This window comes from Scandinavium sp. M-37, from assembly GCF_043558715.1.
GTDB lineage: Bacteria > Pseudomonadota > Gammaproteobacteria > Enterobacterales > Enterobacteriaceae > Scandinavium > Scandinavium vulneris_A.
The window spans coordinates 1-195,635 of record NZ_JBIGIN010000005.1; the positions used below are offsets into that span (position 1 = coordinate 1).

A 195,635-nucleotide genomic window follows, 5' to 3' on the forward strand; every position below is an offset into this window, starting at 1 on the left:
GTTCCATTTAAAAAGGGTCCATGATAAGCATGAACCCTTTTTACACCAGCCACCGGATCGGTCAACCGATCCTTAAACGATCGGCATTAGGAAATTTCCCGGCCTTTTTTATGCTTTTGGCTCTGGCTTGCCGCCGAAGCGAACCGTCAACCCGCGCAGGAAATAGCGTAAGAATTGATCGCCACATTCGCGATAATTTTTATGGTCCGGGGCACGCATCATGGCGGTGATTTCCGGCATGGAAACGCGGAACTGCTGCTGGGTCATGATAGCCAGAATATCGTCCGTTTTCAGGGAAAACGCGATCCGCAGTTTTTTCAGCACCAGGTTATTGTTCATCCGGCGATCGACAACCAGCGCCGGGGCGGATTCATCTTTTCCGCGCTTGTCGTAGATAAGTCCGTTGAGCAACAGCGACAGCATAATGTCCGGGCAGCGCTGAAAACCGGCGTCGTCTTCTTTACGCACCCATGCGTCGATAAGTTCAGGGGTGGCAACGGCTTCCGCCAGCGCCCACAGGCGCACCAGTCCGGCGTTGTTGGTTTTCAGGGTGTAGCGCAGGCTACGGATGATATCGTTACTGATCATGGCGTCTTAACTTGTTATTAGGCAAAGGCGAAGTGTACCAGTTTTACAACCCTAACGCCTCTTTCAGGGTCTTAAGGTAGCGGCGGCTCACCGGCACGGTTTGCCCGGCCCGCAGTATTAACTCCGCCTGACCGTTCTCCTCGAGGCGGATCTCTTTCAAATGCGACAGGTTCACCAGATACTGACGATGGCAGCGCAGCAGAGGCGTGCGGCTTTCAAGGGTGCGCAGCGTCAGTTCGGTATAGCCCTCTTTGCCCTCCCCGTCGGTGACAAAGACGCCGCTCATTCGGCTACTGACGAACGCCACGTCCTCCATTTGCAGCAGCCAGATCCGGCTGTGCCCGGTGCAGGGTATGAATTTCAGTCCCTGCTGGCTTTCACCAAACACCGACAAATCCTGTTGGTTACGGCTCACCTCCTGACGTAACCGCCCAAGGGTTTTATCCAGTCGGCTCTCCTCGATAGGCTTGAGCAGATAATCAAACGCGTGTTCCTCAAACGCCTTCACCGCATACTCATCAAAAGCGGTGAGGAACACCACCCACGGGCGATGTTCCGGGTCGAGCATGCCGATCATCTCCAGGCCACTGATGCGCGGCATCTGGATATCGAGAAACACCACATCGGGTCGCAGACGATGCACCGCGCCAATGCCTTCCACCGCGTTATCACATTCGCCCACGATGTCGATGTCAGTCTGCTTCTCCAGCAGAATGCGCAGATTCTCCCGCGCCAACGGTTCATCATCGACAATCAACACCTTCAGCATACGGTCTCCTCCACGGGCAGTCGCAGGGTTATACGGGTAAAGTTTTCAGGCTCGCAGGTGACGGTTATCCCGCACTCATCGCCAAAGCGCGCCCGGAGTCGTTTATCCACCAGGTTCATTCCCAGGCCGCTGGACTCTGCGTTGGGTTGATACAGCCCGGCATTATCTTCAATATCCAGCTGCAACCAGCGCTGATGCAGGCTGGCCTGAATGGTGATTTCGCCAATCCCCAGATGCTGCGAGGTGCCGTGCTTAATGGCATTTTCAACGATCGGCTGTAGCGTAAAGGCGGGCAACTGATGATGCGCCAGCGCCGACGGCACGTTGAGATGAACCTGCAATCGCGCCTGAAAACGGGCTTTTTCAATTTGCAGATACGCATTCACGTGCTCAATTTCATCCGCCAGGGTGACGATTTCAGACGGGCGCTTGAGATTTTTACGAAAGAAGGTCGACAGATACTGCACCAGCTGTCCGGCCTGTTCACTGTCGCGGCGAATCACCGCCTTAAGGGTATTCAGGGCGTTAAACAGGAAATGCGGATTGACCTGGGCGTGCAGAAGCTTGATTTCCGATTGCGTCAGCAGGGCTTTCTGCCGTTCATATTGTCCGGCGAGGATCTGCGCCGACAGCAGCTGAGCGATCCCCTCCCCCAACGTGCGGTTTATGGAGCTGAACAGGCGGTTTTTGGCTTCATAAAGTTTAATGGTGCCTATCACCCGCTGATTTTCGCCGCGCAACGGGATAACCAGCGTCGATCCGAGTTTGCAGTTGGGATGAATCGAACAGCGGTACGGCACTTCGTTCCCGTCGGCGTACACCACTTCCCCGCTGTCGATAGCTTTTTGGGTATAGCGCGAGGAGATAGGTTTGCCGGGCAGATGGTGATCGTCGCCGATCCCGGTGAAGGCCAGCAGCTTATCGCGATCGGTGATGGCAACCGCGCCGATATCCAGCTCCTGAATCAAAACTTGCGCCACCCGCATACTGTTTTCTTCATTAAAGCCCTGGCGCAAAATACCCTCCGTCGAGGCGGCTACCTTCAGCGCGGTGGCAGAAAACGCCGAGGTGTATTTCTCAAACATCGCCCGCTTGTCGAGCAAAATGCGCATAAACAGCGCCGCACCGACGGTATTGGTCACCATCATCGGGGCGGCAATGCTTTGCACCAGATGCAGCGCGTCATTAAAGGGTCGGGCGATCAGCAGGATGATCAGCATTTGCACGATTTCGGCGACAAAGGTAATCGCCCCCGCGGTGAACGGGTTAAAGACTTTATCGCTGCGCCCACGCCGCACCAGCACCAGATGCACCAGCCCGCCGAGCAGACCTTCAACAATGGTTGACACCATGCAGCTCAGGGCGGTCATGCCGCCCATCGAATAACGATGTAATCCGCCGGTTAAACCGACCAGACCACCGACCACCGGGCCGCCGAGCAGGCCCCCCATCACCGCACCTATCGCCCGGGTATTGGCAATCGAGTCTTCGATGTGCAGCCCAAAATAGGTGCCCATAATGCAAAAAATAGAGAAGGTGACGTAGCACAGCAACTTATGCGGCAGACGAACCGTGACCTGCATTAAGGGAATGAACAGGCGCGTTTTGCTCATCAACCAGGCGATAACCAGAAACACACACATCTGCTGAAGCAGCAGCAACACCAGATTAAATTCGTACATACCCTTAGACCGCCTGACCCATGAAAGCGCGTAACATACACGTTGCATCCAGGACTTTCCTTGACGCCTCAGGCAAAACGCGCAATTACCTGCGAGCGATCACACTTTTTCGCGCCTGGATAAGGATTTCCTGAACAAAAAACGAACGAATTTTCCGGATTCGTCTAACACCGTCTACAGTTATGATGGGGATACGCGAGCTGAGGTGATAGATGGCGCTTTACACGATAGGTGAAGTGGCTCTGCTTTGTGATATGAATCCGGTGACCCTCCGTGCCTGGCAGCGGCGTTATGGCCTGCTCAAACCCCAACGAACCGATGGCGGGCATCGGCTGTTTAACGATGATGACATCGACCGCATTCGCGAGATCAAACGCTGGATAGACACCGGCGTGCAGGTCAGCAAAGTGAAAACGCTACTCAGTGAAGGCACGCCCGAACAGCAAAGCGGCTGGCGCGAACATCAGGAAACATTGCTGCGCTTTCTGCAAGGCGGGCATCTCAATCGGCTCCGGCTGTGGATCAAAGAGCGCGGGCGCGATTACCCGGCGCAAACTCTGGTCACCCATCTGTTTATCCCACTTCGACTGCGGCTGCAAAGCTCTCAGCCCACGCTGCAGGCGCTGCTCAGCGTGCTCGACGGGCTACTTATCAATTACATTTCAGTGTGCATGGCCTCGGCGCGGAAACGTCAGGGCCGCGATGCGCTGGTGATCGGCTGGAACATTACTGATACCACCCGGCTGTGGCTTGAGGGCTGGGTAGCCTGTGAACAGGGATGGCGCGTGGACGTGCTGGCCCATTCCCTGCACCAGCTGCGCCCGGAGCTGTTTGACGGCCAGACGCTGCTGGTGTGGTGCGGCGATAGCTCCACCGTCGGCCAGCAGGAACAGCTGCAGCAGTGGCGTGACCAGGGGCTAAACGTGCTGCGGCTGGGTAATTAAGGGTTCATTAACAAGCGTGCTTCATCATATAATCCCCGGGTTAACATAAGGAGCACATGATGAAACCTGCCAAACTGGCTGTAATCACCCTCTTCGTTCTGATGGCCATTGGCGGTATTGGCGGCGTTATGCTGGCCGGTTACTCCTTTATCGTACGCGGTGGTGTCGGCTGAGTAGCCGCGCCAGACGCTCAAATGCCTGGTCAACCAGAATAGCTGCCAGCGCCACCAGCACCGCCCCCTGAATCACATAAGCCGTATTGAACCCGCTCAGGCCGATGATGATTGGCGTGCCGAGCGTATTGGCCCCTACCGTTGACGCAATGGTCGCAGTACCAATATTGACGATCGCCGAAGTGCGGATCCCGGCGACCATCACCGGCGCTGCCAGCGGCAGTTCAACCTTCAGCAACCGCTGCCAGCCGTTCATTCCCATTCCCTGCGCCACGCTGACCACGCTCGATGGAACCGAGGCCAGCCCGGCCAGCGTGCCCTGTAAAACAGGCAGTACGCCGTAGAGGATAAGGGCAATGATGGCCGGTTCGCGACCAAAACCCATCACCGGCACCGCAATGGCCAGCACCGCCACCGGCGGGAAGGTTTGTCCCATCGCGGCAATAGTTTCCACCAGCGAGCGGAATTCACGCCCCGCCGGGCGCGTGACCGCTATCCCTGCCCCGACGCCAATCACCGTTGCCGTCAGGCTGGAGATGCCCACCAGCCAGAAATGCGCCAGCGTCAGCGACCAGAAACTCTGCTGTTGATACAGAGGCCGCGGCAGTTCGGGAAACAGTGCGCCAAACAGCGGCCCGCTGTAAGGCATCAGCGTCAACAGCGCAATAAACAGCAAACACAGCCACAGGAGCGGATCACGGACGGCTTTCACCGGCATCCTCCCCACGCAGTAAATCAGCGAAATGTAACGTCCCGCACGGCATGCCTTCATCATTGACCACCGGCAACGCATCGCGACGACGAGCGACAAACAGCGACAACGCCTCGCGCAGTGACATTGACGCCCGCAGCGGTTCCCCATCAATCTGTTCATCGGTACGGACGTAATCCCCAACGCCCCGCAGCGACAACAGTCGCACTCCGAGCTCGCTGCGGCCAAAGAACTCGCGCACAAAATCGTTTTCCGGTGCGGTCAGCATCGACAGCGGCGTGCCCTGCTGCACGACCTCACCGTTGTCCATCAGCACCAGATGATCGGCCAGACGCAATGCTTCGTCGATATCGTGGGTCACCAGCACGATAGTGCGGCCCAGCAGTTGATGAATCCGGCGCATCTCCTGCTGTAACGCCCCTCGGGTCACCGGGTCGAGCGCGCCAAAAGGCTCATCCATTAACAGCACTTCGGGATTCGCCGCCAGCGCCCGCGCCACACCCACGCGCTGCTGCTGCCCACCGGACAACTGATGCGGCAGGCGATCGCGTAGAGAGACATCCAGCCCGAGTAGCGCCATCAGTTCGTCAATACGATCGTTAATCCGCGCCCGGTTCCATTTTTGCAGCTGCGGCACGGTGGCGATGTTTTGCGCCACCGTCCAGTGCGGGAACAGGCCGATAGACTGGATCGCGTATCCCATCCGACGGCGCAGCGCCAGCACCGGCTGCTGGCGAATATCTTCCCCGGCAAATCGGATAGTGCCGCGGTCATGTTCTTCCAGACGGTTAATCATCTTCAGGGTGGTGGATTTACCGGAACCCGACGTGCCAATCAGCACTGAAAACGCCCCCTCTTTGAGGTTCAGATCGAGGTTTTTGACCGCCGCTTTGCCATCAAAGATTTTGCTGACCTGTTGAAATTCAATCATGGGCTTCTCCCCCCAGTAAGGCTATCCACAGGCTGAACAGCGCATCCACAACCACTGCCAGGGCAATCACCGGGATAACGCCAAGCAGCACTAAATCCAGTGCGCTGCTGAGCAGGCCCTGAAACACCAGTGCACCAAAACCACCTGCACCAATCAGCGCTGCAACCACCGCCATGCCGACCGTTTGCACCGTCACTACCCGTAGACTGCGGAGCAGTACCGGCAGCGCCAGCGGCAACTGAACTTTCCAGAAGCGCTGGACGCGGCTCATGCCCATCGCCGATGCGCTTTCCAGCACATCGGCCGCGACCTGCTGCATGCCCGCCACTACGCCGCGCACCAGCGGCAACAGCGCGTACAGCACCAGCGCAATCAGCGCCGGCGTCAGGCCCGTGCCGCCAATGCCCCAGGACGACAGCCATGGGAAATGTTTGACCAGCCCGGCAAGTGGGGCGATCAGCAGGCCGAACAGCGCCACCGACGGAATGGTCTGGATAATATTGAGCACCGTAAAGACCCGCGTTTGCCGCGCCTGATGACGCCAGCACCACAGCCCCAACGGAACGCCAATCAGCAGGCCCGGCAGCAAAGTGCCAAACAGCAGGATCAGGTGCTGTTGTAGAGCGCTGTCAAATACGTCCTGGCGGTTGAAATACTCCTTTAGCAGCGACAGTGAATCCAGCTCGCCGGACCACAGCAGCGCCACCGGTAAAATCCAGATTTGCGCGTTGAGCAGCCAGCGCCACAGCGATTGCGGGGTCAGGCGGCGAATCGCCTCGCTACAGATGAGCAACGTCACCGCCAGCCACAGCCACAATCCGCTGCCGGGTGAGGTGCGCGCCAGCGGGCTGCCGGTTTCAGCCAGGAAAGAGGCGGCTTTCCCGCTGCTCCACAGCAAAAGGATAAACAGCGCCTGGGCTAAAATGAGGGTGAGTGCCACCGCCCCGCGCCCCGGGAGCAGGCTAAGCCCCACGAAGACCAGCGGAATGATGAGCAGTAAGGCCGGAGAAAAGTCCCAGATTTGCCACAGCTGGCGGCTTTCGCCCGACACCAACCGGTTGGCGGCATAATTAACAAACGGCAGAGCGGCGGCTGCCAGTGCAATTAGCACCAGCAGCAGCAGAACCCGGTTATGACAGGATATTCGCACGTACTTACTTCACCAGTCCCTGTTGTTTCAGCCAGTCAGCGGCCACTTTCTTCGCATCCAGCCCTTCTACCGCAATGCTGGCATTCAGTTTTTGCAGCGTCTTTTCATCGAGCTTTTCAAATACCGGCTTCAGCCATTCAGGAATTTGCGGATAAGCTTTCAGCACCGCTTCACGGATAACCGGAGCGGGGGCATAAATCGGCTGAACGCCTTTCGGATCGGTCAGGGTCTGCAAGCCGAGCGCCGCCACCGGACCGTCGGTGCCATACGCCATCGCCGCATTCACGCCCGACGTTTGCTGCGCCGCCGCTTTGATGGTTACCGCCGTGTCGCCACCCGCCAGGGACAAGAGCTGACTCTGGTCGAGTTTGAAATCGTAGGCCTTTTCAAAGGCCGGTAACGCATCCGGACGTTCAATAAACTCCGCCGACGCCGCCAGTTTGAAGGTGCCGCCTTTTTTCATATATGCGCCCAGGTCAGCCAGCGAGGTGAGTTTATTCTTCTCGGCCAAATCCTGACGTATGGCGATAGTCCAGGTGTTGTTCGCCGGAGCCGGGGTCAGCCAGATAAGCTTGTTCTGTTCGCCGTCGAGCTTTTTCACTTTCTCGTAGCCCTGGGCGGCATTTTTCCACGCCGGATCGTTTTCATCCTTAAAGAAGAACGCCCCGTTGCCGGTGTATTCAGGATAGATATCCAGTTCGCCAGAAGTAATCGCCCCGCGCACCACCGGCGTGGTGCCGAGCTGCACTTTGTTCACGGTTTTCACGCCGTGGCTGTCCAGTACCTGCAAAATAATGTTACCCAGCAGCGCCCCTTCGGTATCAATCTTCGAGCCCACCTTGACAGGTTCAGCCGCATGTAACGGCAGGCTGAGCGCGGCCAAAAGCGAAACGCCCGTTATCCACATCTTCTTAGTGATCATTCTCTTTTCCTCTTAAGCCTGCGTTTACAGGAGGTTAGAGAAAGCGTAGACCTGAATCAACGATTTATCATGAAAATAAGTCATTTCCTGAAATGATGCTAAGGCCTGACAGAAAGCGCATTACGCAACCGTTTTTTTGACAATTTATTAATGGCTTTCTTTTCTTTTATAGAAAAACATTAATTTTTTGCAGTGATACGTAAAGTCACCCACAAACCAGGCATAAAATGATATAAAACCCTAAGTTATGGGGCCTTCGCAAATTAAGATGTTAAGAATCATCTCATAGCCATAAAATGCACAACAACCTCTCTTAAAACTTACCTTAACTATAAAGGAGTAATACGCACTTCGGGCACTGATGCGACCCAAGTTTGCATATTGTACTGACAGACGGATCCGTAATATGAAATTCCTTTTTAATAAACAAGTTATATTCGATTCTGACACTGGATTGCTTGCGGCACACGATCAACAGGATGATCCGGTTCAAATCTCAAATCCTACAAAAAGATTATTAGTCCTCCTTCTGCAACATCAGGGAGAAGTAGTAAACCGAGAAATTATATTCAAAAAAGTCTGGGACGACTTTGGGATGGTATCAAGTAATAACAATCTAAATCATTGCATTAGTAAATTACGACGAATACTACGTAATTTAGGTATGGAGGAAGAAATAATCACCACCGTACCTAAAATGGGTTTTATGTTCCAGCAAGAAATAGAGGTGGAGCAATGCCCTGATCCCGTTGGTATTTTAGAGGACGAACTCGGCATGGCCTTAGAGTCTGCGACAAATACCTCCGCCCCGTCGATGGCCACCAGCAGGCAGTCCGGACCCTCTTTTCCCCGACCCGTTCAGGCCTATTGCTGGATTTCAGTCGCGGTTGCCACCCTCACCCTGTTGGCCTCAACCTGGTTCTGGTACATCAACCGTCCTCTGGACCGAAAGGAAGTATTTATTGGCGAAGCCGGAACCTGTAGCGTGTTGATTTCTGATAATTTACTGCACTCGAATGACGCGCCGAGCTTTAAAGAGGGCGTGCTGAGATATGCCCGTAATCTGAAACCGCACTGCACCAGCGATCAATATCTGCTGGTGATAAAAAGCCGCTCCTTTAAAACCTGGAGCCAGGATTTGTCACGCCTGTACATTATGCGCTGCGGTAATTTACGGGATAGCAAAGCGGAGGTGTGCTGGAGTCTGAGTGAACCGGTTCAATCCTCTCATAGCTAACTGAACCTGTTCCTTACCGCCATTTGCCCGATGTTCTCATCGGGCTTTTTTATTTCCGCGCCAAAATAATTGATCAAGATCAACTTATGAAATAAGCCTACCGACTCTATTTTTGATATAACAATCCCCCTCTCGCCAGTACCCCTACTTTTTACCTGCCATTAGGCGGTCACCTTCTACATTTTTTTAACATACCTAAATACAAACGCAGGATGATCCTCCACCCCATACTTTAATGCGCCCATTAATCAGCATTAAAAACTTAATAACAACCCGTTAATAGTTAATGATTACACATCGAGGGAATTATCTTAGGATTTTTCTCACATGATACCGGACGGTGTTAAGGGCGCATTCCCGCTGCTTAGCCAGGCAAGGTAGCCATGAGTCATCGCTTTATTGTCCCTGCGGGACAGTCTCAACTGGACATACAGGAAACACATCATGTTGAAAAAACGTTATCTCACTATTCTGACTGGCGCTCTGCTGGTATCCGCTAATGCCATGGCCCTGTCTGATAACACCATCAGCTTCCAGGGTGAAGTGACCGATGAAACGTGTTCGGTGGCCATCAACGGTAACCAGACCTCGCCGGTGGTATTACTGCCTACCGTCAGCAGCGCCGACCTGGCCGCCAGCGGTGACACTGCAGGCCCGGTGACGTTCGATATCGGTCTGACCGGCTGCACTGGCGACGCTGCCAATGAGACCAAAATCTCGACGGTCTTCGTCGGCAATCAGGTCACCACCAACGGCAACCTCGGTAATACCGGCACCGCTGGCAACGTCGAAGTGCAGCTGCTCGACACCACCGGGACTGAAATCAATCTCACCGATGGCTTCACCGGCGTAGGCGACCTGAAACTGGCTGCCGGGGCAACGGATGCCAGCGCCTCCTACACCGCGCAGTACTACGCCTCCGGCAAAGCCACCGCAGGTACTGTGGAAGCCACGCTGCAATACGCCGTTTCTTACCAGTAAGTTTGATTTGTCTCCGGGTGTCGCTCAGCGCCCGGAGACGTTTCGCCTCAGGGAGTTGTTGAGATGATGAAGGACCCTCTTCGCTACGCACGCCGCACGCTGCTCGCGGCCCTGTTTTTTGCGACCGCGATGAGCTGTCAGGCCAGCGTGACCATCATGGGTAGCCGTATTATCTATGCCTCCACGGCATCGTCCGTCGATGTGCAGCTTAAAAACAGCGACAGTTTCCCTTACGTGGTACAGACCTGGTTCGATGCTGGCGACGTGAACGCCCGACCGCAGGACAGCAACGCCGTGCCGTTTATCGCCACCCCGCCTATTTTCCGTATCCAGCCGAAAGCCGGTCAGGTGGTGCGCATCGTCTTTAGCAAATCCAAAGCCCTGCCGCAGGATCGGGAATCGGTGTACTGGTTTAACGCCCTGCAGTTCCCGCCCAGCAATCTCGGCGGCGATCGCCCGCAAAACAAAATGCTGGTGGTGCTGCGTACCCGCATCAAGCTGTTTTACCGCCCCGCCAGCCTCGGCGTGCCGGGTGCGCTGCTCAAAAAACTGCAAATTAAAGCGGTAAGAGACGCGAAAAAAGGCGCGGGGGTGGAAATCACCAACCCGACGCCGTGGTTTGCCTCGGTCAGCAACCTCAGTACGCGCGTGAACGGCGTCAGCCAAAACCTGACCGCCGATATGGTGGCCCCGTTTGCCAGCCAGACATTTTGGTTCACGGGTAAAGCCAGCGCACCGCAGGGCAATGGGAGTGTGAAAGTCACGCTGGTCAACGATCAGGGCGCACGGATGAGTGAAAGTTATGATGTTGTCTGGCGCTAATTTCAGGCCCAAAAGCCTCTCGGTCCTGATCGGCCTGCTGACCGCACACCCCGCCTGGGGGGACGAGTTTTACTTCGATCCGGCACTGTTTCAGGGGTCTGCCTACGGGGAGAATATTGGCCAGTTCAACCAGCAGCACATCGCTGCGGGCAGTTATCTGGTCGATATCTGGGTCAACGGTGAGCAGGTCAAAACCGGCGAAAAAATCACCTTCAGCGCACCGGAAAACGGCGGTGAACCGGCCCCGTGCCTGCCCGCGTCGGTGATGAAGGCGGCACAGTTGAAAGCCTTGCCTGAGGGGGAAAGTGACGACGCATGTCGCCCGCTGGCAGACTGGGCACCCGGTGCAAGCTGGGCGTTTGAATCCTCAACCTTACGCCTGCAGCTAGCGATCCCAATGGATGCCCTGACGCGCACCCCGCGCGGTTATATCGCGCCTTCCGAATGGGACAGCGGCGCACTGGCGCTGTTTTTACGCCATAACACCAGTTACACGGTGACGGAAAATACCGACAGCGATTACCGCTACCAGTATCTGTGGAGCGGGATTAATACGGGCACTAACCTCGGCCTGTGGCAGGTTCGCCATCAGGGTAATCTGCGCTACGTCGACAGCAGCCAGACCGGCAGCGCCTATCGCTACAATGCCGTACGCACCTGGGTTCAGCGGCCGATTACGACGCTTAACAGTGTGATGACCGTGGGCGACAGCTACACCGATTCCAGCCTGTTTGGTAGCCTGTCGTTTAACGGCGTGAAGCTGGCAACCGACGAACGCATGTGGCCGCAGGGCAAGCGCGGCTATGCGCCGGAAGTGCGCGGCGTGGCGGCGAGCAGTGCGCACGTGATAATCCGCCAGTTAGGTAAAGTCATCTACGAAACCAACGTCCCGCCGGGCGCGTTTGTCATTGATGACCTGTACAACACCCGCAACCAGGGCGACCTGACCGTTGACGTGGTCGAAGCCAGCGGCAAAATTTCCTCGTTTATCGTGCCCTACTCTGCGGTACCGGATTCGGTGCGCCCGGGCAACTGGCACTACTCGCTGGCGCTGGGTCGCGTGCGGCAGTATTACAGCGTCAACAACGATTTCTTCGAAGGCACCCTGCAACGTGGGGTCAGCAATAGCGTCACGGTTAACCTCGGCTCGCGGATAGCGGAAGACTATCAGGCGTGGCTGGCGGGCGGCGTGTGGGCGACCGGCGTCGGGGCGTTTGGCATGAACGCCACCTGGTCCAACGCCCGGGTGCAAAACGATGAACGTCAGCAGGGCTGGCGCGCCGAGCTGAGTTACAGCAAAACCTTTACCTCTGGCACCAACCTGGTGCTGGCGGCGTACCGCTATTCCACCCAGGGTTTCCGCGAATTGCAGGACGTGCTCGGCGTGCGTCGCGAACAGGCGACCGGCACCGATTATTACTCCGATAGCCTGCAACAGCGTAACCGACTGTCGGCCACCGTCAGCCAGCCGTTAGCCGACTATGGCACCTTAAACCTGAGTGCCAGCAGCGCGGATTACTACGGCAATAAATCCCGGGTAACCCAGTTGCAGCTGGGCTACAGCAACCAGTGGAACCGTATCAGCTACGGGGTGAATGTCGCTCGCCAGCGCACCAGCTGGCAAAACACCCGGTTCTACAACGGCGTGGATGATCCGCCGGACAGCAGCAGCCAGCAGCAGTACACCGAAACCACGGTATCCCTGAACGTCTCGGTGCCGTTTGACTGGGGCACCAGCCGCTCCTCTGTTGCGATGAACTACAACCAGTCGAGCCAGAGCCGTTCGTCCACCTTGTCGATGAGCGGTTCCGCCGGAGAGCACAACGATTTCTCGTGGTCGATGTACGGCGGCTACGAGCGTTATCGCAATGGGGCCAGCGGCAGTTCAAGCACCTTTGGCGGCAGCGCGCAGGAAAATACCCGTATTGGGTCAGTGCGCGCCAGCTATGACCAGGGCGAAAACTACCGACAGAGTTCGCTCGGTGCTTCCGGCACGATGGTGTTACACCCCGGTGGGCTGACCTTCGGGCCGTATGCCAGTGAAACCTTTGCGCTCATCCATGCCGAAGGCGCTCAGGGCGCAGTGGTGCAGAACGGCCAGGGGGCGGTGATCGACCGCTCGGGTTACGCCATCATGCCGTCGCTGTCGCCGTACCGCAGCAACAACATCAGCCTCGACACCCGCACCATGACCAGCGATGCGGAACTGACCGGCGGCAGCCAGCGCGTGGTGCCTTACGCCGGGGCCATTGCCCAGGTGAACTTCGCCACCCTGAAAGGCAAAGCGGTGCTGATTAATCTCAAAGCCAGCGATGGCCGCGTGCCGCCGATGGGGGCCGACGTGCTCGACGGCGAGGGGACGGTTATCGGCATGGTCGGTCAGGGCGGGCAGATTTACGCCCGCATTGCCGAGACATCGGGCTCGCTGCGGGTACGTTGGGGGACCGGTAGAGCCCAGGCCTGCTACGTTCGCTATCAGCTGAACCTCGACAGCGAGGCCGATATCATCCATTTGAATAAAATCTGTGAGAAGGAATAACGGTATGCGTTTCCGCGCCCGATCGTTTCTGTTTATCGTCGGCCTGCTGCTCAGCGCCTCGCCGTGGGCCAACTGCATCAAAGTCACCAGCACCTCGTCGCTGTCAGCGGCGGCGATTGCGGCAGGTTATACCGCCGCCAGCTGGACCGGGGCGTGTGATACCTGCTCCGGTAATATCGGCCTGCCTGCCACCATCAGCCTGAACAGCGGGAGCAACTTTCAGCCCTCCGGCACCCTGCTGGCGAGCGCGGTGGGCAATTTCCTGACCAGTGCCACCAATAAAGCCTATTCCAGCAACCAGATCCTGTACCGCTGCCAGCTGGCGGATGCGGGCAGTTTGTTCGAAATGTACGCCACCAACGGCGATAACGCCTACACCGGGAAGTACACCACCAATGAAGTGGACGGGGCTTACTACGACGTGGCGAAAAACGTGGCGGTGCGCATCACCAACCTCAGCTCCGGGGAGTATTACAGCCGCTACTGGAAACAGCGCCAGCTTACGGCCGACAGCTGGTATCAGGACGGGACCTACATCTACATTCCCGCCAGCGCGTTCAGCAACGTGCTGTACGAGATGTATAAAATCAGCTCCACCAGCTATTACGTCAGCGCCGCCAATATGTACAAAGACGCCTACACCCAACCGCGCGGCTATATCGCCTTTAAGGGGCCAGGGCTGGATACCAACGCCCTGACCGCCGGGATGGATAGCCTTTCCTATTTCTACGGCTGGTACGGTAACTGGCCCGGAGCGTGGAGCACCTGGAATAACGTGACCTACGTGCGCGGGGCGCTGTGTGAGGTAAAAGATTACCCGTCGGTGGTGCTGTTACCGACCATCAGTAGCGCCGCCCTGCAATCGGGCGGCAGCAGTCAGGCCCCGTTCACCGTTAGCCTGCAGTGCGAATCCGGCGCGAGATCGAGCACCAGTGCATCAACCCTCAGTTCGGCCAACGTCGCCATGGGCTTTCTGGTCAATCAACCCACGGCGGTGGCTGCCGCCAAAACGCTGGGGCTGGTCACCTCCGGCGGGGGATTAACCTGGCTGCTGGATAACCACTATGGCACCAGCGGCGTGGCCTCCGGCGTCGGGATCCGCATCTATAACCGCACCGGCTCGGCGCTCAATTTGCTGCCGGACAGGGCCACTACCGGCACCGGCAACGCGCGCGGCTGGTATGCATACCAGGATCTGACCTCGCTGGTTTCTTCCGATACGGTCAATACATGGAGCGGCGATTTTACCGCCTCACTCGAGGCGCTCAATGGGCAAACAGTCACGGCAGGTACGGTTAATGCGCAGTTACAGGTGGTGGTCAGTTTTCAGTAAAGCGTGTGTGGGGCTGGCTTTCTCCATCGCCACGGCCAGTGCGGCGGTGAATATCGACCGCACAAGGCTCATCTTTGCCTCAGCGGATCAGGTGCAGTCGCTGAACCTGTCCAATGACAGCGCAACGCCGATGCTTATTCAGGCGTGGACCGATAACGGCGACCCCAACGCCTCCCCGGACACCAGCCATACCCCACTGGTGGTGATGCCGCCGGTGTTCAGGATGCTGCCCGGCGAGCTGCGGTCGCTGCGGCTGATGCTCAGTTCGCGCCAGAAGCTGGCGGCCGACAGGGAGAGTCAATTCTGGCTGAATATCTATCAAATTCCGCCCAATACGCGCCCGGCAGATAACGGAACTCGCAAAGTGATTCTGCCGCTGCGTCTGCGCCTGAAGGTGTTTATTCGCCCGGCAGGCCTCGCTGCCCCGCAGGAGCGCGACGAACAACAGCTGCGCTTTATCCTCAACGGCAGCACGTTACGCATTGAAAACCCTACACCGTGGTTTATGAGCCTGAGCGTGCAGCCCGGTCGGCAGAAAGCGATTAGTGGGCTGATGGTGGCCCCCAAGGCAATGCTTGAGGTGCCGCTGAACGCCGCATTGAATGCAGGGGAAAAGGTGAGCTACGAAGTGATTACCGATTCGGGCAACACGCGCAGTTACCGCGTTTCGCCACAAATTGGAAAACAGGGAAAACAGGAATAACAAAAAGAGTGTGAAAAGCACGATTTCGCCCCTTACCGTCCCGTGCGGTAAGGGGCATTTTTTTATTACTGCAGTTCGAACTCGCCCTGCTTCACGCGGGCGGAATCGACGCCGATAAAGACGTTGAATTTGCCAGGCTCTGCGGCATATTTCATCTGCTGGTTCCAGAACTTCAGTGCGTCCACGTCAATCGGGAAGCTGACGGTCTGGGTTTCGCCCGGCTTAAGCGTCACTTTCTTAAAGCCACGCAGCTGTTTCACTGGACGGCTCATCGACGCGGTCACATCCTGGACGTACATCTGCATCACGGTCGCACCTTCACGCTTGCCGGTGTTGGTCACGTCTACGCTGGCGGTGACGCTGCCGTCGGCCTTCATGGTTGGAGAAGACATTTTCACGTCGGAGACGTTAAAGGTGGTGTAGCTCAGACCATAACCAAACGGATACAGCGGGCCGTTGGCTTCATCGAAGTAACGGGAGGTGTACTTATTTGGCTTGTCGGCGTTATACGGCCGACCGGTGTTGAGGTGGCTGTAATAGGTCGGGATCTGCCCTACGGAACGTGGGAAGGACATCGGCAGCTTACCGGACGGGTTGTAGTCCCCGAACAGCACATCGGCGATGGCGTTCCCGCCTTCAGTCCCGGCAAACCAGGTTTCCAGAATGGCATCAGCCTGCTGATCTTCCTGCACCAACGTTAACGGACGACCATTCATCAGCACCAGCACCAGCGGTTTTCCGGTGGCTTTCAGCGCGGCAATCAAATCTTTTTGGCTCTGCGGAAGGCTGATTTCGGTGCGGCTGGAGGCTTCATGCGCCATGCCCTGCGCTTCACCGACGACCGCCACGACCACGTCAGATTGCTTCGCCGCCGCAACCGCTTCATCAATCATCGCCTGCGGAGAACGGGTGTCGACTTTCACCGCTTCTTCATACTGATTGAGGAAGTCGACGATGCCTTTATCGTTGGTGACATTGGCGCCTTTGGCGTAAATCACTTTGGCGCTATCGCCGACGGCGGATTTGATCCCGTCCAGCACCGGCACCGACTGATCGGCCACGCCAGCGGCAGACCAACTGCCCATCACATCACGTTTGCTGTCTGCCAGCGGCCCAACCACTGCCAGGGTGCCGGATTTTTTCAGCGGCAGCGTCTCCAGACGGTTTTTCAGCAGTACCAGGCTTTCGCGCGCCACCTGGCGGGCATCCTGACGGTGCAAACGGCTTTCGGCATTGGTGTCCTGCGGGTCGGACTCTTTCGGCCCCAGGTGGCTGTACGGATCGTTAAACAGCCCCATGTCATATTTAACGTTCAGCACGTGGCGGGTGGCATCGTCGACCTCCGCCATCGTCACTTTGCCGCTCTTGATCAGGTCCGGCAGATATTTGCTGTAGTACTCGTCGCTCATGCTCATGTCGATCCCCGCCTTCAGCGCAACGCGAACAGCGTCAGCCGGATCGGCGGCGGTACCGTGTTTGATGAGCTCTTTGATTGCCCCGTGATCGGAAATGGTGATCCCTTTGAAGCCCCACTCTTTACGCAGAACATCTTTCAGCAGCCACGAGTCGGAGGTCGCAGGAGTGCCGTTCAGAGAGTTCAGCGCCACCATCACCCCGCCGCTACCCGCATCCAGCCCGGCTTTGTAAGGCGGCATATAGTCGTTGAACAGACGCTGCGGGCTCATATCGACGGTGTTGTACTCTTTCCCACCCTCGACGGCGCCATAGGCGGCGTAGTGTTTGACGCTGGTCATCACCGAATAACGGTCCGCTGGGCTTTTGCCCTGCATCGCTTCAACCATGGTTTTACCCATCATCGAAGTTAAGTAAGTGTCTTCGCCGAACCCTTCGGAGCCACGACCCCAGCGCGGATCGCGTGAGACGTCAACCATCGGCGCCCAGGTCATGTTCAGGCCATCGTCGGCGGCTTCATAAGCAGAAATACGCCCTACCGTGCGCACCGCATCGAGGTTGAAGGAAGAGGCAAGGCCCAGGCTAATCGGGAAGACGGTGCGCTGGCCATGAATCACGTCGTAGGCAAAGAAGAGAGGAATTTTCAGGCGGCTGAGTTGCATGACCTGATCCTGCATGGCGCGAATATCCTGGCGGGTCACGGTGTTAAAAATCGCCCCAACCTGCCCGGCTTTGATCATGTCACGAATGGCTTCTTTTGGGTTATCAGGGCCGACGCTAATCAGACGCAGCTGGCCGATTTTCTCATCAACGGTCATTTTCTTCAGCAGACTGGTCACAAACGCATCGCGCGCCTGCGGCGTCAGCGGATGGTTGCCGAACATTTCGTCAGCCAGCGCGGGTTGCAGCGCAAGGCTTACGGCGACGCCTACAGAACAAAGCCATTTCATCTTCTCTTCTCTCTCTTCAGTCCGGGTATCTTGGAAAAGTCTGCCAAAAAACAGCAGTTTGCCCAGTATGTCGCTATTAAGCAAAGGTTATGCTCTGAATTTTAACTGAATTCCTGCACAAAATTGTCATACAAAGCGCTATCCTTGAGGCACGCTAAAATCCCCTCATCGCACTTTACTCATCACAAGGAGTGAGAAAATGTCTTCAACTACAACGATTGATAATCACGCATTTCTCTCTGAACTGACCCGCCTTGTCGGCCATTCGCACCTGCTGACCGACCCGGCTAAAACCGCCCGTTATCGCAAGGGCTTCCGCTCCGGGCACGGTGACGCCCTTGCCGTGGTATTCCCCGGCTCGCTGCTGGAACTGTGGCGGGTGCTGAGCGCCTGCGTGCAGGCCGACAAAATCATTTTGATGCAGGCGGCCAATACCGGCCTGACCGAAGGCTCCACCCCGAGCGGCAACGATTACGATAGGCAGATTGTGATTATCAGCACGCTGCGCCTCGATAAACTGCACCTGATCGACAACGGCAAGCAGGTGCTGGCGTATCCGGGGACCACGCTCTATTCGCTGGAAAAAGCGCTGAAGCCGCTCGGGCGCGAACCGCACTCGGTGATCGGCTCATCGTGCATTGGCGCGTCGGTGATCGGCGGGATCTGCAATAACTCCGGCGGCTCGCTGGTGCAACGTGGCCCGGCTTATACCGAAATGTCGCTGTTTGCCCGCATTAACGAAGACGGCAAACTGCAGCTGGTGAACCATCTCGGGATTGATTTGGGTGAAACGCCGGAGCAAATCCTCAGCAAGCTTGATGACGATCGCCTGAAAGACAGCGACGTGCGACACGACGGCCGCCATGCCCACGATCACGACTACGTCACCCGCGTACGCGACGTCGATGCCGATACCCCGGCGCGCTATAACGCCGACCCGGAGCGTCTGTTTGAATCCTCCGGCTGCGCCGGGAAGCTGGCGGTGTTCGCCGCCCGACTCGATACCTTTGAAGCGGAAAAACGCCAGCAGGTGTTTTACATCGGCACCAATCAACCGGCGGTGCTGACCGAAATCCGCCGTCATATGCTGGCCAACTTTGCCAACCTGCCGGTGGCCGGGGAGTATATGCACCGTGACATTTACGACATCGCGGAGCAGTACGGGAAAGACACCTTCCTGATGATCGACAAACTCGGCACCGATAAAATGCCGTTCTTCTTCAACGCCAAAGGCCGGGCCGATGCGATGCTGGAGAAGGTGCCGCTGTTTAAGCCGCACTTTACCGACCGCTTTATGCAGAAGCTGGGGCACGTCTTCCCGGCGCATCTGCCGGAACGGATGAAAAATTACCGTAACCAGTACGAACACCATTTAATGCTGAAAATGGCAGGCGAGGGTATCGACGAAGCGCAGACCTGGCTGACTGACTATTTCAAAACCGCCGAAGGTGCATTCTTTGCCTGTACGCCAGAAGAAGGCAGCAAGGCATTTCTGCATCGCTTCGCAGCGGCGGGCGCGGCCATTCGTTATCAGGCGGTCCATGCCGACGAAGTGGAAGACATTCTGGCCCTGGATATTGCCCTGCGCCGCAATGACACCGAATGGTTCGAACAGCTGCCGCCGGAGATAGACAGTCAGCTGGTGCACAAGCTCTATTACGGCCACTTTATGTGCCACGTTTTCCATCAGGATTATATTGTGAAGAAAGGCGTGGATGCTCACGCCCTGAAGGATCAGATGCTGGCCCTGCTACGCGAGCGCGGCGCGCAATATCCTGCCGAACACAACGTCGGCCATCTTTATGAAGCTGCCGACAGCTTAAAACAGTTTTATCGTGAAAATGATCCTACAAACAGCATGAACCCCGGGATTGGCAAGACCAGTAAGCAGAAATATTGGGGCGAGAGCCGCGCGCCGGAAGATGCTGCACGCGTAACTGAAGCCGAAGCCCCCCTAAAATAAGTGGGTAGTAGTGTATTGCCGCTTAACTCCGATTACAGTAGGCCAAAGGGCCAGAGAAACGTTTCTCTGGCCGGGCAGGTTTGAGGAGTTATCGGCATGTCAGTGGCAGATGTTCTATACGGCACAGAAGTGGAAATACGTGAGGCCAGCCCGGACGACGCGCATGCGATTGCCGCCCTTTACGCCTGGCATGTGTTAAACGGCCGCGCCTCTTTCGAAGAAATCCCCCCCACCGTCGACGAGATGCGCGACCGGATGCACGCTATCAGCGAACAGGGCCTGCCCTGGCTAGTGGCGCTGTATCGCGGGATTATCGTCGGCTACTGCTATGCCAGCCACTATCGCCCTCGCCCGGCCTATCGTTATACCCTCGAAGAATCCATATATGTCGATGCCAGCATGACCGGGCGCGGCGTGGGCAGCACCTTGCTCACCCGGCTGATTGAACTCTGCGAGCAGGGTCCGTGGCGGCAAATGGTGGCGGTTGTGGGTGATGGCAATAGTAATTCCGGTTCGCTGCGGCTGCATAAAAAACATGGGTTTGAGGTGGCCGGACAGCTGCGAAGCGTCGGCTATAAGATGGGTGACTGGCGTGATACGTTGATTATGCAGCGCCCACTCAACGATGGTGACTGGACGCTGCCGGAATAGTCTGTCTCGCCCGGTAGCACTAACGCTTGCCGGGCAACAACATCTCTCAATCGGCCTGGGCGAGCTGCTGCGAGGCGCTGTGGATCGCGCTATCCATCTGCAATTCTTTCTGCTTCTTATAGGCCAACGCGGCTGGCGGCGCCGGCATCACTTTGCCAGTTTCAATCCAGGTTCGCAGGCGGCTGGCGTCGGCGAAATGGGTATATTTACCGAACGCATCCATCACCACCATCGCCACCGGACGATTGTTCATCACCGTGCGCATCACCAGACAATGACCCGCCGCATTGGTAAAGCCAGTTTTGGTCAGCTGGATATTCCAGTTCTCGCGGTACACCAGATGGTTGGTATTACGGAACGGCAGGGTGTAATTCGGATTGCTGAACGTCGCCATGTCTTCTTTGGTGGTGCTCAACTGACCAATCAGCGGGTACTGTTTAGTGGCGATCAGCATTTTGGTGAGGTCACGCGCGGTAGACACGTTATGAATCGACAGCCCCGTCGGTTCGACGTAGTGGGTATGCGTCATGCCGAGCGATTTGGCCTTGGCATTCATGGCGCGAATAAATGCGTCATAGCCACCGGGATAATGATGCGCGAGGCTTGCTGCGGCGCGGTTCTCGGAGGACATCAGCGCCAGCAGCAGCATGTTTTTGCGGCTAATCTGGCTGTTGAGGCGCACGCGTGAATAAATCCCTTTCATCTCTGGCGTCTGGCTGATATCCACGCTCAGCATCTCATCCAGCGGCAGGTGGGCATCCAGCACCACCATGGCGGTCATCAGCTTGGTTATCGACGCAATTGGGCGCACCAGATCCGGTTCGCTGGCGTAAATCACTTTATTGGTATTCAAATCGACGATCATCGCGCTGCCGGAAGCAATGTCCGGCTGGGAAGCAACGGTCGTCGCGGCAGTTTTGGCACTCGCCTGAGGCGCAAAAGGCACTGCCAGCATCAGCGCAAGGCTGAGCAGAGAAACTCGAAATTTAGGCATCGTGAAAGGTCTGGTAATTATTTACGCAAGTTATGAATCGGGGGCATTTATGTTTACAGTCACAAATGCGAGCCGTTGCATCATACCGCGTGAGAGGTTTCTGGTGCCATAGGATAATCATGAATAAATGCTGCATAACGGGCGTTACAATCATCAACGCCCGTTATGAGTTAGCTTAGAATAACCGATAGCCATAACCCCATAAGATCACCGTCAGCGCCAGCAGCACTTCGAGCACCAGGACGCCTATCGCCAGGGTCGAGCTGGCAAAACTCATCCCCTCTTCACGGTTAATCCCGAGGAAGGTGGGAATACCGATGTACAGCAGGTAGCCGGTATAACAGAGCGCCACCGCGCCCACCAACACGCACAGCCACACCAACGGATACAGCGCCACGATGCCGCTGAGAAAAATCGGCGTGGCCACGTAGCCTGCAAACACCATACAGCGCTTGAGCGATGGCCTTTCGGGGTAATTGCGCGCCATCCACCAGATGACCCGGCCCATAACCGCCACCCCGCCCAACATCAGGGCATAAAACAGTACCGCCAGGGCAAAACCGGTGAACAGCGACAGTTTAACGGTGGTGCCATCGCCAAAGTCCCAGCCGATTTGGGTGGTGCCGATAAAGGCGCAGACCACCGGCACCGCGGCCATCGCCAGGACATGATGGGTGTAGTGATGCGAGACGGTTTCATTCTCGCTCTGAATAACATGCATTTCACGATCGGGATGGGAAAACAGTCCCCAGACATGATTCATAAAGCCTCCTCTTCACGGCTTCGTACGGCACCGTGTAAGTATAATCCACGCTGGAGATTATATTTTGTACAGCACAAAAATAGCCCGGCACCGTTTCGCCCGTGGCCTGGCGATTGTCCTTCAGGGGTGTATGCTTAAAGCACGTGTTATTTCAGGGAGACCATAAAAACCTGTATGGATATCAATAATCTGATTAGCCAGTATGGCTACGCCGCGCTGATTGTCGGCTCAGTGGCAGAAGGTGAAACGGTCACATTGCTTGGCGGGGTGGCGGCGCATCAGGGACTGCTGCGTTTCTGGCTGGTGGTGGCCTCGGTGGCGCTCGGCGGAATGATTGGCGATCAGGTGCTGTACCTGCTCGGACGGCGCTTCGGTGGCCGCTTGCTCAAACGCTTTTCACGTCATCAAAAGAAAATTCGTAAAGCCCAGCGCTTGATTCAGGAACGTCCCTGGCTGTTCGTGATCGGCAGTCGCTTTATGTATGGTTTTCGCATCATCGGCCCAATATTGATCGGCGCCAGCCGACTGTCGCCGAAAATCTTCCTGCCGTTGAATATTGTTGGGGCGATAGTATGGGCGCTGCTGTTCACCACCCTCGGCTATCTCGGCGGGGAAGTGATCGGCCCGTGGCTCCATCATCTCGATCAGCATCTGAAACACTGGGCATGGCTGATTGTCGTGGTGATGGCGGTCGTTGCGGTGCGGGTGTGGTTCTGGCATCGGGATCGTAAATCTGCTGAATCAGAAGAGTAAGGCGCAGCCAGTCTGCGCCCTCGCCGTCAGGCCTGTTGTTCGTTCAGAAATTGCGGATTCACCAGCGTAAATCCCCCATCGACGATTAGCGATTGTCCGGTAACGTAGGACGCCTCATCTGAGCTCAGCCACGCCACCAGCCCGGCAATCTCCTCTGTTTTCCCCGGCCTTGCCATCGGTATGTTGGGCATTGAGCCGGGCTTTACCTCGTCATCCTGCATATTATTCATTGCCGTGGCGATGGCCCCCGGTGCCACCGAGTTCACCAGAATGTTGTGCTTCACCAGCTCAAGGGCCAGCGATTTGGTCAGCCCACCGAGGGCGTGCTTAGCGGCGGTGTAGGCACTGGCCTGTGGCAGCGGCGTGTGTTCATGCACCGAGGTGATGTTGATGATCCGCCCACCGTCGCCCTGCGCAATCATATGCCTCGCCGCAATCTGCGAGCACAGCAACGCCCCTTCGACGTCTACACAAAACGTTTCCCGCCAGTCTTCCAGCGTCACATCAAGAATCGAAGATTTAGTCATGCGTCCGGCGTTATTGACCAGTACGTCAATGCGCCCCAGCCGTTGGATCAGCATATCCAGCGCCTGTGCGCCCTGCGGGAGATGGCTTAGATCGAGCTGAATGGCCTGCGCCTGACAGCCAAGGGACGTGAGTTCCTGCACGGTTTGCCGGGCGCCCTGTTCATCAGAGTGCCACGTCACCCCGAGTGAAAAACCTTTCTGCGCTAACTGAAGCGCACACTGCTTACCAATTCCGGAATCGGATGCGGTAACGACCGCAACTTTTGTTGTCATGGGAACCTCCTGGCGTTGACCCAGGAGGTAAGTATAGGAAAGTCAGCGTGCGTGGGATTATTTTCCGGTGTAGTGGTAACCGCCGCCGAGCGCGGAGGTGAGTTGAATGCTGGCATCAACCCACTGGCCCTGCAGACGCAGCGAGTCTATCTGCTCCTGCAACGACGGCAGTTTCGCCATGCTTACGCGCGAGCCAGAGAGGATCCCCGCCGCCAGACGCGCCTGAGCCTGCTGTACCATGCGGTCAGCATCTTTGATCACCTGCTGCTGCTGCTGGTTTTTCTCCATCAGCGTTTCTACCTGGCTGGCGGTTTTTGCCACCTGGTTAACCGCATCGACCACCGCTTTGTTGTAGTTTGCGACGGACAAATCACGCTGCGCATCGGCAATATCCAGATTCGCATTCAGACGACCGCTGTCAAAAATCGGCAGCGTCAGACCGGCAGTGATGCCCATCTGGTTGGCAGAATGACGGAACAGGTCGCTTAAGTGCAGCGCGTCCTGTTGCAGGAAGGCCATCAGGTTGATGTCCGGATAGAATGCCGCTTTCGCCGCATCGACTTCGCTCATTGAGGACTGGATATACCAGTTGGCTTCCTGTAAATCAGGGCGACGGGCTAACAGTTCGTAGCCTAATGACGCAGGCATCTGGGTTTTCACCGCCGGGAGCGCCACCGGATGCAGCGACATTGAACTGCCCTGGCTATTGGTCAGCGCCATCAGTCGGGCTTCAATTTCCTTCATGTTGCCCGCGACCTGCGTCAGGTTCTGATCGGTTTTGCTGACGTTAATATCGTTCTCCGCTCCTTCCACAGAGGAGGTGATACCGCGTGAATAGAGCGCTTTATCGACGGAGATAATGTTGTTCTGTTCGTTTTTAATCTGCTCAAGCACTTGCTTGATAGCGGCTTCGGTCTGCCACTGCCAGTAAAGGCGCGCCACGCTGCTCGCCAGCACCTGACGCGTCTGCGCCAGTTCGGCGGAACGGGCTTTCACCATCCCGATACGCGACTGCACCAGGGCCCGGTTCTTGCCCCACAGGTCAAGATCCCAGCCTGCGGTCAGGCCCAGCGTGCCGTTGGTGTACCACGGGCCGCCGCCTTCTTCGGTCGCAAACGGACCCATCAGGCCTTCAGCCGACATTTTCTGGCGCTCAACGTCAGCCCCGAAGTTTACTTCCGGGCCAAGCTGCGACTGTGCCATTTGCGCCTGCGCTTCTGCCAGTCTGATGCGCTGCTGCGCCACCTGCATATCAGGGGCATTGCTCAACGCGCTGGTGATGAGATTATTCAGCTGAGGATCATGATAATCCTGCCACCAGTTACTCTGCGGCCAGCCATTTTGCAGGGCCACCGGAAGGGTATTATCAACATGGGAAGCCGGTAATTGCTGTTTTAAAGGCCCGTCAGTATCGTGTGACGGCGCGCAGCCAACCAACACGGCAGCCAGCGGCAAACTGAGCATTGCAGCGACAATAGCAGTACGTTTCATATTGGAATTCTGTTTTTTTGAGAGGACGCGCATTTTATTATGAAAATGCAGAAGGTGTTTAGGAAAGCGTGGCAACAATGAAAAAGCCTTCGCCAGACCTATCCCGCCATGCTTCTTCATAATAGCTGCATAAATTATAGTTGGGGCGGAAGTCTTTATCACAGGAGAGTGTATGACGCAGAATATTTACGACGACCCGCAATTTTTTGCCGGGTATGCCACCCTCGACCGCTCGGTTAAAGGCCTGGACGGCGCACCCGAATGGCCCACCTTACAACAGATGCTGCCCGCAATTGAGGGTAAGGCAATAATTGATTTAGGCTGTGGCTACGGCTGGTTTTGCCGCTGGGCGCAGCAGCATGGGGCCGCACACGTGCTGGGGCTCGACGTGTCTGAAAAGATGCTGGCCCGCGCACGTGAAATGACCGAGGCGCCCGGAATTGATTATCAGCGAGCCGACCTCGAAACCCTGACGCTTGCCGCTGACAGCCTCGACCTCGCCTACAGCTCGCTGGCGCTGCATTATCTGCATAATATCGACGGGCTGTTCCGGACGCTGTTTCAGGCGCTGAAACCCGGTGGCAAACTGGTGTTTTCCGCCGAGCATCCGATTTACACCGCGGCGCTCAAACAGGGTTGGTTCATCGAACATGACGGGCAAAAAACCTGGCCGGTGGCGAATTATCAGTTGGAAGGTGAACGCCTCAGCAACTGGTTTGCCGATGGCGTGAAGAAACAGCACCGCAAGCTGGCGACCTGGATTAACGCGCTTATCGCCGCAGGCTTTGTCATTGAACAACTTGATGAATGGGGCCCGAGCGCCGAGCAAATCGCCGCTAATCCGGGATTGGCGGAAGAGAAAGAGCGTCCGATGCTCTTCCTGCTGAGCGCGCGTAAGCCGGGGTAATATCAGGCCTGACGCTGGGCGTACTGTTCAATCGCATCGGCGATGGAACCCGAGTCCTGTAAGGTGCGGATAGTTGTGAACAGCGTGGTGGCTTCTACGTATTCTTTGCGCAGGTAGCCGAGCCACTGTTTGATCCGCGCCACGTGATACAACCCGGTATCGCCCTGCTTTTCGAGCCGGCTGTATTTGCGCAGCAGTTCGGTGACTTCAGGCCACGGCATTCGCGGTTCATTGTATTTTACCACCCGGCTGAGGTTTGGAATATTGAGCGCCCCACGGCCAATCATCACCGAATCACAGCCGGTGGCGGCCATGCAGTCCTGGGCGCTTTGCCAGTCCCAGATTTCCCCGTTAGCAATGACCGGAATGTTCAGCCGACGGCGGATGTCGCCAATCGCCTGCCAGTTGATCCGATCGGCCTTGTAGCCATCGTCTTTGGTGCGGCCGTGAACCACCAGCTCGGTGGCTCCTGCCTGCTGGACGGCATCGGCGATTTCAAACTGCCTGTCGCTGCTGTCCCAGCCGAGACGCACTTTGACCGTCACCGGCAGATGCGCGGGCACCGCTTCACGCATCGCTTTCGCACCGCGATAGATAAGGTCCGGGTCTTTTAACAGCGTCGCCCCACCGCCGCTGCCGTTGACCACTTTCGACGGACAGCCACAGTTGAGATCCACCCCCCACGAACCCAACTCCACCGCACGGGCTGCGTTTTCGGCCAGCCATTGCGGATGCTGCCCCAATAACTGCACGCGCACTAGCGTGCCAGAGGCCGTTCGGCTGTGGTTTAACAGTTCAGGACACAGGCGATGGAAGGATTTCACCGGCAGCAGTTGGTCCACCACCCGCAGAAATTCGGTGATGCACAGATCGTAATCATTCACCTCGGTCAGAAGGCCACGCACCAGTGAATCAAGCACGCCTTCCATCGGCGCCAGCAGAACACGCATATCAGTATCCGGAGAAAAAAGAGGCGCTATGGTAAACCAGCTCAAATGAACATAACAACTCTGATGTTTTCTTCTGAAACAAGCCTATTTATTATCCGATTCAGCGCATTTTTTCATTAACATACCCACGTAACTCGGGTTTCGTAGACACTCCTTTGCCTCATTAAAGAGGTCGCCTGGCGCCTCGGTAAACCTACTAACAGCCTTTATGGCAGGGTTAAGCATTACCAACGACTTGAACCACAATGCAAACAGGATGCGGCTACCGTAGCTTATGCAACATCTTCTCTCGTACATGTTGCATTCTTCTTGGTTTGTTCATAACATTAAATTGTTCATGAATCATGAACAAAACTCAGGTGTGAACAAATGAAAGAAGTACAACTACTGTCTGAGGCTATCGAGAATCTTCCTAAAGGTTTTCAGTTAGAGTTTGAACTTAGTATTGGACGCGGAATATTTTCACATGATGGGCTGGGAAAACTGTCCGGACCGAACGGAGAAATTGTTAATTTCGCGTTGGCGGTGAAGATCATTCATCGCAAAGAGACACTGATGGCGGTTGGTCAAAATCAAGTTCGCTTCCCTACGGATGTCCCTGCATTGCTGGTATGCAATCGGCTTACCCCGTCGCTGGCTGAGTATTGCATTGCTAATCAAATTAATTTCATCGACACGGCTGGTAATGCCCACATCCAGACTCCGGGGTTCTATCTTTTCGTTGAAGGTCGATATGAAAAGAAACCTGTTGTTGCTAGCCGTCGTTTCGCTGAAGGAGTGATGAAACTCCTTTTTGTGCTGTTAACTTGTCCGGAATCCCTAAACGAAACTTATCGTAGTCTGGCTGAGAAATCGGGTATATCTCTGGGGATGGTGAGCAAAGCGTTTACTTATCTTGAGGCACAGCGTTATTTTCGCAAGTCGCAGAAAGGGCGGCGTCTGATGAATGAAGACGAGTTACTGGCACTTTGGCTAAAGGATTATGCTACCTCCCTGCGGCCGAAACTGGATAGCCTCTGGTCAACTGCACCAGAAGAGTGGGATGACATAGTGCTCGAACCTTCAGAGTATTGGGGAGGGGAAGTGGCCGCTGCAAAATTAAGTGACGGATATCTGATACCAGAACGCGGTCTGCTATTTACATCACGCCCGCTGTTGCTAAGGCGACAACAACTGAAGCTAAGAGCTGGACCGGGCAAGAAGTTTCAATTGGTCTCCAGTTTTTGGGGGATAAATTTTAAGCTGAATCGTAAAGCAGAAGCGATGCTATGTGTGGCTGAGTTACTGGCGAGCGATGAAGACAGAAATCGGGAGGCGGCAAAGATAATCAATGACAAATATCTTCACGTTAACGAATCCAATCTCTTCAGTTACTGAAATGCTGCTGAGCAGGATCAACAAGATTTGTACGGCGCAGGAGATACCATTTTTTATTGCGGGCGCAACGGCGCGTGAAATCCTGCTCCATCATGTTCACGGCAGAAGTATTGGCCGCCGAACTCGTGACATTGATATTGCCGTTTTCGTTGATGGCTGGCCCATGTTTAATGCGTTAAAAAATACCTTTATTGCCGAAGGTGCGCAGGAGGTTAAGGATAATGCCCATCGATTGATTGCAGAAGGAACTGAACTGGATATTATTCCTTTTGGTGATATCGCCGAGGCGAATCACATAGCTTGGCCACCAGATCGTAAAATCATCATGGCTGTGGACGGTTTTAGTGACGCATTTTCCCATACCGTGATTGTGCAACTGGGTAATGCCGAAAAGCTGCCGTTTTGTTCACTGCCAGGGTTAGCATTGTTAAAGCTATTTGCCTGGCGCGACCGTGGACATGGTAATGCCAAAGACGCGACCGATCTTTATAAAATTATTCGTGAATATGGCGCGATTGAAGATGAACGAATTTATGAGCAGTCTGTTGAAGGTGAACGGCTTGGCTGGGATTCTATACGTATGGGGGCTAGTCTTCTGGGTAGTGATATTGCAGCGATCGGCGAACCCTCATCGCTGGCTGAGCTAAAGCGCTTTGACACAGAACGCCTTACTGATGTTATTTTTAGGCAGTCTGGTGTGGACGACGTAGCAGAGATTGAACTGGTAATGGATGACTTCTGGAATGGTATAACAAGCGGTAACTGAAGATACAGTTTACGTATTTCTGTCGCTTTGTTTCTATAAGAAAATATGCAATCGTTTTGATAAAAAACGATTTTCTGACATGCCGCACGAATGTTTATATACATTAGTTAAACATTTTCTCCGTCATGCTCAATCTCCTCCTGAGCATGGCGGGTCAAGATCGGTTTGAAGCCCTTATAAACTACACTGACTACCAACGATTTATTGTGCATTTGGGTGCCCGGCGCAGGGTGCCCAAAAGGAATGCTTTGTATGCTCAGAATTCATGATGTGATCGGTAGCACATTTCAGGGTTTAATTGTATGATGAATGCGTTTCATCAAGGGCTATGACCATGAGCAAAACACTGAATATCATCTGGCAATACCTGCGTGCTTTCGTGCTGATTTACGCCTGTCTGTACGCCGGGATCTTTATCGCGTCGCTGTTACCCATCACCATCCCCGGCAGCATTATTGGGATGCTGATTCTGTTCGTCCTGCTGGCGCTGCAAATTCTCCCGGCTAAGTGGGTGAATCCTGGCTGTTACGTCCTGATCCGCTATATGGCGCTGCTGTTTGTGCCAATTGGCGTGGGGGTGATGCAATACGTTGACGTGCTGCGCGCCCAGTTTGGCCCGGTGGTGGTGTCGTGCGCCATCAGCACCCTGGTGGTCTTCCTGGTGGTGAGCTGGAGCTCCCATCTGGTGCATGGCGAACGCAAAGTGATCGGTCAGAAGGGAGCGGATAACGAATGATGCATTATATCTGGTGGTCTTTGCCATTAACCCTCGCCGTATTCTTTGCCGCCCGTAAGCTTGCGGCCCGCTTCAAAATGGCGCTGTTGAACCCGCTGTTGGTGGCGATGGTGGTGATCATCCCCTTCCTGCTGCTGACCGGCATTCCTTACGACCACTATTTCAAGGGGAGTGAAATCCTCAACGATTTGCTGCAGCCCGCCGTGGTGGCACTGGCTTACCCGCTGTATGAACAGCTGCATCAGATTCGTGCCCGCTGGAAATCGATTATCACCATTTGCTTTATCGGCAGCGTAGTCGCGATGGTCACCGGCACGACCGTCGCGCTATTGATGGGGGCGACACCTGAAATCGCCGCCTCGGTATTACCGAAATCCGTGACTACGCCGATTGCGATGGCGGTTGGCGGCAGCATCGGTGGCATTCCGGCGATCAGCGCGGTGTGCGTGATTTTTGTCGGTATTCTTGGCGCGGTGTTTGGCCATACCCTGTTAAATCTGATGCGTATTAATACCAAAGCGGCGCGTGGTCTGGCGATGGGCACCGCCTCGCACGCCTTAGGCACCGCCCGCTGTGCCGAACTGGATTATCAGGAAGGCGCGTTCAGTTCGCTGGCGCTGGTTATCTGCGGGATTATCACCTCCCTGGTGGCACCGTTCCTGTTTCCGGTGATATTGGCCGTAGTCGGATAACGCGATGCATCACACAAATTTCAGTCAATTTTCATGAGTTGCATAAAAAGTCAGATCTATGTCACACATTAGCCCTTAACAGGTCCGTACACTGTCATCCCTTAACCTGTAAGAGGCCATTGCCATGCATCCACGTTTTCAATCTGCTTTCCCGCAACTCAGTGCGGAACTGCAATCAGCCCTCGCTCCGGTGCTCGCTGATGTGCATTTTCCCGCAATGTTGAGCGCCGGGCAGGTCTCCACGCTGAAATCAGCCACGGGACTGGACGAAGACGCGCTGGCTTTCGCGCTGTTACCGCTGGCTGCCGCCTGCGCCCGGGCCGACCTGTCACACTTTAACGTTGGCGCTATCGCCCGTGGAGTGAGCGGCACTTGGTATTTCGGCGGCAATATGGAATTTATCGGCGCAACCATGCAGCAAACCGTTCATGCCGAACAAAGCGCCATCAGCCACGCCTGGCTGCGCGGTGAAAAAGCGCTGAAAGCCATTACCGTGAACTACACCCCCTGCGGCCACTGCCGCCAGTTCATGAATGAACTCAACAGCGGGCTTGAACTGCAAATCAACCTGCCGGGCCGCGAACCGCATACGCTGAAAGACTATCTGCCTGACGCGTTTGGCCCGAAAGATTTGGACATCAAAACGCTGCTGATGGATGCCCAGGATCACGGCTATGCGCTGGAAGGTGATGCCCTGACGCAGGCAGCAATTAAGGCCGCAAACCGCTGTCACGCCCCGTACAGCCAGTCGCCGTCCGGTGTAGCGCTGGAATTACGCGACGGCACGATTTTCGTTGGCAGCTATGCCGAGAACGCGGCGTTTAACCCGTCGTTACCACCGTTGCAGGGCGCGCTGAACCTGCTGAGCCTCAACGGCTATGACTATCCGGATATTCAACGCGCGATGTTGGCTGAACGTGCTGATGCGCCGCTCATCCAATGGGATGCCACTGCGGCAACCCTGAAAGCGCTGGGCTGTCAGAACATCGACCGCACGCTGCTGGCCTAATCTCACGGTGCGGGCTTCATGGCCCGCGCTGATGAAAATCCCCCCAATTAAACTACTGTTTCTTGCTCTTCCCCCGCGGGTAAAGTAGCCTGAGTCACTATTCATCCACCACTGAGTCAAGTCCATGTTAAAGCGCGTGTTATACAGCCTGTTAGTCCTGGTAGGCCTGCTGCTGTTGACCGTACTGGGTCTCGACCGCTGGATGAGCTGGAAAACGGCCCCGTATATCTATGATGAACTGCAGGATTTGCCCTATCGCCAGGTCGGAGTGGTGCTCGGCACCGCCAAGTATTACCGCACCGGGGTTATCAATCAGTATTATCGCTACCGTATTCAGGGCGCGCTGAACGCCTATAACAGCGGCAAAGTGAATTACCTGCTGCTGAGCGGCGACAACGCGCTGCAAAGCTATAACGAACCGATGACCATGCGCAAAGACTTGATAGCCGGTGGCGTTGATCCGGCGGATATCGTGCTCGATTACGCCGGGTTCCGCACCCTGGACTCCATCGTGCGCACGCGCAAAGTGTTCGACACCAACGATTTCATCATCATCACCCAGCGCTTCCACTGCGAGCGCGCGCTGTTTATCGCCCTGCATATGGGCATTCAGGCGCAGTGTTACGCCGTCCCCTCACCAAAAGATATGTGGAGTGTGCGCGTGCGTGAATTCGGCGCGCGTTTCGGGGCGCTGGCTGACCTGTACCTCTTCAAACGTGAACCGCGTTTCTTAGGCCCGCTGGTGCCGATCCCGTCCCCGTATCAGGTCCCGGACGATGCCCAGGGTTATCCGGCCGTACTTCCGGACCAGCTGCTGGAATTGCAGACCTCCTCTCCTCACTGAGCCGGACATAAAAAAACCCGCCATTCTCATGGCGGGTTTTTATCGCTACTACGCTAAAGATTACTTCTTACGGGCATACTTCAGGGAATCAAGCGCCACGGCGAAGATGATGATCGCACCCTTGATAATGTACTGCCAGTACGGGTTCACCCCGATGTAGGTCAGGCCGTAGTTGATAACGGTGAAGATGATCACCCCGGTTACCACGCCGATAACGGTGCCGACACCGCCACTGAATGACACCCCGCCCACCACGCAGGCAGCAATCGCATCCAGTTCATACATAAAGCCGAGGTTGTTGGTGGCAGAACCGATACGGCCCGCTTCCAGCAACCCGCCGAAGGCATAGAACACACCGGACAGGGCGTAAATCATCAGCAGGTTCAGCGCCACGTTCACACCGGAAACGCGTGCCGCTTCAGGGTTACCGCCGATAGCGAAGATGTTTTTACCGAAGCGGGTTTTGTTCCACAGCACCCAGACAAACACCGTCGCGATTAACGCGTAGAAGGTGATGTAGGAGAGACGGAAACTGCCGAGCGCGATAAACCCTTGGGTAAACGTCGAGAAGTGTGAGTCGAAGCCAGACACCGGTGACGCGCCCACGAAGTCGTAGTACAGGGAGTTAATCCCGTAAACGATGATCATCGTGCCCAGGGTGGTGATAAACGGCGTCACGTTCAGATAAGCAATGATCACCCCGTTCACCAGGCCAATTACCGCGCCGATAGCGCAGACGATCAGCAGTACCAGCGGAATAGGCAGCGTTGCGAGATCAGGGAATACTTTGTTGGCATTGTCCACCGACTGCAACAGCGTCGCGGCAATCACCGCGGCCAGGCCGACCTGGCGACCAGCGGACAGGTCAGTACCCTGAGTCACAATCAGCCCGGCAACGCCGAGGGCGATAATAATACGCACCGAAGACTGGGTCAGGATGTTACTCAAGTTCAGCAGACTTAAGAACGTCGGGTCCTGGAAAATAATAATAGCCAGTAATACTAAAAGAACGACGTAAATACCGCCCTCTTTCAGGTAAGTGAGAAAACTTTTTTTATTTAACGCACTCATGAGGAGCCCCTGATCTTAAAGGTGCAATGACGCAAGACGTAAAATTTCGTTCTGCGTAGTAGTTTTAGTGTCAACAATGCCGGCAACCAGACCATTACTCATGACCAGAATACGGTCAGTAATACCCAGCAGTTCAGGCATTTCAGAAGAGATAATGATTATCCCTTTCTCTTTTTTGGCAAGCTCCGCAATCAGCTGATAAATTTCAAACTTGGCACCTACGTCAATACCGCGCGTCGGTTCATCAAGCATTAAAATTTCCGGCTGGGTTAATAACCAGCGCCCGATAATAACCTTTTGCTGGTTACCGCCTGACAGCGAACCAATTTGCGTCCGATGTCCTGGGGTTTTCACGCGCATTGAGTCAATCACCCATTGGGTATCACTCTTCATGCGCGAATTATCCAACAGCCCCACTTTGCCACGGTATTTCTTCATATTCGAAATCAGCGAGTTAAAGCCGATATCGAGATAGGCATAAATCCCGGTGGAGCGACGCTCTTCAGTCACCAACGCAAAACCGTGGTTAATGGCTTCGTTCGCGCTGTGGTTATTAATCTTCTTACCGTGCAGGGTAATTGTGCCGCCTGACTTTTCGCGAATGCCGAACAGGGTCTCCACGATATCGGTACGCTTAGCGCCCACCAGCCCTGCGATCCCAAGAATTTCCCCTTTACGCAAATCAAAGGAAACGTCACGAATCGACGGCTGACGCAGCGAGGTCAGGTTACGCACTTCCAGAATGGTTTCACCCGGCGTGTTGTGTTTATCCGGGAAGCGCTGATTAAGGGAACGGCCGACCATCATGGCGATGATCTTGTCCATATCCAGCCCTTCCAGCGGCTGAGTGGCAATCCACTGTCCGTCACGCAGGATGGTAATTTCATCACACAATTGGAAGATTTCTTCCATCTTATGCGAGATATACACAATACCGCAGCCACGTTCTTTCAGCTTGCGGATAATTTTAAACAGATGATTGACCTCTTTCTCCGTTAAGGAAGACGTCGGTTCATCCATGATCACAATTTTGGCGTCATAAGAGAACGCTTTGGCAATTTCGATCATCTGCATTTGCGATACCGATAACGTACCCACGCGGGCGCGAGGATCGATATCAATATCCAGTTCATCGAAAATGTCTTTGGTGTCGCGATACATTTTTTCCTGATCGACAAACACCCCTTTGGTCGGATAACGGCCCAACCACATGTTATCCATTACCGAACGCTGGAGAACCAGGTTTAATTCCTGGTGAACCATCGAAATACCGTTTTCCAGTGCTTCTTTGGCGGAATGGAAATCTATCTCTTTACCCTGAAAAATAATGCTACCGGAATCTTTTTGATAGATCCCAAACAAACATTTTAATAATGTCGATTTGCCAGCCCCGTTCTCTCCCATCAGTGCGTGAATGGAATGAGGACGGACTTTCAAATTAACATTATCGAGCGCTTTGACGCCGGGGAATGACTTGTTGATATTGCTCATTTCCAACAAGAATTCACCTGACGATTCTGTTTTATTGCTGACCATAGTTAACCCTGGCTGCGCGAATGTTTTCCCGTGCTGACTATCCAGCACGGGAGATATACACTTAAATAAAATTATTTACCGATGAACTGTGCCAGGTTGTCTTTATCTACACCAACGTATGGAACACGAACCACTTTGTTTTCGATTTTCCAGTCAGTGCCAGCAGCCGCTTCTTTGCCATCAGCCAGGTTTTTAGCCAGATCGAAAGTCGCTTTCGCCTGGTTGTTCGCATCGTTCAGCACGGTACCGGCCATCGCACCGGATTTCACCAGCGCCAGCGCTTCTGGCAGGGCATCGACACCAAATACCGGAATGCTTGATTTGTTGTGTGCTTTCAGCGCTTCTACCGCACCCATTGCCATCGCATCGTTGTTGGCGATAACCACTTCGATTTTGTTGGCGTTAGGACCGGACAGCCATGCGTCCATTTTGTCTTTCGCCTGAGCGGTATCCCACATTGCGGTATCGAGCTGCAGCTGCTGAGTTTTCAGGCCTTTGGTGTTCAGCTCTTTGATAACGTAGGTGGTACGCGCTTCAGCATCCGGGTGGCCCGGCTCGCCTTTCAGCAGCACGAACTGGATCTGACCATCTTTGTTCAGGTCCCAATTTGGGTTTGCCGCCCAGTGTTTAGCAATCAGGTCGCCCTGGATAACGCCAGACTCTTTAGAGTCAGTACCGACGTAGAAGGCTTTGTCATAGCTGTCCAGCGCTTTGCGGGACGGCTCTTTGTTGAAGAACACCACCGGCACGTTCTGACCACGTGCTTTCTCGATAACGGTGCCTGCCGCAGCCGGGTCAACGAGGTTGATGGCCAGCGCTTTCACGCCTTTCGCCAGCAGGACGTCGATCTGGTCGTTCTGTTTTGACTGGTCGTTCTGAGAGTCGTTCATCAGCAGCTGTACGTCCGGGGCTGATTTACCGTCTTTCTCAATCGCTTTGCGCACCACAGACATGAAGTTATCGTCGTATTTGTAGATGGTGACGCCGATACGAGTATCAGCTGCGTGAGCAGCAGCGCCGAACAACATGCAAGACATCACAGCGGACAGGGTTAACACCTTCTTATTCATGGTATCTCCGGTTATTTTTTTTGCAGGGTAGCTTTATGTCGGCAGGCACAACGTTATGGAATTGTTACTGACCGCCGAAGTTAAATTTATCCAAAACCATCTTCCGTGTTCGGTAACGCTCCAGACGTGCGTTTAATTGATTGTTTAGCGCTTTATTGCACTACTAAAAGTGATTAATCACCGTTACATAGTGTTTCAGCCTTACAAACGCTGACATCATAGACAGGCGAATGTTAAGATACTGTGAATTTACTCACAAATTGAAAGCGGTTACATCACGCGACATTATAAGTTAGTGATCGCCCCCACAGATTGCTTTAGCGCCACCGAATGACGACGTACTAAGGTTGGCATAAAACAGTGGGTTGCGGTGCTGTCGAGGTTGCCTGCCGCGCCCATTAACGCCAGTTCCGTCGCCAGTTTTGCCATGGAGACTATCGGGTAGCGTACGGTGGTTAACTGCGGATCGGTGTAACGGGCAATCGGGATATCATCAAAGCCAATCAACGACAGATGCTGCGGGACCGCAATCCCGTTATCTTTCAACGCGGTCAGCGCCCCGGCGGCCATGTTATCGTTGTAGGCAAACACCGCCGTCAGCCCCTGATTACGCCCCAGCAGCTCCACCATCGCCGCTTCGCCCCCCTGTAAATCCGGTGAGCCGGTGCCAATCCATGCTTCGGGCGCAGCAATGCCCTGCTCGCTTAACGCACGCAGCCAGCCTTCCTGACGCAGTTGGTTATCCTCAATTCGATGACTGGACGCCAGATAGCCGACGCGAGTATGCCCCTGATTGAGCAGCATTCGCGTGGCCATCATCGCCCCGCTGACGTTATCCAGCCCGACGCAGCGGTATTCATAGCCAGGAACAATGCGATTGATCAGCACCATACCGGGGATCTGGTGCATAAACTCGCTGAGTTCGGCATCGCTCAATGCTTTGGAATGCACAATCAACGCATTGCAGCGCTGGCGGATCAGCACTTCAATAGCGTTGCGCTCCTTTTCAGCCTCGTGATAACTGTTGCCGATCAGCACGTTTTTTTGAAACTGCTGAGCAACGGTATCGACGGCCTTCACCAGTGCGCCAAAGAACGCATCCGACACGTCCATCACCACTACGCCAATGGTATCGCTAACCTGTGTTGCCAACGCCTGAGCATTGGCATTGGGCCGATAGCCCAGCTCCGCTACGGCGCTCATCACCCGTTCCCGGGTTTCAGGGCTGACGAGCGGGCTGTTATTGAGCACGCGGGAAATGGTCGCGACGGAAACACCCGCATGGCGGGCCACATCACGAATGGTGATCATAACCACCGTCCTGTCGAAAATGGCAGCAACTCACAGTCACCCCCTGTGTTGAGCAAGGTGGCTATTCTGGCAGCGACATGACAAGGACTACGTGAAGAAGGTCACACCGATGAAAACGGTTACATCCGTTTTGTTAATGATTGTGATCCAGATCGTTATCTGGATGTTTTAGAAATGGATACCCCTGCGGCCCGTGCGGTTAACTGTCGCCATAACCATTCCACCGGCCCCTGACGGCAGTAGCGCAGCCAGATGACGGAAAAGAGGATATTCACCAGCCAAATGGCTGGCACCCAGGCGAGCAAGGTCAGCCGGTCGAATTTCATGAACAAATCGAACCGGTAGAACAACGTGGTGCAGATGAGGGTTTGCAGCAGATAGTTGGACAGCGCCATACGCCCGACGCAGGAAATAGCCCCCACCAGACGGGAGGAACAAATTTGTGGCCAGAAGCCGTACGCCAGCGCGGCGTAGCCGATAGTCTGGAACGGGGCGCTCAGTTCACGCGGGGCCTGTAACAGGAACGCACACCAGCGGTAGGCCCACGCCAGCTGCCATTGCGCGATCACCGCAGGCAGGTTGATCAACAGACCCATGATTATCAGTAACGCGCCGACCCGGCGATAATGCGTCAGGCTGAACTGGCCTTTCAGCCAGCCGCTGCGCATCAGCGCCGCACCCATGAGCATCATGCCTGCCAGCTGCCAGCCGTACTGCGCCCCAAGTGCCAGCAGGCTATCAGACAGCATATCCGCGCGATTGCTGACCGCTTCAATGCCGCCTTTCAGCTTCCAGTAATGTTCATACTGAAGATTGGCGACATCCGGTATCCAGGAACGGTTCGGCGCATCACCGGAGATCAGCCCTAAAAGCAGCAGCACCGCGATGCCTATCACATACAGCACCACCCCGGTATTGAACATCGACTTTGCGCTGTGCGCTTCCCGTACCATACGCCAGCACACCAGCCCGACCAGGGCGTACGCCAGCAGGATGTCGCCATCCCAAAGCAGCAAACCGTGGGCAAAGCCGAGTAACGCCAGGAGAGAAAGTCGGGATTGGATCCAGCGCTTACCGCGCGGCAACAGCAGTTGCAGGCCCGCGCCAAACAGCAGAGCAAACAGCGTCAGGAATTTGACCTGCGCAAACAGGTCGAGAACTGCCCACGTCCAGGCATCGCGGCGGGTGATCTCCCCGTACCAGGCGGGGTTAAGATAGGCCGCCTTCGGTAAACCAAAGGCAGCGATATTCAGCAGCAGGATCCCCAGAATGGCAACGCCGCGAACAAAATCCAGCGTGACGTTTCGCTCCATGAGTACCCGCTTGACGATCAGTTGTGGTGACGAACGGCGCGCAGGAACTCCTGGCGAGTGTTCTGGCTGGATTTAAACAGGCCGCCCAGCGACGTGGTGGTGGTGGCGCTGGTCGCGTCACGAATACCGCGCGCTTTCACACAGTAATGCACCGCATCAATTGACACTGCCACGTTATTGGTTCCGAGCAGGGTTTGCAGCGCGGTGAGGATCTGCTGCGTCAGACGTTCCTGAACCTGTGGACGCTGGGCAAAGAACTGCACGATGCGGTTAATTTTCGACAGGCCAATCACCGACTCTTTCGGGATATAGGCCACGGTGGCTTTGCCATCGATGGTCACGAAGTGGTGTTCGCAGGTGCTGGTCAGGGTGATGTCGCGCACGGTCACCATTTCATCCACCTTCATTTTATTCTCAATGACGGTGATTTTTGGGAAGTTGGCGTAATCAAGACCGGAGAAGATTTCGTCGACGTACATCTTGGCGATGCGGTGCGGCGTTTCGGTCAGGCTGTCATCGCTGAGATCGAGATTGAGCAGCTGCATAATTTCGCTCATATGACCGGAAATAAGACGCTTGCGCGTTTCATTGTCCATATTAACCGGCGGACGCAGCGGCGTTTCGAGACCACGCGCTAACAGCGCCTCATGAACCAGGGCGGCTTCTTTACTCAATGATGACATTCTTGTTCTCCTGCAGGTGTGGCGACCTTTGCACTCTGAGGGCAAAGTGAGCACTCATTGTGCGTGAGGCCGCGCACAGAATCCAGTATTCACGGCGATAATTATTGAAATTGGCTTAACCTTTCTTGCTGTGGACGCCAGACCAGCGCCCCGCCCACCAACAGCGCGATGGCGGCCACGCCAAGCGCCGGTTCGAGACGCTGGGTAAGCCAGGTCGACAGCGCAGAAGTCATTGGCCCGACCAATTGACCGACGGCATACCCGGTGGTCAGCAAACCGGCCATGTAACGGGTATGCTGTGGGGCGAGCTCGCGCCCATACAGTAAGGACAGCTGAACCGCGCAGAGGAAACCGCCTCCGACCAGCAACGCTCCGATAACCAGCCCGCTCATACCCGGCACCAGCCACGCCGCCAACACCCCTGCGCCCTGTAACCACAGCACTATCGCCAGTCGTTGATAGCTATGACCGACCCCGCGAAGCAAAATGCTCACACCAATACCGACCACCGCTGCCGCGCCAAAGACCGGCCACAGGAACTGGGCAAACAGGCTGTCGGGAAAACGCGCGGCGGCCATTTGCGACAGAAAGGTGGCAGGCAAAATGTAGCCAAATCCCGCCAGGCTGTAACTCCAGACCAGACGTTTCAAATTGGGGGTTAAGGTCAGCGGTTCAGGTTTGACGCCCGGTCGATGGAAATCACCAGGTCGTGGCAGCCAGCGGGAAACAAACGCTACCAACACCAGCGCCAGCAGGCCATACAGCAGCCAACCACGCCCGGCGCTTAACTGCTGCGAATGGATGTATACCGCCAGCAAACCGCTCAGCGCAATGCCCGCCCCCGGCCCGGCAAATACCGCCGCACTCAGCCCCGGTCGGCCAGCGTGCGCCAGGCGTTCGTTAGTCCATGCCGCAGTGAGTACCATCGCCCACCCGCTCATGGCCCCAATCACTAAGCGCAACAGGCCGTGCAGCCAGGCGCTATCGGCCCACGCGGAGAGAAAGGTCAGGATAACCGCGCCGAGGACTCCGGCGTACAACCGCCCTTCAACCCCGCGATGGGCGCGCATCGCGTCCCACGCCCCGAGCAAATAGCCGAGATAATTCATCGCCGCCACCAGCCCGGCGCTGGTCAGCGTGAGCTGTCCGTCAGCAATCATTAACGGCACCTGAGGCGTAAAGGCAAAGCGCCCTATCCCCATCGCCACCACCAGCATGACAAAGCCGCTCAGCGCGGTACGTAGCGCCATTTTCGTCTCACATGTTAATGTAAAGTTACGTTTATGATGCAGCATGTAACTCCAATGCGGAAGTGAAAGTTACTCATCGCTGCGCATGATGTGTATGATGAAACAGAACATTTTCAATCACTCATCCGGGAGCCTGGCATGGAACTGCTCGAAGAGCACCGCTGTTTTGACGGCTGGCAGCAACGCTGGCGACACGACTCCACTACCCTGAACTGCGCCATGACGTTCAGCATTTTTCTGCCACCGCCGCGCGATAATACGCCACCGCCGGTGGTGTACTGGTTATCGGGCCTGACCTGTACCGACGAGAATTTCGCTACCAAAGCCGGGGCGCAGCGCGTAGCCGCCGAACTGGGGATCGTGCTGGTGATGCCAGACACCAGCCCGCGCGGGGATGACGTCGCCGACGACGATAATTACGATCTCGGGAAAGGGGCGGGCTTTTATCTCAACGCCACCCAGGCACCGTGGGCGACGCATTACCGCATGTATGATTATCTGCGTGATGAACTGCCGGCGCTGGTGCAGGCCCAGTTTAACGTCGCCGAGCGCAGCGCGATTTGCGGCCACTCGATGGGCGGCCACGGCGCGTTAATTCTGGCGCTGAAAAATCCGGGGAAATATACCAGCGTGTCGGCTTTCGCGCCGATCGTGAACCCAACCCGCGTACCCTGGGGGCAGAAAGCGTTTAGCGCCTATCTCGGCGATGACAAAGCGACGTGGGAAGCGTGGGACAGCTGTGCGCTGATGCTGAAAAGCGATCCGGCCAGCGCTATCCCAACCTTGATCGATCAGGGCGATACCGATCAGTTTCTGGCCGATCAGCTCCAGCCTGCGGTGCTGGCTGAAGCCGCCCGTCAGAGCCAGTGGCCGCTGACCCTGCGGATTCAATCCGGGTTTGATCACAGCTACTGGTTTATCGCCTCTTTTATTGAGGATCATCTGCGCTTCCATGCGCAGCATTTGGTGAAGTAACGCCCGTCTGTTGCCCGGTGGCGCAACGCTTACCGGGCCAACAAAGGCTGAAAGCCGGGCAAACACAGTGCTGCCCGGCGGTTTGCCATCAGAAACGGTAATCCACCGCCACAAAGTAGCGTCGGCCGTCTTCGTTATAGCTGTAATCGTCGCGGCTGAGATCTTTATCCAGCAGGTTCATCACCCCGGCACGCAGCTTGACGTTCTTCGTCGCCTGCCACCCGCCACCGGTATTCCAGATAACATACCCGCCCGGCGTTGGGCCGTTGGCAGCAATCGCGCGTTTCTCACCGCTGTAGTTCGCCTGCATGTAGAACGACCAGTCTTCGGTTGCCTGCCAGTCCACCACGCCATTAGCGGTGTGGAACGGCAGCTCAGACAGCGGTTTATTGCCACCGTCGCTGATATCACGCCCGTCGTTATAGGTGTAGTTCAGCGTCACTTTCCAGTCTTCCGCCAGCGGGAATTTCAGCTCGGTTTCCAGGCCGCGAATACGCGCCTTGTTGACGTTGTAATAGCTGAAAATCGGCTTGCCGTCGGGATTGAGTCCAACGAAGTTCGGGTAGTCTTTGGCCTGATTGACGTTGGCGGTACGGCTGACGCTGATCCGGTCGTCGACGTCATTCTGGAAGGCGGTGATGCTGCCCTGCACGCCTTCCAGCCAGCCCTCTTCCCCGGCGTAATAAATGCCGAGCTCATAGCTTTCACTGGTTTCGGGTTTCAGATCCGGGCTACCGACAATTTGGCAGGATCCGCGACAAGAGTTAGTCGTCCAGTCCGGGCTCAGTTGCAGCAATGAAGGCGCTTTGAAGGCGTTCGCCCAGCCGCCTTTGACGGTCACGGTGTCGGTCGCGGAGTAGACCAGATACGCACGCGGGCTCCAGTGATCGCCATAGGTTTGGTGCTCATCCATACGCACGCCGGTGGTCAGCGCCAGCGGTTCAAAGATGCGCCATTCGTCTTCAATAAACAGCGCGTACTGGCTGGCAGACGTGCTACCACTGCCCTTTAGGTTGACCGGATCTTCGAGTTTATCGTGCCGCCATTCACCGCCGACGGTGATCAGCTGATTAATCGCCCCCAGTGGCAGGACGTATTTGCCATCGATGGAGTTGCTTTCAGAGGTAATCACCCCGGCCTGCTCTGGATTTTTGTTATCGACTTTTTCACCGTAGAACTTCAGCTCGCTGTTGCCAAGATCCCAGCGCCCATTGTGGCTTAAGGAGTAGTTCTGGCGCTCGAGGCGGTTTTTATCCAGCGAATCAGAATCGCGGTCCTGACGGTCGAAACCGTAGCCTGCGGTGAAGTCGTGATTATCGTTCGGCGTCCAGGCGAACTCTACGTTGCCATCGCGGCTGGTGTAGCCTTCGATGCGCGGTGATTCCCCGGTGCTGGAGGTAGATGACTTTTGCTGCTCATCTTTTTCACGTTTGGACAGATTCCCGTAGGCCTTCATGCCCAGTACGCCATCAATCAACGGACCGCTGGTGAAGAACTGGCCGTTGTAGGTATCGCCGCGATCGCGATGTTCCTGAAAGGTGGAATCAGCAGTCAGTGAACCGTGCCATTTCTGGCCGATTTTTTTAGTGATGATGTTTACCACTCCGCCCAGCGCATCGGACCCGTACAGGGAAGACATCGGCCCGCGCACCACTTCAATACGTTCGATGGCATCCACCGGGATCCAGTTGAGGTCAAAATCGTTATGACGGAATACCGCGTTACGGGAGTTGACGCGCTTACCGTCCACCAGAATCAGGGTGTAGCTGCTGTCGAGCCCACGCAGGCTGACGCCCTTGCGGTTATCACCTTCGTTGGTGAGCTGCACGCCCGGCACGTCCTGTAATACATCTTTCAGATTCTGCACCGGACGGCGCTGAAGATCCTGTTGGGTAATCACGCTGATGCTGGCGGGTGCGTCTTTGACGCTCTGTTCCGTCGAGGCGGCGGTCACCACCATCGTTTCTGCATCACTGGCGGCGATAACCGGCAGCGCCAGCGTAAATGCGGATGCGCACAATCCGCCCCGAACAAGAGGATTTAACCTGAACATTTCCAATCTCCATGAGGTGAAACAACAACCAAATAAAAAAAGTGCAGATGTGGCTGGTCACCCTGGTCCGTGACGTCCTCGGACAAGATGCGGGGGAGTGGCTTCATCCTGAAAGTGCGAAGATGATAAAGAGAATGATAACAATTATCAATTCAATTGTGAGGAATTATGTCTGAAGGGTATTCTGAACGGTAGAATGCGGTCAAAAAAAAACCCTCCGACGGGAGGGTTTCAGAAGAACATTGCTTATTGCTTAAAGCGTTCCGGGAAGTGCATTTCGCTGTAACGTACGAAGCGAGTGCCTTTCGACAGCTTATAGCCGAACCAGATAACCAGGAACAGCGGGATACCGATGTAGGTTGCCGCCACACCGCCCCAGTCGATGGTGTCTTTCAGGAAGGCTTCGTAGTTCTGGCCGAGCGTGATTATCAGACACAGAACAAACGCGAAGATTGGCCCTACCGGGAAGAAGCCCGAACGGTACGGCAGATTGTTCAGATCAAGCCCCTGCATCACGTAACCACGACGGAAACGGTAGTGGCTGATAGCAATCCCCAACCAGGCGATAAACCCGGTCATACCGGAGGTATTCAGCAGCCACAGGTAAACGGTCTGGTTACCAAACATCGAGGTCAGGAAGCACAGCCCCGCGACCACCGTGGTCGCATACAGCGCGTTACGCGGTACGCCACCTTTGGACAGCTTAGAGAAAATACGTGGCGCTTTACCGTCACAGGCCAGGGTGTAGAGCATACGCGTTGAGGCATACATGCCGGAGTTACCCGCCGACAGAACCGCCGTCAGGATGACCGCATTCATCACCGCCGCCGCAGACAGCAGGCCAGCGTGCTGGAACACCAGGGTGAACGGGCTGACGGAAATGTCTTTCACGTCGTTACGCAGCAGGCTCGGATCGGTATAAGGGATGATCAGGCTGATAATCAGGATAGCAAACACATAGAACAGCAGGATACGCCAGAACACCTGACGCACCGCGCGGGGAATGTTCTTCTCGGGATCTTCAGATTCACCCGCCGCAATACCGATAAGTTCGGTGCCCTGGAAGGAAAAGCCGACAATCATCGCCACGCCAATCATCGCCGCAAAGCCCCCGGCGAACGGTGCATCGCCCGTCGTCCAGTTGCTCCAACCCACCGGCTGCGCGCCTTTGAAGATGCCGAGGATCATCATCACGCCGACGATGATAAAGATAATGACGGTGGTGACTTTAATCAGCGAGAACCAGTATTCCGCTTCACCAAAACCCTTCACCGAGATCCAGTTCAACAGGAACATAATGCCCATGAACAACGCACTCCAGATCCAGCCTGGGGTGTCCGGGAACCAGTAGTTCATCACCAGCTGCGCGGCGACGAGGTCAACGGCGATAGTCACCGCCCAGTTGTACCAGTAGTTCCAGCCCAGCGCGAAGCCGAAGCCTTCTTCAACATAGTTCTGGCCGTAGGTCGCAAACGAGCCCGACACCGGCATAAACGCCGCCAGTTCGCCGAGGCTTGTCATCAGGAAGTACACCATCAGACCGATAAGAATATAAGAAAGCAGTGCGCCGCCTGGGCCCGCCTGCGAAATGGTTGCCCCTGAGGCAACAAACAACCCTGTACCGATTGAACCGCCAATCGCGATCATCGTCAGGTGACGCGCCTTAAGTTCGCGACGGAGCGCGGGCGCTTCTGTGGTTTTAGTTTCGGAAACCATAGGAAAATGCTGTCCTTCCAAAAAATGAGGCGCGATTGTAGCAGACGATCTGCGTTCCTTCCGGTGGAAATGCGCAGTTATAAGAGAGCTTCATGATGACGCGCAAATTATAAGTAAAGCCCTTATCTCGCCGCTTCGCCAGGTGGGTCAAATCTCGCAATAACGTAAGAAACGCGACAGCGCATTGGAGAGATGTTTCTGCCGGTGATGAATGCGCCACAGCATGCGTGTCAGGCGCGGGAGCGGAACCTGCAGCTCCACCAGCGTACCGCTGTCGAGCTGTTCGGCAATCACCCGCCGCGACAAACAGCTTATGCCTAAGCCGTGACGCACCGCGTGCTTGATGGCCTCGGAGTTGCCCAACTCCATGCCCATATGAAATTCGGGCAGATGCGACAGCAGAAGGTAATCGACGATTTCACGCGTGCCCGACCCCCGCTCACGCAGGATCCACGGCGCTTCGGCGAGACGGGCCAGCGTGACGTCCCCGGTCAGCAGGGGCGATCCCGGCGCGGCAAACACCACCAGCTCATCTTCCAGCCACGGCTCGGCGATAATTTCTGCGGCATGACACGGGCCTTCGATAAGCCCGATATCCACGCGAAAATCGCTCACCGCGTTGATAACGTCCTGACTATTGCCAACGCTCAGCTCCAGCGGCAGCGCCGGGAAATCCCGACGATAGCGGGCAATGATTTCCGGCAAAATGTAGTTCCCGATGGTGCTGCTGGCGAACACGCGAATGTGGCCATTGTCTTCGCGAAACAGCTGTTCGATTTCGGTGGCCTGTTCGAGGGTGGCGAGCGCACGCGGATACAGCAGGCGACCGTGTTCATTCACCACCAGCCGTTTACCGACCCGGTCGAAAAGCTGAACCCCCAACTGCCCTTCCAGATCGGTCAGGGCCGCGCTAACCGCCGATTGCGACAGTGACAGCATTTGCGAGGCCTGGGTCGTTGAGCCGCTTTTCAGCACTTCGGCAAACACTTCCAGCTGGCGCAAGGTGATGTGCATAGAAGACTCTTACTTATCGGTTATTCAGATTGATTATAAATATATAATCAATTTTAATTTTAAGCCACAGCGGCGTAACCTTTAACCCAGATAAAGGAGAAGGTTATGACAGCATTCACCCTCAACAGACACCGACATTCATTGGGACATTTTGTCCCAGGCCTGGCGCTCACCGCCCTGATTACCGGCGTGGCGCTGTGGACTGGCAGCATTCCGGCCATTGCAGGCGCTGGATTTAGCGCGTTAACGATGGCTATCCTGCTCGGCATGGTGCTTGGCAATACGGTTTACCCCAAAATCTGGCAGCGCTGCGACGGCGGCGTTTTGTTCGCCAAACAGCATCTGCTGCGTCTGGGCATCATTCTGTATGGCTTCCGCCTGACGTTTTCGCAAATTGCTGACGTCGGCTTCAGCGGAATTGCGATTGACGTCCTGACGCTCACCAGTACCTTTTTGTTGGCAGCATTCCTCGGACAGAAAGTATTTGGTCTGGATAAACACACCAGCTGGCTGATTGGTGCGGGGAGCAGCATTTGTGGCGCGGCGGCGGTTCTGGCTACCGAACCAGTGCTGAAAGCCGAATCCAGCAAAGTCACCGTGGCGGTAGCCACTGTAGTTATCTTCGGTACGATTGCGATTTTCCTCTACCCGGCGATGTACCCGGTGCTGGCCCACTGGTTCAGCCCGGAGACCTACGGCATTTATATTGGCTCCACGATGCATGAGGTGGCGCAGGTTGTGGCCGCCGGGCATGCCATTAGCCCGGAAGCGGAAAACGCGGCGGTCATTGCCAAAATGCTGCGCGTGATGATGCTGGCACCGTTCCTGCTGATTCTGGCAGCGCGTGTGAAACAGCTGGCCCCCGCGGGCAGTGGTGAAAAGAGCAAAATCACCATTCCGTGGTTCGCTATCCTGTTCATCGTGGTGGCTATCTTCAACTCCTTCCACCTGCTGCCGAAAGCGGTCGTGGATATGTTGGTCACCCTGGATACCGTACTGCTGGCAATGGCGATGGCCGCTCTGGGCTTAACGACTCACGTTAGCGCCCTGAAAAAAGCAGGTGCTAAACCCCTGCTGATGGCACTGGTATTGTTCGCCTGGCTTATCGTCGGCGGCGGCATGATTAACGTAGCCGTTCATGCCCTGATGGCATAAAGCACTGTATCACCCTCCTGTTAACCCGCTATGATTAGCACTTGCTAAGCACTTCCCCCGGCGGGTTTAACAGGAGTTTTTCTTATATGAAATACATCGGAGCACACGTCAGCGCCTCCGGCGGTGTCGCCAATGCCGCCATCCGCGCGGCTGAACTTGAAGCCACTGCATTTGCCCTGTTCACCAAGAACCAGCGCCAGTGGCGCGCGGCCCCGCTGACCAGCGACGTCATTGACGATTTCAAAGCCGCCTGCGAAAAATACCATTTCTCCCCGGCGCAAATCCTGCCGCACGACAGCTACCTGATTAACCTCGGCCATCCGGTGGCTGACGCCCTGGAAAAATCCCGCGAAGCGTTTGTGGATGAACTCACCCGCTGCCAACAGTTGGGGCTGACGCTGCTGAATTTCCATCCTGGCAGCCATCTGATGCAAATCCCGGTCGACGATTGTCTGGCTCGCATTGCCGAATCCATCAACATCGCGCTTTCCCAGACTGAAGGTGTAACGGCGGTGATTGAAAACACCGCCGGTCAGGGCAGCAATCTCGGCTTCGAGTTTGAGCATCTGGCAGCAATTATTGATGGCGTGGAAGACAAATCGCGCGTGGGTGTATGTATCGATACCTGTCACGCATTTGCAGCGGGCTACGACCTGCGCAGTGCGGAGGAGTGTGAAAAAACCTTCGCCGAATTTGAGCGCATCGTAGGCTTTAATTACCTGCGCGGAATGCACCTGAATGACGCCAAAAGCGCCTTCGGCAGCCGCGTTGACCGCCACCACAGCTTAGGTGAAGGGAATATCGGACACGATGCATTCCGCTGGATCATGCAGGACAGCCGCTTCGACGGGATCCCGATGGTACTGGAAACCGTGAATCCAGATATCTGGGCTGAAGAAATCGCCTGGTTGAAAGCGCAGCAGACCGAAGAGGCTGCGGCATAAACGACAAAAGGGCCGACAATGTCGGCCCTTTTCTTTTAACCACTTACCGTTACGCAGCTTTCGCCACAGCTTCCGCTTCCGGGCGCTTCAGCACCGCGTAAGACAGACCTGCCACCAGCGTACCGACCACAATCGCCAACAGGTAGCCAAGCACCGGGGTGATTGCGCCAGGGATCAGCAGCACAAACAGACCGCCGTGTGGTGCCATCAGTTTCGCGCCCACCGCCATCGAGATGGCACCGGTGATCGCGCCGCCGACGATACAGCAAGGCAGAACACGCATTGGGTCACGCGCCGCAAACGGGATAGCGCCTTCGGTGATGAAGCACAGACCGAGCACCAGCGCGGCTTTCCCACCTTCCTGCTGCGCTTTGTCAAACTTACGACGCGCCACAAGGGTCGCCAGACCGAGTGCCAGCGGTGGCACCATACCTGCCGCCATAATCGCTGCCATTGGGGCATAAGTTTGCGTACTCAGCAGACCGACGCCAAAGGCATACGCCGCTTTGTTCACCGGGCCGCCCATGTCGGTACACATCATACCGCCGAGGATCGCACCCAGCAGAACCGCGTTGGCGGTGCCCATGGTTTGCAGCCAGTGGGTCAGACCTTCCAGAATACCCGCGACCGGTTTACCAATCAGGTAAATCATCCCCAGACCGACAACCAGGCTTGAGAGCAGTGGGATAATCAGAATTGGCTTCAGCGCTTCCATGCTTGGCGGCAGCTTCAGTTTGGTACTGATCATCTTCGCCACGTAACCGGCAAGGAAACCAGCAATGATACCGCCGATAAAGCCAGAACCGGTGCTGACTGCCAGCATACCGCCGATCAGACCCGGCGTCAGACCCGGACGGTCAGCAATCGAGAAGGCGATGTAACCCGCCAGCACGGGCACCATCAGGGCGAATGCGGAACCGCCACCGATTTGCATCAGCGCCGCCGCCAGCGTGCCTTCTTCTTTAAAGGCCGTGATACCGAAGGCGAAAGACAGAGCGATACACAGACCGCCCGCCACCACCATCGGCAGCATGTACGACACGCCGGTCAGCAGGTGGCTGTACGCTCCGCCGCCTTTTTTCTTGCCTTCCTGAGCCGTCTGTACGTTGCCTGACGGCTGGTATGTCTGGGCTTCCACTACCGCTTTATCCAGTTCCTGCGCGGTTTTCTTCAGCGCCAGACCGGTAGAAGTGCGGTACATCGGTTTACCCGCAAATTTCGCCAGGTCTACTTCGATGTCTGCCGCGACGATAACCAGGTCCGCTTCAGCCACTTCTTCCGGGGTGATGGCATTGCCAGCACCGACGGAACCGCGGGTTTCAACCTTCACCCACCAGCCGCGTTTTTTGGCTTCGGTTTCAATGGCTTCAGCCGCCATAAAGGTGTGCGCCACCCCGGTTGGACACGCGGTAACGGCCACGATGCGTTTGGCACCGCTTTTCGCTACCGGTGCAATTGACGCAGGGGTCACGTACGGTGCCGCGTGCGATTTGGCTTCACCGAGGAACAGTTCCGGATGCGCCACCGCACGATTCACATCGCCGAGGTAAACCTGTTTGCCGTTCAGCGCGCTGTCAGCGGGCAGCGCAGTGCCAAGAACGATCACCAGTTCAGCGTCGTTCGGGTTGTCGATAATCTCTAGACGGGCTTTTGCAGCCGCCGCGCCCAGCAGGGTTTTCGCCATATAGGCGCGTGCCTGTCCGAGCCCGGAGTCGATAATCAGCAGCGTTTTCATTATGCCTCTCCTGCTGTCAATTGAAGGGTTGTAAGTCAACGCGCGCCATCATCGCGGCCAACTGGGTACGATCGGTAATGCCTACGTTACTCTGACTAACGGCCAGTGCGGCGACGGCGGTTGCCAGGCGTAAGGTATGTTCACTGGATTCACGCATCAGCAGGCCATAAATCAGGCCGCCAACCATCGAATCCCCGGCGCCAACGGTGCTGACCACTTCAACTGACGGTGGTTTTGCAATCCATTCGCCGGATGCGTTGACCCACAATGCGCCTTCGGCACCCAGTGAAATCACCACATGAGCAATGCCCTGTTCGCGCAGTGCGTGCGCGGCTTCAATCACGTCTTTCATTTCTGGCAGCTTGCGACCGGCCCAGATTTCCAGCTCGCGACGGTTCGGTTTCACCAGCCACGGTGCAGCTTTCAGACCCGCCACCAGCGCTTCACGGCTGCTGTCGAAAATGATGCACGGACACTGGCTGCGCAGACGCGTCATCCAGTCGGTGAACGCTTCCGGGCTGACGCCCGCTGGCAGACTGCCGCTGACGCAGACCATATCGAACTGGCCCAGCCAGGAGAGAGAATCGTTGACGAAACGTTCCCAATCGCCTGCGGTGACATCGAAACCGGAAAAGTTAAAGTCAGTCACTTCGCCGTCTTTTTCCGTCAGTTTGACGTTGATACGGGTTCGGCCCTGCACTACCTGGAAACGGTTGGCGATGCCCAGCTCGCTGAACAGCTGCTGGAAACCATCCTGATTGTCTTTCCCCAGGAAGCCGCCGACGGTCACATCGATGCCAAGATCTTTCAGCACCTTGGCCACGTTAATGCCTTTACCCGCCGCATGCAGACCGGTGGTACGCACCAGGTTCACTTCGCCGCGTTCAACTTCCGGGGTAAACCCGACGAGATCATAGGCCGGATTGAGGGTGATGGTGGCAACACGTCTGCTCATTACGCGCCCTCCCCAAGACCGGAAGCGATAGCTTCACCAATCGCGTTGAGCGCAACCTGCGCGTCTTCGCCCTGGGCGGTGAAGCGCAGGCGATGGCCTTTCTTCACGCCGAGTGCCACCACTTTCATCAGGCTACGGCCATTGGCCGGTTTCCCGCTACCGTCGAGGTTAGTAACGGTAATTTCACTGTTAAATTGTTTGATAGTGTTCACCAGCATGGTGCCTGGACGGGCATGCAGTCCATGCTCGTTACGGACCACAAACTCCGCGCTCAGCACGTCGGCTGCAGGCGCATCGTCGCTGGTCAGCAACGCTAATAGTGTTGCCGCATCGGCGTTAAGCAAAGTTTCAGCTTTGTTATCAAGCAGCAGTGCGCTCAGACGGCGCAGTACCGCAGTTGGCTGTTCGTCGGCCATCGCGACGGTCAGCAGCATAGCCACTGACTGGTCTTCAACGCTAAACGGCGTCGCGGCCCGGCTCACGGCTACGGCACTTTTCAGGTTGCCTTCAGCACTGTCATTCAGCCAGATCCCCTGACCCAGGTTTAGCGGCTTGTCGTTAATGACATGCGCCACAAACGCCGCATCGACCGCAGCGGCTTCTTTCAGACGTCCGGCGTTAAGCGCTTGCAGCGTCACTAAATCACTTGCCGCAACGTCGAGCGTCAGGGTGTCGTTATCCAGTTTCAGCGCATCACTCTGTTTTTCGCCCATCAGCAGTGCACGCAGCTCTTCCGCAGTCGTCGCGGTTTTCAGCTGTTCAGCCACCGCGTCGTCGCTCAGCACGTGCGTCAGCTGACGCAGCAGACCAAGGTGTTCATCGGAGCTGGCGGCAATACCGATCGCGACGTACGCCGTCTGACCTTCGCCCCAGGTCACGCCCTGCGGGAACTGATACACCTGAACGCCGGTCTTCAGCACCTGATCGCGGGTGTCTGTGGTGCCATGAGGGATGGCGATACCGTTGCCAAGAAACGTAGAGGTCTGCTGCTCGCGAGCCAGCATACCGTCGACGTAGCCGTTGGCCACGTTGCCCGCGCTAACCAGCGCAGACGCGACCTGACGAATCGCCTCTTCTTTATTCCCGGCCTGCTGACCGGGATGAATATCCTGAGTTGATAACTGGAACATGGTTCTCCTCTCTCGCTGAATTGAATCGTTTCAGCCATTATGAGAAAAAATACGCCACCCTGCTTCCCGTAGGATGAATAGATGACGCTGAAACGTTTCAATCAGTCTGGGTCAGCCCTGTATAATGCGCAAGAAATGTTTATTTTTGGATGTCAGAATTTAGAGCTACTGCACATTTCGTTATCAATCACACCCATTTTGCTGACGCGATAATGGCCTTCAGCCGCTGCGTTCAGCACTTTTCAGCTGGAGTGATTCTTATTATGAAATGCCATTTTGATTTTTTGTGCAGAACTTGATACATCCACTGTTTATTTTCTGATAGCCAGCGTAAAATCCGGCCTCTTCCTGATATCTGATAACCCAACATGTCTAACACTACCGTTGTAGCCCCGAGGCGGGGATTTGATCTGACCTCATCCGCCTTCCTGCTGGTCGCCTTCCTGACAGGTATTGCTGGCGCGTTACAGACCCCGACGCTCAGCCTGTTCCTGACTAACGAAGTCCATGTCCGCCCGGCGATGGTCGGCTTCTTCTTTACCGGTAGCGCGGTTATCGGCATTCTGGTGAGCCAGTTTCTCGCCGGTCGTTCAGACCGCCAGGGCGATCGTAAATCGCTGATCGTCTTCTGCTGTTTGTTAGGCATGATGGCCTGCGTGCTGTTTGCCTGGAACCGCAATTATTTCATTCTGCTGTTTGTCGGCGTCTTCCTGAGCAGCTTTGGCTCGACTTCCAACCCCCAGATGTTTGCCCTTGCCCGTGAACACGCCGATAAAACCGGCCGTGAAGCAGTGATGTTCAGCTCGATTCTACGTGCCCAGGTCTCTCTGGCGTGGGTCATTGGCCCGCCGGTGGCCTATGCGTTAGCGATGGGTTTTGGCTTTACGACCATGTATCTTTCCGCCGCCGTGGCGTATGTCATCTGCGGGGTAATTGTGTGGTTTTTCCTGCCGAGTATGCGCAAAGTGCGCCCGGCCGCAGGCACGCGTATAGAAGCCCCGCGCACTAACCGCCGAGACGCGCTGCTGCTGTTCGGCATCTGTACGCTGATGTGGGGCACTAACAGCCTGTACATTATTAATATGCCGCTGTTCATTATTGATGAACTGCATCTGCCGGAAAAACTCGCCGGGGTGATGATGGGTACCGCCGCCGGGCTGGAAATCCCCACCATGCTGATTGCCGGTTATTATGCGAAGCGTTTTGGTAAGCGTTTTCTGATGCGTATAGCGGTGGTCGCGGGAATACTGTTTTACGTCGGCATGTTGACCGTTCACTCCCCTGCACTGCTGCTGGCGATGCAACTGCTGAATGCGATTTACATCGGTATTCTCGCCGGAATTGGGATGCTCTATTTTCAGGATTTGATGCCCGGTCAGGCGGGAGCCGCGACCACGCTGTACAGCAACACCACGCGCGTGGGCTGGATAATCGCCGGTTCAATGGCGGGCGTGGTGGCAGAAATCTGGAGCTATCACGCGGTATTCTGGATTGCGCTGGCAATGTGCATCACCACCACCTTTGGGCTGTGGCGGATTAAAGATGTTTAAGGGGTCGTGAGGGCTTCGAGATTGATGAGATAGGTCATGGCCTGCTGTGACGAGGTACCGCACATCTCGGTCGAAGGCTGGAGTCCGGCGCACACTTTCGGGCGTAGCGGCGAGCCAAAGAGTTTGCAACGCAGTCGCTCGTCGAGCTGAATGCAAGGCGTGTTAGCAGGCTTGCCGTGGGGCATTCCCGGGATTGGGCTGGAAATCGAAGGCGCGGTACAACAGGCGCCACAGTCCGGTCGGCAATCCATCTTTCACTCTCACATTTATCTGGAAAGGCACCTTATCACCTTTTCACAAAACCAGCGAATTCCCCTTGCCTGAAAGCCCCGGCACGAGTACTTTTACGCGATATTTTAGACTTCCCAGAAACAGGATTATTGCAATGCCAAGAGCGAATGAAATCAAAAAAGGTATGGTGCTGAATTACAACGGCAAACTGCTGATTGTTAAGAATATTGATATTCAGTCACCCAGCGCCCGTGGCGCAGCAACGTTGTACAAAATGCGCTTCGCCGATGTGCGTACCGGTATGAAGGTGGAAGAGCGTTTTAAAGGTGACGATATTGTCGATACCGTGAGCCTGACCCGCCGTTTCGTGGACTTCTCGTACATCGATGGCAACGAATACGTGTTCATGGATAAAGAAGACTACACGCCGTACATCTTCACCAAAGATCAGATTGAAGAAGAGATCCAGTTCATTCCTGAAGGCGGGATGCCGGATATGCAGGTTCTGCTGTGGGATACCCAGCTGCTGGCGCTTGAGCTGCCGCAGACTGTGGATTTGGAAATCGTGGAAACGGCACCGGGCATTAAAGGCGCATCCGCCAGCTCGCGTACCAAGCCTGCCACTCTGACCACCGGCCTGGTCATTCAGGTGCCAGAATACCTGACCACCGGTGAGAAAATCCGCATTCATATCGAAGAATGCCGCTACATGGGCCGTGCTGATTAATTCTTAGTCAGAGCGCCCGGCGGCGTTGCACTTGCCGGGCCTACGGTTCAGATTCCGTAGGCCCGATAAGCGTCAGCGCCATCGGGCAAACCATTGATATTGTGACTCGCGATTACAGCAGTTCAGGATATTTGGTCATTTTCAGCGCCAGCTCAACGCCGCGCACTTCCGCCATCCCTTTCAGACGACCAATCGCCGAATAGCCCGGGTTGGTTTTCTTCTTCAGATCGTCCAGCATCTGATGCCCGTGGTCCGGACGGAATGGAATCGGACGCAGGTCACCCGTCTTCTTACGGCGAGACTCTTCAGACAGAATCGCGTCAACCACCGCTACCATATTCACGTCACCGTGCAGATGGGAACCTTCGTGGAAGGTTTTTGGATTGCCTTCCCGACAGGTCGCGCGCAGGTGGGTGAAGTGAATGCGATCGCCGAAGGTTTCAATCATTTTCACCAGGTCGTTATCCGCACGAACGCCATAAGAACCGGTACACATGGTGAAGCCGTTGTTGATGCTGTCGACGGTTTCTTTCAGCCACTGCATATCTTCAATGGTCGAAACGATACGCGGCAGGCCGAGGATAGGACGCGGAGGATCGTCCGGGTGAACTGCCAGGCGCACGCCGACTTCTTCCGCCACCGGTACGATAGCGCGCAGGAACACCGCCATGTTTTCACGCAGCGTATCTTTGCTGATGTGATCATATTCAGCCAGACGCTGACGGAACTGGTCAAGGGTGTAACCCTCTTCCGCGCCCGGTAAACCAGCAATAATGTTGCGGGTCAGCTTTTCAATTTCAGCCGCGCTCATCGCCTTGAAATAATCCTGCGCCTGCTGCTGCTCTTCCGCGCTGTAATCCGCTTCAGCACCCGGACGCTTGAGGATATGCATTTCAAATGCGGCGAAGGCAATCTGGTCGAAACGCAGGGCTTTTGAGCCGTCTGGCAGCTGATACTCAAGGTCAGTACGCGTCCAGTCGAGGATCGGCATGAAGTTGTAGCAGACGGTATCAATCCCGCAGGCCGCCAGATTACGGATGCTCTGCTGGTAGTTAGCAATCCAGGTGTTGCAATCGCCGGACTGGGTTTTAATCTCTTCGTGGACCGGGATACTTTCCACCACGGACCAGGTTAGCCCTTTTTCCGCGAGCAGCGCCTGACGCGCTTTAATTTCGTCTACCGGCCAAACCTGACCGTTAGGAATGTGGTGCAGCGCAGTGACTACGCCGGTGGCGCCAGCCTGGCGCACATCATCAAGAGAAACCGGATCTTTCGGTCCGTACCAACGCCAGGTTTGTTCCATTGTCACACCCTCTTAAGTTGTTATACCAATAATGGAATGGCTAATGACGACTACCATACATGTTTCTGCAAAAGCGTCAAATTCCGCCCCGGCATTGATTGATCCAGCTCACATTCCCCGGATAAATACGGCACACCAATTCAATTTGCTGTCATATAACTTTACACTGCTCATTGTTAATTAATGGTTAAGCAGGTGTTTATATAATGAAGACGATCGCCACCGCCACGCTGCCCGACAACGTGCAACTGCCTCAGTATGACCGACAACAGCTTCGTTCGCGGATTGTCCATTTCGGCTTTGGGGCGTTTCATCGGGCCCACCAGGCACTGCTGACGGACCGGGTACTGAATGCCAAAGGCGGTGACTGGGGTCTGTGCGAAATCAGTCTGTTCAGCGGCGATGTGTTGATGAGCCAGCTGCGCGCCCAGAACCATCTGTTTACGGTGCTGGAGAAAGGTGCGGACGGTAACCAGCCGATTATCATCGGGGCGGTGAATGAATGCCTGAATGCAAAACTCGATTCACTGGCGGCGATCATTGAGAAATTCTGCGAGCCGCAGGTGGCGATTGTCTCTCTCACCATCACCGAGAAAGGCTACTGCATTGACCCGGCGACCGGTCGGCTGGATGTCACACAGCCGCGGATCGTTCACGATCTTGAAAACCCTTCTGAACCACATTCCGCGCCGGGGATACTGGTGGAAGCCTTACACCGCCGCCGCGAGCGCGGGCTGCCGCCGTTTACCGTCCTCTCCTGCGATAACATTCCTGACAACGGCCACGTCGTGAAAAATGCGGTACTGGGGATGGCCAACAAACGTTCGCCCGAACTGGCGCAGTGGATTGCTGAACAGGTGAGTTTCCCGGGCACCATGGTCGACCGCATCGTTCCGGCGGCGACCGAGGAATCGCTGGCAGAAATTGCCGCAGCAACCGGGGTCGACGATCCGTGCGCCATCAGCTGCGAGCCGTTCATTCAGTGGGTAGTAGAAGACAACTTCGTGGCGGGCCGTCCGGAGTGGGAAATCGCCGGCGTACAAATGGTAAGTGACGTGCTGCCATGGGAACAAATGAAGCTGCGGATGCTGAACGGCAGCCATTCGTTCCTGGCTTATCTCGGTTATCTGGCCGGGTACGAACACATTAGCGATTGCATGCAGGACAGCGATTTCCGTCGCGCAGCACATCGTCTGATGATGCAGGAGCAGGCCCCGACGCTACGTATCACCGGGGTTGATCTTAACGCCTATGCCGATAGCCTGATCACGCGTTTCACTAACCCGGCGCTGAAACACCGCACCTGGCAAATCGCAATGGACGGCAGTCAGAAACTGCCTCAGCGCATGCTGGAAGGTATCCGTGTTCATCTGGAGCGCGAGAGCGACTGGTCGTTGCTGGCGCTCGGCGTTGCAGGCTGGATGCGTTATGTCAGCGGCAGAGACGAGCGAGGCAATCACATTGACGTCCGCGATCCGCTGGCCGATAAAATACAGACTCTTGTGGCGTCCAGCAGCGACGCTGAGCGCGTGACGGCCCTGCTGACACTGAGCGAAATTTTCGGCAGCGATCTGGCGCAGAACCCGCGTTTCGTCAGCAAGATTCAGCACGCCTGGCAGCAATTGAGCGATCACGGGGCGCGTCAGGCAATCATTTCCGCCCTGAATCTTTAGCACTTCCTGCTCTTTAGCGGACAGATGCCTTGTCTGTCCGCCTCAACACTTCTCTTTTCCACCATTTTTCGCCAGGATATAACGTACCTGTTACATTATTACAGTCGCTATTCTGGAGCCCACGTGACGCTAACAAACCTGATTACCGGCTTTCTCGGCAGCGGTAAAACAACATCCATTCTCCACTTACTGGCGAATAAACCGGCTGATGAAAAGTGGGCTGTGCTGATCAATGAGTTTGGTGAAGTCGGAATTGACGGCGCATTGCTGGCCGACAGCGGCGCGCTGCTGAAAGAAATCCCCGGTGGTTGTATGTGCTGCGTGAATGGTTTGCCGATGCAGGTGGGGCTCAATACCCTACTTCGCCAGGGCAAACCGGACCGTCTGCTGATCGAACCGACGGGCCTGGGCCATCCCAAACAAATTCTCGATATCCTAACCGCGCCAGTATACGAGCCGTGGATCGACCTGCGCGCCACGCTTTGTGTCCTGGATCCTCGCCAGTTGCTTGATGAGAAAGTGATCAGCAATGATAACTTTCGTGACCAGCTCGCGGCGGCTGACGTTATCGTGACCAATAAAAACGACCGTGCTACCCCGGAAAGCCAGCGGGCGTTTACCGCCTGGTGGAACGCCTATGGCGGCGAGCGACAGTGTGTCGACACCGCTCAGGGGGTTATCGACGGCGTGCTGTTAGATTTACCCCGGCGTAATCTGGCCCCGCTGCCGGTGAGTGCCGCACACGCACACAGTCATCCGTCCAATAAAGGTCTGGCGGCCTTGAGCCTGCCTGAGCATCAGCGCTGGCGTCGCAGCATCAACAGCGGTCAGGGCTACCAGGCCTGCGGTTGGATTTTTGATGCAGACACGCAGTTTGACACCATCGGCCTGCTGGAATGGGCGCGTCTGGCCCCGGTTTCACGGGTGAAAGGCGTGATGCGCATTGCGGAAGGTTTAGTTCGTATTAACCGCCAGAACGCCGACCTGCACATCGAGACTCAGTCCGTCGCTCCGCCCGATAGCCGCATCGAACTGATTCATGACGGTGATACCGACTGGAATGCGCTGCAGTCCTCGCTGTTGAAGCTTCGTTTAAACTAACCTCGGTATGTTGCCGACGTTAATCAGATTCAAAGAATATGTGATGAAAACTCGAATTTCTGGAATTTTACTGCTCAACATCGCTGGTCTGGCTCTCTTTTTAAGTTGGTTCTTGCCTGCTAATCATGGCTTTTGGTCCTCGCTGGACTCTGGCATTTTCCACTTCTTTAATCAGGGCCTGGCTGAGAGTCGCGCCTACGTATGGTTCCTGGCGATCACCAACAACCGCGCCTTTGACGGCTGCTCGCTGCTGGCGATGGGTAGCCTGATGCTCTATTTCTGGTTAAAGGAACAGCCTCAGGGACGTCGTCGAATTGTCATTATCGGGCTGGTGATGCTGCTGGCCGCGGTGATTGTGAACCAGCTTGCCCAACATTTAATGCCGGTCAAACGCGCCAGCCCGTCGCTATCTTTCCCTGATGTTTATCGGGTCAGCGATCTGCTGCATATTTCGACCAAAGACGCCTCAAAAGACAGTTTCCCTGGCGATCACGGAATGATGCTGCTGATATTTGCCACCTTTATGTGGCGATATTTTGGTCTAAAAGCATTTGCCATTGCCCTGCTTATTGTTGTGGTTTTTGCCTTCCCGCGGGTAATGATCGGCGCGCATTGGTTCACGGATATCGCAATAGGTTCGCTAACTGCAGTGCTGATTGGCATGCCGTGGATCCTCTTAACCCCGCTGAGTGATAAGACGATCGCCCTATTTGATCGCCATCTTCCGCAGGCATTCAACAAAAAATAAACAAGTTCCTAACCTAAATTAATCATACTCATCAGGGATCGTTTTCGATCCCTGATGATTTTCTGATGATGGAATATTCATTTTGGTGATGTATCAGCCCTCAGAATCTGCTTGAGAATGAGATAATTGCCTATTTAACGCGCACTTTTACCCCTATTTTTGCCCATCGCTGATTCCCCTCTTTGAACATCACAATTTCTTATAAAAAATCCCGGAAAAGCGCTAGCCAGCCCGGTTTCGATAGGGTAATCTCAATCTCGTTTTGCCCTTCCAGAGATAAATTATTCGGTTGGTGAATAAATTTGTGCGTCACTGCACATTTCTGAACATCACGAATTGTCTCATTGGCGGCAGGTATTTAGTCTCGTCACGGTTGGCATTTTTATAACGGTTTTTATCGTTAAGGACTTCAAGGGAAAATAAACAACATGGTCAAATCTCAACCATTTTTGAGATACATCCTGCGGGCAATACCCGCAGTCGCAGTAGCAGTTCTGCTTTCTGCATGTAGTACAACGAACACCGCAAATAATATGCATTCTGAGACGCATGCTGTGGGTAACGAAGATCCTTCGTCACTGCAAGCCTCTCAGGATGAATTTGAAACCATGGTGCGTAATCTTGATGTTAAGACACGCCTGATGGATCAGTATGCCAGCTGGAAAGGCGTACGTTATCGCCTCGGTGGTGATACGAAACGTGGCATTGATTGCTCCGCATTCGTACAACGCACCTTCCGCGAGCAGTTTGGAATGGATTTGCCTCGCTCAACTTACGAGCAGCAGGAAATGGGTAAGTCGATTAAGCGCACGCAACTGCGTACCGGTGATTTAGTCCTGTTCCGCGCCGGGTCGACGGGTCGCCATGTCGGTATCTACATTGGCAATAACCAGTTTGTTCATGCTTCCACCAGCAGTGGTGTGACGATTTCCAACATGGATGAACCATACTGGAACAAGCGCTACAACGAAGCGCGACGTGTTCTGAGCCGTTCCTGATGTTCCTCTTGCTGTTGGTTTTCCCTTGGCTGACAGCAAGAATTAAAAAAAGCACTGCTGAGCAGTGCTTTTTTTTTCTGCATTATCGCCCGAGCCTGCCAGGAAGGCTAAATAGGCTATGCTGGAATGACGCAGCCCTGCGTTCCAAGGCATTGAATTATTGTTTCAAATATCATGGATAAAGACAGCTATGTTCACGCGCTACTTCTCGCTTGGTCGCAAGATCCTCTTCTCCAGCCTGTTGCTGGGAGTGGCGGTCGCCCTGCTGGCGGGCAGTGCTCAAATGATGATGTTCCATCATAAGCGTGCCGAACAGTTCGATATCATCATTCATGATTTGCAAAAATACCTGAATGGCTATTTTGGCGATTTACTCAACACCGTCGATAAACTGCAGCCTTTAACCGTCAGCCGCTGTGCGGACGTAACCCCTGAACTGACCTCCCGGGCCGCCTTTAGTATCAACGTCCGGGCGTTTCTGTTGGTCGACAACGGTAATGCGACGTGCTCATCCGCCACCGGTGAAATGAACGTCCCGATGAAACAGCTGGTGCCGCAGTTGGATGTCAGCCAGGCACTGGACATTGCCATACTGCCCGGTACGCCAATGCTGCCGCAACGGCCCGCATTTGCCCTGTGGGTGCGCAGCCCGCTGCTTGAGAACCGCGGGGTCTTTACCTCGATCAACGCCAGCCTGATGCCGTGGATCCTCTATTCCTCGCGCCAGAATCAGTTCAGCGGCATTGCATTGATTGCCAAAGGCACTGCGATTTCAACCTTCAGTCCAGAACCACAGCTGGCCAGCCAGATCAAAGGCAAACCAATTCGCTCTGCCAAAATCGACGGTGTGCCGATGACGGTGAACGTCTACGGTGAAGTCTGGTCCACGGTGAATCTGCAATTCTCCCTCCTGATGGGCGTGATGTGTGGCCTGCTCTCTGGCCTGCTCTGTTACTACGTTCTTAGCGTCCGTCTGCGCCCGGGCAAAGAAATTACCACCGCCATCAAGCGCAATCAGTTCTCGGTGGTGTACCAGCCGGTGGTTGACGCTGAAACCCTGCAAATCCGTGGCGTGGAAGCATTAATGCGCTGGAAGCACCCGAGCGCCGGGGACATTCCGCCAGATGCGTTCATCAACTTCGCCGAAGCACAGCAGTTGATTGTGCCGCTGACCCGTCATCTGTTTGAGCTTATCGCCAAAGACGCGCCGGTATTGCAAACGCTACTGCCGCCGGGGGCAAAACTCGGGATCAACATCGCACCTGCCCATCTGCTGGCCGACAGTTTCCAACAGGATCTGCGGGATCTCAGCGCCATGCTGCCGCCAAACTACTTCCAGCTGGTGCTGGAAATTACCGAGCGCGACATGCTGAACCAGCACCTGGCGATGAAACTGTTTGAGTGGCTGCATCACGAAGGCTATGAAATTGCCATTGATGACTTCGGCACCGGACACAGCGCGCTGATTTATCTGGAGCGTTTCTCTTTCGACTACCTGAAAATCGACAGAGGTTTCGTTAACGCTATTGGCACTGAAACCGTGACCTCTCCGGTACTGGATGCGGTGCTGACGCTCGCCCGTAAAATGAGCCTGGTCACCGTGGCTGAAGGCGTTGAAACCCAGGAGCAGGCCAACTGGTTGCGCCAGCATGGGGTTAATTTCCTGCAAGGCTACTGGATAAGTCGTCCGCTGACGCTGGAAAAGCTGGTCGAGGCCCACGCCAAACCCGAGAATTATTTCACAACCACCTGAACGTCACTTATCATTCAACAAGATGAGTGATTTGTCCGAAGATGACCGCAGAAGGAACAGACATCGGTGATTGTTGTGCGCATGGGTTTAATGATGCTGGCGCTGTTGACCCTGACGGCGCAGGCTGAAAACATCAAAGAGAGCTCCGCGTTTGCCGTCATTGGCGAACCGAAGTACGCCTTCAACTTTACCCACTACGACTACGTAAACCCGGCGGCCCCAAAAGGCGGCGCGGTCACGTTGTCGGCCCTGGGCACCTTCGACAACTTCAACCGTTTTGCGCTGCGTGGTAATGCTGCCGCGCGCACCGAATCGCTGTATGACGCGCTCTTTACCACTTCCGACGACGAGCCCGGCAGCTACTATCCGCTGATAGCCGATATGGCTCGCTATGCCGATGATTTCTCCTGGGCAGAGGTGACGATTAATCCGCGCGCCCGTTTTCATGATGGCAGTCACGTCAGTGCAGAAGATGTCGCCTTCACGTTTCATAAATTCATGACCGAAGGGGTGCCGCAGTTTCGTCTGATCTACAAAGGCACCACCATCAAAGCCATCGCCCCGCTGACCGTACGCATTGAACTGGCGAAGCCGAGCAAAGAAGATATGCTCAGCCTGTTCACGCTGCCGGTAATGCCTCAGAAATTCTGGCGTAATCACAAGCTCAGCGACCCGCTCTCTACCCCACCGCTGGCCAACGGCCCCTATAAAATCACCACCTGGCGGATGGGCCAGTATGTGGTCTACTCCCGGGTGAAAGATTACTGGGCCGCCGATTTACCGGTGAATCGCGGGCGCTGGAATTTCGACACAATTCGCTACGACTACTACCTCGATGATAACGTTGCCTTCGAAGCCTTCAAGGCTGGCGCTTTTGATTTCCGAACTGAAAGCAGCCCGAAAAACTGGGCCACGCGCTACATTGGCAAAAACTTCAATACCCATTACATCGTCAAAGAAGAAGAGAAAAATGAATCCGCACAGGACACCCGCTGGCTGACGTTCAATATTCAACGCCCGGTGTTTGCCGACCGAAAAGTGCGGGAGGCTATCGGCCTGGCCTTTGATTTCGAATGGATGAATAAGGCGTTGTTCTACGGGGCATATAGCCGGACCAACAGCTATTTCCAGAATACCGAGTATGCCGCACGGGGTTATCCCGATGCGGATGAACTGGTGCTGCTGGCCCCAATGAAAAAGGATTTGCCGCCGGAGGTATTCACCTCCATTTATGCGCCGCCTCAGTCCAACGGCAACGGTTTTGACAGAGAAAATCTACTGAAGGCCGATAAGCTGCTCACCGACGCAGGCTGGGTGCTCAAAGGCCAACAGCGCATCAACGCCAAAACCGGTAAGCCGCTGCAATTTGAGCTGCTGCTGCCCTCGGCAGGGAATAACCAATGGGTTATGCCATTCCAGCACAATTTACAGCGCCTCGGCGTGACCATGGATATTCGCCAGGTTGATATGTCGCAGGTCACCAACCGGATGCGCACCCGCGATTACGACATGATGCCGCGTCTGTGGCGGGCGATGCCGTGGCCGAGCGGCAGCGATTTACAGATTTCCTGGGCCTCGGCGTACATCAATTCCTCCTACAACGGTCCCGGCGTCAGCAGCCCGGTTATCGATAATCTGATTGCCCAGATGATCCAGTGGCAGGGAAATAAACAGAAACTTCTGCCGCTTGGACGAGCGTTGGACCGCGTGTTAACCTGGAATTTCTACCAACTGCCGATGTGGTATATGGCCTCGGACAGAATGGCCTACTGGAATAAATTCTCGCACCCGACGGTTCGCCCCGTCTATTCGCTGGGCTTTGAAAACTGGTGGTACGACGTGAACAAAGCGGCGAAACTGCCGGAAGCCCGGCGCTAAGGAGCAACGATGGGCGCTTACCTGATCCGCCGACTGCTGTTGGTTATCCCAACGCTGTGGGCCATCATCACCATCAATTTTTTTATTGTGCAGGTTGCGCCCGGTGGCCCGGTGGACCAGGCCATTGCGGCGATTGAGTTTGGCAACAAAGGCAGTATGCCAGGCAGCGGCGCGGAAGGCATGGGGGCTTCTCATGCACGGACGGGCGTTGGTAACCTCAACGAAAGCCAGTATCGCGGCGGACGGGGTCTTGACCCGGAAGTCATCGCCGAAATCACCCACCGCTACGGTTTTGATAAACCGATGCACGAGCGCTACTTCAAAATGCTTTGGGACTACGTACGCTTCGACTTTGGCGACAGCCTGTTCCGCAGTGCCTCGGTGCTACAGCTGATTAAAGAAAGTCTGCCGGTGTCGATTACCCTCGGGCTATGGAGCACGCTGATAATCTATCTGGTGTCGATTCCGTTGGGTATCCGCAAAGCGGTCCACAATGGCAGCCGGTTCGACATCTGGAGCAGCGCATTCATTATCATCGGTTACGCTATCCCGGCGTTCCTGTTCGCCATTGTGTTGATTGTGGTGTTCGCGGGCGGCAGTTATTACGACATCTTCCCGCTGCGAGGGCTGGTTTCTGCCAATTTTGATACCCTGCCGTGGTATCAAAAGATAACCGATTATTTGTGGCACATTACGCTGCCGGTGCTGGCGACGGTGATTGGCGGGTTTGCCGCGCTAACGATGCTGACCAAAAATGCCTTCCTCGATGAAGTGCGTAAACAGTACGTGGTCACCGCCCGGGCGAAAGGTGTGAGCGAGAAAAATATCCTCTGGAAACATATCTTCCGCAACGCGATGCTGCTGGTGATCGCCGGGTTCCCGGCCACCTTTATCAGTATGTTTTTCACCGGATCGTTGCTGATTGAGGTGATGTTTTCGCTCAACGGCCTGGGCCTGCTGGGCTATGAAGCCACAGTTTCCCGCGATTATCCGGTGATGTTTGGCACCCTGTACATCTTCACCCTGATTGGCCTGCTGCTGAACATCATCAGCGATATCAGCTATACGCTGGTCGATCCGCGCATCGATTTTGAGGGCCGCTGATGCCACGTTTAAGCTCCGTCAATCAGGCCCGCTGGGCACGCTTTCGCCATAACCGCCGGGGATTCTGGTCGCTGGTGCTGTTCCTGATTATTTTTGTCTGTAGCCTCTGTGCGGAATTGATCGCCAACGATCGCCCACTGATTGTGGAATACCACGGCGAAGTCTATTTCCCGGCGCTAAAAACCTACAGCGAGAAAGATTTTGGCGGCCAATTTGCCACCGCGGCCGATTACCAGGATCCGTGGCTGCAAAAACAGCTCAGCGAGCATGGCCGGGTGCTGTGGGCGCCGGTTCGTTTTGGCGCCACGTCGATCAACTTTTCCACCGACCGCCCCTTCCCTTCACCTCCTTCGGCACAAAACTGGCTGGGCACCGATGCCAACGGCGGCGATGTGCTGGCCCGCATTCTATACGGTACCCGCATTTCGCTGCTGTTCGGCCTGATGCTGACGCTATGTTCCAGCGTGATGGGAGTGCTTGCAGGGGCGATTCAGGGCTACTACGGCGGCAAAATCGATCTGTGGGGCCAGCGCTTTATCGAGGTGTGGTCCGGGATGCCGACGCTCTTTTTAATCATCCTGCTTTCCAGCGTGATCCAGCCTAATTTTTGGTGGCTGCTGGCGATCACCGTGCTGTTTGGCTGGATGACGCTGGTCGGCGTGGTGCGCGCGGAGTTTCTGCGTACCCGTAATTTCGATTATATCCGTGCAGCGCAGGCGCTCGGCGTGGGCGATCGCGGCATTATCTTCCGCCATATGCTGCCCAATGCAATGGTCGCTACCCTGACCTTCCTGCCGTTTATTCTGTGCAGCTCGATTACCACCCTCACCTCGCTCGATTTTCTCGGCTTTGGTTTACCGCTCGGGTCGCCGTCGCTGGGCGAACTGTTGTTGCAGGGTAAAAACAATCTGCAGGCCCCGTGGCTAGGCATCACCGCCTTCCTGTCAGTGGCGGTATTGCTGTCACTGCTGATTTTCATCGGTGAAGCCGTGCGCGACGCCTTCGACCCCAGTAAGGCGGTGTAAAATGACGCAGCCATTATTAACGATTGATAATCTCTCCATCGCTTTCAGCGCTCGGGGTGAAGCGCGTACCGTGGTCAGCGACCTGTCGCTACAGGTGGAGGCCGGGGAAACGCTGGCGCTGGTCGGCGAATCGGGCTCTGGCAAAAGCGTATCGGCGTTATCCATTCTACGCCTGCTGCCCACCCCGCCGGTGAGTTATCCCACCGGGGATATCCGCTTTCACGGTGAACCACTGCTCCATGCCGACGAGCGCGTACTGCGTGGGATCCGCGGCAACCGTATCGCGATGATTTTTCAGGAGCCGATGGTCTCGCTCAATCCGTTGCACACCCTGGAAAAACAGCTGTATGAGGTGCTGTCCCTGCACAGGGGGATGCGCAAAGAGGCCGCCCGGGGGGAGATCCTCACCTGTCTGGATCGGGTGGGGATCCGCAATGCAGCCCGACGACTGAATGATTATCCGCATCAGCTATCCGGTGGCGAGCGCCAGCGGGTAATGATTGCGATGGCGCTGCTGACGCGCCCGGAGCTGCTGATTGCCGATGAGCCGACCACCGCGCTGGACGTCTCGGTGCAGGCGCAAATCCTGCAACTGCTGCGCGAGTTACGCCAGGAGTTGAACATGGGCCTGCTGTTTATCACCCATAACCTGAGCATCGTGCGTAAGCTTGCCGATAACGTGGCGGTGATGCAGAACGGACGCTGCGTGGAGCAGAATACCGCCCCCGCGCTGTTCGCCAGCCCACAGCATCCTTACACCATCAAGCTGCTCGACAGCGAACCGACGGGCGAACCGGTCCCGCTGCCGCCGGAGAGCGTGCCGCTATTACAGGTAGAAAATTTGCAGGTCGCCTTTCCCCAGAGAAAAGGGATTTTTCGCCGTATCGTTGCCGAAAACAAGGTAGTGAACAACGTCAGTTTTACCCTGAGAACGGGCGAAACGCTGGGTCTGGTGGGGGAATCCGGCTCCGGTAAAAGTACTACCGGCCTGGCGCTGCTGCGCCTGATTGCATCGGCGGGCGATATCATGTTTGATGGGCAGAAGATTCAGGGCCGCAGCCGGAAAGAGATGCTGCCCCTGCGCCACCGCATTCAGGTGGTGTTTCAGGACCCGAATTCCTCACTCAATCCGCGTCTGAACGTCCTGCAAATTATTGAGGAAGGCCTGCGGGTGCATCAGCCCGCGTTGAGCAGTACGGCACGGGAAGCCGAGGTGGTCAGCGTAATGAAAGAAGTGGGGCTTGACCCGGAAACGCGCTGGCGTTACCCGGCTGAGTTTTCCGGCGGCCAGCGTCAGCGCATCGCCATCGCCCGAGCGCTTATCCTCAAGCCACAGCTGATGGTGCTGGACGAACCGACCTCCTCGCTCGACCGCACGGTGCAGGCGCAGATCCTCGCCTTGCTGAAATCACTTCAGCAAAAACACCAACTGGCCTATATCTTCATCAGCCATGACCTGCACGTGGTGCGGTCGTTGTGCCATCAGGTGATTGTGCTGCGTCAGGGAGAAGTGGTTGAACAGGGAGAGTGTCAGCGCGTGTTCGCCGAACCAGCGCAAGAGTATACCCGTCAGCTGATTACGCTAAGCTGACGCTCAGAATGGATTGTTTCCCGAGAATGGCTCAGCGATAGCCACGCCGAAATTTTTCAACCGGCAGGTGGCTGCAAACTCGTCCTGCATGTTCACAAACAGGCACGGCTCGCCTTCGCATTCCAGCACCGAACTTGGCAGTTCGATGTCGGTCAATGCCTGGCTTAGCTTCTGCATCACCGGCCAGGCGGTATCACCATCCGGGCTCAGTAATTTTAATGCCACAAGGCAATCATCATCCGCGTTATCGTTTTGCGGAATCGGTTCAACTCTTGAACCCGCAAAACCGGCGGACCAGCGATAGCTCTGCGGCAGTCGGTGTACGATAGAGAGTTGGATTGTATTCACGTCTTTTCCCCGGAAGCAAAATGCTTCACAAATATTCAAATCCATTTTAACACATCGTTGACAATTCGTCCTGCATCCAGCAAAGGTTACGTACGTTTTTATCGTCACTCGTATGCCGGACCGGCATAACGGCGCTATATGTACCCGTTTCTGTGATCTAAAACAATCTTTTTGTCTACAACGCTGTGACTTTTTACACTAATTGATTTTACACAATTTAAACAAAGTCGAGCAGAAGAAAAAGCGTAGCGGTTGATATGCATCAAAAAGGGGCGTCGAAACGCCCCTTTTTGTTCCCCGGAGACGGGTTATAGCGGCGTTTTGCGCGGTCGGCTGGCGTAGAGATAGAACAAAATGGAGCAGGTTGCACAAAACGCGATGGAAAACAGCATCGGCCAGGCGGTGACAAAGGTAGCCATCGACAGGAGTGCACCAACAATCGCGCCAATCCCAAAGCGGAACGTCCCCGCCAGCGACGAGGCGGTGCCCGCCATGTGCGGGAATTCGTCGAGTATAACCGCCATCGCATTGGAAGAAACCATCGACACGCAGCCGACAAACGCTGCCACACCCAGCACCAGCGACCAGAAGCCGACGCCTAACAGGGCACAAACCACCATCCACGCCGCCATCGCGAGCTGGATCCATAACCCGGCGCGGAACATGTTCAGCGCCCCAACCCGGCGCACAAAGCGGCTGTTGATAATGGTCATGATGAACAGGAACACGATATTCAGCGCAAAGTAATAGCCGAAATGCTGCGGCGAAACATGGTTCAGTTCGATATAGACAAACGGCCCGGCGCTGAGGAATGAGAACATCCCGGCAAAGCTGAAACCGCTCGCCAGCATGTAGCTCAGCACCCGCTTGTGGCGGAACAGCGAGGCAAAGTTACCCATTGTGGTGCGAATGTGGAACTTCTGTCGGCGCTCCGGCGGCAGGGTTTCATCAATAAAGAAGAAGATCATGGTTGAGGCCAGCAGCGCGGCAATCGCGAGGATCCAGAAAATCGCATGCCAGCTAAACCATACCAGTACCGCCCCGCCGACCATCGGTGCCACCAGCGGCGCAATGGTCGTCACCAGCATGACGAAGGACATCATGCGGGAAAACTCTTCTTTTGGATAAATGTCGCGCATCAGGGCGTTAATCACCACGCTGGCTGCCGCTGCGGCCAGACCGTGGAAAAAGCGCATCACAATCAGGTGTTCAATACTCTGCGACAACGCACAGGCCACTGCTGCGGCGGCGAATATCAGCGTGCCGCCGAGAATGACCGGTTTGCGACCGATGCTGTCGGCCATCGGGCCGTACAGCAGCTGACCAAGGGCAAAACCCAGAATATAGGTACTGAGCGTCATCTGCGCGCTGCCCGCCGGGACGCCGAACTGCGCAGAGATAACCGGCAGCGCCGGGAGATACATATCAATTGAAAGCGGCATCAGCATGGCTAATAAGCCAAGGATGAACACAATTCCCAGCGATGAGCGCTGCCTGGTAGTCACAAATTCACTCCTGAAGTTAGCGCGGCTCTAACCCACGCTGGCGATTTCTTCTTCGGTCAGCGCCCGGTATTCGCCCGGGGCCAAATCATCATCCAGTTTAATCCCGCCGATTCGCTCGCGGTGCAGACCCACAACGTGGTTGCCCACTGCCGCAAACATGCGCTTCACCTGGTGATAGCGCCCTTCGCTAATAGTCAGCCGAACTTCGGTTGGGGTAATGACTTCCAGCTGCGCCGGTTTAGTCAAGTCTTTTTCATTATGCAGCTGAACGCCGTGGGCGAATTGTTCTGCCGTGTCATCGGCAACCGGCGATTCCAGCGTGACCAGATAGGTCTTCTCGCAATGGTGGCGCGGCGACGTAATGCGGTGTGACCACTGACCGTCGTCGGTCATCAGCACCAGGCCGGTAGTGTCGATATCCAGGCGTCCGGCGGCATGTAGCTTGTGCGCCACAGGTTCGTCGAGGAAATACAGCACCGTCGGGTGATCCGGGTCTTCCGTTGAGCACACATAACCCTGAGGTTTGTTGAGCATGAAGTAGCGCGGGCCGTTCTGCTGGGTCAACGGATTTCCGTCGTATTCCACATCGTGTTCCGGCTGGAGCTGAAAAGCGGAGAGTTTGACAATCTCGCCGTCCACGGTAACGCGGCTGGCGCGGATCTCACGCCCGGCAATAGCACGGCTGACGCCGAGTTGCTGAGCGATAAACTTATCGAGTCGCATGAAGTATTTTTAGCCTGTAAGAGTGCGGTGTCGGGCGACGCCCGAAAATGAAGCGATATCAGGGTCCAAGTATAACGGCCCTGCTAAGCCACTCAAGCGAAAAGATTCATGGCATACTATTGGGGTGTAAATAATGACGCCTGAAATATGACCTTTACGCTTCGCCCCTATCAGCAGGAAGCGGTGGACGCCACCCTCTCCCACTTTCGTCAACACCAACAGCCTGCAGTAATTGTGCTGCCCACCGGCGCGGGCAAAAGCCTGGTTATCGCCGAACTCGCGCGCCTGGCACGTGGCCGTGTGTTGGTACTTGCTCACGTCAAAGAACTGGTGGCACAGAACCACGCCAAATACCTGGCGCTGGGGCTTGAAGCCGATATCTATGCCGCCGGGCTGAAGCGCAAAGAGAGCCTCGGCAAAGTGGTGTTTGGCAGCGTGCAGTCTGTGGCGCGTAATCTGGACCATTTCCAGGGCGAGTTTTCGCTGCTCATTGTCGATGAGTGCCATCGCATCAGCGACGATGATGACAGCCAGTACCAGCAAATCCTTGGCCACCTCAAAAAGGTAAACCCTCACTTACGTTTGCTTGGGCTAACCGCCACGCCGTTTCGTCTTGGCAAAGGCTGGATTTATCGCTTTCATTATCACGGCATGGTGCGCGGCGATGAAAAAGCGCTGTTTCGCGACTGTATTTACGAACTCCCGCTGCGCTACATGATCAAGCACGGCTTCCTGACGCCGCCGGAAAGGCTTGATATGCCGGTGGTGCAGTATGATTTCAGCCGCCTGCAGGTGCAGAGCAATGGCCTGTTTAGCGAAGCGGATCTCAACCACGAGCTGAAAAAACAGCAGCGCGTGACGCCGCACATCATCAGCCAGATTGTTGAGTTCGCGCAGAACCGCAAAGGGGTGATGATTTTTGCCTCCACCGTCGAGCATGCCAAAGAGATAACCGGGCTGTTACCCGCCGGGGATGCGGCGCTGATTACCGGCGAGACGCCAACTCCAGAGCGCGACCGGTTGATCGAAGCCTTTAAAGCACAGCAGTTTCGGTTTCTGGTCAACGTCGCAGTGCTGACCACTGGCTTTGATGCGCCACACGTCGACCTGATTGCGATTCTGCGCCCAACCGAATCCGTTAGTCTGTATCAGCAAATCGTTGGTCGTGGCCTGCGCCTGTCTCCGGGTAAGACCGATTGCCTGATTCTGGACTACGCCGGTAATCCGCATGATCTGTTCGCTCCGGAAGTCGGCGCGCCAAAAGGCAAAAGTGACAACGTCCCGGTGCAGGTTTTCTGCCCTTCCTGCGGCTTCGCCAATACCTTCTGGGGGAAGACCACCGCCGATGGCACGCTGATTGAACATTTTGGCCGCCGTTGTCAGGGCTGGTTTGAAGACGATGATGGCCATCGCGAACAGTGTGATTTCCGCTTCCGCTTTAAAAACTGTCCGCAGTGTAACGCTGAAAATGACATTGCCGCCCGTCGCTGCCGGGAATGTGACACGGTGCTGGTCGACCCGGACGATATGCTGAAAGCCGCGCTGAAGCTTAAAGACGCGCTGGTGCTGCGCTGTAGTGGTATGACGCTTCAACACGGTGGCGATGAAAAAGGCCCGTGGCTGAAAGTGACCTATTACGATGAAGACGGGGCGGATGTAAGTGAGCGCTTCCGTCTGCAAACGCCCGCGCAGAAAACGGCGTTTGAACAGCTGTTTATGCGGCCACACACCCGCACGCCCGGCATTCCGCTGCGCTGGATAACCCCGGCGGATATCCTCGCCCAGCAGGTTTTGCTTCGTCATCCGGATTTTGTTGTCGCCCGTAAGAAAGGGCAGTTCTGGCAGGTACGTGAAAAAGTCTTTGATTATGAAGGCCGTTTTCGTCGGGCCAATGAACTGCGCTGAACGCATCCCGCCTGGCGCGCCCAAAGGGTTTCTTCGCGCCTGGGGTGTAGTTTCCATTGCCCCCGAGGGGATTGAGGGCTATAATCCCGCCCGCTTTTGCATGTGCAAAGCAGATCATTTGCCTGTTGCTGGGTCGCCTGTAACAGGATTACTAATAGAGAGATGTTCAATGTTTACTTTAAACGCAGAAGTACGTAAAGAGCAGGGTAAGGGTGCGAGCCGCCGCCTGCGTACAGCTAACCTGTTCCCGGCAATCGTCTACGGTGGCGACGCTGCCCCAGTAGCCCTGGAACTGGACCACGACAAAGTGTGGAACCTGCAGACTAAAGAAGGTTTCTACACCGAAGTCCTGACCATCGCTGTTGCTGGTGGTAAAGAAGAAAAAGTTAAAGTTCAGGCTGTTCAGCGTCACCCGTTCAAGCCAAAACTGACTCACATCGACTTCGTTCGCGCGTAATCGCTGACAAGTTGAAGAAAACCCCGCCTCGGCGGGGTTTTTTTATATCTGCATTATTTGCTGGTGCGACGCTGGAGCTGGTCGCGCAGATTCGGCGGTGTGCCTTTGATGGTCAACGTATCCGTGGCCGGATCCCAGAAAATACGCTCACCGAGCAGCATGGCATCGAAGTTGATCGTCAGACCCCCGCCGCTTCCGGCATATTTGGTCAGCTGACGCAGGGTGCTTCGGTCTGCCGGGAAGCTCTCTTCCAGCTCGTAGCCTTTGTCCGCCGTGAACTCGTGGAAGCTAACCTCACTGACGCCCGACAGCTCTTTGGACAGCGACTCCAGTTCGATCTCTTCCCCGGCCTGCAGCTGTTCGTTGCAGTAGGTGTAGACCTGCTGACGCACGTTTTGACGCTCGGATTTATCGAGCTGCGCTTCGGCGGTGAAATCATCAACGGCCTGCAATAAACCCCGGTTTTGCGCTTTTGCATTCAGCCCTTCGCTGGCGCCCAGGAAATCCATAAAGAAATCGGCCACTTTGCGGCCAACTCGCCCTTTCAGGAAAGTCAGATAGCGGCTGGACTCTGGATTGGTTTCCCACTCGGTGAGATCAATACGCGCCACGATGTCGGCATGATTGATGTCCAGATAATGCGTAGAGCTGATATCCAGCTGCTCATTGACGCGCATACTGCTCAGGTTGTTGAGCACCGCCACCAATAAATACTCGACCGCCAGATAGCGATAGTGGCAGAACAGTACGATGCCGCCGTCAGCAAACGGGTATTTCGCCAATTCGTCTCGTAGACGTCCGGTTGCCGCTCGGCTAAAGGCCAGGAAATCTTCCTCGCCCTGTCGATGCAGGCGCAGAGACTGGGCCAGTTCGCTTTCTTCGTTGAACATGCCATAGGCCTTGTTCTTCGCGCTGTAGACCCGATGCAGCTCGGCCATCATCTCTTCGACCGTTGCCGTCGGCTCCAGCAAGGTATCGCGCAGCACCACTTCAAGGTTATTTTCATCACGCTTGATCATCTGGTGCAGGGCAATCTGGTTGATATCCAGACTCATGTTAAACTCTCCTTTTAGACCGGGCGGTATTCAACCACCGCGGACGCAACTGTGTAAAGTCGAAAAAAAGCGGAAAAAAAGCTGCTGCTACGGTAATATGTTGCCCTTTCATGAACAAACAGATTCTGGATTTATGCCGCAAATCTCCCGCTACAGTGATGAACACGTTGAACAACTGCTGACTGAGCTTGCCAACGTGCTGGAAAAACACAAGGCACCAACCGACCTTTCACTGATGGTGTTGGGCAATATGGTGACTAACCTGATTAACACAAGCGTCGCACCAGCCCAGCGCTCGGCGATTGCCCGCTCCTTTGCTCAGGCGCTGCAATCTTCTGTTAGCGACAAACCGGCGCACTAAGCACGAAGGAAGACGACAAACAGTATGGTGACTCATCGTCAGCCCTACCGAGAAAAAGTGTCCCAGATGGTCAGTTGGGGGCACTGGTTTGCCCTGTTCAACATTCTTCTGGCCGCCGTTCTCGGTAGCCGTTATCTGTTTGTCGCAGACTGGCCGACGACGCTGTCGGGTCGCGTGTACTCGTACATCAGCCTCGTCGGACATTTCAGCTTCCTGGTTTTCGCCAGTTATCTGCTGATCCTCTTCCCGCTAACGTTTGTCGTCATGTCGCAGCGGCTGATGCGGTTCCTGTCCGCAATCCTCGCCACCGTCGGCATGACGCTGTTGCTTATCGACAGCGAAGTCTTCACCCGTTTCCACTTGCACCTCAATCCAATTGTGTGGGAACTGGTCATCAACCCCGATCAGAACGAGATGGCCCGCGACTGGCAGCTGATGTTCATCAGCGTCCCGGTTATCCTGCTGATTGAAATGCTGTTCGCGACCTGGAGCTGGCAAAAGCTGCGTAGCCTCACCCGTCGTCGGCATTATGCGCGCCCGGTAGCATGGTTCCTGTTTACCGCGTTTGTCGCAACCCATGTGATGTACATTTGGGCCGATGCTAATTTCTATCGTCCGATAACCATGCAGCGCGCTAACCTGCCGCTCTCTTATCCGATGACTGCCCGTCGCTTCCTTGAGAAACACGGCCTACTGGACGCGGAAGATTATCAACGTCGTCTGGTAGAACAAGGCGACCCGGAAGCCGTTTCTGTCCAGTATCCGCTGAGCGACCTGCGCTACCGCGATATGGGCACCGGGCAGAACGTGTTGCTCATAACGGTAGACAGCCTGAACTACTCCCGCTTTGAGAAGCAGATGCCTGCGCTGAGCAGTTTTGCTCAGCAAAACCTCAACTTTACCCAGCACATGAGTGCCGGTAATGCCACAGACACGGGTATTTTCGGTCTGTTCTACGGGATTTCCCCAAGCTATATGGACGGCGTGCTGTCCGCGCGCGTGCCTGCCGCGCTGATTTCCGCGCTCAACCAGCAGGGTTATCAACTTGGTCTGTTCTCTTCTGACGGCTTTAGCAGCCCGATGTATCGCCAGGCGCTGCTGTCAGACTTCTCTCTGCCACCGTCCAAATCGCAGAAAGATGCGGACACCGCCAGCCAATGGATCAACTGGCTGGGCAGCTACGCGCAGGAAGATAACCGCTGGTTCTCCTGGATTTCATTCAACGGCACGACCCTGAATGACAGCCAGAAACAAAACTTTACCCGTCGTTATGCTCGTGCGGCAGCGGATGTGGATAACCAAATTGAGCGCGTGCTTACCGCGCTGAAAGCCTCCGGCAAGCTCGATAAAACGGTAGTCATTATCACCGCAGCGCACGGCGTTCCGCTGGATAAAGCAGGTGCCAAATTCGAGTGGTCACGCGGACAGCTTCAGGTACCGCTGGTCATTCACTGGCCGGGCACCCCGGCGCAAGAAATCAGTACTCTGACCAACCATAAAGACGTGATGACCACGCTGATGCAGCGCCTGTTACACGTCAACACCCCTGCGAATGAATACTCACAGGGCCAGGATCTGTTTATTGCCCCGCGCCGTCACAATTGGGTAACCGCCGCGAGTAACTCTGACCTGGCGATCACCACGCCGAGGGTCACCGTGGTGCTCAACCATAACGGCAGCTACCGCACGTGGGATCGCGACGATCAGAAGGTCGAAGACGGGAAACCACAGCTAAGCCTGCTGTTGCAGGTGCTGACAGAAGAAAAACGTTTCATCGCCAACTGATTGGTTATTTATCAATCACCTGACCAGCACCGTCTTGCATTCGGCGTTGAAAACGGTAGTATTATTTTTCTGCATCGGCACGTAGCGCAGCCTGGTAGCGCATCGTCATGGGGTGGCGAGGGTCGAGAGTTCAAATCTCTCCGTGCCGACCAACATTCAATAAAAAAGCCAATCCTTATCGATTGGCTTTTTTTTCACTGCTAATACACGAGGTTTTATGCGCATCGGTATCGCCTTCCCTATCCTGTGTTTTGTCGTTGCGGTCGCTTTTTTGGCATGGTTTATCATTGGCGGTTACGCCACACCAGGCTCATAACGTCGCCCTTAATACTCCTCCGGCAGCGTCTTGTTGATTGACACCAGTTTGCCTTTTTCAACGGTGATATAGCCGCCCTCTTTCAGGTCGGCCAGCACCCTGAACACATGGGTGCGCGACAGATTGGTTCGCCGTATGATAAACGCCGCCAGCCCTTCCCGTTCGTGCTTGTGAGTCTGGCTGCGATACAGATAACGAAACAGCATCGGTTTGATGGTTTGATAGCTGGTCAACTGCTTTCGCTCGACGTGCAGGTCGAGACTAAAGATGGTCATGTAGATAAGTATTTTGGTCAGCTCAATGACGCGCTCCGGGCCTGAGTGAATAAAAATTCGATCGAAATCTGCCTCGGCTAATTTAATCACCACCAGCGGCGTCATACTGGTATATTCAAAATTGACCAATGGGCAATAACGTTCCATCAATCCAATCGGCATATATTCAATGGCGTTCCCCACAATTAAACCATTACCGGTTGCCGATATGGCTAAAGAGCCTTCAACAATAAAATAGATGTACCCGGATTCCAGCTCAAGCTTATGACTAACCGGAAACACAAATCGCTCACCTTTCTCTGTAATATCAGACAGATGACTATCAATGTTGAGCGTTCGGTAGTAGCTGTGTAATTGCGAAAAATCCACGTAGCGCCTCTTTTATTATTTTTAAATTTCTCTGCTCATTTATTTATTATAGCAGCATTCATCTGCTGAGATATCCGCAACTCCCATATGGGACTAGTCATATCTAACATCCCCCCATAAACTAATGAATATCTTTTCGACAGTCCCGATTATCTCAAAAATCAATTCTGGCACAATCCCTAAGAGGCCATTTAATGAAACTCAATAAAATAGCGATGCAGTTAGCCATTGCAGGAATGCTGACATCATTGTCCGTTCCTGCGCTGGCGAATGTCATGCCTAAAGAGGCGACCAGCGCCACAATTCAGGCGAATAACGCGCTGTATCAGAAATTACCTTTTGCCGATCGCACCGATTTCGCCAATGCGCATAAAGGCTTTATTGCGCCACTGCCGCAGAACATCATTAAAGGTGAAAAAGGCAACGTCATCTGGGATCCGGCAAAGTACGCGTTCGTTAAAGAAGGTGAACGGGCGCCGGCTACAGTGAATCCAAGCCTGTGGCGTCAGTCTCAGCTGATTAATATCGGCGGTCTGTATCAGGTGACCGACGGCGTTTACCAAATCCGTAATCTTGACCTGTCAAACATGACCATCGTCGAAGGTAAAGACGGTATTACGGTTATCGATCCGCTGATTTCTGAAGAAACGGCAAAAGAAGGCCTGGATCTGTACTTCAAAAACCGCGGTAAAAAGCCGGTAGTCGCGATCGTTATCACCCACAGCCACGTTGATCACTATGGTGGATTACGCGGTGTGGTTGACGCAGCCGATGTGAAATCCGGTAAAGTAAAAATTTATGCACCGGCAGGCTTTATGGAAGCCGCCGTTGACGAAAACATCATGGCGGGTAATGCCATGAGCCGTCGCGCCAGCTATATGTATGGCAACCTGCTGAAAGCCGATGCCAAAGGCCAGGTAGGTGCGGGTCTGGGTACCACCACCTCCGCCGGGACAGTTACCCTGCTGCAACCGACCAACTATATTACCCATACCGGTCAGGAAGAGGTTATCGACGGCCTGACCTACGATTTCATGATGGCGCCGGGTTCGGAAGCACCGTCTGAAATGCTGTGGTATGTGAAAGAGAAGAAAATGATCGAAGCAGCGGAAGATATCACGCATACGCTGCACAACACCTATTCGCTGCGCGGCGCGAAAATCCGCGATCCGCTGGCATGGTCTAAATACATCAACGCGGCGATCGAGCGTTGGGGTAACGATGCGCAGGTGATCATCGCCCAGCACCACTGGCCAACCTGGGGTAACGCCAACATTGTCCAGCTGATGAAAGGTCAGCGTGATATGTACCGTTACATTAACGACCAGACGCTGCGTATGGCCAATGAAGGCCTGACTCGCGATGAGATCGCCGCCAACTTCAAACTGCCGGAAACCCTGGAGAAAACCTGGGCCAGCCGCGGTTACTACGGCTCCGTCAGCCATAACGTGAAAGCGACCTACGTGTTCTATCTCGGCTGGTTCGATGGCAACCCGGCCACTCTCGACGAACTTCCGCCGACTGAAGCGGCGAAGAAATTCGTGGAGTACATGGGCGGCGCCGACAAGATCATGAGCAAAGCCAAAAACGATTATGCGCAGGGTAACTACCGCTGGGTCGCGCAGGTGGTCAGCAAAGTCGTATTCGCCGATCCAACCAACCAGGATGCGAAGAATCTGGAAGCCGATGCCCTTGAGCAGTTAGGCTATCAGGCTGAATCGGGTCCGTGGCGTAACTTCTATCTCGCCGGTGCGCAGGAATTGCGTAATGGCGTGGTGAAGATGGCGACCCCGAACACGGCCAGCCCGGATACCGTCCGTGCAATGACCCCAGAAATGTTCTTCGACTACATGGGCGTTCACCTGAACGGCGTGAAAGCGGCCAATGCAAAAGCACTGATTAACTTCGACTTCGGCGAGCAAGGCAAATATAAGCTGGAGCTGGAAAATGGCGTACTGAACCACACCGCCAATACTCAGGCTAAAGATGCTGATACGACGATTTCTATGTCTCGCGATACGCTTAACCGTATTATCCTGAAACAGGAAACCGTGCAGCAGGCGAAAGCGAACGGTGATATGAAAATCACTGGCAACGCCGCCAAGCTGGATGAACTGATGAGTTACATGGACAAGTTCGACTTCTGGTTTAACATCGTCACACCATAACTGCCCTTCCCTGCGTCGCGCCTCGTCGCAGGGAATTCTTTTCCCTTCCTCACCTCCCTCTGCCAGAACATATCACTGCCACTTATTAAAATATGGGTAAATTCTGCTTATCATTCAGCTCAGGAATGTTACGATCCGCCTGTTGCTAACTGATCAAAAGGATTAACAGTGAAAAACGCATCCAAATTTGCTGCCGCCGTCTTCTCTCTGGCGTGTGTGTCCACCAGCGCCTTCGCGGCCAATACCCCACTGGAAAAAGTGGCGCCGTATCCACAGGCGGAAAAAGGCATGAAGCGTCAGGTCATTACGCTGCCGGAGCAGAAAGACGAGTCTGGCTACAAAGTAGAACTGCTGATCGGTCAAACGCTGGAAGTCGACTGTAATCAGCACCGCCTGGGTGGCGAACTGGAGAGCAAAACGCTTGAAGGTTGGGGCTACGACTACTACGTATTCGACAAAGTGACTTCGCCAATGTCGACCATGATGGCCTGCCCGGATGGCAAAAAAACAGAGAAGTTTGTGACGGCATATCTGGGTGACGATGCGATGGTACGCTACAACAGCAAGCTGCCGATTGTGGTTTATACCCCGGAAAATATCGACGTCAAATACCGAGTCTGGAAAGCGGAAGACACCGTGCAGAACGCCGAAAAACGCTAAGCCTGAAGACAAAAAAGTCCCGTAAACCGGGACTTTTTTACAGTTACAGCGCGATGTCCGCCACGGGTTTGAGTTCCACTCGCGGGGTGGCCGTGAACTGAGGCGCAGGAACCGGGTCGACCGGCGTTTCAGCCTCGTAGCGCAGACCCAACACTTCGCTGGTATGCGCCAGCGTCTGCTGAATCGCCTGCGGGTCACCGCTCAGACGACTGCCGTAAGTCGGCACCACCGAACGCAGTTTTTCCTGCCACGCCGCGCTGGTCACCTTCTCTTTAAAGACCTGCTCCAGCAAATGCAGCATGATAGGGGCCGCCGTAGATGCGCCCGGTGATGCGCCGAGCAGCGCCGCCACGGTGCCTTCATCATCGCTGACCACTTCGGTGCCCAGGCGCAATACGCCGCCTTTATCTGCATCGCGCTTGATAATTTGTACCCGTTGCCCGGCCTGCCACAGCCGCCAGTCGCCTTTCTTCGCCAACGGATAGTATTCCTGCAACGCCGCCAGACGGTCTTTATCTTTCTGCATCACCTGACCGACCAGATACTTCACCAAATCGAAGTTATCGAGACCGACGTTAATCATCGGCAAGATGTTCGATTTATTGGTTGAACCTAAAAGGTCCCACAGCGAACCATTTTTCAGGAATTTGGTGGAAAACGTCGCAAAGGGTCCGAACAGTACCGCACGTTTCCCGTCGATAATACGGGTGTCGATATGCGGGACCGACATCGGTGGCGCACCGACCGATGCCTGACCGTACACTTTCGCCAGATGGTGATTGACCACGTCCGGGTTTTCACACACCAGGAACTGACCACCTACCGGGAATCCGGCGTACTCTTTGGCCTGTGGAATGCCGGTCTGTTGCAGCAGTTTCAGCGCCGCGCCGCCTGCACCGATGAAGATAAATTTCGCCCTAATGGTGCGGCGAATTTTACGGTCGTTAGCGTCACTAACCGTCACCGTCCAGCTATTATCGGCATTACGTTTGAAGCGGCGCACGACGGTGTTGAGCTGCAATGAGAAATTGTCGTGGCGGCGCAGGCCCGCAATCAGTTGGCGGGTGATTTCCCCGTAGTTGACGTCGGTGCCAATTTCGGTGCGCGTCGCGGCCACTTTCTGCTGCGGGTCGCGCCCTTCCATCACCAGCGGCGCCCATTTTTTGATTTGCTCAAGATCTTCGGAGTAACGCATTCCCTGGAACAGCGAGTTTTGCTGGAGCGCGGCATAGCGGGCGCGCAAGAAATTGACGTTATCTTCGCCCCACACAAAACTCATGTGCGGCACGGTGTTGATGAAGGTTTTCGGCTGTTGCAATACGCCGCGAGTGACCTGGTGCGCCCAGAACTGGCGCGAGATCTGAAAGGCTTCATTAATCTCGATAGCTTTGTCGATGCTGACAGAACCGTCCGCCTTTTGCGGCGTGTAGTTCAGTTCCATCAGGGCGGCATGGCCGGTACCGGCGTTGTTCCAGCCGTTGGAGCTTTCCTCGGCGACGCTTTCCATACGTTCGACCATGGTAATAGACCAGTCTGGCTCCAGTTCCTGAAGCCAGGTTCCCAGCGTGGCGCTCATGATGCCACCGCCAATCAACAATACATCCGTCTCATGCTCGTTACGGGAGTTGGAGTGGTCTGCCAGAGGTTCAGCATGCAAACCAACCGCCTGTGAGCTGCGTACGGCCATCTTTTTAGTCATCGTAATGAGCCTTACTGTACTCGCGTTTTTTGTTTTAGCGCAGGTGAAACGATTCGGGGAAATCAACGTTATCACTGACGGTGAAAGATTTAAATATTGTTTAAAATTTAAGTTCTGTTTTGATAACTGTTATAAAAATGTTTAATAATTGTGTCACGCAAATGAGTATTGGTACTGGCGAAATGTGACGCAACGCGGTAATATCGCCCGTTTTGTGACGCGCCGCACATCGCGCGCCTTATCGTAAACCGGTCATCCATAACCTGACTCTCTCTATGCCTGATACCTCTTCATCTTTAAAGAATGCTGAACAAGGTGCGCTCGCGACCATCGTGCGCTCCCCTACCCTTTTACTGCGCGAATCGCTGGCGGGGGTGATTACCGCGCTGGCGCTCATTCCGGAAGTGATTTCCTTTTCGGTGATCGCAGGCGTAGACCCTAAGGTCAGCCTGATTGCCTCAGTAGTGCTGTGTCTGGCGATGTCGGTATTAGGTGGGCGTCCGGCCATGGTCACGGCGGCAGCGGGCTCGGTCGCGCTGGTGATTGGCCCAATGGTGCATCAGCACGGGGTGGCATATATTCTGCCCGCGGTAGTGATGGCGGGCGTCATCCAGATAGCTTTTGGCGTATTCGGCATGGCAAAGCTGATGCGTTTCATCCCGCAGGCGGTAATGACCGGGTTTGTGAATGCACTGGGGATCCTGATTTTCTTCGCTCAGGTACCGCATTTCTGGAGTAAAAACCCGCTTATTCTGGCGCTGTTTGCCGCCACGCTGCTGATTGTTCTGTGGGCGCCGAGGGTGATTAAGAGCATCCCTTCTCCGCTGATTGCTATCGTGCTCCTGACTCTGTACACCGTGTTCAGCGGGCAAATCCTTCCGACCGTCGGTGATGAAGGGTCGATGACCGGCGGTTTACCGGGCTTCACCCAGCTGCTGGTGCCGCTCAATCTGGAAACATTGCAAATCATCTGGCCCTGCGCGTTAAGCATCGCCTTTGTCGGCCTGATGGAATCACTGCTGACGGCAAAACTGGTGGACGATCTCACCGTCACACCATCGAATAAAGCGCGGGAAAGCGCCGGGCTCGGTATCGCTAACATTCTTTCGGGATTCTACGGCGGGATTGCCGGATGTGCGATGATCGGTCAGACCATCGTTAACGTTGAGATGGGTAAAGGCCGCAGCCGTGTTTCCACCCTGGTAGCCGGGCTGGTGCTGTTACTGCTGGTAACCGGGTTGAGTAACGTGATGGCCAAAATTCCGATGGCGGTACTGGCCGGGATCATGGCGATTGTGGCGGTGAAAACCTTTAGCTGGCATAGCATTCAACCCACGACGCTAAAACAGACGCCGTGGTCAGTCACGCTGGTGATGCTGGTGACGGTGGCTGCCACCGTCAGTACCGGCAACCTGGCGATTGGTGTGCTGGCCGGGATTGTGGCGATGGTGCTTATCCCGAAACGCATTCGCCGCCATCACGCGGCTAAAGCAGAAATATCGTCGCCAGACCCAGAAAAATAAAGAATCCGCCGGTGTCGGTGATGGCGGTGATCATCACGCTGGAACCGACTGCCGGATCGCGTCCTAACTTGGTCATGATCATCGGGATAAGCACGCCCATCAGCGACGCCACCAGCAGGTTGAGCACCATCGCCAGCATCATTACCCCGCCCAGCTGAGGATCGTCATACAGCCACCAGGTCACTCCGCCCATAATCCCGCCCCACACCAGGCCGTTAATCAGCGCCACGCCCATTTCACGCAGGATCAGGAACGAAAAGTTCCCCGGCTGAATGTGCTGTAGTGCCAGAGCACGGACGATCATGGTTATGGTCTGATTGCCGGTGTTACCGCCGATACCCGCGACAATCGGCATCAGCGAAGCCAGCGCCACCAGCTGTGAGATGGTGTGCTCGAAGCCATCAATCACCCGGGAAGCAATAAACGCGGTGCAAAGATTGACGGCCAGCCAGCCCCAGCGCGTTTTTACCGCTTTGCTGACCGGGGCGAAGACATCCTGCTCGTTGCTCAGGCCGCTCATCTGGCGAATATCGTTATCGGTCTCTTCGTAGACCACATCAACAATCTCATCGATGGTCAGACGCCCGAGCAGTTTGCCTTCGGCATCAATCACTGCGGCGCTGAGTAAGTCATCACGTTCAAAAGTACGCGCAACTTTTTCCGCATCTTCTTCCGGATGGAAGGTGACCGGCTCCGCCTCCATGACCTCGTTAACCCGGCGTTGTGCCGGGTTGAGGAGAATAGTTTGCAACGCCAGTTCACCCAACAGCGTTTTGTCGCGGGTGGTGACAAACAGTTTGTCGGTGTTACCCGGCATTTTCCCCAACCGCCGCAGATAGCGTTGTACCGCCCCGAGCGTGACGTCCGGGCGAATGACGATCACCTCGAACTCCATGATCGCCCCCACGCTGTCAGGGGCGTAATTCATCACCTGACGGACGCGGGCGCGTTCTTCCGCCGGAAGGGTGGCCAGCAGGCGGCCGGTCAGGTTACGGGGAAGGTGCTGAACGAGATAGATTTTTTCATCGATATCGAGGGCGTCAAGCGCATCCAACAGCGCTTTGTCACTCATGCCCTCAATCAAATCTTCATAGACGCTTTCCGAGGCCTCCAGCAGCACGTTGCCGCGCTTGCTGTCTTCCACCAGACCCCAGAGCGCATGGCGTGCATCGGAAGGCAGCGCCTCAAGGGTATCGGCCAGATCGGGCGCGGGCAGATGCGCCACCAGCGCGCCGACTTCCGCGATGTCATCCGCCAGCTTCCCGGCGTCATATTGTTCGACCAGGGTCAGTTTGTTGGTCAACGCCGAGGTGATGGCTTTATCGGTGGTCAACAGCCAGATCAGGCGCGCACGTTCCTGGTCGCGGAGTCTGGCGCTGTTTTTATGAAACAGGGACATCGGTTGGCAATCCTTAGGCAGTACGGGCCACCGCGTCGCGGGAAGCCGCATCGCGCTCGTCGCCTGTCAGCTCGCTGAGCTTGCCGTTACGCATTTCCAGCAGGCGATCGGCATGAATGAAGTAATGGTCATCGTGGCTGATGGCGAAGACGGTTTTGCCCATCTCCTGCATCAGCGGCAGCAGCACCTGGTAAAACTCGCGACGGAAATGCGGGTCCTGATCGGCAGCCCACTCATCGAGCAAAATAATATCTCGCTCTTCCGCCAGCGCCAGCAGCAGCGCCACGCGTTTTTTCTGCCCTTTCGACAGCTTGAGGTCGAGTATTTTACCGTTATCCAGCTGCAGCTTGTGGCCCATTTTCAGATGTTCAAGCCATTTGGCAATCAGCTCCGGCTTCGCCTGCTGCCCATCCGGACCCAGCAGTCGGTCGAACAGCCAGACATCGGTAAACACCGCCGAGAAAAGCTTACGATAATCTTCCGGTTTTTCCACTGACAACGGTTGTCCGTCGAGCAGGATTTGTCCGGACACCGGCTGATACAGCCCGGTAAGCAGCATCGCCAGGGTCGATTTCCCGCTGCCGTTGCCGCCAATCAGGAACACCAGTTCCCCGCGTTTGAGGGTCAGATTTATCGGCCCGACGGCGAACGTTTTATCCTGATAGTGGAATTCTACGTCGCGCAGTTCCAGCGTTTGCCAGTGCGGATGCGCTTCCGGCTTTGGAAACGCCGCGCGGTACGGCGCGAGTGAAAATGTGTTGAGCTTGTTGAACGCCACCTGCGCGCTGAGCAGCGTCGGCAATGCGCCCACGGCAGAGAGCAGCGGCGTACGCAGGAACAACAGCGTCAGGGAATACGTCGCCGCGACGTTAGTATCCGCCCAACCGAGACTATTTGCCATCCAGAAGACCAGCCCAATCGCGCCGAGCATCATAATGTTCGACCAGTTCACCGCGCTGAGATGATAGGTATCTGCCCGGACGATGTGATGGCGATACTCTTTGGCATCCGGAATGTACAGGTTATTGAAGATATGCTCCGCACGCTCGCGATTAAGGGTCAACTCTTTGCGCCCTTCCAGCACCGTCTGATAATCGTGATACAGCTTGTCTTCCGTTTCGCGCAGGGTCGCCATGTGCTTATACACCCGCGCCACCAGCACAAAGCCACCCCAAATGGTCAACGCCATCCACAGGGCGGTGATCATCAGCATTTTACCCGACAGGAAAAACAGATATGCCGCAGAACCAAAGGTCAGAATGATGCCCTGCACCAGCTCAGGCAAACGCACGAAGGCGATGGTGATGTTCCGAATGTCACTGGTCAATCCGGCGAGCAGTGCGGCACTGCCCAGTTTTTCCACCTGCTCAATATGGGTGTCGAGGATCCGTTTAATAAATTCGCTGCGCAGGCGGTAGACGAAATGGTGGCCGAGAATCGTTAGCGCCAGTTGGGAACCAAGAGTAACCGCCATCAGCAACAGCAGCAGGCCGAGAAATTCCGGCAATACCGCCAGTGAGACATCGACGTTTTCAATCAGGCGCAGGTTAATGAAGGCGATCAGGCCAATGCCAAGCACGGCGCTCAGCAGACTCAGCGCCATCACGGCGATAAAGGGCCAGCGGTACTGCCGCCAGACCAGAAGAAGAAGTTGCATACAAACCATTCCGGACAGCCAAAACAGCCAGCAGTTTAAACGGCTCGGGCGCTACATCAAGAATAATTCTTATTTTTATTGCTGTTTCAGGTGTGACGGAAAGTCAGGTTGTAGCGAAAGGCGCCGGTCGCCGGATGATGCCCCTCTTTCAGCGGCTGAATGCCGTGATAGTACAGTCGGGATTCACCGCCCCATACCACCACGTCGCCATGCTCCAGCAGCACCCGCTGCAGCGGATCGTTACGTTTCAGGCCACCGAACTGGAACACTGCCGGAAGCCCAAGTGATACCGAGACAATCGGCGCCCGCAGCGTCTTTTCATCTTTGTCCTGATGCAGCGATAGCTTCGCGCCCGGCGCATAGCGGTTTATCAGGCACGCATCGGGCTGAAAATGATCGTATCCGGCTTCACGGGCGCAGACCTGGGCGAACGGCAAAAAGGCCGGCGGCATCGGCGGCCAGTGCTGCCCGGTTTGTGGATCGCCTCCGGCATACAGATAGCCGTGCATATCGGTTGTCCAGCCCACCTCTCCGCAGTTGGTCATCGCCACCGACATGGTATAGCCGCCGGGGGTGACCATCTGGCGAAACGGCGATTGCGCTGACACGCTTGCAATGCCGGACAACAGAGCGTCGGCATCGGCCAGCGCGCGTCGGCGAAGGATAGTCGCCCCTGGCCCCAGCGGTTCCTGCCAGGGCGGCGTATCAGCAAATAAATCGAGCATCGTTAAGGTTCCTGTTTCGCTTCGCGCTTGAGCAATTCGGCTTTACGCGCCTCGCCCCAGCGATAGCCCGACAGCGCCCCACTTTGCCGGACCACCCGATGACACGGGATTACCAGCGCCAGGGTATTGGCCGCGCAGGCATTGGCCACCGCGCGAGCCGCTTTGGGTTTATGGATACTGTCTGCCACCTGCTGATAGCTGCGCGTTTCCCCCACGGGAATATCACGCAGCGCCTGCCAGACCTGTTGTTGAAAGGCCGTGCCGCGAATATCCAGCGGTAGTTGCAGGGTCGAGCGCTGCCCGTCCAGCAATGCAATCACCTGCGCCACCTGCTGTTGGAACGCATCATCCGCCTCTTCGCGCTGTGCGTTGGGGAAAATCTGCGCCAGCTCAGCGATCAGCGCCGCGTCACTATCGCCCGGTAACACGGCACAAATCCCACGGGAGCTGGCTGCCACCAGACAGCGCCCGAGCACGCAGGATTGTAGGGTGAACCGCACCCGCTGAGTATCGCCACCGCGACGAAACTGTCTGGCGGTCATGCCCAGCGTACTGTCCGCCTGACGATAATAGCTGCTGCTGGCAGGAAAACCGGCAGCCAGCACCGCATCGGTCACCGTTTCACTGGCGACCAACGTCTCCCGCAGCTTACGGGCACGCCAGGCCTGCTGCCAGGCGCGGGGCGTCATCCCGGTTACGGATTTGAATAAGCGATGGAAATGATACGGACTGACCGCCACCGCCTGCGCCAGTTCGTCCAGCGTCAGGGTACGTTCCTGCTCGAGCAGACGGCAGGCTTCGGTGACTTTATCGGTGCGTTGTTGCTGTGGGTCGGTTTTATCCGGCTGACAGCGTTTGCATGCACGAAAACCCGCGGCCTGGGCGGCGCTGGCATCGGCATAAAAGCGGACATTCTGACGCAGGGGGTGGCGCGCCCGACAGGACGGACGGCAAAAGATGCCGGTGGTCAGCACCGCAAAAACGAACTGACCGTCGGCATGGGCATCTCTGTCGAGCACCGCCTGCCAGCGGGACTCGTCATGTAGGATGGGATTAGGTTTCATACAAACTCCGGCTCTTTATTTAGGGTAGCCTGAGTCTGGCGCGGAAGGCAGCTAAAAAAACCGCCATTCTTGCTTTTTAATTTTTTCCGTTCACCAGGAAGGTTTCGAACTGCGGTGACATCCAGGTTTTAAAACCTTCGCCGTCTTTAATTATCATATACACCGCCAGCCCCTGCTCGCGCACCACTTCTTTTGCCTTCTCCGGGCCCAATACCATTAACCCTGTATCCCAGCCGTCTGCTTCCAGCGCCGTGGGAGAGATGACCGTCACCGACACCAGTTTATGCTGGATAGGTGTCCCGGTTTGCGGATCGATAACGTGGGAAATACGCTTCCCGTCCAGCTCATAATAGTTGCGATAGCTGCCCGAGGTACTGATGCCGTGGCCGTTGATATCCACAATCGCCTGCACCGCGTTTTCCTGGTCGGTCGGCTTCTGAATAGCCACGCGCCATGGCTGTCCATCGGCATTCATGCCACGGCTTGCCAGTGCGCCGCCAACCGAAACCAGATAGCGTGCAATCCCTTCCTGCTCCATTAAGCGTGCCAGATGATCGGCGGCATAACCTTCACCGACGGTAGAGAGATCGACGTACAGATCGGGCAGATCTTTTTGCAGGTACTGGCTGCCGGACTGGTTAATCACCCTCAGATGTTGCAGCCCGGTGCGGGCTTTGGCCTGATCGATCTGCGCCTGAGTCGGGGTTTTTACCGGCTGTTTATCCGGGCCAAATCCCCATAAATTGACCAGCGGCCCAACGGTGATGTCCATCGCCCCCTGCGTTTTCGCCCCGATACGTAACGATTCGGTGACGATATCCGCCATCGCTTCGCTGACCGGCCACGGCGCGGTACTGGTCGCGCGGTTGAAACGCATCAACGCGGAATCATTTTTCCACGTGGAGAGCAGCTGATCGTCCCCGTCCAGCTTGCTTTGTACTTTCTGGCGCAGTGCGCTGGCTTTGTCGTTATCCAGATTAATGACGCTAACGCGCCAGAACGTCCCCATCGTCTTGCCTTCAAGCACGGTGACTGACGCTTTTTGCGCGGTGGGAGTGGGTGTGCTGTTATCGCAGCCAGAAATGACGAGAGCGACGGCCATCAGTGCCGCGCGGAAGAAATTGATATCCATAAATAATGCCCCTCATGTTTGCGCGCAAGGGTACACCAATCAACGTAAACAGGGGATAAAAAAAGGGTCCCGAAGGACCCTTTTCAGCTTAACAGTCGATTAGAACTGGTAAACCAGACCCAGAGCTACGATGTCATCGGTAGAGATGCCAGCGTTACGGGTGAAGTCGTTTTCGTCCAGCAGGTTGATTTTGTAATCAACGTAGGTAGACATGTTTTTGTTGAAGTAGTAAGTCGCGCCAACATCAACGTATTTAACCAGATCCTGGTCGCCGTAACCATTCTCGATGTCCTTACCTTTAGATTGCAGGTAAGAAACGGACGGACGCAGACCGAAGTCGAACTGGTACTGAGCAACCATTTCGAAGTTTTGAGCTTTGTTAGCCCAACCCAGGGAACCAATGCGGGTCGCGTTGTAAGTCTGAGTGTACTGAGTTGCCAGGTAGATGTTGTTCGCGTCATATTTCAGGCCACCGGTGTAGGTTTCAGCGCGATCGCCTTCACCATAAACAATGCCATTTGCGCCAGCAAATGCGTCGTTCTGATCGGTAGTACGTTTGGAGCTGGATACTGCACCACCGATACCGAAGCCTTCGCCCAGATCGTAAGTTACAGAACCGCCGACGCCGTCGCCATTCTGCTTCAGTGCGCCACGGCCGTTGGCAGTTGCGCCTTCGCCGCTTGCGCTACCGTTTTTACCCTGGTACTGGATAGCAAAGTTCAGGCCATCAACCAGACCGAAGAAGTCGGTGTTACGGTAGGTCGCGTAGCCGTTACCACGCTGCTGCATGAAGTTGTCAGAACCGTAGGTGTCGCCGCCGAATTCTGGCAGAACGTCAGTCCAGGACGTTACGTCGTAAACAACGCCGTAGTTACGACCGTAGTCGAAGGAACCTGCATCTTTAACACGGATACCTGCGAAAGCAACACGGGTCCATGCCTGATCGGAAGAACCTTCTACGTTGTTCGCCTGAACGTTGTATTCCCACTGGCCGTAACCGGTGATTTGGTCATTAACCTGAGTTTCGCCTTTGAAACCCAGACGAATGTAGGACTGGTCGCCGTCTGCATTCTTGTCATCAGAGAAATAGTGCAGGCCGTCTACTTTACCGTACAGATCTAATTTGTTGCCGTCTTTGTTATAAATTTCAGCCGCATTTGCTGCGCCTGCTACCAGCAGAGCTGGTACCAGGAGGGACAGTACTTTAACTTTCATGTTATTAACCCTCTGTTATATGCCTTTTTATATGCCACTGCTTACTGATTAACCCTCAATCAGTCGGCAAACCCATTGTGCTGCAAAATACAGAAATATCCAACAAGAAAATGATACGAGAACTTTTAAGATGTTTCAAACTACGCGCAAGATGTTTCAATATGTAAATTCAACGGAACTTTTTCATGCCACGAAAAGCTAAAAAATATAGCTCCAAAAATCAAATGCAATAAAAAACACAATTAAATCAATTAATTGTTATCGTATTCTGGTATAGCACTGAATGACAAAACAAAATCGTCGACAATCTCTAAAATAATCAGCGCTATCATCATTAACTTTATTTATTACCGTCATTCAGTTCTGAATGTCTGTTTACTCATATTTCTACCGGGTGCTTCGCATCCGGTTTTTTTTACCTTTCTTTACGTAACAAAATTACTTTTGTACTACCCTCCTGAAATTATAATGACTATTAAGTAATCATCCTTGCTGGCAAAATCCCCTGAACGCACTAGAGATCAAATAATCTCTTGTTATTTCGTGCTATTCTCATGCCTCCGGGCGTAAATATTTGTACAGAAAATGTAACCATGTACATCTTTGTGTAGCGTGTGTGGAGATTGCTCAGAAAGGCAGCAAAGACCCCGATAATGTGGAAATTAGCGCATTACCCTTTATACTGCCTGCTGGCGTAGCCTTGACAAACTGGATTACACACACGAATGAGTCATTCCGACACGACTTTCTCAACCAAGTTTTCCCTTATCCCTGGGAGCATTAACCGTTTCTTTCTGCTGCTAATCGTGGTGCTGTTAGTCACGATGGGGGTAATGATCCAAAGCGCAGTGAACGCCTGGCTTAAGGACAAAAGCTATCAGATTGTTGATATGACCCATGCAATCCACAAACGCATCGACACCTGGCGCTACGCTACCTGGCAGATTTATGACAACATCGCTGCCTCGGCCACCGCATCGTCTGGCGGTGATGGCTTGCAGGAAACGCGTCTGAAGCAAGATGTTTACTACCTGGAAAAACCCCGTCGTAAAACGGAAGCGCTGATCTTCGGCTCCCACGATGGGGCGACTCTCGACATGACGCAGAAAATGTCGAACTATCTCGATACGCTATGGGGCGCCGAAACCGTTCCGTGGTCGATGTACTACCTTAATGGTCAGGACAACAGCCTGATCCTTATCTCTACCCTGCCGCTAAAAGATTTATCCGCTGGATTCAAAGAGTCCAGCGTCGGGAGCATTGTCGACTCTCGCCGGGCAGAAATGCTTCAGCAGGCCAATACGCTGGATGAACGCGAAACCTTTTCTTCCCTGCGCCGACTCGCCTGGCAAAACGGGCACTACTTTACCCTGCGTACCACCTTCAATCAGCCGGGTCATCTTGCTACCGTGGTGGCATTCGACTTACCGATTAACGATCTCATTCCACCGGGTATGACGCTCGATAGCTTCCGCCTGGAGCCAGACCCGTCGCAAAAGAATCTGCGTAGCCAGGATAAAGAAGCCGCCGACAGCGTGAGTATTAATTTCAACAGCTCGCGTATTGAGATTGCGTCTTCGTTAAATTCGACGGGGATGCGCCTGGTGTGGCAGGTGCCGTTCGGTTCACTGCTACTCGATACGCTGCAGAACATTTTGCTGCCGCTGCTGCTCAACATTGGTCTGCTGGCGCTGGCGCTGTTCGGCTATAACACCTTCCGCCATTATTCCGGTCGCCGTCAGACCGATATTGCCTCACCGGCGTCGGCGAACAACGAACTGCGCGTGCTGAAAGCAATTAATGAAGAGATTGTCTCGGTCCTGCCGCTTGGACTGCTGGTACATGACCAGGAGTCTAATCGCACCGTTATCAGCAACAAAATCGCTGACCACCTGCTCCCGCACCTGAATTTGCAAAACATCACCAGCATGGCGGACCAGCATCAGGGTGTCATTCAGGCGACCATTAATAATGAGCTTTACGAAATACGTCAGTTCCGCAGCCAGGTGGCCCCGCGCACCCAGATTTTCATTATCCGCGACCAGGATAAAGAAGTGCTGGTGAACAAAAAGCTCAAACAGGCGCAGCGTCTGTACGAGAAAAACCAGCAGGGTCGCATCGCGTTAATGAAAAACATGGGTGATGCGCTGAAACAACCGGCCGTTACGCTGGCAGAAGAAGCCGCCGCGCTGACCGGGGTCGAGAACCAACGACTCGCCCAGCACGCTGATACCCTCGTGCGTCTGATTGATGAAATCCAACTGGCTAATATGTTGGAAGGCGAAGGCTGGAAAGGCACTTCGGCCCTGTTCTCTATCCAGGATTTAATTGACGAAGTGGTGCCGGAAGTGTTGCCGGTTATTAAACGCAAAGGGTTACAGCTGCTCATCAACAACCATCTGGCAGCCAGCGAGCAGCGTCATGGCGATCGTGAAGCGCTCAAACGCATCCTGCTGCTGCTGATTCAGTACTCCGTGACCACCACCCAGATCGGCAAAATCACGCTTGAGGTGTCGGAAGATGAATCCGCCGAAGATCGGCTGACCTTCCGCATCCTGGATACCGGTAACGGCGTCTCGAACAGCGAAATCGACAATCTGCATTTCCCGTTCCTCAACGAGACCCAGGAAGACCGATTTGGCAAGGCCAATGCCCTCACCTTCTGGCTGAGCGATCAGCTGGCGCGTAAGCTTGGTGGCCATCTGAACATTAAAGCCCGCGAATCCCTGGGAACCCGTTACTCGCTGCATGTAAAAATGGCGCCACGGGAGCAGGAAGTTGAAGAAGAAGAGAAGCTGCTTGATGAGGTCGTCGCGATGATAGACATTACCTCCAGCGAAGTACGCAGCGTCGTGGTCAGACAACTGGAAAACTGGGGGGCGAGCTGTATTTCCCCAGATGAGCGCCTTACAAGTCAAGAATATGATCTGTTTTTGACAGATAATCCGTCTAATCTTACTGCGCCAGGCTTGCTTTTAAGCGATGATGAGCCCGGTGTCCGCAAAATTGGCCCCGGTCAGCTGCGGGTCAACTTCAATATCAGTAATGCCATGCAGGAAGCCGTGCTGCAACTTATAGAAGAACAACTGGCACACGGAGAGTTACTGGGAACACCTTCGGGTGTAAATGAAAACGCCGAGCTCCATGCCAGCGGTTATTATGCGCTGTTTGTTGATACGGTTCCGGATGATGTTAAGCGGTTGTATACTGAATCAGCGACAAAAGATTTTGCCGCGCTGGCGCAGACGGCGCATCGCCTCAAAGGGGTGTTTGCCATGCTTAATCTGGTACCCGGCAAGCAGTTATGTGAAACGCTGGAGCATCTCATTCGTGAGAAGGATGCCCCCGGCACAGAGAAATATATCAGCGACATTGACGCCTACGTCAAAAGCTTGATGTAGCAAGGTAGCCTAATACATGAACAATATGAACGTTATTATTGCCGATGATCATCCGATTGTACTGTTCGGTATTCGCAAATCACTTGAGCAAATCGAGTGGGTGAATGTCGTCGGCGAATTTGAAGACTCCACTGCGCTTATCAACAATCTGCCAAAACTTGACGCCCATGTGCTGATCACCGACCTCTCCATGCCTGGAGACAAATACGGTGATGGCATTACGCTGATCAAATACATTAAACGTCACTTCCCGTCGCTGTCGATTATCGTTCTTACCATGAACAATAACCCGGCCATTCTGAGCGCCGTACTGGATCTGGATATAGAAGGGATTGTCCTGAAACAGGGTGCGCCGACCGATCTGCCTAAAGCCCTCGCGGCCTTGCAGAAAGGGAAGAAATTTACCCCGGAAAGCGTTTCTCGCCTGCTGGAAAAAATCAGCGCGGGCGGTTACGGCGACAAACGTCTGTCACCGAAAGAGAGCGAAGTGCTGCGTCTGTTCGCAGAAGGGTTCCTGGTAACCGAAATTGCCAAGAAGCTCAACCGCAGCATCAAAACCATCAGTAGCCAGAAGAAGTCGGCGATGATGAAGCTGGGCGTCGAAAACGATATCGCCCTGCTGAACTACCTCTCTTCTGTCACGCTGAGCGCGTCAGACAAAGACTAAGCAGTCCTTTCCCCCGGCGCCCGCCGGGGGAAATCATTTTACTCCCTGGTTTTTCTCACCCGCGCGGCATACACCGCCAGCGTCTGCTTCAGCACGTCCAGCGTGACCGGTTTTGACAGGCAACTGTCCATCCCCGATTCGATACAACGCTGTTTCTCTTCTGCCAGCGCATTCGCGGTCACGCCCACCACCGGCAACGTCAGGCCCAGCTGTCGAATTCGCTGGGTCAGGCGATAACCGTCCATGTTAGGCATGTTGACGTCGCTGAGCACGATATCAATGTGGTTCTTACTCAGCACGTTCAGCGCATCCACGCCGTCGTTGGCGGTCTTGCACTGATAACCCAACGATCCGAGCTGATCGGCCAACAGGCGGCGGTTGATAGGGTGATCGTCCACCACCAGAATCATCATGTCGTCATTGGCGGCAGCGGTATTTTCTGCCGATGGCAGCGCACCATGGTTATCGCTATTGTCCACTTCAATACTGTAGATGCGGCCCAGCAATGCCAGCAATTCATGCGGGGAGGCGACGCTGTGAACCCACTCGCCCGGCACGCGCTCCAGAGGAATGCCGATATGGCGACGGCAGAAAATGATAGCCCCGCGTCCAGCCCACGGTTGCGTAAGCTCATCATCGGAAATGAGCATATCGTCTGCGTCCGGCGTTTGCCCTTCATAGCGCAGCACCTCCACGCCGTGTCGTGTCAGTAGCAATTCGACAAACTGTGCCAGCGACGCATTGCGTACTGCCAACCAGCAGCGCTTGCCCGCCAGCCCTTCAATGGTCGCAGGTGTCAGATTTTGCGCACCATACAACGGGATACGGATCGTGAACTGGCTGCCCATCCCCGGCTCGGTCTCCACCGAAATGTCGCCGTCCATCATGCTGACCAGCTTCTCACAGATAGCCAGGCCCAGCCCGGTTCCCTGGAAGTTACGCTGCACGCCCGTGCCCACCTGGAAGAACGGGTCGAACAGGCGAACCACTTCTTTGGCGGGGATCCCCACGCCGGTATCGCGCACGGTGATGCTGAGATAGTTATCATCGCGACGCAGGTGCAGAATGATGCAGCCGATATCAGTGAATTTGATGGCGTTGCTCAGCAGGTTAGAGATCACCTGCTGTAGACGCATCGGATCGCCCGACAGTTGCTGAGGCACATCGGGTTCGACGAAGCAGTACAGCCCCAACTGCTTACGCACCACCAGCGGCAAATAGTTGGCGGTAATGTGGCTCATCACCTCCCGCGGCGAAAACTCACGCGGCTCAATTTTCAGCTGTTCAGATTCAATCTTCGAGAAATCGAGGATGTCGCTGATGATTTTCAGCAGCAGGCTCGACGAGTTATTCATCGCCGTCACCAGCCTGTCGACGCCCTTCGGCAACTCTTTGGTCTGCAAGAGATCGAGGTTCCCGATGATGCCGTACAGCGGGGTACGCAGCTCATGGCTCACGGTCGCGAGGAACATCGATTTCGACTGGCTTGCCTGCTCGGCGGCCTGCGCCATGTCCTGCAACGACTCTTCCATCTTCACGCGCGAGGAGACATCCACCAGCACGCAGATAGCCACGTTCTCGTTACGGTAGCGGGAATGCACAAAGCTAATTTGCAGATTGGTGTTGTTGCTGGTCAGCACATCGACGAAGTTGACCTGCTGGCCGCAGATAATCTGCGTTAAGCGCTGCCGGTCTTCGTGGGTCAGCATATTCAGGTAATTGTGCGCCAGTTCATTACTCAGAATATTGGTCCCATCCTGGGTGCGCAGGATACAAATCCCGACCGGGGCGGAGGCAACAATCTTACGGTTAAACTGTTCATGTTCTTCCAGACGCTGGGCATCCGCCTCTGCGGGCAGGAAGATGCGACGCTCGTACATGCGTGCCATGGTAAACAGTGCCACGCCGCTGAGAATGTTTAGCAGCACTGCATTAAGAATAAGCATCCGGATGCGTTCCAGCACCAGATCGACCGGCACGGAGTAGACAATGCTCAGGGAGGACGGCGGAAGGCTTTTCTTCAGCACCAGGTCATGGAAGCCCGAAGTGTAGCCAAACCAGGCGCGCTCCTGCATCCACTGCGGGTCAATCTTAAGTTTGTTTTCCCCGCCAGTAAGCGCAATTAACGGCTGCCCGGACTCGTCGAGAATGGTGACGCCCATCGGCATCGTGCCCGGCGTGAAGAAGTTCTCCATCCGCACGGTCTGCTCGATACCCAGCAACGCCTGCAGACGATTCGCCAGATACACCGGCGTCAGCGCATAAAAATACCCCACGCCCGGACGCGGCCCCTGGCTTATCCAGAACAGGTTGTTGCCGCGCTCATCCTGCGGCGCATTGCGGTATTTCATGATCCGCTCGTGCAGGGTTTTCAGCGCCTGGTCGCGCTCCATCGGCATGTCGCGCAGGCCAAAGTTAGCCATACACAGATTGTCGCTGCCGATCAGGAAAACCCGATTCAAATCGTAAGCCGCCGAGAAATTATCGCGCCAGTAGCGCATGAACCACGCCAGCGACTCAAGCGAACCGCGCCAGGAATTGCTCAGCGCGCCGCAGTCAGAATCCTGGAACAGCGGCTCAAACTCAGGCACATCGGTTTCGTCTCTCGCCCCGCGTGAAGAAAGCACGCCATTTTCGGCGGTAAGACGATTTTCAGCGATGTACTTCAGCTCTTTCATGACATCCGAGGTCCGCTGGATGTAGCGCTGCGCCTGATCGTAGCTGAGATTAAACTCCTGACGGATCTCCGCTTCTTTGGTATGTAGCGCATTGACGATATAGAAAATCGACACAAAAGCGATAAGCAGCCAGAGCAACAGCGCCAGCGCCCGAAAAAGATAGCGGGAGACTTTCAGAGTCGTGCGGAAGGAGACAAGGTATTTCAACGTTTGGCCGTGTGCGTGCAAAAAGATGGGATTAAGGTAGCGGTAAATCACCACACCCGCAATATTCAAACAAAAAGGGCCAGTTTTCACTGGCCCTTTCACGATAACGTCAGGCGATTAATTCAGACGATTACTCGTCTGCATCATCCTCGGCTGCGTCATCGGCAACATCGTCGTCAGACTCAGTTTCTGCGGCGATTTCATCATCGCCTTCTGCGACGCTACCGTCGATAGCATCCAGCTCTTCTTCGTCAACCGGTTCAGCCACACGCTGCAGGCCCACTACGTTTTCATCATCCGCAGTACGGATAAGGATAACGCCCTGAGTGTTACGACCGACCACGCTGACTTCCGACACGCGGGTACGCACCAGCGTACCGGCATCGGTGATCATCATAATCTGGTCGCTATCCACAACCTGCACCGCGCCGACCACAGAACCGTTACGCTCGGTCACTTTGATCGAGATAACGCCCTGCGTGCCGCGTGACTTGGTCGGATACTCGGTTTCAGCCGTACGTTTACCGTAACCGTTCTGGGTCACGGTCAGAACCGCACCTTCACCGCGTGGGATGATAAGTGAAACAACCTTATCTTCGCCCGCCAGCTTAATACCGCGAACACCTGTTGCCGTACGGCCCATCGCGCGCACTGCGCTCTCTTTAAAGCGCACCACTTTACCGGCGGCAGAGAACAGCATCGCGTCATCGTTACCGTTGGTCAGGTCAACGCCAATCAGCTCATCGTCTTCTTTCAGGTTCACCGCGATGATCCCGGCAGAACGCGGACGGCTGAACTCGGTCAGCGCCGTTTTCTTAACCGTACCGCTGGCGGTAGCCATGAAGACGTTAACGCCCTCTTCGTATTCACGCACTGGCAGAATGGCGGTGATACGTTCGTTCGCTTCCAGCGGCAGCAGGTTGACGATTGGACGTCCACGCGCGCCACGGCTTGCTTCTGGCAGCTGATAAACCTTCATCCAGTACAGACGACCCCGGCTGGAGAACATCAGGATCGTGTCATGGGTGTTGGCCACCAGCAGGCGGTCAATAAAGTCTTCTTCTTTAATACGGGCAGCAGATTTACCTTTGCCACCACGGCGCTGAGCTTCGTAATCGGTCAGCGGCTGGTATTTCACGTAGCCCTGGTGAGACAGGGTCACAACAACGTCTTCCTGATTGATCAGGTCTTCGATGTTGATGTCTGCGGTATTGGCGGTGATTTCGGTACGACGTGCATCGCCGAACTGCTCGCGAACGAGTTCCAGTTCTTCACGAATCACTTCCATCAGACGGTCAGCGCTGCCCAGAATGTGCAACAGCTCAGCAATCTGCTCCAGCAGCTCTTTGTACTCGTCGAGCAGTTTTTCGTGCTCAAGGCCGGTCAGCTTCTGCAGACGCAGATCCAGAATCGCCTGAGCCTGCTGTTCAGTCAGGAAGTATTTCCCGTCGTGAATACCGTACTGCGGCTCCAGCCACTCAGGACGCGCGGCGTCATCGCCTGCACGTTCCAGCATGGCGGAAACGTTGCCAAGATCCCATGAACGCGCGATCAGGCCCGCTTTCGCTTCAGCAGGGGTTGGCGCACGACGGATCAGTTCGATAATCGGATCGATGTTCGCCAGCGCAATTGCCAGTGCTTCAAGGATGTGCGCCCGGTCACGGGCTTTACGCAGTTCGAAAATAGTACGACGAGTCACGACTTCGCGGCGGTGACGCACGAACGCAGAAAGAATGTCTTTCAGGTTCATGATCTTCGGCTGGCCATGGTGCAGAGCAACCATGTTGATACCGAAAGAGGTCTGCAGCTGAGTCTGGGAGTAGAGGTTGTTCAGCACCACTTCACCCACCGCATCGCGTTTGATTTCAATCACGATGCGCATCCCGTCTTTATCAGACTCGTCACGCAGCGCGCTGATACCTTCCACGCGTTTCTCTTTAACCAGCTCGGCGATTTTCTCGATCAGGCGCGCTTTGTTCACCTGATACGGAATTTCGTGGACGATAATGGTTTCACGACCGGTTTTCGCATCGGCTTCCACTTCCGCACGGGCGCGAATGTAGATTTTACCGCGACCGGTACGATAGGCTTCTTCGATGCCACGACGGCCGTTGATGATAGCGGCGGTCGGGAAGTCCGGGCCCGGAATGTGTTCCATCAGCCCTTCTACACTGATGTCTTCATCATCAATGTACGCCAGGCAGCCGTTAATGACTTCGGTGATGTTATGTGGCGGAATGTTCGTCGCCATGCCGACTGCAATACCCGACGAACCGTTAACCAGCAGGTTCGGGATCTTGGTTGGCATAACGTCTGGAATACGTTCGGTGCCGTCGTAGTTATCGACGAAATCAACGGTGTCTTTTTCCAGGTCGGCCATCAGTTCATGGGCGATTTTCGACATACGGATTTCCGTATAACGCATCGCTGCGGCGGAGTCGCCGTCTACTGAACCGAAGTTACCTTGGCCGTCGACCAGCATGTAACGCAGGGAGAATGGTTGCGCCATACGGACGATGGTGTCGTACACGGCGGTATCACCATGAGGGTGGTATTTACCGATGACGTCACCCACGACGCGGGCAGATTTTTTGTAGGCTTTATTCCAGTCATTGCCCAATACATTCATGGCGTAAAGTACGCGACGGTGTACCGGCTTGAGTCCATCTCGGACATCTGGCAGTGCGCGGCCGACAATAACCGACATCGCGTAATCCAGATACGAGCTCTTTAGCTCTTCCTCAATGTTGACCGGTGTAATTTCTCTCGCAAGGTCGCTCATCTAACCGCTATCCCTCTACTGTTTCCCGGATTCAAAGGTCGCAAATTATAACACAGCCGACGTGATTGAGGTAAACCTATAGTACCTGCTCGGCGCTTTATTCACGCCGGGGTGCTGATATACTCACAGGCCTGATGAAAAAAGGAGTCAATGCGCCCATGAATGCCGAAAAACCGCCGGTGGCTAACGTCGATCACGACGAAATCGCGAAATTCGAAGCTGTCGCCTCACGCTGGTGGGACCTGGAAGGGGAATTTAAACCGCTGCACCGTATCAACCCGCTGCGTTTAGGTTACATCGCCAACCGTTGCGACGGCCTGTTTGGTAAAAAAGTGCTCGACGTCGGCTGCGGCGGTGGGATCCTCGCCGAAAGCATGGCGCGTGAAGGGGCTAATGTCACCGGGCTGGATATGGGCTTTGAGCCTCTGCAAGTGGCACGCCTGCACGCTCTGGAAACCGGGATTCAGGTCGATTACGTCCAGGAAACCGTGGAAGATCACGCGGCAAAACACGCGCAACAGTATGACGTTGTGACCTGTATGGAAATGCTCGAGCACGTTCCCGACCCGCAGTCGGTGGTCAATGCCTGTGCGAAGCTGGTGAAACCGGGCGGCCACGTGTTCTTCTCAACCATCAACCGGAACGGCAAAGCGTGGCTGATGGCGGTGGTGGGCGCGGAATATGTGCTGAAGATGGTGCCTAAAGGTACGCACGACGTGAAGAAATTCATCAAGCCCGCCGAACTACTGGGCTGGGTCGACAACACCTGTTTGCAGGAGCGCCATATCACGGGCCTGCACTACAACCCGGTCACCAACCATTTCAAACTCGCGCCGGGGGTTGATGTTAACTACATGCTGCATACAACAGCAAAAAACGTTTAACGTCATAGCTTATTCTTATAAAGTTTGCGCAGCATTCTGTTGCGCAAATCACCTTCCCGTTGAAGAAATCAGCACTCGATCAAATTTTCATTTTTTTTATTCGAATATTGACAATCTCGCCAGGCCTTACAAACCGTGGACTTAGCCTCCGCTACCCTTTTGCAACCTTAAATTAACGTCAAAATCAACTCTTGTACTCAAATGAATCCTTACTAGAATACTCACCATATAGCGTTTCACTTATCGCACACCCCCTATATATAGTATTTATCCACAGAGTTAGTCACAACGACGTTCTGTGGATAAATGGGGGATATTTTTCTTTTCACGGACAGGTACAACTCACATGAATCAGAGTCTGATGGTGACTAAGCGTGATGGCGGGACTGAGAAAATCAATCTCGATAAAATTCATCGCGTGCTGGACTGGGCAGCCGAAGGGCTGAACAACGTTTCCATTTCTCAGGTTGAACTGCGCTCTCACATCCAGTTCTACGACGGCATCAAAACCTCTGATATCCATGAGACCATCATCAAGGCTGCCGCCGATTTAATTTCTCGCGAAGCACCTGATTACCAGTACCTGGCTGCACGCCTGGCGATTTTCCATCTGCGTAAGAAAGCGTATGGCCAGTTTGAGCCACCGGCGCTGTACAACCACGTCGTGAACATGGTTGAGCTGGGTAAATACGACAGTCATCTGCTGGAAGACTACACGGAAGAAGAGTTCCAGCAGATGGACGGTTTTATCGACCACTGGCGCGACATGAACTTCTCTTATGCCGCGGTAAAACAGCTGGAAGGTAAATACCTGGTTCAGAACCGCGTCACGGGCGAAATCTACGAGAGCGCCCAGTTCCTGTACATTCTGGTTGCCGCGTGCCTGTTCTCTAACTATCCGCGTGAAACCCGTCTGGACTACGTGAAGCGTTTTTATGATGCGGTATCAACCTTCAAGATTTCACTGCCGACGCCAATTATGTCCGGCGTGCGTACCCCAACCCGTCAGTTCAGCTCCTGCGTACTGATTGAGTGTGGCGACAGCCTGGACTCTATCAATGCCACCTCCAGCGCTATCGTGAAATACGTTTCCCAGCGTGCCGGGATCGGTATCAACGCCGGTCGCATCCGTGCGCTGGGCAGCCCAATCCGTGGCGGTGAAGCGTTCCACACCGGCTGTATCCCGTTCTACAAGCACTTCCAGACTGCGGTGAAGTCCTGCTCTCAGGGCGGTGTTCGTGGCGGCGCGGCGACCCTGTTCTATCCGATGTGGCATCTGGAAGTCGAAAGCCTGCTGGTGCTGAAAAACAACCGTGGGACCGAAGCGAACCGCGTACGTCACATGGACTACGGCGTTCAGATCAACAAACTGATGTACACCCGTCTGCTGAAAGGTGAAGACATCACCCTGTTCAGCCCGTCTGACGTGCCGGGCCTGTATGACGCGTTCTTCGCCGATCAGGACGAGTTTGAGCGTCTGTACGTGAAATATGAAAAAGACGACAGCATCCGTAAGCAGCGCATTAAAGCGGTTGAACTGTTCTCGCTGGTAATGCAGGAACGTGCCTCTACTGGCCGGATCTACATCCAGAACGTTGACCACTGCAACACCCACAGCCCGTTTGATCCGGTTGTGGCTCCGGTGCGCCAGTCTAACCTGTGCCTGGAAATCGCGCTGCCGACCAAACCGCTGGACGACGTTAACGACGAAAACGGTGAAATCGCCCTGTGTACGCTGTCAGCGTTCAACCTCGGTGCGATCGACAGCCTCGACGACCTGGAAGAGCTGGCCATCCTCGCGGTACGTGCCCTGGATGCCCTGCTCGATTATCAGGATTACCCAATTCTGGCAGCCAAACGTGGCGCAATGGGCCGTCGTACCCTGGGTATTGGCGTGATCAACTTTGCTTACTATCTGGCGAAAAACGGCAAGCGTTACTCCGACGGCAGCGGCAACAACCTGACCCACAAAACGTTTGAAGCCATTCAGTACTACCTGCTGAAAGCCTCTAACGAGTTGGCGAAAGAGCAAGGTGCGTGCCCGTGGTTCAACGAAACCACCTACGCGAAAGGCGTGCTGCCAATCGATACCTATAAGAAAGACCTGGATGCGATTGTTAACGAGCCGCTGCACTACGACTGGGAAGGTCTGCGTGAATCCATTAAGACGCACGGCCTGCGTAACTCCACGCTGTCTGCCCTGATGCCGTCTGAGACCTCATCGCAGATCTCTAACGCCACCAACGGCATTGAGCCGCCGCGCGGTCACGTGAGCATCAAAGCGTCGAAAGATGGGATCCTGCGCCAGGTAGTGCCGGACTACGAAAAACTGCAGAACAGCTACGAGCTGCTGTGGGAGATGCCGAACAACGACGGCTACCTGCAATTGGTGGGCATCATGCAGAAGTTTATCGACCAGTCGATTTCTTCTAACACCAACTATGACCCGACGCGCTTCCCGTCAGGTAAAGTGCCGATGCAGCAACTGCTCAAAGACTTGCTCACCGCCTATAAATTTGGCGTGAAAACCCTGTACTATCACAACACCCGTGATGGCGCGGAAGATGCGCAGGACGACATGGCCCCGTCCATTCAGGACGACGGCTGCGAAAGCGGCGCATGTAAAATCTAAGCGAGTTGCCGGGTGGCGCTCTGCTTACCCGGCCTACGATTTTGTAGGCCCGGCCATTCATATGCCGCCGGGCAATAAAATCTCAACAGGACACATTCATGGCTTATACCACTTTTTCACAGACGAAAAATAACCAGCTGCTGGAACCGATGTTCTTTGGCCAGCCGGTCAACGTGGCACGCTACGATCAGCAAAAATATGACATCTTCGAAAAGCTGATTGAAAAGCAACTCTCCTTCTTCTGGCGTCCGGAAGAAGTTGACGTGTCCCGCGACCGTATCGACTATCAGGCGCTGCCTGACCATGAAAAGCACATTTTCATCAGCAACCTGAAGTATCAGACGCTGCTCGACTCCATTCAGGGTCGTAGTCCAAACGTAGCGCTGCTGCCGCTGATTTCTATCCCGGAACTGGAAACCTGGGTGGAAACCTGGGCATTTTCAGAAACCATTCACTCGCGCTCTTATACTCATATCATCCGTAACATCGTCAACGATCCGGCGACCGTGTTTGATGACATCGTGACCAACGAGCAAATCCAGAAGCGTGCTGAAGGGATCTCCCATTACTACGACTCGCTGATCGAACTGACCAGCTACTGGCATCTGCTGGGTGAAGGTACGCACCACGTTAACGGCAAAACCGTGACCGTGAACCTGCACGAGTTGAAAAAGAAACTGTATCTGTGCCTGATGAGCGTCAACGCGCTGGAAGCGATTCGCTTCTACGTCAGCTTCGCCTGCTCGTTTGCGTTCGCTGAACGTAAGCTGATGGAAGGCAACGCCAAAATTATTCGCCTGATCGCCCGCGATGAAGCTCTGCATCTGACCGGCACCCAGCACATGCTGAATCTGCTGCGCTCCGGCCAGGACGACCCGGAAATGGCAGAGATTGCCGAAGAGTGCAAACAGGAGTGTTATGACCTGTTCGTGCTGGCGGCGCAGCAGGAAAAAGAGTGGGCAGAATACCTGTTCCGCGACGGTTCGATGATTGGTCTGAACAAAGACATTCTGTGCCAGTACATTGAGTACATCACCAACATCCGTATGCAAGCGGTGGGCCTGGATCTGCCGTTCCAGACGCGCTCTAACCCTATTCCGTGGATCAACACCTGGCTGGTGTCCGATAACGTGCAGGTGGCGCCACAGGAAGTGGAAGTCAGCTCGTATCTGGTCGGTCAAATTGATTCCAATGTCGATGCCGACGACCTGAGCAACTTCCAGCTCTGATGAGCCGCGTGACCCTTCGTCTGACTGGCACCGAGTTAGTGTGCCAGGAAGAACATCCTTCGTTACTGGTGGCGCTGGAGTCGCACAATGTGGCGGTTGAGTTTCAATGCCGGGAAGGCTATTGCGGCTCCTGCCGCTGCCGGTTGGTTTCCGGCCAGGTCGACTGGCTGACCGAGCCGCTGGCGTTCATACAGCACGGTGAAATTCTGCCCTGCTGCTGTCGCGCCAAAGGCGATATTGAAATCGAGATGTAATTGTCTTGCAGGGCCTACGGGACAAGTAGGCCCGGTAAGGCATCTAGCCTCCACCGGGCACTAAAACTCAACTCCCGCGTTTCGCCTGTATTTCCCGATGATGTTTGCGCTCGCCGACCATCACCACCAGCAGTAAAACCACCGCCAGAATGCTGCCGCCGATCATCACCATAAAGCCGCCATCCCAGCCGAAGAAATCGACGGTATACCCGACGATGGCGCTCGCCGCGACGGAACCACCAAGATAACCAAACAGCCCGGTAAACCCGGCTGCCGTGCCAGCCGCTTTCTTCGGTGCCAGTTCCAGGGCGTGCAGACCAATTAGCATCACCGGACCGTAAATCAGGAAGCCGATAATAATCATACAGGCCATATCCACCCCCGGATTACCCGGCGGGTTGAGCCAGTAAACAATGGTCGCAATGGTTACCAGAATCATAAAGAACACCCCGGTCGCCCCGCGATTCCCACGGAATACTTTATCCGACATCCAGCCGCATAGCAGCGTGCCCGGGATCCCCGCGTATTCATACAGGAAGTAGGCCCAGGATGATTTGTCCAGCGCGAAATGCTTCACTTCTTTCAGGTAGGTCGGGGACCAGTCGAGAATGCCGTAACGCAGCAGATACACGAACACGTTGGCGACCGCGATATACCACAGCAGTTTATTCGGCAGCACGTACTGCATGAAAATCTGCTTGGCGGTCAGCTCCTCTTCGTTCTTCTCACTGTAGTCGTCCGGGTAATCGTTTTTGTACTCTTCAATAGACGGCAAACCGCAGGACTGCGGGGTATCGCGCATCAGAGCAAAGGCAATAATCGCCACCAGGATCGCGCCAAATGCAGGCATATACAGCGCCGCATGCCAGTCGTTAAACCATGCCATCCCCAGCAGGAACAGCAGCGGCGGCAGACCACCACCAACGTTATGCGCGCAGTTCCACACCGACACAATTCCGCCCCGCTCTTTCTGCGACCACCAGTGAACCATGGTGCGTCCGCACGGCGGCCAGCCCATGCCCTGGAACCAGCCACAGACAAACAGCAGCCCGAACATAATCATGATGCTCGACGTCGCCCACGGCACAAAGCCCATAAACAGCATCACCGCCGCCGCAAGGATCAGCCCGGCAGGTAAAAAGATGCGTGGATTCGAGCGGTCAGAGACCGAGCCCATAATGAATTTAGAGAAACCGTAGGCGATGGAAATCCCCGACAGCGCGAAGCCCAAATCACCGCGCGAGAACCCCTGTTCAATCAGATACGGCATGGCTAACGCGAAGTTTTTGCGCACCAGGTAGTACGCCGCATAGCCGAAGAAAATCCCGAGGAAAATTTGCCACCGCAAGCGGCGATAGTGCGAATCGATCTGCGCATCCGGCAGTCTCGCCGTGTGCGCGGCAGGTTTGAAAATACTGAGCATAGTCGCCTCCGTGACCATCATTATCAGGCGAGTCTCACCGGGGTGGTGCGCTCGCCATACTTATCTGCGGCTGGATGGTAGGCAAAGTGTTGACCCTGTACTGTGAAATGTCGCACAAAATGTTACAGATTTATGACACAGATTCCATTTTGAGCACGGAATCACGTTTCATTTTCGTTTTATGCTCGAATATGCTCGCAATCAAACAAACCACAGTTTTGTTGTGGCTTAATGGAATAAAACGAACATTGAGGGAATAGCATGACTCTTTCCACGGTCAGTGAAGCCGATGTGATAGTGATCGGCGGCGGTGCCACCGGAGCCGGAATAGCCCGCGACTGCGCCCGCCGTGGCCTGAAGGCCATTCTGGTTGAGCGCGACGATATCGCCACCGGAGCCACGGGACGCAATCATGGCCTGTTGCATAGCGGGGCGCGTTATGCGGTGACCGATCCGGAATCTGCCCGCGAGTGCATCGCGGAAAATGCCATCCTGAAACGCATCGCCCGCCACTGCACCGACGCGACGGAAGGTCTGTTCATCACCCTACCGGAAGATTCGCTGGACTATCAGCACACCTTTATCGAGGCCTGCCTCGCGGCAAACATTGATGCTCAGCCACTGACTCGGGCGCAGGCGCTGGCGATGGAACCTGCGGTGAACCCGAATTTGGTTGGTGCGGTAAAAGTGCCTGATGGCACCGTCGATCCTTTCCGCCTCACCGCTGCCAACATGCTGGATGCCCGCGAGCACGGGGCCGTGATCCGCACCGGCTGCGAAGTCACGGGGCTGATTCGTCAGGGCGAACGCATCTGTGGGGTGAACGTCTGGGACCGCACGCGACACACCAGCCAACAGCTTTATGCCCAGGTGGTGGTCAACGCGGGTGGGATCTGGGGGCAGCGCATCGCCGAATACGCCGAGCTGAGCGTGCGCATGTTCCCGGCCAAAGGTTCGCTGCTCATTTTCGACCATCGTATTAACCAACACGTGATTAACCGCTGCCGCAAACCGGCCGATGCTGACATTCTGGTGCCCGGAGATACGATTTCGCTGATCGGCACCACCTCCACGCACATTGATTATCGCGACATCGACTGCAACCGGGTGACGGCTGCCGAAGTGGATATTCTGCTGCGTGAAGGCGAAAAACTGGCCCCGGCGATCGCCACCAGCCGTATTCTGCGCGCCTACTGCGGGGTACGTCCGCTGGTTGCCAGCGATGATGACCCAAGCGGGCGCAACGTCAGCCGTGGCATCGTGCTGCTTGACCACGCCGCACGCGATGGCCTGGAAGGGTTCATCACCATCACCGGCGGTAAGCTGATGACCTATCGTCTGATGGCTGAAATGGCCACCGACGCAGTGTGTCGCAAGCTTAATCGTACTGTGGCCTGCACCACCGCAGAGACGCCGTTGCCAGGCTCGCAGGAACCGACTGAAAAATCACTGCATAAAATTATCTCCCTTCCCGCCCCGCTGCGCGGTTCAGCCATTTATCGTCATGGTGACAGAACCCCCGCCTGGCTCGGCGATTCACGCCTGCATCGCAGCCTGGTCTGTGAATGCGAGGCGGTAACCGCCGGAGAAGTGCAGTACGCGGTCGAAAATCTGGCGGTGAAAAATCTGCTCGATTTGCGCCGCCGTACCCGCGTGGGCATGGGCACCTGTCAGGGAGAACTGTGCGCCTGTCGCGCCGCCGCCCTGTTGCACCGCTATCAGGTTACGACCCCGGCGCAGTCGCTAAATCAACTGTCCGAATTCCTCAACGAGCGCTGGCAGGGCGTGCAGCCCATCGCCTGGGGCGATGCGTTACGCGAAAGCGAATTTACCCGCTGGGTGTGGCAGGGATTGTGCGGTCTGGAAAAGGAGCATCATGATGAAATTTGATACCGTCATCATCGGCGGCGGACTGGCGGGTTTACTCTGCGGGCTGTCGCTCACCCGGCAAGGGTTACGCCCCGCCATTATCAGCCGGGGTCAGAGCGGGCTGCATTTCTCCTCCGGCTCGCTCGATTTACTGGCTCACGCCGCGCCACAGACTTTGGCAGAGGCGCTCGACACCCTGAGCGCAGAAGAGCCGATTCATCCTTACAGCCTGCTCGGTAAAAGCGCGGTGCTCGACTATGCGCGTCAAACCGAAACGCTGCTGGCCGAGTGCGGTATCGCCATGCTGGGCCAGGTCGACCAGCCGCATCGGCGTATTACACCGATTGGCACCCTGCGCCAGGCATGGCTCACGCCGCCGGATATCGCCCTCGCCCCGCAGCAAGGGGAACGGATTGCGGTGGTCGGTATCAGCGGATTTATCGATTTCCAGCCCCATTTGGTGGCTGCCTCTTTACGCCAGACCGGCGTCAACGTCGAAGCGCTAGAGATTGCGCTCCCGCAGCTGGATGTCCTGCGCGACAACGCCTCTGAATTCCGCTCGGTGAATCTGGCGCGGATGCTCGACGACGGTGAACAGTGGCGTAGCCTCCACGCTGCGCTGCTGCCGCTGGCCAGCGAATACGATCGGCTGCTGCTGCCCGCCTGTTTCGGATTACAGGATAACGGCCTGTGGCACTGGCTGAATGAAACCCTGCCCTGTCCGGTGGCGTTGCTGCCCACGCTGCCGCCGTCGGTGCCGGGTATCCGACTGCATACGTTGCTGCAACGCCAGTTCGCTAAAAATGGCGGAGTGTGGCTGGCCGGAGATGCAGTGACCGATATTATCCACGACGGGCAAAACATCAGTGCCATCTCTACACGCAACCATGGCGACGTCCCGCTGCGCACCCGTTTTGCGGTGCTGGCCAGCGGCAGCTTCTTTAGCAATGGGCTGATTGCCAGCCGGGAAGGCGTGTTCGAACCGCTGCTGGGGCTGGACGTACTGCAATCTGCCCCACGCGAAAGCTGGACCCGACGCGATTTCTTCGAACCGCAGCCGTGGCAGCGTTTTGGCGTGCAGACGGATACCTCGCTGCGCGCGCTGCGTGACGGCAAACGCTTCGATAACCTGTTTGCCATTGGCGGCGTGCTGGGCGGGTTTGACGGCATTACGCAGGGCTGCGCCGGGGGCGTTAGCGCCGTCACAGCCCTGCACGTCGCCCGCCAGATTGCCGAACTCGCCGGAGGTCAGCCATGAGTGATACCCGTTTTGAAAGCTGCATCAAATGCACCGTCTGCACCACCGCCTGTCCGGTCAGCCGTGCGAACCCGCGCTATCCTGGCCCGAAACAGGCCGGGCCAGACGGCGAGCGTCTGCGTCTGAAAGACGGCGCGCTGTACGACGAGGCGCTGAAATACTGCATCAACTGTAAACGCTGCGAGGTTGCCTGCCCGTCAGACGTCAGGATCGGCGATATTATCCAGCGCGCCCGGGCGCAGTTCAGCCAGCAGAAACCGACCCTGCGCGATGCCATCCTCAGCCACACCGATTTAATGGGCACCCTCTCGACGCCGTTCGCGCCGATCGTTAATGCCACCACCGGACTGAAACCGGTTCGCCGCCTGCTCGACAGCGTGCTGAAAATTGATCATCGCCGTACCCTGCCGAAATACGGCTCGGGCACCTTCCGACGCTGGTATCGCCAGGTGGCGAAGCAGCAGGCACAGTATCCCGAGCAGGTGGCATTTTTCCATGGCTGCTATGTCAACTACAACAACCCGCAGCTCGGCAAAGATTTGCTCAAGGTGCTCAACGCACTCGATATTGGCGTGCAACTGCTGGAAAAAGAGAAGTGCTGCGGCGTGCCGCTGATCGCCAACGGATTTATCGACAAAGCGCGCAAACAGGCGCAGGTCAACACCGCCTCACTGCGTAAAGCGGTGGTGGAAAAACAGCTCCCGGCGATTGCCACCTCCTCCACCTGCACCTTCACCCTGCGCGATGAATATCCGCATTTGCTGGATATCGATAACCACGACGTGCGCGACCATATCGAACTGGCCACCCGCTGGCTGTGGAAACAGCTGGATGCCGGGAAACAGCTACCGTTGCGCCGTCTGCCGCTGAAAGTGGTGTATCACACACCTTGTCACATGGAGAAAATGGGCTGGGCGATATATACCCTTGAACTGCTGCGTCAGATCCCGGAATTGGAAGTGATCGTGCTGGATTCGCAGTGCTGCGGCATTGCCGGAACCTACGGCTTTAAAGCGGAAAACTACGATACCTCACAGGCGATAGGCACCCCGCTGTTTCGTCAGATTGAAGACAGCGGCGCGGACCTGGTGGTAACCGACTGCGAAACCTGCAAATGGCAAATCGAGATGTCCACAAGCAAACGCTGTGAACATCCGATCAGCCTGCTGGCGCAGGCGTTAATCATGCCAAACTAATCAGTAGCTGTTTTTTGCGACGTAAGCGGATGGCGTGACTTTGAACTGCGCCAGCCGCTGGTCAAGTGCCTCGGTATACAACATCGTATCCACGCCGACGGCGACAAAGTTTGCCCCCCATTGCAGGCAATTTTTCGCCATCTCCGGGTCAACGGCGAGAATGCCCGCCGCTTTTCCGGCCTTGCGGATCCGGCCAATACTCTCCTCAATAATACGCTGTACCTCAGGATGCCCGGTATTATCCGGATAACCTAATGACGCCGATAGATCGGCAGGCCCGATAAACACCCCATCAATACCGTCCACTTCCAGAATCTCACCAAGGTTATCCAGCGCTGTTTTGGTTTCCACCTGAATCAGCACGCACAGTTCCTCGTTGGCCTGCGCCATATAGTTTTCGACGCGTCCCCAGCGGGCAGCCCGGGCGACGCTGGCTCCAACACCGCGGACGCCCAACGGCGGATAGCGGGTGGCGCTGACAATATCGTGGGCCTGTGCCGCGCTTTCGACCATTGGGATCAGCAGCGTGCGGGTACCAATATCCAGAACCTGTTTGATCAGGCTGCGATTGTCGTCCACCGGACGGATAACCGGCTGGCTGGCGTAAGAGGCTATCGCCTGCAGCTGGTGATACAAATCCTGCACGGTGTTGGGCGCGTGCTCGCCGTCAATCAGCAGCCAATCATAGCCTGAGGTAGCGGCAATTTCCGCCATATACGCCGAGGTGGAACTCAGCCACAGGCCAATCTGGGTTTCCCCGCGCTGAAGTGCGGCTTTAAACGGGTTCGCTAAAACAGTGTTCATAGTCATCCTTTGCAGTCAATTAGGCAGTACGTTAATCAGGCAGCCCATCAGGCTGGGTGGCCGGACGTGAAACATGCAGTGAAAAAATCAGCAGGGTGCCGACCATGGCGACCGCCGCCAGCGTCAATAAGCCTGCCGAACTGCTGGCAAACAGCGTTTCTGCTTGTACGCGCAGAATAGGTGCGATAAACCCGCCCACTGCACCGAACAGGTTCACAAAGCCGATCCCCGCCGCCAGCGCAGTGCCCGACAACAGCTGAGTCGGCATGGTCCAGAACACCGGCTGTACGGCGATAAACCCCACCGCTGCGACGCACAGAGCCACGATGGCCAGTACCGGCGACACCAGGCCCGACACGCCGATGCCAATCGCCGCGGCCAACAGCGTCAACGCCGCAACGTTGCGACGTTCGCCGGTTTTGTCGGAATAGCGCGGAATGAGCCAGGTGCCAAATAGGGCAAAGACCCACGGAATAGCCGTCACCATCGAAGCATAGAAGCCCACTTTAGTACCAAGCAGGGCCGCTACCTGGGTCGGCAGGAAGAAAATCAGGCCGTAGACCGCCACCTGAATGCAGAGATAAATTATCGCCAGCTGCCACACCCGCCCGTTACGCAGCGCATCGCTCAGCCTGGAGGCGACCTTATGTTCTTCTTCGCTGGCTAACTGCCGGATAAGCGCCTGCTTTTCTTCGGTGCTAAGGAAACGCGCCTTCTGCGGCGTGTCGTCCAGCCAGAAGAAAGTGAAAACCCCCGCGCCGACGGCCAGTACGCCTTCGATTAAAAACATCCAGAACCAGCCGGGATGACCGAGAAAACCGTGCATTTCCAGCAGCGCACCTGACAGCGGTGAGCCGAGTGTTAGCGCCAGCGGCGCCCCCATGTAAAACAACCCCATGATGCTGGCGCGGTTGCGCTGCGGGAACCACTGGGAGGTGAGGTAAATCATGCCGGGGAAGAAGCCCGCTTCCGCCGCCCCCAGCAGAGTACGCACCAGCAGAAATTTGGCTTCGGTGTCGGCCCACGCCATTGCGGCAGAGAGAACCCCCCACAATAATGTGGTGCTGCCAATCCAGTAACGGGCCCCGAACTTGCGCATCAGCAGGTTGGCTGGAACGCCGAGAAAGGCATACACCACGAAGAAGATCCCGGCCCCGAGCGCATACGCCTCATTGCTCAAACCGGTATCCAGCTGATAAGTCTCTTTCGCAAAGCCGATGTTCGAGCGATCGAGGAACGCCAGCACGTACAGCGCCAGCATGAACGGGATCAAACGCACGCGGTTTTTCTTCACCACGCGCTCAATCAGGGTGGTATTCATCGCATTATCCTCAGGAAACCTGCGCCACGACTCATCGTGACGCAGCGGTTTAGTGCTGGATGAGTGCCGGATTAGTGGCTGTATGGACGGGTCAGGTGACAGTCGCGGTTCAGCTCTACGCCAAAGCCCGGTTTATCCAGCACGCTCTTATGCATCCGACCGTTCACCGGCACCGGCTCATCAAGCAGGATCGGGTCGAACTGTGGACGCAGGGTCGAGCAATCCGGACTGGTCATCAGGAATTCACTAAATGGGGTATTAATGAAGGTGATAACGGCGTGATGCGAGTAAACCGACGACCCGTGCGGCACCACCAGCTGTCCACGCGATTTGGCGATAGCGGCGATTTCCACCAGCGTAGTCAGGCCGCCGCACCAGCCGACGTCAGGCTGCATAATGTCGATCCCGGTTTCCGCCAGGGTACGGAACGATTGCAGCGAGCCGTGGTGTTCCCCGCTGGTGACCATCATTCCCGCCGGGACGTTACGCTTCAACTCACGATAGCCTTCGTACTGCTGCGGCGGCAGGCATTCTTCAATCCACTTCAGGTTGTACGGGGCGCAGGCGTGGGCCAGCTTAGTCGCATAGTTCACGTCCTGGCTCATCCAGCAGTCGAGCATCAGCCAGAAATCCGCGCCGCATTTTTCGCGATACTTAGCGACCATGGCCGCATCTTTGCGGATCCCCGCATCGCCGTCATGCGGGCCAAAATGGGTAGGCATTTTACCGCCGATAAAACCCATCTCTTTCGCCAGATCCGGACGAGCACCAGTGGCATAGAACTGGATTTCGTCGCGCACCGCGCCGCCCAGCAGTTTGTACACCGGCAAGCCGACAACTTTGCCGAACAGATCCCATAACGCCAAATCGATACAGGAAATGGTGTTCATCACCAGGCCGCCAGAGCCGGAATAGTACATTGTGGCATTCATCATCTGGTCATGAATCAGCTTGATATCACTTACACATTTGCCTTCGATAAAGCGGTTCAGGTGTTTTTCAACGATGAAGCATCCCATTTCACCTGCGGTGGAGACTGCAAATCCGGTTTGCCCATTTTCAGCCTCGACTTCCACCACTAAGGTGCCGAGCACGTTAATGCCGAACGACTGCCGGGACTGTTCATACTGCTTGTATTTGCTCATTGGGGTGGCGATGTGATCGTCAATCCAGTGATGCGCGCCCTGGTCATGATAATCACCGCCGCCAGCGCCTTTCTCTGCCGTGGCACCGCCCAGAAACCAGGCCCGGATATGTTTGATTTTCGGTAAGGTCATGATGTTCTCCTGTTATAAGGTTTGTTGTTGTTCAAAGGGGCTTTTCCAGCCCAAAAGACGGGAAATATCTTTCGCGCAGGCAATGGCTTTTCCGGCAAGGTAGTCGCGGTTGTCGTCGTTGATTTGTAGCCGCGTACCGACCACTGAAATAGCCGCCGTAAGCTGGTTATTGGCGTTAAATACCGGGGCGGCTACGCAGCGCACATCGGGATAATCTTCCCCGTTGTCAAAGCTCCAGCCACGGGCACGAATGCGGGCCAATTCGGAGTGCAGGCCGTCAGTGGTGATGATGGTGGTCGGGGTGGCCTGTTGCCAGTTGAGGCTGGAAACAACGGCCTCGCGGACGTTTTCCGGCTGCCAGGCCAGCAGACATTTGCCTACCCCGGAGCGATACAGCGACAGGCTTTTGCCTTCGTGCGAGCGCACGCTGATGGTCGAAGATGATTCAATTTTGAGGATGTAATATGCGTTTTCCCCGTCAATAATCCCGAGGTGGCACAGCAGGCCGCACGCATCCATCAGCTGCGTCAGGCGCGGGCGCGCCAGTTCCCGCAGGTCCATTTTACCCAACGCCTGCCCGGCCAGTTCCACCAACCGCGTCCACAGGCAGTAGTTATCACGGTAATCCATGCGCAGAAAACGCTGCTTTTTCAATTCGCCAAGCAGCAGATAAGCGGTGCTTTTGGGGATCGCCAGTTCATCAATGATAGTGGCGGCGCTGCACGGGCCGATGCGCCCGATCAGGTCTAGGATTTCGATGGCGCGGGTAAGCGCCGGGACTTTGCTTGATTCCAACATACTGGACTCCAATCCTGAATACTGGAATCAGTGTTACGGCTGAGCGTCGGCCAGAGTGTGAACGCGGTCATAGTCCAGGCGGCGCCCGCCCGATTGAGCTTTTACTGAACAAAAAATGGGAGCTAACGCACAGATTTTTTTAAGAGGAGTACAACCGGTTGGACAAAATGCGTGCCGGACGGACTCCGGCACGTGGCAGGGCAGAATTTACGGCAGGAATAACGTGTCGACGACGTTCACCCAGCCGTGCTCGGTGGTCATCTCTTTCCCGTGCAGCCAACGACGCAGAAGGTTCAGCGCCATCATGGCGCAAACTTCCTGGCGTATGGCCAGACTGTGGCGTGAGGTGCTGAATTTCACCTGCAGCGCATGGGTGCCTTCCGGGGTTGAGAGCGCGAAGTTCAGACGATCCTGCTCCAGCCCACTGACGGCTAACGCCAGCCCGGCAAAGTGTTTCACCCGCCGTTCTGCGGTCCAGTGCGCGGTCTGCGCCAGGGTCTCTTCCTGACAGGGCACGACTTCACTCGCCAGCAGCGGCGCGTTTTCGCGTCCCAGCTGTAACGCGATAAGCCCGGAAGTGAACTGCTCGCTAAGCGTGATACTCAGCGTGCTTTCCTGCAGAGTGCGCGCAATTTGCGCCGCCAGCCCTTCGGTGCCCTCAAAAATCAGACTTTCGCCAGCGACCTTTTGCACTTCCGGCCACAGGGCGAGCATCGCGTCGCGTTCCGAGGCAGGTCCGGTCAGCTTGAGTTCAATGATCGGCATCGATGAGCGGTAGCCCATAGTGACACCCGGCGGCATAACCAGCGGGTCAAGCTGCTGCGCCAGGTCGCTTTCAGAGCGACCAAAGGTGGTTAAACGCAGGCACAGCGGCGGTTCGCTCAGGGCAAAACGCGCGCGCAGACGCGGCAGGATCTGGTCTGTGACCATCACTTTGAATTCAGACGGCACGCCGGGGGTGAAAAACATCAGGCAGCGATTAAGCTGAAGCGCGAAACCGCAGGCGGTGCCGACCGGGTTATCAATCATTTCCGCGCTGGCGGGGATTTCCGCCTGCTTGCGGTTGCTCGGGGCCATCACCCGACCGCGCTCGCTAAAGAATTTCTCCATCTGGGTGAGCCATGCCTCGTGCAGCACCAGCCCTTCCCCTTTGGCGGTGGCGGCGGCCAGCGCGCTGAGATCGTCACTGGTTGGCCCCAGGCCACCATTGACTATCAGAATATCGGCATGTTGACTGCGTTCGCGCAGGACCGACACCAGTGCGTTGAGGCTGTCGCCAACGGTATTGCGCCGGGTTAACGGCAATCCCTGGGTAAATAAGTAATCGGCAAGCCATGCCGCATTGGTGTCAATAATTTGACCATGCAGCACTTCGTCACCGGTGGACAGCATCTCCACGTTTATCATCGTTTTCTCCTTACAAGAGGACGATTTACTATAGCGGAGGCGAGGGAGAAAAGGAAAACAGGCGCGACAGAATGCCGCGCCGGAGGATCAGAACGCGGCGCTCACACCGACGTACGGGCCGTCTGCAAGGGTGTTGTCGCGGTTGCCATCTTTGCCCGCGAGGCTCAGATAACGGTAACCCGCTTCGATGCTGATTGGACGCATGATGGTCCAGCGACCACCGGCGTTCGCTTCCTGATAGCTCTCAATACCGCTGGAGAGCGAGTCCGGAGAGTAATAGTACTCGCCGAACAGACGGAAGCTGTCACCAATCTGCCACTGCAGACCCCCACCCACCGCGGCGGCATAGCCTTCGTCGCCGTCATTTGGATTGGTGTAAATGCCTTTCCCGCCGACGGTGGCGATAAATGGCCCCAGCGGAATGTTCAGACCCAGACCAAGACTGGCGGCATCGCCGTCGTTGTCGCTGTGAGTCCAGTTACCGCTCAATGCCAGACCGGTAGATTCCGTTCCAAAACCGACGCCCAGGTTGGTGTAGTGTTCACCCGCCTGACCGCTGACGCTGATAGCGTTGGCGGCGGCAGACACAAACAGCAGTCCGGACAGACCTAACAAAATACCTTTTTTCATTTTTTAACGTTCCAGCAAACACAAATTAATAAAAACTCCCGAAAACGGCAGAATTGTACTGCTGAATGCACAGGAATCAATGCACTATCAAAGCGAATCGTCACAGGATTGTAACCAGTTACTACCTGAAATCGTTTTGAACCGCAATTATTTCGCCAGTATTAAGCGAACGCTAACATGAAGTCCGCCTAATGCCTCACTGCGTGTGAGCTCCGGCATGGCGCGGTGCAGACGGGCGATATCGTTGACCAGCGCCAGGCCCAGACCTGCCCCGGCTGCGTCACCGACGTTATCGAGCCGCTGGAAAGGTTGTAACGCCAGGTTTCGTTGGGTCGCGTCGATCCCAGGCCCGCTGTCTTCGATATCGAAAATCACCTCATCCCCGGCCCGTTGCAGACGGGCGGTCACCGTCCCGGACGGCGGCGTGTATTTCAGCGCATTATCGAGCAGGTTGGCGCACAGTTCGCCCAGCAGAAGCGCATCGCCCTGTACCCAGACCGCCGCGTGTTCGCCCTCATAGCCTAAATCGATATGCTTGCTGCGCGCCTGCGCCAGCCGGGAAAAACAGCTTTGCTGAACGATATGCTGTAAATCGACTGGCGAAAACTGCCGCGCGCCCTGCTCTTTGCCTTTGACGGCAGACAGTTGCAGCAGCCGTTCGGTGAGTGAAATGGTGTTGTCGAGCGTGACGCTCATCGCCTGCAAACTCTCGCGCCACGCCTGCGGCTGCGGGCTGCTCAGCGCCACCGACACCTGCGTTTTGAGGATAGCCAGCGGCGTTTTTAACTGGTGCGAAGCATCAGCGCTGAAGCGCTCCTGACGGGAAATCAGGCCCCGCAAGCGGTCAATGTAGCGGTTGAAGGCCACGATCAGCAGCCGCGTTTCGGACCACGGCAGCAGCTCCGGCAGCGGCGTTAGCAGGCCCGGATCGCGACGCACCATGATCCCCGAGAGCTGGCGCATCGGCCGCAGCACCCGACGCAGCAGCCAGCCTGCCAACAGCAGGGTGAGTAGCACCAACATGCCCTGAGTGACCAGCGACGAAAACAGCAATTGCTGGGCCAGGTAACGACGCGACTGCAGCGTTTCGGCGACATAAATCTCCGCCATCCCCATCACGCCGCCCTCGTTGATCGGCTGCAACAGCCGCGCCACACGGATGGCCTGCCCCTGAAACTGGGTGTGATAAAACCACGCCAGCGCCGGGTACAGCGTGGTGCGCGAGGTGGACGGCGGCATGGCGGGCAAATCGTCATAGCCCGAAATCACCTTCCCCGCCGGGTCGACCACCTTGTAATACAGGCGGTCATTCATGTTCAGTTCAAAACTGTCGAGCACCACCCACGGAACATTGACCTCAAGCCGACCATCGCGCACGTGGAGCCGTTCAGAAATGGTACGGGCAGAGGAGAGCAGCGTCCGGTCGTAGGCCTGCGTCGCCGCCTGGAGCGCACTGACGTAGCTGTTAAACGCCGAAAATCCCCATAACAGCAGCAGCGGCAAACCGAGGAATAGCAGCAGTTGGGCAAACAGCGACTGCGGTTTACGCCACCTCATCGCCGCGCTCCAGCAGATAGCCGAGCCCGCGCAGGGTGGTGATGCGCACGTTGCTGGGCTGTAGCTTTTTGCGTAAACGATGAATGTAAAGTTCGATGCTTTCGAGGCTAACCTCATCGCTGAGGCTGAAGACCTGCTCGAACAGCTGCTGGCGGGAAACCGGGCGCTGGCGGCGATACATCAGCACCGTTAACAGGGCATGCTCGCGGGGGGTCAGCGCCAGCGTCTGCCCGTGCAGCATGAAATAGCCGTCGTCATGAAAGGTCAGGTCGCCCAGCTGCTGGGTCTCCTGCACCTGCCCTTCGCTGCGACGCAGCAGAGCGCGCAGGCGCGCGTCCAGTTCTTCCAGTTCGAACGGTTTAGGCAGATAGTCATCGGCCCCGGCATTGAGACCAATCACCCGCTCGGCGACCGCACTGCGCGCGGTCAGCAGCAGCACCGGCAAGGTTTGTCCGCGTTTACGCAGGCGCTGGACCACTTCCAGACCATCAAAGCCCGGCATACCGATATCCAGCACCGCCAGGGCGTATTTTTCACTTTGCAGGAGATGGTCCGCAGCGCGTCCGTCAAACACGGTGTCGACGGCAAACCCGCCCTGCACCAGCGCCTTCTCCAGCCAGTGAGCCAGCTCACGGTTATCTTCCGCTAATAAGAGACGCATATCACATCCTGTAAAGTTGGTGGCGTATTGAAAGGGAAATGAAAGGTTACTGTTTTAACAATCACGCAACGGAACCGCCACATGGTGGTTCACATAATCAGAAAAAAACCGACCCTATCAATCCGGTTCATCCGGCGTGAGGATAAAAAATGACAACGCAGATCCTTCGAACACTTATTGCCTCTGCCCTGCTGCTCGGCAGCACGTCTGCCCTGGCCGCAGAAGCGCCTGCCCGCACAGAATGCATCGCGCCGGCCAAGCCCGGCGGCGGCTTTGACCTTACCTGCAAACTGATTCAGGTCAGCCTGCTGGAAACCAACGCCATCGAAAAACCGATGCGCGTGACCTATATGCCAGGCGGGGTCGGCGCGGTGGCCTATAACGCTATCGTCGCCCAGCGGCCAGGCGAACCGGGCACCGTGGTGGCGTTCTCCGGCGGCTCGCTGCTTAATCTGTCGCAGGGCAAATTTGGTCGCTATAACGTCGATGACGTGCGCTGGCTGGCGAGCGTCGGCACCGATTACGGGATGATCGCCGTACGCAAAGATTCGCCATGGAAAACGCTGAAAGACCTGATGACGGCGATGGAAAAAGATCCGAATCGGGTAGTCATTGGCGCGGGCGCATCGATTGGCAGCCAGGACTGGATGAAAGCGGCGAAGCTGGCGCAAAAAGCCAACGTCGACCCGCACAAGATGCGCTATGTGGCGTTTGAAGGTGGCGGCGAGCCGGTCACGGCGCTGCTGGGCAACCACGTGCAGGCGGTGTCCGGTGACCTCAGCGAAATGGTGCCGTACCTGCAAGGCGACAAAATTCGCGTGCTGGCGGTGTTTTCCGACAACCGTCTGCCAGGGCAGTTAGCCGACGTGCCGACGGCCAAAGAGCAGGGTTATGACCTCGTCTGGCCGATTATTCGTGGCTTCTACGTCGGGCCGAAAGTTAGCGATGCCGAGTACGACTGGTGGGTACAGGCCTTCCAGAAATTGCAGCAAACCGAGGAGTTCAAAAAGCAGCGCGAACTGCGGGGCCTGTTTGAGTTCAACCTGAACGGCAAAGCGCTCGACAGCTACGTCAAGCAGCAGGTCACCGACTACCGTGAACAGGCCAAATCTTTTGGTCTGGCGAAATAAGCGGGGGCGCAGATGAGCGATCGTATTTTTGCTGGCGTCTGGGTGCTGCTGTGCCTCGGTGGTCTGATGGTCGCCTGGCAGCTGCACAGCGAATACAGCTACGAGCCGGTTGGCCCGCGCCCGTTCCCGCTGGGCATTATCGGGCTAATGCTGCTCTGTTCGGTCGCGCTACTGCTGCGTCGGCCGGACGCTATCGACTGGCCGCATCAGCGGGTGCTTCAGCGCCTGCTGACGATGGTTATCGTGCTGCTGATGTACGCCTGGGGCTTTGAATGGCTTGGTTTCCCGCTGGCGACCGCCATCCTGACCGCGATAATCGGTATGTTGTTCGGCGCGACGCTGCCCGCCGCGGGCATTTCCGGCGTGGTGCTCGGCATTTCGCTCTGGTTTGCCTTTGACAGGCTACTGGATGTCACCCTGCCTCTCGGCGTCTGGCTGAACTGACGGAGATCCTATGGATACCTGGATTTATCTCTCACAGGGGTTCGCCGTGGCGATGACCCCGGAAAACCTGCTGATTGCACTCATTGGCTGTTTCGTCGGCACCATCGTCGGGCTGCTGCCTGGCCTCGGGCCGATTAACGGCGTGGCCATTTTGCTGCCGCTGGCGTTTGCCCTGCATCTGCCTGCCGAATCAGCGCTGATCCTGCTCGCCACGGTCTATATCGGCTGTGAATATGGGGGGCGCATTTCGTCGATTCTGCTTAACGTGCCCGGCGATGCGGCAGCGATCATGACCGCGCTGGATGGTTATCCGATGGCCCAGCAAGGACGCGGCGGCGTGGCGCTGTCGATTTCCGCCGTCAGCTCGTTTATGGGTTCGATGGTGGCCATTATGGGTATCATTCTGTTCGCTCCGGCGCTGGCGCAGTGGTCACTGGCGTTTGGTCCAGCGGAGTATTTTGCCCTGATGGTGTTTGCTATCGCCTGCCTCGGCAGCATGATGGCGCAAAATCCGCTGAAGTCGTTTTTGGCGGCGTTGATCGGACTGGGCCTGGCGACGGTGGGCGTCGATGCCAACACCGGGGTATATCGCTTCACCTTCGACAGCGTCCATTTGTCCGACGGCGTGCAGTTTATTGTGGTGGTAATCGGCCTGTTCTCAGTGTCTGAAATCCTGCTGATGCTGGAAAGCACCAGCGGCGGCCAGACCCTGGTACGCAAAACCGGCCGGATGATGTTTACCGTTAAGGAAGCCTCGCAGTGTGCGGGGGCGACGCTGCGCTCGTCGGTGATTGGCTTCTTCGTCGGCGTGCTGCCGGGAGCCGGGGCCACCATCGCCAGCGCCATCACCTACATGACCGAGAAGAAAATCAGCGGCAACAGCGACAGCTTTGGCAAAGGCGATATTCGCGGCGTGGCGGCCCCGGAAGCGGCCAACAACGCCTCGGCCTGCGGCTCGTTTATTCCAATGCTGACCCTCGGCGTGCCGGGTTCGGGCACCACGGCGGTAATGATGGGGGCGCTAACCCTGTACAACATCACCCCCGGCCCGGCGATGTTTACCGAGCAACCGGATATCGTCTGGGGGCTGATCGCCGCCCTGCTGATTGCGAACGTGATGCTGCTGATCATGAACATTCCGCTGATTGGTCTGTTCACCCGGATGTTAACCATTCCGCTGTGGTTCCTGGTTCCGGCGATTGCGGCCGTCTCTGCGGTTGGCGTGTACGCGGTTCACAGCACCACCTTTGATTTGGTGCTCATGGTGGTGCTTGGGGTATTGGGGTACATTTTGCGCAAGATGCACTTCCCGATGTCGCCGCTGATCCTCGGCTTCGTGCTGGGGGAGATGCTGGAGCAGAACCTGCGCCGCGCGCTGTCTATCAGCAACGGCAGCGTCGGTATTCTGTGGGAAAGCGGGGTGGCGAAAACGCTGCTGATGCTGGCGATAGTGGTTATCGTCATTCCGCCGGTGTTGCGCCTGATGCGCAAACGCCGTCAGCGCAAAGCGGCGGTTGAAGCGAGCTAACCGCGCAGCGTGGCGTTGACCCACTCCAGTAACGCCCGGCGGGAAATTTTTATCCCGCCGGTTTTCAGGCTGGCGGGCAGCATTAACCAGCATACCGGTTGCTGAAAGCGCGCCAGTTTGTCCTCTGCCCACTGCGGCATCTGCGTGACATCAAACCCGTCACTGCCCTCCACTACCGCCACCGGACGCTGACCAAACTCGGCATCGTCCAGCGGCACAATAAAGATTTGTTCGACCTGCGGATGACGGCTTATCACCCGCTCGACTTCTTCCGGCTGAATGCCTTCCCCACCGCAGAAAAACAGATTATCCATTCTGCCCAGCACCGTCAGCCGCCCGTCGTGCAGCTCGCCGCGATCGCGGGTGGGAAACCAGCCTTCGGCGTTGGTGAGCGGAGTCAGCGCGCCGTTTCGCCAATAGCCTGCGGCCATGCTGTTTGCCCGCAGCCAGATTTCACCGTTGACGATTTTGACTTCCCGGCCCAGTAACGCACGGCCCACATCCGCTTCGCCGTCGGTTTCTTTGGCGCACACCGTCGAGGCGAATTCCGTCAGCCCGTAGCCGCAAAAGGTGCGGATCCCGTGCGCACGGGATTGCTCGGCCAGCTCAACCGGGATCGCCGCCCCACCGAGCAGCACCGAGTTGAGCGTCAGCGCTTCGCCGTCATTCAGCAGCCGCCAGAGCTGCGTCGGCACCAGCGAGGCGTGGGTGCAGCCTGCCAGCATTTGCGCCAGCGGCAGACGCTCGCGCACCGTCAGCCGCGCACCGTTGTGCAGCCAGCGCCAGAGAATGCCCTGCCCGGAGACGTGAAACAGCGGCAACGACAGCAGCCAGTCGTCGGTGTCGCGGTAGGGAATTAGCGCCAGCACCCCTTCGGCGCTGGCCAGATGGGCAGCAAAAGTATGCCCCGCCGCTTTCGGTAAACCGCTGGAGCCGGAGGTCAGGGTCAGGGTCGCCAACCGCTCTGCCTGCCAGGCGACGTCCGGGACGTGTGCCGCCTGTTGCAGGCAGAGCGTCGTTAAATCGGCAAACGGCGTGTCGCCGCTTAGCAATACGGCATGACGCAGCGAAAACTGCGGCAGCAGCGCCGCCACCAGCTCGCGCGGCAGTTGAGGATTCACCGGTAAAACGCGCGCCCCGCACTGCAACAGCGCCAGCCATGCCAGCAGGGTTTGCGGATGGTTGAACGCCCGGAGCAGCACGCCGTCGTTCGGGCGAACGCTCTGCGCGGCAAACCCGGCGGCCAGGGCATCAATCCGCTGACACAGCTGCTGCCAGCTCAGCGTTTCGTCCCCCAGACGCAGCGCCTGGGCGTGCGGTCGCTTAGCGCACCAGTGCCGCCACGGATAATCAGCGAAAATCATACCAGCGGATCCAGACTCTCGCGGCTGAGGCACGGTAATTCACTGTTCGGCCAGCGGCGAATCAATTGTGCCTGCATCAGGTTCAGCGTATCCAGCCCCGGCAGGGTGTCCGGCGTCAGCCACGCGGCAATCCGCGCCAGCTGTGTCAGGCCCAGACTGGATTCAATTGATGAGCTGATCACCGCCGTTAAGCCCTGGGCATGAGCCGCCGCGACCTGATCGCGGACTTTTTGCAGGCTGCCAGTGAGCGTCGGTTTGATAACCACCGCCTTGACGCCGGGTTCGGCGGTAAAGGTGAAATCGGCTTCACGCAGGCTTTCATCCCAGGCGATGGCAATCCCGGTTTCCTGCGCAAACGCGCGGGAGTCGTCCCGGGTCCGGCACGGCTCTTCGATAAAAGCAATGCGCGGACGGTATTGAGGATTCACATATTTGGCGAACTGCTGCGCTTTCAACGGCGTCCACGCCCGGTTGGCGTCGAGTCGCAGCTGCAAATCGGGAATGGCTTCCAACAGCAGGTTGACGACCATGCCGTCGCGGACCGCTTCCCACAACCCCACTTTTACCTTCGCCACCTTGTCACCGGGCATCGCATCGAGGACAGCAAACAGTTCGTCCGGGTCGCCGGTACACAGCGGGGCCGCACGATAGTCCGCCGCCTGCGGTAATTCGTCGTGCAGCTCTGCCAGCGCACAGCTCAGGCCAAACGCGGCAGAAGGCAGCTGTGGCAGGTCGGGATTGCCACCGTCGCGCCAGGCGTTGACCCAGGCAATCACCACCGTCTGGGCCTGTTCCAGCGTTTCTTCGCTGAATCCTGGCAAGGGCGAAATCTCGCCCCAGCCTTCGGCATCGCCCTGGCGTAGCTGAACCAACAGCCCGTCGCGGGTTTTCAGTCGCCGCTCGCGCAGAACCACTCCCGCGTCCATGGGGATCTGCCAGCGGTATACCTGGGCGTGTCGCATTATGGATTCCGTTTGAATTTGCTGAAATCAGGCTGACGCTTCTGGTTGAAGGCGTTGCGGCCTTCCTGCCCTTCTTCGGTCATGTAGAACAGCATGGTGGCATTGCCCGCCAGTTCCTGCAGACCGGCCTGGCCGTCACAGTCGGCATTGAGGGCTGCTTTCAGGCAGCGCAGCGCCATCGGGCTGTTTTCCAGCATTTCACGACACCAGCGTACGGTCTCTTTTTCAAGGTCAGCCAACGGCACCACGGTGTTGACCAGGCCCATGTCCAGCGCCTGTTTAGCGTCGTACTGACGACACAGGAACCAGATTTCACGCGCTTTTTTCTGACCCACGATGCGGGCCATGTAGGATGCGCCCCAGCCGCCGTCGAAGGAGCCGACTTTCGGGCCAGTCTGGCCGAAAATGGCGTTGTCCGCAGCAATGGTCAGGTCACACATCATGTGCAGCACGTGGCCACCGCCGATGGAGTAGCCTGCCACCATGGCGACAACCGGTTTCGGGCAGGTGCGGATTTGACGCTGGAAATCCAGCACGTTCAGGTGATGGGTGCCCGCGTCGTCCTGGTATCCGCCGTAATCGCCGCGCACTTTCTGATCGCCACCTGCGCAGAAGGCTTTGTCGCCTTCGCCGGTGAGAATAATCACCCCGACGTTGTCGTCATAACGGGCATCCGCCAGGGCCTGAATCATCTCTTTGACGGTCAGCGGACGGAAGGCGTTGCGCACCTGTGGGCGATTGATGGTGATTTTAGCGATGCCGTCCGACGATTTCTGATAACGAATATCTTCGAAACCTTCGGAGCAGTCCTGCCAGTCAACCGGGGCGTACAGCGTTTTTTCATCAGGGTAAATCATAATAAGTCCTGTCGTCAGTCGTTCAGAATCTGTTTCAGAAAACCGGCCACCGCCCCGGGATTTTCCCGGTGAGCGTTGTGTCCGGCGTGGAGAATGAGGTGGCATTGTGCAGCCAGTTGCTCCGCGATAGCGCGGAATTTGGCATCACGTTCACCACACAGATACCAGAAAGCATAGTCTCTGGCAGGCGCGGCCAGCGCCGGGCGTAAATCAGGCTGCACCGCCAGGGAGGTGGCGAGCAGCATATCCGCCAGCCTTGGGCCGTTATTGTGCGCGCGTAATGCCACCAGTTCATGGCGCTGGGGTTCGCTCAGCGAGGCAAACACCGGCTGGCGATACCAGGCGTCGAACACGTCGGTGAGAGGTTCATGGTGAAAACGCTGCGCCCACTGCGCATCGGATTGCTCGCGCGCCCGGCGGGCGGGTTCATCTTCCAGACCGGGATGTCCGCCTTCGACAATCAGCCCTTTCAAGCCGGGCATTTCCGTCTGGCTCGCCGCAAACATCGCCACGCGCCCGCCCAGCGAATAGCCCACCAGCCAATATTTAAGGATGTTGTAACTAACTAACGTAGCCTGCAGTTCCAGGCAGACATCCGCAAAACGGGTCACCGGGAGAGCCGCCGATCCGCCGTGACCAGGCAGGTCGATATACAGTCGGGAGAACGCCCCGAGCTGTTCGCCCACCGGCTGCCACTCCCGGTTATCACCGGAAAAGCCATGCAGGAAAACCAGCCACGGCAGATCAGGGGCCCCTATTTTCGCCACGGCGTGCAGGGTCATAGCTGGCTGACCTCTGCCAGTAAATGCTGCAACGTCTGCGCCCCATCGGTGTCGTTTACCACCAGTTCAATAACCGTGGTCACCGGCTGACGCCATGCGCCACGCATCGCCTCGTCCAGCGCCGCCCAGTTTTCCGGGCGATGGTAATGCAGGCCGAACATCTTCGCGGCGTGTTCAAAATTGACGTTTTGCGGCATCAGATAGAAGCGGTCGCGTTCTTCCGCCGGGGTTGGCAGCAGGGAGAAAATCTGCCCACCGTTGTTATTCACCACAATCAGCACCAGCGGGGCCGACACCTGACGCAGCAGTGCCAGGCCATTCAGATCGTACAGCGCCGACAGGTCGCCGACGATCGCCAGCGTTGATTTCGCACTGCCGCGCTGGACGCCCGCAGCGGTAGAAATTAGCCCGTCGATACCGCTGGCCCCCCGGTTGCTGAACACCGGATATCCGGCGGGCAGCTGACCAAGTGCGTCAATCAGGCGCACCACTAAACTGTTGCCGACAAATAATTGGCCCTGATCGGGCAGGTAATCACTGATGCGGTGGGCCAACTGCGCTTCACCGAAGGTATCGCGCAGCAGCTCGGTTTTCTGCCATGCCTGGTGGGACAGCGCTGGCACATCCACACACCAGCTTTGGCGCGGTTCAGCCGGATGCAAATCGAGCCACCTGTCGATGTGGCACACCAGCCGCCGACCACGATGATGGGCCGGGTCGAGCCGTCCGGGCAGGTTATCCACCAGCCAATATTCATCCGGTTCGCAGCTGGCCTGCCATTGCAGGAGCCGTTTCCCGGTCAGGCTGCTGCCGAGCTGAACCACGATTTGTGCCTGCGAAAGTTCGGTCACCGCTTTGGCGTTGCCGAGCCATAAATCCGCACATGGCAGCGGTTGACCGGTTTGCGACAGGACATCGCCAATCAGCGGCCAGCCGAGGGTTTTGGCCCATTCAGCCACTTTTTTGCCTTCCGCAGCACTCATGCGCCCGGCAACCACCACCCCGCGTTTTTGTCGCCAGAAAAACCAGTCGCGCTGCGGTTCACTTTCCAGATGCAGGGCTTCGCGCAGCCACGGCTTGTCGCTTTGCCACCAGTTACCCAGCGCCTGCTGCCAGTCGAGGCCAGTGTCATCCATTTCGCCATACAGCGGTTCGGCAAATGGACAGTTGATATGCACCCCGCCGCTGTGCAGCTGGCCCAGCGCGTTGTCGATCGACGAGACCAGCCAGCGGGCCGGAATATCATGACTCGGACGCGGTAGCGAAAGCGCTTGAGAAGGATGAGAGCTGAAAATGCCCGGTTGGCGAATGGCCTGATTAGCGCCGCAGTCGATCAGTTCCGGCGGGCGGTCGGCGGTCAGCAGGATCAGTTTTTCGCCGGTCAGCCCGGCCTCAATCAGGGCGGGATAGAGATTCGCCACCGCGGTACCGGAGGTGACAATGACTGCCACCGGCTGTTGGCTCGCTTTCGCCAGTCCCAGCGCCAGGTGACCGAGGCCACGCTCGTCAAAATGGGTATGAGCTATCAGTGCGCGGTTTTCAGCCGCCGCCAGCGTCAACGGCGTTGAACGCGACCCCGGCGCAATGCAGACGTGCTGCACGCCGTGGCGGGTTAGTGCTTCAAGGATTACCGCCGCCCAGCGTCGGTTAAATGCGCTTACTGACATGATATTGTCCAGTATCAATTTTGCTGATTATTATAGATGAGTGATAGCGACAGGTTATTGATATGAGTCGGTTATCTGTTATTCGGAAAGTAACAGTGAACGAAGCCCCGCCGCTTTTTGGGTGATTTCCTGCCACTCCTGCTCAGGATCAGACCCTCGAACAATACCCGCCCCGGCATACAGTCGCGCTACCTCGCCGGTGACTTTCGCCGACCGCAGCGCCACGCAAAACTCACTTTGCGCCAGGCTGAGATAGCCAGCAGAACCGGCGTACCATTCCCGGACGAAGGGCTCGTGATTGTCGATAAACCGGCGCGCCTGTTCACGCGGTAATCCGGCGACTGCCGCAGTGGGCTGGAGTTGAGACAGGCAGCGTGTGTCGTCAGGTTTTTTCAGTTCGGCCTGGATACCGCGCCGCAGATGCTGCACCTTACGCAGGCGAATCACCTGCGGGGGCAGCACTTCAAGGGCGCTGACCTCCTGCTGTAAACGCTGGCAGATATCTTCCACCACCAGCAGATTCTCACGCTGATTTTTATCATCGTGCATCAGCCAGTCGGCAAAATGTCGGGCCTGTTTTTCATCCGAATGGCTCGCCACCGTGCCTGCCAGCGCTTCGGTTTCAAGTTGGGTGCCCTGCCGCCGCCAAAGCCGTTCCGGGGTCGATCCTAAAAATGCGCTTTGTGCCCCGAAGGCCATCAGAAAGTGGTAGCAGTTGAGATTCACGCGACGGCTGGCGGCCATCATCGCCCCGGCGTGCAGCGGGCTGGCAAAACGTAAATCGGTGGCGCGGGCGAGGACCACCTTATCGAGCGCACCACGCGCAATGGTGTCGGTGGCGGCGTCTATCAGACCTACCCATCCCGCGTGGTCAGGGAAATGACGCTCGCCTTTTAGCTCACCGCGTAGGGTGGGTAGCGTGCGTGAAGGCAGTAAGGTGGTTAAAAATGCGTTGGCCTGATGGGCGTCGTCTCGCAGGGAAATATCGCTGCTGAGCGTCAGGCGTAATGTGGCTTTCCCCGCATCGCGTCGCCATTCCAGACGCGGCAAAAACAGTTGTCCGTTTTCCGGTTCGAAGGCGTTCAGTCCCCAAATACGCAGAGTGGTTTGATCCTGCTGGAGGAAAGCATTGGCCTGCGCCAGAGAGGTAAACTGTCGCACCGCACCAAGAGCCGCGACCTCTTCATGACCGTTGCGGTGTTGCCAATAAAACTGCGGGAATTGAGTCTGACTACAAAGCCAGCTGAGAGGATCAAAGGCGTCATTCAGAGGGAAGGATGTATCGAAAATTCGCGAACCAGCCGCATCAGGTATGTCATCGGACAGAAAACCCAACAGGTTTTCCAGCGCAGCGGTAATGGAATGCACGCGAACCTCCCTCAGATAAAAACCACGCATTATAGAGGGTACTGCCTCAAAAAAGCAGTACCCATGATGAGGGAGCGGTTTTTATCGACGCGCTAACAGCAAACCCAGAACCAGTCCGACAGCAGCCCCGACGCCAATCCCCTGCCACGGTTTTTCGTGAACGTAGTCGTCTGCACGATTCACCGCCTGTTTGGCGCGGTAGTAATAGGTGTCCGATGCCTGACTAACACGGGCCTGGACCTCCTGCAATGCCTGCTCGGCACGCAGCTTAAGCTCAATGTATTTCTGATCGGCCGGATCGCCAGAGGAGCTTAACACTTCTTCCAGAGTCTCACTCAGCAGGGCCAGATCGTCGTCGATACGTGATTCATAAGAATGATATGCCATCAGTTTTCTCCTTGGTTAAACCTGTCCGCTAACTATAGACAAAGGTTTACGAGTTCGCTTCCCGCGCCATGCCGATGTGCGGGATGCCATCTTCGTCATAAACGGCGGTGACCGGCGCAAAACCAAAGCGGGCATAGAACGGCTGGAGATGGGCCTGCGCGCCCAGGTACAACGCCTTCTGCGGCCAGTGTTGCAGGCAACTGGCGAGGGTGTGTTCCATCAGTTGAACGCCCAATTTTTCACCCCGAACCGCCTGGCTAACAATCACCCGACCGATAACAACTGGCTCAAATTCGGCTTCGCTTTTCAGAATCCTCGCATACGCGACCAGCTCACCGTCGCGCCAGCCGAGGAGGTGTCGGTTCTCGCCGACCAGATCATCGCCATCGACATCCTGATAAGCGCAGGCCTGCTCCACCACAAACACCTCACAGCGCAGTTGCAGTATCGCGTACAGCTGTTGAACGGTTAACTGGCTGTGATGAAGATCGTTCCACTGAATCATATTGTGCTCCGTTATACTGTCTTTTTTATTTAACGCTTTGAGGTGATTGCGTTATGGAATTGATTTTTCTCGGGACATCCGCAGGTGTACCTACCCGTCACCGTAATATGACGTCGATGGTCCTGAATTTGCAACAGCCAAACCTTTCGCAGATGTGGCTGTTCGACTGCGGGGAAGGTACGCAGCACCAGTTTCTGAAGACCAGCCATCATCCGGGCAAACTCGATAAAATTTTCATCACCCATCTGCATGGCGATCATCTTTTTGGCTTGCCGGGCCTGCTGTGCAGCCGTTCGATGCAGGGGAATCCCTCGCCGCTGACGATTTATGGCCCGAAAGGCATTCGTGAGTTTGTTGAAACCGCCCTGCGTTTGAGCGGGTCGTGGACCGATTATCCGCTCACCATTGAAGAGGTCACCCCCGGCCTGGTGTTTGACGATGGCTTTTTTAAGGTCAGCGCTTATCCGCTCAATCACCCGGTGGAATGTTATGGCTATCGCATTGACCAGCATGATAAACCCGGCCCGCTCGATGCCGCCCGCCTACTGGCCGACGGCATTAAAGCCGGGCCGCTGTTCCAGCAGCTAAAAAAAGGGCTGACGGTAGAAATGCCCGACGGACGCATTGTGAACGGTCAGGACTATCTTGGCCCAAGCACACCGGGTATCAGCCTGGCCATTTTCGGCGATACCGCCCCTTGCCCGGCCGCGCTTGAGCTGGCGAAGGGTGTCGATGTGATGGTGCATGAAACCACGCTTGAACATGAGATGGTGGAAAAAGCCAACAGCCGCGGGCACTCCTCCTCCGTTCAGGCCGCACAGCTAGCCCGCGAGGCGAAGGTCGGCAAGCTGATCATTACCCACGTCAGCTCTCGCTATGACTGGCACGGCTGTCAGCGCCTGCTGGCCGAATGTCGCAGCGTATTTGAACCCTGCGAACTGGCAGAAGATTTTAGCGTGTTCCCTTTGGTTTAACTTTTAATGATATTTGCCGATAACAGAGTAAAGGCACGACCTGACTGTTTACTCTGAGGGCAAGATGGATAATTTCCAGAAAGATATCGACGACAGAGCCAATCTGACTCTGTCGAACCGCTTTGAACTGCTGCTGTTCCGCCTGGGAGCGTCGGCTGAAGGTGACAAGTCCGAACTGTTCGGCATTAACGTTTTTAAACTGCGCGAAATTGTGCCGATGCCCTCGTTCACCAAACCGGCGGGTATTAAGGCCCCGGTGATGGGGATGGTGAATATTCGCGACCAGATTATCCCGGTTATTGACCTGCCGTCAGTGCTGGGGTGCAAAGCAGAAAGCGGCCTCAATATTCTGCTGATCACCGAATATGCCCGCAGCGTGCAGGCGTTTGCGGTGGAGTCAGTAGAGAACATCATTCGCCTCGACTGGACCCAGGTGCATACCGCAGAAAAAGCCGTGAACGGTCAGTACATCACCAGCATTGCCTGTCTGGACAATGAGCGAGACAGCAATAACCTGGCGATGGTTATCGACGTGGAGCAAATCCTGTATGACATCGTGCCAGCTGACCATGATTTGCACGCCACGCGCCTGACCGCGCCGAAACAGCGCATCAAACCGGGTGCCACAGCGATTGTTGCTGAAGACTCGAAGGTCGCGCGGGCGATGCTGGAGAAAGGCCTCCAGGCGATGGAAATCCCGGCGAAAATGCATATCACCGGACTGCAGGCGTGGGAGACGATTGAGAAGCTGGCGAAAGAAGCGCTGAACGAAGGCGTGCCGGTGACCGATAAGATTGCGCTGGTACTGACCGACCTTGAAATGCCCGAAATGGACGGCTTCACCCTGACGCGCAAAATCAAATCTGACCCGCGCCTGAAGGCAATCCCGGTGGTTATCCACTCGTCGCTGTCAGGTAATGCCAACGAAGATCATATCCGCAAAGTGAAAGCCGATGGCTACGTCGCCAAGTTCGAAATCAACGAGCTGTCATCGGTGATTAAGGAAGTGCTGGAGCGTGCTGACCGTCGCGAAGAGGGGCCGCTGATCAGTCGATTACAGTCGGTGTGATTTAAACACATCCATAAAAAAACCCGCCGAAGCGGGTTTTTTTGTTTTTACATCATCGGCATTGCCATCTGAACAATCGTTATCAGCGGTTGAGGATAGATACCGAGGATCAGCACCAGCAGCGCGGAAATCAGTACCACGATACCGCCAGCGCTGTATTGCCAGTTTGATGGCGCATCGCGGTTCAGCTGCTGTGGCGCTTCCAGATACAGACTCACCGCTACGCGCAGGTAGTAGTAGAGACCAATCGCGGAACCAATCACCACCGCCGCCGTCAGCCACCACAGGTGAGCCTGAACACCGACCGCCAGCACGTAGAACTTACCGATAAAGCCGAGCGTCATCGGGATCCCTGCCAGAGACAGCATCATCACCGTCATGACGGCAGACAGGATCGGACGGTGCCAGAACAGACCACGGTAGGAGTACAGAGAATCTGCATCCGGGCCACGGTACGGGCTGGACATCAGGCTGACCACGCCGAATGCGCCGAGGCTGCTGAACAGGTAACCCGCCAGGTACACGCCCACGGTTTCCATGGACATCTTGCCGCTGTGCAGCGCAATCAGTGCCACCAGCAGATAACCCAGGTGCGAGATGGAGGAGTAACCGAGCAGACGCTTGATGTTGGTCTGGCTCAGGGCCATCAGGTTACCGAAGATGATGGATACGAAGGCAATCACGCCCAGCACCACACGCACGGCTTCACTGTCGCCCACCGGCGCGTACAGGAACAGACGCATCACCACGCCAAAGATAGCGATTTTACTCGCGGTCGCCAGGAAGGTGGAGACCGGGGCAGGCGCACCCTGATACACGTCTGGCGTCCACAGGTGGAACGGAACCAGAGAAAGTTTAAAGCCGAGGCCAACAATCATCAGGCCCAGGCCAGCCAGCAGCAGCGGCTCATGCAGCATGTTGTCGGCCAGTGCTTTACCCAGCGCCAGGAACGACAGGCTGCCGGAGTTCGCGTACACCAGCGCCATACCGAACAGCAGGAAGGAAGATGCTGCGGCAGACAGAATGGTGTATTTGATGCTGGCTTCCAGCGAACGCTTCTGGCGGTAGGCATAACCAATGAGGCCAAACAGCGGGAGCGAGATAAGCTCGATCCCGAGGAACAGGGCCGCCATGTGGTTAGCGTTCGCCAGCAGAATGCCACCCAGGGCTGCAATCAGCACCAGCAGGTAGAACTCTTCTTTGTTGTCGTAATAGCCCTCAAGCCACGGATAGGCAAAGGTACAGGTGGCGAGACTCGCCAGCAGCACCAGCCCGGTGTAAAGCATGGCATAACCATCGACGCGCATCAGCGGCGTCACGTCCATTGCACCCGCGTGACCCACGAACCAGAGCGACAGCAGGGCGACGTTCAGCCCGATAACCGACAGCGTGGCATTGAAGAAATGATTGCGTCGCCACGCAATGGAGAGCATCACAACCACCACCGTCAAGCCGACGATCAGCAGCGGTAGCAGTGCGATCAGTTGTTGTGGAGTTATTGTCATGGCGATTTACGGCCTTGTAGTAGAAACAGAATTAACAAACCACTGCTGAATATTGCCCATCGCAGCATGTGAGGTGTCGAGGATCGGCTGTGGGTAGAACCCGAGCAGAACCAGCAGCACCACTAACAGCAGGATGATAAACAGCTCGCGCAGCGACATCCCTGGCAGTTCTTTGGCCGCAATTTCGCTTTTCGCTTTACCGAAGTAAGCGCGATGCAGCATCGCCAGCGAGTAAACAGAGGCGAAGACCAGACCGAAGGTGGAAATCACGGTGATACCCGGCACCACATGGAATGCGCCGAACAGGATCATGAATTCGCCGACGAAGTTACCGGTACCCGGCATCCCCAGTGTTGCCACTGCGAAGAACATTGACAGCGCAGGCAGCCATTTAATTTTGCTCCACAGACCGCCCATCATACGCATGTCACGGGTATGCAGACGCTCGTACAGCTGACCACACAGAATGAACAGACCCGCTGCGGACAGACCGTGCGCAATCATCTGAATCACGGCACCCTGGTATGCCAGCTGGCTACCGGTGTAAATCGCAATCAGCACGAAGCCCATGTGCGACACGGAGGTGTAAGCAATCAGACGCTTGATGTCGTACTGAGTGAAGGCCATCCACGCGCCGTAGAAGATACCGATAACACCCAACCACATGGCAATCGGTGCGAACTCGGCGGACGCGTTCGGGAACAGCGGCAGCGCGAAACGCAGCAGACCGTAGGCTGCGGTTTTCAGCAAGATACCGGCCAGGTCTACAGAACCTGCGGTCGGTGCCTGGGAGTGCGCATCTGGCAGCCAGCCGTGCAGCGGAACCACCGGCATTTTCACCGCGAAGGCGATGAAGAAGCCCAGCATCAGCAGATATTCCACGTTGTGGGCCATCGGCGTTTTCAGCAGTTGCTCGTAGTTGAAGGTCCAGACCCCGGTCGCGTTGTAGTGTACGAACACCAGCGCCAGAATCGAAATCAACATCACCAGACCACTCGCCTGGGTATAGATGAAGAACTTGGTTGCCGCCGTGATACGCGTTTTACCGTCAGAGGCTTTGTGGCCCCACAGCGCGATCAGGAAGTACATCGGAACCAGCATCATCTCCCAGAAGAAGAAGAACAGGAACAGGTCGATGGCGAGGAACACGCCGATCACGCCGCCCAGGATCCACATCAGGTTGAGGTGGAAGAAGCCCTGGTATTTTTCAATTTCACGCCAGGAACAGAGCACTGCCAGTACGCCGAGCAGGCCGGTCAGCACCACCATCAGCAGCGACAGACCGTCGATAGCGAGGTGAACCGTAATGCCAAAGCGTGGGATCCACGGCAGAATAAATTCAGACTGCCATTGCGGGATGCCCGCGGCTTGCGTCAGAGAGTAGCCGCCCTGCAACCACAGTTGCAGGGACAGGGCCAGCGTCAGTCCCATTGTAATCAGCGCAATCCAGCGCGGCATCTTCACGCCGAAGCGTTCGGTCTGCCAGCATAAGAAGCCGCCGATAAACGGGATTAGTATCAACCAGGGTAATAACATAGCTACGTATGTCCCTTATATTTACTCCTGCTCAGGCTATCTCGCTCGCCAGCCCGAATTCCGGCAGTGCTCGCAATCCTCACGTACTTCAGTACGCCCCGGTTGCTGTGCGCTGGCGGTCTCCGGTCTGACTTCGCCGATGACGCCTGTACTTCAGGAACAGATTTTCAACGAATTCTAAAAAATAACCTTGGGCTATTATGTCGGATGGTGCTTCGCTTATCCGACCTACGGTTCATGTAGGCCCGGTAAGCGCAGCGCCACCGGGCAAAACAACCCCAATCCTGAAACTCAACGCAACACCATCAGCAGCGCGAGAACAACCACTGCGCCAATGCTCATGGATGCCACATACCAGCGCAGGTAACCGTTCTCGCTGATCAGCAGGCCTTTGCCCGCAAAGCGCGAAAGAATGGCCGGGATATTCATCAGACTGTTCAGCGGATCGCGTTTCAACAGCCACGCAATGCCCAGATACGGTTTGACGAAGATTTTGTCGTACAGCCAGTCGAAGCCCCAGGCGTTGTACCACCAGGTCCCGAGCAGACGGCCCGGTGCGCTGTTGGCGATCGCGGTAACCAGCGTACGTTTACCCAGCCACAGCCATGCGGCAATCAGAATGCCAGCAATCGCGACGATCCCGGAGGTAATTTCCAGCGTCAGCACGTGGCTATGTTCAAGTTCTGTGGTCTGCGGCAGGACACCCTGCAACGGCGGCACAATCATCGCGCCCACGAAGGTGGACAGAATGAGCAGCACGATAAGCGGCAGGTGATGGGTAATCCCCTTCCCTGCGTGAGCATGGATCTGCTCTTTGCCGTGGAACACGATGAAGATCATGCGGAAGGTATACAGGGAGGTCATGAACGCCCCTACCAGACCCGCCACCATCAGATTGATGTGACCGTTCGCCATGGCTCCGGCAAGGATTTCGTCTTTACTGAAGAAGCCTGCGGTAATCAGCGGCAGCGCAGACAGCGCAGCCCCCCCGACCAGGAAGCAGACATACACCAGCGGAATCGACTTACGCAGGCCACCCATTTTGAAGATGTTCTGCTCGTGATGGCAGGCCAGGATGACCGAACCAGACGAGAGGAACAGCAGCGCTTTAAAGAACGCGTGCGTCATCAGATGGAAAATCGCTGCATCCCACGCCTGTACGCCCAGCGCCAGGAACATGTAGCCAATCTGGCTCATGGTGGAGTAGGCGAGTACGCGTTTGATGTCGGTTTGCACCAGCGCAGCGAAACCTGCCAGCACCAGCGTTACCGCACCAACAATACCCACCAGATGCAGAATTTCCGGCGTCATCAGGAACAGACCGTGAGTACGGGCAATCAGGTAGACACCTGCGGTTACCATGGTCGCGGCGTGGATCAGCGCTGAAACCGGCGTTGGGCCAGCCATTGCGTCCGCAAGCCAGGTCTGCAACGGCAGCTGTGCCGATTTACCGACCGCACCGCCCAGCAGCATCAGCGTCGCCCAGGTCAACATGTTGTTGCCCGCTTCGAAGTGCTGTGGAGCCAGTTCAACCATTTCGCGGAAGTTCAGCGTGCCCAGTTCGTTGTAGAGAATGAACAGCGCGAACGCGAGGAACACGTCACCGACACGGGTCACCACGAAGGCTTTCATCGCCGCAGCGCCATTCTTCGGATCGGTATAGTAGAAACCGATCAGCAGATAGGAGCACAGGCCCACGCCTTCCCAGCCCAGATACATCAGCAGCAGGTTATCGCCCAGCACCAGTACCACCATGCTCGCGATGAACAGGTTGGTGTAGGCGAAGAAGCGGGAGTAACCCTCTTCCCCGCGCATGTACCAGGAGGCGAACATGTGGATCAGGAAGCCGACACCGGTGACCACAGAGAGCATGGTCAGCGACAGGCCATCCAGCACCAGGTTGAAGCCAATGTTGAAATCACCGACCGACATCCAATTCCACAGCGGAACGCTGATGGCCTGTTTGCCGTTGGCGAAGAAATCAACGCCAACATACGCGGTGACCAGCGCTGCCAGGCCGACAGACCCCATACCGATGGTAGCGGAAACGTTTTCCGACCAGCGGCCACGGGAGAAGGAGAGCAGCAGGAAGCCAATCAATGGCAAAATAATGGTTAAGGCAAGCATGTTCATCCACGCAACTCACTTACTGAATCGATGTTCAGGTTCTGGCGACGACGGTGGAGCTGCAGCAGCAGCGCCAGGCCAATACTCGCCTCCGCAGCCGCGAGGCTGATAGCGAGGATATACATCACCTGACCGTCGGTCTGGCCCCAGTAGCTGCCCGCGACCACAAAGGCCAGCGCGGCGGCGTTAATCATGATTTCCAGACCGATCAACATAAACAGCAGGTTGCGGCGGATAACCAGACCGGTCAGACCGAGAACGAAGAGGATCGCGGCGAGGATCAGTCCATGTGTTAAGGGGATCATGCTTGCTCCTCCGATTTTCTTTTCGCGCTATCGTTCACACGGTTGCTCAGCACTTCCCCGGCACGATCTTCACGTCCCAGATGGAAGGCCACAACCAGGCCCGCCAGCAGCAGCATGGAGGCCAGCTCCACCGCCAGTACGTACGGACCAAACAGGGCGATACCCACTTCTTTCGCGCCGATGGCGTTGCCGTCGATGCCCTGGTCGCTAACGCCCAGGATACCGTAAACAATCACCGCCAGCAGAACCACGGACAGTACGCCAGGCCCAATCCAGACCTGCGGCTTCAGCCACTGACGTTCCTGCTCGATTTCGGCTCCGCCCAGGTTGAGCATCATCACCACGAACACGAACAGCACCATGATGGCCCCGGCGTAGACGATTATCTCCAGCGCACCGGCGAAGTACGCGCCGAGCGAGAAGAACACCCCGGCAATCGCCAGCAGGGAGATAATCAGGTACAGCAGCGCATGCACCGGATTGGTGTGCGTGATGACCCGCAGCGTGGCCAGGATGGCGACCAGACCACAAATATAAAATGCGAATTCCATTGCCCCTCTCCTTACGGTAACAGGCTCTTGACGTCGATAGGCTTGGCTTCGTTCTCTGCTTCGCCCTTATCTTTGCCGTCGATTGCCATACCCGCCATCCGGTAGAAGTTATATTCCGGGTATTTGCCCGGACCGGAAATCAGCAGATCCTCTTTCTCGTACACCAGATCCTGACGCTTGTATTCACCCAGTTCGAAATCCGGGGTCAACTGAATCGCCGTGGTCGGGCACGCTTCTTCACACAGACCGCAGAAAATGCAGCGCGAGAAGTTAATGCGGAAAAACTCTGGATACCAGCGGCCGTCTTTGGTCTCTGCTTTTTGCAAAGAGATACAGCCAACCGGACAGGCTACCGCACACAGGTTACAGGCTACGCAACGCTCTTCCCCGTCCGGATCGCGCGTCAGCACGATACGGCCACGGTAGCGCGGCGGCAGATAAACCGGCTCTTCCGGATACATCTGCGTTTCGCGTTTGGCGAACGCATGCATCCCGATCATGCAGATACTGCGAACCTGGGTGCCAAAGCCCACTAATAATTCTTTTAAGGTCATGGTCTATTCGCCCCTTATTGCGCCTGCCAAAGAATGACAGCCGCCGTTACCAACAAGTTGATCAGCGTCAGCGGCAGGCATACTTTCCAGCCGAAGGACATCACCTGGTCATAACGCGGACGCGGCAATGCAGCACGGATCAAAATGAACATCATCATGAAGAACGCGGTTTTCAGCGCGAACCAGATGAACGGTGGTAAGAACGGACCCTGCCAGCCACCGAAGAACAGCGTCACAATCAGCGCTGAAACGGTGACAATACCGATATATTCACCGACGAAGAACAAACCGAACTTCATGCCGGAATATTCAATGTGGTAACCGTCGGCCAGTTCCTGCTCCGCTTCCGGCTGGTCAAACGGGTGACGGTGACAAACCGCAACGCCCGCGATGGCGAAAGTGATGAAGCCGAAGAACTGTGGAATCACGTTCCACAGATGCGCCTGGTTATTGACGATATCGGTCATGTTGAAGGAGCCAGCCTGTGCCACGACGCCCATCAGCGACAGGCCGAGGAACACTTCGTAGCTCAGGGTCTGAGCGGACGCACGCATTGCGCCGAGCAGTGAGTATTTGTTGTTACTCGACCAGCCCGCGAACAGTACGGCGTAAACCGCCAGGCCTGCCATCATCAGGAAGAACAGGATACCGATGTTGAGGTCAGCGACCACCCAGGTCGGACTGACCGGGACAATGGCGAACGACAGCAGCAAAGAGGTGAACGCGATGACCGGTGCAAGGGTAAAGATAACCTTGTCGGTAAATTTCGGGACCCAGTCCTCTTTGAAGAACATCTTGATCATGTCTGCCACCAGCTGGAGTGAACCACCCCAGCCTACGCGGTTCGGTCCATAACGGTTCTGGAACAGACCGAGCAGACGACGTTCACCAAAGCTCATGAACGCTCCGCAGGTGACAACCACCAGCAGAATAACGACCGCTTTCAGGATGCTTAACAGAATGTCGATAACATCCGGTGTTAACCAACTCATGCTTTCGCCTCCTGCAGATTTTCAATACGCGCACCCGCCAGCACTGGCGCAATACCCGGCATACCCATTGGCAGTCCGACCTGCCCTGCTGTCAGTGCGTCGGAAAGCACCAGTGGCAGGTTGATGGTCTGACCGTCGTAGCTGATTGCCAGCAGAGAACCCGCGTTAACGCCAAGCTTCGCGGCATCGGCCGGGTTCAGCTTGATGTACGGCTGCGGCATACGTTGCTGGAAGACCGGCGCACGCTGTGACAGTTCGTCACTGCCGAACAGGTGATAGTAAGGCGCGATACGCCACTGACCATCCTGCGCTTCGAAGCTCGCTGGAACCTGCTCAAAGTAAGCCAGACCCTTTTCAGACGCTTCAATCAGACGCACGCCTGGGTCGCCATTACGCAGATGTCCACCCACTTCCGCCTGGAACTTGTTCCATGCCTGCGGGGAGTTCCAGCCTGGCGCCCACGCAAATGGAATTTGCGACCGGGCGGCCGTTGGCTGGTTGTTCCCTTCCATTGAGAAGGCGAACATGGTGTCTTTATCCTGCGGCTGACGCGGCTCGTGTACGCTGATATTCGCGCGCATGGCGGTACGACCGCTGGAGCGAATAGGCGAACGGGCCAGCTTCTGACCACGAATACGGAACGAGGCATCCGGGGCCGCATCTTTGATGCCTGCCAGCTGCGGCAGCGCAGCCACGGCGGCGTCAATCACGTGATCCAACTGCGTCCAGTCCACTTCACGGCTTTCCAGGGTGCTGTGCAGGGAGTGCAGCCAGCGCCAGCTTTCCAGCATGATGATGTTACGGTCGTAGTAAGCCGGATCATAAACCTGGAAGAAACGCTGGGCGCGGCCTTCGTTGTTGATGACGGTGCCATCGCTTTCCGCGAAGCTCGCGGCGGACAGCACCAGATGGGCTTTGTCCATGATAGCGGTACGCTGATGGTCGATAACCATCACCAGCGGCGCTTTAGACAGCGCAGCATCAACGCGGGCAGCAGAAGCGTGACGATGCAGATCGTTTTCCAGAACCACCACCGCATCGGCAGAACCGCTTTCCAGTTCGTCGAGGGCTTCTTCCAGCGAGCCACCGCCAATCATGCCGAGGCCAACGCTGTTCACCGCGCGGGCAATCATGGTCACGCCGACGTCTGCGCCACGGCCCTTCAGGGCTTTGGCCACGTTGGCTGCGGCCTGAATGATTTCAGCGCTACCGGAGTTGGTGCCGGAAATAATCAGTGGTTTTTTCGCACCGGCCAGAGCCTGTACGATCACGTCCACTTTGCCTTTCAGGTCATTGCTCAGACCGTCTACCGCAGGGGCACTGTTATCCAGCGCATGGGCGATGGCAAAGCCTAAACGCGCCTGATCTTCTACCGGGGCGCAGTAGGTCCACGCCGCGATGTCGTCCAGACGCGTGTTGTCGACGTTGGTCACGAACAGCGGATGTTTCGCACGCTGACCGATGTTGAGGATTGCCGCAATCTGCCAGTCAGCCACTTTCTGTGCCGCGGACATTTCACGTGCTTTCCCCTTCACCGCCTGGCGAACAGCCAGCGCAACGCGAGCGCCGGTCTGGGTGATGTCTTCCCCGAGAACCAGTACCGCATCGTAAGATTCGATATCACGCAGTGCAGGGGTATGAATACCGCCTTCGCGCAGCACTTTCAGTGCCAGTTGCAGACGTTCCTGCTCGCCTTTGGCGATACCGGTATAGAAGTTTTCCGCCCCGACCAGTTCACGCAGCGCGAAGTTGCTTTCCACGCTCGCACGCGGGGAACCGATACCGATAACTTTCTTCGACTGGCGCAGAATATCGGCCGCGCCCTGCATCGCCTGTTCGGCGTTGAGGGTAATGAAGTCATCGCCACGACGCTGAACCGGCTGACGTGGACGGTCTTTCAGGTTCACGTAACCGTAACCGAAACGACCCCGGTCGCAGAGGAAGTAGTGGTTGACGGTCCCGTTGTAACGGTTTTCGATACGACGCAGTTCGCCGTAGCGCTCGCCCGGACTGGTGTTACACCCCAGAGAACACTGCTGGCAGATGCTTGGTGCAAACTGCATGTCCCATTTACGGTTATAACGCTCGGAGTGGGTTTTGTCGGTGAAAACGCCGGTTGGGCAGATTTCAACGAGGTTACCGGAGAATTCGCTCTCCAGCGTGCCATCTTCCGGACGACCGAAGTAGACGTTGTCGTGCGCGCCGTACACACCCAAATCGGTGCCATCAGCGTAATCTTTGTAGTAACGCACGCAGCGGTAGCAGGCGATGCAGCGGTTCATTTCATGAGAGATGAACGGCCCCAGATCCTGATTGCGGTGGGTACGCTTGGTGAAACGATAGCGACGGAAGCTGTGACCGGTCATGACGGTCATATCCTGCAGGTGGCAGTTGCCGCCTTCTTCACAGACCGGGCAGTCGTGCGGGTGGTTGGTCATCAACCATTCCACGACGCTTTCACGGAACTGTTTCGCTTCGTCGTCATCAATAGAAATAAAGGTGCCATCGGATGCCGGAGTCATACAGGACATCACCAGGCGGCCACGCGTGTCTTCCGCGTTTTGATATTGCTTCACCGCACACTGGCGGCAGGCGCCAACGCTTCCCAGCGCCGGATGCCAGCAAAAATAGGGAATATCAAGGCCATGAGAGAGGCAAGCCTGTAACAGGTTGTCCGCTCCGTTGACCTCGTATTCTTTGCCGTCTACATGAATCGTAGCCATTAGCGTGCTTCCAGTTGGCCCCGTCGAAACGGGGCGTTAATCAAAATTCTTAGGTCGTTACCAGCGTGCTTTCAGCAGGTTAGGCTGAATACCACCAATCGCGTGGGTATTGCTGCTCGGCTGCTTGATGCCTGCTTCGAATTCGTCGCGGAAATATTTAATCGCGCTCTGCAGCGGCTCGACCGCACCTGGCGCATGCGCACAGAAGGTCTTGCCCGGCCCGAGGAATCGACACAGTTGCTCAAGTGTCTCGATGTCGCCCGGCTGGCCTTCGCCACGTTCGATAGCACGCAGAATTTTTACGCTCCACGGCAGACCATCACGGCACGGCGTACACCAGCCGCAGGATTCGCGGGCGAAGAACTCTTCGAGGTTACGCACCAGACCCACCATGCCAATTTCATGGTCAACGGCCATCGCCAGCGCAGTACCCAGACGGCTACCCGCTTTGCCGATGCTTTCAAATTCCATCGGTAAGTCGAGGTGCGCTTCGGTCAGGAAGTCGGTCCCTGCCCCGCCCGGCTGCCAGGCTTTAAATTTAAAGCCATCGCGCATACCGCCCGCGTAATCTTCCAGAATTTCACGCGCGGTGGTGCCAAACGGCAGCTCCCAGACGCCTGGATTCTTCACGCGACCGGAGAAGCCCATCAGCTTGGTGCCCGCATCTTTGCTTTTCGAGATGTTCTGGTACCACTCCACGCCGTTGGCGAGGATGGCTGGGACGTTGCACAGGGTTTCGACGTTGTTGACGCAGGTCGGCTTACCCCACACGCCGGAGCTCGCCGGGAACGGCGGCTTGGAACGCGGGTTGGCACGACGGCCTTCAAGGGAGTTAATCAGCGCGGTTTCTTCCCCGCAGATGTAACGCCCCGCACCGGTGTGCACGATCAGTTCGAAGTCGAAACCGGAACCGAGAATGTTTTTCCCGAGCAGACCGGCTTCGGTCGCTTCGGCAATCGCACGACGCAGGTGAACCGCCGCTTCGATATATTCGCCACGCAGGAAGATGTAGCCGCGATAGGCTTTCAGCGCGAACGCCGAAATCAGCATGCCTTCCACCAGCAGGTGCGGCAGCTGTTCCATCAGCAGGCGGTCTTTATAGGTGCCCGGCTCCATTTCATCGGCGTTACACAGCAGGTAACGGATGTTCATGGATTCGTCTTTTGGCATCAGGCTCCACTTCAAACCGGTGGAGAAGCCCGCGCCGCCACGGCCTTTCAGCCCGGCGTCTTTGACCTGATTGACAATCTCGTCAGGCGCCATGCCACCGAGCGCTTTACGCGCCCCGGCGTAGCCATTTTTCGCCTGATATTCGTCAAGCCAGACCGGCTGTTTATCCTCGCGCAGACGCCAGGTCAGCGGATGCGTCTCAGGAGTCAGGATAATATCTTTCATTATTTGTACTGCTCCAGCAGGTCAGGAATCGCTTCCGGCGTCAGATGGCTGTGAGTGTCCTCATCAATCATCATGGTCGGCCCCTTGTCGCAGTTGCCCAGACAGCAGGTTGGCAGCAGGGTGAAGCGACCATCAAAGGTGGTCTGGCCCGGCTTGATATTCAGCTTCGCTTCAATAGCGGACTGAATGCCCTGATAACCCGTGATATGACACACCACGCTGTCGCAGTAGCGGATCACGTGGCGGCCTACCGGCTGGCGGAAGATTTGGCTGTAGAACGTGGCCACGCCCTCGACATCGCTTGCCGGGATACCCAGCACGTCGGCGATGGCGTAAATCGCCCCATCCGGCACCCAGCCGCGCTGTTTCTGAACAATCTTCAGCGCTTCAATGGACGCCGCACGCGGGTCTTCGTAGTGATGCTTTTCGTGCTCGATAGCGTCACGCTCGGCCGCACTCAGCTCAAAAGCCTCGGTTTGTGGTTGTTGATTCTCGTGCATAATTAGCGGTCCACATCTGACATAACAAAATCGATACTACCCAGATAAACGATCAGGTCGGATACCAGGCTTCCGCGGATCGCCGCCGGGATCTGCTGCAGGTGCGCATAGCTCGGCGTACGGATACGGGTGCGGTAGCTCATGGTGCTGCCGTCGCTTGTCAGGTAGTAACTGTTGATGCCCTTGGTCGCCTCAATCATCTGGAAGGATTCGTTGGCCGGCATAATCGGGCCCCAGGAAACCTGCAGGAAGTGAGTGATCAGGGTTTCGATATGCTGCAGCGTGCGCTCTTTCGGTGGCGGCGTCGTCAGCGGGTGATCCGCTTTGAACGGGCCTTCCGGCATGTTCTTCAGACACTGCTCAAGAATGCGCAGGCTCTGGCGCAGCTCTTCCACTTTCAGCATCACGCGGGTGTAGCAGTCGGATACACCACCACCTACCGGGATTTCGAAGTCGAAGTTTTCATAACCAGAGTACGGACGCGCCTTACGGATATCGAAGTCGATCCCGGTAGCACGCAGGCCAGCCCCCGTGGTGCCCCACTCCAGCGCTTCTTTCGCGGTGTAAGCGGCAACGCCCTGAGAACGGCCTTTCAGAATGGAGTTACGCAGTGCGGCTTTCTCGTAAGACGCCAGACGTTTCGGCATCCAGTCGAGGAATTCACGCAGCAGACGATCCCAGCCACGCGGCAGGTCGTGCGCGACGCCGCCAATGCGGAACCACGCCGGGTGCATACGGAAACCGGTGATCGCTTCTACCAGATCGTAGATTTTCTGACGGTCGGTAAAGGCAAAGAACACCGGCGTCATGGCACCGACGTCCTGAATGAAGGTCGAGATGTACAGCAGGTGGCTGTTGATACGGAACAGCTCAGAGAGCATGACGCGGATAACGTCGACGCGCTCAGGCACTTTGATGCCTGCCAGTTTTTCAACTGCCAGCACGTATGGCATTTCGTTCACGCAGCCGCCGAGATACTCGATACGGTCGGTGTACGGAATGTAGCTGTGCCAGGACTGACGCTCGCCCATTTTCTCAGCACCACGGTGGTGGTAGCCGATATCAGGCACGCAGTCGACAATTTCTTCGCCATCCAGCTGCAGGATGATACGGAACGCACCGTGCGCGGACGGGTGGTTAGGACCGAGGTTGAGGAACATGAAGTCCTCGTTTTCGCTGCTGCGCTTCATGCCCCACTCTTCCGGCTTGAAGGTCAGCGCTTCCATCTCCAGATCCTGTTTAGCTTTGGTCAGCTCAAACGGGTCGAATTCGGTGGCGCGCGCAGGGTAGTCTTTACGCAGCGGGTGCCCTTCCCAGGTATCCGGCATCATGATGCGACGCAGATTCGGGTGGCCCTGGATGTTAATGCCAAACATTTCCCAGGTTTCGCGCTCATACCAGTTGGCGTTCGGGAAGAGTTTGGTCAGCGTCGGCACATTCAGATCGTTCTCAGACAACGCCACCTTGAGCATGATGTCGCGGTTGCGGTCGATAGAAATCAGATGGTAGAAAACGGAAAAATCCGCGGCGGGTAACCCGTCACGGTGAGTGCGCAGACGCTCGTCCATGCCGTGTAAATCAAACAGCATGACGTAAGGTTTCGGCAATTTCTTGAGGAAATCGACCACTTCCAGTAACTGTTCACGCTTAACCCAAACAACAGGTACCCCGGTGCGGGTCGGCTGAACGGTAAAGGCATCCGGCCCAAAACGGTTGCGCAGTTCGCCAATCACCGGGTCGTCGAGATGATCCCGGGTCTGCCATGCGGCGGCTTCATGCGCGGTTAAATCGGTCATATTGTTCACCATTGCAAAAGTTCCGTGGTGACTGTTGGGCGTGGCTCCGCGCTATTAATTTTGATATGCGAAGGCTTTGTCCACTGCCCACAGGCGCAAAGTTAAATCTCGTCGGGTGACCGCAGATTCGTCACAGCAATACGTTCGCCGCGTTTACGCTCGCGCTCAGATTGCATATTGGCGCGATACACGCCCTGATCGCCAACCACCCAGGAGAGTGGACGACGTTCTTTACCGATGGATTCCTGCAGCAGCATCAGAGCCTGCATGTAGGCTTCCGGACGCGGCGGGCAGCCAGGGATGTAAACATCGACCGGGATAAACTTATCGACGCCCTGCACAACAGAGTAAATGTCGTACATGCCGCCAGAGTTTGCACAGGCGCCCATGGAAATAACCCACTTCGGCTCCAGCATCTGATCGTACAGGCGCTGAATGACCGGGGCCATTTTGGTGAAGCAGGTACCTGCCACGACCATCAGATCGGCCTGACGCGGGGAAGCACGCAGTACCTCTGCGCCAAAACGCGCAACGTCATGCACCGCAGTGAATGACGTCACCATTTCAACGTAGCAGCAGGAAAGGCCGAAGTTGTAAGGCCAGATTGAGTTCTTGCGACCCCAGTTGACCATGTCATGCAGGGCATGCTCGAGCTTGCCCATGTACACGCTTTTGTTTACTTCCTGCTCAAGAGGGTCGGTTACGATCTCCTGTTTCTGCAGGGGGTAACGGTCGTTCTCACCGTTAGGATCTATGCGGGTGAGCGTATAATCCATCTTATTGCCTCGCTTTTACTGCGTATGACGATTAGTAGTACTGTCGGTTTCCGGGTTGACCAGCGTGCGACGGGAACGCGCAGGCGTCCAGTCCAGTGCGCCGATGCGGACGAGGTAAACCAGGCCTGCCAGTAACACTAAAATGAAAATTGCGGCTTCCACAAAGCCCACCCATCCGCTTTCGCGAATCGACGTAGACCATGCGTAAAGGTAAAGGGCTTCTACGTCGAAGATGACGAAGAACATGGCGACCAGGTAGAACTTCGCCGAGAGACGTAAGCGAGCAGAGCCCACAGAGTCGATACCCGACTCGAACGGAGTGTTCTTGCTACGCGCGCGTGCGCGACCGCCGAGATACCAACCGCCAACAAGCATCAGACAGCAGAGGCCGATGGCAATGATGAGAAATATAGCGAATGCCCAGTGATGAGCGATGACTTCAGTGGATGTTGACATACGCATTGCTTAACCAAAATAAGTAGCGCTGAACTCTGCTCTGGCTGGCAGATGAACGCCACATGATTCATGGGGAGGAATTAAAAAACCACAAAAAGTGTGCCACAAATAGGCTTAAACGTCTAAATGATGTGGTTTTTTACTCCTTTCTATAACCTTTTGTCAACTTTAACAAAAGTTTCCTCACATTAATTTACACCGAAAACCTTTCATTAACATTAAATGCCCTTTAGCCTTTTCGTAGCGAAAAAACAGTGAGGATTTACGGTTGGTGAATCGTGTCCGTCTGAGGCTTAAACACGAAATACCCTGCTATTTTGACAGGAATCGCCTGTGATTCCTCCCCCCATTGGGGAGTATTTTCTTGATCTGAGACACGCTTTTGTTAATTCACACAAAAAAACGGCAACAATACAGCCGTTTTTTTAACATTAGCAGGAAGTGGGAAGTTGTCAGCGTAAAGAAAGGAAAAACAGGCCATTGCCAAGTTAACCATATGAAAAACAAAGACAATAAATAGACTACCAATAAAGGTGATTGCTCTTTGTTCAAAAAAAAGGCCGCTGAGCATAATTCATGCGTCAGCGGCCTTTTTTTACACTTACAAATTGTTACCAGATAGGGGCGGACAGATTAGTCCAAATCCTTCTCAGCAATAAGGGTATCGTCTCCCCCTTCGGAGGTATATGCCCCGTATTGATACCAGGGATTATTAACACTGTCGAGAGACTGAAAAATAGCCTGTACCAGTTCATTCGAATTCTGGCTGTTGCAGGTCAACAAATATTCGGTGTCGGGCAATTGGGGTAAACCGTCACTTTTACCCAATACGCGCAGTTCCGGGCTCATCATCTCTACCGGTCGCGCCGTGACGCCTAAACCTGCTTTTACTGCCGCACGCACCGCAGAGAGCGTCGAGGCAACATATGCCAGCCGCCACGGAATGCGTGCTGCATTCAGGGTATCAATGATCATATCGCGGAACGGGCTGGGATCGTCGAGCAACACCAGCGGAACCGCTTCGCCCGGCGGCATCTGATAATCTGCCGCGCAATACCACAGCGTTGGCGATGTACGCAGTGAAATAGACTCAAACTGCGCCAGACGATGTGTGGTTAACACCAAATCAACCGCGCGCGCCTGTAGCATGTCGCCCATTTCAGCATGACGCTTAACCCGGACATCAAGTGCGAGCTTGGGGTACACCGAACTGATGCGATTGAGTAAAAAAGGCAGGATCGTATCGGCAGATTCGTCAGACGATCCGATAGTCAACATCCCCTGCAACGAGCTAAACATCATCGAGGTACAGGCTTCATCATTGAAGCGCAGAATTTTACGGGCATAGCCCAGCAACTGAATACCGTGTTCGGTGAGCAGTTTATTACGCCCGTGACGGGCGAATAGCTCTTTACCCACCAGCTGCTCTAGGCGCTGCATTTGCTGGCTTACCGCAGACTGGGTGCGGCATACGGCAGCAGCCGCGGCGGCAAAGGTGTTCAGATCAGCGACCGCAACGAACGTTCTCAGCAGATCGAGATCGAGATTTAATATCGGACGATTTGCGTTAATCATATTTATTCACTTACAGGTTGCTTGTGCTGACCTGCCCGGTTTTTGCTTACACCTGGAAATGCGTTAATTATTTCAGGTGCTTTTATGTGAGATCTTTCAAAAAAAACTGTTACTTTCACTCTGATTTGGTGAAGCACAGTCAGTAATAATGTCAAATTTGAAACGCTGTTCAGATCTGACAAAAATACAAGTAATAACAAAAGGTTATATTCTTTTAGCAAGCTAAATCATCACTTTACGCAAGATAACTGAGCATGCTGACCGAGGTATCCTACCGCAAAAACATTATACTTATAAGTGTTATTAAGCTTAATCTTACATAAATTTTTAATAGAAAATGGATATTCGGAAATAAATTAACAAACAAAAGAGATAACTTTGCAATTAATGAAAAATCAGAATTGTTTAAATATGATTTCCTTAACAAAACTTAACAATGCATTCACAGCACGCCGTATTAAGTATCATCATCAGGGTAGCAAAGCGCGGCCTGATAGCGCCTAAATTTTCATCACCTGACCCAATGAGCCAAACAGTAGAGTTGTCGGCCACAGAATTTAATTCAGTTAATAATTCACACTCAACCATAAATAACGACATTTATCACCACACCTCATCACAAACATGGTGATTTAGGCAGACGAAGCGGCCTATTACCAGACAAACAGATCGCATATTCATCATCTGTTGTGCAAAATATTGTCCTGCCAACCCTTCAAAATACCCGGGATGGGGAGTACCTTATTCCGTGCTGACTTCCACGGCAGGGAGTGGCGAACTAGCGAAAAGGTCAAGATTCATGTCCCCCATCGAAAAATCCAGCAAATTAGATAATGTCTGTTACGACATCCGTGGCCCGGTACTTAAAGAAGCTAAACGTCTTGAAGAAGAAGGCAATAAGGTTCTTAAGCTGAACATTGGCAACCCTGCCCCGTTCGGTTTTGATGCGCCTGACGAAATTCTCGTCGATGTCATCCGCAACCTTCCGACCGCCCAAGGCTACTGCGATTCCAAAGGCCTGTATTCGGCACGCAAGGCCATCATGCAGCACTACCAGGCGCGTGATATGCGCGACGTGACGGTGGAAGACATTTACATCGGCAACGGTGTGTCTGAGCTTATCGTCCAGGCGATGCAGGCGCTGCTTAACAGTGGCGATGAAATGCTGGTTCCGGCCCCGGATTACCCGCTGTGGACAGCGGCAGTCTCGCTCTCGAGCGGAAAAGCGGTGCATTATCTTTGCGATGAATCGGCTGGCTGGTTCCCTGACCTGGACGACATTCGCAGCAAAATCACCCCGCGCACCCGTGGGATTGTGATCATTAACCCGAATAACCCGACCGGCGCGGTGTATTCCAAAGAGCTGCTGCTGGAAATCGTCGAAATCGCTCGTCAGAACAACCTGATTATTTTTGCCGACGAAATCTACGATAAAATTCTGTATGACGAAGCCCAGCATCATTCGATTGCCGCCCTGGCACCCGATCTGCTGACCGTCACCTTTAATGGGCTGTCCAAAACCTATCGCGTTGCGGGCTTCCGTCAGGGCTGGATGGTGCTAAACGGGCCGAAGAAACACGCGAAAGGCTATATCGAAGGTCTGGAAATGCTGGCCTCTATGCGTTTATGCGCCAACGTTCCTGCCCAGCACGCGATCCAGACCGCACTCGGTGGCTATCAAAGCATCAGCGAATTTATCGCGCCGGGCGGACGGTTATACGAACAACGTAATCGCGCGTGGGAGCTGATCAACGACATTCCCGGCGTGAGCTGCGTGAAGCCGAATGGCGCGCTGTACATGTTCCCGAAGATCGACAGCAAGCGTTTTAACATTCACGACGACCAGAAAATGGTGCTCGATTTCCTGCTGCAGGAAAAAGTGCTCCTGGTTCAGGGCACGGCGTTCAACTGGCCATGGCCGGATCACGTGCGTATCGTTACCCTGCCTCGTCTGGATGACCTCGAGATGTCTATCTCACGCTTTGGCCGCTTCCTTTCCGGCTACCGCCAGGCATAACACCGCCGACCGCCGGGGTTTGCATCCGGCGGTCAACTCAGCGCACAATGGATGACCTGCTGTTACGCACCAAGGAACCCCATGAGCCAGAGCCATTTCTTTGCCCATCTTTCCCGTCTGAAGTTAATCAACCGCTGGCCGCTGATGCGCAACGTGCGCACCGAGAACGTCTCCGAACACAGTTTGCAGGTAGCCATGGTCGCTCACGCCCTGGCAGCGATTAAAAACCGCAAGTTCAACGGCAACGTGAACGCGGAGCGTATTGCCCTGCTGGCGATGTATCACGACGCTTCCGAAGTGCTGACCGGCGACCTGCCGACACCGGTGAAATATTTCAATTCGCAGATTGCCCAGGAATATAAAGCTATCGAAAAAATTGCCCAGCAGAAGCTGGTCGATATGGTGCCGGATGAACTGCGCGATATCTTTGCCCCGCTGATCGATGAGCATCAGTCCAGCGAAGAAGAGAGGTTGCTGGTCAAACAAGCCGATGCACTGTGCGCATATCTGAAATGTCTGGAAGAGCTCTCGGCGGGGAATAATGAGTTTCTGCTGGCCAAGGGACGTCTGGAAAAAACCCTCGAATCACGTCGCAGCCCGGAGATGGATTATTTCATGCAGGTGTTTGTGCCGAGTTTCCAGCTGTCACTGGATGAGATAAGCCAGGACTCGCCGCTTTAACATTTAAACTGCCCGGCGGGGCGTCGCTTGCAGGACCTACAAACTGCCGCGCTAGCATCGCCGGGAAATCAAATTAAAACGGGAACAGCACCGGGATCAGCACCACGCATACCGCCATCACCAGCACGGTAAACGGCACACCAATCTTCACGAAATCGCTGAAGGTGTATTTTCCAGGCCCAAGCACCAGGGTGTTCACTGGGGAAGACACCGGGGTCATAAACGCAGCCGAAGCGGCCATGGCGACCATCATCGCGAACGGATACGGCGACACCCCCATTGATTTTGCCGCTGCCAGCGCAATCGGCGCCATCAGTACCGCAGTGGCGGTGTTGGAAATAAACAGGCCAATCGTGGCGCACATCACGAACAGACAAACCAGCATCAGGTAAGGTCCCTGCCCACCGCCGACTTCCATCAGCCCTTTCACCACCAGATCGACACCGCCGGTTTTTTGCAAAGCGTGCGCAAACGGCATCATCCCAACGATGAGAATAATGCTCGGCCAGTGAATCGCTTTATAAGCACTTTCGGCATTGATACAGCGGAATTTGCCCATCAGCAAACAGGCAATAATGGCGGCAATCGGGTTGGGAATTTCATCGGTCAGCATCAGCGCCACCATCAGCACCAGGCAAAATATTGCATGGGGTGCCTGACTGTGAGCCGGGGAAGCGTCGTTAACTTCAATCGGCATGTTGTGCACCACGACATCACGCCCGCGCTGGGAAAGTAGCGCTATCTGCTTCCAGTTGCCGACCACCAGCAGGATGTCACCGAGCTCGATAGCGACATCCACCACTGAACCCTCTACCGCTTTACCGTCGCGTTTCATCCCCACCACGTTCAGGCCAAAACGGCTGCGAAACTCCATTTCACGCACCGTTTTACCCACCAGTTCCGAATCAGGGATAAGCGATACCTCGGCCATCCCCACATCCAGCGCCTGATCGGAGAAATACTCTCCGCGCAGCACCATCGGCTCTAGCAACTGCTCACTACAGAACTGGCGCAGATCAACGTCTGCGGAAGACATATCAATCAACAGAACGTCACGCGCATGGAATTCCGACACGCCGTTCACGTTGACGATCACCCGACGAAAACGCCGCCAGCGCTCCACGCCTATCACGTTAGCACCGTACTTCTCGCGCAGCTTGAGATCGTCCAGACGCTGGCCAATCAACGGTGAACCCGGGCGAATTGCCAGACGGCGCGCCCGGCCGTTCAGACGGTATTCTTTACTAAGATCGCGGAAGGTGCGACGCTTATCCGTTTTGAGCGCGTCTTCATTGCCCGGCAGCATAAAGCGCATCAGCAGCATGTAGCCGATCCCCAGCACCAGCACCACCAGACCAATCGGCGTCACGCTGAAAAAGCTGAATCCGTCGAGCCCTTCGCGCAGCAGTTCGCTGTTGATAACCAGATTCGGCGGGGTGGCGACCAGGGTCATCATGCCGCTGATAAGCCCTGCAAAGCTCAACGGCATCATCAGTCGCGACGGCGAGGTGTTCATCCGCATACACACGCTCAGCACCACCGGAATGAAGATCGCGACCACGCCGGTCGAACTCATGAATGCCCCGAGCCCTGCTACCGTCAGCATCAGGAATACCAGCATTTTGATTTCGCTGTTACCCGCCACTTTGACCAGCCACGAGCCCATGCTGGTGGCGACCCCGGTGCGCACCAACCCGTCGCCGATGATAAAGAGGGCGGCGATGAGGATAACGTTCGGATCGCTAAAGCCGGAAAAGGCTTCGCTTAAGGAGAGCGTGCCGCTAAGCACGAAGGCGACAATAACCAGCAAGGCGACGGCATCCATGCGCACTTTGCCCGTGGCAAACAGCAGCACTGCCACCGCCAGCAGGCACAGTACCCAAATCAGTTCACCGTTCATAACATGTCCTTGTCAGAAGAGAGAGTGAGTAGTCTGGCATAAAAAAGCCCCGCCGAAGCGAGGCTATATCATGCATTTAGTCTTTCAGGCGCACGGCGACATTTCCATCAGGCTGCCGGGTGACGTCCAGTGCTTCCAGAGTGGTGAGCACGTAATCCGCCTCGTTAAGGCGCGGTGCATCGGCAGGAACGTTAACGGCGATGACATGACAGCCCGCCGCCAGACCCGACAACATGCCAGCAGCGGCATCTTCAACCACCGCACATTCCGCAGGGGCAAACCCTAAAAGCTTAGCCCCGAGCAGATACGCATCCGGCTCCGGCTTGCCGCGTTTGACCTGCTCGGCGGTCACAAACACTTTTGCTTCCGGCAAACCCGCCGCACGATGGCGGGCATGGGCGATAGGCACCGTCCCCGAGGTCACTATAGCCCACGGGATCCCAGACTCATCCAGATGATTAAGCAGCGCGACTGCACCTGGCAAGGCGGTTATTCCTTCCAGATCCTGCGCCTCAACCTGCTCAAGCCAGGCAAATTCAGCCTGGATCTCTGCCTCGGTTTTATTCGCGAGGAAGTGACGCAGCGAGGTGATCGCCTGTTTACCATGAATGAAATTCAGCACCTCGTTATGGCTCAGGTCATGGCGATCGGCCCAGCGACACCAGGAACGCTCCACCACTGGCAGCGAATCTACCAGCGTCCCATCGAGGTCAAACAAAAAGCCTTTGCACTGCACGGCGGCCTCCATCAGGCGTTGATAATCTGATTAATTTCGTTGCTGCTCAGATGATACTGACGCGGGCATGCGTGCCATGCGCCCAGCATACGCTGGTATTTTTCCCACATTGGGGTCTGCGCGTTGAAGCCGTGGGTACCCGCATCAAAATGGGTATAACGGCCTTCGGTGTTGACCATAAAGCGTACGTAGCCAAGATAACGGGCTTCCGTTGCAGCGTCGAAACCGAGGAAGGTGACGCGGCGTTCATCAATGGTGTTGGCGTCTTTCTGATTGGTCCAGGACACGTGCAGAGCGTGGTACATCTCCATGATATCGATGATAGTGCGGCAGGTTTCTTCGGTCAGTTGGCCGAATTCGCGGTCCAGCTCGCGCATTTGCAGGCCATAGCCACGCTCGATGATGGTTTGCAGGCGGCGATAGCGCTCTGCGTTGTCGGGATCCATCATGGTCATCATTTTGTACTGATTCGACAAAATCAGACGTTGCGCGTTGGTCATTTCCATTTTTCGACTCCTGTTGCACTTACGGCAAGAAAAAAAGAGGGCTTACAAACTGTATGCCCTCTTTTATATGCGTTTTTGATGGTTAATTACAAATCATCAAGGAAAGTTTTATCCAGTTGTTTGAAGGCGCGCTTAAGCGTGTCAGCTAATGCCTGGTAATCCGGTTTACCCTCCACCGGGGCCAGCGCCTGGCCGGACTCCTGCAATTTGCCGCGCACTTCATAGAACCAACTCAGAATGGTCGGCGGTAATGGCGTCACCGAACGCTTGCCGAGCCACCACATGCCCTGCATCGGCAGACTCAGCGCAAACAGCGCGGTCGCAACGGCGGGGCCAAGCTGGCCGCCAAGGGCGATTTGCCAGCACAGCGTAAACACCGCCAGCGGGGGCATAATGCGAATGGCATAGCGCGTGGCGCGGATCACGCGGTTCTCAACAAACACGGGAGCAAGTCGCTTTTCTAACGGCCACGTCTTAGCGTAATGCTGCCCACGGCCAAACAAACTCAAAAAGTTAACCGGGCGGTTCTCGGGTGTCGACATGGCGTTACCTCAACTTCACAGATAAAAAATCAAAATTTCGTGCAAAACAACAACTATGCATGACAACGTTCAAAACATTTTGGCAATAAAGGCGGCATTCAGGTATCCTGTGCGGCCTGAGATGGGCGTAGACCCGTTCTCGCGATTCGTCAAATTATTGCACATTCTTCCATTGGATGAAAATTGTGCAAAACTGAATCCTGAAACACCCGATTATTCTTCGTCATGCCAGAAAATGTATCAGGCATGATGTTAATCATAAATGTCAGCGTCATCATGCGCTACGCTCTTTGACTCACTGACGTTTTTTTAGCCACATAAGATTAATAGGTACTTCCATGTCGAGTAAGTTAGTACTGGTTCTGAACTGCGGTAGCTCCTCACTGAAATTCGCCGTTATTGATGCGGTAAACGGTGAAGAATACCTCTCTGGTTTAGCCGAATGTTTCCATCTCCCAGAAGCACGTCTCAAGTGGAAAATGGATGGCGGCAAACAAGAAGCGGCTTTAGGTGCAGGCGCCGCTCACAGTGAATCGCTTAACTTTATCGTTAACACTATTCTGGCACAAAAACCAGAACTGTCAGCCCAGCTGACTGCCATCGGTCACCGTGTTGTTCACGGCGGCGAGAAGTACACTGGCTCCGTGGTTATCGACGATTCCGTTATTCAGGGTATCAAAGATGCAGCCTCTTTTGCACCGCTGCACAACCCTGCGCACCTGATTGGCATCGCGGAAGCGCTGAAATCCTTCCCGAATCTGAAGGACAAAAACGTCGCTGTCTTCGACACCGCGTTCCATCAGACCATGCCAGAAGAATCATACCTGTATGCTCTGCCGTACAGCCTGTACAAAGAACACGGCGTTCGTCGCTACGGCGCACACGGCACCAGCCACTTCTTCGTGACTCAGGAAGCCGCTAAAGTTCTGAACAAACCGGTTGAAGAACTGAACATCATCACTTGCCATCTGGGCAACGGTGGTTCCGTTTCTGCTATTCGTAACGGTGAATGTGTTGATACCTCCATGGGTCTGACCCCGCTGGAAGGCCTGGTAATGGGCACCCGTTCTGGTGACATCGATCCGGCTATCATCTTCCATCTGCACGACACCCTGGGCATGAGCGTTGATGCTATCAACAAAATGCTGACCAAAGAGTCTGGCCTGCTGGGCCTGACCGAAGTCACCAGCGACTGCCGTTATGTCGAAGACAACTACGAAACCAAAGCTGACGCTAAACGTGCAATGGACGTTTACTGCCACCGTCTGGCGAAATACATCGGTTCTTATACCGCGCTGATGGATGGTCGTCTGGACGCAGTCGTGTTCACCGGTGGTATCGGCGAAAACGCCGCAATGGTTCGCGAACTGTCCCTGGGTAAACTGGGCGTTCTGGGCTTCGACGTTGATCATGAGCGCAACCTGGCTGCCCGCTTCGGCAAGTCTGGCTTCATCAACAAAGAAGGCACCCGCCCTGCCCTGGTCATCCCGACCAATGAAGAATTGGTTATCGCACAAGACGCAGCTCGTCTGACTGCCTGATTCCACACCGCCAGCCTAGCTGGCGGTGCTGTTTTGTCACCCGCCAACCCCTGGCGGTAACGAAAGAGGATAAACCGTGTCCCGTACAATTATGCTGATCCCTACCGGAACCAGCGTCGGCCTGACCAGCGTCAGCCTTGGCGTTATCCGTGCTATGGAACGCAAAGGCGTTCGTCTGAGCGTCTTTAAGCCAATCGCGCAGCCGCGTGCTGGTGGCGATGCGCCAGACCAGACCACGACTATCGTCCGTGCTAACTCCAATCTGCCAGCGGCTGAACCGCTGAAGATGAGCCACGTTGAGTCTCTGCTGTCCAGCAACCAGAAAGACGTGCTGATGGAAGAGATCATCGCCAACTACCACGCTAACGCTCAGGATGCTGAAGTGGTGCTGGTTGAAGGCCTGGTCCCAACCCGTAAGCATCAGTTCGCGACCTCCCTGAACTACGAGATTGCCAAGACCCTGAATGCGGAAATCGTGTTCGTAATGTCTCAGGGCACCGACACTCAGGAACAGCTGAAAGAACGCATCGAACTGACCCGCAGCAGCTTCGGCGGCGCGAAAAACACCAACATCACCGGCGTTATCGTTAACAAACTGAACGCACCGGTTGATGAGCAGGGCCGTACTCGTCCTGACCTGTCTGAAATTTTCGATGACTCTTCCCGTGCGAAAGTCGTGAAAATCGATCCGGCAGAACTCGCGGCCTCCAGCCCGCTGCCAATGCTCGGCGCGGTGCCATGGAGCTTCGACCTGATTGCGACCCGTGCCATCGACATGGCGCGTCACCTGAATGCCACCATCGTTAACGAAGGTGACATCAACACCCGTCGCGTGAAGTCTGTGACCTTCTGTGCGCGTAGCATTCCGCACATGCTGGAACACTTCCGTGCAGGTTCCCTGCTGGTGACCTCTGCTGACCGCCCTGACGTGCTGGTTGCCGCGTGTCTGGCAGCGATGAACGGCGTTGAGATTGGCGCTATTCTGCTGACCGGTGCTTACGAAATGGATGCACGCGTGAGCAAGCTGTGCGAACGTGCGTTTGCGACTGGCCTGCCGGTATTCATGGTAAACACCAACACCTGGCAGACCTCCCTCAGCCTGCAAAGCTTCAACCTTGAAGTGCCGGCTGATGACCACGCGCGTATCGAAAAAGTGCAGGAATATGTGGCCAGCCACATCGATGCTAACTGGATCGAATCCCTGACCGCGACCTCCGAGCGCAGCCGTCGTCTCTCTCCGCCAGCCTTCCGCTACCAGCTGACCGAGCTGGCGCGTAAAGCAGGCAAACGCGTGGTTCTGCCAGAAGGCGACGAGCCGCGTACCGTGAAAGCGGCTGCCATCTGTGCTGAGCGCGGCATCGCAACCTGTGTGCTGCTGGGTAATCCGGAAGCCATTAACCGCGTTGCTGCAGACCAGGGTGTTGAACTGGGCGCTGGCATCGAAATCGTCGATCCTGATGTGGTACGTGAAAGCTACGTGGCTCGCCTGGTCGAACTGCGTAAGAGCAAGGGCATGACCGAAGCCGTCGCTCGCGAACAGCTGGAAGACAACGTTGTACTCGGCACCATGATGCTCGAGCAGGACGAAGTTGACGGTCTGGTTTCTGGCGCGGTTCATACCACTGCTAATACCATCCGTCCACCGCTGCAGCTGATCAAAACTGCACCGAACAGCTCGCTGGTTTCTTCTGTGTTCTTCATGCTGCTGCCAGAACAGGTTTACGTTTACGGTGACTGTGCGATCAACCCGGATCCAACCGCTGAACAGCTGGCCGAAATCGCTATCCAGTCTGCAGATTCTGCGGCTGCATTCGGTATCGACCCACGCGTGGCGATGCTCTCCTACTCTACCGGCACCTCCGGCCAGGGTAGTGACGTTGAGAAAGTGCGTGAAGCCACCCGTATCGCGCAGGAAAAACGTCCGGACCTGGTTATCGATGGCCCGCTGCAGTATGACGCCGCCGTAATGGCTGACGTTGCGAAATCTAAAGCGCCGAACTCTCCGGTTGCAGGTCGCGCTACCGTGTTCATCTTCCCTGACCTGAACACCGGTAACACCACCTACAAAGCGGTACAGCGTTCAGCAGACCTGATCTCCATCGGGCCAATGCTGCAAGGTATGCGCAAACCAGTGAACGACCTGTCTCGTGGCGCGCTGGTAGACGATATCGTCTACACCATCGCTCTGACCGCGATCCAGTCTTCTCAGCAGGATTAATCCTCGCGGGTTCACTGAAATGCAAGAGGCAGCCAAATGGCTGCCTTTTTTTATGGCTAACAATCATTACAGCAGTTCTTTCGCCGCTTTGACTATCTCATCCGCCGTCAGGCCATACTCCTGTTGCAGGAAGTCCTGGGTGCCGACCTGGCCGTAACGCTCCTTGACCCCCACACGACGCATCGGCACCGGGCAGGTTTCAACCAGCACTTCTGCCACCGCTGAACCCAACCCGTTATGAATGCTGTGGTTTTCGCAGGTGACGATACGCCCGGTTTTCTCGGCGTAGTTCTTCACCAGCATCCGGTCGATCGGTTTCAGGGTAAACATGTCGATCACCGCCGCGCTAACGCCTTCTCTTTCCAGCCGACGCGCCGCTTCCAGCGCTTCCGTCACCATGATCCCGTTGGCGATAAGCGTAATGTCGTCACCTTCGCGCAGCACGTTGCCTTTACCTATGGTAAAAGTGGAGCCCGGCTGATACACCGTCGGCGCCTGTTTACGAATGGTACGCACCCAGTAAAAACCCTCAAGATCGATCAGCTGGTTAAGGATGGCCTTAAACATGGTGGCATCGGTCACTTCCATCACCACCGAATTCGCCAGCCCGCGCACGATGCCCATATCCTCGAATGACATGTGCGTCCCGCCGTTGTGACAGGCGGTGACGCCCGCATCCGAGGCAATAACTTTGACGTTATTGCGCTGATAATCGAGCGACATAAACAGCTGGTCGAAGCAGCGACGGCTGGCGAATGCGGTAAACGTATGCACAAAGGGTTTACGTCCGGTGAGCGATAGCCCGGCGGCGGTGCCAATCACATTCGCCTCCATGATCCCGCAGTTGATCACCTGCTGCGGGTATTTTTTCTGCACGCCATCCATCGCCATGGAACTCATCAGATCGGCTTCAAGGGCAATGATTTCGCTGCCAGCGTCAATCTGCTCTGCCACAAAACCGGCATAGACTTTACGCATCTCGATGGCGTCTTTTTCTCCGGCAGGTGCGACCTTAATCATGTGCGGCCTCCAGTTGGGCAATCGTATCGTTGAGAATGTGCTTCACATCATCCGTAAGGCGCAGGTGATGCGAGTTCCCCAGTTGTTCGAGGTAGGGCACGCCCTGCCCTTTGATGCTGTCGAGAATTACCAGCCGGGGGCGGGCATCCGCCGCAGGTACAGGCTTCACCGCTGCCAGCAAACCGGGAATATCGTCCCCTTTCACCGTCACCACATCAAAACCAAAGGCGCTGAATTTCGCCGGTAAATCGAACGCACAGATGATTTCATCCAACTCGCCGTCGAGCTGCTGTTTGTTCCAGTCGACAAACACCGTCAGGTTATTCAGTTTGTGGTGCGCGATAAACTGGAACGCCTCCCAACATTGCCCCTCGTTCAACTCGCCATCGCCGACGATGCAGAACACCCGATTGCTGCGTCCGGCCAGCTTGTGCGAGAGCGCCATGCCCCCCGCGATAGAAATTCCCTGCCCCAGTGATCCGGTGGTGGCATCAACGCCGCGCGTTTTTAGCCTGTCCGGGTGGCTCGGCAGCTTAGTGCCGTTCTGATTCAGGGTGCTGAGCTCTTCCTGCGGGAAGTAGCCTTTAATCGCCAGGGTGCTGTACAACGCCGGGCCCGCATGCCCTTTGGACAGCACAAAGTAGTCGCGCCCTTGCCAGTCCGGGTCACCTGGGTCAATCCGCATGACATCGCCGTACAGCACCGCCAGGGTTTCCACTACCGACATGCTGCCACCGTAGTGACCAAAGCCGAGGTCAGTCAGTGATCTGAGGGTCGCAACGCGGATGTCGCGTGCCAGTCGGGTTATCTCTGCAACTGTTGTCATCATTTGGCTCCTGTATTTTGCGGTGAATCGTTACCGGCCACTTTCCCCTTGGCCAGATAGTTGAACAGCACCAGCAGCGCAAAAATCACCACGACCAGTCCGGTAATGGCCATCGGCGAGAGGAAGCGCGCCAGATTACCCAACACGATGCCTACCGCGCCGAAATCGGCATCCGAGAAGGTGGTATTAGCAAAGCCCAGAGCGCCAAGCACCGGGAGCAGTAAAACGGGCAGGAAGGTAATCAGCAGACCGTTCGCGAAGGCCCCCATCATCGCCCCGCGGCGTCCACCGGTGGCGTTACCGAACACGCCCGCAGTGGCTCCGGTGAAGAAGTGCGGCACCACGCCAGGCAGGATAAGCACCCATTTGAACTGGCCACACAGGAACAGGCCCACCAGTCCGCCGAGGAAGCTGAACAGGAAGCCTATCAGCACGGCATTCGGGGCGTAGGGATACACCACCGGGCAGTCGAGGGCCGGACGTGCATTAGGCACCAGTTTTTCCGAGAAGCCGGTAAACGCCGGGACAATTTCGGCCAGAATCAGGCGCACGCCCTGCAGGATGATGAACACCCCCGCCGCGAAGGTAATCGCCATAATGATGGCGTACACCAGATAGTTTTGGCCGCCGCTGAACGTCGCTTCGACATACTCCCGCCCCGCGCACACCGCCATGATCAGATAGATGATCATCATGGTGAGTGAAATCGAGATTGAACTGTCGCGCAGGAAGCTGAGATTTTTCGGCAGGTTCATCTCTTCGGTCGAGCGAGACCCCTTCCCGACCTTGCTGCCGATCCAGCCGGACAGCACATAGCCGAGGGTGCCGAAGTGACCGAAGGCAATATCATCGTTCCCGGTGATGCGTTTCATGTAGCGCTGCGCAATCGCCGGGAAAAAGGCCATGATAAGCCCGAGGATCAGCGACCCGGTAAAGACCAGACCGATGCCTTCAAAGCCCGCCACGGTGAGGATCACCCCAATCATGCATGCCATGTAAAAGGTGTGATGCCCGGTCAGGAAGATGTATTTCAGCCGTGTAAATCGAGCCACAATGATATTCGCCACCATGCCAAAGGCCATGATCAGCGCCGTAGCGGCCCCGTATTTCTCGAGTGCAATAGAGACTATCGCTTCGTTATTTGGGATGATGCCCTGAATGCTGAACGCGTGTTCAAACATCCCGCCTAACGGATTCAACGAGCCGACCAGTACACCCGCGCCACCGCCCAGCACAATAAAGCCCAGAATGGTTTTTACCGTGCCTTTAACGACATCTGAAAATGATTTCTTTTGTGCGACCAGTCCAATCAGTGCAATTAACCCCACCAGCACTGAAGGGACTTTTAAAATATCTACCACAAAGTTAAGCGTTTCGAGGATAAACATATCTGCCCCTCACTCAAAGTGGAGTCATGATTAACGGCTGGCGAAATAAGCGCTGAGCTTATTTTCCAGTTCATTGATGTCGATAATATTATTAATGACCACCAGCTGATGGTCCGGCACGCTGGCGCTCAGGGCAATATCCTTTGCCATGACAAACAGGTCAGCCGCACCCGGCGTGGCTGATGACAGGTCCGAGTGCTCAACCTCCGCATCAATATTGAGCTTCTTGAGGACTTTTTTAATATTCATCTCGACCATAAAACTGCTGCCGAGACCGGATCCGCAAATCGCCATAATTTTCATTATTGTCACCATTTTTTGGTAAAGTCAGCCCGCACTTTACCCGTAGGTAAAATGTCGGAGGTCAGGGGTAAAACGAAAAAATCAGAAACGGGAAATTATATTTTTTATCTCCTCTCGGGTTTTCGCCTGGTGTAGCAACAGCATCTCTTCATCACTGGAAAATAACGCTGCCAGCGACGAGATCATTTCAATGTGACTGTGTTTATCCGGAGCCGCCAACATAATAATCAGATCAACCGGATCGTGCTCTTGCGAGCCAAAACTGACGCCATGTTGCAGCTTCAGTAATGAAAGCCCTAACCCTCTGGCCCCCTCTTCCGGTCTGGCATGGGGCATCGCAAGCCCGGGAGCCAGCACGTAATACGGGCCCAGTTTGTGATGACTTTCAATAATCGCCGTCACGTATTCCGGCCCGATAGTGTGCGCCTCCAGCAGCGGCTGAGCGCAGATTTCCAATGCCTGTGACCAGGTGTCGACCTGCTCCTGCAACAGGATGGTTTCCTCGTGGATCCATTGACTCAGCATGGTGTTCTCCAGCAATGGGGTAGTGGACAAACTTTATGCAAGGTCCAGAGCACTGACTGTGATGATAATCACAAAGATAGCGCTACCAAAAAAGCAGGTGAAAGATTTGTGATAGCGCTATCAAAATGTGAACATCCTGTAATAACTCAGCAAAAGGAGGGATTTCCGGCGTATACTGCATGCACTTTCAAAACGAGATTTCAATCAGGAAGAAGCATGTCTCTGACCCGAAAACGTCGTAGCACCGGCAAAGTCACCCTGGCCGATGTGGCGCAGCTGGCTGGCGTGGGAACGATGACCGTTTCCCGGGCGTTACGTACGCCGGAGCAGGTCTCCGATAAACTCCGGGAAAAGATTGAAGCGGCGGTTCAGACCCTGGGCTATATGCCCAATATGGCGGCGAGCGCGCTGGCTTCAGCGTCATCGTGGACCATCGGCATGGTGGTGCCGAGCCTGGCGGAAGCCGGTTGTTCAGAAATGTTTGCCGGGTTGCAGCAGGTGTTGCAGCCTGCGGGCTATCAAATCATGCTGGCGGAATCACGCCATCATCTCGATCAGGAAGAGAAACTGCTGGAGACGCTGCTGGCGTCCAACATCGCCGCCGCCATTCTGCTCAGCGTGGAGCATAGCGACACCGCCCGGCAGTGGCTGGAAAACAGCGCCATTCCGGTGATGGAAATCGGGGCCAAGCGCACCGACCCGCTGGATATGAACATCGGGATTGATAACGTCGCGGCGATGTTTGAACTGACGCAAATGCTCATTCAGCGCGGCTATCAGAATATCGGCCTGCTGTGCGCCAACCAGGAACAATGGATTTTTCAACAGCATTTGCAGGGCTGGTACAAAGCGATGCTGCGCCACCATATGTCGCCCAACCGGGTGATTAACGCCGCAGAACCGCCTACCTTTTCCACCGGTGCGGCGCAGCTACCCGAGTTTTTACTGGCCTGGCCGGAACTGGATGCGCTGGTGTGCGTGTCGGATGAAATGGCGTGTGGTGCGCTGTATGAATGCCAGCGTCGGCGGATTAAAGTGCCGGAGGATTTGGCGGTAGTGGGCTTTGGTGACAGCGATGTGAGCCGGGTGTGCCAGCCACCGCTGACCACGATTTCGGTGCCGCATCGCCAGATTGGGATTGAAGCAGGCCGCGCCCTGCTGGCGCGTCTGAATGATGATGAGTGGGAAGAAAACACCGCCATCGCCGCAAAACTGTGTTTGCGGGATAGCTGCTAATCGTTACTCGGTTTCTTCTTCTTTCGCTGATTCGTTGTTGGCATTGCGGGTCATCCACAGCGCGAGCGCTTTCAGGGAATCCGGGGTGAACTCATCGCAACGCGCGGTAATCTCTTCCGGTGTCAGCCAGCATACTTCGCTGACCTCTTCTTCCTGCAACGCAAACGGGCCATGAGAGACGCAGCTAAAGAGACTGCCCCACACGCGACAATGTTTGTCTTCGAAATAGAACTGACCGTGGTCAGCAAACGGCACGCCAGCAATCCCCAACTCTTCTTCCGCTTCACGACGGGCTGAATCAAGCAGCTGTTCGTCGGACTGCACAACCCCACCCGCAGTGGCATCCAGCATACCCGGCATGAAATCCTTGGTTTCTGTGCGACGCTGCACCAGAATTTTTCCCATACCGTCGTGAACCACAATGTAGGTCGCGCGATGACGCAAGCACTGCGCGCGCATTTGCTCGCGGCTTGACTGTGCGATGACCTCATTGTCTTCGTTAACGATGTCCACCCATTCTGTGCTTGCCAAGTTCTGCTCCACCATCAGAAAACCTTCTCTCTATAGCGCTCTCGCGGCGCGTTTACGGTTGTCGGGTAAATTACGGATTAATTGCAACCTCTGCAATAACCCGTTGATCATTGAGTGCTAAAACCCGCAATTTATTCCCCTCCATCATCCCGTAGCTGGCGCTAAAGCCACCTTTTGGAATGCTGACGGAACCCGGGTTGAAGTGGAAGATATCACCTTTGCGTTCTGCAACCGGAATATGAGTATGACCATAAACCAGCACATCGCCAGCGGAAAGCGCAGGCAGGTTATCAGGGCCGAACAGATGCCCGTGGGTCAGGAACAGGCGCTGCTCTGCGGTTAATACCTGCTGCCACGGCGCAGTGATGGGGAAATGCAGCAGCATCTGGTCGACTTCACTGTCACAGTTGCCCCGCACGGCAATAATCCGCTCTGCCAGCGTGTTTAATCGCTCCGCGACTTCAGCGGGCGCATAACCTTCCGGCAACGCGTTGCGTGGGCCATGATTAAGCACATCGCCCAAAATTACCAGATAACGTGCGCCACTCTGCGCAAACAACGACAGTACGCGTTCAACGGCGGGCAAAGACCCGTGAATATCTGACGCAAACATCAGTTTCATCAATCATTCCTCCACGATAAAACCGCACTATCATAACGGATTATTACCGCCTGTTCAGCCAGCGTGTTTAGCGGAGAGCGCGATATAGCGCTGAATGGACGCGCGCTGCCACTGGAAGGCGGCATAATCTGCGAGCGGTTCAGGAACATCATCCCCGTTCAGCACCAGTCGATTAAGCATTAACGCCAGGTCAGCATCTGCAATTGACCATTCACCAAACAGATTCGGCTTGCCGTGCGCCAGCAGCGCATGGGCGGTATCGAACAGTTTCGCGGCGGCTTTCTGCCCTTCGGCGCTGAGCGACGGTTTTTTCACACCACCAAATACCACATCGGTGGAACGTTCTTCCCGAATCGGCATTAAATCACTGCGTAGCCAGGCCTGGATCTGGCGGGCACGGGCACGCTTTTCAATATCATGCGGATAAAGACGCTCCCACTGCGGCGGAGCAAAACGCTCGTCCAGGTATTCCGTAATAGCCGAGGATTCGCTCAACGCAAAAGCATCGACTTCCAGTAAAGGCACCCGGCGGGTAACGCCATATCCTTTCCATTCGGTGTTGAGATGTTCACCCTGATTTAAATCGACACTTTTCAGGCTAAAAGCCAGCCCTTTTTCCTGCAATGCGACATAGACGGACATCACGTACGGCGAGTAAAAATTGGCATCGGACCACAGCGTAATCACGGGACGAGTCATAGCTTCCTCAACGGTTTGCGGGTGAAAACGTCAACATATCGTGTCTTTGTCATACTGTCACTTGATGAAAACTCACACAATTGACCTAAGCACCTATACTCCAGAAGTCATGAAAATAGCCCACGCCCAGGAGTTAAAATGATTGACCTCTATTACGCCCCTACCCCGAATGGCCATAAGATCACGCTGTTTCTGGAAGAAGCCCAGATGGCCTACCGCCTGATTCGCGTGGATATCAGCAAAGGCGATCAGTTCCGTCCTGAGTTCCTGAGTCTCTCACCGAATAATAAAATTCCTGCCATTGTCGATCATGTGCCCGTCGACGGTGGTGCGCCGCTCAGTTTGTTCGAGTCGGGTGAAATCTTGCTGTATCTGGCGGAAAAATCAGGAAAGTTGCTGAGTGGTGAACTGCGCGAACGCCATGTCACGCTGCAATGGCTATTCTGGCAGGTCGGCGGTCTGGGCCCGATGCTGGGGCAAAACCATCATTTCAACCATTTTGCGCCACAGCCTGTGCCGTATGCGATTGAACGTTATCAGGTTGAAACCCAACGCCTGTACCACGTGCTGAACAAACGGCTGGAAATATGTCCGTGGCTTGGCGGCGAGCTTTACAGCATTGCCGACATCGCCTGCTGGCCGTGGGTAAACGCCCATCAGCGCCAGCGCATTGACCTGCAAAATTTCCCGGCGGTGAAAAACTGGTTCGAGCGTATTCGTCAGCGCCCGGCAACCGAACGCGCGATGCATAAGGCCCACGCGAATTAAAACGACTTTGTTGTATTATGGCGGGGATAACAACAAGGAGAAGCCTGCAATGTCCCAGCCAGATGCCATTATTCGTATTAAGAACCTGCGCCTGCGCACCTTTATCGGTATCAAAGAAGAAGAAATCGCTAACCGTCAGGATATCGTCGTTAACGTGGTTATCCACTATCCTGCGGAAAACGCGCGCAACAGTGAAGACATCAACGATGCGCTGAATTATCGCACCATCACTAAGTGCATCATTCAGCATGTCGAGAACAACCGCTTCTCTTTGCTGGAAAAATTAACTCAGGATGTGCTCAACATCGCATGCGAACATCACTGGGTCACATATGCTGAGGTAGAAATCGACAAACTTCACGCGCTGCGATACGCCGATTCGGTCTCAATGACCATGAGCTGGCGACGCTAGGCGCAATCCGGAGGTTGCATGAAGATCCTGATTACCGGCGGTACTGGCCTGATTGGCCGTCATTTGATTCCACGTCTGCTTGAACTCGGGCACAGTATCATAGTGGTAACCCGCAGCCCGGAGAAAGCCCGCCAGCTGCTCGATGCCCGGGTTGAACTCTGGAAGGGACTCAGCGAATGCAGCAATCTGGACGGTATCGATGCGGTAATCAATCTTGCGGGCGAACCCATCGCCGACAAACGCTGGACCGAAGAGCAAAAACAGCGTTTATGCAACAGCCGCTGGCAAATCACCCAGAAGCTGGTTGAACTTATTGCCGCCAGCAGTCAGCCGCCAGGCGTATTCATTTCAGGCTCTGCTGCGGGCTACTACGGTGACCTCGGCGAGGTCGTCGTCACCGAAGATGAGCCGCCACACAACGAATTTACCCACAAACTTTGCGCCCGCTGGGAGCAAATTGCCTGCGGGGCACAGAGCGACGCGACCCGTGTTTGCCTGTTGCGAACCGGAGTGGTGTTAGCGCCCAAAGGCGGGATCCTTGGGAAAATGGTGCCTCCATTCAAACTCGGACTCGGTGGCCCAATTGGCAACGGCCGTCAGTATCTGGCGTGGATCCATATTGACGACATGGTTAACGGCATTCTTTGGCTGCTGGATAACGCTCTGCGCGGCCCATTCAACATGGTTTCACCTTATCCGGTTCGTAACGAACAGTTCGCCCATGCCCTGGGCCATGCGCTGCATCGCCCGGCGGTGTTACGCGCCCCGGCCACGGCGGTCAGGCTCTTGATGGGGGAATCATCCGTTTTAGTGTTGGGCGGACAACGCGCGCTACCTAAGCGCCTGGAAGACGCTGGTTTCACTTTCCGCTGGTACGATCTCGAAGAAGCGTTGGGTGACGTGCTGGCCTGATTCAGCTCATTCTCATCACCTTTATCTCCCCATTCCAGTGTCACCGTTGCAACCGCACTGGAATGCTGCTCGCATCCCTGAAATTCTCCTTTCATCTTGATCGCCAGAACACTATCCACGGCTCGCGTCTGGCGTAATCTCTGCCTCTGCACTGCGATTATTTTTCGCACATGCGACCTGTTGACATGCGTCAACATTCTATTCATACTGCACAGGACATCAAATGATGAAGGAACATCCTGATAAACATATTAGGGCAGCCGTCCACTATGCCGTGTCAAAAGGCTGGATTTTTAACTGGGGTGGAAACAGCTCGCACTGTTATGGGCGGCTAAAATGCGGAATACCGGAACATCATCAACATATGATGAGCGTTTGGTCTACTCCGCGATGCCCGCAGAATCATGCCCGCCAGATTGTCAGGAAAGTCGATAGCTGTACCCCACGGCAATCCTTGTTTAAAGAATTGCTGGTTGACTGAAATAAGGAGCCACCTATGTCGCTTTTCAATTTTACCCTGACGCTGTCAGGCGTGACATCAGATACCCCTGGTCTCGAAGATGCGTTGTTTGCCGCAGGCTGCGACGATGCTCTGGTGTGCTTTTACGGCACGGCGGTGTATCTCGAATTCGATCGTGAAAGTGAAAGCCTGGCGCAGGCCGTACTTTCTGCCATCAATGATATTGAAACCAGCGGGATCGGTGCCCGCGTCGAATCGGTTGATTCTACCCTCGTTGGGCTCAGCGATATCGCGGAGCTCACGGGCCTCACCCGCCAGGCCATTGCATTGCTAAAAGACGGTGCCCGCGGTTCACGTCAATTTCCCGGTCCGGTTCAGCGAGTGAAAGGCAACTCCCCACTCTGGCACTGGCGTACCGTGGTTGACTGGCTGGCAAGCGAAGGGCGTATTGCGGCTGATTCTTCACTTATCGCCAATGCACATATTCTCGATAGCATGAATCTGGCTTTACAGCTCCGCTCGTCACTCGAAAAGAACACTGTGATGCACTATCTTCATCAGCTGGAGCAGCAACATACCTCATCGATCGCACAATGACGCCGGAGAAAGCATGCCCGTTTTGACCACCTCGCGCCTTACTCTGACATCGCTCTGTGAAAGCGACTGGCCCTGCTTTCTGGCGTTACGTACGCATCCGCAGGTAATGCGTTTTATGGGGGAATCCCTTCCCGAGCAGAGTCTTCGCCTGAAATTTGATTCGCGTCTTGCGGGCAACGTTTTCGCCATTCGTGAGAGTCAGGGAGAGTGCGTGGGTGATATCGGGCTACAGGTGAGTACACACAACCCACAGGAAGCAGATATTGGCTATGCGCTGCTTCCGCAGGCGCAAGGCAAGGGATTCGCGCAGGAAGCGTTAACGGCGGTCTGTGATTATGGTTTTACGTCGCTTGGTCTGTTGGCGATTAATGCCTGGGTGCTGGCTGATAACACCGGTTCGGTGCGATTACTGGAAAAAAATGGATTTAAACGCGGGCAGGTGCTTGAGAAAGCCTTCGAAATAAACGGGGAGTTTTATGACGACTGGGTCTATCGACTGGAGCGCTAATCTCCCCCCGCCCCGTGGACGAGGGGGTAATCTTATTTCAGCGAGCCCTTGAGGAACTGCTGCAAACGGGCGCTCTTCGGATTGCCGAACACCTCATCAGGATGGCCTTCTTCTTCAATCAGCCCTTGATGCAGGAAAATGACGTGGGAAGACACATCGCGGGCAAAGCCCATTTCATGCGTAACCACCACCATCGTTTTCCCCTCTTCCGCCAGCTTCTGCATGATGCGCAGCACTTCACCCACCAGCTCAGGATCCAGCGCAGAGGTTGGTTCATCAAAAAGCAGTACTTCGGGTTCCATCGCCAGCGCACGGGCAATGGACACGCGCTGCTGTTGTCCCCCGGACAGATGCACCGGGTATTTGATTTGCTGCCGCTCATCAATCCCGACTTTCAGCAGGTACTTCACCGCCCGCTCGCGCGCTTCCTGTTTGCTGAGGCCCAGCACCTGAATCGGTGCTTCCATGACGTTTTCCAGCACCGTCATATGGCTCCACAGGTTGAAGTGCTGGAACACCATCGTTAAACGGGTGCGCAGCAGGCGCAGCTGATTTTTATCCGCCACTTTCAGCTGGCCGTCTTTATCCCGCACCAGGCCAATGTTTTGCCCACTGACCACAATATTGCCTTCACTGGGTTTTTCGAGGAAGTTAATGCAACGCAGGAAGGTACTTTTCCCCGAGCCGGACGAGCCGATAATACTGATAACATCACCGGCGTTGGCCTTCAGTGACACCCCTTTCAGCACTTCATGTTCGCCGTAGCGCTTGTGCAGGTCGATAACGTTTAATTTATTGTCAGGCATGATGTTCTCAGTGTGTCGAAGAGGGTTTCACATGTTGCAGCCAGCGTTTTTCCGCCTTGCGGAACAGGCTAATCAGCACATAAGAGATAATCAGATACAGCACCGCCGCAATCCCAAACGCGGTAAACGGCTGGTAGGTGGCAGAGTTGATATCACGGGCGATTTTCAGCAGATCCGGCACCGTGGCGGTGAACGCCAGCGCGGTTGAGTGCAGCATTAAAATCACCTCGTTGCTGTAGGCCGGAAGCGCGATACGCAGCGCCGAAGGTAAAATGATGCAGCGATAGAGTTTCACGCCTGAAAAACCGTAGGCACGCGCGGCTTCAATTTCACCGGCCGGAACTGAACGAATCGCTCCGGCAAAGATTTCGGTGGTGTACGCACAGGTATTCAGCGTCAGCGCCAGCACCGTACAGTTCAAACCGCTGCGGAAAAAGGCATTCAGCAGTTCGGTCCCTTTGACGATTTCCAGCGTATACATCCCGGAATAGAACACCAGCAGCTGCACATATAGCGGCGTGCCGCGAAAAATGTAGGTGAATAACCAAATCGGGAACTGAACGTATTTGTTGCTGGATACGCGACCAATGGCCAAAAACACCGCCAGAATGCCGCCCATCACTACCGAAGAGATCAACAGCCACAGGGTGATGGCCACACCGGTAAAGCGGTAGCCGTCGGTCCACAGCAGGGACTTCCAGTATTCCTGAATAATCTCGATCACAGGTCAGCCCTCTTCACACCCACGGAATAACGACGTTCAAGCAGCAACAGCACCCCATTTGAGACCGTCGTAAATACCAGATAAATCAGACCGCAGACGACAGCGAAGTAGAATGGCTCCCAGGTACTTTTTCCGGCGAGCTGCGTGGCCTTGACCACATCTTCCAGCCCTAACAGCGAAACCAGGGCGGTCGCTTTCAGAATAACCTGCCAGTTATTGCCAATGCCCGGCAGCGCAAAGCGCATCATTGCCGGAAACAGAATACGCACGAACGTCTGGCGAGAGGTAAATCCGTAGGCCGTGGCGGCTTCGATATGCCCTTTCGGTACGGCCATAAAGGCACCGCGGAAGGTCTCAGTGAAGTAGGCCCCATAGATGAAACCGAGGGTAATAATACCGGCGATCATCGGGTCGATATCAAACTGCGTCATACCCAAAGCATCGGTAATGCTGTTGAGCACAATTTGTAGACCGTAGAAAATCAGCAGCATCAGCACCAGATCCGGCACGCCACGGATCAACGTGGTGTAACCTTCAAAAATCAGCGCTAAGGCTCGATTGCCAGAGAGTTTACCCGCCGCACCGGCCAGGCCGATAAGCACCGCCAGCACCACGGAGCTGAGGGCCAGCTCAAGGGTGACCAGCGCGCCCTGAAAGATAACTTGCGAAAACCCGTACAGCATTGAGCCTGTCCTGTCTGTCCAACACCGCCAGCCCCGGGAACGACGGGACTGGCCGGTGTTAACGGCGATTATTCGCCGTATACGTTAAAGTCGAAATACTTCTTCGCCAGCTTGTCGTAGGTGCCGTCGGCACGCATTTCAGCAAAGGCTTTATTCAGAGCAACACGCAGTTCGTCATCCTCTTTACGCAGGCCCATACCGGTACCTACGCCGAACAGTTTTTCATCCTTAATGGACGGGCCGCCAAACTGATAATCTTTGCCGATAGGCTGCTTGAGGAAACCTTCGCTTGCCGCCACTTCATCCTGGAATGCGGCGTCGATACGACCTGCCGTCAGGTCAGAATAGATATTGTCCTGGCCCTGATAGGAGACGATTTCGATACCTTTAGGTGCCCAGTGCTCATTGCCGTAGGTTTCCTGAGTGGTACCTTGCAGCACGCCTACGCGTTTGCCTTTGAGCGTGTTCAGATCTGGCGTAACCGGGCTGCCTTTTTTAACCACCAGGCGGGAATTTGCGGCATAGAGTTTGTCAGTGAAGGCAATCTGCTGCTGGCGTTTTTCCGTAATGGAGAGTGAGGACATGATGGCGTCGATTTTTTTCGCCTGCAGCGATGGGATCAGCGCATCCAGCGGGTTCTCGACAAAGGTACATTGCGCTTTAATACGCTTACACAGCTCTTTTGCCAGTTCGATGTCAAAACCAACTAATTCCCCCTGTGAATTCTTGGATTCGAAGGGAGCATAAGTCGGATCTGTGCCAATACGTACTTTCTGCGGAATGGCTGCGAAAACCGTAGAAACGCTGGAAAGTGCCAACGCAAGAGAAAGAGACAACGCCAGTTTTTTCATAACTATCCTCAACAGACTGTCATTTAACGGGTATTCAGAAGTATTAGAACAGTTATCGTGCCACCTTTTATGCGGATAAGGCAAAAGGTTATCGGACAATTACGCACTTTTTTTGCATTAATGATGCTTAACTATGCATTGTTGCACCATAACAGTGCGATAATTGCACCAGTAAAAAGCATTATCGCGTAATGCCACACATGTATAGATAACTGTTCCGCCCGAAAGGCCCAGTTGCCCGGGCCCGTACAGTCTTAATCACCGTAGACGTTAAAGTCGAAATACTTCTTCGCCATTTTGTCGTAGGTGCCGTCTTTACGCAGTGAGTCAAAGGCTTTGTCGAAGGCCGCTTTCAGCTCGGTATCGTCTTTACGCATGCCCACGCCGGTGCCGTCGCCGAAGTATTTCTTGTCTTTCACGGACGGGCCCGCAAAGGCGAACGCTTTCCCGGCTGGCTGTTTCAGGAAGCCTTCGCTGGCCGCGACTTCATCCTGGAATGCCGCGTCGAGACGTCCGGCGGAGAGGTCAGAATAGATAAGATCCTGGTTCTGATAGGCCACCACGTCGATGCCTTTGGTACGCCAGTTGTCATTGGCGTAGGCTTCCTGAGTCGAGCCCTGCAACACGCCCACGTGTTTACCTTTCAGCGATTCCAGAGTGGGAACAATCGGTGAGCCTTTGGCGGCGATCAGGCGGGAATCCGCCGCATACAGCTTGGCGGAGAAACCGATTTCCTGCTGGCGTTTTTCGGTGATCGACAGAGAGGAGATGATGGCGTCAATTTTCTTCGCCTTCAGGGACGGGATCAAAGAGTCGAAATCGGTGCCGACCCAGGTACATTTCACCTGCATGCGCTTGCACATTTCGTTACCCAAATCGATATCAAAGCCAACGAAATCCCCTTTCGCATCCTTGGAGGAGAACGGCGCGTAAGTGGCGTCAGTGCCGATACGAACAGTCTGCGGCAGCGCGGCAAATACGCTGGAAGCACTGCTTATCCCCAGCATTAAAGAGAGAGCCAGAACCGTCTTCTTCATACATTACCCTTAAGTGTCGTGATGCAGTTGCGTGTTATGTAATCTATCGTGTTGTGTGGTGTTGCAGTCCAGCTCTGCACGTTTTATGCCACCTTAACGCCTGCTCAAAAAAACAGCGTTAAATGTGTTAATGAATAGTTGCAGAGTTGTCTCAGGAATGAAAGATAACAGCTCTAACGGATAAACCGCAGCGCTAAACGGCGAAAAAGGGGATTAAATGTTGAGGATTTGATCGGGATTGCAAAATCGCCTGGTCGACGCACACGCACCAAAAAGATGCACTATCTTAGTGCGTCGATTACGCACCCTGCCAGCGGGTGAACAGGTCTTCGGGCAACGTGATATCAAACTGATCGAGGACGCGATTAACCGTCTGATTAATCACATCATCCAGCGTTTGTGGCCGGTGATAAAATGCCGGAACCGGTGGCATGATAATCGCGCCAATTTCTGCCGCCTGCGTCATCAGCCGCAAATGACCCAGATGCAGCGGCGTTTCACGCACGCATAGCACCAACGGGCGCCGCTCTTTTAACACCACGTCAGCCGCCCGGGTCAACAGGCCATCGGTATAGCTGTGGACAATGCCGGAGAGCGTTTTGATTGAGCACGGTAGAATGGCCATCCCCGCCGTTTTAAACGAGCCCGAGGAGATATTGGCGGCGATATCACGCGCGTCGTGGACCACATCAGCCAACGCCTGCACATCACGCAAAGAAAGGTCCGTTTCGAGGGCCAGCGTTTGACGCGCTGCCTGGCTCATGACCAGATGGGTTTCCACTTCTTCGACGTCACGCAGCACCTGCAACAGCCGTACGCCATAAATAGCGCCGCTGGCACCGGAAATTCCAACAATGAGTCGTTTCATGATTGCGCCCTGTCATCGTACTGGGGCTGACTTTGCCGTATTTCAGAGGGAGTTGCAAGGAAAGACGCCCTCTCGTACGGAGAGGGCGTGAAGACGCATAGCTTAAAGGCAATTAACCTTCGTTGTGCATCTCGAGGTTTTCGACTTCGTTCTGACGCGCCAGCGCTTTGCTGTCATCGTTGCGCAGAGTGTCGAGATAATCGAGGTACTGCTGGTTAACGTCTTTGGTGACGTACACCCCGTTAAAGACCGAGCATTCAAACTGCTGAATATCCGGGTTCTCGGCGCGCACCGCGTCGATAAGGTCATTCAGATCCTGGAAGATCAGACCGTCGGCACCGATAATCTGGCGGATCTCATCCACTTCACGACCGTGCGCAATCAGCTCGGTCGCGCTTGGCATATCGATCCCGTAGACGTTCGGGAAACGAATTTCCGGTGCAGCCGACGCCAGGTACACTTTCTTCGCCCCGGCTTCACGGGCCATCTCGATAATCTGCTCTGATGTCGTGCCCCGCACGATGGAGTCATCAACCAGCAGCACATTCTTATCGCGGAACTCAGCGCGGTTGGCGTTCAGCTTACGGCGCACCGATTTACGGCGCAGCTGCTGGCCCGGCATGATGAAAGTGCGGCCGACGTAGCGGTTCTTCACAAAGCCCTGACGATACGGCTTGTCGAGAATACGGGCGATTTCCAGCGCGATATCGCAGGAGGTTTCCGGGATCGGGATAACCACGTCGATGTCCAGGTCTTCCCATTCGCGGGCAATTTTCTCGCCGAGTTTGGTGCCCATGTTCACACGTGCGCTGTAGACCGAAATTTTGTCGATAAACGAGTCCGGACGCGCGAAGTAAACATACTCGAACAGGCACGGATTGCTCACCGGGTTGTCAGCACACTGACGGGTAAACAGCTGGCCTTTTTCGGTGATGTAAATCGCTTCACCCGGTGCTACGTCACGCAGGAATTCAAAGCCCAGCGTATCAAGCGCCACGCTTTCAGAGGCCACCATGTATTCGGTGCGCCCGTCGCCGATGTCACGCTTACCGAGCACCAGCGGACGAATGCCGTTAGGGTCACGGAAGGCCACCATGCCGTGACCGATAATCATCGCCACACAGGCATACGCCCCGCGGATCAAGCGATTAGTGGCAGCAATGGCGGCGAAGATATTGTCAGCTTCCAGCGGATAATGGCGGAAGTTGTCCAGCTCGCTGGCAAAGATGTTCAGCAGGATTTCAGAATCGGAGGTGGTGTTGATATGGCGGCGCTTCTCTTCAAACAGCTTCTTGCGCAGCTCGTGGGCGTTGGTCAAATTGCCGTTGTGCGCAAGGGTGATGCCGTAAGGTGAGTTAACGTAGAAAGGCTGCGCCTCAGACGCGCTGGAGCTGCCAGCAGTAGGGTAGCGGACGTGGCCGATACCCATATTGCCCTGCAGGCGCTGCATATGCACGGCGCCAAACACATCGCTCACCAGGCCGTTGGCTTTACGCAAACGGAAGCAGTTGTTTGCATCAATGGTGATGATGCCCGCGGCATCCTGCCCACGGTGCTGAAGCACCGTTAACGCGTCATAAATCGACTGGTTTACCGGCATAACACCGGCGATACCGACAATACCGCACATACGTCATTTTCCTCGTTCAGAACTCCCCAAAGCTTATGCTTTGGGCAAGAAACTTGACGAGCTTTGCAGATAGTCAAAAAACATCCGGATGACGACGCTGAACTGCGGGATAAGCTGTGACTTTTGCCAGTCATCGCTTTTCGAAAAGCCGGTAAAGGTATCGAGGAAGAACAGTATGGCGGCAACGATAAGCACTCCACGCAGCGCACCAAAACAGATCCCAAGCACCCTGTCGGTACCCGACAGGCCCGTCTTTTCAACCAGCGTACCGATAACATAGTTAACGATAGCACCGACGATTAGCGTCGCGACAAACAGCAGCGCGATAGCTATCCCGTTTCGAACCAGTTCGTCTTCAAAGCCCGTAAACCAGACAGACAGATAAGTGTAGTAATGACTGGCAACAAAGAAAGCACAACCCCATGTTACCAGTGACAATGCTTCACGAACAAAGCCGCGGATGAGGCTTACCAAACAAGAAAAACCAATCACCGCAATAATGGCGTAATCAATCCAGACCATAGTTGTCCCACGATTTTACGCCCTGTCGTCCAGTTCGGGGCGCATTCTAACAGAAAAAGAAAACGTTTGCGTAGGGATTTCCTTTCCCCGCCCAAATAAAAATGGCGCTGAAAAAACGTTCAACGCCGGGTGGGCTTTTGGCCTCTGAGGGCACTTTTCAGCCCATGTCGATTTTCATCGATTTGGTTCTCTCCCCGACGTTGCGCCGGGTAGGTAAACTGCTAGTTAGGGCTATACCCCATCACCACGCCGCTCAGACCAGACAGCTGTTTCAGCTCGCCAAGCGAGCCTTTCATCTTGTCTTTCGAGGCATCTGGCCCCACCAGAATACGGGTGATTTTCCCCTGTACCGGTGTGGAGGGGGCGGTAAATACCCGGTATCCCGCGCCGCGCAGTTTGCTGACGATTTCATTGACCTTGTCGGCGTTCTTCAACGCGCCCAACTGCACGACATACGCTTTGCCGGTTGGCACCGGTTTGTCTTCTGCCACCGGTTTCTGTTGCGCTGGCGGCGCTTCAGACGCGGCAGCCAACTGATCGCGGGTGTTATCCCGCGCTGGTTTGGTCTGAGTCTGTACCTGCGGTTTCGGGGCGACCGGTTTTGGCTTCGGCTGCTGAACCGGCGGCGGGACCTCATCTAACCCATTCGTGCTGCTGTTCGCCGCATAGCGAGACGCATCCAGCGACGGCGCGGCCGCATCACCCGCCCTGACCTCTTCCGCTGCGCCTTCTGGCGGCTGGGAAGGCAGTGCCTGAGTCACCGCAGGCAGCATATCCGGCTCATCCTTATCGCCCGGTTTTGGCACCAGCGGGATAGCCGCGAACTCGTCCTGGTAATGCTTTTTCTGACCATCCAGCAGCCCCGGAAGCACAATGACTCCTAATGCCACCAGCGCAATGGTTCCGACTAAACGATTCTGAAACTTACTCGCCACCGGTTCTCCCCGCGTCCATCTCTTCCATTACATGGGCTACCGTGTGGAACGAACCACACACCAGCACCGTATCTTGTGGGCAGGCATCAGCCATCGCGGCGTGCCACGCCTGCGCTACAGTGGCATAGACTGCGCCGTCGCGCAAATGTTCCACCAGCTGTTCCGCCGTCGCGCCACGTGGGCCTTCCAACGGGGCGCAATACCAGCAATCGACCACGTCTGATAAACAGGCCAGGGTGCCAGCAATATCCTTATCATGAAGCATACCAATCACTGCCAGCGTGCGCCCGGTTGCAGGCTGCATTTTCAGACGTTCCGCCAGATAGGCCGCCGCATGGGGATTGTGTGCCACATCAAGGATCAGCCGTGGCGAGTCGCTCACCACCTGGAAACGCCCCGGCAGCATCGCATTGGCAATACCGTCGCGCAGGGCCTGTTCGCTGATAGCAAGGCCACTCGCGCGCAACGCGGCCAGCGCCGTCGCTGCGTTTGGCTGTGGCACCTGCGGCAATGGCAGATGAGTCAACTCGCCCTGCGCATCGCGGAATTGCCAGCCGCTGTCGCTCACGTGGTACTGCCAGTCAACGCCGCGACGCAACAGCACTGCGCCCTTCTCTTGAGCGACCTCAGCAATCGTCTGCGGCATATCCGGTTCACCGACCACCGCCGGTTTGCCCGCGCGGAACACGCCCGCTTTTTCGCGACCAATGCTTTCGCGGTCTGGCCCCAGCCAGTCGGTATGATCCAACGCGATGCTGGTCACCACCGCCACGTCCGCATCGACGATATTAGTCGCGTCCAGACGGCCACCGAGCCCCACTTCGAGGATAACCACGTCGATCTGCGCCTGCTTAAACAGCCATAAGGCAGACAGCGTACCGAACTCAAAATAGGTCAGGGAAGTCTCTCCCCGGGCCTGTTCAATTTCAGCAAACGACGCGGTGTGAGCCGATTCAGCCAGCTCACCACCCTGCACGCGTACGCGCTCGGTGTAACGGACCAGGTGCGGGGAGCTATAAACGCCGACTTTAAACCCTGCGGCCATCAGCACCGATTCGAGGGTACGGCAGGTGGTGCCTTTCCCATTGGTCCCCGCCACGGTAAACACGAACGGGGCCGGTTTCAGGACGCCCATCCGGGCGGCGACCTCGCTCACGCGAGCCAGTCCCAAATCGATGGTTTTACTGTGCAGGTGTTCCAGATAAGAAAGCCACGCAGCAAGGGGCGACGTGGCGAGAGGAGTGAGTTCTTTTTCCATGATACCCGCGATAGTTAACGGTTAGCACAAGCAAAAAGGGCAGCGCCGTCTGGCCCTGCCCTTTGCATTATCAGGCCTCTGGTTCCTGATCCGGTACCGGCGGTACCACCACGGCTTCACGCGGTGCATCCGGGTTTGGTGCCGGGAGATTCATCAGCTTCGCCAGAATGCTGGCAAGCTTAAAGCGCATTTCCGGGCGACGGACGATCATGTCGATCGCGCCTTTCTCGATCAGGAATTCACTGCGCTGGAAGCCCGGCGGCAGTTTTTCACGAACGGTCTGCTCGATAACGCGTGGACCGGCAAAACCGATCAGCGCTTTCGGCTCAGCGATGTTGAGGTCACCCAGCATTGCGAAACTTGCGGAAACGCCACCCATGGTTGGGTCGGTCAGGACAGAAATGTACGGCAGACCGCGTTCCTGCATTTTCGCCAGCGCCGCAGAGGTTTTCGCCATCTGCATCAGCGACATCAGCGCTTCCTGCATACGTGCGCCGCCGGAGGCTGAGAAGCACACCATCGGGCAGTTGTTTTCCAGTGCGTATTCAACGGCACGGACAAAGCGAGCGCCAACCACAGAACCCATTGAGCCGCCCATGAAGGAGAACTCAAACGCAGCGGCCACGATCGGCGCGCCAAACAGGGTGCCTTTCATTACGACCAGCGCGTCTTTCTCGCCCGTTTCTTTCTGAGCAGAGGCCAGGCGATCTTTGTATTTCTTGGAGTCACGGAACTTCAGCAGATCTTTCGGCTCAAGCTCGCTACCCAGTTCCACCAGCGTACCTTCATCCATCAAGCTATGCAGGCGGTTACGCGCTGACATACGCATGTGGTGATCGCACTTCGGGCAAACCTCCAGGTTACGCTCCAGCTCGGCGCGATAGAGAACCTGCCCGCAGCTGTCACACTTGGTCCACACCCCTTCCGGGATACTCGCCTTGCGGGTGGGGGCGATGTTGCTTTTAATTCGTTCAATCCAGCTCATTGATAACCTTTCTGCCTGAACCTGGTCGATGCCAGTTTTTGCTGTAAGCGGCGAATAATGCCATTTTAAGGGCTTACAGACCATGAAATGTTGCACATTAAAACATAAGAGCCCTGAACATGGGATAAAAAAGTGGTCGAACCGGTGCCACTTTACGCCATTCTCAGGGCTTTTGCTTATTTTGCCTGCTTTGCTGCGGCGCGCTTATGGCGGATTATCTCGATAACGCCCGGCAGAACTGACAGCACGATGATCGCCACGATCAGCAGTTTCAAGTTTTCCTGCACAATCGGCAGGTCGCCGAACAGATAACCCGCGTAGGTAAACAGCAGCACCCACAGCAGCGCGCCAATCACGTTATAGGCCGCGAAATGACGATAGGACATGTGCCCCATGCCCGCCACGAACGGTGCGAAGGTTCTGACGATCGGCACAAAGCGCGCGAGGATAATGGTTTTACCGCCGTGCTTTTCATAGAACTGATGCGTTTTATCCAGATAGCTGCGACGAAAAATTTTCGAGTTCGGATTGCTGAATAGCCGCTCGCCAAATACCCGCCCGATAGTGTAGTTCAACGCATCACCGACAATTGCCGCGATGACCATCAGCACCACCATCAGATGGACGTTCAGGTCGTTGGTCGGCAGCGCAGACAACGCCCCGGCAACAAACAGCAGCGAATCACCGGGCAAGAACGGCGTCACGACCAACCCTGTCTCACAGAACAGGATCAGGAACAGAATTGCGTAAACCCAGACGCCGTACTGTGCGACCAGCTCAGCCAGATGCACATCAATATGCAAAATAAAATCAATCAGAAAGCGAATCAGATCCATAGTGACTTAACCTTAAGTGACTGCATTCAGTCCGCCAGAAACAGCGGACCCATAGGCGGCTTGGGAAGGTCGAATCTGTCCGGATAATCCACCGATACCAGATATAACCCTTCCGCTTTTGCCGTCGCTGCCGCCAGCGTTCTGTCCTTCGCTGCCAGTAGCTCTGCAATCCAGCTCTCCGGCTGGTTTCCGGCACCTACTTCCATCAGGCTGCCCACAATATTCCGCACCATATGATGAACAAAAGCATTGGCTTTGATATCCACCACCACATAGGCACCGTAACGTTCGACGTTAATGTGCATCACGTTTCGCCACGGCGTGCGCGACTGACACTGCACCGCACGAAACGAGGTAAAGTCATTCTCACCGAGCAGGCACTGCGCCGCACGCTGCATACGTTCTGCATCAAGCGCCTGGTGACAATGGGTTACGCCCTGGCTTAAGACCGCCGGACGCAGACGATGATTGTAAATCACGTAACGATAACGACGCGCGGTGGCACTGAAACGCGCGTGGAAATCGTCCGGCACAGCTTTCACCCAACGCACCGCAATGTCACCAGGCAAATTCGCATTTACGCCCAGCGTCCAGGCCGCATCTTTGCGCAACGCACGCGTTTCAAAATGCACCACCTGACCGGTGCCGTGAACGCCTGCGTCGGTACGCCCGGCGCAGTACACGTGAATCGGCTCGTTCGCTACCTGCGACAGCGCCTTTTCCAGCTTTTCCTGCACGCTGCGCACTTCATTCTGCCGTTGCCAGCCGTAGTATTTGCTGCCGTCGTACTCAATGCCGAGCGCGATTTTAAAGACTGGCAGCGCTTCCACTTCAGACATCAGTACATATACTCCTGAACCAGTTTCTCAGCGATTTTCACCGCCATCAGCGCGCCGCCAAAACGGACGTTATCGGCCACGGACCAGAACTGAATTTGCTCCGGCATCCCGTAATCGTTACGCACGCAGCCAATCGACAGATGCGCGCTACCGGAGGCATCGGCCACCTGCGTCGGGAACTCGCTTTCGTCCGACAGGGCAATGTCCTCGTTGCGGGTAAAGGCATCACGCGCCTCTTCCGCCGCCAGCGGACGCATCGCTTCGAAGCTCACCATCTGCGCATGACCGTAAAACACCGGGGCGCGAACGCACTGGGCCGAAATCATCAGGCCTTCGTCTTGCATAATCTTACGCGCCTGGTCGACGATACGGCGTTCTTCCGCCACGCTACCTTCGCGGTCTGCCAGCATCGGCAGCATGTTAAAGGCCAACTGACGACCAAAGAAATCGTCTTCATCAATCGGAATGCCGTTGAGCAATTTGGCGCTTTGACCGGCCAGCGCATCCACCGCTTTCTTACCCTGCGCCGACGCTGCCATCAGGCAGGTGACGCCGATACGCGACAGGCCGCCGTCGTCGATCAGCGGCTTCAGTGCGGTCAGTAGCTGGCTGGTCAGGCTATCCGGTACCGCAACGATATTACGGTTGCGGTAATCGGCCAGCACGAACGGGTTCACATCAGGCACCACCAGCGGGACGTCCGGCTCGAGGGCGAACAGGCCACTCATATCAATCACCAGACAGCCTGCGTTAGCGGCTTCTTCCGCCCAGGCCGCAGAGGCTTCAGCGCCGGCGGCAAAAAACGCTAACTGAACCTGGGTCCAGTCAAATTCTGCAACGTCCTGCACGCGAACGGTTTTGCCTTCGTAGCGCAGAGACTCGCCGGCGCTTTCGCTTCGCGCCAGGCCATAAATCTCTCCCACCGGGAACTGACGCTCTGCAAGAATTTCAAACAGGGCTTGACCTACGGCGCCCGTTGCGCCCAGTACGGCAATATTCCAGCCTTCAGACATGGTGGTTTACTCCAGAAATAAAAATAGCCGCCCCGCCAGAGTATCTGGCCGGGCGTATTAAGAAGACATTAGCGCGCTGCGTGATGAACGGCGTTGAATCCCAAATTTTTCAGTGTTTCGGCCGTCCGGGCATCGTCACACAGGACGTTTAACGAAGACCATTCGCGGCGCTCAAGATAGTTTTTACGCAGCTTGTCGAACTCGCCGGGGATCCCCGCCACTTTTCGCAGCGGCGCATCATCGCGGCGCACATCATACACCAAATGCACCAGCCTTTTTAGCGTCGCCTGATCCAGTTCACCGTGCAGCGTAATTCGGCCAAACTCCGGCGCGGGCAGCAGTGTCTCTAGTGCAACCTGGTGACGTTGGCCAATAAATTCACTATACGCCTCAAACACCTGGGTGGTGCCGCGCGCTTTGCCTTCCAGCGTGTAGCCTGCGATATGCGCGGTGCCGATATCGACCAACCCCAGCAGATCGGTATTCAGTTCTGGTTCGGGTTCCCAGACATCCAGCACCACGCGTAAATCCTGCCCTGCCTGCAGGCATTTGAGCAGCGCGGCGTTATCCACCACCGGCCCACGGCAGGCATTAATCAGAATAGTGCCAGGCTTGAGGCGTGAAATCAGCGCCTCATCGGCCAGATGCAGCGATTTGTACGGCCCATCCTTGAACAGCGGGGTGTGGAAGGTCAGCACATCGGCTTCCTGGACCAGTTCATCAAGGCTGCGGAAATCGCCTTCGTCACTGTTATCCGCGCGCGGGGGATCGCACAGCAGGGTACGAATACCCAGCGCTTCCAGACGTTTTTGTAACCGCCCCCCCACATTGCCGACGCCAACGATCCCGACCGTGCGGTCAGCCAGCGCAAAACCGTCACGCTCCGCGAGCATCAATAATGACGAGAAAACATACTCCACGACGGCAATTGCATTACAGCCGGGTGCGGCAGAAAAGCCGATCCCGGCCTGCACCAGCCAGGCCTCATCGACGTGGTCAGTTCCCGCCGTCGCGGTGCCCACAAATTTAATCCCTTTCCCGGCCAGCAGCGCTTCATTCACTTTGGTGACCGAACGCACCATCAGCGCATCCGCATCATCAAGCTCATGCTGTGGAATCGGACGGCCCGGAACCGCCTTCACATCACCCAGACGGCTAAACAGCTCGCGGGCATAGGGCATATTTTCATCAACAAGGATTTTCACGATACAGTACCTGTCTGGAACGAGAGTTAACCGGGGAAGTGTGCCATAATCTCGCGGCCAGGAACACTGAGCCTTGAGAACACCGACGGACATTCAGGATTTATCATGACGCAACCTATTTCAGGTATGCCCGCCCGCCCTCCTGGGGAAACAGCGGTCACCAACAATATCGGCGAGCAACCACTCTCCACCCAGCAACGCACCGTGCTCGAACGGCTGATCACGCGCCTGGTCGCGCTGACGTCGCAGCAGAGCGCCGGGGTGTGGGCCGGCATGAAGCACGATTTGGGTCTGAAGAATGATGCGCCGCTGCTCTCAAGGCATTTCCCTGCTGCGGAACAAAACCTGAATCAGCGTCTGGCTACCGCCGAGCAAAGCCAGGCGGTGCGCCAGGTGGTTTCGCAACTGTCCGAGCTGTTGAGTCAGGGGAACAACCGTCAGGCTGTCAGCGACTATATCCGTCAGCAATACGACCAGACGGCGCTGAGCCAGCTCACGCCCGATCAGCTCAAAAACGTGCTGCAGCTGCTGCAAAAAAACGAGCTGACTATTCCTCAGCCGCAGCAGCGTCCCGCCACCGACCGACCGCTCCAGCCTGCCGAGCACAACACCCTGAATCAGATGGTGACCAAAGTGGCGGCGGCTACCGGGGAATCGAGCAAGATGATCTGGCAGTCGATGCTGGAACTGTCCGGCGTCAAAACCGGGGAGCTTATTCCGGCGAAACATTTCAACCCGTTGATGACCTGGCTGCAGGCGCGTCAAACGCTTAGCGATCAGAAAGCCCCCACGCTGAACACCTTGCAGGCCGCGCTGAAACAGCCGATGGAAACGCAGGAGTTTAACGCCCTGCGCGATTATGCCCAGCAAACCTGGCAGGCCACGCCGCAAACGGTGCTCACGCCAGCCCAGGTGCAGGACTTGCTGAATCAGGTGTTCCTGCGCCGCGTCGAGCGCTCGCAGGACACGCTGGATACCCGCTACGTGCAGCCTATTTTCAACCCGTTCACGCCGTTTATTGAGAACCTGAAAGCGATGTCGGCGCGACCAGGCCTGATGCTGATCGCGCTTATCGTGGTCATGATACTGGTGTGGATCGTGGTTTAAGCCCGACGGAAAGAAAGTAGCGTCACCACAATCCCGGCGACGGCAGAAATCGCCCCGGCAAGAAAGACTGAAGAATATCCATACGACGTGGCGAGCAGTCCAGCAAGCGGGGCCGTCACACCATATGAGATATCCTGAAACGCCGCATAGCCCCCAAGCGCCGTGCCACGCACCTGCTGCGGCACGCGCTTCACCACCTCAACGCCCAGCGCCGGGAAAATCAGCGAACAGCCCGCCCCGGTGAGCGCCGCACCTGCCAACGCCACCCACGCGCCGGGCGCTTGCCACAGCAGCACCAGCCCGACGGTTTCCACCAGCAGTGACACCGTGGCGACCTTCACGCCGCCGAAACGGTCCGGCATCCAGCCAAACAGAATACGCATCAGCACAAACGCGCCGCCAAACGCGGTCAGGGTAAAACCCGCCATCGCCCAGCCGTGACTCATGAAATAGAGCGAAACAAAGGTGCCGATAACCGCGAAGCCCACACCCTGTAACGCCAGACCGAGACCCGGTTTCCAGATAAGACCAACCACGCCCCACAGCGACGGACGCTCCCCCGGATGGGTCGCCACTTTCCGGACCGAGCCATTAAACGCCCAGGCCAGCAACGGCAGCACCATCGTGGTGCCCGCCAGCGCCGCAAAACCATAATGACTGTGGATCAATAAACCCAGCGGCGCCCCGGCCGCCAGCGCGCCATAAATCGCCATCCCGTTCCACGACATCACCTTACCGGATCGCGTCGGACCCACCAGCCCCATGCCCCAGGTCAGGGTGCCGGTCAGGAGCTGACTTTCGCCAAAGCCGAGGATCAGACGCCCGACAATCAGCAATGCGAACTTGCCTTCGACGCTTATCGGCAGCAGGGCCGCAAGCAGCCAGGCCGCACCCGCCACCCCACAGGCAAGCATTCCCTGCAACGTGGAGCGCTTTGCTCCGCGCTGATCCGCCAACCGCCCGGCATAGCCGCGCGTCAATACGGTAGCAAGAAACTGAATACCGACGGCAATGCCGACCATGGTATTGCCGTAACCCAGCTCGTTATGCACGAACAACGGGATAACCGGCAACGGCAGGCCAACCGTCATATAAGTGAGGAATACCGCGAAGGCGATACGAAACAGCGAGGTATTTGCTGATGAGGTTTTTACAGATCCATTAACTGTAGACATGTGGGACTCCATGACGAAAAAAAGGAGCCTTTCGGCTCCTTTATATTCTACAAGAATTCGTTACGCTTTCAGCTTACGCATCACCAGCGTGGCGTTGGTGCCGCCGAAGCCGAAGCTGTTGGACATCACGGTGGTCAGCTGACGCTCGGTCGGCTCGGTCACGATGTTCAGGCCTTCAGCCTTCTCGTCCATCTCGTCGATGTTAATGCTTGGTGCCACGAAACCGTGTTCCAGCATCAGCAGAGAATAGATAGCTTCCTGCACGCCTGCGGCACCCAGAGAGTGACCGGTCATCGCTTTGGTGGCGGAAATCGCTGGGGTGTTGTCGCCAAACACTTCACGAATCGCACCCAGTTCTTTCACGTCGCCAACCGGAGTAGAAGTACCGTGGGAGTTCAGGTAGTCGATTGGGGTATCAACGCCGTCCATCGCCAGCTTCATGCAGCGCACTGCGCCTTCGCCTGAAGGTGCAACCATGTCGGCACCATCAGAGGTTGCGCCGTAACCGACGACTTCAGCGTAGATGTGTGCGCCACGCGCCAGAGCATGTTCCAGCTCTTCAACCACGACCATACCGCCGCCGCCTGCGATAACGAAACCATCACGGCTCGCATCATAGGTACGGGACGCTTTGTCCGGAGTTTCGTTGTATTTGGTGGACAGGGCGCCCATTGCGTCGAACTCACAGGCCATTTCCCAGCACAGCTCTTCGCCGCCGCCAGCAAAAACGATGTCCTGTTTGCCGAGCTGAATTTGCTCAACCGCGCTGCCGATACAGTGCGCAGAAGTGGCACACGCGGAGCTGATGGAGTAGTTCACACCGTGAATTTTGAACGGAGTCGCGAGGCAGGCGGAAACCGCAGACGCCATCGCTTTGGTCACAACGTAAGGACCGACCGCTTTCAGGCCACGCGGGCTACGCATTGCGTCTGCGCCGAATACCTGAGATTTAGACGAACCACCGGAACCTGCAATCAGGCCCACGCGTGGGTTGTTTTGATAAACATCTTCTTTCAACCCAGCATCTTCTACCGCCTGCTGCATTGAGAGGAAAGCATAGATAGAGGCATCGTTCATGAAACGGACCACTTTACGGTCGATAAGACCGGTGGTGTCCAGTTTAACGTTACCCCATACGTGGCTACGCATACCAGAATCTTTGAATTCTTGAGAGAAAGTGATCCCCGAGCGTCCTTCACGCAGAGATTCCAGGACTTCCTGCTGGTTGTTACCGATGCTGGAAACGATGCCCAGGCCAGTAATCACTGCACGTTTCATTCAATACCTCTGTAAGTCATATACTATTTTTAAGTTTCGAGTGGCACAATAGCGTACACTTGTACGCTGAACAAGTCCGATCAGACAAATTAAGTATAAATTTGCGCCACCCGGCACACATCGCTAAGATCCCCGGACGCCTTGCATTGCGAGTAACTTACGTGAAACAAAACGCCATACAACCTGCCAACCTTGATTTTAACAATGAGGGTACACCTGTTTCCCGAGATTTTGATGATGTCTACTTTTCCAACGATAATGGGCTGGAAGAGACAAGATACGTTTTTCTGGGCGGAAACCGGTTACCTGAGCGCTTTGCCTCTCATGACCGCTCCCATCTGGTGGTGGCCGAGAGCGGTTTTGGTACCGGATTGAATTTCCTCACGCTTTGGCAGGCCTTTAACGCGTTTCGCGACTCGCACCCTGACGCTACGCTGCAAAGATTACATTTCATCAGTTTTGAAAAATTCCCGCTGCGCCTGACAGATTTAGTCCTGGCGCATCAATCCTGGCCGGAACTGGCCGAATTCGCCACACAGTTACACGCGCAATGGCCCCTGCCCTTCTCCGGCTGTCACCGCCTGCTGCTGGATAACGGTCGCGTCACGCTCGATTTATGGTTTGGCGATATCAATGAGTTGGTCGACACCCTTGATGACTCCCTGAATCAGCAGGTGGACGCCTGGTTCCTCGACGGTTTTGCGCCGGCCAAAAATCCCGATATGTGGACGCCAACGCTGTTTAACGCGATGGCCAGACTGGCCCGGCCCGGCAGCACAGTGGCGACCTTTACCTCCGCAGGTTTTGTGCGCCGTGGGCTGATAGATGCCGGTTTCTGTATGCAAAAAAGCAAAGGCTTTGGTCGCAAACGAGAAATGCTGACCGGGTATCGGGATGACTCTCTGCCCGACAGCGCCCGTGCCCCGTGGTTTGCCCGCACCGGCTCGGACGTGCGTGAAACGGCCATTATCGGCGGTGGGATTGCCAGCGCATTATTGGCCCTGGCCCTGCTGCGTCGCGGCTGGCAGGTGACGCTGTATTGCGCAGACAGTGCCCCGGCACAAGGCGCATCCGGCAACCGTCAGGGCGCATTGTACCCGTTGCTCAGCGCACACGATCCTGCCCTGACCCAGTTTTTCCCGGCGGCATTTACCTTTGCCCGCCGTCTGTATGATTCCCTGCCTGTCGCGTTTGATAGTGCCTGGTGCGGCGTGACGCAGCTGGGCTGGGATAAAAGAAGCAGCGATAAAATCGCCCGCATGCTTGAGTTGGGGCTGCCTGCGGAAATTGCCATCGAAGTCGATGCCGCAGAGGTGGCTCGCAGCGCAGGTGTGGAGACGGGCTGCGCTGGCATCCAGTACCCGCTTGGCGGCTGGTTGTGCCCGGCACAGCTCACCGCCGCGGTGATTGATTATGGCTGTCAGCATGGCCTGAAAGTGCACTGGAACCATCGCTGTGAAAGGCTTGCGGCCCAGGACGACGGCTGGACGCTACATTTTGCCTCCGGCGAAAAACAGAATCATGCCAACGCGGTGCTGGCCACGGGTCATCAACTTGCACATTTCGCCCAAACGGCAGAGTTGCCGGTCTCCAGCGTCGGCGGACAGGTCAGCCATATTCCCACTACGCCTGCGTTATCAGAGCTGCGCCATGTGTTGTGCTATGACGGTTACCTGACACCGCAGAATCCGAATAATCAGCAGCACTGCATCGGAGCCAGTTACCATCGCGGGCAAACCGAGGTCGCCTACAGCGAAGAGGATCAGTTGAACAATCGCCAGCGTCTGATTGACTGTTTCCCGCAGGCCACCTGGGCGCAGGAAGTGGACGTGAGCCAGGGTGACGCGCGAGGCGGCATTCGCTGCGCCACCCGCGATCATTTACCGATGATTGGCAACGTGCCGGACTACCAGCAAACACTCGATACCTACGCTACCCTTGCCGAAAACAGCGAAAATGCACCTGTTGCACCGGTATATAAGAACCTGTTTATGCTGGGCGGGCTGGGATCTCGCGGCCTGTGTACTGCCCCGCTGACGGCGGAAATTCTGGCCTCACAAATGAGCCACGAACCCCTGCCGCTGGATGCCTCGACGCTCGCTGCGCTTAACCCCAACCGCTTCTGGGTGCGCAAACTGCTGAAGGGAAAACCGATCGTCAAAGCAGATTGACGCGCTGCTGCGCCAGTTTGCGATACTGCAACGGCGTCTGGCGCATCATGCGTTTAAAGCAGGTAATGAAATAGGTCGCCTCCTGAAAACCAACTTTGGCGGCGATCGCATCAACACGCATTTCCGTAGTGCGCAGCAAATCACAGCTGCGCTTCAATCGCCTCGTGAGCAGGTATTCGTGGATGCTGCCGCCGGTCTGCTGGCGGAAGATGCGTGAGGTGTAGCTGCGTGACAGCCCGATATCCCGGGCCAGATCCTCCAGTGAAAACTTGTCGCCGTAATGTTCTTCCAGCCACTGCATGATTTGCGCCGAGGCGGTTTGCTGCTGCGGGGCACTGGTCGAGGGCAATGCGGGCAGGAGCGACATTATCTGCATCACCAAAAAAGCAACCTCGTCGACCGGATAGTGTTCCTTCGATTCAAGCGCGGCGAACTGCGCCAGCACGGTCTCCATATACGCCGCGTGCTCATTCAGATCGTACGCCTGAGCCGGGGCATGGCTGGCCGCTAAACGGGAAAACTGCGCCTGAAAGCGCGGAAACTGTTGCAGATTGCTCTCCACCGCCGACTGCTCGATGTGCATGGTGGAACGGTGATACTGGTTCTGTTCGCTGTCATCGACATGCACTTTGTGCAGACGAAACGGCGGGAAGATAAATAGCCTGCCGGGGCGCGCGGTGTAGTGCTGATTATCCACCACCACAATGCCGTAGCCCTGAGAAATATAAAGAAACTCCACGCACTGATGCCAGTGGTAATACAGCGCGCTGGAGCCCCACATCCGATTAAAAGAGATCGCCTGCCGTTCGAGGGTGATCCTTTCCAGTAACTGCGAATCGCTCATTCCGACACCATGACAACAGAATTAAATTTTTAGCCTACGGTTTGCAATTTATTGCCCTGCCTTTAATGAAAATCCAGCGAATTTAAAATAGCGGTTCATTTTTGTGAAGCGGCTCACTCAGCGGCCGGGAAAAAAGCGGCTAGTCTTGGTTCGCCGCCTACTTCTGGCGATAAAAAAGTCCCATAACAATAACGTTAATTTTCTCGTATCTGACGGGAGGACCTTGTGCAACCCGAACCTATTACCTTTGAAAATCCCCTACAAAAGCGAAGTGACCTCACCCTGTGGGTGAACGAAATACTCAATGCGGTCACGCCCTTTTTCAAAAATAACGCCAGCGGCGTCGACCTGGCGAATTTTACGACGCATTACGGCCAGCGCATTGCCAATATGGAGGCCTTCTCCCGCTTATTATGGGGCGTCACGCCGTTGCTGGCGGGTGGTCAGGAGCCGGAACAGCTATCGCGCTATATTCAGGCCATAAAGAACGGCACCAACCCTTCGCACCCGGAATATTGGGGGGAAGTCGGTCCCAGCGATCAGCGGGTGGTGGAAATGGCGGCCTACGGACTGTTACTGGCCCTCGCCCATCAGCCGTTGCTGGCACACTTCAACGAACAGGAAAAGCAGCATCTCTGGCACTGGCTGAAGCAAAGCGAAACCGCCACCATTCCGGACAACAACTGGCACTTTTTTCCGATTTTGGTGCAGGTTGGATTCCATCACGCCGGACTGCCCGTTAATCACCAGGCGATTGAACGCCATTTTGCCGCCATGGAACGCTACTGGCTCGGCGATGGCTGGTACAGCGATGGCCCGGAAAGGCCGCGTGATTACTACATTTCGATGGGCTTCCATTTTTACGGCCTGATCTACTCCCAACTAATGAAAGACATTGACCCCCAACGCTGTGCCACCCTGCGCGAGCGGGCCACGGTATTTGCCGCTGATTTCATTCATTTCTTTGATGACGATGGGGCCGCGATTCCCTTCGGTCGTAGCCTGACCTACCGCTTTGCCCAGGTCGCGTTCTGGAGCGCCGCCGCCTTTGCCGGGTTGAACGTATACTCTCCGGGGGTGATTAAAGGGCTGGTGCTGCGTCATCTGCGGTGGTGGATGCGTCAGCAACCGTTCGATCGCGACGGCGTGCTGAGCGTTGGTTACAGCTACCCGAATCTTGTCATGGCAGAAGACTACAATGCTCCGGGTTCACCGTACTGGGGCCTGAAAACGGTGCTGGTACTGGCGTTAGGTGAAAACAGCGACTTCTGGCAGGCCGAAGAAGAACCGCTTCCACCACGTCAGACGCCGCATTCCATCGCCAAAGCGGCACAGATTATCGTCCACCAGCCGCATCATTTATGGCTGCTGACCGCCGGGCAGCTAGAGCGGAATAACTTCGTCAATACCGAAGCGAAATACTGCAAATTTGCCTACTCCACGCGCTTCGCCTTCACCGTCGAACGCGGACGTTTTGGCCTGCCGCACGCTTCGCCGGATTCAATGCTGCTGCTCAGCGAAAAAGACAACTACTGGCGCGGTCGTCGGGAATGCCTCACGGTCAGCGTGAATGAGAACGTTATCTACAGCCGCTGGCAGCCGTGGCATGACGTCACCGTCGATAGCTGGCTGGTAGCCCTGGGCGACTGGCAAGTTCGCGTGCATCACCTGCGCACCGCCCGGGAACTGGACAGCGCCGAAGGCGGCTTCAGTCTCTGTTTCCGTCCGCAGCCGGAACAGCAGACCGCAAAAGGCATCAGCCAACTAAGCGGAGACAAAGACACCAGCATGATTGCCTGTCTGAGCCCGCATCTACGTCAGGGCGACGTGGTACTTACCCCGCCGAACAGCAATCTGTTATTTGCCGACCGCGCCGCCGTGCCGGTGCTACGCGGGGAACATTCGCCCGGCACGCATCTGCTGATAAGCGCCGTCTGGGCTGGCGACCCACAGGAATTCAACGCTGCCAGCGCCCCACAGGCCCGACGGGATCAGGGTGTCGTTCTCCTGACATCGGCGACACATCACACTCACATCACCCTGACTGAACTGCCGTCAGACTGAGGAGAGCATCATGACCGCGACCACCCCGCGCAGTGCGCAAATCAAGATGAGCAGTTTTATCTTTCTCTACTTCTTCACCTGGTCATCCAGCTTCGGACTGTACGCCCTGTGGCTGAGCCAGAAGGTCGGTCTGGACAGCATCACCATTGGCAGCGTCTTCGCCATCAACGGCGTGTTCGCGGTGATCATGAAGCCGGTTTACGGCTACATCATGGACAAAATCGGCATGAGCAAATGGCTGCTCTATTTTGTGTGTGCCGTTTCTGCGCTGATGGCCCCGTTCTTTATCGTTGTCTATCAGCCGTTATTGCTGAGCCACACTACCGTCGGGATTATTGTCGGCGCGCTGTATCTCAGCCTCGGCTGGTATGCCGGTGTGGCCGCGTCGGAATCCTATGCCGACCGCTTTAGCCGCCTGTATAACCTCGAGTTTGGTCGGATCCGCATGTGGGGATCGCTCGGCTGGGCGCTGGCGGCCTCCGTCTCTGGCGTACTGTTTAACCTGACACCGTTGGCGAACTTCCTCGTCAGCAGCGCCACCTCAGTGTTGATGCTGCTGGTGTTAATCAGCCTGAAAATCGGTGACGAACAGCTGCGCAGTAACAACGTCATCTCTGAAAACAAAATCGTTTTTAGCGACGTCATTCTGCTGTTGAAAAACCGTAAATTCTGGATGTTCAGTCTGTATGTGGCGGGCGTGGCGTGGATGATGTTTATCGCCGAGCAGCAGTTCCCACGCTACTTCGTTTCATTCTTTGCCACCAAAGAACAGGGCAACGCCTGGTACGGCTACCTGAGCATGATTCAGTCCGGGACTGAATTCGTGATGATGATGTTCATTCCCGTCCTGGTTAACCGCTACGGCGCGAAAAAAGGGTTATTACTCTGCGGTCTGGTGGTCGGCGCACGTCTGATCGCCTCCGGCCTGACGACTGACCCGCTCGCCATTTCGATTATCAAACCGTTGTACGGCATGGAAATCGCGCTGTTGCTGGTGTCGGTATTCAAATACATCGCCGAGCATTTCCATAAAAAGGTGAACGCCACCATGTATCTGCTGGGCTATCAGGCGATGATTTACGTCGGCTCAGTGGTGGTCGCGCCACCGGCTGGCTACCTGTACGCCAAAATCGGGTTCGAGCAAACCTACCTGATGATGGGCTGTTGCGCCCTGTTCTTCACCCTGGTTTCCGGCTTCACCCTCTCACGCTGCCGCTCTGACAGCGATCCTCACCCCGAGGACGCTCAGACGCTGGACGCGGTATCCATTGCCCCCGCTAAAAGTCATTAAGGAGACGTTATGACCCGTTCCGTTGTTACTGAGCCGCTGCGCCCGGTTGAGCTGTACGCCATCGACCGGCCTGCGCTGCGTCAAAGTCTGGACGCCGCGCTGACCCGCATCACACAAAAACTGGATACCAATATTGCCGCTTTTGGCGATAGCTTCCCGGGAGAAGCCTGTGAAAACGGCGTCTGGCCGCGCACTAAAAATGTCGAATGGACCACCAGTTTCTGGACCGGACAGCTGTGGCTGGCGTGGGAAATGACCGGTGAGGCTCGTTTCCGCGAAGCCGCAGAGTGCACCTTGCCCTCCTTCGCCGAACGCATTGAGCAGCGCATCGACACCGCCACCCATGATTTAGGTTTTCTGTATTCACTCTCCTGCGTCAGCGCCTGGCGGCTGACCGGAAATGAAGCCGCGCGTCAAAGTGCCCTCCAGGCGGCCGATGCCCTGATGGAGCGCTTTAACCCGACGGCGAAAATCATTCAGGCGTGGGGTGATTTGAATGACCCTGAACAGCAGGGCCGCATGATAATCGACTGCAACATGAACCTGCCGCTGCTGTACTGGGCCAGCGAACAAACCGGCGACTCGCGCTATGCCGACGCCGCCACCGCGCACGTCGAACAGGCCGCGCGCTACATTGTGCGCGATGATGCATCGACCTGGCACACCTACTATATGGATGTGGTCACCGGTGAGCCGCGTTTCGGGAATACCCATCAGGGGTATAGCGACACCTCCTGCTGGTCTCGCGGCCAGGCGTGGGGGATTTACGGTTTCCTGCTGAGTTATCTGCATACCGGCGACGGCAGCATGGTCGAACTTTCCCGCAGCCTGGCACACTACTTCCTCAACCGCCTGCCGGAAGATGAGGTCTGCCACTGGGATTTAGCCCTGCTCGGCACCGACGCGGTGCGCGACAGCTCCGCCGCCGCCATTGCCGCCTGTGGCTTGCTGGAACTGGTTAAAGCGCTGCCCACGCTCGACCCGCATCGCGCACATTATGAAGAAATGGCGCTGCGTATCATGAAATCGCTGACCGACAACTATCTCGCTCGCGACGACGAAGCGTGCGAAGGCCTGCTCAAGCATTCGGTGTATCACATGGCGAGCGGCAAAGGCGTCGACCAGTGTTGCAGCTGGGGCGACTATTTCTATCTCGAAGCGATGGCCCGCCTGCGCCAGATTTGGCCGCTGTACTGGTAATAAAAAAAGGTTCATCGCGGTTAAGCGTGAACCAATAGAAAACGGCGGTAAAAGTGGTTAGTTTTGTATTCGCCAAAACACTAACCAGCCACTCAACCGCCGTCTGCCATGAATGCTAATCTT

173 protein-coding genes and 1 tRNA gene are annotated in these 195,635 nt (G+C 55.7%); 71 read left to right on the forward strand and 103 right to left on the reverse strand.

The features are described 5' to 3' along the window. Positions 1 to 108: 108 nt before the first annotated feature. The 3 genes from ACG0Z5_RS05495 to ACG0Z5_RS05505 are packed head-to-tail and all read right to left on the reverse strand — an operon-like array spanning position 109 to position 3,039. Positions 109 to 588 (reverse strand): DUF1456 family protein, encoded by a 480-nt coding sequence (locus tag ACG0Z5_RS05495; RefSeq protein WP_319628952.1) that lies wholly within the window; start codon positions 586 to 588, stop codon positions 109 to 111. Between the two features lie 43 nt (positions 589 to 631). Further along, positions 632 to 1,357, reverse strand: coding sequence for a two-component system response regulator BtsR (gene btsR / locus ACG0Z5_RS05500; protein ID WP_394445969.1), 726 nt, complete (start codon positions 1,355 to 1,357; stop codon positions 632 to 634). Then, complete coding sequence (locus ACG0Z5_RS05505) at positions 1,351 to 3,039, reverse strand: LytS/YhcK type 5TM receptor domain-containing protein (RefSeq protein ID WP_394445971.1); 1,689 nt, start codon at positions 3,037 to 3,039, stop codon at positions 1,351 to 1,353. Before ACG0Z5_RS05505 ends, btsR begins: the two co-directional genes overlap by 7 nt. A gap of 212 nt (positions 3,040 to 3,251) precedes the next feature. Between ACG0Z5_RS05505 and mlrA the strand changes: the two genes are divergently transcribed. Together mlrA and ACG0Z5_RS05515 are read left to right on the forward strand one after the other, a co-directional pair. Continuing rightward, complete coding sequence (mlrA, locus tag ACG0Z5_RS05510; RefSeq protein WP_394445972.1) at positions 3,252 to 3,983, forward strand: HTH-type transcriptional regulator MlrA; 732 nt, start codon at positions 3,252 to 3,254, stop codon at positions 3,981 to 3,983. Between the two features lie 59 nt (positions 3,984 to 4,042). Beyond that, positions 4,043 to 4,156, forward strand: a complete 114-nt coding sequence (locus ACG0Z5_RS05515) for a protein YohO (protein WP_319629017.1) — start codon at positions 4,043 to 4,045, stop codon at positions 4,154 to 4,156. Here ACG0Z5_RS05515 and ACG0Z5_RS05520 read toward each other — a convergent pair. From ACG0Z5_RS05520 to ACG0Z5_RS05535, 4 genes are read right to left on the reverse strand one after another with little or no spacing between them, the layout of a single operon-like run. After that, a complete protein-coding gene (locus ACG0Z5_RS05520; RefSeq protein ID WP_394445973.1) occupies positions 4,131 to 4,868 on the reverse strand; it encodes an ABC transporter permease in 738 nt (245 codons plus the stop codon). The two genes, ACG0Z5_RS05515 and ACG0Z5_RS05520, sit on opposite strands and share 26 nt — an antisense overlap. Beyond that, complete coding sequence (locus ACG0Z5_RS05525; protein ID WP_394445974.1) at positions 4,852 to 5,799, reverse strand: ABC transporter ATP-binding protein; 948 nt, start codon at positions 5,797 to 5,799, stop codon at positions 4,852 to 4,854. Before ACG0Z5_RS05525 ends, ACG0Z5_RS05520 begins: the two co-directional genes overlap by 17 nt. Beyond that, entirely contained in the window at positions 5,792 to 6,949 is a 1,158-nt protein-coding gene (locus ACG0Z5_RS05530; protein ID WP_394445976.1) for an ABC transporter permease, read from the reverse strand. The genes ACG0Z5_RS05525 and ACG0Z5_RS05530 overlap by 8 nt, the downstream gene beginning before the upstream one ends. Positions 6,950 to 6,953: 4 nt before the next feature. Continuing rightward, the gene (locus tag ACG0Z5_RS05535; RefSeq protein ID WP_394445978.1) at positions 6,954 to 7,871 is read right to left on the reverse strand and encodes an ABC transporter substrate-binding protein; all 918 of its coding nucleotides are present in this window, start codon (positions 7,869 to 7,871) and stop codon (positions 6,954 to 6,956) included. A 406-nt stretch (positions 7,872 to 8,277) separates the two neighbouring features. Between ACG0Z5_RS05535 and ACG0Z5_RS05540 the strand changes: the two genes are divergently transcribed. From ACG0Z5_RS05540 to ACG0Z5_RS05565, 6 genes are all read left to right on the forward strand, one after another. Then, a complete protein-coding gene (locus ACG0Z5_RS05540; protein ID WP_394445980.1) occupies positions 8,278 to 9,108 on the forward strand; it encodes a transcriptional regulator in 831 nt (276 codons plus the stop codon). Positions 9,109 to 9,552: 444 nt separating this feature from the next. Next, positions 9,553 to 10,089, forward strand: a complete 537-nt coding sequence (locus tag ACG0Z5_RS05545) for a fimbrial protein (RefSeq protein ID WP_394445982.1) — start codon at positions 9,553 to 9,555, stop codon at positions 10,087 to 10,089. A gap of 63 nt (positions 10,090 to 10,152) precedes the next feature. Further along, positions 10,153 to 10,911: a fimbria/pilus periplasmic chaperone gene (locus ACG0Z5_RS05550; protein WP_394445983.1), complete on the forward strand. Its 759-nt coding sequence runs from the start codon at positions 10,153 to 10,155 to the stop codon at positions 10,909 to 10,911. After that, positions 10,895 to 13,450: a fimbrial outer membrane usher protein gene (locus tag ACG0Z5_RS05555; protein ID WP_394446147.1), complete on the forward strand. Its 2,556-nt coding sequence runs from the start codon at positions 10,895 to 10,897 to the stop codon at positions 13,448 to 13,450. The genes ACG0Z5_RS05550 and ACG0Z5_RS05555 overlap by 17 nt, the downstream gene beginning before the upstream one ends. A 4-nt stretch (positions 13,451 to 13,454) precedes the next feature. Then, positions 13,455 to 14,783 carry a fimbrial usher protein StbD gene (gene stbD, locus ACG0Z5_RS05560; RefSeq protein ID WP_394445984.1) on the forward strand — a complete coding sequence of 443 codons (1,329 nt, stop codon included), beginning with the start codon at positions 13,455 to 13,457 and terminating at the stop codon, positions 14,781 to 14,783. Then, complete coding sequence (locus ACG0Z5_RS05565) at positions 14,749 to 15,486, forward strand: fimbrial assembly chaperone (RefSeq protein ID WP_394445986.1); 738 nt, start codon at positions 14,749 to 14,751, stop codon at positions 15,484 to 15,486. The genes stbD and ACG0Z5_RS05565 overlap by 35 nt, the downstream gene beginning before the upstream one ends. A 65-nt stretch (positions 15,487 to 15,551) precedes the next feature. Here ACG0Z5_RS05565 and bglX read toward each other — a convergent pair whose 3' ends face one another. After that, positions 15,552 to 17,849, reverse strand: a complete 2,298-nt coding sequence (gene bglX / locus ACG0Z5_RS05570; protein ID WP_394445988.1) for a beta-glucosidase BglX — start codon at positions 17,847 to 17,849, stop codon at positions 15,552 to 15,554. Positions 17,850 to 18,048: 199 nt separating this feature from the next. Here bglX and dld point away from each other — a divergent pair, with 199 nt between their 5' ends. Continuing rightward, the gene (dld, locus tag ACG0Z5_RS05575) at positions 18,049 to 19,812 is read left to right on the forward strand and encodes a D-lactate dehydrogenase (protein ID WP_394445989.1); all 1,764 of its coding nucleotides are present in this window, start codon (positions 18,049 to 18,051) and stop codon (positions 19,810 to 19,812) included. A gap of 96 nt (positions 19,813 to 19,908) precedes the next feature. Next, entirely contained in the window at positions 19,909 to 20,463 is a 555-nt protein-coding gene (locus ACG0Z5_RS05580; RefSeq protein ID WP_394445991.1) for a GNAT family N-acetyltransferase, read from the forward strand. A gap of 46 nt (positions 20,464 to 20,509) precedes the next feature. On the opposite strand, the gene pbpG is transcribed toward ACG0Z5_RS05580, so the two are convergent. Both pbpG and ACG0Z5_RS05590 read right to left on the reverse strand, forming a co-directional pair. Then, positions 20,510 to 21,457: a D-alanyl-D-alanine endopeptidase gene (pbpG, locus tag ACG0Z5_RS05585; protein WP_394445993.1), complete on the reverse strand. Its 948-nt coding sequence runs from the start codon at positions 21,455 to 21,457 to the stop codon at positions 20,510 to 20,512. Positions 21,458 to 21,632: 175 nt separating this feature from the next. After that, on the reverse strand, positions 21,633 to 22,220 hold the full coding sequence (locus tag ACG0Z5_RS05590; RefSeq protein WP_394445994.1) for a Yip1 family protein: 588 nt from the start codon (positions 22,218 to 22,220) through the stop codon (positions 21,633 to 21,635). Positions 22,221 to 22,394: 174 nt separating this feature from the next. On the opposite strand from ACG0Z5_RS05590, the gene ACG0Z5_RS05595 reads away from it, so the two are divergent. Continuing rightward, positions 22,395 to 22,973 (forward strand): DedA family protein, encoded by a 579-nt coding sequence (locus ACG0Z5_RS05595; protein WP_394445996.1) that lies wholly within the window; start codon positions 22,395 to 22,397, stop codon positions 22,971 to 22,973. A gap of 26 nt (positions 22,974 to 22,999) precedes the next feature. Here ACG0Z5_RS05595 and ACG0Z5_RS05600 read toward each other — a convergent pair whose 3' ends face one another. Both ACG0Z5_RS05600 and mdtQ read right to left on the reverse strand, forming a co-directional pair. Continuing rightward, positions 23,000 to 23,773, reverse strand: coding sequence for an SDR family oxidoreductase (locus tag ACG0Z5_RS05600; RefSeq protein ID WP_394445998.1), 774 nt, complete (start codon positions 23,771 to 23,773; stop codon positions 23,000 to 23,002). A 57-nt stretch (positions 23,774 to 23,830) separates the two neighbouring features. Then, complete coding sequence (mdtQ, locus tag ACG0Z5_RS05605; RefSeq protein ID WP_394446000.1) at positions 23,831 to 25,264, reverse strand: multidrug resistance outer membrane protein MdtQ; 1,434 nt, start codon at positions 25,262 to 25,264, stop codon at positions 23,831 to 23,833. A gap of 172 nt (positions 25,265 to 25,436) precedes the next feature. On the opposite strand from mdtQ, the gene ACG0Z5_RS05610 reads away from it, so the two are divergent. Then, positions 25,437 to 26,171, forward strand: coding sequence for a class I SAM-dependent methyltransferase (locus tag ACG0Z5_RS05610; RefSeq protein ID WP_394446002.1), 735 nt, complete (start codon positions 25,437 to 25,439; stop codon positions 26,169 to 26,171). Positions 26,172 to 26,173: 2 nt separating this feature from the next. On the opposite strand, the gene dusC is transcribed toward ACG0Z5_RS05610, so the two are convergent. Then, entirely contained in the window at positions 26,174 to 27,121 is a 948-nt protein-coding gene (gene dusC, locus ACG0Z5_RS05615; protein ID WP_394446003.1) for a tRNA dihydrouridine(16) synthase DusC, read from the reverse strand. Positions 27,122 to 27,490: 369 nt separating this feature from the next. Here dusC and ACG0Z5_RS05620 point away from each other — a divergent pair, with 369 nt between their 5' ends. The 6 genes from ACG0Z5_RS05620 to sanA all read left to right on the forward strand — a co-directional run bounded on the left by ACG0Z5_RS05620 (position 27,491) and on the right by sanA (position 32,545). Continuing rightward, on the forward strand, positions 27,491 to 28,498 hold the full coding sequence (locus ACG0Z5_RS05620) for a type IV toxin-antitoxin system AbiEi family antitoxin (protein WP_394446004.1): 1,008 nt from the start codon (positions 27,491 to 27,493) through the stop codon (positions 28,496 to 28,498). Then, positions 28,452 to 29,264: a nucleotidyl transferase AbiEii/AbiGii toxin family protein gene (locus ACG0Z5_RS05625; protein ID WP_394446005.1), complete on the forward strand. Its 813-nt coding sequence runs from the start codon at positions 28,452 to 28,454 to the stop codon at positions 29,262 to 29,264. Before ACG0Z5_RS05620 ends, ACG0Z5_RS05625 begins: the two co-directional genes overlap by 47 nt. A gap of 334 nt (positions 29,265 to 29,598) precedes the next feature. After that, the gene (locus ACG0Z5_RS05630; protein ID WP_394446006.1) at positions 29,599 to 30,000 is read left to right on the forward strand and encodes a CidA/LrgA family protein; all 402 of its coding nucleotides are present in this window, start codon (positions 29,599 to 29,601) and stop codon (positions 29,998 to 30,000) included. Beyond that, the gene (locus tag ACG0Z5_RS05635; RefSeq protein ID WP_319628928.1) at positions 29,997 to 30,692 is read left to right on the forward strand and encodes a CidB/LrgB family autolysis modulator; all 696 of its coding nucleotides are present in this window, start codon (positions 29,997 to 29,999) and stop codon (positions 30,690 to 30,692) included. Before ACG0Z5_RS05630 ends, ACG0Z5_RS05635 begins: the two co-directional genes overlap by 4 nt. A gap of 124 nt (positions 30,693 to 30,816) precedes the next feature. Then, on the forward strand, positions 30,817 to 31,701 hold the full coding sequence (gene cdd / locus ACG0Z5_RS05640; protein WP_394446007.1) for a cytidine deaminase: 885 nt from the start codon (positions 30,817 to 30,819) through the stop codon (positions 31,699 to 31,701). Positions 31,702 to 31,825: 124 nt separating this feature from the next. After that, positions 31,826 to 32,545 carry an outer membrane permeability protein SanA gene (gene sanA / locus ACG0Z5_RS05645; protein ID WP_394446008.1) on the forward strand — a complete coding sequence of 240 codons (720 nt, stop codon included), beginning with the start codon at positions 31,826 to 31,828 and terminating at the stop codon, positions 32,543 to 32,545. 60 nt (positions 32,546 to 32,605) lie between these two features. Here the strand turns inward: sanA and mglC are convergent, their stop codons facing one another. From mglC to ACG0Z5_RS05680, 7 genes are all read right to left on the reverse strand, one after another. Then, entirely contained in the window at positions 32,606 to 33,616 is a 1,011-nt protein-coding gene (gene mglC / locus ACG0Z5_RS05650; RefSeq protein WP_394446009.1) for a galactose/methyl galactoside ABC transporter permease MglC, read from the reverse strand. 15 nt (positions 33,617 to 33,631) lie between these two features. Beyond that, on the reverse strand, positions 33,632 to 35,152 hold the full coding sequence (mglA, locus tag ACG0Z5_RS05655) for a galactose/methyl galactoside ABC transporter ATP-binding protein MglA (RefSeq protein WP_394446010.1): 1,521 nt from the start codon (positions 35,150 to 35,152) through the stop codon (positions 33,632 to 33,634). A gap of 71 nt (positions 35,153 to 35,223) precedes the next feature. Continuing rightward, the gene (gene mglB / locus ACG0Z5_RS05660) at positions 35,224 to 36,222 is read right to left on the reverse strand and encodes a galactose/glucose ABC transporter substrate-binding protein MglB (protein WP_394446011.1); all 999 of its coding nucleotides are present in this window, start codon (positions 36,220 to 36,222) and stop codon (positions 35,224 to 35,226) included. A gap of 285 nt (positions 36,223 to 36,507) precedes the next feature. After that, on the reverse strand, positions 36,508 to 37,533 hold the full coding sequence (gene galS / locus ACG0Z5_RS05665; protein ID WP_394446012.1) for an HTH-type transcriptional regulator GalS: 1,026 nt from the start codon (positions 37,531 to 37,533) through the stop codon (positions 36,508 to 36,510). A gap of 155 nt (positions 37,534 to 37,688) precedes the next feature. Next, on the reverse strand, positions 37,689 to 38,846 hold the full coding sequence (yeiB, locus tag ACG0Z5_RS05670; RefSeq protein ID WP_394446013.1) for a DUF418 domain-containing protein YeiB: 1,158 nt from the start codon (positions 38,844 to 38,846) through the stop codon (positions 37,689 to 37,691). Between the two features lie 17 nt (positions 38,847 to 38,863). After that, complete coding sequence (folE, locus tag ACG0Z5_RS05675) at positions 38,864 to 39,529, reverse strand: GTP cyclohydrolase I FolE (protein WP_319628919.1); 666 nt, start codon at positions 39,527 to 39,529, stop codon at positions 38,864 to 38,866. A gap of 101 nt (positions 39,530 to 39,630) precedes the next feature. Continuing rightward, positions 39,631 to 40,779 carry a YbfB/YjiJ family MFS transporter gene (locus ACG0Z5_RS05680; RefSeq protein WP_394446014.1) on the reverse strand — a complete coding sequence of 383 codons (1,149 nt, stop codon included), beginning with the start codon at positions 40,777 to 40,779 and terminating at the stop codon, positions 39,631 to 39,633. 138 nt (positions 40,780 to 40,917) lie between these two features. Here ACG0Z5_RS05680 and fghA point away from each other — a divergent pair, with 138 nt between their 5' ends. Beyond that, positions 40,918 to 41,754 carry an S-formylglutathione hydrolase gene (gene fghA / locus ACG0Z5_RS05685; protein ID WP_394446015.1) on the forward strand — a complete coding sequence of 279 codons (837 nt, stop codon included), beginning with the start codon at positions 40,918 to 40,920 and terminating at the stop codon, positions 41,752 to 41,754. Positions 41,755 to 41,842: 88 nt separating this feature from the next. Here the strand turns inward: fghA and cirA are convergent, their stop codons facing one another. From cirA to yieE, 3 genes are all read right to left on the reverse strand, one after another. After that, a complete protein-coding gene (gene cirA / locus ACG0Z5_RS05690; protein ID WP_394446016.1) occupies positions 41,843 to 43,807 on the reverse strand; it encodes a catecholate siderophore receptor CirA in 1,965 nt (654 codons plus the stop codon). A 246-nt stretch (positions 43,808 to 44,053) separates the two neighbouring features. Further along, the gene (locus ACG0Z5_RS05695) at positions 44,054 to 45,523 is read right to left on the reverse strand and encodes an amino acid permease (RefSeq protein WP_319628915.1); all 1,470 of its coding nucleotides are present in this window, start codon (positions 45,521 to 45,523) and stop codon (positions 44,054 to 44,056) included. 147 nt (positions 45,524 to 45,670) lie between these two features. Continuing rightward, positions 45,671 to 46,537 (reverse strand): DNA-binding transcriptional regulator YeiE, encoded by an 867-nt coding sequence (yieE, locus tag ACG0Z5_RS05700; protein ID WP_394446017.1) that lies wholly within the window; start codon positions 46,535 to 46,537, stop codon positions 45,671 to 45,673. A gap of 105 nt (positions 46,538 to 46,642) precedes the next feature. Between yieE and ACG0Z5_RS05705 the strand changes: the two genes are divergently transcribed. Both ACG0Z5_RS05705 and nfo read left to right on the forward strand, forming a co-directional pair. Further along, on the forward strand, positions 46,643 to 47,692 hold the full coding sequence (locus tag ACG0Z5_RS05705; RefSeq protein WP_394446018.1) for a YeiH family protein: 1,050 nt from the start codon (positions 46,643 to 46,645) through the stop codon (positions 47,690 to 47,692). An 86-nt stretch (positions 47,693 to 47,778) separates the two neighbouring features. Next, positions 47,779 to 48,636: a deoxyribonuclease IV gene (gene nfo / locus ACG0Z5_RS05710; protein ID WP_394446019.1), complete on the forward strand. Its 858-nt coding sequence runs from the start codon at positions 47,779 to 47,781 to the stop codon at positions 48,634 to 48,636. 49 nt (positions 48,637 to 48,685) lie between these two features. Here the strand turns inward: nfo and fruA are convergent, their stop codons facing one another. From fruA to fruB, 3 genes are read right to left on the reverse strand one after another with little or no spacing between them, the layout of a single operon-like run. Then, positions 48,686 to 50,371 (reverse strand): PTS fructose transporter subunit IIBC, encoded by a 1,686-nt coding sequence (gene fruA, locus ACG0Z5_RS05715; protein ID WP_394446021.1) that lies wholly within the window; start codon positions 50,369 to 50,371, stop codon positions 48,686 to 48,688. Between the two features lie 16 nt (positions 50,372 to 50,387). Next, the gene (gene fruK, locus ACG0Z5_RS05720) at positions 50,388 to 51,326 is read right to left on the reverse strand and encodes a 1-phosphofructokinase (protein ID WP_110509390.1); all 939 of its coding nucleotides are present in this window, start codon (positions 51,324 to 51,326) and stop codon (positions 50,388 to 50,390) included. Then, positions 51,326 to 52,456, reverse strand: a complete 1,131-nt coding sequence (fruB, locus tag ACG0Z5_RS05725; protein WP_394446022.1) for a fused PTS fructose transporter subunit IIA/HPr protein — start codon at positions 52,454 to 52,456, stop codon at positions 51,326 to 51,328. The genes fruK and fruB overlap by 1 nt, the downstream gene beginning before the upstream one ends. 368 nt (positions 52,457 to 52,824) lie before the next feature. On the opposite strand from fruB, the gene setB reads away from it, so the two are divergent. Beyond that, a complete protein-coding gene (gene setB, locus ACG0Z5_RS05730; RefSeq protein ID WP_394446023.1) occupies positions 52,825 to 54,006 on the forward strand; it encodes a sugar efflux transporter SetB in 1,182 nt (393 codons plus the stop codon). Here the strand turns inward: setB and ACG0Z5_RS05735 are convergent. After that, entirely contained in the window at positions 54,003 to 54,257 is a 255-nt protein-coding gene (locus ACG0Z5_RS05735; RefSeq protein ID WP_394446024.1) for a YkgJ family cysteine cluster protein, read from the reverse strand. The genes setB and ACG0Z5_RS05735 overlap by 4 nt on opposite strands. A gap of 134 nt (positions 54,258 to 54,391) precedes the next feature. Here ACG0Z5_RS05735 and yeiP point away from each other — a divergent pair, with 134 nt between their 5' ends. Beyond that, a complete protein-coding gene (yeiP, locus tag ACG0Z5_RS05740) occupies positions 54,392 to 54,964 on the forward strand; it encodes an elongation factor P-like protein YeiP (RefSeq protein WP_319628906.1) in 573 nt (190 codons plus the stop codon). Between the two features lie 112 nt (positions 54,965 to 55,076). On the opposite strand, the gene uxuA is transcribed toward yeiP, so the two are convergent. Beyond that, positions 55,077 to 56,267: a mannonate dehydratase gene (gene uxuA / locus ACG0Z5_RS05745; protein ID WP_394446025.1), complete on the reverse strand. Its 1,191-nt coding sequence runs from the start codon at positions 56,265 to 56,267 to the stop codon at positions 55,077 to 55,079. Positions 56,268 to 56,473: 206 nt separating this feature from the next. Here uxuA and ACG0Z5_RS05750 point away from each other — a divergent pair, with 206 nt between their 5' ends. From ACG0Z5_RS05750 to yejF, 9 genes are all read left to right on the forward strand, one after another. Next, complete coding sequence (locus tag ACG0Z5_RS05750; RefSeq protein ID WP_394446027.1) at positions 56,474 to 57,940, forward strand: mannitol dehydrogenase family protein; 1,467 nt, start codon at positions 56,474 to 56,476, stop codon at positions 57,938 to 57,940. Between the two features lie 123 nt (positions 57,941 to 58,063). After that, positions 58,064 to 59,041 (forward strand): CobW family GTP-binding protein, encoded by a 978-nt coding sequence (locus ACG0Z5_RS05755; RefSeq protein WP_394446028.1) that lies wholly within the window; start codon positions 58,064 to 58,066, stop codon positions 59,039 to 59,041. A 43-nt stretch (positions 59,042 to 59,084) separates the two neighbouring features. Then, the gene (locus tag ACG0Z5_RS05760) at positions 59,085 to 59,789 is read left to right on the forward strand and encodes a phosphatase PAP2 family protein (RefSeq protein WP_394446029.1); all 705 of its coding nucleotides are present in this window, start codon (positions 59,085 to 59,087) and stop codon (positions 59,787 to 59,789) included. Between the two features lie 428 nt (positions 59,790 to 60,217). After that, positions 60,218 to 60,787: a bifunctional murein DD-endopeptidase/murein LD-carboxypeptidase gene (gene mepS, locus ACG0Z5_RS05765; protein WP_394446030.1), complete on the forward strand. Its 570-nt coding sequence runs from the start codon at positions 60,218 to 60,220 to the stop codon at positions 60,785 to 60,787. A 190-nt stretch (positions 60,788 to 60,977) separates the two neighbouring features. Further along, complete coding sequence (locus tag ACG0Z5_RS05770; protein ID WP_394446031.1) at positions 60,978 to 62,540, forward strand: cyclic di-GMP phosphodiesterase; 1,563 nt, start codon at positions 60,978 to 60,980, stop codon at positions 62,538 to 62,540. Between the two features lie 81 nt (positions 62,541 to 62,621). Then, the gene (locus tag ACG0Z5_RS05775) at positions 62,622 to 64,418 is read left to right on the forward strand and encodes an extracellular solute-binding protein (protein ID WP_394446148.1); all 1,797 of its coding nucleotides are present in this window, start codon (positions 62,622 to 62,624) and stop codon (positions 64,416 to 64,418) included. Positions 64,419 to 64,427: 9 nt separating this feature from the next. After that, entirely contained in the window at positions 64,428 to 65,522 is a 1,095-nt protein-coding gene (locus ACG0Z5_RS05780) for a microcin C ABC transporter permease YejB (RefSeq protein WP_394446032.1), read from the forward strand. Then, positions 65,522 to 66,547 carry a microcin C ABC transporter permease gene (locus ACG0Z5_RS05785; protein WP_394446033.1) on the forward strand — a complete coding sequence of 342 codons (1,026 nt, stop codon included), beginning with the start codon at positions 65,522 to 65,524 and terminating at the stop codon, positions 66,545 to 66,547. The genes ACG0Z5_RS05780 and ACG0Z5_RS05785 overlap by 1 nt, the downstream gene beginning before the upstream one ends. 1 nt (position 66,548) lies before the next feature. Beyond that, positions 66,549 to 68,138 carry a microcin C ABC transporter ATP-binding protein YejF gene (gene yejF, locus ACG0Z5_RS05790; protein ID WP_394446034.1) on the forward strand — a complete coding sequence of 530 codons (1,590 nt, stop codon included), beginning with the start codon at positions 66,549 to 66,551 and terminating at the stop codon, positions 68,136 to 68,138. 3 nt (positions 68,139 to 68,141) lie between these two features. Here the strand turns inward: yejF and ACG0Z5_RS05795 are convergent, their stop codons facing one another. The 3 genes from ACG0Z5_RS05795 to rsuA form a co-directional block, all read right to left on the reverse strand. Then, positions 68,142 to 68,486, reverse strand: coding sequence for a YejG family protein (locus tag ACG0Z5_RS05795; protein ID WP_319628897.1), 345 nt, complete (start codon positions 68,484 to 68,486; stop codon positions 68,142 to 68,144). 308 nt (positions 68,487 to 68,794) lie between these two features. Next, a complete protein-coding gene (locus ACG0Z5_RS05800; RefSeq protein WP_394446035.1) occupies positions 68,795 to 69,991 on the reverse strand; it encodes a Bcr/CflA family multidrug efflux MFS transporter in 1,197 nt (398 codons plus the stop codon). 27 nt (positions 69,992 to 70,018) lie between these two features. After that, positions 70,019 to 70,714 carry a 16S rRNA pseudouridine(516) synthase RsuA gene (gene rsuA, locus ACG0Z5_RS05805; protein ID WP_394446037.1) on the reverse strand — a complete coding sequence of 232 codons (696 nt, stop codon included), beginning with the start codon at positions 70,712 to 70,714 and terminating at the stop codon, positions 70,019 to 70,021. A 147-nt stretch (positions 70,715 to 70,861) separates the two neighbouring features. Here rsuA and ACG0Z5_RS05810 point away from each other — a divergent pair, with 147 nt between their 5' ends. Together ACG0Z5_RS05810 and rplY are read left to right on the forward strand one after the other, a co-directional pair. Continuing rightward, the gene (locus ACG0Z5_RS05810; protein WP_394446039.1) at positions 70,862 to 72,619 is read left to right on the forward strand and encodes a DEAD/DEAH box helicase; all 1,758 of its coding nucleotides are present in this window, start codon (positions 70,862 to 70,864) and stop codon (positions 72,617 to 72,619) included. A 169-nt stretch (positions 72,620 to 72,788) separates the two neighbouring features. After that, a complete protein-coding gene (rplY, locus tag ACG0Z5_RS05815; RefSeq protein WP_319628893.1) occupies positions 72,789 to 73,076 on the forward strand; it encodes a 50S ribosomal protein L25 in 288 nt (95 codons plus the stop codon). Between the two features lie 53 nt (positions 73,077 to 73,129). Here rplY and yejK read toward each other — a convergent pair whose 3' ends face one another. Then, positions 73,130 to 74,131, reverse strand: a complete 1,002-nt coding sequence (gene yejK / locus ACG0Z5_RS05820; protein WP_394446041.1) for a nucleoid-associated protein YejK — start codon at positions 74,129 to 74,131, stop codon at positions 73,130 to 73,132. 133 nt (positions 74,132 to 74,264) lie between these two features. On the opposite strand from yejK, the gene ACG0Z5_RS05825 reads away from it, so the two are divergent. The 4 genes from ACG0Z5_RS05825 to ACG0Z5_RS05840 all read left to right on the forward strand — a co-directional run bounded on the left by ACG0Z5_RS05825 (position 74,265) and on the right by ACG0Z5_RS05840 (position 76,593). Further along, the gene (locus ACG0Z5_RS05825; RefSeq protein ID WP_394446042.1) at positions 74,265 to 74,492 is read left to right on the forward strand and encodes a YejL family protein; all 228 of its coding nucleotides are present in this window, start codon (positions 74,265 to 74,267) and stop codon (positions 74,490 to 74,492) included. A 24-nt stretch (positions 74,493 to 74,516) separates the two neighbouring features. Continuing rightward, a complete protein-coding gene (gene yejM / locus ACG0Z5_RS05830) occupies positions 74,517 to 76,277 on the forward strand; it encodes an LPS biosynthesis-modulating metalloenzyme YejM (RefSeq protein WP_394446043.1) in 1,761 nt (586 codons plus the stop codon). 75 nt (positions 76,278 to 76,352) lie between these two features. Continuing rightward, a tRNA-Pro gene (locus tag ACG0Z5_RS05835) sits at positions 76,353 to 76,429 on the forward strand. A gap of 65 nt (positions 76,430 to 76,494) precedes the next feature. Further along, the gene (locus ACG0Z5_RS05840) at positions 76,495 to 76,593 is read left to right on the forward strand and encodes a YoaK family small membrane protein (RefSeq protein ID WP_319628889.1); all 99 of its coding nucleotides are present in this window, start codon (positions 76,495 to 76,497) and stop codon (positions 76,591 to 76,593) included. A gap of 8 nt (positions 76,594 to 76,601) precedes the next feature. On the opposite strand, the gene ACG0Z5_RS05845 is transcribed toward ACG0Z5_RS05840, so the two are convergent. Continuing rightward, on the reverse strand, positions 76,602 to 77,237 hold the full coding sequence (locus tag ACG0Z5_RS05845; RefSeq protein ID WP_394446044.1) for a helix-turn-helix domain-containing protein: 636 nt from the start codon (positions 77,235 to 77,237) through the stop codon (positions 76,602 to 76,604). 194 nt (positions 77,238 to 77,431) lie between these two features. Between ACG0Z5_RS05845 and ACG0Z5_RS05850 the strand changes: the two genes are divergently transcribed. Then, positions 77,432 to 79,405: an alkyl/aryl-sulfatase gene (locus ACG0Z5_RS05850; RefSeq protein ID WP_394446045.1), complete on the forward strand. Its 1,974-nt coding sequence runs from the start codon at positions 77,432 to 77,434 to the stop codon at positions 79,403 to 79,405. Positions 79,406 to 79,573: 168 nt separating this feature from the next. After that, positions 79,574 to 80,065 carry a serine protease inhibitor ecotin gene (gene eco, locus ACG0Z5_RS05855; protein ID WP_394446046.1) on the forward strand — a complete coding sequence of 164 codons (492 nt, stop codon included), beginning with the start codon at positions 79,574 to 79,576 and terminating at the stop codon, positions 80,063 to 80,065. A 43-nt stretch (positions 80,066 to 80,108) separates the two neighbouring features. On the opposite strand, the gene mqo is transcribed toward eco, so the two are convergent. Further along, positions 80,109 to 81,764, reverse strand: a complete 1,656-nt coding sequence (gene mqo / locus ACG0Z5_RS05860; protein ID WP_394446047.1) for a malate dehydrogenase (quinone) — start codon at positions 81,762 to 81,764, stop codon at positions 80,109 to 80,111. A 275-nt stretch (positions 81,765 to 82,039) separates the two neighbouring features. Between mqo and ACG0Z5_RS05865 the strand changes: the two genes are divergently transcribed. Then, positions 82,040 to 83,287, forward strand: coding sequence for a SulP family inorganic anion transporter (locus ACG0Z5_RS05865; RefSeq protein WP_394446048.1), 1,248 nt, complete (start codon positions 82,040 to 82,042; stop codon positions 83,285 to 83,287). On the opposite strand, the gene mgtE is transcribed toward ACG0Z5_RS05865, so the two are convergent. From mgtE to ACG0Z5_RS05895, 6 genes are all read right to left on the reverse strand, one after another. Beyond that, a complete protein-coding gene (gene mgtE / locus ACG0Z5_RS05870) occupies positions 83,250 to 84,686 on the reverse strand; it encodes a magnesium transporter (protein ID WP_394446049.1) in 1,437 nt (478 codons plus the stop codon). The genes ACG0Z5_RS05865 and mgtE overlap by 38 nt on opposite strands. Before the next feature lie 13 nt (positions 84,687 to 84,699). Then, positions 84,700 to 86,343, reverse strand: coding sequence for a multidrug ABC transporter permease/ATP-binding protein (locus ACG0Z5_RS05875; RefSeq protein WP_394446051.1), 1,644 nt, complete (start codon positions 86,341 to 86,343; stop codon positions 84,700 to 84,702). Between the two features lie 86 nt (positions 86,344 to 86,429). Further along, positions 86,430 to 87,068, reverse strand: coding sequence for a DNA oxidative demethylase AlkB (alkB, locus tag ACG0Z5_RS05880; RefSeq protein WP_394446052.1), 639 nt, complete (start codon positions 87,066 to 87,068; stop codon positions 86,430 to 86,432). Between the two features lie 2 nt (positions 87,069 to 87,070). Further along, positions 87,071 to 88,132: a bifunctional DNA-binding transcriptional regulator/O6-methylguanine-DNA methyltransferase Ada gene (gene ada / locus ACG0Z5_RS05885; protein ID WP_394446053.1), complete on the reverse strand. Its 1,062-nt coding sequence runs from the start codon at positions 88,130 to 88,132 to the stop codon at positions 87,071 to 87,073. A 76-nt stretch (positions 88,133 to 88,208) separates the two neighbouring features. Next, a complete protein-coding gene (apbE, locus tag ACG0Z5_RS05890; RefSeq protein WP_394446055.1) occupies positions 88,209 to 89,264 on the reverse strand; it encodes an FAD:protein FMN transferase ApbE in 1,056 nt (351 codons plus the stop codon). A gap of 99 nt (positions 89,265 to 89,363) precedes the next feature. Further along, complete coding sequence (locus ACG0Z5_RS05895) at positions 89,364 to 90,479, reverse strand: porin OmpC (RefSeq protein ID WP_394446056.1); 1,116 nt, start codon at positions 90,477 to 90,479, stop codon at positions 89,364 to 89,366. Between the two features lie 725 nt (positions 90,480 to 91,204). Here ACG0Z5_RS05895 and rcsD point away from each other — a divergent pair. After that, positions 91,205 to 93,880: a phosphotransferase RcsD gene (rcsD, locus tag ACG0Z5_RS05900; RefSeq protein WP_394446057.1), complete on the forward strand. Its 2,676-nt coding sequence runs from the start codon at positions 91,205 to 91,207 to the stop codon at positions 93,878 to 93,880. A 16-nt stretch (positions 93,881 to 93,896) separates the two neighbouring features. Then, positions 93,897 to 94,547, forward strand: coding sequence for a response regulator transcription factor RcsB (gene rcsB, locus ACG0Z5_RS05905; protein WP_394446058.1), 651 nt, complete (start codon positions 93,897 to 93,899; stop codon positions 94,545 to 94,547). A gap of 38 nt (positions 94,548 to 94,585) precedes the next feature. Here rcsB and rcsC read toward each other — a convergent pair whose 3' ends face one another. Next, the gene (gene rcsC / locus ACG0Z5_RS05910; protein WP_394446149.1) at positions 94,586 to 97,432 is read right to left on the reverse strand and encodes a two-component system sensor histidine kinase RcsC; all 2,847 of its coding nucleotides are present in this window, start codon (positions 97,430 to 97,432) and stop codon (positions 94,586 to 94,588) included. Positions 97,433 to 97,562: 130 nt separating this feature from the next. Continuing rightward, the gene (gyrA, locus tag ACG0Z5_RS05915) at positions 97,563 to 100,214 is read right to left on the reverse strand and encodes a DNA topoisomerase (ATP-hydrolyzing) subunit A (RefSeq protein WP_394446059.1); all 2,652 of its coding nucleotides are present in this window, start codon (positions 100,212 to 100,214) and stop codon (positions 97,563 to 97,565) included. 158 nt (positions 100,215 to 100,372) lie between these two features. Between gyrA and ubiG the strand changes: the two genes are divergently transcribed. The 4 genes from ubiG (at position 100,373) to yfaE (ending at position 105,213) form a co-directional block, all read left to right on the forward strand. Continuing rightward, a complete protein-coding gene (gene ubiG / locus ACG0Z5_RS05920; protein WP_394446060.1) occupies positions 100,373 to 101,098 on the forward strand; it encodes a bifunctional 2-polyprenyl-6-hydroxyphenol methylase/3-demethylubiquinol 3-O-methyltransferase UbiG in 726 nt (241 codons plus the stop codon). Positions 101,099 to 101,444: 346 nt separating this feature from the next. Next, positions 101,445 to 103,730 carry a class 1a ribonucleoside-diphosphate reductase subunit alpha gene (nrdA, locus tag ACG0Z5_RS05925; RefSeq protein WP_394446062.1) on the forward strand — a complete coding sequence of 762 codons (2,286 nt, stop codon included), beginning with the start codon at positions 101,445 to 101,447 and terminating at the stop codon, positions 103,728 to 103,730. A gap of 98 nt (positions 103,731 to 103,828) precedes the next feature. Continuing rightward, positions 103,829 to 104,959, forward strand: a complete 1,131-nt coding sequence (gene nrdB / locus ACG0Z5_RS05930) for a class Ia ribonucleoside-diphosphate reductase subunit beta (protein ID WP_394446063.1) — start codon at positions 103,829 to 103,831, stop codon at positions 104,957 to 104,959. Next, positions 104,959 to 105,213: a class I ribonucleotide reductase maintenance protein YfaE gene (gene yfaE / locus ACG0Z5_RS05935; protein WP_394446065.1), complete on the forward strand. Its 255-nt coding sequence runs from the start codon at positions 104,959 to 104,961 to the stop codon at positions 105,211 to 105,213. Before nrdB ends, yfaE begins: the two co-directional genes overlap by 1 nt. 67 nt (positions 105,214 to 105,280) lie before the next feature. Here yfaE and glpT read toward each other — a convergent pair whose 3' ends face one another. Beyond that, entirely contained in the window at positions 105,281 to 106,636 is a 1,356-nt protein-coding gene (gene glpT, locus ACG0Z5_RS05940; protein ID WP_394446066.1) for a glycerol-3-phosphate transporter, read from the reverse strand. Between the two features lie 261 nt (positions 106,637 to 106,897). Between glpT and glpA the strand changes: the two genes are divergently transcribed. The 3 genes from glpA to glpC are packed head-to-tail and all read left to right on the forward strand — an operon-like array spanning position 106,898 to position 110,959. Then, positions 106,898 to 108,526, forward strand: a complete 1,629-nt coding sequence (gene glpA / locus ACG0Z5_RS05945) for an anaerobic glycerol-3-phosphate dehydrogenase subunit A (protein ID WP_394446068.1) — start codon at positions 106,898 to 106,900, stop codon at positions 108,524 to 108,526. Further along, a complete protein-coding gene (gene glpB / locus ACG0Z5_RS05950) occupies positions 108,516 to 109,763 on the forward strand; it encodes a glycerol-3-phosphate dehydrogenase subunit GlpB (RefSeq protein ID WP_394446151.1) in 1,248 nt (415 codons plus the stop codon). Before glpA ends, glpB begins: the two co-directional genes overlap by 11 nt. Then, positions 109,760 to 110,959, forward strand: coding sequence for an anaerobic glycerol-3-phosphate dehydrogenase subunit GlpC (gene glpC / locus ACG0Z5_RS05955; protein ID WP_394446069.1), 1,200 nt, complete (start codon positions 109,760 to 109,762; stop codon positions 110,957 to 110,959). The genes glpB and glpC overlap by 4 nt, the downstream gene beginning before the upstream one ends. Here the strand turns inward: glpC and yfaU are convergent, their stop codons facing one another. From yfaU to tctD, 8 genes are all read right to left on the reverse strand, one after another. After that, on the reverse strand, positions 110,960 to 111,763 hold the full coding sequence (yfaU, locus tag ACG0Z5_RS05960; protein ID WP_394446070.1) for a 2-keto-3-deoxy-L-rhamnonate aldolase: 804 nt from the start codon (positions 111,761 to 111,763) through the stop codon (positions 110,960 to 110,962). A gap of 31 nt (positions 111,764 to 111,794) precedes the next feature. Then, positions 111,795 to 113,084: an MFS transporter gene (locus ACG0Z5_RS05965; protein ID WP_394446071.1), complete on the reverse strand. Its 1,290-nt coding sequence runs from the start codon at positions 113,082 to 113,084 to the stop codon at positions 111,795 to 111,797. A gap of 71 nt (positions 113,085 to 113,155) precedes the next feature. Further along, a complete protein-coding gene (gene rhmD, locus ACG0Z5_RS05970; protein WP_394446072.1) occupies positions 113,156 to 114,361 on the reverse strand; it encodes an L-rhamnonate dehydratase in 1,206 nt (401 codons plus the stop codon). A gap of 12 nt (positions 114,362 to 114,373) precedes the next feature. Then, complete coding sequence (locus tag ACG0Z5_RS05975) at positions 114,374 to 115,159, reverse strand: IclR family transcriptional regulator (RefSeq protein WP_394446074.1); 786 nt, start codon at positions 115,157 to 115,159, stop codon at positions 114,374 to 114,376. Between the two features lie 207 nt (positions 115,160 to 115,366). After that, on the reverse strand, positions 115,367 to 116,566 hold the full coding sequence (locus tag ACG0Z5_RS05980) for a nicotinamide mononucleotide deamidase-related protein YfaY (protein ID WP_394446075.1): 1,200 nt from the start codon (positions 116,564 to 116,566) through the stop codon (positions 115,367 to 115,369). 87 nt (positions 116,567 to 116,653) lie between these two features. Then, positions 116,654 to 117,196 carry a YfaZ family outer membrane protein gene (locus ACG0Z5_RS05985; protein WP_394446076.1) on the reverse strand — a complete coding sequence of 181 codons (543 nt, stop codon included), beginning with the start codon at positions 117,194 to 117,196 and terminating at the stop codon, positions 116,654 to 116,656. A gap of 147 nt (positions 117,197 to 117,343) precedes the next feature. Next, positions 117,344 to 118,753, reverse strand: a complete 1,410-nt coding sequence (locus ACG0Z5_RS05990) for a sensor histidine kinase (RefSeq protein ID WP_394446078.1) — start codon at positions 118,751 to 118,753, stop codon at positions 117,344 to 117,346. Beyond that, entirely contained in the window at positions 118,740 to 119,414 is a 675-nt protein-coding gene (gene tctD / locus ACG0Z5_RS05995) for a transcriptional regulator TctD (RefSeq protein WP_394446080.1), read from the reverse strand. The genes ACG0Z5_RS05990 and tctD overlap by 14 nt, the downstream gene beginning before the upstream one ends. A 149-nt stretch (positions 119,415 to 119,563) precedes the next feature. Between tctD and ACG0Z5_RS06000 the strand changes: the two genes are divergently transcribed. From ACG0Z5_RS06000 to ACG0Z5_RS06010, 3 genes are read left to right on the forward strand one after another with little or no spacing between them, the layout of a single operon-like run. Next, entirely contained in the window at positions 119,564 to 120,544 is a 981-nt protein-coding gene (locus ACG0Z5_RS06000; protein WP_394446081.1) for a Bug family tripartite tricarboxylate transporter substrate binding protein, read from the forward strand. Between the two features lie 12 nt (positions 120,545 to 120,556). Then, on the forward strand, positions 120,557 to 120,988 hold the full coding sequence (locus ACG0Z5_RS06005; RefSeq protein WP_394446082.1) for a tripartite tricarboxylate transporter TctB family protein: 432 nt from the start codon (positions 120,557 to 120,559) through the stop codon (positions 120,986 to 120,988). Positions 120,989 to 120,998: 10 nt separating this feature from the next. Beyond that, positions 120,999 to 122,516, forward strand: a complete 1,518-nt coding sequence (locus ACG0Z5_RS06010; RefSeq protein ID WP_394446083.1) for a tripartite tricarboxylate transporter permease — start codon at positions 120,999 to 121,001, stop codon at positions 122,514 to 122,516. On the opposite strand, the gene menE is transcribed toward ACG0Z5_RS06010, so the two are convergent. The 8 genes from menE to ACG0Z5_RS06050 all read right to left on the reverse strand — a co-directional run bounded on the left by menE (position 122,513) and on the right by ACG0Z5_RS06050 (position 130,408). Continuing rightward, a complete protein-coding gene (gene menE, locus ACG0Z5_RS06015) occupies positions 122,513 to 123,880 on the reverse strand; it encodes an o-succinylbenzoate--CoA ligase (protein ID WP_394446084.1) in 1,368 nt (455 codons plus the stop codon). The two genes, ACG0Z5_RS06010 and menE, sit on opposite strands and share 4 nt — an antisense overlap. Continuing rightward, the gene (gene menC, locus ACG0Z5_RS06020) at positions 123,877 to 124,842 is read right to left on the reverse strand and encodes an o-succinylbenzoate synthase (RefSeq protein WP_394446085.1); all 966 of its coding nucleotides are present in this window, start codon (positions 124,840 to 124,842) and stop codon (positions 123,877 to 123,879) included. Before menC ends, menE begins: the two co-directional genes overlap by 4 nt. Continuing rightward, on the reverse strand, positions 124,842 to 125,699 hold the full coding sequence (menB, locus tag ACG0Z5_RS06025; protein WP_319628859.1) for a 1,4-dihydroxy-2-naphthoyl-CoA synthase: 858 nt from the start codon (positions 125,697 to 125,699) through the stop codon (positions 124,842 to 124,844). The genes menC and menB overlap by 1 nt, the downstream gene beginning before the upstream one ends. 14 nt (positions 125,700 to 125,713) lie before the next feature. Next, positions 125,714 to 126,481, reverse strand: a complete 768-nt coding sequence (gene menH / locus ACG0Z5_RS06030) for a 2-succinyl-6-hydroxy-2,4-cyclohexadiene-1-carboxylate synthase (protein WP_394446087.1) — start codon at positions 126,479 to 126,481, stop codon at positions 125,714 to 125,716. Continuing rightward, positions 126,478 to 128,148 (reverse strand): 2-succinyl-5-enolpyruvyl-6-hydroxy-3-cyclohexene-1-carboxylic-acid synthase, encoded by a 1,671-nt coding sequence (menD, locus tag ACG0Z5_RS06035; RefSeq protein ID WP_394446088.1) that lies wholly within the window; start codon positions 128,146 to 128,148, stop codon positions 126,478 to 126,480. The genes menH and menD overlap by 4 nt, the downstream gene beginning before the upstream one ends. A 78-nt stretch (positions 128,149 to 128,226) precedes the next feature. Continuing rightward, positions 128,227 to 129,516, reverse strand: coding sequence for an isochorismate synthase MenF (gene menF / locus ACG0Z5_RS06040; RefSeq protein ID WP_394446090.1), 1,290 nt, complete (start codon positions 129,514 to 129,516; stop codon positions 128,227 to 128,229). An 81-nt stretch (positions 129,517 to 129,597) separates the two neighbouring features. Then, positions 129,598 to 129,903, reverse strand: a complete 306-nt coding sequence (gene elaB, locus ACG0Z5_RS06045; RefSeq protein WP_319628855.1) for a stress response protein ElaB — start codon at positions 129,901 to 129,903, stop codon at positions 129,598 to 129,600. A gap of 46 nt (positions 129,904 to 129,949) precedes the next feature. Further along, a complete protein-coding gene (locus ACG0Z5_RS06050; protein WP_394446091.1) occupies positions 129,950 to 130,408 on the reverse strand; it encodes a GNAT family N-acetyltransferase in 459 nt (152 codons plus the stop codon). A gap of 53 nt (positions 130,409 to 130,461) precedes the next feature. Between ACG0Z5_RS06050 and rnz the strand changes: the two genes are divergently transcribed. Continuing rightward, positions 130,462 to 131,382, forward strand: coding sequence for a ribonuclease Z (rnz, locus tag ACG0Z5_RS06055; protein ID WP_394446092.1), 921 nt, complete (start codon positions 130,462 to 130,464; stop codon positions 131,380 to 131,382). A gap of 64 nt (positions 131,383 to 131,446) precedes the next feature. Beyond that, positions 131,447 to 132,451 carry a chemotaxis protein gene (locus ACG0Z5_RS06060; RefSeq protein ID WP_394446093.1) on the forward strand — a complete coding sequence of 335 codons (1,005 nt, stop codon included), beginning with the start codon at positions 131,447 to 131,449 and terminating at the stop codon, positions 132,449 to 132,451. Between the two features lie 47 nt (positions 132,452 to 132,498). Here the strand turns inward: ACG0Z5_RS06060 and nuoN are convergent, their stop codons facing one another. The 14 genes from nuoN to lrhA all read right to left on the reverse strand — a co-directional run bounded on the left by nuoN (position 132,499) and on the right by lrhA (position 149,242). Beyond that, a complete protein-coding gene (gene nuoN, locus ACG0Z5_RS06065; RefSeq protein ID WP_394446094.1) occupies positions 132,499 to 133,956 on the reverse strand; it encodes an NADH-quinone oxidoreductase subunit NuoN in 1,458 nt (485 codons plus the stop codon). A 6-nt stretch (positions 133,957 to 133,962) separates the two neighbouring features. Continuing rightward, the gene (gene nuoM / locus ACG0Z5_RS06070; RefSeq protein ID WP_319628850.1) at positions 133,963 to 135,492 is read right to left on the reverse strand and encodes an NADH-quinone oxidoreductase subunit M; all 1,530 of its coding nucleotides are present in this window, start codon (positions 135,490 to 135,492) and stop codon (positions 133,963 to 133,965) included. A gap of 291 nt (positions 135,493 to 135,783) precedes the next feature. After that, positions 135,784 to 137,625, reverse strand: coding sequence for an NADH-quinone oxidoreductase subunit L (gene nuoL, locus ACG0Z5_RS06075; RefSeq protein ID WP_394446095.1), 1,842 nt, complete (start codon positions 137,623 to 137,625; stop codon positions 135,784 to 135,786). Beyond that, entirely contained in the window at positions 137,622 to 137,924 is a 303-nt protein-coding gene (nuoK, locus tag ACG0Z5_RS06080; protein ID WP_097161765.1) for an NADH-quinone oxidoreductase subunit NuoK, read from the reverse strand. Before nuoK ends, nuoL begins: the two co-directional genes overlap by 4 nt. Beyond that, the gene (gene nuoJ / locus ACG0Z5_RS06085) at positions 137,921 to 138,475 is read right to left on the reverse strand and encodes an NADH-quinone oxidoreductase subunit J (RefSeq protein WP_394446096.1); all 555 of its coding nucleotides are present in this window, start codon (positions 138,473 to 138,475) and stop codon (positions 137,921 to 137,923) included. Before nuoJ ends, nuoK begins: the two co-directional genes overlap by 4 nt. Positions 138,476 to 138,486: 11 nt before the next feature. Beyond that, on the reverse strand, positions 138,487 to 139,029 hold the full coding sequence (gene nuoI, locus ACG0Z5_RS06090; RefSeq protein ID WP_015365590.1) for an NADH-quinone oxidoreductase subunit NuoI: 543 nt from the start codon (positions 139,027 to 139,029) through the stop codon (positions 138,487 to 138,489). Positions 139,030 to 139,043: 14 nt separating this feature from the next. Continuing rightward, entirely contained in the window at positions 139,044 to 140,021 is a 978-nt protein-coding gene (gene nuoH, locus ACG0Z5_RS06095; protein WP_319628846.1) for an NADH-quinone oxidoreductase subunit NuoH, read from the reverse strand. Further along, the gene (nuoG, locus tag ACG0Z5_RS06100; RefSeq protein ID WP_394446097.1) at positions 140,018 to 142,744 is read right to left on the reverse strand and encodes an NADH-quinone oxidoreductase subunit NuoG; all 2,727 of its coding nucleotides are present in this window, start codon (positions 142,742 to 142,744) and stop codon (positions 140,018 to 140,020) included. The genes nuoH and nuoG overlap by 4 nt, the downstream gene beginning before the upstream one ends. Positions 142,745 to 142,801: 57 nt before the next feature. Beyond that, a complete protein-coding gene (gene nuoF / locus ACG0Z5_RS06105; RefSeq protein ID WP_394446098.1) occupies positions 142,802 to 144,139 on the reverse strand; it encodes an NADH-quinone oxidoreductase subunit NuoF in 1,338 nt (445 codons plus the stop codon). Next, the gene (nuoE, locus tag ACG0Z5_RS06110; RefSeq protein WP_319628843.1) at positions 144,139 to 144,639 is read right to left on the reverse strand and encodes an NADH-quinone oxidoreductase subunit NuoE; all 501 of its coding nucleotides are present in this window, start codon (positions 144,637 to 144,639) and stop codon (positions 144,139 to 144,141) included. Before nuoE ends, nuoF begins: the two co-directional genes overlap by 1 nt. Before the next feature lie 2 nt (positions 144,640 to 144,641). Then, entirely contained in the window at positions 144,642 to 146,447 is a 1,806-nt protein-coding gene (gene nuoC, locus ACG0Z5_RS06115; RefSeq protein WP_394446100.1) for an NADH-quinone oxidoreductase subunit C/D, read from the reverse strand. Positions 146,448 to 146,536: 89 nt separating this feature from the next. Next, positions 146,537 to 147,211, reverse strand: coding sequence for an NADH-quinone oxidoreductase subunit NuoB (nuoB, locus tag ACG0Z5_RS06120; RefSeq protein ID WP_052284914.1), 675 nt, complete (start codon positions 147,209 to 147,211; stop codon positions 146,537 to 146,539). 15 nt (positions 147,212 to 147,226) lie between these two features. Then, positions 147,227 to 147,673: an NADH-quinone oxidoreductase subunit NuoA gene (gene nuoA, locus ACG0Z5_RS06125; RefSeq protein ID WP_394446101.1), complete on the reverse strand. Its 447-nt coding sequence runs from the start codon at positions 147,671 to 147,673 to the stop codon at positions 147,227 to 147,229. Positions 147,674 to 148,300: 627 nt separating this feature from the next. Beyond that, entirely contained in the window at positions 148,301 to 149,242 is a 942-nt protein-coding gene (lrhA, locus tag ACG0Z5_RS06130; protein ID WP_394446102.1) for a transcriptional regulator LrhA, read from the reverse strand. A gap of 799 nt (positions 149,243 to 150,041) precedes the next feature. Here lrhA and alaA point away from each other — a divergent pair. Both alaA and yfbR read left to right on the forward strand, forming a co-directional pair. Further along, a complete protein-coding gene (gene alaA, locus ACG0Z5_RS06135) occupies positions 150,042 to 151,259 on the forward strand; it encodes an alanine transaminase AlaA (protein ID WP_394446104.1) in 1,218 nt (405 codons plus the stop codon). 81 nt (positions 151,260 to 151,340) lie between these two features. Next, the gene (yfbR, locus tag ACG0Z5_RS06140; RefSeq protein ID WP_394446105.1) at positions 151,341 to 151,940 is read left to right on the forward strand and encodes a 5'-deoxynucleotidase; all 600 of its coding nucleotides are present in this window, start codon (positions 151,341 to 151,343) and stop codon (positions 151,938 to 151,940) included. A 73-nt stretch (positions 151,941 to 152,013) separates the two neighbouring features. On the opposite strand, the gene ACG0Z5_RS06145 is transcribed toward yfbR, so the two are convergent. From ACG0Z5_RS06145 to yfbV, 4 genes are all read right to left on the reverse strand, one after another. Further along, positions 152,014 to 153,840, reverse strand: coding sequence for an SLC13 family permease (locus tag ACG0Z5_RS06145; protein ID WP_394446106.1), 1,827 nt, complete (start codon positions 153,838 to 153,840; stop codon positions 152,014 to 152,016). Between the two features lie 76 nt (positions 153,841 to 153,916). Then, a complete protein-coding gene (locus ACG0Z5_RS06150) occupies positions 153,917 to 154,576 on the reverse strand; it encodes a sugar phosphatase (RefSeq protein WP_394446107.1) in 660 nt (219 codons plus the stop codon). Positions 154,577 to 154,587: 11 nt separating this feature from the next. Continuing rightward, positions 154,588 to 155,082, reverse strand: a complete 495-nt coding sequence (locus tag ACG0Z5_RS06155) for a YfbU family protein (RefSeq protein WP_319628835.1) — start codon at positions 155,080 to 155,082, stop codon at positions 154,588 to 154,590. An 86-nt stretch (positions 155,083 to 155,168) separates the two neighbouring features. Continuing rightward, positions 155,169 to 155,624 carry a terminus macrodomain insulation protein YfbV gene (yfbV, locus tag ACG0Z5_RS06160; protein ID WP_394446108.1) on the reverse strand — a complete coding sequence of 152 codons (456 nt, stop codon included), beginning with the start codon at positions 155,622 to 155,624 and terminating at the stop codon, positions 155,169 to 155,171. 338 nt (positions 155,625 to 155,962) lie between these two features. On the opposite strand from yfbV, the gene ackA reads away from it, so the two are divergent. Both ackA and pta read left to right on the forward strand, forming a co-directional pair. Continuing rightward, positions 155,963 to 157,165 carry an acetate kinase gene (ackA, locus tag ACG0Z5_RS06165; protein ID WP_394446109.1) on the forward strand — a complete coding sequence of 401 codons (1,203 nt, stop codon included), beginning with the start codon at positions 155,963 to 155,965 and terminating at the stop codon, positions 157,163 to 157,165. A gap of 76 nt (positions 157,166 to 157,241) precedes the next feature. Then, positions 157,242 to 159,383, forward strand: a complete 2,142-nt coding sequence (gene pta, locus ACG0Z5_RS06170; RefSeq protein WP_394446111.1) for a phosphate acetyltransferase — start codon at positions 157,242 to 157,244, stop codon at positions 159,381 to 159,383. A gap of 66 nt (positions 159,384 to 159,449) precedes the next feature. Here the strand turns inward: pta and ACG0Z5_RS06175 are convergent, their stop codons facing one another. From ACG0Z5_RS06175 to ACG0Z5_RS06195, 5 genes are all read right to left on the reverse strand, one after another. Further along, a complete protein-coding gene (locus ACG0Z5_RS06175) occupies positions 159,450 to 160,403 on the reverse strand; it encodes a transketolase family protein (protein ID WP_394446112.1) in 954 nt (317 codons plus the stop codon). Then, the gene (locus ACG0Z5_RS06180; RefSeq protein WP_394446153.1) at positions 160,396 to 161,229 is read right to left on the reverse strand and encodes a transketolase; all 834 of its coding nucleotides are present in this window, start codon (positions 161,227 to 161,229) and stop codon (positions 160,396 to 160,398) included. Before ACG0Z5_RS06180 ends, ACG0Z5_RS06175 begins: the two co-directional genes overlap by 8 nt. Continuing rightward, the gene (locus ACG0Z5_RS06185; protein ID WP_394446114.1) at positions 161,229 to 162,617 is read right to left on the reverse strand and encodes a PTS ascorbate transporter subunit IIC; all 1,389 of its coding nucleotides are present in this window, start codon (positions 162,615 to 162,617) and stop codon (positions 161,229 to 161,231) included. The genes ACG0Z5_RS06180 and ACG0Z5_RS06185 overlap by 1 nt, the downstream gene beginning before the upstream one ends. A 30-nt stretch (positions 162,618 to 162,647) precedes the next feature. Further along, complete coding sequence (locus tag ACG0Z5_RS06190) at positions 162,648 to 162,920, reverse strand: PTS sugar transporter subunit IIB (protein WP_319628829.1); 273 nt, start codon at positions 162,918 to 162,920, stop codon at positions 162,648 to 162,650. An 81-nt stretch (positions 162,921 to 163,001) separates the two neighbouring features. After that, the gene (locus ACG0Z5_RS06195; protein ID WP_394446115.1) at positions 163,002 to 163,445 is read right to left on the reverse strand and encodes a PTS sugar transporter subunit IIA; all 444 of its coding nucleotides are present in this window, start codon (positions 163,443 to 163,445) and stop codon (positions 163,002 to 163,004) included. A 216-nt stretch (positions 163,446 to 163,661) separates the two neighbouring features. Here ACG0Z5_RS06195 and ACG0Z5_RS06200 point away from each other — a divergent pair, with 216 nt between their 5' ends. Beyond that, positions 163,662 to 164,681 carry a LacI family DNA-binding transcriptional regulator gene (locus ACG0Z5_RS06200; protein WP_394446116.1) on the forward strand — a complete coding sequence of 340 codons (1,020 nt, stop codon included), beginning with the start codon at positions 163,662 to 163,664 and terminating at the stop codon, positions 164,679 to 164,681. A 3-nt stretch (positions 164,682 to 164,684) separates the two neighbouring features. Here the strand turns inward: ACG0Z5_RS06200 and yfcD are convergent, their stop codons facing one another. Genes yfcD through yfcF form a run of 3 tightly spaced genes read right to left on the reverse strand, consistent with a single transcriptional unit; the run spans position 164,685 to position 166,533 of the window. After that, on the reverse strand, positions 164,685 to 165,227 hold the full coding sequence (gene yfcD, locus ACG0Z5_RS06205) for an NUDIX hydrolase YfcD (protein WP_319628826.1): 543 nt from the start codon (positions 165,225 to 165,227) through the stop codon (positions 164,685 to 164,687). 55 nt (positions 165,228 to 165,282) lie between these two features. Then, a complete protein-coding gene (yfcE, locus tag ACG0Z5_RS06210) occupies positions 165,283 to 165,834 on the reverse strand; it encodes a phosphodiesterase (RefSeq protein ID WP_319628825.1) in 552 nt (183 codons plus the stop codon). 54 nt (positions 165,835 to 165,888) lie between these two features. Further along, the gene (gene yfcF, locus ACG0Z5_RS06215) at positions 165,889 to 166,533 is read right to left on the reverse strand and encodes a glutathione transferase (protein ID WP_394446117.1); all 645 of its coding nucleotides are present in this window, start codon (positions 166,531 to 166,533) and stop codon (positions 165,889 to 165,891) included. 138 nt (positions 166,534 to 166,671) lie between these two features. On the opposite strand from yfcF, the gene yfcG reads away from it, so the two are divergent. The 6 genes from yfcG to ACG0Z5_RS06245 all read left to right on the forward strand — a co-directional run bounded on the left by yfcG (position 166,672) and on the right by ACG0Z5_RS06245 (position 170,190). Beyond that, on the forward strand, positions 166,672 to 167,301 hold the full coding sequence (gene yfcG / locus ACG0Z5_RS06220) for a GSH-dependent disulfide bond oxidoreductase (RefSeq protein WP_394446119.1): 630 nt from the start codon (positions 166,672 to 166,674) through the stop codon (positions 167,299 to 167,301). Positions 167,302 to 167,350: 49 nt separating this feature from the next. Then, positions 167,351 to 167,713, forward strand: coding sequence for a dihydroneopterin triphosphate 2'-epimerase (gene folX / locus ACG0Z5_RS06225; RefSeq protein ID WP_394446120.1), 363 nt, complete (start codon positions 167,351 to 167,353; stop codon positions 167,711 to 167,713). A gap of 18 nt (positions 167,714 to 167,731) precedes the next feature. Beyond that, a complete protein-coding gene (locus tag ACG0Z5_RS06230; protein WP_394446121.1) occupies positions 167,732 to 168,625 on the forward strand; it encodes a TIGR01777 family oxidoreductase in 894 nt (297 codons plus the stop codon). A gap of 226 nt (positions 168,626 to 168,851) precedes the next feature. After that, the gene (locus ACG0Z5_RS06235; RefSeq protein ID WP_394446155.1) at positions 168,852 to 169,106 is read left to right on the forward strand and encodes a hypothetical protein; all 255 of its coding nucleotides are present in this window, start codon (positions 168,852 to 168,854) and stop codon (positions 169,104 to 169,106) included. 15 nt (positions 169,107 to 169,121) lie between these two features. Continuing rightward, positions 169,122 to 169,682, forward strand: coding sequence for a DNA-binding protein (locus ACG0Z5_RS06240; RefSeq protein WP_394446122.1), 561 nt, complete (start codon positions 169,122 to 169,124; stop codon positions 169,680 to 169,682). Between the two features lie 13 nt (positions 169,683 to 169,695). Further along, positions 169,696 to 170,190 carry a GNAT family N-acetyltransferase gene (locus ACG0Z5_RS06245; RefSeq protein ID WP_394446123.1) on the forward strand — a complete coding sequence of 165 codons (495 nt, stop codon included), beginning with the start codon at positions 169,696 to 169,698 and terminating at the stop codon, positions 170,188 to 170,190. Positions 170,191 to 170,222: 32 nt separating this feature from the next. Here ACG0Z5_RS06245 and hisP read toward each other — a convergent pair whose 3' ends face one another. From hisP to pdxB, 15 genes are all read right to left on the reverse strand, one after another. Next, a complete protein-coding gene (gene hisP / locus ACG0Z5_RS06250) occupies positions 170,223 to 170,996 on the reverse strand; it encodes a histidine ABC transporter ATP-binding protein HisP (protein ID WP_319628818.1) in 774 nt (257 codons plus the stop codon). 7 nt (positions 170,997 to 171,003) lie between these two features. Next, on the reverse strand, positions 171,004 to 171,720 hold the full coding sequence (locus tag ACG0Z5_RS06255) for an ABC transporter permease (protein ID WP_394446124.1): 717 nt from the start codon (positions 171,718 to 171,720) through the stop codon (positions 171,004 to 171,006). After that, positions 171,717 to 172,403 carry a histidine ABC transporter permease HisQ gene (locus ACG0Z5_RS06260; protein ID WP_394446125.1) on the reverse strand — a complete coding sequence of 229 codons (687 nt, stop codon included), beginning with the start codon at positions 172,401 to 172,403 and terminating at the stop codon, positions 171,717 to 171,719. Before ACG0Z5_RS06260 ends, ACG0Z5_RS06255 begins: the two co-directional genes overlap by 4 nt. 68 nt (positions 172,404 to 172,471) lie before the next feature. Continuing rightward, complete coding sequence (gene hisJ, locus ACG0Z5_RS06265; RefSeq protein WP_394446127.1) at positions 172,472 to 173,254, reverse strand: histidine ABC transporter substrate-binding protein HisJ; 783 nt, start codon at positions 173,252 to 173,254, stop codon at positions 172,472 to 172,474. Between the two features lie 254 nt (positions 173,255 to 173,508). After that, entirely contained in the window at positions 173,509 to 174,291 is a 783-nt protein-coding gene (argT, locus tag ACG0Z5_RS06270) for a lysine/arginine/ornithine ABC transporter substrate-binding protein ArgT (protein ID WP_394446128.1), read from the reverse strand. A gap of 298 nt (positions 174,292 to 174,589) precedes the next feature. Beyond that, entirely contained in the window at positions 174,590 to 175,159 is a 570-nt protein-coding gene (locus tag ACG0Z5_RS06275) for a UbiX family flavin prenyltransferase (protein WP_394446129.1), read from the reverse strand. A gap of 112 nt (positions 175,160 to 175,271) precedes the next feature. Continuing rightward, positions 175,272 to 176,789 (reverse strand): amidophosphoribosyltransferase, encoded by a 1,518-nt coding sequence (gene purF / locus ACG0Z5_RS06280; protein ID WP_319628812.1) that lies wholly within the window; start codon positions 176,787 to 176,789, stop codon positions 175,272 to 175,274. A gap of 33 nt (positions 176,790 to 176,822) precedes the next feature. Further along, positions 176,823 to 177,311: a colicin V production protein gene (gene cvpA, locus ACG0Z5_RS06285; RefSeq protein ID WP_097161729.1), complete on the reverse strand. Its 489-nt coding sequence runs from the start codon at positions 177,309 to 177,311 to the stop codon at positions 176,823 to 176,825. A 221-nt stretch (positions 177,312 to 177,532) separates the two neighbouring features. Further along, positions 177,533 to 178,246, reverse strand: a complete 714-nt coding sequence (gene dedD / locus ACG0Z5_RS06290) for a cell division protein DedD (RefSeq protein WP_394446131.1) — start codon at positions 178,244 to 178,246, stop codon at positions 177,533 to 177,535. Beyond that, positions 178,236 to 179,504, reverse strand: a complete 1,269-nt coding sequence (gene folC / locus ACG0Z5_RS06295; protein WP_394446133.1) for a bifunctional tetrahydrofolate synthase/dihydrofolate synthase — start codon at positions 179,502 to 179,504, stop codon at positions 178,236 to 178,238. Before folC ends, dedD begins: the two co-directional genes overlap by 11 nt. Before the next feature lie 70 nt (positions 179,505 to 179,574). Further along, positions 179,575 to 180,489: an acetyl-CoA carboxylase, carboxyltransferase subunit beta gene (accD, locus tag ACG0Z5_RS06300; RefSeq protein WP_319628809.1), complete on the reverse strand. Its 915-nt coding sequence runs from the start codon at positions 180,487 to 180,489 to the stop codon at positions 179,575 to 179,577. A 176-nt stretch (positions 180,490 to 180,665) separates the two neighbouring features. After that, positions 180,666 to 181,325 (reverse strand): DedA family protein, encoded by a 660-nt coding sequence (locus ACG0Z5_RS06305; RefSeq protein ID WP_133460430.1) that lies wholly within the window; start codon positions 181,323 to 181,325, stop codon positions 180,666 to 180,668. Positions 181,326 to 181,351: 26 nt separating this feature from the next. Continuing rightward, complete coding sequence (gene truA, locus ACG0Z5_RS06310) at positions 181,352 to 182,164, reverse strand: tRNA pseudouridine(38-40) synthase TruA (RefSeq protein ID WP_394446135.1); 813 nt, start codon at positions 182,162 to 182,164, stop codon at positions 181,352 to 181,354. After that, entirely contained in the window at positions 182,164 to 183,177 is a 1,014-nt protein-coding gene (locus tag ACG0Z5_RS06315) for an aspartate-semialdehyde dehydrogenase (protein ID WP_394446137.1), read from the reverse strand. Before ACG0Z5_RS06315 ends, truA begins: the two co-directional genes overlap by 1 nt. Before the next feature lie 68 nt (positions 183,178 to 183,245). After that, positions 183,246 to 184,382: a 4-phosphoerythronate dehydrogenase PdxB gene (gene pdxB, locus ACG0Z5_RS06320; RefSeq protein WP_394446138.1), complete on the reverse strand. Its 1,137-nt coding sequence runs from the start codon at positions 184,380 to 184,382 to the stop codon at positions 183,246 to 183,248. 105 nt (positions 184,383 to 184,487) lie between these two features. Here pdxB and flk point away from each other — a divergent pair, with 105 nt between their 5' ends. Further along, positions 184,488 to 185,489, forward strand: coding sequence for a flagella biosynthesis regulator Flk (gene flk, locus ACG0Z5_RS06325; protein ID WP_394446139.1), 1,002 nt, complete (start codon positions 184,488 to 184,490; stop codon positions 185,487 to 185,489). On the opposite strand, the gene ACG0Z5_RS06330 is transcribed toward flk, so the two are convergent. Together ACG0Z5_RS06330 and fabB are read right to left on the reverse strand one after the other, a co-directional pair. Next, entirely contained in the window at positions 185,486 to 186,664 is a 1,179-nt protein-coding gene (locus ACG0Z5_RS06330) for an MFS transporter (protein ID WP_394446140.1), read from the reverse strand. The two genes, flk and ACG0Z5_RS06330, sit on opposite strands and share 4 nt — an antisense overlap. Positions 186,665 to 186,724: 60 nt before the next feature. Further along, positions 186,725 to 187,942 (reverse strand): beta-ketoacyl-ACP synthase I, encoded by a 1,218-nt coding sequence (gene fabB / locus ACG0Z5_RS06335; protein ID WP_319628803.1) that lies wholly within the window; start codon positions 187,940 to 187,942, stop codon positions 186,725 to 186,727. 161 nt (positions 187,943 to 188,103) lie between these two features. On the opposite strand from fabB, the gene mnmC reads away from it, so the two are divergent. After that, positions 188,104 to 190,113, forward strand: a complete 2,010-nt coding sequence (gene mnmC / locus ACG0Z5_RS06340) for a bifunctional tRNA (5-methylaminomethyl-2-thiouridine)(34)-methyltransferase MnmD/FAD-dependent 5-carboxymethylaminomethyl-2-thiouridine(34) oxidoreductase MnmC (RefSeq protein ID WP_394446141.1) — start codon at positions 188,104 to 188,106, stop codon at positions 190,111 to 190,113. On the opposite strand, the gene ACG0Z5_RS06345 is transcribed toward mnmC, so the two are convergent. After that, entirely contained in the window at positions 190,100 to 190,957 is an 858-nt protein-coding gene (locus ACG0Z5_RS06345; RefSeq protein ID WP_394446143.1) for a helix-turn-helix domain-containing protein, read from the reverse strand. The genes mnmC and ACG0Z5_RS06345 overlap by 14 nt on opposite strands. A gap of 225 nt (positions 190,958 to 191,182) precedes the next feature. On the opposite strand from ACG0Z5_RS06345, the gene ACG0Z5_RS06350 reads away from it, so the two are divergent. From ACG0Z5_RS06350 to ACG0Z5_RS06360, 3 genes are read left to right on the forward strand one after another with little or no spacing between them, the layout of a single operon-like run. Then, on the forward strand, positions 191,183 to 193,021 hold the full coding sequence (locus tag ACG0Z5_RS06350) for a DUF2264 domain-containing protein (protein WP_394446144.1): 1,839 nt from the start codon (positions 191,183 to 191,185) through the stop codon (positions 193,019 to 193,021). Positions 193,022 to 193,031: 10 nt separating this feature from the next. Continuing rightward, the gene (locus ACG0Z5_RS06355) at positions 193,032 to 194,312 is read left to right on the forward strand and encodes an oligosaccharide MFS transporter (protein WP_394446145.1); all 1,281 of its coding nucleotides are present in this window, start codon (positions 193,032 to 193,034) and stop codon (positions 194,310 to 194,312) included. A gap of 9 nt (positions 194,313 to 194,321) precedes the next feature. Beyond that, positions 194,322 to 195,512 carry a glycoside hydrolase family 88 protein gene (locus ACG0Z5_RS06360; RefSeq protein ID WP_394446146.1) on the forward strand — a complete coding sequence of 397 codons (1,191 nt, stop codon included), beginning with the start codon at positions 194,322 to 194,324 and terminating at the stop codon, positions 195,510 to 195,512. Positions 195,513 to 195,635: the final 123 nt, after the last annotated feature.

What these genes read in the sequence shown, in the direction of transcription:
- ACG0Z5_RS05985 (WP_394446076.1), bottom strand. Translation starts at nt 117,196, where the DNA reads ATGAAAAAAGGTATTTTGTTAGGTCTGTCCGGACTGCTGTTTGTGTCT.
- cirA (WP_394446016.1), bottom strand. Translation starts at nt 43,807, where the DNA reads ATGTTCAGGTTAAATCCTCTTGTTCGGGGCGGATTGTGCGCATCCGCA.
- menE (WP_394446084.1), bottom strand. Translation starts at nt 123,880, where the DNA reads ATGATTTTCGCTGATTATCCGTGGCGGCACTGGTGCGCTAAGCGACCG.
- yfcF (WP_394446117.1), bottom strand. Translation starts at nt 166,533, where the DNA reads ATGACTCGTCCCGTGATTACGCTGTGGTCCGATGCCAATTTTTACTCG.
- rsuA (WP_394446037.1), bottom strand. Translation starts at nt 70,714, where the DNA reads ATGCGACTCGATAAGTTTATCGCTCAGCAACTCGGCGTCAGCCGTGCT.
- folX (WP_394446120.1), top strand. Translation starts at nt 167,351, where the DNA reads ATGTCCCAGCCAGATGCCATTATTCGTATTAAGAACCTGCGCCTGCGC.
- nuoB (WP_052284914.1), bottom strand. Translation starts at nt 147,211, where the DNA reads ATGGATTATACGCTCACCCGCATAGATCCTAACGGTGAGAACGACCGT.
- ACG0Z5_RS05990 (WP_394446078.1), bottom strand. Translation starts at nt 118,753, where the DNA reads ATGAGGTGGCGTAAACCGCAGTCGCTGTTTGCCCAACTGCTGCTATTC.
- ACG0Z5_RS05750 (WP_394446027.1), top strand. Translation starts at nt 56,474, where the DNA reads ATGAAGACGATCGCCACCGCCACGCTGCCCGACAACGTGCAACTGCCT.
- ACG0Z5_RS06180 (WP_394446153.1), bottom strand. Translation starts at nt 161,229, where the DNA reads ATGACAACAGTTGCAGAGATAACCCGACTGGCACGCGACATCCGCGTT.
- ACG0Z5_RS05895 (WP_394446056.1), bottom strand. Translation starts at nt 90,479, where the DNA reads ATGAAAGTTAAAGTACTGTCCCTCCTGGTACCAGCTCTGCTGGTAGCA.
- cdd (WP_394446007.1), top strand. Translation starts at nt 30,817, where the DNA reads ATGCATCCACGTTTTCAATCTGCTTTCCCGCAACTCAGTGCGGAACTG.
- nuoK (WP_097161765.1), bottom strand. Translation starts at nt 137,924, where the DNA reads ATGATCCCCTTAACACATGGACTGATCCTCGCCGCGATCCTCTTCGTT.
- ACG0Z5_RS06355 (WP_394446145.1), top strand. Translation starts at nt 193,032, where the DNA reads ATGACCGCGACCACCCCGCGCAGTGCGCAAATCAAGATGAGCAGTTTT.
- nuoI (WP_015365590.1), bottom strand. Translation starts at nt 139,029, where the DNA reads ATGACCTTAAAAGAATTATTAGTGGGCTTTGGCACCCAGGTTCGCAGT.
- accD (WP_319628809.1), bottom strand. Translation starts at nt 180,489, where the DNA reads ATGAGCTGGATTGAACGAATTAAAAGCAACATCGCCCCCACCCGCAAG.
- ada (WP_394446053.1), bottom strand. Translation starts at nt 88,132, where the DNA reads ATGAAACCTAATCCCATCCTACATGACGAGTCCCGCTGGCAGGCGGTG.
- alaA (WP_394446104.1), top strand. Translation starts at nt 150,042, where the DNA reads ATGTCCCCCATCGAAAAATCCAGCAAATTAGATAATGTCTGTTACGAC.
- ACG0Z5_RS05785 (WP_394446033.1), top strand. Translation starts at nt 65,522, where the DNA reads ATGCCACGTTTAAGCTCCGTCAATCAGGCCCGCTGGGCACGCTTTCGC.
- yejM (WP_394446043.1), top strand. Translation starts at nt 74,517, where the DNA reads ATGGTGACTCATCGTCAGCCCTACCGAGAAAAAGTGTCCCAGATGGTC.
- fabB (WP_319628803.1), bottom strand. Translation starts at nt 187,942, where the DNA reads ATGAAACGTGCAGTGATTACTGGCCTGGGCATCGTTTCCAGCATCGGT.
- nuoE (WP_319628843.1), bottom strand. Translation starts at nt 144,639, where the DNA reads ATGCACGAGAATCAACAACCACAAACCGAGGCTTTTGAGCTGAGTGCG.
- glpB (WP_394446151.1), top strand. Translation starts at nt 108,516, where the DNA reads ATGAAATTTGATACCGTCATCATCGGCGGCGGACTGGCGGGTTTACTC.
- nrdA (WP_394446062.1), top strand. Translation starts at nt 101,445, where the DNA reads ATGAATCAGAGTCTGATGGTGACTAAGCGTGATGGCGGGACTGAGAAA.
- fruB (WP_394446022.1), bottom strand. Translation starts at nt 52,456, where the DNA reads ATGTTCCAGTTATCAACTCAGGATATTCATCCCGGTCAGCAGGCCGGG.
- ACG0Z5_RS05735 (WP_394446024.1), bottom strand. Translation starts at nt 54,257, where the DNA reads ATGGATTGCCGACCGGACTGTGGCGCCTGTTGTACCGCGCCTTCGATT.
- ACG0Z5_RS05810 (WP_394446039.1), top strand. Translation starts at nt 70,862, where the DNA reads ATGACCTTTACGCTTCGCCCCTATCAGCAGGAAGCGGTGGACGCCACC.
- ACG0Z5_RS05775 (WP_394446148.1), top strand. Translation starts at nt 62,622, where the DNA reads ATGGGTTTAATGATGCTGGCGCTGTTGACCCTGACGGCGCAGGCTGAA.
- rcsD (WP_394446057.1), top strand. Translation starts at nt 91,205, where the DNA reads ATGAGTCATTCCGACACGACTTTCTCAACCAAGTTTTCCCTTATCCCT.
- ACG0Z5_RS05695 (WP_319628915.1), bottom strand. Translation starts at nt 45,523, where the DNA reads ATGGTTTCCGAAACTAAAACCACAGAAGCGCCCGCGCTCCGTCGCGAA.
- yfaE (WP_394446065.1), top strand. Translation starts at nt 104,959, where the DNA reads ATGAGCCGCGTGACCCTTCGTCTGACTGGCACCGAGTTAGTGTGCCAG.
- ACG0Z5_RS06175 (WP_394446112.1), bottom strand. Translation starts at nt 160,403, where the DNA reads ATGATTAAGGTCGCACCTGCCGGAGAAAAAGACGCCATCGAGATGCGT.
- ACG0Z5_RS06195 (WP_394446115.1), bottom strand. Translation starts at nt 163,445, where the DNA reads ATGCTGAGTCAATGGATCCACGAGGAAACCATCCTGTTGCAGGAGCAG.
- ACG0Z5_RS06360 (WP_394446146.1), top strand. Translation starts at nt 194,322, where the DNA reads ATGACCCGTTCCGTTGTTACTGAGCCGCTGCGCCCGGTTGAGCTGTAC.
- bglX (WP_394445988.1), bottom strand. Translation starts at nt 17,849, where the DNA reads ATGAAATGGCTTTGTTCTGTAGGCGTCGCCGTAAGCCTTGCGCTGCAA.
- ACG0Z5_RS05680 (WP_394446014.1), bottom strand. Translation starts at nt 40,779, where the DNA reads ATGGCGCTACGTACCGCGCTGAGCGGCTTTGTCATGCTGGTGGTGGCG.
- mglC (WP_394446009.1), bottom strand. Translation starts at nt 33,616, where the DNA reads ATGAGTGCGTTAAATAAAAAAAGTTTTCTCACTTACCTGAAAGAGGGC.
- truA (WP_394446135.1), bottom strand. Translation starts at nt 182,164, where the DNA reads ATGTCTGAAGTGGAAGCGCTGCCAGTCTTTAAAATCGCGCTCGGCATT.
- ACG0Z5_RS06345 (WP_394446143.1), bottom strand. Translation starts at nt 190,957, where the DNA reads ATGAGCGATTCGCAGTTACTGGAAAGGATCACCCTCGAACGGCAGGCG.
- uxuA (WP_394446025.1), bottom strand. Translation starts at nt 56,267, where the DNA reads ATGGAACAAACCTGGCGTTGGTACGGACCGAAAGATCCGGTTTCTCTT.
- ACG0Z5_RS05600 (WP_394445998.1), bottom strand. Translation starts at nt 23,773, where the DNA reads ATGACAACAAAAGTTGCGGTCGTTACCGCATCCGATTCCGGAATTGGT.
- ACG0Z5_RS05780 (WP_394446032.1), top strand. Translation starts at nt 64,428, where the DNA reads ATGGGCGCTTACCTGATCCGCCGACTGCTGTTGGTTATCCCAACGCTG.
- folC (WP_394446133.1), bottom strand. Translation starts at nt 179,504, where the DNA reads ATGGAAAAAGAACTCACTCCTCTCGCCACGTCGCCCCTTGCTGCGTGG.
- mdtQ (WP_394446000.1), bottom strand. Translation starts at nt 25,264, where the DNA reads ATGAAACGTACTGCTATTGTCGCTGCAATGCTCAGTTTGCCGCTGGCT.
- ACG0Z5_RS06200 (WP_394446116.1), top strand. Translation starts at nt 163,662, where the DNA reads ATGTCTCTGACCCGAAAACGTCGTAGCACCGGCAAAGTCACCCTGGCC.
- ACG0Z5_RS06235 (WP_394446155.1), top strand. Translation starts at nt 168,852, where the DNA reads ATGAAGGAACATCCTGATAAACATATTAGGGCAGCCGTCCACTATGCC.
- glpC (WP_394446069.1), top strand. Translation starts at nt 109,760, where the DNA reads ATGAGTGATACCCGTTTTGAAAGCTGCATCAAATGCACCGTCTGCACC.
- ACG0Z5_RS06260 (WP_394446125.1), bottom strand. Translation starts at nt 172,403, where the DNA reads ATGCTGTACGGGTTTTCGCAAGTTATCTTTCAGGGCGCGCTGGTCACC.
- nuoF (WP_394446098.1), bottom strand. Translation starts at nt 144,139, where the DNA reads ATGAAAGATATTATCCTGACTCCTGAGACGCATCCGCTGACCTGGCGT.
- argT (WP_394446128.1), bottom strand. Translation starts at nt 174,291, where the DNA reads ATGAAGAAGACGGTTCTGGCTCTCTCTTTAATGCTGGGGATAAGCAGT.
- nuoJ (WP_394446096.1), bottom strand. Translation starts at nt 138,475, where the DNA reads ATGGAATTCGCATTTTATATTTGTGGTCTGGTCGCCATCCTGGCCACG.
- menH (WP_394446087.1), bottom strand. Translation starts at nt 126,481, where the DNA reads ATGACCCTGCACGCCGTGGCGAAAATAGGGGCCCCTGATCTGCCGTGG.
- ackA (WP_394446109.1), top strand. Translation starts at nt 155,963, where the DNA reads ATGTCGAGTAAGTTAGTACTGGTTCTGAACTGCGGTAGCTCCTCACTG.
- btsR (WP_394445969.1), bottom strand. Translation starts at nt 1,357, where the DNA reads ATGCTGAAGGTGTTGATTGTCGATGATGAACCGTTGGCGCGGGAGAAT.
- ACG0Z5_RS05825 (WP_394446042.1), top strand. Translation starts at nt 74,265, where the DNA reads ATGCCGCAAATCTCCCGCTACAGTGATGAACACGTTGAACAACTGCTG.
- ACG0Z5_RS05495 (WP_319628952.1), bottom strand. Translation starts at nt 588, where the DNA reads ATGATCAGTAACGATATCATCCGTAGCCTGCGCTACACCCTGAAAACC.
- rnz (WP_394446092.1), top strand. Translation starts at nt 130,462, where the DNA reads ATGGAATTGATTTTTCTCGGGACATCCGCAGGTGTACCTACCCGTCAC.
- ACG0Z5_RS06275 (WP_394446129.1), bottom strand. Translation starts at nt 175,159, where the DNA reads ATGAAACGACTCATTGTTGGAATTTCCGGTGCCAGCGGCGCTATTTAT.
- flk (WP_394446139.1), top strand. Translation starts at nt 184,488, where the DNA reads ATGACGCAACCTATTTCAGGTATGCCCGCCCGCCCTCCTGGGGAAACA.
- fghA (WP_394446015.1), top strand. Translation starts at nt 40,918, where the DNA reads ATGGAACTGCTCGAAGAGCACCGCTGTTTTGACGGCTGGCAGCAACGC.
- ACG0Z5_RS05975 (WP_394446074.1), bottom strand. Translation starts at nt 115,159, where the DNA reads ATGTTGGAATCAAGCAAAGTCCCGGCGCTTACCCGCGCCATCGAAATC.
- yfbV (WP_394446108.1), bottom strand. Translation starts at nt 155,624, where the DNA reads ATGTCGACACCCGAGAACCGCCCGGTTAACTTTTTGAGTTTGTTTGGC.
- yfcG (WP_394446119.1), top strand. Translation starts at nt 166,672, where the DNA reads ATGATTGACCTCTATTACGCCCCTACCCCGAATGGCCATAAGATCACG.
- sanA (WP_394446008.1), top strand. Translation starts at nt 31,826, where the DNA reads ATGTTAAAGCGCGTGTTATACAGCCTGTTAGTCCTGGTAGGCCTGCTG.
- nuoH (WP_319628846.1), bottom strand. Translation starts at nt 140,021, where the DNA reads ATGAGTTGGTTAACACCGGATGTTATCGACATTCTGTTAAGCATCCTG.
- nfo (WP_394446019.1), top strand. Translation starts at nt 47,779, where the DNA reads ATGAAATACATCGGAGCACACGTCAGCGCCTCCGGCGGTGTCGCCAAT.
- ACG0Z5_RS05595 (WP_394445996.1), top strand. Translation starts at nt 22,395, where the DNA reads ATGGATATCAATAATCTGATTAGCCAGTATGGCTACGCCGCGCTGATT.
- ACG0Z5_RS05705 (WP_394446018.1), top strand. Translation starts at nt 46,643, where the DNA reads ATGACAGCATTCACCCTCAACAGACACCGACATTCATTGGGACATTTT.
- ACG0Z5_RS05770 (WP_394446031.1), top strand. Translation starts at nt 60,978, where the DNA reads ATGTTCACGCGCTACTTCTCGCTTGGTCGCAAGATCCTCTTCTCCAGC.
- ACG0Z5_RS05635 (WP_319628928.1), top strand. Translation starts at nt 29,997, where the DNA reads ATGATGCATTATATCTGGTGGTCTTTGCCATTAACCCTCGCCGTATTC.
- yieE (WP_394446017.1), bottom strand. Translation starts at nt 46,537, where the DNA reads ATGCACATCACCTTGCGCCAGCTGGAAGTGTTTGCCGAAGTGCTGAAA.
- nuoG (WP_394446097.1), bottom strand. Translation starts at nt 142,744, where the DNA reads ATGGCTACGATTCATGTAGACGGCAAAGAATACGAGGTCAACGGAGCG.
- ACG0Z5_RS05525 (WP_394445974.1), bottom strand. Translation starts at nt 5,799, where the DNA reads ATGATTGAATTTCAACAGGTCAGCAAAATCTTTGATGGCAAAGCGGCG.
- alkB (WP_394446052.1), bottom strand. Translation starts at nt 87,068, where the DNA reads ATGCTCGATTTATTTGCTGATACGCCGCCCTGGCAGGAACCGCTGGGG.
- nuoA (WP_394446101.1), bottom strand. Translation starts at nt 147,673, where the DNA reads ATGCGTATGTCAACATCCACTGAAGTCATCGCTCATCACTGGGCATTC.
- elaB (WP_319628855.1), bottom strand. Translation starts at nt 129,903, where the DNA reads ATGGCATATCATTCTTATGAATCACGTATCGACGACGATCTGGCCCTG.
- ACG0Z5_RS05865 (WP_394446048.1), top strand. Translation starts at nt 82,040, where the DNA reads ATGCCTGATACCTCTTCATCTTTAAAGAATGCTGAACAAGGTGCGCTC.
- lrhA (WP_394446102.1), bottom strand. Translation starts at nt 149,242, where the DNA reads ATGATTAACGCAAATCGTCCGATATTAAATCTCGATCTCGATCTGCTG.
- ACG0Z5_RS05540 (WP_394445980.1), top strand. Translation starts at nt 8,278, where the DNA reads ATGAAATTCCTTTTTAATAAACAAGTTATATTCGATTCTGACACTGGA.
- ACG0Z5_RS05620 (WP_394446004.1), top strand. Translation starts at nt 27,491, where the DNA reads ATGAAAGAAGTACAACTACTGTCTGAGGCTATCGAGAATCTTCCTAAA.
- nrdB (WP_394446063.1), top strand. Translation starts at nt 103,829, where the DNA reads ATGGCTTATACCACTTTTTCACAGACGAAAAATAACCAGCTGCTGGAA.
- dusC (WP_394446003.1), bottom strand. Translation starts at nt 27,121, where the DNA reads ATGCGTGTTCTGCTGGCGCCGATGGAAGGCGTGCTTGATTCACTGGTG.
- ACG0Z5_RS06185 (WP_394446114.1), bottom strand. Translation starts at nt 162,617, where the DNA reads ATGTTTATCCTCGAAACGCTTAACTTTGTGGTAGATATTTTAAAAGTC.
- ACG0Z5_RS06315 (WP_394446137.1), bottom strand. Translation starts at nt 183,177, where the DNA reads ATGTCTGAAGGCTGGAATATTGCCGTACTGGGCGCAACGGGCGCCGTA.
- cvpA (WP_097161729.1), bottom strand. Translation starts at nt 177,311, where the DNA reads ATGGTCTGGATTGATTACGCCATTATTGCGGTGATTGGTTTTTCTTGT.
- menD (WP_394446088.1), bottom strand. Translation starts at nt 128,148, where the DNA reads ATGTCAGTAAGCGCATTTAACCGACGCTGGGCGGCGGTAATCCTTGAA.
- ACG0Z5_RS05565 (WP_394445986.1), top strand. Translation starts at nt 14,749, where the DNA reads ATGCGCAGTTACAGGTGGTGGTCAGTTTTCAGTAAAGCGTGTGTGGGG.
- rhmD (WP_394446072.1), bottom strand. Translation starts at nt 114,361, where the DNA reads ATGACCTTACCGAAAATCAAACATATCCGGGCCTGGTTTCTGGGCGGT.
- yfbR (WP_394446105.1), top strand. Translation starts at nt 151,341, where the DNA reads ATGAGCCAGAGCCATTTCTTTGCCCATCTTTCCCGTCTGAAGTTAATC.
- ACG0Z5_RS06010 (WP_394446083.1), top strand. Translation starts at nt 120,999, where the DNA reads ATGGATACCTGGATTTATCTCTCACAGGGGTTCGCCGTGGCGATGACC.
- ACG0Z5_RS06305 (WP_133460430.1), bottom strand. Translation starts at nt 181,325, where the DNA reads ATGGATCTGATTCGCTTTCTGATTGATTTTATTTTGCATATTGATGTG.
- ACG0Z5_RS06050 (WP_394446091.1), bottom strand. Translation starts at nt 130,408, where the DNA reads ATGATTCAGTGGAACGATCTTCATCACAGCCAGTTAACCGTTCAACAG.
- folE (WP_319628919.1), bottom strand. Translation starts at nt 39,529, where the DNA reads ATGTCATCATTGAGTAAAGAAGCCGCCCTGGTTCATGAGGCGCTGTTA.
- glpT (WP_394446066.1), bottom strand. Translation starts at nt 106,636, where the DNA reads ATGCTCAGTATTTTCAAACCTGCCGCGCACACGGCGAGACTGCCGGAT.
- ACG0Z5_RS05545 (WP_394445982.1), top strand. Translation starts at nt 9,553, where the DNA reads ATGTTGAAAAAACGTTATCTCACTATTCTGACTGGCGCTCTGCTGGTA.
- setB (WP_394446023.1), top strand. Translation starts at nt 52,825, where the DNA reads ATGTCTAACACTACCGTTGTAGCCCCGAGGCGGGGATTTGATCTGACC.
- hisP (WP_319628818.1), bottom strand. Translation starts at nt 170,996, where the DNA reads ATGCCTGACAATAAATTAAACGTTATCGACCTGCACAAGCGCTACGGC.
- hisJ (WP_394446127.1), bottom strand. Translation starts at nt 173,254, where the DNA reads ATGAAAAAACTGGCGTTGTCTCTTTCTCTTGCGTTGGCACTTTCCAGC.
- ACG0Z5_RS05590 (WP_394445994.1), bottom strand. Translation starts at nt 22,220, where the DNA reads ATGAATCATGTCTGGGGACTGTTTTCCCATCCCGATCGTGAAATGCAT.
- dld (WP_394445989.1), top strand. Translation starts at nt 18,049, where the DNA reads ATGTCTTCAACTACAACGATTGATAATCACGCATTTCTCTCTGAACTG.
- fruA (WP_394446021.1), bottom strand. Translation starts at nt 50,371, where the DNA reads ATGAAAACGCTGCTGATTATCGACTCCGGGCTCGGACAGGCACGCGCC.
- ACG0Z5_RS05580 (WP_394445991.1), top strand. Translation starts at nt 19,909, where the DNA reads ATGTCAGTGGCAGATGTTCTATACGGCACAGAAGTGGAAATACGTGAG.
- ACG0Z5_RS06060 (WP_394446093.1), top strand. Translation starts at nt 131,447, where the DNA reads ATGGATAATTTCCAGAAAGATATCGACGACAGAGCCAATCTGACTCTG.
- mepS (WP_394446030.1), top strand. Translation starts at nt 60,218, where the DNA reads ATGGTCAAATCTCAACCATTTTTGAGATACATCCTGCGGGCAATACCC.
- ubiG (WP_394446060.1), top strand. Translation starts at nt 100,373, where the DNA reads ATGAATGCCGAAAAACCGCCGGTGGCTAACGTCGATCACGACGAAATC.
- glpA (WP_394446068.1), top strand. Translation starts at nt 106,898, where the DNA reads ATGACTCTTTCCACGGTCAGTGAAGCCGATGTGATAGTGATCGGCGGC.
- ACG0Z5_RS05505 (WP_394445971.1), bottom strand. Translation starts at nt 3,039, where the DNA reads ATGTACGAATTTAATCTGGTGTTGCTGCTGCTTCAGCAGATGTGTGTG.
- purF (WP_319628812.1), bottom strand. Translation starts at nt 176,789, where the DNA reads ATGTGCGGTATTGTCGGTATCGCCGGTGTTATGCCGGTAAACCAGTCG.
- ACG0Z5_RS06240 (WP_394446122.1), top strand. Translation starts at nt 169,122, where the DNA reads ATGTCGCTTTTCAATTTTACCCTGACGCTGTCAGGCGTGACATCAGAT.
- gyrA (WP_394446059.1), bottom strand. Translation starts at nt 100,214, where the DNA reads ATGAGCGACCTTGCGAGAGAAATTACACCGGTCAACATTGAGGAAGAG.
- ACG0Z5_RS05555 (WP_394446147.1), top strand. Translation starts at nt 10,895, where the DNA reads ATGTTGTCTGGCGCTAATTTCAGGCCCAAAAGCCTCTCGGTCCTGATC.
- rcsB (WP_394446058.1), top strand. Translation starts at nt 93,897, where the DNA reads ATGAACAATATGAACGTTATTATTGCCGATGATCATCCGATTGTACTG.
- stbD (WP_394445984.1), top strand. Translation starts at nt 13,455, where the DNA reads ATGCGTTTCCGCGCCCGATCGTTTCTGTTTATCGTCGGCCTGCTGCTC.
- ACG0Z5_RS06155 (WP_319628835.1), bottom strand. Translation starts at nt 155,082, where the DNA reads ATGGAAATGACCAACGCGCAACGTCTGATTTTGTCGAATCAGTACAAA.
- yfaU (WP_394446070.1), bottom strand. Translation starts at nt 111,763, where the DNA reads ATGAACACTGTTTTAGCGAACCCGTTTAAAGCCGCACTTCAGCGCGGG.
- ACG0Z5_RS06005 (WP_394446082.1), top strand. Translation starts at nt 120,557, where the DNA reads ATGAGCGATCGTATTTTTGCTGGCGTCTGGGTGCTGCTGTGCCTCGGT.
- menB (WP_319628859.1), bottom strand. Translation starts at nt 125,699, where the DNA reads ATGATTTACCCTGATGAAAAAACGCTGTACGCCCCGGTTGACTGGCAG.
- ACG0Z5_RS05850 (WP_394446045.1), top strand. Translation starts at nt 77,432, where the DNA reads ATGAAACTCAATAAAATAGCGATGCAGTTAGCCATTGCAGGAATGCTG.
- ACG0Z5_RS06245 (WP_394446123.1), top strand. Translation starts at nt 169,696, where the DNA reads ATGCCCGTTTTGACCACCTCGCGCCTTACTCTGACATCGCTCTGTGAA.
- yejK (WP_394446041.1), bottom strand. Translation starts at nt 74,131, where the DNA reads ATGAGTCTGGATATCAACCAGATTGCCCTGCACCAGATGATCAAGCGT.
- tctD (WP_394446080.1), bottom strand. Translation starts at nt 119,414, where the DNA reads ATGCGTCTCTTATTAGCGGAAGATAACCGTGAGCTGGCTCACTGGCTG.
- yeiB (WP_394446013.1), bottom strand. Translation starts at nt 38,846, where the DNA reads ATGGAGCGAAACGTCACGCTGGATTTTGTTCGCGGCGTTGCCATTCTG.
- yfcE (WP_319628825.1), bottom strand. Translation starts at nt 165,834, where the DNA reads ATGAAACTGATGTTTGCGTCAGATATTCACGGGTCTTTGCCCGCCGTT.
- ACG0Z5_RS05610 (WP_394446002.1), top strand. Translation starts at nt 25,437, where the DNA reads ATGACGCAGAATATTTACGACGACCCGCAATTTTTTGCCGGGTATGCC.
- rplY (WP_319628893.1), top strand. Translation starts at nt 72,789, where the DNA reads ATGTTTACTTTAAACGCAGAAGTACGTAAAGAGCAGGGTAAGGGTGCG.
- ACG0Z5_RS06190 (WP_319628829.1), bottom strand. Translation starts at nt 162,920, where the DNA reads ATGAAAATTATGGCGATTTGCGGATCCGGTCTCGGCAGCAGTTTTATG.
- yeiP (WP_319628906.1), top strand. Translation starts at nt 54,392, where the DNA reads ATGCCAAGAGCGAATGAAATCAAAAAAGGTATGGTGCTGAATTACAAC.
- ACG0Z5_RS05965 (WP_394446071.1), bottom strand. Translation starts at nt 113,084, where the DNA reads ATGAATACCACCCTGATTGAGCGCGTGGTGAAGAAAAACCGCGTGCGT.
- mglB (WP_394446011.1), bottom strand. Translation starts at nt 36,222, where the DNA reads ATGAATAAGAAGGTGTTAACCCTGTCCGCTGTGATGTCTTGCATGTTG.
- ACG0Z5_RS05630 (WP_394446006.1), top strand. Translation starts at nt 29,599, where the DNA reads ATGAGCAAAACACTGAATATCATCTGGCAATACCTGCGTGCTTTCGTG.
- nuoL (WP_394446095.1), bottom strand. Translation starts at nt 137,625, where the DNA reads ATGAACATGCTTGCCTTAACCATTATTTTGCCATTGATTGGCTTCCTG.
- ACG0Z5_RS05980 (WP_394446075.1), bottom strand. Translation starts at nt 116,566, where the DNA reads ATGATAAACGTGGAGATGCTGTCCACCGGTGACGAAGTGCTGCATGGT.
- ACG0Z5_RS06145 (WP_394446106.1), bottom strand. Translation starts at nt 153,840, where the DNA reads ATGAACGGTGAACTGATTTGGGTACTGTGCCTGCTGGCGGTGGCAGTG.
- ACG0Z5_RS05535 (WP_394445978.1), bottom strand. Translation starts at nt 7,871, where the DNA reads ATGATCACTAAGAAGATGTGGATAACGGGCGTTTCGCTTTTGGCCGCG.
- ACG0Z5_RS06230 (WP_394446121.1), top strand. Translation starts at nt 167,732, where the DNA reads ATGAAGATCCTGATTACCGGCGGTACTGGCCTGATTGGCCGTCATTTG.
- menC (WP_394446085.1), bottom strand. Translation starts at nt 124,842, where the DNA reads ATGCGACACGCCCAGGTATACCGCTGGCAGATCCCCATGGACGCGGGA.
- yfcD (WP_319628826.1), bottom strand. Translation starts at nt 165,227, where the DNA reads ATGGTGGAGCAGAACTTGGCAAGCACAGAATGGGTGGACATCGTTAAC.
- pbpG (WP_394445993.1), bottom strand. Translation starts at nt 21,457, where the DNA reads ATGCCTAAATTTCGAGTTTCTCTGCTCAGCCTTGCGCTGATGCTGGCA.
- ACG0Z5_RS05760 (WP_394446029.1), top strand. Translation starts at nt 59,085, where the DNA reads ATGAAAACTCGAATTTCTGGAATTTTACTGCTCAACATCGCTGGTCTG.
- ACG0Z5_RS05840 (WP_319628889.1), top strand. Translation starts at nt 76,495, where the DNA reads ATGCGCATCGGTATCGCCTTCCCTATCCTGTGTTTTGTCGTTGCGGTC.
- ACG0Z5_RS05875 (WP_394446051.1), bottom strand. Translation starts at nt 86,343, where the DNA reads ATGCAACTTCTTCTTCTGGTCTGGCGGCAGTACCGCTGGCCCTTTATC.
- galS (WP_394446012.1), bottom strand. Translation starts at nt 37,533, where the DNA reads ATGATCACCATTCGTGATGTGGCCCGCCATGCGGGTGTTTCCGTCGCG.
- yejF (WP_394446034.1), top strand. Translation starts at nt 66,549, where the DNA reads ATGACGCAGCCATTATTAACGATTGATAATCTCTCCATCGCTTTCAGC.
- apbE (WP_394446055.1), bottom strand. Translation starts at nt 89,264, where the DNA reads ATGGATATCAATTTCTTCCGCGCGGCACTGATGGCCGTCGCTCTCGTC.
- nuoC (WP_394446100.1), bottom strand. Translation starts at nt 146,447, where the DNA reads ATGGTGAACAATATGACCGATTTAACCGCGCATGAAGCCGCCGCATGG.
- mgtE (WP_394446049.1), bottom strand. Translation starts at nt 84,686, where the DNA reads ATGTCCCTGTTTCATAAAAACAGCGCCAGACTCCGCGACCAGGAACGT.
- ACG0Z5_RS05515 (WP_319629017.1), top strand. Translation starts at nt 4,043, where the DNA reads ATGAAACCTGCCAAACTGGCTGTAATCACCCTCTTCGTTCTGATGGCC.
- fruK (WP_110509390.1), bottom strand. Translation starts at nt 51,326, where the DNA reads ATGAGCAGACGTGTTGCCACCATCACCCTCAATCCGGCCTATGATCTC.
- mqo (WP_394446047.1), bottom strand. Translation starts at nt 81,764, where the DNA reads ATGACTAAAAAGATGGCCGTACGCAGCTCACAGGCGGTTGGTTTGCAT.
- mglA (WP_394446010.1), bottom strand. Translation starts at nt 35,152, where the DNA reads ATGGTCAGCAATAAAACAGAATCGTCAGGTGAATTCTTGTTGGAAATG.
- nuoM (WP_319628850.1), bottom strand. Translation starts at nt 135,492, where the DNA reads ATGTTATTACCCTGGTTGATACTAATCCCGTTTATCGGCGGCTTCTTA.
- ACG0Z5_RS06000 (WP_394446081.1), top strand. Translation starts at nt 119,564, where the DNA reads ATGACAACGCAGATCCTTCGAACACTTATTGCCTCTGCCCTGCTGCTC.
- ACG0Z5_RS05625 (WP_394446005.1), top strand. Translation starts at nt 28,452, where the DNA reads ATGACAAATATCTTCACGTTAACGAATCCAATCTCTTCAGTTACTGAA.
- ACG0Z5_RS06330 (WP_394446140.1), bottom strand. Translation starts at nt 186,664, where the DNA reads ATGTCTACAGTTAATGGATCTGTAAAAACCTCATCAGCAAATACCTCG.
- ACG0Z5_RS05550 (WP_394445983.1), top strand. Translation starts at nt 10,153, where the DNA reads ATGATGAAGGACCCTCTTCGCTACGCACGCCGCACGCTGCTCGCGGCC.
- mlrA (WP_394445972.1), top strand. Translation starts at nt 3,252, where the DNA reads ATGGCGCTTTACACGATAGGTGAAGTGGCTCTGCTTTGTGATATGAAT.
- nuoN (WP_394446094.1), bottom strand. Translation starts at nt 133,956, where the DNA reads ATGACAATAACTCCACAACAACTGATCGCACTGCTACCGCTGCTGATC.